The sequence below is a fragment of the Streptomyces paludis genome, from assembly GCF_003344965.1.
Taxonomy (GTDB): Bacteria; Actinomycetota; Actinomycetes; order Streptomycetales; family Streptomycetaceae; genus Streptomyces; species Streptomyces paludis.
Window position 1 is genome coordinate 8,262,322 of sequence record NZ_CP031194.1, and the last position, 192,531, is coordinate 8,454,852.

Annotated in this window: 87 protein-coding genes and 10 pseudogenes (1 of these 97 only partly in view); 58 read left to right on the top strand and 39 right to left on the bottom strand. The window is 71.7% G+C overall.

Annotation, left to right across the window (positions count from 1 at the left end; all coding sequences use genetic code 11):
- From DVK44_RS35545 to DVK44_RS35635, 5 genes and pseudogenes are all read left to right on the top strand, one after another.
- On the top strand, positions 1-704 hold the 3' portion of the coding sequence (locus DVK44_RS35545) for a type I polyketide synthase (protein WP_269439636.1). The gene continues 21,001 nt to the left of window position 1, outside the view; the window shows 704 of its 21,705 coding nt (coding positions 21,002-21,705); its start codon lies off the left edge, out of view; its stop codon occupies positions 702-704.
- A 25-nt stretch (positions 705-729) separates the two neighbouring features.
- Complete coding sequence (locus DVK44_RS36875; protein ID WP_181957594.1) at positions 730-18,021, top strand: type I polyketide synthase; 17,292 nt, start codon at positions 730-732, stop codon at positions 18,019-18,021.
- Between the two features lie 30 nt (positions 18,022-18,051).
- Positions 18,052-22,245: pseudogene (locus tag DVK44_RS38045) on the top strand (type I polyketide synthase); the annotation flags it as partial.
- A 165-nt stretch (positions 22,246-22,410) separates the two neighbouring features.
- Positions 22,411-24,573, top strand: a pseudogene (locus DVK44_RS38050) (type I polyketide synthase); the annotation flags it as partial.
- Positions 24,574-24,652: 79 nt separating this feature from the next.
- Positions 24,653-41,722 (top strand): type I polyketide synthase, encoded by a 17,070-nt coding sequence (locus DVK44_RS35635; RefSeq protein WP_114664709.1) that lies wholly within the window; start codon positions 24,653-24,655, stop codon positions 41,720-41,722.
- Positions 41,723-41,776: 54 nt separating this feature from the next.
- Here DVK44_RS35635 and DVK44_RS35640 read toward each other — a convergent pair whose 3' ends face one another.
- The 5 genes from DVK44_RS35640 to DVK44_RS35660 form a co-directional block, all read right to left on the bottom strand.
- Positions 41,777-42,559, bottom strand: coding sequence for a carbon-nitrogen hydrolase family protein (locus DVK44_RS35640; protein WP_114664710.1), 783 nt, complete (start codon positions 42,557-42,559; stop codon positions 41,777-41,779).
- A 12-nt stretch (positions 42,560-42,571) separates the two neighbouring features.
- Positions 42,572-44,197: a flavin monoamine oxidase family protein gene (locus tag DVK44_RS35645; protein WP_114664711.1), complete on the bottom strand. Its 1,626-nt coding sequence runs from the start codon at positions 44,195-44,197 to the stop codon at positions 42,572-42,574.
- Between the two features lie 238 nt (positions 44,198-44,435).
- A complete protein-coding gene (locus DVK44_RS35650) occupies positions 44,436-45,929 on the bottom strand; it encodes a family 43 glycosylhydrolase (RefSeq protein ID WP_114664712.1) in 1,494 nt (497 codons plus the stop codon).
- Positions 45,930-45,958: 29 nt separating this feature from the next.
- Positions 45,959-49,249 carry a discoidin domain-containing protein gene (locus tag DVK44_RS35655; RefSeq protein ID WP_114664713.1) on the bottom strand — a complete coding sequence of 1,097 codons (3,291 nt, stop codon included), beginning with the start codon at positions 49,247-49,249 and terminating at the stop codon, positions 45,959-45,961.
- Between the two features lie 183 nt (positions 49,250-49,432).
- The gene (locus DVK44_RS35660; protein ID WP_114664714.1) at positions 49,433-50,461 is read right to left on the bottom strand and encodes a LacI family DNA-binding transcriptional regulator; all 1,029 of its coding nucleotides are present in this window, start codon (positions 50,459-50,461) and stop codon (positions 49,433-49,435) included.
- A 276-nt stretch (positions 50,462-50,737) separates the two neighbouring features.
- Here DVK44_RS35660 and DVK44_RS35665 point away from each other — a divergent pair, with 276 nt between their 5' ends.
- The 8 genes and pseudogenes from DVK44_RS35665 to DVK44_RS36880 all read left to right on the top strand — a co-directional run bounded on the left by DVK44_RS35665 (position 50,738) and on the right by DVK44_RS36880 (position 71,702).
- Positions 50,738-52,069 carry an ABC transporter substrate-binding protein gene (locus DVK44_RS35665; RefSeq protein ID WP_114664715.1) on the top strand — a complete coding sequence of 444 codons (1,332 nt, stop codon included), beginning with the start codon at positions 50,738-50,740 and terminating at the stop codon, positions 52,067-52,069.
- Positions 52,070-52,145: 76 nt separating this feature from the next.
- Positions 52,146-53,108 (top strand): carbohydrate ABC transporter permease, encoded by a 963-nt coding sequence (locus DVK44_RS35670; protein WP_114664716.1) that lies wholly within the window; start codon positions 52,146-52,148, stop codon positions 53,106-53,108.
- A 59-nt stretch (positions 53,109-53,167) separates the two neighbouring features.
- Entirely contained in the window at positions 53,168-53,989 is an 822-nt protein-coding gene (locus DVK44_RS35675; protein ID WP_114664717.1) for a carbohydrate ABC transporter permease, read from the top strand.
- 61 nt (positions 53,990-54,050) lie between these two features.
- Positions 54,051-56,039 carry a glycoside hydrolase family 127 protein gene (locus tag DVK44_RS35680; RefSeq protein WP_114664718.1) on the top strand — a complete coding sequence of 663 codons (1,989 nt, stop codon included), beginning with the start codon at positions 54,051-54,053 and terminating at the stop codon, positions 56,037-56,039.
- Between the two features lie 177 nt (positions 56,040-56,216).
- On the top strand, positions 56,217-57,632 hold the full coding sequence (locus DVK44_RS35685; RefSeq protein ID WP_114664719.1) for a DEAD/DEAH box helicase: 1,416 nt from the start codon (positions 56,217-56,219) through the stop codon (positions 57,630-57,632).
- A 112-nt stretch (positions 57,633-57,744) separates the two neighbouring features.
- A complete protein-coding gene (locus DVK44_RS35690; protein ID WP_114664720.1) occupies positions 57,745-58,233 on the top strand; it encodes a hypothetical protein in 489 nt (162 codons plus the stop codon).
- 54 nt (positions 58,234-58,287) lie between these two features.
- Positions 58,288-58,482, top strand: a pseudogene (locus tag DVK44_RS35695) (telomere-protecting terminal protein Tpg); the annotation flags it as partial.
- 140 nt (positions 58,483-58,622) lie between these two features.
- Complete coding sequence (locus DVK44_RS36880) at positions 58,623-71,702, top strand: type I polyketide synthase (RefSeq protein ID WP_181957595.1); 13,080 nt, start codon at positions 58,623-58,625, stop codon at positions 71,700-71,702.
- Positions 71,703-71,759: 57 nt separating this feature from the next.
- On the opposite strand, the pseudogene DVK44_RS35745 reads toward DVK44_RS36880, so the two are convergent.
- The 7 genes and pseudogenes from DVK44_RS35745 to DVK44_RS35865 form a co-directional block, all read right to left on the bottom strand.
- A pseudogene (locus DVK44_RS35745) lies at positions 71,760-77,150 on the bottom strand (type I polyketide synthase); the annotation flags it as partial.
- A gap of 156 nt (positions 77,151-77,306) precedes the next feature.
- Positions 77,307-92,198, bottom strand: a complete 14,892-nt coding sequence (locus DVK44_RS37480) for a type I polyketide synthase (protein ID WP_228447526.1) — start codon at positions 92,196-92,198, stop codon at positions 77,307-77,309.
- Positions 92,191-103,320 (bottom strand): type I polyketide synthase, encoded by an 11,130-nt coding sequence (locus DVK44_RS37770; RefSeq protein WP_269439637.1) that lies wholly within the window; start codon positions 103,318-103,320, stop codon positions 92,191-92,193. The genes DVK44_RS37480 and DVK44_RS37770 overlap by 8 nt, the downstream gene beginning before the upstream one ends.
- Positions 103,321-103,328: 8 nt before the next feature.
- Positions 103,329-109,928, bottom strand: a complete 6,600-nt coding sequence (locus DVK44_RS35850) for a type I polyketide synthase (protein ID WP_114664723.1) — start codon at positions 109,926-109,928, stop codon at positions 103,329-103,331.
- Between the two features lie 69 nt (positions 109,929-109,997).
- Positions 109,998-114,677, bottom strand: coding sequence for a non-ribosomal peptide synthetase (locus tag DVK44_RS35855; RefSeq protein ID WP_114664724.1), 4,680 nt, complete (start codon positions 114,675-114,677; stop codon positions 109,998-110,000).
- Positions 114,678-114,840: 163 nt separating this feature from the next.
- Positions 114,841-115,878 (bottom strand): ornithine cyclodeaminase family protein, encoded by a 1,038-nt coding sequence (locus DVK44_RS35860; RefSeq protein WP_228447528.1) that lies wholly within the window; start codon positions 115,876-115,878, stop codon positions 114,841-114,843.
- Between the two features lie 217 nt (positions 115,879-116,095).
- Positions 116,096-116,773 carry a helix-turn-helix transcriptional regulator gene (locus DVK44_RS35865; protein ID WP_114664725.1) on the bottom strand — a complete coding sequence of 226 codons (678 nt, stop codon included), beginning with the start codon at positions 116,771-116,773 and terminating at the stop codon, positions 116,096-116,098.
- Between the two features lie 592 nt (positions 116,774-117,365).
- On the opposite strand from DVK44_RS35865, the gene DVK44_RS35870 reads away from it, so the two are divergent.
- Entirely contained in the window at positions 117,366-118,136 is a 771-nt protein-coding gene (locus DVK44_RS35870) for a hypothetical protein (protein WP_114664726.1), read from the top strand.
- Between the two features lie 180 nt (positions 118,137-118,316).
- Here DVK44_RS35870 and DVK44_RS35875 read toward each other — a convergent pair whose 3' ends face one another.
- Positions 118,317-118,898: a TetR/AcrR family transcriptional regulator gene (locus DVK44_RS35875; RefSeq protein WP_114664727.1), complete on the bottom strand. Its 582-nt coding sequence runs from the start codon at positions 118,896-118,898 to the stop codon at positions 118,317-118,319.
- Positions 118,899-119,016: 118 nt separating this feature from the next.
- Here DVK44_RS35875 and DVK44_RS35880 point away from each other — a divergent pair, with 118 nt between their 5' ends.
- A complete protein-coding gene (locus tag DVK44_RS35880; RefSeq protein ID WP_228447530.1) occupies positions 119,017-120,315 on the top strand; it encodes an MFS transporter in 1,299 nt (432 codons plus the stop codon).
- Between the two features lie 306 nt (positions 120,316-120,621).
- Here the strand turns inward: DVK44_RS35880 and DVK44_RS35885 are convergent, their stop codons facing one another.
- Positions 120,622-121,065 (bottom strand): hypothetical protein, encoded by a 444-nt coding sequence (locus DVK44_RS35885; RefSeq protein ID WP_114664728.1) that lies wholly within the window; start codon positions 121,063-121,065, stop codon positions 120,622-120,624.
- A 549-nt stretch (positions 121,066-121,614) separates the two neighbouring features.
- Here DVK44_RS35885 and DVK44_RS37545 point away from each other — a divergent pair.
- From DVK44_RS37545 to DVK44_RS35910, 5 genes and pseudogenes are all read left to right on the top strand, one after another.
- Positions 121,615-121,747: pseudogene (locus tag DVK44_RS37545) on the top strand (eCIS core domain-containing protein); the annotation flags it as partial.
- A gap of 387 nt (positions 121,748-122,134) precedes the next feature.
- Positions 122,135-123,046, top strand: a complete 912-nt coding sequence (locus tag DVK44_RS35895; RefSeq protein ID WP_114665668.1) for a TcdA/TcdB catalytic glycosyltransferase domain-containing protein — start codon at positions 122,135-122,137, stop codon at positions 123,044-123,046.
- Positions 123,047-123,281: 235 nt separating this feature from the next.
- Positions 123,282-124,649 carry a lactonase family protein gene (locus tag DVK44_RS35900; RefSeq protein ID WP_114664729.1) on the top strand — a complete coding sequence of 456 codons (1,368 nt, stop codon included), beginning with the start codon at positions 123,282-123,284 and terminating at the stop codon, positions 124,647-124,649.
- Positions 124,650-124,900: 251 nt separating this feature from the next.
- Complete coding sequence (locus DVK44_RS35905) at positions 124,901-125,650, top strand: response regulator transcription factor (protein ID WP_114664730.1); 750 nt, start codon at positions 124,901-124,903, stop codon at positions 125,648-125,650.
- Positions 125,647-127,176 (top strand): sensor histidine kinase, encoded by a 1,530-nt coding sequence (locus DVK44_RS35910; RefSeq protein ID WP_228447531.1) that lies wholly within the window; start codon positions 125,647-125,649, stop codon positions 127,174-127,176. Before DVK44_RS35905 ends, DVK44_RS35910 begins: the two co-directional genes overlap by 4 nt.
- Before the next feature lie 33 nt (positions 127,177-127,209).
- Here DVK44_RS35910 and DVK44_RS35915 read toward each other — a convergent pair whose 3' ends face one another.
- Both DVK44_RS35915 and DVK44_RS35920 read right to left on the bottom strand, forming a co-directional pair.
- Complete coding sequence (locus DVK44_RS35915) at positions 127,210-128,817, bottom strand: MDR family MFS transporter (protein ID WP_114664731.1); 1,608 nt, start codon at positions 128,815-128,817, stop codon at positions 127,210-127,212.
- 68 nt (positions 128,818-128,885) lie between these two features.
- Positions 128,886-129,494: an acyl-CoA-like ligand-binding transcription factor gene (locus DVK44_RS35920; RefSeq protein ID WP_114664732.1), complete on the bottom strand. Its 609-nt coding sequence runs from the start codon at positions 129,492-129,494 to the stop codon at positions 128,886-128,888.
- 223 nt (positions 129,495-129,717) lie between these two features.
- Between DVK44_RS35920 and DVK44_RS36605 the strand changes: the two genes are divergently transcribed.
- The gene (locus tag DVK44_RS36605; protein ID WP_162794231.1) at positions 129,718-129,858 is read left to right on the top strand and encodes a hypothetical protein; all 141 of its coding nucleotides are present in this window, start codon (positions 129,718-129,720) and stop codon (positions 129,856-129,858) included.
- Between the two features lie 85 nt (positions 129,859-129,943).
- Positions 129,944-131,152: a Na+/H+ antiporter NhaA gene (gene nhaA / locus DVK44_RS35925; RefSeq protein ID WP_114664733.1), complete on the top strand. Its 1,209-nt coding sequence runs from the start codon at positions 129,944-129,946 to the stop codon at positions 131,150-131,152.
- 65 nt (positions 131,153-131,217) lie between these two features.
- Here nhaA and DVK44_RS35930 read toward each other — a convergent pair whose 3' ends face one another.
- From DVK44_RS35930 to DVK44_RS35955, 6 genes are all read right to left on the bottom strand, one after another.
- A complete protein-coding gene (locus DVK44_RS35930; protein WP_114664734.1) occupies positions 131,218-131,886 on the bottom strand; it encodes a response regulator in 669 nt (222 codons plus the stop codon).
- A 41-nt stretch (positions 131,887-131,927) separates the two neighbouring features.
- Positions 131,928-133,316: a sensor histidine kinase gene (locus DVK44_RS35935; RefSeq protein ID WP_114664735.1), complete on the bottom strand. Its 1,389-nt coding sequence runs from the start codon at positions 133,314-133,316 to the stop codon at positions 131,928-131,930.
- A gap of 65 nt (positions 133,317-133,381) precedes the next feature.
- Positions 133,382-134,227: an ABC transporter permease gene (locus DVK44_RS35940; RefSeq protein ID WP_114664736.1), complete on the bottom strand. Its 846-nt coding sequence runs from the start codon at positions 134,225-134,227 to the stop codon at positions 133,382-133,384.
- A complete protein-coding gene (locus DVK44_RS35945) occupies positions 134,227-135,162 on the bottom strand; it encodes an ABC transporter ATP-binding protein (protein WP_114664737.1) in 936 nt (311 codons plus the stop codon). Before DVK44_RS35945 ends, DVK44_RS35940 begins: the two co-directional genes overlap by 1 nt.
- A gap of 231 nt (positions 135,163-135,393) precedes the next feature.
- Positions 135,394-136,359, bottom strand: a complete 966-nt coding sequence (locus tag DVK44_RS35950) for a D-2-hydroxyacid dehydrogenase family protein (protein ID WP_114664738.1) — start codon at positions 136,357-136,359, stop codon at positions 135,394-135,396.
- 100 nt (positions 136,360-136,459) lie between these two features.
- Positions 136,460-136,915, bottom strand: a complete 456-nt coding sequence (locus DVK44_RS35955) for a MarR family winged helix-turn-helix transcriptional regulator (RefSeq protein ID WP_114664739.1) — start codon at positions 136,913-136,915, stop codon at positions 136,460-136,462.
- 92 nt (positions 136,916-137,007) lie between these two features.
- Between DVK44_RS35955 and DVK44_RS35960 the strand changes: the two genes are divergently transcribed.
- From DVK44_RS35960 to DVK44_RS35975, 4 genes are all read left to right on the top strand, one after another.
- Complete coding sequence (locus tag DVK44_RS35960) at positions 137,008-137,931, top strand: NADP-dependent oxidoreductase (protein ID WP_114664740.1); 924 nt, start codon at positions 137,008-137,010, stop codon at positions 137,929-137,931.
- A gap of 57 nt (positions 137,932-137,988) precedes the next feature.
- Complete coding sequence (locus tag DVK44_RS35965) at positions 137,989-138,360, top strand: DoxX family protein (protein WP_114664741.1); 372 nt, start codon at positions 137,989-137,991, stop codon at positions 138,358-138,360.
- A gap of 109 nt (positions 138,361-138,469) precedes the next feature.
- Positions 138,470-139,354: a pirin family protein gene (locus DVK44_RS35970; RefSeq protein WP_114664742.1), complete on the top strand. Its 885-nt coding sequence runs from the start codon at positions 138,470-138,472 to the stop codon at positions 139,352-139,354.
- Positions 139,355-139,655: 301 nt separating this feature from the next.
- Positions 139,656-140,393, top strand: coding sequence for a YoaK family protein (locus DVK44_RS35975; protein WP_114664743.1), 738 nt, complete (start codon positions 139,656-139,658; stop codon positions 140,391-140,393).
- 87 nt (positions 140,394-140,480) lie between these two features.
- On the opposite strand, the gene DVK44_RS35980 is transcribed toward DVK44_RS35975, so the two are convergent.
- On the bottom strand, positions 140,481-140,843 hold the full coding sequence (locus DVK44_RS35980) for a winged helix-turn-helix transcriptional regulator (RefSeq protein WP_114664744.1): 363 nt from the start codon (positions 140,841-140,843) through the stop codon (positions 140,481-140,483).
- Between the two features lie 107 nt (positions 140,844-140,950).
- Between DVK44_RS35980 and DVK44_RS35985 the strand changes: the two genes are divergently transcribed.
- The 6 genes from DVK44_RS35985 (at position 140,951) to DVK44_RS36010 (ending at position 147,016) form a co-directional block, all read left to right on the top strand.
- Positions 140,951-141,580, top strand: a complete 630-nt coding sequence (locus tag DVK44_RS35985) for an FMN-dependent NADH-azoreductase (RefSeq protein WP_114664745.1) — start codon at positions 140,951-140,953, stop codon at positions 141,578-141,580.
- 233 nt (positions 141,581-141,813) lie between these two features.
- Positions 141,814-142,182, top strand: coding sequence for a DUF952 domain-containing protein (locus DVK44_RS35990; protein ID WP_114664746.1), 369 nt, complete (start codon positions 141,814-141,816; stop codon positions 142,180-142,182).
- 575 nt (positions 142,183-142,757) lie between these two features.
- Positions 142,758-143,513: a (5-formylfuran-3-yl)methyl phosphate synthase gene (locus tag DVK44_RS35995; protein ID WP_114664747.1), complete on the top strand. Its 756-nt coding sequence runs from the start codon at positions 142,758-142,760 to the stop codon at positions 143,511-143,513.
- Between the two features lie 8 nt (positions 143,514-143,521).
- Positions 143,522-144,925: an aldehyde dehydrogenase family protein gene (locus DVK44_RS36000; RefSeq protein ID WP_114664748.1), complete on the top strand. Its 1,404-nt coding sequence runs from the start codon at positions 143,522-143,524 to the stop codon at positions 144,923-144,925.
- Entirely contained in the window at positions 144,925-146,034 is a 1,110-nt protein-coding gene (locus tag DVK44_RS36005) for an NAD(P)-dependent alcohol dehydrogenase (RefSeq protein ID WP_114664749.1), read from the top strand. Before DVK44_RS36000 ends, DVK44_RS36005 begins: the two co-directional genes overlap by 1 nt.
- 76 nt (positions 146,035-146,110) lie before the next feature.
- Positions 146,111-147,016, top strand: a complete 906-nt coding sequence (locus DVK44_RS36010; protein WP_114664750.1) for an SAM-dependent methyltransferase — start codon at positions 146,111-146,113, stop codon at positions 147,014-147,016.
- A 231-nt stretch (positions 147,017-147,247) separates the two neighbouring features.
- On the opposite strand, the gene DVK44_RS36015 is transcribed toward DVK44_RS36010, so the two are convergent.
- Complete coding sequence (locus DVK44_RS36015) at positions 147,248-147,778, bottom strand: EF-hand domain-containing protein (RefSeq protein ID WP_114664751.1); 531 nt, start codon at positions 147,776-147,778, stop codon at positions 147,248-147,250.
- Positions 147,779-149,620: 1,842 nt separating this feature from the next.
- Positions 149,621-150,793 carry a hypothetical protein gene (locus DVK44_RS36020; protein WP_114664752.1) on the bottom strand — a complete coding sequence of 391 codons (1,173 nt, stop codon included), beginning with the start codon at positions 150,791-150,793 and terminating at the stop codon, positions 149,621-149,623.
- Between the two features lie 722 nt (positions 150,794-151,515).
- Between DVK44_RS36020 and DVK44_RS36025 the strand changes: the two genes are divergently transcribed.
- From DVK44_RS36025 to DVK44_RS36040, 4 genes and pseudogenes are all read left to right on the top strand, one after another.
- Positions 151,516-151,776: a hypothetical protein gene (locus DVK44_RS36025; RefSeq protein ID WP_114664753.1), complete on the top strand. Its 261-nt coding sequence runs from the start codon at positions 151,516-151,518 to the stop codon at positions 151,774-151,776.
- A 295-nt stretch (positions 151,777-152,071) separates the two neighbouring features.
- Positions 152,072-152,383 carry a CPCC family cysteine-rich protein gene (locus DVK44_RS36030; RefSeq protein ID WP_114664754.1) on the top strand — a complete coding sequence of 104 codons (312 nt, stop codon included), beginning with the start codon at positions 152,072-152,074 and terminating at the stop codon, positions 152,381-152,383.
- Between the two features lie 163 nt (positions 152,384-152,546).
- A pseudogene (locus DVK44_RS36035) lies at positions 152,547-152,803 on the top strand (ATP-binding protein); the annotation flags it as partial.
- A 74-nt stretch (positions 152,804-152,877) separates the two neighbouring features.
- A complete protein-coding gene (locus DVK44_RS36040; protein WP_114664755.1) occupies positions 152,878-153,519 on the top strand; it encodes a histidine phosphatase family protein in 642 nt (213 codons plus the stop codon).
- A gap of 2 nt (positions 153,520-153,521) precedes the next feature.
- On the opposite strand, the gene DVK44_RS36045 is transcribed toward DVK44_RS36040, so the two are convergent.
- Positions 153,522-153,743, bottom strand: coding sequence for a hypothetical protein (locus DVK44_RS36045; RefSeq protein WP_114664756.1), 222 nt, complete (start codon positions 153,741-153,743; stop codon positions 153,522-153,524).
- A gap of 116 nt (positions 153,744-153,859) precedes the next feature.
- Here DVK44_RS36045 and DVK44_RS36050 point away from each other — a divergent pair, with 116 nt between their 5' ends.
- Both DVK44_RS36050 and DVK44_RS36055 read left to right on the top strand, forming a co-directional pair.
- Complete coding sequence (locus DVK44_RS36050) at positions 153,860-154,156, top strand: hypothetical protein (RefSeq protein ID WP_162794232.1); 297 nt, start codon at positions 153,860-153,862, stop codon at positions 154,154-154,156.
- 161 nt (positions 154,157-154,317) lie between these two features.
- Complete coding sequence (locus DVK44_RS36055) at positions 154,318-154,623, top strand: hypothetical protein (protein WP_114664758.1); 306 nt, start codon at positions 154,318-154,320, stop codon at positions 154,621-154,623.
- Between the two features lie 1,149 nt (positions 154,624-155,772).
- Here the strand turns inward: DVK44_RS36055 and DVK44_RS36060 are convergent.
- The gene (locus DVK44_RS36060) at positions 155,773-158,100 is read right to left on the bottom strand and encodes an immunoglobulin domain-containing family protein (RefSeq protein ID WP_114664759.1); all 2,328 of its coding nucleotides are present in this window, start codon (positions 158,098-158,100) and stop codon (positions 155,773-155,775) included.
- 1,239 nt (positions 158,101-159,339) lie between these two features.
- Positions 159,340-160,209 (bottom strand): LLM class F420-dependent oxidoreductase, encoded by an 870-nt coding sequence (locus tag DVK44_RS36070; RefSeq protein ID WP_114664760.1) that lies wholly within the window; start codon positions 160,207-160,209, stop codon positions 159,340-159,342.
- Between the two features lie 782 nt (positions 160,210-160,991).
- Between DVK44_RS36070 and DVK44_RS38020 the strand changes: the two genes are divergently transcribed.
- The 3 genes from DVK44_RS38020 to DVK44_RS37500 all read left to right on the top strand — a co-directional run bounded on the left by DVK44_RS38020 (position 160,992) and on the right by DVK44_RS37500 (position 162,391).
- Positions 160,992-161,099 (top strand): AAA family ATPase, encoded by a 108-nt coding sequence (locus tag DVK44_RS38020; protein ID WP_408055426.1) that lies wholly within the window; start codon positions 160,992-160,994, stop codon positions 161,097-161,099.
- A gap of 66 nt (positions 161,100-161,165) precedes the next feature.
- Complete coding sequence (locus DVK44_RS36080; RefSeq protein ID WP_228447533.1) at positions 161,166-162,188, top strand: tyrosine-type recombinase/integrase; 1,023 nt, start codon at positions 161,166-161,168, stop codon at positions 162,186-162,188.
- A complete protein-coding gene (locus tag DVK44_RS37500) occupies positions 162,176-162,391 on the top strand; it encodes a hypothetical protein (protein WP_228447535.1) in 216 nt (71 codons plus the stop codon). Before DVK44_RS36080 ends, DVK44_RS37500 begins: the two co-directional genes overlap by 13 nt.
- Here DVK44_RS37500 and DVK44_RS36610 read toward each other — a convergent pair.
- Positions 162,378-163,163 (bottom strand): hypothetical protein, encoded by a 786-nt coding sequence (locus tag DVK44_RS36610; protein WP_162794233.1) that lies wholly within the window; start codon positions 163,161-163,163, stop codon positions 162,378-162,380. The two genes, DVK44_RS37500 and DVK44_RS36610, sit on opposite strands and share 14 nt — an antisense overlap.
- A gap of 147 nt (positions 163,164-163,310) precedes the next feature.
- Between DVK44_RS36610 and DVK44_RS36090 the strand changes: the two are divergent.
- Positions 163,311-163,589: pseudogene (locus tag DVK44_RS36090) on the top strand (Tn3 family transposase); the annotation flags it as partial.
- Between the two features lie 78 nt (positions 163,590-163,667).
- Here DVK44_RS36090 and DVK44_RS36095 read toward each other — a convergent pair.
- Positions 163,668-164,570 carry a GNAT family N-acetyltransferase gene (locus DVK44_RS36095; protein ID WP_114664762.1) on the bottom strand — a complete coding sequence of 301 codons (903 nt, stop codon included), beginning with the start codon at positions 164,568-164,570 and terminating at the stop codon, positions 163,668-163,670.
- Between the two features lie 464 nt (positions 164,571-165,034).
- Here DVK44_RS36095 and DVK44_RS38055 point away from each other — a divergent pair.
- From DVK44_RS38055 to DVK44_RS36615, 5 genes and pseudogenes are all read left to right on the top strand, one after another.
- A pseudogene (locus tag DVK44_RS38055) lies at positions 165,035-165,136 on the top strand (zinc finger domain-containing protein); the annotation flags it as partial.
- Between the two features lie 45 nt (positions 165,137-165,181).
- A complete protein-coding gene (locus DVK44_RS36100) occupies positions 165,182-165,694 on the top strand; it encodes a recombinase family protein (RefSeq protein ID WP_114665670.1) in 513 nt (170 codons plus the stop codon).
- A gap of 197 nt (positions 165,695-165,891) precedes the next feature.
- Entirely contained in the window at positions 165,892-167,406 is a 1,515-nt protein-coding gene (locus DVK44_RS36105) for an ISL3 family transposase (RefSeq protein WP_114664763.1), read from the top strand.
- Between the two features lie 30 nt (positions 167,407-167,436).
- Positions 167,437-167,631, top strand: a pseudogene (locus DVK44_RS36110) (IS630 family transposase); the annotation flags it as partial.
- 134 nt (positions 167,632-167,765) lie between these two features.
- Positions 167,766-167,957 (top strand): flavin reductase family protein, encoded by a 192-nt coding sequence (locus tag DVK44_RS36615; protein WP_162794234.1) that lies wholly within the window; start codon positions 167,766-167,768, stop codon positions 167,955-167,957.
- Between the two features lie 282 nt (positions 167,958-168,239).
- Here the strand turns inward: DVK44_RS36615 and DVK44_RS36120 are convergent, their stop codons facing one another.
- Complete coding sequence (locus DVK44_RS36120; protein WP_114664765.1) at positions 168,240-170,039, bottom strand: glycoside hydrolase family 3 protein; 1,800 nt, start codon at positions 170,037-170,039, stop codon at positions 168,240-168,242.
- 47 nt (positions 170,040-170,086) lie between these two features.
- Positions 170,087-170,242: a hypothetical protein gene (locus tag DVK44_RS36620; protein ID WP_162794235.1), complete on the bottom strand. Its 156-nt coding sequence runs from the start codon at positions 170,240-170,242 to the stop codon at positions 170,087-170,089.
- Positions 170,243-170,800: 558 nt separating this feature from the next.
- Between DVK44_RS36620 and DVK44_RS37505 the strand changes: the two genes are divergently transcribed.
- The 4 genes from DVK44_RS37505 (at position 170,801) to DVK44_RS36145 (ending at position 176,206) form a co-directional block, all read left to right on the top strand.
- On the top strand, positions 170,801-173,146 hold the full coding sequence (locus DVK44_RS37505; protein WP_228447538.1) for an AAA family ATPase: 2,346 nt from the start codon (positions 170,801-170,803) through the stop codon (positions 173,144-173,146).
- Positions 173,147-173,214: 68 nt separating this feature from the next.
- Positions 173,215-173,973, top strand: a complete 759-nt coding sequence (locus DVK44_RS36135; RefSeq protein ID WP_114665672.1) for an ATP-binding protein — start codon at positions 173,215-173,217, stop codon at positions 173,971-173,973.
- A complete protein-coding gene (locus tag DVK44_RS36140) occupies positions 173,970-175,424 on the top strand; it encodes a carboxymuconolactone decarboxylase family protein (RefSeq protein ID WP_114664766.1) in 1,455 nt (484 codons plus the stop codon). The genes DVK44_RS36135 and DVK44_RS36140 overlap by 4 nt, the downstream gene beginning before the upstream one ends.
- Positions 175,421-176,206 carry a hypothetical protein gene (locus DVK44_RS36145; RefSeq protein ID WP_114664767.1) on the top strand — a complete coding sequence of 262 codons (786 nt, stop codon included), beginning with the start codon at positions 175,421-175,423 and terminating at the stop codon, positions 176,204-176,206. The genes DVK44_RS36140 and DVK44_RS36145 overlap by 4 nt, the downstream gene beginning before the upstream one ends.
- Before the next feature lie 65 nt (positions 176,207-176,271).
- On the opposite strand, the gene DVK44_RS36150 is transcribed toward DVK44_RS36145, so the two are convergent.
- The gene (locus DVK44_RS36150; RefSeq protein ID WP_114664768.1) at positions 176,272-177,087 is read right to left on the bottom strand and encodes a hypothetical protein; all 816 of its coding nucleotides are present in this window, start codon (positions 177,085-177,087) and stop codon (positions 176,272-176,274) included.
- A 349-nt stretch (positions 177,088-177,436) separates the two neighbouring features.
- Between DVK44_RS36150 and DVK44_RS36155 the strand changes: the two genes are divergently transcribed.
- Positions 177,437-178,114, top strand: coding sequence for a helix-turn-helix domain-containing protein (locus tag DVK44_RS36155; RefSeq protein ID WP_114664769.1), 678 nt, complete (start codon positions 177,437-177,439; stop codon positions 178,112-178,114).
- Between the two features lie 414 nt (positions 178,115-178,528).
- On the opposite strand, the gene DVK44_RS36160 is transcribed toward DVK44_RS36155, so the two are convergent.
- Complete coding sequence (locus DVK44_RS36160) at positions 178,529-179,383, bottom strand: alpha/beta fold hydrolase (protein ID WP_114664770.1); 855 nt, start codon at positions 179,381-179,383, stop codon at positions 178,529-178,531.
- Between the two features lie 36 nt (positions 179,384-179,419).
- Positions 179,420-179,692 carry a hypothetical protein gene (locus DVK44_RS36165; RefSeq protein ID WP_162794236.1) on the bottom strand — a complete coding sequence of 91 codons (273 nt, stop codon included), beginning with the start codon at positions 179,690-179,692 and terminating at the stop codon, positions 179,420-179,422.
- A gap of 347 nt (positions 179,693-180,039) precedes the next feature.
- Between DVK44_RS36165 and tap the strand changes: the two genes are divergently transcribed.
- On the top strand, positions 180,040-182,268 hold the full coding sequence (tap, locus tag DVK44_RS36170) for a telomere-associated protein Tap (RefSeq protein ID WP_114664772.1): 2,229 nt from the start codon (positions 180,040-180,042) through the stop codon (positions 182,266-182,268).
- Between the two features lie 6 nt (positions 182,269-182,274).
- Positions 182,275-182,832 carry a telomere-protecting terminal protein Tpg gene (gene tpg, locus DVK44_RS36175; protein ID WP_114664773.1) on the top strand — a complete coding sequence of 186 codons (558 nt, stop codon included), beginning with the start codon at positions 182,275-182,277 and terminating at the stop codon, positions 182,830-182,832.
- A gap of 92 nt (positions 182,833-182,924) precedes the next feature.
- Here the strand turns inward: tpg and DVK44_RS36180 are convergent, their stop codons facing one another.
- Positions 182,925-184,775 (bottom strand): hypothetical protein, encoded by a 1,851-nt coding sequence (locus DVK44_RS36180; RefSeq protein WP_162794237.1) that lies wholly within the window; start codon positions 184,773-184,775, stop codon positions 182,925-182,927.
- A gap of 332 nt (positions 184,776-185,107) precedes the next feature.
- On the opposite strand from DVK44_RS36180, the gene DVK44_RS36185 reads away from it, so the two are divergent.
- Positions 185,108-185,548, top strand: a complete 441-nt coding sequence (locus tag DVK44_RS36185; protein WP_114664775.1) for a hypothetical protein — start codon at positions 185,108-185,110, stop codon at positions 185,546-185,548.
- Positions 185,549-186,473: 925 nt separating this feature from the next.
- Here the strand turns inward: DVK44_RS36185 and DVK44_RS36625 are convergent.
- Positions 186,474-186,650, bottom strand: a complete 177-nt coding sequence (locus DVK44_RS36625; protein WP_162794238.1) for a hypothetical protein — start codon at positions 186,648-186,650, stop codon at positions 186,474-186,476.
- A 185-nt stretch (positions 186,651-186,835) separates the two neighbouring features.
- Here DVK44_RS36625 and DVK44_RS36190 point away from each other — a divergent pair, with 185 nt between their 5' ends.
- Positions 186,836-188,824, top strand: a complete 1,989-nt coding sequence (locus tag DVK44_RS36190) for an NB-ARC domain-containing protein (protein ID WP_228447540.1) — start codon at positions 186,836-186,838, stop codon at positions 188,822-188,824.
- Positions 188,825-189,008: 184 nt separating this feature from the next.
- Here the strand turns inward: DVK44_RS36190 and DVK44_RS36195 are convergent, their stop codons facing one another.
- Positions 189,009-189,266 carry a hypothetical protein gene (locus DVK44_RS36195; protein WP_114664776.1) on the bottom strand — a complete coding sequence of 86 codons (258 nt, stop codon included), beginning with the start codon at positions 189,264-189,266 and terminating at the stop codon, positions 189,009-189,011.
- Positions 189,267-189,487: 221 nt separating this feature from the next.
- Positions 189,488-190,348 carry an ETEC_3214 domain-containing protein gene (locus DVK44_RS36200; RefSeq protein WP_114664777.1) on the bottom strand — a complete coding sequence of 287 codons (861 nt, stop codon included), beginning with the start codon at positions 190,346-190,348 and terminating at the stop codon, positions 189,488-189,490.
- A gap of 459 nt (positions 190,349-190,807) precedes the next feature.
- Here DVK44_RS36200 and DVK44_RS36630 point away from each other — a divergent pair, with 459 nt between their 5' ends.
- Both DVK44_RS36630 and DVK44_RS36210 read left to right on the top strand, forming a co-directional pair.
- Positions 190,808-191,416, top strand: coding sequence for a hypothetical protein (locus tag DVK44_RS36630; RefSeq protein WP_162794240.1), 609 nt, complete (start codon positions 190,808-190,810; stop codon positions 191,414-191,416).
- A pseudogene (locus DVK44_RS36210) lies at positions 191,413-192,531 on the top strand (mobilization protein); the annotation flags it as partial. The gene DVK44_RS36630 and the pseudogene DVK44_RS36210, both read left to right, overlap by 4 nt.

The following is a 192,531-nucleotide window of genomic DNA, read 5'->3' on the forward strand; positions in this document are numbered from 1 at the left end:
TGCGCGACGACGAGTCCGGGATGACCGTCACGGACATGGACTGGTCGAAGTTCGCTCCGGCGTTCACGGTGGCCAGGGCAAGCGCGCTGCTGTCCGACATCCCCGAGGTCGGTCAGGCCCTCGCCGGGGCCGCCGTACCGGACACCGACGACGCTGCGGGATCCGGATTCGCCCGGCGGTGGGCGGCTCTCGCAGCCATTGAACGCCCCAGATTCCTCAAGGAGTTCATTCGGGGACACGTCGCCACCGTGCTGGGGCACGGCGCCGCCACCCGGATCGATGTTGGGCAGGCGTTCAAGGAGCTGGGCTTCGACTCGCTGACGGCGGTGGAGCTGCGTAATCAGCTCACCGCGGCGACCGGTCTTGTCCTGCCCGCCACATTGGCCTTCGACTATCCCTCGATCACCGCACTCGCCGGACACCTGACCGAACTGCTGGGCGGCGACAGCGAGTCGGACGACGACAAGGCCCTCCGCAGGGCCATCGCGTCCGTCTCGCCGGCCAGGCTCCGAGAAGCGGGTCTGCTGGATCTCGTCCTCGGTCTGGCCGACAACACGCAAGATCAACGGCATCAGGATCAGCAGCAGCAACAACAGCAACAGCAACAAGAACAACAGCAGCAAGAAGACGATGAGGCAGCCCTGTTGGCCGCCGACGTGGACGATCTGGTCCGGATCGCTCTCGCTGGAAACGACGATTCGTGACAACGCGGAAACTGTGGAGCTGACAATGAGTACGTCTGCGGACAAAATAGTTGACGCGTTGCGCGCCTCGTTGCTGGAGAACAAGCGACTCCAGCGCAAGAACCAGCAGCTCGTCGCCGCCTCGACCGAGCCGATCGCGATCATCGGCATGTCATGCCGGCTGCCCGGCGGTGTGTTCGGCCCCGATCAGCTCTGGGACTTGGTCGACGAGGGCCGGGACGCGATCTCGGGCTTCCCCGACGACCGCGGCTGGGACCTGGAGGCGCTGCACGGCAGCGGGAACAGCGCCTCGGCCACGGCCGAAGGCGGCTTCCTCGCGGGCGCCGGGGAGTTCGACGCGGGCTTCTTCGGGATCTCGCCGCGTGAGGCGATCGCGATGGACCCGCAGCAGCGGCTGCTGCTGGAGACGTCCTGGGAGGCGCTGGAGCACGCGGGCATCGCCCCGTCGTCCCTGGCGGGTGGCCAGGTCGGCGTGTTCGTCGGTGCTTCTCCCTCGGGGTACGTGGAGGTGGCGGACCGGTCCGGGGACGATGTGGCGGGGCATCTGATCACCGGTGGTTCCCAGAGTGTGATCTCCGGCCGCGTGGCATACACCCTGGGTCTCCAGGGCCCGGCGCTGACGGTGGACACCGCGTGCTCGTCCTCACTCGTCGCCCTGCACCTGGCCGTTCAGGCGCTGCGATCCGAGGAGTGCTCGATGGCTCTCGTCGGTGGCACGGCGGTCATGGCGACCCCGGACACCTTCATCGGCTTCTCCCAGCAGGGCGGGCTGGCGGCCGACGGCCGGTGCAAGGCGTTCGCGGACGCAGCCGACGGCACGGGATGGGCCGAGGGTGCGGGTGTGCTGGTGGTGCAGCGCCTGTCGGACGCCCGAAAGGAAGGCCGCCGGGTGCTGGCGGTCGTACGGTCGAGCGCCGTCAACCAGGACGGCGCGTCCAACGGGCTGACCGCGCCCAACGGTCCCGCACAGCAGCGGGTCATCCGGCAGGCCCTCCTGAACGGCGGACTGTCGACGGCCGACGTGGACGTGGTCGAGGGACACGGTACGGGTACGGTGCTGGGCGACCCGATCGAGGCGCAGGCGCTGCTCGCCACGTACGGCCAAGGGCGCCCGGAGGAACGGCCGTTGTGGCTCGGGTCCCTGAAGTCGAACATTGGGCACGCGCAGGCCGCCGCCGGTGTCGCGGGCGTGATCAAGATGGTCATGGCGCTGCGGCACGCCGTGCTGCCGCCGACCCTGCACGTGGACGCGCCCTCCGCGAAGGTCGACTGGTCCCGGGGTGCCGTAAGGCTGCTGACCGAGTCCACCCCGTGGCCCGAGACGGGCCGTCCACGCCGGGCGGGGGTGTCGTCCTTCGGTGTGTCGGGGACGAACGCGCACATCATTCTCGAAGCCGCCACCGAGACCGGGACCGAGCCCCGGACCGAACAGGACGGCGTACCGGCGCGGCCGGTTCTGCGCGGTGCGGTGCCGTGGGTGCTGTCGGGCAAGACGGCAGAGGCAGTACGGGACCAAGCGGCCCGGCTCTTGGAGTGGGCCGGGACGGGGTCGAGCCCGGAGATCGAACCGGCCGCTGTGGGGCGGTCGTTGATCACCACCCGGGCTCTGTTCGATCACCGCCTGGTGGTGGCCGGTGACGACCGCGAAGAGCTGCTGGCCGGGCTGCGGGCCGTAGTGGCGGGCGAGCCTGTGCCGCAGGTGGTCCAGGGTGCGGCGGCCGGTGACACGGACGCGGGTGTGGTGTTTGTGTTCCCGGGCCAGGGCGGCCAGTGGGTCGGTATGGCGCGGGAACTGATTGATGTATCACCGGTGTTCGCGGAGGCGATGTCCGAGTGCGCTGAGGCTCTGGGCGCGTTCGTGGACTGGAAGCTCGCGGATGTGCTGGATGATCAAGTGGCCCTGGACCGGGTGGAGGTGGTGCAGCCGGTTCTGTGGGCGGTGATGGTGTCGCTCGCGAAGCTGTGGCGGTCGTGCGGTGTGGAGCCGGCCGCCGTGGTCGGCCATTCCCAAGGAGAAATCGCTGCCCTCTGTGTGGCGGGCGGTCTGTCGCTGTCGGACGGGGCCCGGGTCGTCGCTCTGCGGAGCCGCGCGATAGCGGACACCTTGGCGGGTAGCGGTGGTGGTATGGCGGCGGTGTCGCTGCCCGCCGACCGGGCCACAGAGCTGATCGAGCGCTGGGACGGCCGACTCTCGCTGGCGGCGGTGAACGGCCCCTCATCCGTGGTGATTTCCGGTGATGCCGAGGCGCTGCGGGAGCTGGTAGTCGGATGCGAGGCGGACAGCGTCCGTGCACGCGTCATTCCAGTGGATTACGCCTCCCACTCGGTTCAGGTGGATGTGATCCGGGACCGGCTGCTTGAGGAGCTTGCGGCAGTTCATCCGGAACCGGCATCCGTCCCCGTGTACTCCTCCGTCACCGGGAAGCTTCTGGACTCCGGCACGGCCGTTGACGCGGCCTACTGGGTGCGTAATCTGCGCGAGACCGTACGGTTCAAGGATGTCACCCACGCACTGATCGCCGACGGATACCGGGCGTGGCTGGAGATCGGTCCGCACCCCGTTCTGACCACCGCCGTGCAGGAGACACTGGACGAGGCCGGTGAGACGGGCGTCGTCCTGGGGACGCTGCGCCGTGGCGAGGGCGGTGCCCGGCGGATGGGCGCGTCGCTGGCCGAGCTGTTCGTGCGGGGTGGACACGTCGCGTGGGAAGCGGTGTTCGGCGGAGCCGGTGCGGGTGCCGACACCGCCACGGACACAGGCCCCGCCGACGGGAAGGGCTGGCCGGGCGTCGACCTGCCGACGTACGCGTTCCAGCACGAGCGGTACTGGCCGGACAGCCCGGCCGCCGTCGGGGATGTCATCGGGGCGGGCCTGGCGTCCGCCGGACATCCGCTGCTGGGCGCGATGATCTCCCTGCCGCAGTCCGGCGGCACACTGTTCACGGGCCGGATCTCCCTCCGGTCGCACCCCTGGCTGGCCGACCATGTGGTGCGCGGTGTGGCCGTGTTCCCCGGCACCGGATTCGTGGAGCTGGCGATCAGAGCCGGCGACGCGGTGGGCTGCGACCAGGTCGGTGAGCTGGTGCTCGAAGCCCCACTGGTCGTGCCCGCGCAGGGCGGCTGTCAGATCCAGCTCCTCCTGACCGAGGAGCTGCCCGGCTGCTGGACCCTGGCCGTCCACGCTCGGCCCGACACCACCGACGCCTGGACCCGTCACGCCACCGGCGTTCTGACCCGCCGTACGACCGGCGGCGTCGTAGACGAGAGCGCCTTCGCCGACCTCGATTCGGTGTGGCCGCCCGCTCGGGCGAAGGCGGTCGACACCTCCGGGATGTACGGCACCGACGCGGACCCGGAGGCGGACCAAGAGGCTGGTCCCGACGGGCGTACCGGTCCAGGCGCCGATGTGTTCTACGGGCCGGTGTTCCAGGGCCTGACCAAGGCATGGCGTCAGGGCGACCAGGTCTGGGCCGAAGTCGCCCTGCCCGAGAGCCGTCCGGCGGAGTCCGGACCGTTCGGTATCCACCCGGCTCTGCTCGACTCCGTGTTGCACGCCGCGATGTTCTTCACCGGCTCGGACGCGATCGCGCCCGCCCGGCTGCCCTTCACGTTTACCGATGTCGTCCTGCGGGCCTCGGGCGCGACCCGGGTACGGGTGTGCCTGACCCGCACCGGCGAGGACGAGGTCGCCGTCGTCGTGGCCGACAGCACGGGCTCCCCGGTGCTGTCGATCGGATCCCTGCTGACCCGCCCGCTGCCGGAGGGCGACTTCGCCGCCGGCCTTCAGGACACGGCCGTGCTCGTGCCCCGCTGGATCGGTGTGGACGCTGTCCCGGACAGTTCGGTGCCGTCCGCCGGTGACTGGGCCGTCGTGGGCCAGGACGCGGCGTATCCCGACCTCGACGCGCTCATCACGGCGCTCGACGGTGGGACCCCGGTGCCCCGCACGGTGCTCCTCGCCGTACCGCACCACCCCGATGCCCCGTCGGAGGCGGTCGCCGGCCTGGCGCACCGGGTCACGGTGTGGGCGCTCGAACAGCTCCAGCAGTGGCTGGCCGAACCGCGCCTCGGCGACACGCGGCTGGCCGTGGTGACCAAGGCGGCGGTCACCACCGGTGCGGACGATCCGGTACTCGACCTGCCCGCCGCGGCGGTATGGGGCCTGGTCCGCTCGGCCCAGGCGGAGAACCCCGACCGGATCACCCTCGTCGACCTGGAGACCTACGACGACCTCGGCCCCGGCCTCGCGGCACCGCTCCGTGCGGTCGCGACCGGCGAGCCCCAGGTCGCGGTACGCGGCACCGCGCTGCGCGTTCCGCGCCTGGTCCGCCACACCGCGGCACTCCCCGCGACCGCGGATGAGCCCGGGACTGGGCGGGCCATGACCGACGAGACCGTGACCGACGAGCCTGGGATTGACGACAAGGTCTCCACCGGTACGGTCCTCATCACCGGCGGGACCGGCGGTCTGGGCGGCCTCACAGCACGGCACCTGGTCCGCGCGTACGGTGTCCGTCACCTGCTCCTGCTCAGCCGCGCGGGAGAGCGGGCCGAGGGCGCCGCCGAACTGGTCGAGGAGCTGACCGGGCTCGGCGCTCAGGTCACCGTCACCGCCTGTGATGTGACGGATCGTCAGGCATTGGCCGGCGTACTGGCGGCCGTGCCCGCCGAGCATCCGCTGTCCGGTGTCGTCCATACCGCGGGCGTGCTCGACGACGGTGTCATCGGCTCCCTGACCGCTGACCGGGTGGACCGGGTGCTGGCACCGAAGGTCGACGCCGGCTGGCACCTGCACGAGCTGACACGGGAACTGGACCTCTCGCTCTTCGTGATGTTCTCCTCGCTCTCCGGGCTGCTGGGCAGCCCCGGCCAGGGCAACTACGCGGCGGGCAACGTCTTCGCGGACGCCGTGGTCCAGTGGCGACGGCAGCTCGGCCTGCCCGCCGTATCGATGGCCTGGGGAGCCTGGACCCCGGACATCGGGCTGACCGGGACCCTCTCCGACATCGATCTGCGCCGTATGAACAGCACGGGAATGCCCCCGCTCGCGGTGGCACAGGGGCTGGACCTGTTCGACAAGGCCGTTCGTGGCGACGAGGCGGTGCTCGGGCTGACGCGTCTCGACCTCGTCGCGCTGCGCGGGCAGGCGGACCTGCCGTCCGTGCTCCGCTCCCTCGTCCCCGGCGGTGTGGCCCGTCCGTCCGTCGGCGACGACCGCCAGGACCCGGACAGTTTCGCCCGGCGCTGGGCGAGCATCCCGGCCGCGGAACGCCCCACCGCCCTCATGGACTTGATCGGCGCGCATGTCGCGGCTGTCCTCGGGCACAGCTCCGCCGACCGGATCGACACGGGGCAGGCGTTCAAGACGCTCGGATTCGACTCGCTGACGGCGGTGGAACTCCGTAACCGGCTGGCCGGACTGACCGGGCTGCGGCTGCCCGCGACTCTGGTGTTCGACTACCCGACCATGGACGCGCTCGCCGGCCATGTGGCCGGACTGCTCGGTGACGCGCCCGCCGAGACCGAGCGGCCGAGCCTGCCGCCGGTGGTGTCGGTGACCGACGACCCGATCGTGATCGTCGGCATGGCCTGCCGCTTCCCCGGCGATGTGGCCGGCCCGGACGACCTGTGGCGGCTGGTGGCCGAAGGCCGGGACGCCGTGTCGGACTTCCCGGTCGACCGGGGCTGGGACCTGGAGGAGCTGTACGGCCCCGACGGCCCCGGATCGGGGTCGGGCGCGTCGGTGACGGCCAAGGGCGGATTCCTCGCCGGTGTAGGGGAGTTCGACGCGGGGTTCTTCGGGATCTCACCGCGTGAGGCGGTGGCGACCGATCCGCAGCAGCGGCTGCTGCTGGAGACCTCGTGGGAGGCGCTGGAACACGCCGGAATCGCCCCGGTGTCGCTCGCGGGCAGCTCGGTCGGTGTGTTCGTCGGAGCCTTCGAGTCGGGCTATACGCAGGTGGCGAGCCGGTCCATCGACGATGTGGCAGGTCACCTGGTCACCGGCGGTTCGCAGAGTGTGCTGTCGGGCCGGGTGGCGTACACACTGGGGCTGCACGGTCCGGCGGTGACGGTGGACACGGCGTGTTCGTCCTCGCTGGTGGCGCTGCACTGGGCCGCGCAGGCGCTGCGTACGGGCGAGTGCTCGATGGCCCTGGTCGGCGGGGTGACCGTGATGGCCACCGCCGACGCGTTCATCGGATTCTCGGTGCAGGGCGGGCTGGCGGCCGACGGCCGGTGCAAGGCGTTCGCGGACGCGGCCGACGGCACGGGCTGGTCCGAGGGCGCCGGGGTGCTGGTGGTACAGCGGCTGTCGGACGCCCGCCGCGAGGGCCGCCGGGTGCTGGCCGTCGTACGGTCGAGCGCCGTCAACCAGGACGGCGCGTCCAACGGGCTGACCGCTCCCAACGGTCCCGCACAGCAGCGGGTGATCCGGCAGGCACTGGCCGGCGCCGGACTGTCCGCCGCCGAGGTGGACGCGGTGGAAGCACACGGTACGGGGACGGTGCTGGGCGACCCGATCGAGGCACAGGCGCTGATCGCCGCCTACGGCCAGGACCGTCCCGCCGACCAGCCCCTTCTGCTCGGTTCGCTGAAGTCGAACCTTGGCCATACGCAGGCCGCGGCCGGTATGGCCGGTGTGATCAAGATGGTCATGGCGATGCGGCACGGTGTGCTGCCGCGGACCCTGCACGTGGATGCCCCCTCGACGAAGATCGACTGGTCCGAGGGCGCGGTGCGGCTGCTCACCGAGTCCACTCCGTGGCCGGAGTCCGATCACCCGCGCCGGGCGGGTGTGTCGTCCTTCGGGGTGTCGGGGACGAACGCGCACGTCATTCTTGAGGCCCCGGAGCCGGCCGATCCCGACGAGCCCCGTACCGGCCGTCCCGTGCCCGGTGCCGGAGCGGCGGTGCCGTGGGTGATGTCGGGCAGGACCCCCGAGGCGGTGCGTGCTCAGGCCGCGCGGCTGGCGGACTGGGCGGCGGCCGAATCCGACCTGGATGTGCGGGACGCGGGCTGGTCCCTGGCGGCGACGCGCTCTGTCTTCGACCACCGGACGGCGGTGGTCGGCGCGGGTCGCGAGGAACTGCTGACCGCGCTGCGGGCCCTGGCGGACGGCGCACCGACGGCTCAGGCGATCCAGGGACCCGGCCCGGTGAGCGGTGGCGTGGCTGTGCTGTTCAGCGGTCAGGGTGCGCAGCGGTTGGGTATGGGGCGGCGGTTGTACGCGTCGTCGGCGGTGTTCGCGGAGGCGTTGGACGGCGTACTGGCTGAGTTGGATCCGCAGCTGGACCGGCCGCTGACTGATGTCATGTGGGGTGAGGATCCTGGGTTGTTGGAGGGTACGGGTTGGGCGCAGCCGGCGTTGTTCGCGGTGGAGGTGGCGCTGTTCCGGGTGGTGGAGTCGTGGGGGGTGACTCCGGACTATCTGCTGGGCCATTCGGTGGGTGAGATCGCTGCCGCGCATGTGTCGGGTGTGCTGTCGTTGGCTGATGCGTGTCGTCTGGTGGCGGCGCGCGGTCGCCTGATGCAGGCGCTGCCGACCGGTGGCGCGATGGTCGCGGTGGAGGCTGGCGAGGACGAGGTCGCCGGGCTGCTCTCGGAGCGGGTGTCGATTGCGGTGATCAACTCGCCGGAGTCATTGGTTCTGGCGGGTGATGAGGAGGAAGTCACGCGCATTGCGGGGGAGTTCGCGGGTCGTGGTCGGCGGACGAGTCGGCTGCGGGTGTCGCATGCTTTCCACTCGTCGTTGATGGAGCCGATGCTCGACGAGTTCGAGCGGGTATTGGCCACTCTGGCGTGGGGAATCCCGCGGATCCCCCTCGTGTCGACGCTGACCGGTGAGGTGGCCTCCGCGGAACTGCTCTGCTCTCCGGCGTACTGGGTGCGTCAGGTGCGGGAGACCGTCCGGTTCGCCGATGGTGTACGGCGGTTGGAGGCGCTCGGCGTACGGACGCTGATCGAGGCGGGGCCGAACGGGGCTCTGGCCGCGATGGCGCAGCACACCGCCACCGACGAGGCCGTCGCCGCCGTACCCCTGCTGCGCGGCGACGACCAGCCGGAGGACACCGCCCTGGCCGCCGGAGCGGGACTTCTGTTCGCCCGGGGCGTCCCTCTTGACTGGGACCGGTACTTCACCGGGGCACAGCGGACGGAGCTGCCCACCTACGCGTTCCAGCGACAGCGGTACTGGCCCGACGCCGTGGGTGTGATCGGGGATGTGGTGGGAGCGGGGCTGGCCGCCGCCGAGCACCCGTTGCTGGGCGCGATGGTGGCTCTGCCCGACTCGGGCGGGATGCTGTTCACCGGAAGGCTGTCGCTCCACACGCACCCCTGGCTGGCCGACCACGTGGTGCGCGGTGCGGTCGTCTTCCCCGGCACGGGGTTTGTCGAGCTGGCCGTACGGGCCGGTGACGCGGTGGGCTGCGGTCAGGTGAGCGAACTGATCCTGGAAGCGCCGTTGGTTCTTCCCGCTCAGGGAGGCTGCCAGATCCAGGTCGTCCTCACCGAGCAGGAACCGGTTCAGGAGCAGCGGCCGGGCCGTTGGACGGTTGCCGTCCATGCCCGCCCCGACGGCGGCGAGAGTTGGACGCGGCACGCCACCGGCGTACTGACCGGCGCCGAAACCGCTCCCGACCCGGCGGTCTTCGACGGGCTGCGGGCGGCATGGCCGCCCGCCGGGGCCTCGGAGGCCGATACGTCCGGAATCTACGCGGCCGAAGGCGATGTGCTCTACGGGCCGGTGTTCCAGGGGCTGACCAGGGCGTGGACCCAGGGCGTCCGTGTATGGGCCGAGGCCGAACTGCCCGAAGCGCAGCGGGAATCCGCCAGGACATTCGGTATGCATCCGGCGTTGCTGGACGCGGTGGTGCAGGCGGTGAGGTTCGCGGAGCCGGAATCGGCGGAGGCGGCGGCGGAGGCCCTGCTGCCGTTCATGTTCGGTGAGGTCGCGCTGTGGGCCTCGGAGGCCACGCGGGTGCGTGTGTGTCTGACCCGTACCGGCGCCAACGAGGTGTCGATAGCGGTCGCGGACGGTTCCGGTGCTCCCGTGCTGTCCGTCGGTTCGCTGTCGATGCGCCCTCTGCCGGAGGCCGGCCTTGTCTCCGGGCCGCAGGACGCCCTTGTCCTTGTGCCGCGCTGGACCGAACGGGAAGCTGGACCGGTTGCCGGGACCGACGACTGGACCGTGCTGGGCGCGCGCGTGGACTCCGAGAACGCCGCACACTACGCCGACTGGGACGCGCTGACGGCCGGCCTCGGCACCGATCCGTCCCTTCCGGGGTGTGTGGTTCTCGCCGTACCGCACACCTCTTCGCCGGAGTCCTTCGTGGCCGGGGCGCACGAGGTCACGGGATGGGTTCTGGAGCAGTTGCGGCGCTCGCTCGCGGACCGGCGGTTCGACGGAACGCGGCTGGTCGTGGTCACCCGGGGCGCGGTCACCACCGGTGCGGACGACCCGGTGACCGACCTGCCGGGGGCGGCGGTCTGGGGCCTGGTGCGGTCCGCGCAGTCCGAGAACCCGGACCGGATCACCCTGGTCGACCTGGCGCCCGGGGCCGCTCTCGATCTCGCTGTGCTCGCGGGCGCGGTCGGGACGGGCGAGCCGCAGCTCGCCCTCCGCGATGCCGGCGTACGGGTCCCCCGTCTGGTCCGTAGTACGCCCACCTCCACCTTCGGCGCTGTCGCGGTGGACGGCCCGGTCCTGATCACCGGTGGCACGGGCGGTCTGGGCGGACTGGTCGCCCGGCACCTGGTGCGGGAGTACGGGGTACGGAGCCTCGTACTGGCCGGCCGACAGGGCGAACGAGCCGAAGGTGCGCGCGAGTTGGCCGCCGAACTGACCGAGTGGGGCGCGCGGGTCACCGTGGTGGCCTGCGATGTGTCGGACCGGGAGGCGCTCGCCGGGCTGCTCGCGGAACACCCCGTATCAGGAGTCGTACACACCGCGGGTGTGGTCGACGACGGAGTGATCGGATCGCTGACGGGCGAGCGGCTCGACGCCGTACTCGCGCCGAAGGCGGACGCCACCTGGCTGCTGCACGAACTGACCCGGTCCATGGATCTGTCGCTGTTCGTCGTCTTCTCCTCGCTCGCCGGACTGCTGGGCGGTCCGGGGCAGGGCAACTACGCGGCCGGGAACGTGTTCGCCGACGCGGTGGTGGAGTGGCGCAGGCAGACGGGTCTGCCGGGGGTCTCGATGGTGTGGGGTCCGTGGACGCCCGAGATCGGGCTGACCGGGGCGCTCGCCGCGGCCGACCTTCAGCGGCTGCGCGCCTCGGGAATGCCCCCGATGGAGGCGGAACAGGGACTGGAGCTGTTCGACCGGGCCCTGACGGCCGGTGAACCCGTCGTGGCACTGACGAGGCTGGAACCGGCGGTACTGCGGACGCTGGACGGCCTGGCGCCGATGCTGCGGTCGCTCGTTCCGGCCACCGTCGCCCGCCCGGCGGCCGGGGACGACCGTCACCACCCGGACGGTTTCGCCCGGCGCTGGACGGCGATCCCGGCCGGGGAGCGCACACGTTTCCTGCACGATCTCCTCCGCGGCCATGTCGCGGCGGCACTAGGTCATCCCTCGCCGCGGGAGATCGACCAGGGCCAGGCGTTCAGGGCGCTCGGCTTCGACTCGCTGACAGCGGTGGAGCTGCGCAACCGGCTCGCGGCCGTCACCGGCCTGCGGCTCCCCGCGACGCTTGTCTTCGACTACCCGACGATCACCGAACTGGCCGTTTATCTCGCCGAGTTGCTCGGCGACGTACCCGCCGGGACCGGCACCGCCACCGCCATCGGGGACGGTGCCCTGAACCTGCCGCCGGTGGTGTCGGTCACCGACGATCCGGTCGTCATCGTCGGCATGGCCTGCCGCTTCCCCGGCGATGTGGCGAACGCCGACCAGCTCTGGGCGCTGGTGGCGGGTGGCCGAGACGCGGTGTCCGCCTTCCCGACCGACCGGGGCTGGGACCTGGACGAACTGTTCGGCTCCGGGGCCGGCGCCTCGGTCACCGGCCAGGGCGGATTCCTCGAAGGCGTAGGGGAGTTCGACGCGGGGTTCTTCGGGATCTCGCCGCGTGAGGCGGTGGCGACCGATCCGCAGCAGCGGCTGCTGCTGGAGACCTCGTGGGAGGCGCTGGAACACGCTGGAATCGCCCCGGCGTCACTGACCGGCACCCCGGTCGGGGTGTTCGTGGGCGCGTTCCCCTCGGGCTACGCGGAGATGGCGGGCCGCTCCGGGGACGATGTGGCGGGGCATCTGATCACCGGCGGTTCGCAGAGTGTGGTCTCCGGACGGGTGGCGTACACGCTGGGGCTCCAGGGCCCGGCGATGACGGTGGACACGGCGTGTTCGTCGTCGCTGGTGGCGCTCCATCTGGCAGCGCAGGCGCTGCGATCGGGCGAGTGCACAATGGCCCTCGCCGGTGGGGTGACCGTGATGGCGACCCCGGACACCTTCGTCGGCTTCACCCAGCAGGGCGGACTGGCCGCCGATGGCCGGTGCAAGGCGTTCGCGGACGCGGCCGACGGTACGGGGTGGTCCGAGGGGGCCGGGGTGCTGGTGGTGCAGCGCCTGTCGGACGCGCGGCGGGAAGGCCGCCGGGTGCTGGCGGTCGTACGGTCCAGTGCCGTCAACCAGGATGGCGCGTCCAACGGGCTGACCGCTCCCAACGGCCCCTCCCAACAGCGCGTAATTCGGCAGGCGTTGGCCGGTGCCGGGCTGTCGTCCGCCGAGGTGGATGTGGTGGAGGGGCACGGTACGGGTACGGTGCTGGGCGACCCGATCGAGGCGCAGGCTCTGCTGGCCACCTACGGCCAAGGGCGCCCGGAGGACCGGCCCCTGTGGCTGGGTTCGCTGAAGTCCAACCTTGGTCACACCCAGGCCGCCGCCGGAGTCGCGGGCATCATCAAGATGGTCATGGCCATGCGGCACGGTGTGCTGCCGCCCACACTGCATGTGGACGCCCCGTCCTCGAAGGTCGACTGGACGCAGGGAACCGTACGGCTGCTGACCGAGGCGACACCGTGGCCGGAGACCGGCCGTCCGCGCCGGGCGGGCATATCGGCCTTCGGTGTGTCGGGCACGAACGCCCATGTGATCCTCGAAGCACCCGCCGAGGCCGGTGTCGGGGCAGGGACCGAGGACGCGTACGACCCCGCAGAGGCAGACCCCGCCGCCGGTCTGGTGCGGGCCGCGGTCCCGTGGGTCCTGTCCGCCCGGACCGCCGACGCGGTACGCGACCAGGCCGCCCGCCTGTTGGACCTCGCGAGCGCCGACACCGGCCTCGATGTGCTCGACGCGGGCTGGTCCCTGGCGGTCACCCGCTCCGTGTTCGACCACCGTGCGGTGATCACCGGCGCCGATCGCGACGAACTGCTCACCGGACTGCGCGCCTTGGTGGCGGACACTCCTACGACGCGAGTGGTACGGGGGCATGCCCCGATGAGCGCCGGCGTCGGTGTGCTGTTCAGCGGCCAGGGCGCCCAGCGCCTGGGCATGGGTCGGCGGCTGTACGTACGCTCGGCCGTGTTCGCGGAGGCGTTCGACGCGGTGGCCGCCGAGCTGGATCCGCAGCTGGACCGGTCGCTGACCGAGGTCATGTGGGGTGAGGATCCGGACCTGTTGGAGCGGACGGGGTGGGCGCAGCCTGCGTTGTTCGCGGTGGAGGTGGCGCTGTTCCGGGTGCTGGAGTCGTGGGGAGTGACTCCGGACTATCTGCTGGGCCACTCGGTGGGTGAGATCGCTGCCGCGCATGTGTCGGGTGTGCTGTCCTTGGCGGATGCGTGTCGTCTCGTGGCGGCGCGCGGTCGGCTGATGCAGGCGCTGCCGACCAGTGGCGCGATGGTCGCGGTTCAGGCCGCTGAGGACGAGGTCGCCGGGCTGCTCTCCGAGCGGGTGTCGATAGCCGCGGTCAACGGACCTGAATCCGTCGTGATCGCGGGGCATGAGACCGAAGTCATCGAAGTCGCCGAGATGTTCGCGGCGATGGGGCGGCGGACAAGCCGGCTGCGGGTGTCCCACGCCTTCCACTCGTCGTTGATGGAGCCGATGCTCGACCAGTTCGAGCAGGTACTGAAGTCGCTGGTCTGGCATGCGCCGCGGATCGCGGTGGTGTCGACGCTGACCGGTGAGGTGGTGGACGCGGAGACGTTCGCCGCGCCGGCGTACTGGGTGCGTCAGGTGCGGGAGCCGGTCCGGTTCGCGGACGGTGTGCGCCGGCTGGAGGAGTTGGGCGTACGGACGCTGATCGAGGTGGGGCCGGGCGGTGTGCTGGCCGCGATGGCCCAGCAGACCTGCACCGAGGCCGTCACCGCCGTCGCACTGCTGCGCGGCGACGACCAGCCCGAGGACACCACCCTCGTCGAGGCCGCTGCCCGGCTGTTCACCGCGGGCACCCCGCTGACCTGGGAGTCCCTCTTCGCAGGGGTTGGCGCCCGGCGGGTGGAGCTGCCCACGTACGCGTTCCAGCGCCGGCGCTACTGGCCGACCCTCCCCGCCGCGGTCGGTGATGTGGCGGCGGCCGGACTCCGGCCGGCCGAGCACCCCTTCCTGGGCGCGACGGTCGCCCTGCCCGAGTCCGGCGGGATGCTGTTCACCGGAAAGCTGTCGCTCCACACACACCCCTGGCTCGCCGACCATGTCGTCCAGGGCAAGGTCGTCTTCCCCGGCACCGGGTTTGTTGAGCTGGCGATTCGCGCCGGTGACGCCGTGGGCTGCGACCGGGTGGCCGAACTGGTTCTGGAGACACCGTTGGTGCTTCCGGCCCAGGGCGGCTGCCAGGTGCAGGTCGTCCTCACCGAGCAGGAGCACGGCTGGGCCGTGGCCGTCCACGCCTGCCCGGACGGTGGCGAGACTTGGACCCGGCATGCCACCGGCGTCCTGACCGGGACCGGCATCCACGGGACCCCGGGCACAGCCGCCGCAAACGGCGCGGGTGACGGCGACGGTACGGTCTTCGACGGGGTGTGGCCGCCCGCCGGAGCCGTGGCCGTGGACACCACGGGAATCTACGACGCGGGACCGGACACCGATCTGGCCTACGGACCGGCGTTCCAGGGCCTTGCCCGGGCCTGGACGCGGGGCGACCGCGTATGGGCCGAGGTCGAGCTGCCCGAGCCGCAGCGGGCCGGGGCGGTGGCGTTCGGCGTCCACCCGGCGCTGCTGGACGCGGTGCTGCACGCGGCGATGTTCGCCGGGCTGGCCCCGGACGATGCGGCGCGGCTGCCGTTCATGTTCTCGGAGGTGGCGCTGACGGCCTCGGGCGCGACCCGGGTACGGGTGTGCCTGACCCGGACCGGCCCCGACGAAGTCTCCGTCGCCGTGGCCGACAGTACGGGCGCGCCGGTGCTGTCCATCGGGAAGCTGCTGGTCCGCCGGCTGCCCGAAGGCGCGCTGGGAGGAGCCGCGGTACAGGACACCGTGGTCCTCGCCCCGCACTGGACGGATATCAGGACCACCGACCGGGCTCCGCGCACCGACGACTGGGTCACGGTGGGATCCCCGGCCGACCACGCCGACCACACGGATGTCGCCACCCTGACCAGCGCCGTCGAGTACGGCATGCCCGCACCGCGGGGTGTGGTGCTGGTGGTTCCGCGTGGTGGGGTGCTGGGGTCGGATTCTGTGGTGGGCCGGGTGCATGAGGTGACGGGGTGGGTGCTGGAGCAGGTGCGGTGCTGGCTTGACGCGTCGCGTCTGTCCGATTCGCGGTTGGTTGTGGTGACGCGGGGTGCGGTGACGACGGGTGAGGGGGATCCGGTGACGGATCTGCCGGGGGCCGCGGTGTGGGGGCTGGTTCGTTCCGCGCAGACGGAGAATCCCGACCGGATCACCCTGGTCGACCTGGACACCGCCCCCGCCCTCGACGCCGTGGCGCGGGCGATCGTCGGCGGTGAGCCGCAGGTGGCGGTCCGTGGCACGGCCGTACGGGCCCCGCGCCTCTCGCGTGGTACGGAAGAGGGTGGTTTGGTGCCGCCGGTGGGTGGGTTGTGGCGGTTGGAGTCGGTGGGTGGGGGGACTTTGGAGGGGTTGTCGTTGGTGGGGGTTTCGGGGTTGGTGGGGGAGTTGGGTGTGGGTGAGGTGCGGATTGGGGTGCGTGCGGCGGGGGTGAATTTTCGTGATGTGTTGAGTGCGTTGGGGATGTATCCGGGGGATGCGGGTTTGTTGGGTGGTGAGGTTTCTGGAGTGGTGTTGGGGGTGGGGCCTGGTGTGTCGCGTGTGGGGGTGGGGGATCGTGTGTTGGGGATGGTTTCTGGTGGGTTTGGTCCGGTGGTGGTGACGGATGAGCGTTTGGTGGTGGGGGTTCCGGAGGGGTGGTCGTTTGTTGAGGCGGCGGGGGTGCCGATTGCGTTTTTGACGGCGTATTACGGGTTGGTGGATTTGGCGGGTGTGGTGCCGGGTGAGTCGTTGTTGGTGCATGCGGGTGCGGGTGGGGTGGGGATGGCGGCGATTCAGTTGGCGGGGCATTTTGGGTTGGAGGTGTTTGCGACGGCGAGTGAGAGTAAGTGGGGTGTGCTGAGTTCGTTGGGTGTTGATGATGATCATGTGGGTTCGTCGCGTTCGGTTGATTTTGAGGGGCGTTTTCTGGGGGTGTCCGGGGGGCGTGGTGTGGATGTGGTGTTGAATTCGTTGGCGGGTGAGTTTGTGGATGCGTCGTTGCGGTTGTTGGCTGATCGTGGTCGGTTTATTGAGATGGGTAAGACGGATGTTCGTTCGGTGTCTGATGTTGGGGCGGTTCGGCGGGGTGTGGGGTATCAGGCGTTTGATTTGATTGATGCCGGTCCGGATCGGATTGGTGAGATATTGGGTGAGTTGATGGGGTTGTTTGAGGCGGGTGTGTTGCGTCCGTTGCCGGTGGTGGCGTCTGATGTGCGTGGGGCGCGTGGGGTTTTCCGGTTGATGAGTCAGGCGCGGCATACGGGCAAGTTGGTGTTGACGATGCCGGAGCCGGTGGATCTTGACGGCACGGTGGTGGTCACGGGTGGTACGGGTGGTCTGGGCAGTGCGGTGGCCAGGCATTTGGTACGGACGCATGGCGTGCGTAACCTCGTACTGGCGAGCCGCCGGGGTGAACAGGCCGAGGGTGCTACCGCGTTGGTGGAGGAGCTGACCGAACTCGGCGCGCGGACGAGTGTCGTGGCGTGCGATGTGTCCGACCGCGCTTCGGTCGCGGCGCTGCTGGCGGCCGTACCCGATGAACACCCCCTCACCGGAGTGGTGCACACGGCGGGCGTTCTTGATGACGGTGTGATCGGATCGATGACGTCTGAACGGCTGGACCGGGTGCTCGCGCCGAAGGTGGACGCCACCTGGCATCTGCACGAACTCACCCGCGACAGAGAACTGTCGTTCTTCGTGGTGTTCTCGTCCCTGGCAGGTCTGATGGGGGGTCCCGGACAGGCCAACTACGCCGCGGGCAATGTCTTCGCCGACACGCTCGTTCAGTTGCGTCGACAGGAGGGCCTGCCCGGAGTATCGATGGCGTTCGGTGGCTGGACCCCCGAGGCCGGGCTGACCGGGACGCTCTCCGATGTCGACCTCCAGCGCATGAACAACTCCGGAATGCCCCCGCTGTCGATGTCACAGGGCCTGGAACTGTTCGACCAAGCGCTCCTCGCGGATCAGGCCGTGGTAGGGCTGACCAGGCTGGACCAGGCCGTACTACGGAGCCAGGGCGATCTGCCACCGATGATGCGCCCGCTCGTCTCCGGTGGTGTGGTGCGCCGGATCGCGGACGACCGGCGGAAGGACGCGGACACCTTCACCGACCGGTGGGCCGCCCTTCCGGCGGAGGACCGTGACCGCCATCTGCTGGACCTGGTCCGTGGACACGCCGCCGCGGTCCTCGGCCACATCTCCGCCCACGACATCGACAGCGGCCAGGCGTTCAAGCAGCTGGGGTTCGACTCGCTGACCGCCGTCGAACTGCGCAACCGGCTCGCCTCGGCGACCGGGCTGCGGCTGCCCGCCACGTTGGTGTTCGACTATCCGACGATCGCCGAACTGGTCGGTCTTCTGACCGGCCTGCTCGGAGAAGCGCTGCCCAGCACCGGCACTGGCACCGGCACAGACGCCGGCACCGGTCCCTCGGTGGGCTCCGTCCTCTCCGGTCTGGAACAGCTGGGCGATCTGCTCACCGGGGTCGAGGTGGCCGGCGAGGACCGGCAAGCGATTACGAACCGCCTGCGGTCGCTGCTCACGCAGTGGACCCGCAACGACGGACCCGAGACCGGGGAACCGTCCGACGATCACTGGGAAACCCCGGACGACGTCTACCAGTTCATCGAGAACCAGCTCGGTATCTCCGGGTCGGGGAGTGAGTGAGACATGACCGACAAGAAGCTCTTCGACTATCTGAAGAAAGTCACCACCGAGCTTCACCAGACCCGGCTCCGGCTGGCCGAGCTGGAACTCGGCACCGACGAGCCCATCGCGATCGTCGGCATGGCCTGCCGCTTCCCCGGTGGTGTGTCGAACCCGGACCAGCTCTGGGACCTGGTCGCCGACGGCCGGGACGCCATCTCCGGTTTCCCGGCCGACCGGGGCTGGGACCTGGACGGACTGACCGGCGCGGGATCCTTCACCTCGGTCACGGCCGAGGGCGGATTCCTGGACGGAGTCGGTGACTTCGACGCGGAGTTCTTCGGGATCTCGCCGCGTGAGGCGATCGCCATGGACCCGCAACAGCGACTGCTGCTGGAGACGTCCTGGGAGGCGCTGGAACACGCCGGGACCGACCCGGCGTCACTCACCGGATCGAATGTCGGTGTTTTCGTCGGCACCTTCCCCTCGGGCTATCTGGAGGTGGCGGGCCGGTCCGGCGAGGACGTGGCGGGGCATCTGATCACCGGGGGTTCGCAGAGTGTGGCGTCGGGCCGGGTGGCGTACGTACTGGGCCTTCAGGGCCCGGCGCTGACGGTCGACACCGCGTGTTCGTCGTCGCTGGTCGCCCTGCACCTGGCCGTACAGGCGCTGCGGGCCGGGGAGTGCACCATGGCCCTGGCCGGCGGGGTCAGCGTGATGGCCACCCCGGACACCTTTGTCGGCTTCTCCCTCCAGGGCGGTATGGCGGCCGATGGCCGGTGCAAGGCGTTCGCGGACGGTGCTGACGGCACGGGCTGGTCCGAGGGTGCCGGGATGCTGGTGGTCCAGCGCCTCTCGGACGCGCGGCGCGAGGGCCGCCGGGTGCTGGCGGTCGTACGGTCCAGTGCCGTCAACCAGGACGGCGCGTCCAACGGTCTGACCGCGCCCAACGGCCCGGCGCAGCAGCGGGTGATCCGACAGGCGCTGGCCGGGGCCGGACTGTCGGCCGGCGAGATCGATGTCGTGGAGGCACACGGTACGGGTACGGTGCTGGGCGACCCGATCGAGGCGCAGGCGCTGCTCGCGACGTACGGCCAGGACCGGCCGGCCGATCGGCCCGTACTCCTCGGTTCGCTGAAGTCGAACCTCGGTCACACCCAGGCCGCCGCCGGAGTCGCCGGTGTCATCAAGATGGTCATGGCGATACGCCACGGTCTGGTGCCGCGGACGCTGCACGTGGACGCGCCGTCGTCCAAGGTCGACTGGTCCCAGGGCGCGGTACGGCTGCTGACCGACTCGACCCCCTGGCCCGAGGCCGGTCGTCCGCGCCGGGCAGGGGTGTCCTCCTTCGGAGTGTCCGGCACCAACGCGCACGTCATCCTCGAAGCCGCACCGCAGGGCGAGGCGGAGGCAGCGGCAGAGCCTGCCACCGCCTCCGCTACCGACACCGACACGGAAGCCGCGCCGGGCCTCGTCCGGGACACCGTCCCGTGGGTGCTGTCGGGGCGAACCGACCAGGCTGTACGAGCCCAGGCCGCACGGCTGTTGGCGTGGGCGGACACCGACCCCGCCGCCGATCCCGCCGCCGTGGGAGCCGCGCTGGCGACGACCAGGACGCGGTTCGATAACCGGCTGGTGGTCACCGGCGGTGACCGCGCCGAACTCCTCGCGGTGCTGCGCGCCGTGGTCGACGGCGAGCCCACACCCCACGCGATCCAGGGGCACGCGGGTGCGGGCGCCGGGTCCGGTGCGGTGTTCGTGTTCCCCGGCCAGGGGGCCCAGTGGGTCGGCATGGCCCGGGAACTGGCCGATGTGTCACCGGTGTTCGCGGAGGCGATGACGGAGTGCGCGAAGGCGCTGGACCCCTTCGTCGACTGGTCGCTGTCGGACGTGCTGGACGATGAGGCGGCTCTGAACCGGGTACAGGTGGTGCAGCCGGTGCTGTGGGCGGTGATGGTGTCGCTCGCGAAGCTGTGGCGGTCGTGCGGTGTCGAGCCGGCCGCCGTGGTGGGGCATTCCCAGGGGGAGATCGCCGCATTGTGCGTGGCGGGCGGACTGTCGCTGTCCGACGGGGCCCGGATCGTGGCGCTGCGGAGCCAGGCGATCGCCGACACACTGGCCGGCGGCGGTGGCATGGCGGCCGTATCGCTCCCCGTGGGACAGGTCACCGAACTGATCGCCGAGTGGCGGGGCCGGCTGTGCGTGGCCGCCGTCAACGGCCCGGCGTCCGTCGTCGTGTCCGGCGAGCCGTCCGCCCTGCGGGAGTTCCTCGCCCACTGCGACGGCCAGGAGATCCGCGCCCGGAAGATCCCGGTGGACTACGCCTCCCACTCGGCTCAGGTCGAGGAGATCAGGGACCGGCTGCTCCGCGAACTGGCGCCGGTCCGGCCCCGGTCGGCGTCGGTGCCGGTGTACTCCTCCGTCACCGGACAGGCCATGGACACAAGCACCGCCGACGCCGCGTACTGGGTGCGTAACCTGCGCGAGACCGTACGGTTCGAGCAGGCCACCCGTGCGCTGATCGCCGACGGCCACCGGACACTGATCGAGGTCAGCCCCCATCCGGTACTCGCCATGTCCGTCCAGGAGACCCTGGAGAGCGCCGGGCACACCGGTGTTGTTGTTGGGACGCTGCGCCGGGGTGAGGGCGGTGCCCGGCGGATGGTCGCCTCGCTGGCCGAGCTGTTCGTCCGGGGCGGACGCGTCTCGTGGGACCCGGTGTTCGCCGGGATCGCCGCCCGCCAGGTCGAACCGCCGACGTACGCCTTCCAGCACCAGCGGTACTGGCCCGGCACACTGCCCCTGGTCGGAGATGTCGTGGGTGCCGGTCTGGATTCGGCCGAACACCCGCTCCTCGGCGCGATGGTCACCCTGCCCGAGTCCGGCGGAATGCTCTTCACCGGCCGGTTGTCGCTGCGGTCCCACCCGTGGCTGGCGGACCACAGGGTGCGCGGAACTGCGGTGTTCCCCGGCACCGGGTTCGTGGAACTGGCACTGCGCGTCGGTGACGCGGTGGGGTGCGACCGTATCGCCGAACTGGTCCTGGAGGAGCCGCTGACGCTCCCCGCGCGGGGCACCCGCCAGATCCAGATCGCCCTCACGGAACGGGAGGACGGCTGGTCTCTGGCGATCCACGCACGCCAGGACGGCGATGAGTCCTGGACCCGGCATGCCACCGGCGTACTGACCGGAGTGCTCGAAGACGGCGGAGCCGACGCCGATGCCCCGGCCCTGACCGGACCGTGGCCGCCCACCGACGCGACGGCGATCGACACCTCTGGCCTGTACGACATGGAAGCGGGCCACGAGGTGACGTACGGGCCGGTGTTCCAGGGCCTTACCCGGGCGTGGCACCGTGGTGACCGCGTCTGGGCCGAGGTCGTGCTGCCCGAGGTACGGACAGGGCAGGCCGAGGCGTTCGGCGTCCACCCGGCGCTGCTGGACGCGGTGCTGCACGCGGCGACGTTCGCCGGGCTCGCCCCCGCGGAGTCCGCCCGGCTTCCGTTCACGTTCACCGATGTCGTCCTGAGGGCGCCGGGCGCGACGAGGGTACGGGTGAGCCTCGCGCGTACGGGCCCGGACGAGGTGTCCATCGCCGTGGCCGACACCACGGGTGCTCCGGTGCTGTCCATCGGCTCGATGGTGACGCGTCCGCTGCCGGCCGGGGCCTTCGGCGCCGGTCGCGGGGACACGACGGGTACGGACTCGGCTACGGACACGGACACGGTTGTCCTCGTGCCGCAGTGGATCGACCCGGCGGGCGCCCCGTCGTCGGCCGGTGCCTCGCTCGACCTGGTGGTGGGGTCGGCCACGGATCACGCGGACTTCGCGGACATGGCTGCCCTGCTCGCCGCTGTCGACTCGGGTCGGGAGACTCCGCGGGGTGTGGTGCTGGTGGTTCCGCGTGGTGGGGTGCTGGGGTCGGGTTCTGTGGTGGGTCGGGTGCATGAGGTGACGGGGTGGGTGCTGGAGCAGGTGCGGTGCTGGTTGGATGCGTCGCGTCTGTCTGATTCGCGGTTGGTTGTGGTGACGCGGGGTGCGGTGACGACGGGTGAGGGGGATCCGGTGACGGATCTGCCGGGGGCCGCGGTGTGGGGGCTGGTTCGTTCGGCGCAGACGGAGAACCCGGACCGGATCACTCTGGTCGACCTGGCTGACCAGGGTGATCCCGACACCGACACCACCCTCGACGCCGTGGCACGTGCGGTCGCGTGCGGCGAGTCGCAGGTGGCGGTTCGCGAGGGCGCTGTGCGGGTGCTGCGGCTGGTCCAGGACTCTGAGGTGGGGGGTTTGGTGCCGCCGGTGGGTGGGTTGTGGCGGTTGGAGTCGGTGGGTGGGGGGACGTTGGAGGGGTTGTCGTTGGTGGGGGTTTCGGGGTTGGTGGGGGAGTTGGGTGTGGGTGAGGTGCGGATTGGTGTGCGTGCGGCGGGGGTGAATTTTCGTGATGTGTTGAGTGCGTTGGGGATGTATCCGGGGGATGCGGGTTTGTTGGGTGGTGAGGTTTCTGGTGTGGTGTTGGGGGTGGGGCCTGGTGTGTCGCGTGTGGTGGTGGGGGATCGTGTGTTGGGGATGGTTTCTGGTGGGTTTGGTCCGGTGGTGGTGACGGATGAGCGTTTGGTGGTGGGGGTTCCGGAGGGGTGGTCGTTTGTTGAGGCTGCGGGGGTGCCGATTGCGTTTTTGACGGCGTATTACGGGTTGGTGGATTTGGCGGGTGTGGTGCCGGGTGAGTCGTTGTTGGTGCATGCGGGTGCGGGTGGGGTGGGGATGGCGGCGATTCAGTTGGCGGGTCATTTTGGGTTGGAGGTGTTTGCGACGGCGAGTGAGAGTAAGTGGGGTGTGCTGAGGTCGTTGGGTGTTGATGATGATCATGTGGGTTCGTCGCGTTCGGTTGATTTTGAGGGGCGTTTTCTGGGGGTGTCCGGGGGGCGTGGTGTGGATGTGGTGTTGAATTCGTTGGCGGGTGAGTTTGTGGATGCGTCGTTGCGGTTGTTGGCTGATCGTGGTCGGTTTATTGAGATGGGTAAGACGGATGTTCGTTCGGTGTCTGATGTTGGGGCGGTTCGGCGGGGTGTGGGGTATCAGGCGTTTGATTTGATTGATGCCGGTCCGGATCGGATTGGTGAGATGCTGGGTGAGTTGATGGGGTTGTTTGAGGCGGGTGTGTTGCGTCCGTTGCCGGTGGTGGCGTCTGATGTGCGTGGGGCGCGTGGGGTTTTCCGGTTGATGAGTCAGGCGCGGCATACGGGCAAGTTGGTGTTGACGATGCCGGAGCCGGTGGATCTTGACGGCACGGTGGTGGTCACGGGTGGTACGGGTGGTCTGGGCAGTGCGGTGGCCCGGCATCTGGTACGGACGCATGGCGTGCGCAACCTCGTACTGGCGAGCCGCCGGGGTGAACAGGCCGAGGGTGCTACCGCGTTGGTGGAGGAGCTGACCGAACTCGGCGCCCGGACGACCGTCGTGGCGTGTGATGTGTCCGACCGTGCCTCGGTCGCGGCGCTGCTGGCCGGCGTACCCGATGAACACCCCCTTACTGGAGTGGTGCACACAGCCGGCGTTCTCGATGACGGTGTGATCGGATCGCTGACGTCTGAACGGCTGGACCGGGTGCTCGCGCCGAAGGTGGACGCCACCTGGCATCTGCACGAACTCACCCGCGACAGAGAACTGTCGTTCTTCGTGGTGTTCTCGTCCCTGGCAGGTCTGATGGGCGGTCCCGGACAGGCCAACTACGCCGCGGGCAATGTCTTCGCCGACACACTCGTTCAGTTGCGCCGACAGGAGGGCCTGCCCGGAGTATCGATGGCGTGGGGATCGTGGACGACCGAGGTCGGGCTGACCGGGACCCTGTCGGGCATCGACCTTCAGCGGATGGCCGGGGCGGGGATGCTGCCGCTGTCGGTGCCACAGGGACTGGCATTGTTCGACCGGGCGCTCCTCACCGACCAGGCTGTGATGGGGCTGACCCGCTGGCGCGCCGGGGAGGAGATCCCGACGGCGAAGCGCTCGTCCGGCATGGGGGGTGGCAGGGTCCGCCGGAGCGGCGGCCGGCGTGAGCAGCCCGGATCCGGCGGTGGTTTCACCGAGCGGTGGGCCGCCGTACCGGCGGAGGAGCGCGCCGGATTCCTGCTGGAGCTGGTCCGCGGCCATGCCGCCGCGGTCCTCGGCCATGCGTCGCCCGACGCCATCGGCGGTGGCCAGGTCTTCCGGGACCTCGGGTTCGACTCGCTGACGGCGGTGGAACTCCGTAACCGGCTCGCCACGGCGACCGGACTGAGCCTGCCCGCCACCCTGGTGTTCGACCACCCGACTCCGGGACGGGTGGTCACCTATCTGCACGAACAGCTCAAGACCGATGAACCGTCCGCGACCGAAACGGTTCTGACCTATCTGAGCAATCTCAAGGCGACCTTCCCCGCCGTTGCCGCCGAGGCGGCGGACCGCGACCGGATCGCCGAGCGCCTTCGCGAGATTCTCGATCTGTGCGGTGAGCCGGAGAAGACGGACCTCGACGATGTCGACACCGCGTCCGACGAAGACCTCTTCGCCTTCGTCGATCAAGGAATTGATTAGAAGGAATTGATTAGTCCGGGAGTTCGGTCATTTCTCCCGTGGTCCGTTCAGCGCGAAATCCTCAAGGAGCAGACAACCAATGTCCAACGAAGAGCAGCTTCGTTCCTACCTCAAGCGGGCGATCGCGGACTCCCGCGAGGTGCAACGACGGCTGCGGGAGGTCGAGGACCGGCAGACCGAGCCGATCGCGATCGTCGGCATGGCCTGCCGTTTCCCCGGTGACGTGGCGAACCCCGACGAGCTGTGGGATCTGGTGGCGAACGGCCGGGACGCGGTGTCCGGCTTCCCCACCGACCGCGGCTGGGATCTGGACGAACTGGCCGGCTCCGGCGCGTCCGTCACCGGGGAAGGCGGCTTCCTGAAGGACATTGGTGCGTTCGACGCGGGATTCTTCGGAATTTCGCCGCGTGAGGCGGTGGCGACCGATCCGCAGCAGCGGTTGCTGCTCGAAATGTCGTGGGAGGCGCTGGAACACGCCGGCATCGACCCGCTCTCCCTGGCGGACACACCGGCAGGGGTCTTCGTCGGCACGTTTCCGTCGGGGTACACCGAGGTCGCTGGCCAGTCCGGCGAGGACATGGCCGGCCATCTGATCACCGGGGGTTCGCAGAGTGTGGCGTCGGGCCGGGTGGCGTACGTACTGGGCCTTCAGGGGCCGGCGCTGACCGTCGACACCGCGTGTTCGTCGTCGCTCGTGGCGCTGCATCTGGCCGGACAGGCGCTGCGGTCGGGGGAGTGCCCCATGGCGCTGGTCGGCGGTGTCACGGTGATGGCCACCCCCGGCACCTTTGTCGGCTTCTCGGCACAGGGCGGTATGGCGGCGGACGGCCGGTGCAAGGCGTTCGCGGACGGTGCCGACGGCGCCGGATGGGCCGAGGGCGCCGGAATGCTGGTGGTGCAGCGGCTGTCGGACGCGCGGCGGGAAGGCCGCCGGGTACTGGCGGTCGTACGGTCGAGTGCGGTGAACCAGGACGGTGCGTCCAACGGTCTGACCGCGCCCAATGGCCCGGCGCAGCAGCGGGTGATCCGGCAGGCGCTGGCGGGTGCGGGGCTGTCCGCCGCGGATGTGGATGTGGTGGAGGGGCACGGTACGGGTACGGTGCTCGGTGACCCGATCGAGGCGCAGGCGCTGCTCGCGACGTACGGTCAGGACCGTTCGGAGGAACGGCCTTTGTGGCTGGGGTCGTTGAAGTCGAACATCGGTCACACTCAGGCCGCCGCCGGTGTGGCGGGTGTGATCAAGATGGTCATGGCGATGCGGCACGGTGTGCTGCCGCGGACGCTGCATGTGGACGCGCCGTCCTCGAAGGTGGACTGGTCCCAGGGGGATGTCCGGCTGCTGACCGAGACCACACGATGGACGGAGAACGGCCGTCCTCGCCGGGCGGGGGTGTCGTCCTTCGGGGTGTCGGGGACGAACGCGCACGTCATTCTTGAGGCCGTTGCCGAGAACGAGAATGAGAACGAGAACGAGCCCGGCATCCAGCCCCAGACCGCACCGGACTCCATACCGGCGGCGCCGGTGCTGCGAGGCGCGGTGCCATGGGCGCTGTCGGGGCGAACGGCTGAGGCGGTACGTGGCCAGGCGGCCCGGCTGCTGGACCGGGTCGAAGCCGATCCCGAGCTGGAACCGGCCTCCGTGGGGCGGTCGTTGGTGACGACCCGGGCTCTCTTCGATCACCGCCTGGTGGTGACCGGCGGCGACCGCGACGAGCTGTTGGCGGGGCTGCGCGCTGCGGTGGCGGATGAGCCCGCGTCAGGGGTGTCGCAGGGGCGGGCATCCGCTCGGGCGGGCTCGGGTGTGGTGTTCGTGTTCCCTGGCCAGGGCGCGCAGTGGGTGGGCATGGCCAAGGAATTGTGGGGGACTTCGGAGGTCTTCGCGGCGGGGATGACGGAGTGCGCGGAGGCTCTTGGCCCGTTCGTGGACTGGAAGCTGTCGGATGTGCTGGATGATGAATCCGCTCTGGACCGGGTGGAGGTGGTACAGCCGGTTCTGTGGGCGGTGATGGTGTCGCTCGCGAAGCTGTGGCGGTCGTGCGGTGTGGAGCCGGCCGCCGTGGTCGGCCATTCGCAGGGAGAGATCGCGGCTCTCTGTGTGGCGGGCGGTCTGTCACTGTCGGACGGGGCGCGGGTCGTCGCTCTGCGGAGCCGCGCGATAGCGGACACCTTGGCGGGTAGTGGTGGTGGTATGGCGGCGGTGTCGCTGTCCGCCGAGCGGGCCACATCCCTGATCGAGCGGTGGGACGGTCGGCTGTCTCTGGCGGCGGTGAACGGCCCGTCGTCCGTGGTGATTTCGGGTGATGCCGATGCCCTGCGGGAGCTGGTAGTCGGATGCGAGGCGGACAGTGTTCGTGCACGCGTCATTCCAGTGGATTACGCCTCCCACTCGGTTCAGGTGGATGTGATCCGGGACCGGCTGCTGGAGGAGCTTGCGGCAGTTCATCCGGAACCGGCATCCCTCCCGGTGTACTCCTCCGTCACTGGAAAGCTCCTCGACACGGCCTCGGCCGATGCCGCGTACTGGGTGCGCAACCTGCGCGAGACCGTACGGTTCGAGGAGGCGACCCAGGCGCTGATCGCGGCTGGCCGGCACACGTTTGTCGAGGTCAGCCCGCATCCCGTACTCACCACGCCGCTCCAGGAGACCCTGGACGCCACCGGTGCCGAAGGCGTTGCCGTCGGGACTCTGCGCCGAGGCGAGGGTGGCTCGCGTCGTATGGTGGCGTCGCTTGCTGAGCTGTTTGTCCAGGGTGTGCCGGTCGTCTGGGAGCGGCTCTTCGCCGGGCTCGGCGCCCGGCGGGTCGAACTGCCCACGTACGCGTTCCAGCGCGAGCGGTACTGGCCCAGCGCCCCTGTGTCCGTCGGTGATGTGGTGGGGGCGGGGCTCGCGTCGGCCGATCATCCGTTGCTGGGGGCGATGGTCGCTCTGCCCGAGTCCGGTGGAATGTTGTTCACCGGACGTGTGTCGCTGGGGACACATCCCTGGTTGGCCGACCATGTGGTGCGGGGGACGGTGGTGTTTCCCGGGACCGGGTTTGTCGAGCTGGCGGTCCGGGCGGGGGACGCCGTGGGCTGTGGCCAGGTCGATGAACTGGTGCTGGAGGCGCCGTTGGTGCTTCCGGCGCGGGGCGGCTGTCAGGTGCAGGTCGTACTCACCGAGCGCGAGCAGCAGAACACCGTTCAGGAGCAGGGCCGTTGGGCGATCGCGATCCATGCCCGTCCCGATGGCGACGAGACATGGACGCGACACGCCACCGGCGTCCTGACCACGGCCGTGCCGACCGGTCAGGACCGTGGGGACGACGGCGATGACTTCGCGGAGTTCGCCACCGCGTCCTGGCCGCCGCGTGGGGCGACGGCGGTCGACACCTCGGGACTGTACATGCCCTCCGCCGACAGCGAGGTCGTGTACGGGCCGATGTTCCAGGGACTGACCCGGGCATGGGCCGAGGGGAACAGGGTGTGGGCCGAGGTCGAGCTGCCCGAGGCACAGCGGGGCGCGGCGGCTGCCTACGGCCTCCATCCGGCCCTGCTGGACGCGGTGTTGCACGCCGCCATGCTCGGCGCCCCGGAGTCCGCGCCGACCGCGTCCCTGCCGTTCCTCCTCACCGGTGTCGCCCTCCGGGCTTCCGGCGCGACCCGTGTGCGCGCCTGTGTGACCCGTACCGGAGCCGACGAGCTGAGCATCGCGGTGGCGGACGCCACGGGCGCCCCCGTGCTGTTGATCCGGTCGCTGACTACCCGCGCGCTGCCGGAGGGCGATCTCGGCACCGGTTCGCAGGACGGATCCCTGCTCCTGACGCGATGGACGGACCTCGGTAGCGGTACCGGTACCGGCGCCGGGCCGGCCGTGGGGACCGATGGCTGGGCCGTGGTGGGCACGGGGGCGGACTACCCCGATCTGGCCGCTGTGAGCACGGCGGTCGAAGCCGGCGCTGCCGTACCGCGTCGCCTGGTGCTCACCGTGCCGCACCGGCCGGAGGAGCCGGTGGTGGCGTCGACCCACCGGGTCACCGGATGGGTCCTGGAGCAAGTACAGCGCTGGCTCGGAGAAGAGCGGTACGCGGGGACACGGCTGGTCGTGGTCACCCGGAGGGCCCTGAGCACCGGCGAGGACGACCCGGTGACCGATCTGCCCGCCTCCGCGGTCTGGGGCCTCATCCGCTCGGCGCAGTCGGAGAACCCGGACCGCATCACCCTCGTCGATGTGGACTCCGATCCCGAACTCGCCGTACTCGCAAGCGCGGTGGCGACGGACGAGCCGTGCTGCGCGATCCGGGGGACGTCCCTGCGTGTTCCGCGTCTCATCCGCAAGACCTCCCGATCCGCCGAACTCGCCCCGGTGCGCGGCCCGGTACTCATCACCGGTGGTACGGGCGGCCTCGGCGGTCTGGTGGCGCGCCATCTGGTGCGTACGTATGGTGTCCGGGATCTGGTGCTGGTCAGCCGTCGGGGCGAGCGGGCCGAGGGAGCCGCCGAACTGGTCGGGGAGCTGGCCGGGTTGGGGGCGAAGGCCGTGGTGGTGGCCTGCGATGTGTCGGACCGGGACGCGCTCGCCCGCGTTCTCGCCGATCATCCGGTCTCCGGCATCGTCCATACGGCCGGTGTGGTGGACGACGGGGTCATCTCCTCGCTCACTCCGGAGCGCGTCGATCACGTTCTCGCGCCGAAGGTGGACGCGAGCTGGTATCTGCACGAACTGACCCAGGACCTCGACCTCTCGCTCTTCGCCGTCTTCTCGTCCCTGTCCGGAATGCTCGGCGGTCCCGGGCAGGGGAACTACGCGGCGGGCAATGTCTTCGCGGACACCGTGGTGCGATGGCGCCGGCAGGCGGGGCTGCCCGGAGTGTCACTGGCCTGGGGTGCCTGGACGTCGGAGATCGGACTGACCGGGACGCTCTCCGAAGCCGATCTGCGCCGGCTGCACGGCAGGGGACTGTCCCCGTTGTCGGCCGATCAGGGACTCGCTCTCTTTGACCGGGCGCTGTCGGCCGGTGAACCCGTCATGGGCCTGGCCCGGCTGGATCTGGCGGCCCTGCGTGCGCAGGGTGGTATTCCGCCCCTGATGAAGTCCCTGGTGAGGGGCGGTGTCGTACGGCCGGCCGCCGGGGACGAGCGTCATGATCCGGACAGCTTCGCCCGCCGCTGGAGCATGATCCCGGCCGAGGACCGCGCACGGTTCCTCGTGGAGCTGGTCCATGGCCACGCCGCCGCGGTCCTCGGACACACCGACGCCACCCGGATCGATACGGGACGCCAGCTCAAGGAGCTGGGCTTCGACTCGCTGACCGCGCTGGACCTGCGCAACCGGCTCGCCACGGTGACCGGACTCGCTCTGCCCGCCACCCTGGTCTTCGACTACCCCACGATCGCGGGAGTGGCGGAGTACGTCGCGAGCCTTCTCGACGGCGACGGCGACGGCTACGGCGGCAGCGTTCAGGGCAGGACTCCGCCACCGGTCGTATCGGTGACGGACGACCCCATCGTGATCGTCGGCATGGCCTGCCGGCTGCCCGGTGGTGTCTCGAACCCGGACGAGCTGTGGAGCCTGGTGAGCGAGGGCCGGGACGCCGTGTCGGAGTTCCCCACGGACCGGGGCTGGGACATGGACGGGCTGTTCGGCCCGGACGGCCCCGGTTCGGGTACGTCGGTCACCACCGAGGGCGGATTCGTCGACACGGCGGCCGAGTTCGACGCGGCCTTCTTCGGGATCTCGCCGCGTGAGGCGGTGGCGACCGATCCTCAGCAGCGGTTGGTGCTGGAGACCTCGTGGGAGGCGCTGGAACACGCGGGCATCGAGCCGGGGACGCTCGTCGGCAGCTCCACCGGTGTGTTCATGGGCGCGATGGTGTCGAACTACGCCGAGGTGGCGGGCCGGTCCGGCGCGGAACTGGCCGGCCAGCTGGTCACCGGAACCTCGCTCAGCGTGCTGTCGGGCCGGGTGGCGTACACGCTGGGGCTGCACGGTCCGGCGGTGACGGTGGACACGGCGTGTTCGTCGTCGCTGGTGGCGCTGCACTGGGCCGCGCAGGCGCTGCGTACGGGCGAGTGCTCGACCGCGCTGGTCGGCGGAGTCACCGTGATGGCCACCCCCGACGCGTTCATCGGCTTCTCCCTCCAGGGCGGGCTGGCACACAACGGCCGGTGCAAGGCGTTCGCGGACGCGGCCGACGGTACGGGGTGGGCCGAGGGCGCCGGGGTCCTGGTGGTCCAGCGCCTGTCGGACGCGCGGCGGGAAGGCCGCCGGGTGCTGGCGGTCGTACGGTCCAGCGCCGTCAACCAGGACGGCGCGTCCAACGGTCTGACGGCGCCGAACGGTCCGGCACAACAGCGTGTCATCCGGCAGGCGTTGGCCGGTGCCGGGCTGTCGTCCGCCGAGGTGGATGTGGTGGAGGGGCACGGTACGGGTACGGTGCTGGGCGACCCGATCGAGGCGCAGGCTCTGCTGGCCACGTACGGTCAGGACCGTCCGGAGGACCGGCCCCTGTGGCTGGGTTCGCTGAAGTCCAACCTTGGTCACACCCAGGCCGCCGCCGGAGTCGCGGGCATCATCAAGATGGTCAAGGCGATGGAACACGGTGTGCTGCCGCGGACACTGCACGTGGACGCGCCGTCGACGAAGGTCGACTGGACGCAGGGAGCGGTGCGGCTGCTGACCGAGCCCGTCCCGTGGCCCGAGACCGACCGGCCGTTCCGGGCGGGCGTGTCGTCGTTCGGAGTGTCGGGCACCAATACGCACGTCATCCTGGAAGCTCCGGAACCGGTCACACCGCCCGAAGAGCCCACGTCCGAAGCGGACAACGCGCCTTCCACACTGGTCCAGGACGTCGTCCCATGGGTGCTGTCGGGGAAGACCACCGAAGCGGTACGGGCCCAGGCCGCACGCTTGCTGGAGTGGTGCCGTCCCGAAGACGTCGTGGAGGCATCCGCGGCACTGCCGGCACCGGCGGCAAGAGACGTGGGCTGGTCGTTGGCAACCACCCGCTCCCGGTTCGACCACCGGATAGTGGTGACGGGGGCCGACGGGGACGCGTTGCTGGCGGGCCTGCGGGCCGTCGCGACGGGTGAGCCGGCGGCGCAGGTGGTGCGGGGCCAGGTGCGGCCGGCCGCCGCCGTGGGCGTGCTGTTCAGCGGCCAGGGAGCGCAACGGCTCGGTATGGGGAGCCGGTTGTACGCGTCATCGGCGGTGTTCGCGGAGGCGCTGGACGCGGTCCTGGCTGAGTTGGATCCGCAGCTGGACCGGCCGCTGACCGAGGTCATGTGGGGTGAGGATCCAGGGTTGCTGGAGGGGACGGGGTGGGCGCAGCCTGCTTTGTTCGCGGTGGAGGTGGCGCTGTTCCGGGTGCTGGAGTCGTGGGGGATGACCCCGGACTATCTGCTGGGCCACTCCGTCGGTGAGATCGCTGCCGCGCATGTGTCGGGCGTGCTGTCGTTGGCCGATGCGTGTCGTCTGGTGGCGGCACGCGGTCGGCTGATGCAGGCGCTGCCGATCGGTGGCGCGATGGTCGCGCTGGAGGCCGGGGAGGACGAGGTCGCGGGTGAGCTGACCGATCGGGTGTCGGTGGCGTCGGTCAACGGTCCCGAATCGGTGGTGATCGCTGGCGACGAGGACGAAGTCCTGTGCATTGAGGGCGTGTTCGCGAACCGAGGACGCCGGACGAGCCGGCTCCGGGTGTCGCACGCGTTTCACTCGCCACTGATGGATCCCATGCTGGACGAGTTCGAGCGGGTGCTGCGGGGCCTGTCGTGGAACAGGCCCCGGATCCCGATCGTGTCGACGCTGACCGGCGAACTCGCCAACGGGGAGGCGCTCCGTACCCCGGACTACTGGGTGCGCCAGATCCGGGAGACGGTCCGCTTCTCCGATGGCGTGCGCCGGCTGGAGGCGCTGGGCGTACGCACACTGGTGGAGGTCGGACCGGGCGGGGTACTGGCCGGGCTGGTCCCGCAGACCTGTGGTGAGGACGTCACCGCCGTCGCCGCGCTGCGCGGGCCTGACCATCCCGAGGACGCCGCGCTGCTGACGGCCGTCGCCCGGCTGTTCGTCGAGGGCGTGCCGGTCGCGTGGGACGCGGTGTTCGCCGGGGCCGGGGCGCGCGAGGTGGCGTTGCCGACGTACGCGTTCCAGCGCGAGCGGTACTGGCCGGACGCCTCGGCGTCGGTCGGTGATGTGGTGGGGGCGGGCCTGGCGTCGGCCGATCACCCGTTGCTGGGGGCGATGGTCGCTCTGCCCGAGTCCGGTGGGATGTTGTTCACGGGACGTGTGTCGGTACGGTCGCATCCGTGGCTGGCCGACCATGTGGTGCGGGGGACGGTGGTGTTTCCCGGGACCGGGTTTGTCGAGCTGGCGGTCCGGGCGGGGGACGCCGTCGGCTGCGGCCGGGTGAGTGAGCTGATTCTGGAGGCGCCGTTGGTGCTTCCGGCGCGGGGCGGCTGCCAGGTGCAGGTCGTACTGACCGAGCGCGCGCAGGGGCACTGGGCCGTCGCGATCCATGCCCGGCCGGACGGGCAGGAGGCGTGGAAGCGCCATGCCACCGGTCTGCTCACCGGTCGCGTACACATGGATGACGTCTTTGACGGCCCCCGCTCCGTATGGCCCCCGGCCGGGGCAACGGCCGTTGACACCTCCGGGATGTACGCCGACGGCGCGGGCGCGGATGTGCTCTACGGGCCGGTTTTCCAAGGTCTTACGGGAGCGTGGACCGAGGGAGAGAGGGTGTGGGCCGAGGTTGAGCTGCCCGAGGCACAGTGGATCCGGGCGGCGGCGTTCGGTATGCACCCGGCCCTGCTGGACGCGGTCCTGCACGCGGCGGTCTTCGCGGGCCCGGCCGTGGGTCCGGCCGTGGGTCCGGCCGTGGGTCCGGCCGCGGGCCCGGCCGCCGGTACGGCTGTAGCCGGTGCCGTGGAGGGTGCACGGCTGCCGTTCCTGTTCGGTGACGTGGTGCTGCGGGCCTCCGGCGCCACCCGGGTGCGGGTGTGCCTGACCCGTACCGGCGAGGAGGAGTTCTCCGTGGCGGTCGCGGACAGCACGGGTGCGCCCGTGCTGTCGATCGGGTCGCTGTCCACCAGGCCGCTGCCCGACACCGCGCTCGTATCGGCGGATGGGGACACGGTGATACTCGCGCCCGAGTGGACCGAACTGGAAGCCGTTGGCGCGCGGGACACCTCGGCCGACGCTCAGGGTGACGGCCGATACGCCGACTGGGCCGTTGTGGGTACGGGTGCGGGCACGGACGGGGGCAACGGCCACGCGGATCTGGCCGCCCTGATCACGGCGATCGACGGCGGCGCCGTCCCCGTACCCCCGTACATCGTGCTCGACGTGCGCCACCGCCCCGAGGGTCCGGTGGTGAATTCGACGCACCGGGCCACCGCCTGGGTGCTGGAGCAGATACAACACTGGCTCGGTGACGGGCGGTTCGGCGGAACGAGGCTGGTCGTCGTCACCCGGGCGGCCGTCAGCACGGGCGAGGGCGACCCGGTGACCGATCTGCCCGCCGCGGCGGTCTCGGGCCTGGTCCGCTCCGCGCAGTCGGAGAACCCGGACCGGATCACCCTGATCGACCTGGAGCCCTCCCACGACCACGACCACCCCAACGCTTACGACCACGACCGTGCCCACACCGACCTCGATCTCGATCTCGCGCTGCTGGCCGCCGCCGTCGCGACCGCCGAGCCGCAGCTCGCGGTACGGAAGGGCGCGATGCTCGTACCGCACCTCGTACGGCAGGCACCGACCGAAGGCACACCGGACCGCGCCGCCGACGAAACCGGTGCGCCGCTGGACGGCACGGTAGTGATCACCGGCGGTACCGGCGGCCTGGGCAGCCTGGTGGCCCGCCACCTGGCGCGCGCTCACGGAGTCCGGCACCTGCTGCTGCTCAGCCGCAGTGGCGAGCGGGCCGACGGAGCGCCGGAGCTGATCCGGGAACTGGGGGAGTACGGCGCGCTGGTCACCGTCGTGGCCTGTGACGTCTCCGATCGCGAGGCTCTCGCCGACGCACTGTCGGCCGTACCGGCGGCGCACCCCGTGCGGGGCGTCGTGCACACCGCCGGTGTGCTGGACGATGGGGTCGTCGGCTCGCTGACCGGCGAGCGGCTGGACCGGGTGCTGGCTCCGAAGGCGGACGCCGCCTGGCACCTCCACGAGCTGACGCGCGAGCGTGACCTCGACCTGTCGCTGTTCGTCGTGTTCTCGTCCCTCGCCGGTCTGCTCGGCGGCCCCGGCCAGGGCAACTACGCGGCGGGCAACGCGTTCGTGGACACACTCGTACAGCACCGCCGTCAGCTCGGTCTCCCCGGCGTATCGCTGGTGTGGGGCGCATGGACCTCCGAAGTGGGCCTGACCGGCACGCTCTCGGACGTCGACCTGCGCCGGATGAGCGAGTCGGGGATGCCGCCGCTGTCGGTGGAACAGGGGCTGGAGCTGTTCGACCGGGCATGGCGCGCCGATGCTCCCGTGGTCGCCCTGACCCGGCTGGACACCGCGGCCCTGCGGCACCGGGGCGTTCCGCCGATGATGCGGTCACTCGTCGCGCGCGGCGCCGCCCGCCCGGCGGCCGGGAACGATCGCGGGGCCCCCGACGGCTTCGCCGGGCGCTGGGCGGCCACACCGGCCGCGGAACGCTCCCGCTACCTGCTCGATCTGGTCGGCGGGCAGGTAGCGGCGGTGCTGGGGCACAGCTCCGCCGCCCGCGTGGACAACACCCAGGCGTTCAAGGAGCAGGGCTTCGACTCGCTGACGGCGGTGGAGCTGCGCAATCGGCTTGTCTCGGTGACCGGTCTCGGTCTGCCGGCCAGCCTGGTGTTCGACTACCCGACGGTCACGGCCCTGGCCGGCCACCTGGCGACGCTGCTCGGGGACGACCACACCTCGGAGACATCGCTGATGTCGCCGGCGCGTCAGGGAACGCTGCCGCCGCTGGTGTCCGTGGCCGACGACCCGATCGTCATCGTGGGGATGGCGTGCCGCTATCCCGGTGGGGTGGCCGGCCCCCAGGAACTGTGGGGACTGGTGGAGGAGGGCCGCGACGCGGTGTCCGGCTTCCCCGCCGACCGCGGCTGGGACCTCGACGGCCTGCTGGGGACGGGCGCCGGTACCTCGGTCACCGCCGAGGGCGGATTCCTCGAAGGCGTCGGCGATTTCGACGCGGCCTTCTTCGGCATTCCGCCGCGCGAAGCCCTCGCCATGGATCCCCAGCAGCGTTTGCTGCTGGAGACGTCGTGGGAGGCGCTGGAACACGCCGGGATCGATCCGGAGGAGCTGGCGGGCGGCTCGGTCGGGGTCTTCGCCGGCGCGTTCCAGTCCGGATACAGCGAGGTGGCCGGCCGCTCGGCGGAGGACATCAGCGGGCATCTGATGACCGGCAGTTCGCAGAGCGTGGTCTCGGGACGCATCGCCTACGCGCTGGGGTTGCAGGGCCCGGCGGTGACGGTGGACACGGCGTGCTCGTCGTCGCTGGTGGCGCTGCATCTGGCCGCGCAGGCCCTGCGGGCGGGGGAGTGCGCGTTGGCCCTCGCGGGCGGTGTGACCGTGATGGCGACTCCGGACACCTTCGTCGGCTTCTCCCAGCAGGGCGGACTCGCCGCCGACGGCCGCTGCAAGGCGTTCGCGGACGCAGCCGACGGTACGGGGTGGGCCGAGGGGTCCGGAATGCTCGTCGTGCAGCGGCGGTCGGACGCGCTCCGCGAGGGGCGTCGGATACTGGCGGTCGTACGGTCGAGTGCGGTGAACCAGGACGGTGCCTCGAACGGCCTGACCGCGCCCAACGGTCCCGCGCAGCAGCGGGTGATCCGGCAGGCTCTGGCGGGCGCCGGGCTGTCGGGTACCGAGGTGGACGTGGTGGAGGCGCATGGCACGGGTACGGTGCTGGGCGACCCGATCGAGGCGCAGGCGTTGCTCGCCACGTACGGCCAAGGGCGCCCGGAGGAACGGCCGTTGTGGCTGGGTTCGCTGAAGTCGAACCTCGGTCACACCCAGGCCGCCGCCGGTGTCGCGGGCGTCATCAAGATGGTCAAGGCGATGGAGTACGGTGTGCTGCCGCGCACGCTGCACGTGGACGCGCCGTCGACAAAGGTCGACTGGACGCAGGGCGCCGTACGGCTGCTGACGGAAGCCACTCCCTGGCCCGAGAACGATCATCCGCGCCGGGCCGGTGTGTCGTCCTTCGGCCTGTCGGGCACCAACGCGCACGTCATCCTGGAAGCACCCGAGCCCAGCCCCAGCCCCGCTCCCGACCCGGCCCCCGCCCATCAGGCCGCGCCCGGCGCGACTGGTCCGGTTGGTCGTGGAGCCGTTCCGTGGCTGCTGTCGGGCAGGACGGCGGAGGCTGTACGGGGCCAGGCCGCCCGGTTGCTGGCATGGTCCGAGGCGGCTCCGGAGGCCGAACCGCTCGACGTGGGACGGTCGTTGGTGACCACCCGGGCGCTGTTCGGCCACCGCGCCGTGGTGACCGGCGCCGACCGTGAGGAGCTGCTGTCCGGACTCCGGTCTCTGGCGGCGGGCGAGCCCGCGCCGCAGGTGCTCCAGGGCGTGACCGCCGGGAGTACGGACGCGGGTGTGGTGTTCGTTTTCCCCGGCCAGGGGGCCCAGTGGGTCGGTATGGCGCGGGAACTGATTGACGAGTCACCGGTGTTCGCCGAGGCGATGTCCGAGTGTGCTGATGCTCTGGGCGCGTTCGTGGACTGGAAGCTGTCGGATGTGCTGGATGATCAAGTGGCCCTGGACCGCGTGGAGGTGGTGCAGCCGGTTCTGTGGGCGGTGATGGTGTCGCTCGCGAAGCTGTGGCGGTCCTGCGGTGTGGAGCCGGCCGCCGTGGTCGGCCATTCACAGGGAGAGATCGCTGCTCTCTGCGTGGCGGGAGGTCTGTCGCTGTCGGACGGGGCGCGGGTTGTCGCTCTGCGGAGCCGTGCGATAGCGGACACGCTGGCGGGCAGTGGCGGGGGTATGGCGGCGGTGTCGCTGTCCGCCGACCGGGCCACAGAGCTGATCGAGCGGTGGGACGGTCGGCTCTCGCTGGCTGCCGTGAACGGCCCCTCGTCCGTGGTGATTTCGGGTGATGCCGATGCCCTGCGGGAGCTGGTGGCGGGATGCGAGGCGGACAGCATCCGCGCACGCATCATTCCAGTGGATTACGCCTCCCACTCGGTTCAGGTGGATGTGATCCGGGACCGGCTGCTGGAGGAGCTTGCGGCAGTTCATCCGGAACCGGCATCCCTCCCGGTGTACTCCTCCGTCACCGGAAAGCTCCTCGACACGACCTCGGCCGATGCCGCGTACTGGGTGTGTAACCTGCGCGACACGGTCCGGTTCGAGGAGGCGACTCGGGCGCTGATCGCGGCCGGCCGGCACATATTCGTCGAGGTCAGCCCGCATCCCGTACTCACCACCCCGCTCCAGGAGACCCTGGACGCGACCGGCACCGAAGGCGCTGTCGTCGGGACCCTGCGCCGAGGCGAGGGCGGTCCGCGTCGTATGGTCGCGTCGCTCGCCGAGCTGTTCGTCCAGGGCGTGCCCGTTGCCTGGGAGCGGCTCTTCTCCGGGCTCGGCGCCCGCCGGGTCGAGCTGCCCACATACGCGTTCCAGCACCAGCGGTACTGGCCCGACGTTCTGAACTCAGTCGGAGATGTGACGGGAGCCGGTCTCGCCCCGGCCGAACACCCGCTGCTGGGAGCGATGGTGGCGGTGCCCGGCTCCGGTGGGGTCCTGTTCACCGGCCGGATCTCGCTGCGCACGCACCCCTGGCTCGCGGACCACATGGTGCGGGGCCTGGCGGTGTTCCCCGGCACCGGGTTTGTCGAGCTGGCGGTCCGCGCCGGTGACGCCGTGGGCTGCGGCCAGGTCGGTGAACTCGTGCTGGAAGCACCGCTGGTCATCCCGGCACAGGGTGACTGCCGCATCCAGATACTCCTCACCGAGCAAGGGAAGGAGCAGGGGAGCGAGCCGGGGTATGAGCCGGGGTATGAGCAAGGGCAGCCGGCCCGGAAGTGGGCGGTCGCCATCCACGCCCGCCCTGACGGCTCCGAGATCTGGACCCGGCACGCGACGGGCGTACTGACCCGTGCGACACCCACCGGTGACGCGCCCGACGGATTCGGCACGCCATGGCCCCCGGCCGGAGCGCCGGATATCGATGTCTCAGGTGTGTACCCCACCGGCCCGGACTCCGAGGACGCCTCCGACATCGTGTACGGACCGGTGTTCCAGGGGCTGACCAGGGCCTGGACTCTGGATGAGCGGGTCTGGGCCGAGGTGGAGCTGCCCCGGTCCGAGCGGTCCCGGGCAGCCCTCTACGGGATCCATCCGGCGCTTCTGGACGCGGTGCTGCACGCGGCGGCCTTCGCCGGACTGGGCACGACAGACCCGGCGGACACAACAGACACGGCAGACGTCCCCATGCTGCCGTTCATGTTCACCGATGTGGTGCTGCGGGCCTCGGGCGCGACCCGGGTGCGGGTGTGCCTGACCCGTACCGGCGCGGACGAGGTCTCCGTCGCGGTGGCCGACGCCACCGGTGCGCCGGTGCTGTCGATCGGATCGCTCCTGGCCCGGCCGCTGCCGGACGGGGACTTCGCCGCCGTACCCGAGGACACGGTGCTGCTCGCGCCCCGTTGGACGGACCTGGGTGTGTCTGCGCTGACCGTCGCGACCGAGGGCTGGGCCGTTGTGGGTGAGGGCGCGGACCACGCGGACGTGGCCGCCCTGACCTCCGCCGTCGAGGCTGGGACCCCGGTCCCGGGGTGTCTGGCGCTGGCCGTGCCGCACCACCCCGAAGGGGCCGTCGTACCGCTGACGCACCAGGTCACCGCCTGGGTGCTGGAGCAGGTGCAGCGCTGGCTCGGCGACCAGCGGTACGAGCGTACGAGGCTGATCGTGCTCACCCGGTCGGCGGTGACCACCGGCGCCGCCGACCCGGTGACCGATCTGCCCGGCGCGGCGGTGTGGGGGCTGATCCGCTCGGCGCAGACGGAGAATCCGGACCGGATCACCCTGATCGACCTCGACGCGTCCGCTTCCCTGGACCTCGCCCTGCTGGACGGTGTGCTCGCGACCGGCGAACCGCAGGCCGCGATCCGTGGTGCGGTGGTGCTCACACCGCGCCTGGAGCGCCGCACACCACCGACGGACGCGTCCGCTCCCGCCGCTCCCGCCGCTCCCGCAGTGAGTGACGGTACGGTCCTGGTCACCGGTGGTACCGGCGGCCTGGGCGGTCTGCTGGCGCGCCATTTGGTGCGCGCCCACGGGGTACGGCAGCTGCTGCTGGCCAGCCGGAGCGGTGAACGGGCCGCAGGCGCGGCGGAGTTGGTCGAGGAGCTGACCGGGCTCGGCGCGCGGGTGGAGGTGAGGGCCTGTGATGTGTCCGACCGGGACGCCCTGTCCGCGCTGCTGGCGGAGCATCCGGTGTCCGGGGTCGTGCACACCGCAGGTGTGCTCGACGACGGGGTGATCGGCTCGCTCACCCCGGAGCGGCTGGACCGGGTGCTGGCCCCGAAGGTGGACGCGGCCTGGCATCTGCACGAACTGACCCGGGACCGGCACCTGTCGATGTTCGTGGTCTTCTCCTCCGTGGCCGGGCTGCTCGGCGGTCCGGGACAGGGCAACTACGCGGCGGGCAATGTCTTCGTGGACACCCTGGCGCAGTGGCGCCGGCAGGCGGGGCTGCCCGGTGTGTCACTGGCGTGGGGCACCTGGACGACGGAGGTCGGCCTCACCGGCACCCTGAGCGAAGCAGACCTGCGCAGGCTGGCCCGTTCGGGGCTGCCTCCGCTGTCGGTGGAGCAGGGCCTGTCCCTGTTCGACCGGGCCCTGCGCACGGACGAGGCGGTTCTCGCGCCGACCCGGCTCGATCTGGCCGCGCTGCGCGGCCCGGGTGACCTCCCGGCCATGCTGCGCTCCCTCGGCGGCGCGGCCGTACGCCCTGTCGCGCGGGACGGCGGGGACGGCGACGGCGGCTTCGCGCCGCGATGGGCGGCGGCCCCGGCCGAGGAGCGGCCCGGGCTGCTCCGGGATCTGGTCCGCGCGCATGTCGCCGCCACACTGGGACACTCCTCCGCCGACCACATCGACAGCCGCCAGGCATTCCGCGAGCTGGGCTTCGACTCGCTGACCGCGCTGGAACTGCGGAACCGGCTTGCCGCCGCGACCGGGCTGCGGATGCCGGTCACCCTGGTGTTCGACCATCCGACGGTCGAGGAACTCGCCGGCTACCTCGGGACCGTACTCGCGCGGTCCGTGGCCGCCACCTCCCCGGGGGCGGGGACAGCGGCCGGGCAGGAGGCGGCGGCCGGGGAGTCGCCGCAGGCGCCCCAACAGGACATCATGGGGCGGCTGTACATGCGCGCGGTCGCGGAGCGCCGGGTGTCGGAGGCGCACGACTTCGCGATGAGCGCGGCGGTGCTGCGGCCCCGGTTCGAGACCCCCGACCAGCTCGCGAAGCGGCCCGCGGTGGTCCGGATCTCGCCCGGAGACACCGGCCCGCATCTCATCTGCGTCTGCCCGCCGGTGCCGCTGCCCCTGACGGGTCCGGACGTGTATCTGCGGTTCGCCGCCGAGTTCGGGGGCACACGCAGGGTCTCGGCCCTGATGGCGCCCGGGTTCGACGAGGGGGAGGACCTGCCCGCGACCACCGAGGTGCTGATGGACGTCATGGCGACCGCGATCATCGACTACGTCGGCGACGAGACCTTCTCCCTGGCGGGCTCCTCGTCCGGCGGTGTGGTCGCCTACGAGCTGGCGAAGGAGCTGGAACGGCGCGGGGTCGCCCCGGCCGGGGTCGCGCTGCTCGACTCGTACCGGATGAACGACAAGGTCATCAACAAGTGGGACAACGACCTGGCCGGGCGGTCGTTCAACGGCATCAACACCGACAACATCGGGTTCGAGAAGATCACGGCCTTCGTCTGGATCTGCACACGGCTGCTCATGGACTGGGAGCCGGGCGGTCTCGCCGCTCCCGCCCTGCTCGTACGGGCCACGGAGCCGATCGTCCAGGAGGAGGAAGGCGTGGCCTGGCAGACCAATCTCGCCTCGATGTCCGCCGTCGTCGATGTCCCGGGCGACCACTTCTCCATCCTGGAGAGCGAGCACGCCCCGCTTGTCGCGCAGGCCGTGGACACCTGGCTCACCGAGATCGAGGGACAGCGGCCCTGACCGCCTCCTCCTGTTCCCCGGGCGGCGAGTCACACCGCCCGGGGAACAGGAGGGCTACCTCGCGTACAGCTCGGGCCGCCGGTCGTGCAGATAGCGGGTGGTGGCGCGGGCCCGGGTGAGGGTGTCGAGCCGGATCTCGGTGACGAGGAGTTCCTCGTCGTCGGGACCGGCCGTCCGCACCCGGCCGTACGGGTCGGCCACCCGGGACAGACCGGCGTACCGCAGGCCCCGGTGGACGCCCGCCCAGTTCGCGTAGGCGATGAACAGCTGGCTCTCGAAGGCGCGGGCCGGCACCAGGGTCTCCGCCACGAACGTCCAGGGCCGCAGCAGGGCCGTGGGGACGGCGAGCAGTTCGGTGCCCGCGAGGGCGTGCCGCCGGACCACCTCGGGGAACTCCACGTCGTAGCAGATCGCGAGGCCGACGGTGATCCCGCCGACCTCCGTCTGGACGACCGGGATCTCACCCGGTGTGAATCCCGCCCGCTCCTGGCCGTAAAGGTGTGTCTTGCGGTACGTGGCCCGTGTTCCGCCGGTGGGCGTCACCAGATCGGCCGAGTTGTGGAGCGCGTCACCGGAGGTCTCCGGCCAGCCGTACACGATCGCGACCCCCGTCCGCGCGGCGATCTCCTCGACCCGCCCGCCGAAGGAACGGCCGATCCCGCCGATGTCCTCCTGCCGTCCGCTCAGCGGGTATCCGGTCGCGAACAGCTCCGGTGTCACCAGCAGTTCGGCGCCCTGCTCCCCGGCGCGCCGGGCGTGGTCGGACAGCCGCGCCAGCATCGTGTCCGGGTTGTCGTCGGACACGGGGCTCGCGGCTTGCCAGCAGGCGATCTTCATTCGGGCGTTATATCACCCGGGCAGATCGACCGGTGCCAGCCGGTCGAACAGATCGCCCGGGCCGGGGTTCTCGGGGCGGGTGGTGCCGCCGAGGTGCCGCACGGTGCCCCAGACGGCGTTGAGCGCGGTGGTCACCGCCCCTTCGGCGAAACCACCGGTCCACGACACATCGTCCCCGGCGAGGAAGAGACCTCGCCGCCCGGGCGGGGTGCCGTCCTGCATGAAATGGGTGAACAGCCTGCGCTGATAACGGTAGTGGCCGGGCAGGTTCGCCTTGAACGCTCCCATGAAGTGCGGTTCGTTCTCCCAGCTCACCGAGACGGGCCCGCTGACGATGTGTGACCGTATGTCCACACCGGGATAGATGTCCGCGAGCGTGCTCAGTGCGATCTCCAGCCGCTCCCCGGGGTCCAGCGCGGAGAACTTGAGCGAGTCGTCGTTCCAGGTGTAGGAGAGGCACATCGCGGCCGGCCGGTCCGGTCCGTCGTCGAGCAGATAGACACTGCGCGGCGCCCGGTCGGTGAGTGTCATCCCCATCAGCGGCCGGCCCGTGTCAGGGCTCCGGTCGTACCAGAAGGGCCGGTCGACCAGCACCCATAGCTTGGACGCGCACATGTAGTGGGTCCGCTCCAGCGCCGTCCAGTCCGCCGCCGAGAACAGCCGTCGCGCGCCCGCGACCTTGGTGACCAGTATCCGGTGCGGAGCGGTGAAGACCACCGCCGGATACGGGCGCTCCCGGCCCTCCGCGTCCTGGACTAGGAAGCCTTCTGCCGTCCGGGCCAGGGCGGTCACGGCGGGCCGGGGGCCGCCCTTGTGGAGCGCGGCGAGCGACGTGCCGTGCGGCCAGTGTGCCGGGTCGGCGGGCGGGTGGGTCCAGAGCCGCTCCGGGAGCTGCCGGCAGCCGCCGACGATCTGCTCCTGGTCGTCGTTCGCGCCGGTGTATATCAGCCGCAGGACATCGAGCACCGAGTTGGGGAAATCGGTGTCCCACCCGCCGGTGCCGAAGCCGACCTGCCCGAAGATCTCCCGGTGCCGGAACGAGGAGAAGAACGGTGAAGTCGCCAGGAAGCCGTAGAACGACTGGTCGTCCAGTGCGGGGACCAGCCGGTTCCACACCGCCTTCACCGTCTCCACCTCACGGCGGCGCAGGGCGTCGTCCATCACCGACAGCTCGGCGCGTTCCAGCAGTGTCTTGTTCCAGGCGTCCTCCACCTCCTGGAACACCGGAGGCAGATCGCTCATGGTGCGGGCCCGGTGGCTGATCCCGCCGAGATCGACGACGGTGGACGGGGTGGCCGCGGCCAGCGGGTTGGGAAACGGCCGGGTCCGCAGCCCCACCAGGCCGATGTAGTGGGCGAGCGACGCCGCCGACCGGGGAAAGCGCATGGCGCCCATCTCCGCGTGGTGGTCCGCGTACCCCGGGAACGGCTCCGAGCGCATCCGTCCGCCGATCGCGGCGGCCTCGTACACCACGGGACGCAGACCGAGCCGCATCAGCTCGTACGCCGCGGTGATCCCGGCGATCCCCGCTCCGACCACGGCGACCTCGTGTCCGTGCCGGTCGTCGGGGAGGACTCCCAGTCCGGCCGGATGCCGTAGCCAGCGGTCGTAGGAGAACGGAAAGTCCGGTCCGAGCATGGTCCGTGCCGGTGCGGAAACACCGGCACGGGGCTGGACACTTGCCAGGTGCGTCATCGGCCGCCGGTTCACTTCGGAAGAGACGAAAAGATCTTAACCCGCGGACGTGAAGCTACCCGAGCCGTACGGGGCTCTGCAACCGCAGGATCTTCCTTTGGAACAGGGGCAGTTGGTGAGAAGGGAGGCTGGTGGCGGTGTGCCCCGGGCCGGGGACGGTGCCGGGCCCGGGGCGTTGCCGCTACTCGCCGGACGGTGCCGGCAGGGTGGTGCCGAGGGCCACGGGGGTGCCGAAGTTCGGTGTTCCGTCGGCGTTCCAGGTGAATTTCTGTGCCCGGGTGGAGCGGTTCATGTCACAGCCGCCGCTCGCGCTGCTGTTGGCGTGGTAGACGATCCAGTCCTCCGTTCCGTCGGGCGACTTGAAGAAGCCGTTGTGACCGGGTCCGTACACTCCGTTGGCGTTGGACCTCTGGAAGACCGGGTTCGGCGACTTGGTCCAGGACGAGGAGTTGAGCGGGTCGCCGCCGTTGTAGGTGAGCATGCCCAGCTTGTAGTCGGGCGTGGAACAGTGGCTGGCGGAGTAGACGATGAAGGTCTTCCCGTCGCGCTGGAGGACCTCGCCGCCCTCGTTGACGGATCCGCCCACGGTCTCCCAGCTGTAGGTCGGTGTGGAGAGCACCCGGCGGGTGCCGCTCGCCGTCCACGGGTTCGACAGCGGCCGGATGAACATCGGCTGGGAGCCGTTGTAGAAGGTGCCCAGCAGATAGAGCTGCCCGTTCAGCTGAAGGATGCCGGGGTCCAGCTCCCAGGTGTTGTCCTGGGTCGGGTCGAGCAGGTCGGCCTTGAAGCTGTAGGGCCCCATGGGGTCGAGTCCGGCGCTTTCGAGGACATGGATCCGCTGGGTGCCCAGGTTGTACGGCTCCTGCCCGGCCGTGTAGTAGAAGTACCAGCGCTTGCCGTTGGGGCCGTCGAGCAGATGGAACTCCGGGGCCCACATGGTGCCGGCGCCGTTGGGCCGGGTGAGGTTGAAGATGACCTGTTCGGTGGCGGTGCTGAGGCCCGCGAGGGTGCTGGACCTGCGCATCGTGACGGTCGAGTTCCAGGTCGTGGTGGCCAGGTAGTAGTACCCGTTGTAGTGGGTGAGCCAGGGGTCGGGGCCGCGCTGGGCGATCGGATTGGTGAAGGTGCCCGTCCCCGTACCGCCGGCCGGGAAGCCGGGCAGCCGCCACACCCTGCCGTTCGCGGCGGCGCACGGCAGCTGCACCAGGCCGGTGTTGGAGGCCGAGGCGCCGCCGCTCGGGGTGACACACTTGCCCGAGCCGACGGAGACCAGGTTGAACGTCCGGTCCGTGCCGCTCACCGCGACCGGCACCAAGCGCCACTGCTGGTTCGTCGCGCTGTGGCAGGGCCACTGGATGACCGTGGCGTTGTCGGCGGTCGACGCGCCGAAGACATCGGCGCACTGACCGGAGGGCGTGCTGATCGTGTACGTGTCGGCCGTGCCCGTGACCGGGTTGAAGACGAGGTTCTGGGTCGCCGCGGTGCCGCAGGTGAACGCCCGCAGCTGGGTGCCGGTGGCCGTCGAACCATTCGGCAGGTCAAGGCAGTTGCCGCCGTTCTGATTCACCGCCGTCGACGTGAACGCCGTGGCGGCCAGGGCGGGTGGCGCCACCAGGAAGGCGGCCACCCCGGTGAGCAGGGCGATGAGTACGGAGAGCCATCGGGAGCGGTTCACTGGTGCACATCCTTTCCTTCATCGGTCGGTCAGGGCCCGTACGCCTTCACTTCGAGAAGTCCGACGGAGCTGGTGCCGTTGCCGGTGAGCAGCACCCGCAGCCGGGTGGTGGCCGTGGCGGTGAACGAGACGGTGTTGTACCGGTCCTTGGCGATCGGATAGGAGCCGGCGCCCGGCATGTCCACGTAGGCGCTGCCGTTCCAGTACTGGAGCTTCCAGGAGGCGGGCAGGGTGACGCCCTGGGCGTCGTCGAAGAAGTACACCTCGGCCCGGTCGAGGGTTCTGGCCGACGGCCACGTCAGCTCGGCCCACTGCTGCCCGGTCTGGGGCCATGTTCCCCAGCGCGGGTTCACGGTGTCGTTGGACGACGGCGGGTCGACACCGTCGTTGATCGCCGCGACGCTCTCCCAGGGGGAGGTGTACGAGGCGGACGGCGTCGCGGCCCGCGCCAGGTTGGCCGGTGGCTGGACGCCGCCCCGGTTGTGGACCTTGATCTCGGTGAGCCCGGTCTTGGCCCCGGTGGCGTTGGTGGCGAGGATCCGTACGCGCTGGGCGCTGACCGCCGGGAACCGCACCAGGTTGTAGTTGGCCCGGGGCGCGGCGGGGCTCTTCGTCTGGTCGGGGACCGGCACCCAGGAACTTCCGTCGTGGTACTGGACGGTGTAGGCCGCGGGGGCGCGGTAGGTGGTGGAAGCCGGGCGGCTGTCCTTGAAGTACAGGCGCACCTCGTCGAGGGTGCGCGCGGTGCCGAAGTTCAGCTCGTACCAGTCCTGGCTGTTGGGCGATCCGCCCGCGCCCCAGAACGGTTCGTTGGTGGGATACCCGTCCACGGCGCCCGCGAGGTTGCTGCCCGACCCGGTGTGGGAGGCGGAAGCGGTCGCCCCCGAGGCCAGATTGACCGGGTCCCCGGTGAGGTCGACGCCGGCCTTGGCGAGCATGTCGACCATCCGGGGGCTGTTCTGCGTGACCTGGTTGGGGGCCTTGAGGCCGGGGACGGAGGTGCGGAACGTGACCGTGCCGTCCGTGGTGACATCCCCGGTGGCCGGGTCCCATGTGAAGGGGACGAGTGAGCCGACGGTGGCGACCCGGTTCCCGTTGATGAAGATCGAGTAGCCCTTGGGGATACCGGGGTAGTGCGTGACGCTGTCGGCCGGGTCGTCCCAGACCACGGACAGATCGGCGCCCCGGTAGCGGAGGTTGTTGACCGTGAAGTGGCTCCAGCCGATGTTGATCGGGGACAGCTCGACCTTGGCGTCGTTGCGCGGGCGCAGCCCGGCGACATCCTCGATCACGGTCCAGTTGCTGCTGCCGAGGATGTTGTGGTGGATCCAGGAGCGGTAGTCGATCCCGGTGCCGTTCCAGTTGGCCCAGAACTCGTTGGCGTCGGGCCACTGCGTGTTGCCGCCGACATACTGCGCCCAGGTGTTCCAGTAGAGCAGCTTCTTGTAATCGGTCGCGCTCATCCAGGAGTTGGGATAGTTGCGCAGGACCGAGGAGTACAGCCGGAACTGCACGGTGGAGTTGATGGTCGAGAAGTTGTTGGAGCCCGGGTTGCCGGCCGCCGCCGCGGCCTGCTTGTCGGCCTGGTTCGCCGTGTAGAACGGGAAGACCGGGTACTGCGCCGGGTCGTCGTACAGCCGCAGGGCCTGCCGGTAGGTCGCGGTGTTGGGGACCGCCCCGACGGAGAACGGATAGTAGTTGTTGATCTCCTTCCAGGGCACCCACTCGTTGGTCGACTTGAGCCGGTGCTCGAACAGCTGCCTGTTCGGGTTCCACAGCACGTTGACGATGGCGTCCTTGATCTGCGTCGCCAGGGTGCGCAGCTCCGCGGCCTTGGCCGTGTTGCCGGTCGCCTCGTACGCCTGGGCGGCGGCGAGCGCGCCGCTGTACTGGTAGGCGGACTCGGTGCGGTCCATGTTGCCGGGCTTCCAGTGGAAGGACACCGCGTCGGCGTCGTTGCCGGTCAGCGCGCCCCAGTCGTACTCGATGAGCTTGTTCTTGTCACGGTCGTAGAAGTCCAGCTGGCCCTTGACGTCGCCCTCCGCGTAGTGGGCGAGCTGGCCGGCGATCGCGGGCTGGCCGCCGTGGATCTGGTAGCTCTTCCACGCGGCCTCGGCGATGTACTGGGTGTAGCTGTTGGACCAGTTCTCCGGGTCGCCGGGGTTGTCGAGGAAGCGGGCGCCCTTGGACGTCTGGCCGACGCTGAGCCAGTCCCCGTACGCGTAGGAGGGGTCACGCAGATACTTGAGGTCGTCGATGTGCATGGGCTGGGTGAGCGCGATCGCGTTGTTGTAGCCGAGGACGCCCTCCATCGAGGTGGGGAACTGGAAGGTCTGCCCGGGGATGTCGGCGTCGAGGTTGTTGAAGCGCATCAGCCACCAGCGGTAGTAGATGTTCTTCTTGATCGCGCCTTCCGGCACGTCGATGTACGGGACGTTCTGCGCCCACCACAGGTTGTAGGCCCTGACATGGGTGGCGAACGCGGTGGCGCTCGAATAGGCGGCGTACGCGTTGTACTCGGTGAGCGACTCGGGGATCTCGTCGGTGACGAAGCCCATCACCACCTTCGCGGTCACGGTCGCGCCGGCCGCGATCGTCACGGACCGGTTGAGGCCGCCGCTGGAGGCGGAGAATCCGTCGCCGGTGAGCCGCGGGCGGATCGTGGTCAGGTTGTTGTACGCGTTGACCTGCCCGGTCAGCTCGGCGCCGCTGCCCGTGGTGGCGTACGGGGAGACCGCCCGCAGTTGCAGGGTGGTGGCGGCGGTGCCGTTGTTCCTGATCGACAGACTGGTCACGGCGACGTTGTTGTCGGTGATGAACTTCGTCTGGTCGACCGTGACCGAGCCGCTGGTGTGCACGCTCTTCCAGTGGCTGGGCGTCTGCCGGCGCTGCGCGACCTGCTCGGTGAAGGTGCCCGGGGTGACCGTGACGCTGTAGGCGTTCTGGTTGTTGATGGACTCCCAGTAGGCGACATTGCCGCCGAAGCCCAGCACGGCCGGGTTGTGGGTCTTCATGAAGACCGCGCGTCCCCGGGTCATCAGCCAGGGTCCGGCCGGGTCGTTGCCGGCGCGGGCCAGCAGCCGGTCCATCCAGAAGTCGGTCCCCGCGCTCTCCGCGTCGTAGATGGCCCGCATCATGTCGCCCGGGGTGTGGGCGACGGGCGGGGCCGGGATCGCGGGTCCGGCGAAGGACGGAAAGCCGATCGTCTGCGCCGCGGTGGCCGGGGGCGCGACGACGACGGAACAGACACTGAGCACCAGCGCGACGAGGAGACTCCTCGTCCGCAGGCGTCGTAACAGGTGGACGTGCGGTCTTCTCATCGGATGCTCCCTGTCCAGTTGACAACAAGCGCGTGCTCGCGAGGGCGCCGTCGTGCGTGACCGGTGCTGACCCGTGCGTGACCCGAGGCGTGCCGAAACAGACCTGAAAGGTTTTCGCAACGTAGGAGCGGTCCGGGGAGGTGTCAAGGGAGGCGGACGGGATGAGTCGGGCGGAGCACGGGTTCAGGACAGCGGCGCCGTCGACTCCCTGATCACCACACGGCACGGCAGGGTCTCGATCCCCGAGCGCCCGGCCCCCGAGATCGCGGTGAACAGGGCGTGCGCCGCCGCCCGCCCGACCTGTTCGAGGTTCATGTCGACACTGGTCAGCGGAGGGCGCGAGGACGCCGTGAGGACCTGCCAGTTGTCGAAGCCCATGACCGCCACGTCCTCCGGCACCCGGTGACCGCGCTCGCGCAGCACATCCATGACGCCCCGGGCGATCTGGTCGCTGCCGCACAGCACGGCGTCGACATCGGCGTGCCGGTCCAGCAGCAGCGCGGTGGCCGCCCGCCCCCACCCCTCCGTCCAGGCCCCGAAACGCGGTGCCCCGACCGGGGCGAGGCCGGCCTCGGCCAGCGCCCGTCCGGCCCCCTCGGCCCGGTCCCGCGCCGCGAGATAGCCGGGGTCACCGGTGATGTGCGCGATCCGGGTACGGCCGCAGGCGAGCAGGTGTTCCACCGCGATCCGGCCCGCGTCGACGTTGTCGGGGACGATGGAGAGATCCGCGGGATCGTCCGACGGCGCGTACGCGTGCACGACGGGTACGGGCAGCTCCCGCCCGAGCGACGGACGGGGGTCGGTCCGGCTGCCCACCACGATGAGACCGTCGACCCGGCGCCCGAGCAGCGCGCGGACATGGTGCTGCTCGCGGATCGCGTCCCCCCGGGCGTCGCAGAGGAAGACCGCGACCTCGCCCGCGCCGAAGGCGTCCTCCGCGCCCATGAGGATCGGGATGCTGAACCGGCCCTCCAGATCGCTGGTGAGCAGACCGACGGTGCCCGTCCGCCCCGCGAGCAGACCGCGGGCCAGCTGGTTGGGCCGGAACGAGAGCCGCTCGGCGGCCTCGATCACCCGCGCTCTCGTCTCGGCCCGCACCTGGCTGCGGCCGTTGAGGGCCTTGGAGGCGGTGGCCACCGACACGCCCGCCAGCCGGGCGACATCGCTGAGCGTGGCCGGACGGGAACGGGCGGGGCCGGTCGCCTGTGACATGGGTGGTTCTCCTGTTCCACTGCGCGTGGAAGAAACCGTACGCGAGAAGTTTCGGCCCGGAAGGCACAAGACCGTTTCCACAGGTTTCGGTTGCCCCCTCAAAGACCTTCCGTGCAAGGGGATTGACGGGCCGTGAGCGGGGTTCTAGCTTTCTGAAAGCCTTTTCGGTTCATTTTCGCTCCTGTTCAGAGCCACCCCATCCCTGCCACCACATCCATCGTTCCGGCCGGCCGGCCCGCCCACGGGCCCCCGCGCCGCCGCACAAGGGGGATCGTCATGGCGAGCACGACCGGACCGCGTGGACCCTTACGCCGCCTTGTCACCGGTGCCGTCGCCCTGTTCGCCACCGCGGGCCTGATCACGGCATGCGGCACGGGCGAGGGCGGTACGGGCGGCGGCGGAGGGGACGGCAAAGGAGGTGGTGGTACGGCGGACGTCAGAGGCGTCGACGACGGCACCACACTGACGATGTGGACCCGCGCGGCGACCCGGCCGCAGAGCGAGGCCCTGGTCAAGGCGTACAACGCGGCCCACAAGAACAAGATCGAGCTGACCGTCATCCCCACCGACGACTACCAGGCCAAGGTCGGCGCCGCCGCAGGCTCCCGCGACCTCCCCGACCTCTTCGCCTCCGACGTGGTGTTCGTCCCCAACTACACCTCGAACCGGCTCTTCGCCGACCTCACCCGGCGCATCGACGCCCTGCCCTTCGCCGCGCACCTGGCCCCGTCGCACATCAAGGCCGGTACGTACGAGGACAAGAAGTACGTCGTGCCGCACACCCTCGACCTGTCGGTGCTCTTCTACAACAAGGAGCTGTACCGGCGGGCAAAACTCGACCCCGAGAAGCCGCCCGCCACCCTGGCCGAGTGGGACCGCCAGGCCCGGGCCGTGGACGCGCTGGGCGACGGCGTCGACGGCACCTTCTTCGGCGGCAACTGCGGCGGATGCGGTGTGTTCACCTGGTGGCCGTCCATCTGGGCCGGCGGGGAGGACGTGCTGAACGAGGAGGGCACCGAGGCGGCACTCGACTCCGGCACCGCGAAGAAGGTCTACGCGACCTACCGGGGATGGGTGCGCGACGGCATCGTCGCCCCCGGCGCCCGCGACGAGACGGGCGCGACCTGGACCGGGGTCTTCCCCAAGGGCAAGGTCGGTGTGATGCCCATGCCGTCGACCACCCTCGGGCTGATGCCCAAGGACCTCGACCTCGGTGTCGCGCCGATTCCCGGTCCCGACGGCGGCAGATCCACCTTCATCGGCGGCGACGCCATCGGCATCTCCGCCACCAGCCGCTCGGCCGACCAGGCATGGAACTTCCTCGCCTGGTCACTGGACGACGAGGCACAGGTCGACGTGGTCGCCGCGCACAAGGACGTGGTGGCGCGTACCGACCTGGCGTCCAACAAACACTCCGCCGCGGACCCGCGTCTGGTCCTGATCAACCAGCTCGTGGCGGACGGCCGGACCCCGTACGCCCTGAAGTTCGGCCAGACGTTCAACGACCCCAACGGGCCCTGGCTGAGCCTGATGCGCAACGCGGTCTTCGGTGACGGCGCGTCCGTGGAGAAGGACAACGACGCGGTCAGCGCCTCACTGACGGACTGACCACTGACCGGCTGACCACTGACCGGCCGACCGGCCCACCGTACGTCCCTCCCACGTCACCCGGCAGAGGAGAACCATGCAGGTGAAGGCGCCCGACCGAGCGGCCGCCGCACACCGCGCCCCACCGCGGCGCCCGGCCCGGCGGCCCCGTACGGCCGCGTCGCGGTGGCGGTCCCGCAGGCTTCAGGGGCTCGGTTACGCGGCCCCCACCGCGGTGTTCGTCGTGGTGTTCTTCCTGCTGCCCCTCCTCCTCGTCGGACAGATGTCGCTCAGCGACTGGCCGCTGCTCGCGGGCGACCAGGGCGCCAACGCCCCCAAGAACTACACCGATGTCGCGGGCGGCACACTCCTGTGGCCCGCCGTCCGCTTCACCCTGCTCTACACCGCGATCGTCACGGTCGTCCTCCTCGCCCTGGCCCTCCTCCTGGCCCTGCTCGTACAGCGCTCCCGCCCCGGCACCGGGTTCTTCCGTACGGTCTACTTCCTGCCCGGCGCCCTGGGGCTGGCCTCCGCGTCCCTGCTGTTCTGGGGCCTCTACAGCCCCACCACCGGCCCCCTCAGCGGCATCCCGGAAAGACTCGGCCTCACCGACGAGCCGGTGTCCTTTCTCGGCACACCCACCTCCGCGCTCGTCTCGACGGTGTTTCTGGTCGTCTGGAAGTTCGCCGGCTTCTACATGCTCATCCTCCTCGTGGGACTCCAGGGCATCCCCCAGGAGGTGTACGAGGCGGCGCGGACGGACGGGGCGAGCCGCGGCCAGATCTTCCGCTCCATCACCCTCCCGCTGCTCCGGCCCTCCCTCGCGCTCTCCCTGCTCCTGTGCGTGACGGGATCACTGCTCGCCTTCGACCAGTTCTACGTGCTCACCAAGGGCGGACCCGACAACAGCACCGTGACCGTAGTGCAGTTGATCTACCGCGAGGCGTTCCAGCGCCTGAACCTGGGGACCGCCGCGGCGCTCTCGATCATCGTGCTGGCCGCGCTGCTCCTCCTCAACTTCCTCCAGTTCCGCGGCCTGCGCCGCACCGACGCGCCATGACCCGCACCCGTACCAGCACCCGCGCCCGTACGCACACCGCGAGGAGAAGGGACCCCGCCGTGCTCACCCGCGCCCTCGGCCGCACACCGCACTACGTCGTCGCCGGCGGCCTCGCCGTCCTCTTCCTCTTTCCCCTGCTGTGGAGCGCCTGGGCCTCCGTCAGCGCCCAGCCGGGCACCGCCCAGACCTCCGGATACGGCCTCGGCAACTACCGGACCCTGCTCGACTACGACGCGGGCCTGTGGCGCTACCTCCTGAACAGCACCGTCGTCTCCGCGCTCACCGTCGCCCTGACCCTCGGTGTGTCCCTGCTGGGCGGCTACGCCTTCGCCCGCTTCGACTTCCCGGGCAGAAACCTGCTCTTCCTGCTGACCCTGGCCATCCTCATGGTCCCGTACGCCACCCTCCTCATCCCCCTCTACGTACTGCTCGGCCGGCTCCATCTGCAGAACTCGCTGGTCGGACTCAGCCTCGTCCTCACCATGTTCCAACTGCCGTTCGCCACCTTCATGATGCGGATCTCCTTCGAGGCGGTGCCACGCGAACTGGAGGAATCGGCCCTCGTCGACGGCTGCGGCACGGCGGGCGCGCTGCGCCGGATCCTCCTTCCGGCGGTACGCCCCGGACTGATCACGGTGGGGCTCTTCGCGTTCCTCGCGGCCTGGAACGACTTCATCGCACCCCTGATCCTCATCTCGGACAGCGCGCGGGCACCGCTGCCGCTGGCCGTCGCGAACCTGCGGCAGCAGAGCATGGGAGCCGTCGACTACGGCGCCACCGAGGCGGGCGTGGTGGTCCTCGCCGTACCCTGCCTGCTCCTCTTCCTGCTGCTCCAACGGCACTACGTACAGGGCTTCATGTCGGGGGCCCTCAAAGGCTGAAACGGACGCGCCCCGCGTCGGACGACGGACAACCGGAAGGACACAGCGAAGGCATGAACTGGTGAGGGAGAACAGCACGCCGCGCCCGCCCGTCCTGCCGGTGGCGCCGACCAGCGGCAGACTCCGGCCGCTCGGTCTCGACGAGGTCAGGATCACCGGCGGCTTCTGGGCCCGGCGCCGGGAGGTCAACGCGACCGCCACACTCGGCCACTGCCGCCACTGGATGGAACGCGTCGGGTGGATCGGCAACTTCCGGGCCGCCGCCGAGGGCCGTGTCCACCGGGACCGGCGGGGCCGCGAGTTCGCCGACTCCGACGTCTACAAGCTCCTGGAGGCGATGTCCTGGCAGGCCGGACAGCACACCGGCACCGGCGCCGACACCCGTACAGACGCCGGGATCGCCTCGCTCACCGAGACCATCGCCGCCGCCCAGGAACCGGACGGCTATCTGAGCACCGCCTTCGGCCGCCCCGGCCAGCGCCCCCGCTACAGCGACCTGGAGTGGGGCCACGAACTGTACTGCTACGGGCACCTGATCCAGGCGGGCGTCGCCGAGCTGCGGACCAGGGGCGAGAGCGAACTCACCAAGACCGCCCGGCGGGCCGCCGACCACGTCTGCGCCGCCTTCGGACCCGGCGGCATCGAGGGCGTCTGCGGACACCCCGAGATCGAGACGGCCCTGGTCGAGCTGGCCAGGGCGACCGGCGAGCAGCGCTATCTCGACCAGGCGGCGCTCTTCGTCGAGCGGCGCGGCCGGGGCACCCTCGCCGACACCGAGTTCGGCCGGGCCTACTTCCAGGACGACCTGCCCGTCCGCGAGGCCACCGTGCTGCGCGGACACGCCGTACGCGCCCTGTACCTGGCGGCCGGCGCCGTCGACGTGGCCGTCGAGACCCGGGACGACAGCCTCCTCGCGGCGGTCGTACGGCAGTGGGAGACCACGGTCGCCCGGCGTACGTATCTGACCGGCGGCATGGGCGCGCACCACCGGGACGAGTCCTTCGGCGACGACTTCGTCCTCCCGCCCGACCGCGCCTACGCGGAGACCTGCGCCGGGGTCGCCTCCGTGATGCTCGGCTGGCGGCTGCTGCTCGCCACCGGCGACCCGCGCTACGCAGACCTCGCCGAGCGGACGCTGTTCAACGTGGTCGCGGCCTCCCCGTCCCAGGACGGCCGGGCCTTCTTCTACACCAACACCCTGCACCGCCGTACGCGGGGCACCGCACCCGACGCGGACGCGGAGAGCCCGCGCGCGGAGTCGGGGACGCGGGCCCCCTGGTTCGCGGTGTCCTGCTGCCCGACCAATGTGGCGCGGACCCTGGCCCTGCTGCCCGCCTATCTGGCGACGGCGGACGACCGGGGCGTCCAGCTGCACCAGTACGCCGACGCGGACATCGCCACCACCCTCACCGGCGGCCACCCCGTCGCGCTGCGGGTCCGTACCGACTACCCGCACGACGGACGGGTGACCGTACGGATCACCCGCTCCGCGGACCGCCCCTGGACCCTGTCGCTGCGGGTCCCCGCGTGGGCGGCGGGCGCGCCCGCGTGGCTGGTCGACGCGGACGGGACCCGCAGGGCCGTCGCCCCGGGCACGGCCGCGGTCACCCGGGCCTTCCGGGCCGGCGACGAGATACGGCTCGAACTGCCCGTGGCGCCCCGCTGGGTGGGCGCCGACCCGCGCGTCGACGCGGTACGCGGCACGGTGGCCGTCCAGCGCGGACCGGTGGTGTACTGCGCGGAGTCCGTGGACCTGCCCGCCGGCCGGGAGGTCGACTCCGTACGGGTGGACCCGTCCGCGCGTCCGCAGGACGGCCCGTCCGGTACGGTCCTCGCCCCCGGCGCCCTCACCGTCCCCGACGGCCGGCCGGAGGCCCCCTGGCCCTACGCCGTGCCGGAGGCCACCCGGGCTCCTGCCGTACGGGCCTCGCCGGTCGTCCTGGTGCCCTATTACTCCTGGGCGAACCGCGGCCCCTCGACGATGCGGGTGTGGCTCCCGGTCCGGGAAGCGGACGTTGAAGCGGACGGTCCGGAGCGTCCGCTTCCCTGACCGGCGGACACACGGCGGTGAACGGACTCCGGAGCCGGGGGAGCGGCACCGCCGGAGCCGTCCGGCGGGCGGCCGTGGGCCCGCTGGTAAAATGGGGGCACGCTTCGACACCGCCGGGGCCCGTGCCCAGGGGTACGGGCCCCGGCGCGTTCCGGGCGCCGATCAGGAAGGTTCCCCATGAACGCGAAGTCGTCGCCCGCCGGGCCCCCCGCTGCCGGGAAGCCCCGGCGGACCGCCGAGGGAGGCGAGCCGGCGACGCCGCGTACGGTCTCCCCGGAGCTGCCGGCGGCCGCGTCCTTCGACGTCCTCGGGCTGCCGCCGGATCTGGTGCGGACGATGACCGGTCTCGGTGTGACGGAGCCCTTCCCGATCCAGGCGGCGACCCTGCCCAACGCGCTGGCCGGCCGCGATGTCCTCGGCCGCGCCCGGACCGGCTCCGGCAAGACACTGGCCTTCGGGCTCGCCCTGCTCGTCCGGACGGCGGGCCTGCGAGCCGAGCCGAAGCGGCCGCTCGCGCTGGTCCTCGTGCCGACCCGGGAACTCGCCCAGCAGGTGACCGACGCGCTGGAGCCGTACGCCCGGACGCTGAACGTACGCCTGGCGACGGTGGTCGGCGGACTGTCGATCAACCGGCAGTCGGCGCTGCTGCGCACCGGCGTCGAGGTCGTCGTCGCGACGCCGGGGCGGCTGGCCGACCTGGTATCGCGCCGTGACTGCCAGCTAAGTCAGGTGCGGATCACGGTGCTGGACGAGGCGGACCAGATGTGCGACCTGGGGTTCCTGCCGCAGGTCTCGGACATTCTCGACCAGGTCCGCGCCGACGGGCAGCGGCTGCTGTTCTCGGCCACGCTGGACCGCGGTGTGGACGAGCTGGTGCGGGGCTATCTGCACGACCCGGTGGTCACGTCCGTCGACCGGGTGGCCGGGTCGGTCACCACGATGGAACACCATGTGCTGAACATCCACGCCGCCGACAAGTACGCGACCGCCACCGAGATCGCCGCGCGGGACGGCCGGGTGCTGATGTTCCTGGACACCAAGGCTGCTGTCGACCAGTTCACCCGCCATCTGCGGGCCAGTGGCGTACGGGCCGCCGCGCTGCACAGCGGGAAGTCGCAGCCCCAGCGCACGCACACGCTCGGCCAGTTCAAGGACGGCGGGATCACCGTGCTGGTGGCCACCAATGTCGCGGCCCGGGGCATTCACATCGACGCGCTCGACCTCGTCGTCAACGTCGACCCGCCGGCCGACGCCAAGGACTACCTCCACCGCGGCGGGCGCACGGCGCGCGCCGGGGAGTCCGGCCGTGTGGTCACCCTGGTCACCCCCAACCAGCGGCGCGACGTGAACCGCATGATGTCCGACGCCGGGATCCGGCCGACGATCACCCAAGTACGCTCCGGCGAGGAGAAACTGACCGCCATCACCGGCGCGAAGCGCCCGCCCGCCGGAACGACGACCAGCACCCCCAACGCCCCCTTCCGCGGCCTCGGCACCCGCACGGGCCGCCCCGCGAAGGAGTCCCGCAAAGCCGCCGAGTCCCGCAGGACCGCGGAAGCCCGCGCGGCGGCCCGGATACGCAAGGGCCGCTGACACCGCTGACACCGGTGACAGCTGGGGGCGGTTCGGCTGTACTGGATGAATGGTGGGTTTACGCTTCCGCACCCGATACGTCCAACTGGCGCACAGCCGACGGATCGTGCGCATGCACGACACAACGATCATGGTGTTCGATCACGCGGTGTCGCCGGTGGTGCCGGTCCGGGCGACGCCCGGGGACAGGGTCTTCCGCCGTGCCGCGCTGCTCACCTGCGAAGAGTGCGGCGAGGACTTCCGCGTCGGCTACTTCAGCCGCTCCGAGGCGCTACGGCGGTTCCGCGGGAGCTACGGCCTGTGGATGTGGCTCGTGGTGCTGGCGGGCTATGCGACATTCCTGGGGCTCATGTTCACGGTGGCGGGACTGTTCAGGGACCTGACTCATGGCGAGCCGGGAGCGATTTTCGCGCTCCTGGCCTTCGGTGTCTGCGGCATCCTGCCGGTGGCGATGGTGCGCGAGTGCGTACAGGAGTTGAACTTCGGGTTCGTCCGGCTGGCGGACCCCGAGGAGCCGCCGCCCGAGGCGCACCACATCTGGATACGTACGCCAGGACCGGGCACGGACGGCACCCGAACCGCCGAGTCGGCTCCGGAATGAGTGCGGGTGATCGCGAAGGCCAGCAGGCCAACGGGGTCCGACGGGGAACTCAACCTCACCCTCGCCCTCCCGCCCCGCCACGCCGCCCGCCTCTTCGCGGCGCAGGAGCAGGGCGCCGACGACGAACGCCTCCGTGAGATCACCGCCGAAGCGCTCAAGGAAATCTACTTCCAGGACGGCGGCCGCCGCGCCGGCTCGCTGGATGAGGTGCGCTTCACGGACATCGAGCACCTGGAGTTCGACCTCTAGCCCTGCCCGCCGACCGTGGTCTACGAGGCTGACGGCAGGCGGCAACACGCCTTGAAGTCAAGGCAGTTGCCGCAGGAGTCTGAAGCGATCATGCGTGTAGTGTCGGTGCCGGTGGATGAACGGCTAGGTCAGAGGCTGCCATGTGCGCATCAGAAACAACGAAGTCCGGCACTGTCGCAGTCATCGGGGCCGCGCCCGCGGCGCCCGTCCGTGCGGGGTACGAGGCCGGTGCGCCGGCCGCGTTGACCGGGGTGGAGCCGTTGTCCGCCGACCGGGCGGCCGTGCTGGAGTCGGCCCGGACGGCTTGCGAGGACGCGGGGATCGGCGGGGGCGACGCGGCGGGCACCGGTGTGTATCTGGCCGCCGACGGTATGGACGGGGATGACGCGGCCGCGTTGGCGCGGGCTCTCGGTCTCGGCGGCCCGTGCCGGACCGGGGGCGACCCGGTCGCCGAGGCTCTCGCCGCCGTACGGTCCGGAGTGTGCGGTACGGCGCTGGCCGGCGCGGCCGGGGCCTTCGTCGTCCTCGCGCGTGCGGATGACGTACGTACCGAGGTCTTCGGATACCGGCTCGGCGCCGACGACACGTGGCCCGCTGGTGTTCCGGCGCTGGCGGAGGCCGCGCGGCGGGCCGGCCGGCCCGGACCCGGCCGTATCGCGCCCGACGGGCCGGCCGTGCCGGTCACCGTGTCGGCACACAGCCAGGACGCGCTGCGGGCGCGCGCCGCCGATCTGTCCGCGCTGCTCGGCGCCGAGCCCGAACTGCCCCTCGCCGACCTCGCGTTCTCGCTGGCCACGACCCGGCCCGCGCTCGCCCGGCGGGCCGTGTTCGTCGCCGCCGACCGTGCCCGGCTCGCCGACGAGCTGCGGGCGTTCGGCGAGGGACGGCCGGTGCCGGGGCTCGCGTCCGGAGGGCCCGCCGGGGCCGCGCCGCCCACCGCCGCGTTCGTGTTTCCCGGGCACGGGCCCCAGTGGCCCGGCATGGCCGCCGAACTGCTGGACAGCTCACCGGTGTTCGCCGAGCAGCTGCACGCGTGCGCGGAGGCCCTCACGCCGTTCGTGGAGTGGCCGGTGCTGGACGTGCTGCGCGGTACGGCGGACGCCCCGTCGCTGGACCGGCCCGACGTGGGACAGCCCGCGCTCTGGGCGATGATGGTGTCGCTGTCCGCGCTGTGGCGGTCCTGGGGGATACGGCCGGACGCGGTGATCGGCTCCAGCGTCGGTGAGATCCCCGCCGCGACGGTCGCCGGCGCCCTGTCCGTCGAGGACGGCGCGCGGGCCGTCGCCCACTTCAGCCGGGCCCAGGTGCAGCTGCTCGAACACGGGGTGATGCTGTCCGTGCTGGCCTCCGCCGGCGAGGTGCGTGAGCGGCTGGCCCGTTACGACGGGCTCGATCTGGCCGCCGTGCACGCGCCCGGCTCGGTCCTGGTCTCCGGGACCGAGGACCAGGCCACCGCGCTGCTCGCCGAGCTGGCCGCGGACGGCGTCCGCGCCAGAGGCATCGCTATCCGGCTCGCGGCGCACGGCCGGCAGGTCGACGCGGTGCTCGACGTGATGCGCGCCGACCTCGCCGGGATCACCCCCCGCGCCACCGGCGTACCGATCTTCACGGCCTCCACCGGCGGCCGGGTCGACCCGCTCACCCTCACCGCGGACCACTGGTGCCGCAATCTCCGCCACACCGCCGACTTCGAGGGCGCCACCCGTGCCGTACTGGCGGCAGGACACCGGCTGCTGCTGGAGGCGAGCCCGCACCCCGTCCTCACCCGGGCCGTACAGGAGACCGCCGAGGACGCCGGGATCGCGGCGTCCGTCGTCGGCACGCTGCGCAGGGGCCAGGGCGGTACGGACCGGATGGCCGCCGCGCTGGCCGAGCTGCACGCGCACGGCGCGCTCCCCGACTGGCCGGCGGTGTTCGCGGGCCGGGACGTCCGCGCGGTGCCGCTGCCCGGCTATCCGCTGGACGCGGTGCCCGCCGCCGGACCCGTCCCCACGCCGACCGAGCGGCTCGCGGCCGCCCCCGACCCCGGCGCGTTCCTGCTCGGCCTGGTCCGCGCGCAGGTGGCGGCCGTGACCGGCGGCGACGCCGGCACGCCCGCCGACCCGGACGCGCCGCTGCTGGAGCTGGGTGTTGACTCGGCGGGCGCGGTGGCCCTGCGCAACCTGCTGAACGAGGCCACCGGCCTCAACCTGCCGGTCTCCGCCGTGTTCGACACCCCGACCTGCCGTGGCCTCGCCGAGCACATCGGCCGCGTGCTGCGCGGCGGGCCCGCCGAGGAAGAGACCGGGGACAGCGAGTCCGGGGAGAACGAGCCGACGGCGGCGGCCGGGGACGACGATCCGATCGCCGTGGTGGCGATGGGCTGCCGCCTGCCCGGCGGAGTCGACGGTCCCGAGGACCTGTGGGAGCTGCTGTCCGAGGGCGGCGACGGCGTCGGCGCGTTCCCCGCCGACCGGGGCTGGGACCTGGAGGGCCGCTACGACGAGGACGCCGGCCGGCCCGGCGGCCACTACCAGCGGGAAGCCGGATTCCTGCACGGTGTCACCCGGTTCGACCCGGAGTTCTTCGGGATCTCGCCGCGCGAGGCGCTCGCGATGGACCCCCAGCAGCGGCTGCTGCTGGAGATCGCCTGGGAGACGGTGGAACGCGCCGGCATCGACCCCGCGCGGCTGCGCGGCAGCCGGTCGGGTGTGTTCGTGGGCGCGATGACCATGGACTACGGGCCGAGGCTGTACGAGGCACCCGCCGAGCTGGAGGGCTATCTGCTCACCGGCAACACCGCGAGCGTCGCCTCCGGCCGCCTCTCCTACACCTTCGGGTTCGAGGGGCCCGCCGTGACCGTCGACACCGCGTGCTCCTCGTCGCTGGTCGCCCTGCACCTGGCCGTGCAGTCGCTCCGGCGCGGCGAGTGCACCCTCGCGCTGGCGGGCGGGGTCACCGTCATGCCCTCGCCCGGCTCGTTCGTGGAGTTCAGCAGACAGCGCGCCCTCGCCCCCGACGGGCGCTGCAAGGCGTTCTCGGCGAGCGCGGACGGGTTCGGCCTCGCCGAGGGCGCCACCATGGTGCTGCTGGAGCGGCTGTCCGAAGCCCGGCGCCACGGCCACCCCGTACTCGCGCTCGTCAAGGGCACCGCGATCAACCAGGACGGCGCGTCCAACGGCCTCACCGCGCCCAGCGGTCCCGCGCAGCGCCGGGTCATCCGGCAGGCGCTCGCCGACGCGGGCGTACCGGCCGCCGAGGTCGACGCCGTGGAGGCGCACGGCACCGGCACCCGGCTCGGCGACCCGATCGAGGCCGACGCGCTGCTCGCCACGTACGGCCGCGAACACCCGGCCGACCGGCCGCTGTTCCTCGGCTCGGTCAAGTCCAACATCGGCCACACGCAGGCCGCGTCCGGGCTCGCCGGGCTGATCAAAATGGTGCTCGCGCTGCGCCACGGGGTGCTCCCGAGGAGCCTGCACATCACCGAACCGAGCCCGCACGTGGACTGGTCGTCGGGCGGTGTGTCGCTGCTCACCGAGGCCATGCCGTGGCCGGAGGCCGGGCGCCCCCGGCGGGCCGGTGTGTCGTCGTTCGGGATCAGCGGCACCAACGCCCACGCCGTACTGGAGCAGGCGCCTGACGCGCTCCCGGCCGGAGCCCCGGCCGGTCCGCCGCCGGTCACCGGACCCGTACCACTCGTGTTCTCCGCGCGTACGGACGACGCCCTGCGCGCCCACGCGGCCCGGCTCGCCGCCGCCGCGGCGGGGCACGCGCACACCGAGGTGGCCCATGCCCTGCTGTCCCGGGCGGAGTTCGGGCACCGGGCCGTGGTGGTGGCCGGCGGCGGCGACGCGCTGACGGCCGTCGCCCGCGGGGACGAGAGCGCCCGGACGGCGGTCGGCGTCGCGCGGCCCGCCGGGCACGTGGCGTTCGTCTTCCCCGGCCAGGGCTCGCAGTGGCTGGGCATGGGCGCCGCGCTGGCCGAGTCGTCGCCGGTGTTCCGCGCCTCGCTCGACGCCTGCGCCGAGGCGCTCGCCCCGTACGTGGACTGGTCGTTGGAGGAGGCCCTCGCCGACGCCGCCGCGCTGGAGCGGGTCGATGTCGTCCAGCCCGCGCTCTTCGCCGTGATGGTGTCCCTGGCCGCGCTCTGGCGCTCGTACGGTGTGGAGCCGGACGCGGTGGTGGGGCACAGCCAGGGCGAGATCGCCGCCGCCCATGTCGCGGGCGCGCTCTCGCTGGCCGACGCCGCCCGGATCGTCGCGTTGCGCAGCAAGGCCCTGTTGGCGCTGTCGGGCCGGGGCGGCATGGTGTCGCTGGCGGCGACGGCCGACGACGCGCGCGAGCGGATCGCGCCCTGGGACGGGCGGATCTCGGTCGCCGCGGTCAACGGCCCCGGCTCCGTGGTCGTGGCCGGTGACGCCGACGCGCTCGACGCACTGACGGCGTCCTGCGCCGCCGACGGGGTACGGGCCCGCCGGATCCCCGTCGACTACGCCTCCCACTCCCCGCACGTCGAACACGTCCGGGAGACGCTGGCGACCGCCCTGGCCGGGGTGGCACCGCTGCCCGCGCGCGTGCCGATGCTGTCCACCGTCACCGGGGAGTGGCTGACCGGCACCGAGACGGACGCGGACTACTGGTACCGCAACCTGCGCGAGACCGTACGGTTCGAGGACGCGACGCGCGGCCTCCTCGACCGGGGCATCGGCGCGTTCGTCGAGTGCAGTCCGCACCCGGTGCTCACCGTCGGGGTGCGCGAGACACTGGAGGCGACCGGCGGCGACGCCGTCGTCGTCGGCACACTGCGCCGCGACGACGGCGGTCTCGACCGGTTCCTGCACTCGGCGGCCGAGGCGTACGTGGAGGGCCTGCCCTTCGACTGGCGCGCCGCGGTGCCCGCCGCGCCCCAGGTCGACCTGCCCACCTACCCGTTCCAGCGCAGGCGGTTCTGGCTCGAAGCGCCGGACCGCCCCACGGCCGCCGACGGACCCGCGCAGGAGGAGTTCTGGTCCTCGGTGGAGCGCGGCGACCTCGCCGCGCTGCTCGACGTGCCCGCCGACGCCCCCCTGACCGACGTCCTGCCCGGCCTGGCCGACTGGCGCCGCCGCGGGCAGGAGCGGTCCGCCGCCGACGCGTGGCGCTACCGGGTCACCTGGCGCCCGTTCACGGTCCCCGCCGCGCCGGTCACGGACGGCCCCTGGCTGGTCGTCGGCCCGCCGTCCGGCGCGGCCCACCCGTGGCACACGGCGGCCGTCGAGGCGCTGCGCGCGCACGGCGCCGACGTCCTGGAGACGGACGGCTCGGCGCCGTCCCTGCGCGCCCTGGACGTGGCGCCCGGCGGTGTGCTGTCCCTGCTCGCGCTGGACGAACGGCCCGACCCCGAATCGCCGGCCGTCCCCGGCGGCCTGTCCGCGACGCTGGAGCTGGTACGGGCGCTCGGCGACGCCGGGATCGGCGCGCCGCTGTGGTCGGTGACGACCGGCGCGGTGTCGACCGGCCGGTCCGATCCGCTGACCCACCCGGTGCAGAGCCAGGTGTGGGGCCTCGGGCTGGCCGTGGGCCTGGAGCATCCGGACCGCTGGGGCGGCCTCGTCGACCTCCCCGTGACCCCCGATGCCAAGGCCGCCGCCCGGCTCGCCGCCGTCCTGGCCGGAGCTACGGACGAGGACCAGCTGGCGATCCGCGCCTCCGGTGTGTCCGTACGCCGGCTGACCCCGGCCCCCACCCCCGCGGCGAAGCCCGCCTGGCGCGCCCGCGGCACCGTACTGATCACCGGCGGCACCGGCGCCATCGGCGGCCGGGTCGCCCGGTGGCTGGCGGGAGTCGGAGCCGAACACCTCGTGCTGGCCGGCCGCGGCGGCCCGGACGCGCCCGGCGCCGGCGAGCTGGAAGCCGAACTGACCGCGCTCGGCGTCCGGACCACCGTGGTCGCCTGCGACGTCGCCGACCGCGCCGCGCTGACCGCGCTGTTCGCCCGGCTCGACGCCGACGGCACACCCGTCCGCTCCGTCTTCCACGCGGCGGGCACCCTCCCGTCCCTGCCGCTCGCCTCCACCGGCACCGCCGACCTCGCGTACGCGCTGGCCGCGAAGGCCGGCGGCGCGGCGCACCTGGACGAGCTGTGCGCCGGACGCGAGCTGGACGCCTTCGTCCTGTTCTCCTCCGGATCCGCGGTCTGGGGCAGCGGCCGACTCGGCGCGTACGGCGCGGCCAACGCCTTCCTCGACGGCCTCGCGCAGCGCCGCCACGCCGACGGCCTGCCCGCCACCTCCGTCTCCTGGGGCATGTGGGCGGGCGAGGGCATGGCGGCGGGCGGCCTCAACGACCAGCTGCGCCGCGCGGGCATGCGCCCCATGCGGCCGGAGTCGGCGGTCGGCGCGCTCGCCACCGCCCTCGCGAACGGCGAGACGGCCCTGACCGTCGCGGACATCGACTGGGACCGCTTCGCCGCCGGCTTCACCGCGGCCCGCGCCCGCCCGCTGATTGGCGAGATACCCGACGTCGCCGCCCTCGCCGCACGGGAGGCCCAGGAGGCCCGGGACGCGGCGGACCGGCCGGCGGCCCCCGGCGGGGCGCTCGCCGGCCGGCTGGCCGGGCTCACCGACGACCAGCGGCACCGCTTCCTGCTCGACCTCGTACGCGGCCACGCGGCGGCGGTGCTCGGCCACGACGGCCCGGACGCCGTCACCCCCGGCCGGGCCTTCCGCGAACTGGGCCTGGACTCGCTCACCGCCGTCGAGGTCCGTAAGCGCCTCAACACCGCCACCGGCCTGCGGCTGCCCGCGACGGCCGTCTTCGACCACCCGACCCCCGAAGCCCTCGCCCGCCATCTGCACTCCGTCGTCCTCGGCGAGCGGCCGGCCACCGAGCAGGCCGGCGCGCCGGCTGTCGCCGTCCCCCGGGACCGCGACGAGCCGATCGCCGTCGTGGCGATGAGCTGCCGTCTGCCCGGTGGCGTACGCGGCCCCGAGGACCTCTGGTCGCTCGTGCTGGCGGGGCGCGACGCGATGGGCCCGTTCCCCGACGACCGGGGCTGGGACACCGACCGGCTCTACCCGGCCACCGCGTCCGGCCGGAACCACAGCCGTACGCTCGAAGGCGCCTTCCTCGACGACGCGGGCGGGTTCGACGCGGGCTTCTTCGGTATCTCGCCGCGCGAGGCCCTGGCGATGGACCCCCAGCAGCGGCAGGTCCTCGAACTGGCCTGGGAGGCGTTCGAACGGGCCGGTATCGACCCGTCCTCCGTACGCGACAGCCAGACCGGTGTGTTCATCGGCGCCTCGCCCCAGGGCTACGCGGGCACCCTGGAGCAGGCGGCGCCCGAGATGGACGGCTACCGGCTGACCGGGGACGCGCCCAGCGTGGTGTCGGGCCGGATCGCCTACACCCTCGGACTGCGCGGGCCCGCCGTCACCGTGGACACCGCGTGCTCGTCCTCGCTGGTCGCCCTGCACCTCGCCGTACGCGCGCTGCGGTCGGGCGAGTGCACGGCGGCTCTCGCGGGCGGCACCGCGATCATGGTGACACCGACCCCGTTCGCCGAGTTCAGCCGCCAGGGCGGACTCGCGCCCGACGGCCGCTGCAAGCCGTTCGCCGACGCCGCCGACGGCGTGGGCTGGGGCGAGGGCGCCGGCCTGGTGCTGCTGGAACGCCTCTCCGACGCACGGGCCAACGGCCATGAGGTGCTCGCCGTCGTCCGGGGCTCCGCGGTCAACCAGGACGGCGCCTCCAACGGCCTCTCCGCGCCCAACGGGCCCGCCCAGCAGCGCGTCATCCGCGCGGCGCTCGCCGACGCCGGCCTCACCGCCCCGGACGTGGACGCCGTCGAGGGCCACGGCACGGGCACCCGGCTCGGCGACCCGATCGAGGCACAGGCCCTGCTCGCCACGTACGGCCAGGACCGCCCCGCCGGACGGCCGCTGCTGCTGGGGGCCGTGAAGTCGAACATCGGCCACACCCAGGCCGCCTCGGGTATCGCGGGCGTCATCAAGATGGTGCAGGCGCTGCGCCACGGCGTACTGCCGCGCACCCTGCACCTCGACCGGCCGTCCTCGCACGTGGACTGGACGGCCGGCGCCGTGGAACTGCTGGCCGACGAGCGGCGGTGGCCGGAGACCGGCCGCCCGAGGCGCGCCGCCGTCTCCGCCTTCGGCGTCAGCGGCACCAACGGCCATGTCATCCTCGAACAGGCCGAACCCGCCACCGCGGACGCCCCGGACGCCGCGCCCGAGCCCGACGGCCGCCCCCTGGCCTGGGCGCTGTCCGCCCGCGACACCTCGGCGCTGCGCGCGCAGGCCGCCCGGCTGGCGTCCGCCGTGGACGAGCGACCCGAACTCACCCCGGCGGACATCGCCACGACCCTCGCGACCGGACGCGCGGCACTCGACCACCGCGCGGTCGTCCTCGGCGCCGGCATCCCCGAACTGCGGTCCGGGCTGGACGCGTTGGCCGAGGGCGCCGACAGTCCGGCCGTCGTACGGGGCGTCCCCGACGGCGGCGGGTTCGCCGTGCTCTTCTCCGGCCAGGGCTCCCAGCGCATCGGCATGGGACGGGAACTGTACGAGGCACACCCCGCGTTCGCCGACGCGCTCGACGCGACGTTCGCCCACCTCGATCCGCTGCTGGCCGTGCCGTTGCGCGACGTGGTCTTCGGCGCCGACCAGGCCCTGCTGGACCGTACCGAGTACGCGCAGCCCGCGCTGTTCGCCGTCGAGGTCGCGCTCTACCGGCTCTGGGAGTCCTGGGGAATACGGCCCGACGCGCTCGCGGGCCACTCGGTCGGCGAACTGGCCGCCGCGCATGTGGCGGGAGTGTTCTCGCTGGCCGACGCCTGCGCCATCGTCGCCGCGCGCGGCGCGCTCATGCAGGCGCTGCCCGCCGGCGGAATCATGGTCGCGGTGCGGGCCACCGAGGACGAGATCGCGCCGGAGTGCTCCGCGAACGTCGGCATCGCCGCGATCAACGGACCCGACTCGCTGGTCCTGTCCGGCAGCGCACCGGACGTACGCGCACTCACCGACCGCCTCACGGCGCGCGGACGCAAGGTGACCGCACTGCGCGTCAGCCACGCCTTCCACTCGCCGCTGATGGACCCGATGCTGGACGCGTTCCGCGGTGTCGTGGCGGGCGTGAGCGCCCACCCGCCCACACTGCCGATCGTGTCCACCCTGACCGGCGCGCCGGTCGGCGCCGAGGAGCTGACCTCCCCGGACCACTGGGTACGCCACGCACGCGAGCCCGTACGGTTCGCCGACGCCGTCACCGCGCTCGCCGCACGGGGGGTGACCACCATGCTGGAGGCCGGGCCCGGTGGCGCGCTCACCGCGGCGGGCCAGGACAGCGCCCCCGACGCGGTGTTCATCCCCACCCTCCGCTCCGGCCGGCCCGAACCGGAGACGCTGTCCCACGCCGTCGCACGGCTCCATGTCCGGGGCGCGCGGCTGGACCTGGCCGCCGCGCTGGGCTGCCGCGGACGCCGCGTCGACCTGCCCACCTACGCCTTCCAGCACGACCGTTACTGGCTGACCGCGGCCGTCGCCCCCGCGGGCGCCGGGGCGACCGCGGCCCTCGGTGTCGCGGCGGGCGGCCACCCGCTGCTCAGCGCCGTGGTCGAACTCCCCGGCTCCGGCGGTGTCGTGTTCACCGGCCGGCTCTCCACGCGGACCCAGCCGTGGCTCGCCGACCACGGCGTGGGCGACCGGGTGCTGTTCCCCGGCACGGGCTTCCTCGATCTCGCCCTGCACGCGGCGGGCCACTGCGGACTCGACACCGTGGACGAACTCACCCTGCACGCACCGCTGGTCCTGCCCGAGCGCGGCGGTCTCGCGCTGCGGGTCACGGCCGGCGCGGAGAGCGACACGGGCCGGAGCGTCCAGGTGCACACCCGGGCCGAGGACGCCGACCGGGACACACCGTGGACCGAGCACGCCACCGGCACCCTCACGGCGGGCGACGGCACCCGCGCGCCCGACCCGGTGGCGTGGCCGCCGGAGGGCGCCGTCCCGATGGACACCGACGGCGTCTACGACCGCCTCACCGCACTCGGTTACGACTACGGGCCGGTGTTCCGCGCGCTGCGCGCGGCCTGGCGCCTCGGCGGCGACGTCCACGTCGAAGTGGCACTGGAGGACAGGGCCGGTGGCGAGGGCTTCAGCCTGCACCCCGCCCTGCTGGACGCCGCCCTGCACGCACCCGTACTGGCCGCGCTGGACGCGACCGGCGGCGGCCCCCGGCTGCCGTTCAGCTTCACCGGCGTACGGCTGCGCGCCGCCGGCGTGTCGGCGCTGCGGGTGAGCTGGTCGCCCCAGGGGCAGGACGCGATGTCGCTGACCGTCACGGACCCGGCCGGCGGGCCGGTGGCGACCGTCGAGTCGCTGGTGATGCGGCCGGCGGAGCTGCGCGGGGCCGCCTCCCGGGCCGCCGACGCGCTGCTCGCGCTGGAGTGGGCGCCCGCCGGGGCCGGCGACGGCCGGCGGGTCGCCCTCGCCGTACTCGGAGGAGACGGTCCCGGCGCGGACGGTCTCGGCATCGACGCGCCGGTGGTGTCCGGCGTCGACAGCATCGACGGACTCGACGGTGTGACCGATCTGCTCGCCCCCTGCCCCCGGCCCTCGGCCGCGGACGGGACGGCGGTACGGGAGACGGTGTCCTGGGCCCTGGCCCTGACCCAGGACTGGCTGGCCGGTCAACGGACCGGATCTGCCCGCCTGGTGGTGGTGACCCGGGGCGCCGTCGACGCGGACACCCCCGATCCGGCGCAGGCCGCCGTATGGGGCCTGGTGCGGTCGGCGCAGACCGAGCACCCCGGCCGGTTCGTCCTGCTCGACCTCGACGGCACCGACGAGTCCGCCCTCGCCGTACCCGCCGCGCTGGCCTCCGGGGAGCCGCAAGCCGTCGTACGGTCCGGCCTGGTGACGGTGCCCCGGCTGGTCCGTGCCACCGCCGACGGGCTGCTCACCCCGCCCGCCGACGGGCCGTGGCGGCTGGACGGCCCGCCGGACGCACTCGCCCTGGTGCCCCACCCCGACGCCACCGCGCCCCTCGCGCCCGGCGAGGTGCGTATCGCCGTCCGCGCGGTCGGTCTGCCCCTCCGGGACGGGCCCGCCGGACCGGGCGGCGCGATCGCCGGGGTGGTGACCGAGACCGGTCATGAGGTGACCCAACTGGTTGCGGGTGACCGGGTGCTGGGCATGGCCGTCGCGGGCCGCGGGCCGCTCGCGGTCACCGACCGCGGGCTGGTCGCCCCGGTGCCCGCCGGGTGGTCCTTCGCCCGCGCCGCGTCCGTGCCACTGGTGCTCCTCACCGCCCACCACGCCCTGTACGGCCTGGCGGACCTGCGCCGGGGCGAGTCCGTACTGATCCATGCGGCGTCGGACGCCGTCGGCCTGGCTGCCGTGCGGCTCGCGCTGCACCGGGGCGCCGAGGTCTTCGCGACCGCGCCCCCGGAGGAGTGGGCCGCCGTGCGTGCGGCGGGCGTGCCAGCCGCACGGCTGGCGTCCTCGCGGGACACCGGCTTCGTGGCGGAGTTCGCCGCGCGGACCGGCGGACGCGGGGTGGACGCGGTGCTGAACTCGCTGGAAAGGGAGTTCCTCGACGCCTCACTGGAACTGCTGCCCGGCGGCGGGCGGTTCATCGAGCTGAACCCGGCCGGGGGCGGTGAACCCGGCGTACCCGGCATCGGGCAACTGCCGCCCGATGTGCAGTACTTCAGCTGCGACCTGACGTACGACCTGATGACGCGGCCGGGAGCGGACCGTCTTCAGGAGTCGCTCAGCGAGGTGCTGGCGCTCTGCGCGGCGGGTGTGCTGAGTCCGCCGCCGGTACGCGCCCGCGACATCCGCCGGGCCCCCGAGGTGCTGCGGCGGTCCGGCCGGGACCGGCCCACGGACACCGCCGTCCTGACCGTGCCGGCCCCGCTCGACCCGGACCGCCCGGTCCTGGTGACCGGCGGCCTCGGCACGCTCGGCGCGCTGGTGGCCCGGCACCTGGTCGTCGCCCGGGGCGTCCGCAGCCTGGTGCTGACCGGCCGAGCCGGACCGGCGACCGAGGGCGCCGGGGCGCTGCGCGCCGAACTGGCTGCGCTGGGCGCCGAGGTGTCCGTGGTCGCGTGCGACGTGGCCGACCGCGCCGCGGTGGCCGCGCTGCTGGCCTCGCTGGACCGGCCGCTCGGCGCGGTCGTGCATGCGGCGGGCGTGGTGGACGACGGCGTACTGGAGTCGATGACGCCCGCGCGAACCGACCGCGTTCTCGGCCCGAAGGTGGACGGCCTGCGGCACCTCGACGAGCTGACCAGGGACGCCGACCTGTCCGCGTTCGTGGTGTTCTCCTCTGCGGCCGGCATCCTCGGCAGCGCGGGACAGGCGGGGTACGCGGCGGCGAACGCGGCGGCCGACGCGATGGTACGGCGCCGCCACGCGCTCGGACTGCCCGGTGTCTCGCTCGCCTGGGGCCTGTGGGCGCCGGCCAGCGCGATGACGGCCGGGCTCGACGCGGCCGACCGGGCCCGGCTCGGCCGCTCCGGTCTGCGCGCGCTGCCCGCCGAGGACGCGCTCGCGCTCTTCGACGCCGCCCTCTCCGACGACCGCGCCGTACTCGTACCGGCCCTGCTGGACACCGAAGCGCTGCGTCCGCGGGCGGCGGACGGCACCCTGCCGCCGATGCTGCGCGGCCTGGTCCGCGCCCCCGCCCGCCCGGCCGCGGCGGCGCCCCCGGCCGAGGCCGCGACCTTCGCGGAGACCCTCGCGCGGACACCGGCCGCGGACCGCGAACAGACCGTGCTGGACCTGGTCCGTACGCATATCGCGGCGGTGCTCGGCCACACGGCCGGTACCGTGGCCGATCCCGGCCGTACCCTCCAGGACCTCGGCTTCGACTCGCTGACCTCGGTGGAGCTGCGCAACCGGCTCGGCGCGGCCACCGGGCTGCGGCTGCCCTCGACGCTCGTGTTCGACCATCCGTCGGCCGCCGCCATCGCCCGCCACGTGCTCTCGCTGCTGCCGGGCGACGGTCCCGGGCCGGAGAGCGGGGTGCTCGACCAGCTCGACCGGCTGGAGAGCGCGCTGCGTACCCTCCCCGACGACGGCACCGCCACCAAGGTGGACCTGCGGCTGCGCGCGCTGCTCGCCAGGTGGGGCGAGGCACGGGCCGGCGCGGTGGACGAGGACAGCGGGCCCGACGTCGCCTCGGCCACCGACGACGAACTCTTCGGCTATCTCGACAACGAGCTGGAGACCTCGTGAGCGGTGCGGTCCCCGGCCGGCGGACACCGACCGGGGACCGCACCGCTCACCTCGGCCTCACTCCTCCCACTTGGCGCTGAGGCTCTCCAGCACCGCCGCGAGCCGGTCCAGTACGTCGTCGTCGAGCAGGTCCCGCACGGTGTCCGGGTCGATCGCGTCGAGGTCTTCGAGCGTGTCGACGAACGCGTGGACGCTGTCGGCGAGGAACTCCTCCTTGAGGTAGGCCACCAGCGCCGCCGGGGTGGTGTTCTCGAAGACGGTCGCCACCGACAGATCGAGCCCGGTGGCCTCGACCACCAGGTTGCGCAGCCGCAGCACCGCCAGCGAGTCGAGGCCCAGCCTGGTGAAGTCGTCGTCAGGGCCGAGGGCTTCCGGCCCCGCCGCGCCCATCACCTCGGCGGTCATGGACAGCACGGCGTCCAGCAGTACGGCGTCCTGCCCGGCCTCGTCGAGTCCGGCCAGCCGCTCGGGCAACGACAGCTCGGGCGGGGCCTCCTCGTACACCGCCGGGGACGGGTGGGTGGCCCGTACGCCCGCAAGTTCCCGCAGGACGGCGGGGAGCGCCGCCCGCTGGGCGTGGGACCGCAGCACCGCCGGGTCGATCGGGGCGGCCACCGCCGTCGGCAGGCCCGACGCGCGGGCCCGGTCGAAGAGGCCGACGCCCCGGCCGGCCGTCAGCGGGGTCGCGCCGACCGCCGCGTAGCGGTCGAGCGCGGCCGGGTCCAGCCCGGCGCCCAGTCCGCCCGCCTCCTCCCACAGCCCCCACGCCAGCGAGGTGGCGGGCAGGCCCCGGCCGCGCCGGTGCTCGGCGAGGGCGTCGAGGAACACGTTGGCGGCGGCGTAGTTGGCCTGGCCGAAGTTGCCCAGCACACCGGCCGCCGACGAGAAGAGGACGAACGCCGACAGCGGCAGACGCTCGGTCAGCGCGTGCAGATGCCAGGCGGCCTTCGCCTTCGGCCGGAAGACGGCGGCGAGCCGGTCCGGGGTCAGCGATTCCAGTACGCCGTCGTCGAGCACGCCCGCCGTGTGGATGACGGCCGACAGCGGCGCGTCGGCCGGGATCGCGTCGAGGGCCGCCGCCAGGCTCGCCCGGTCGCCGACATCGCAGGCGGACACGGTGACCCGGGCGCCCCCCTCGCGCAGTTCGGCGACGAGGGCGGCGGCCCCGGGGGCCTGTTCGCCGCGGCGGCTGAGCAACAGCAGGTCCCGTACGCCGTGTTCACGCACCGCGTGCCGCGCGAACACCGCGCCGAGCGCGCCGGTGCCGCCGGTGATCAGGACGGTGCCCTCGCCCAACGGCCCAGGCACGGCCGCCGCGTTGTCCGCCGTAGCGTCCGCCGGGCTGTCCGTCGCGGTGTCCGTCGTGGTGACCTCGGTGAGCCGCGGGGCCAGCGGGCGTCCGTCGCGTACGGCGAACTGCGGCTCGTCGGCGGCGACGGCCGTGTGGATCCAGACGGGCAGGTCGTCGCTCACGTCGCTGTCGGCGGCGTGGTCGGTGCCGGGGAGGTCGGCCAGCAGGATCCGGCCGGGGTGCTCGTTCTGCGCCACCCGTACCAGTCCCCACACGGCCGCGGTCGCCGGGTCGGGCGCCCCGTCCCCGTCCCCCACACCCACCGCCCGGTGGGTGGCCACCACCAGCCGGGCGGCGCCCCGGTCGGCGGACAGCCACCGCTGGACCACGCCGAGCACATCGGAGACCGCCGTCAGGGCCGCCTCCGGTACGTCGGCGCCCTCCGCGGGCCGCACCGGAAGCACCACCCAAGGAGGCTCGTGCGCACCGGACTTGGCGAGGACCGACGCCAGGTCGGGACGGTTGAGCGGCCCGGCCGGACCGTCGCCCAGCACGACCACCGACGGCGGGGTGCCCGTCGCGGCGGCCGGAATCTCCCGCCAGACCTGCCCGAACAGCGCGGGCACGGCGGCCGATCCCAGCCGCTCCGCGTCCACCGGACGCGAGACGAGCGAGTCGACCACGGCCACCGGACGCCCGGACGCGTTGGTGAGCGTGAGCGCGACGGCGCCGTCGCCGGCCGGCCGGATCGCGACCCGCGCGCCGGACGCGCCGGGAGTCAGCACCCGGACACCGGTCCACGCGAACGGCAGCCGGGCCCGCAGGTCCCCGGGCTCGCCGAGGAACGCCGCGTGCAGCGCGGCGTCCAGCAGCGCGGGGTGGAGGGCGAAGTCCGCCGCGGCACGGGCCTGCGGCTCGGCCAACGCGATCTCGGCGAACACCTCGTCGCCCCGCCGCCAGACCGCGCGGGTGCCGCGGAACGCCGGACCGTAGTCGTACCCGCGCTCGGCCAGTGAGGTGTACAAGCCGTCGGCCGGGACCGGCACGGCGTTCTCCGGCGGCCACCGGCCGTCCAGGACCGCCGGGTGCGTCTCCTCGGCGGCTTCCAGCACGCCGGTGGCGTGCCGTACCCACGGAGCGCCGGACGACGGCCGGGAGTGGATCGAGACCGGGCGCCGGCCGGCCTCGTCGGGGCCGCCCACGACGGTCTGCACCACGACATCGCCGTCCGCCGGCAGCGGCAGCGGCGCGTGCAGGGTCAGTTCGCGCACCGTACCGCGGTCGAAGTGCCGTCCCGCGCGTACCGCCATCTCGACGAAGGCGGTGCCGGGCAGCAGCGTGGCACCGAGCACCACATGGTCGGCCGCCCACGGCTGCGCGGCCACCGACAGCAGACCGGTGAAGAGAGCCCCGCCGCTGTCGGGCAGGTCCACCGAGGAGCCCAGCAGCGGATGCCCGGTGTCGTCCAGCGCCCACCCGGCGGCCGGCCCGCCGGGCTCCGGCCACAGCCGGCGCCGCTGGAAGGCGTAGGTGGGCAGCTCGGCGCGGTGTACGGGGACTCCGGCGAAGAAGGCCGTCCAGTTCACGTCCGCGCCGGCCGCGAACACCTCCGCGAGCGCGGTGAGCAGGGCGCCCGGTTCGTCGTGGCCCGCGCGCATCGCCGCCGCCGTCGTCGGGCGGCCACCGCGCGCGAGGCTGTCCGGGATCATCGCGGACAGTACGGCGTCGGGCCCCGCCTCCAGCCAGACACCGGCCCCCAGGGCCTCGGCCGCCCGTACCGCGTCGGCGAACAGCACCGGCCCGCGGACATGGTCCACCCAGTACTCCGGGGTACGGATCGTGTCGTCGGCGGCCCGGCCGGTGAGCGCGGACACCACCGGGAGCGACGGCGCCGACATCGTGACCGAGGCCATCACCTCGGCGAACCCGGCCAGCACCGGGTCCATCAGCGGCGAGTGGAAGGCGTGGCTGACGGTGAGCCGGCGAGTCCGGTGGCCGCGGGTGGACAGCTCGGCGGCGGCCCGCTCCACCGCGTCCCGTTCACCGGAGAGGACGGTCGCCGACGGGCCGTTCACCGCGGCGACCGACACCGTCCCCGGCACCGCCGCCAGCACGGCCGCCACCTCCGCGCGGTCCGCCGAGACCGCCGTCATGGCACCGCCCGGGGGCAGCGCGGCCATCAGCCGGCCCCGCGCGGCCACCATCCGGGCCGCGTCCGGCAGCGAGAACACCCCGGCCGCGCAGCAGGCGGCGATCTCACCGACCGAGTGTCCCAGCAGCACCGCCGGCCGCACCCCCAGCGAGCACAGCAGCCGGAACAGCGCGATCTCGACGGCGAACAGGGCCGGCTGCGCGTACGCCGTACTGTCGAGCAGCGCCGCCTCAGCGGTGCCCTCCCGCGCGAACACGATCTCCCGCAGCGGCCGGTCCAGCTCCTTGTCCAGATGCCCGCACACCTCGTCGAACGCCTCCGCGAACACCGGGAACCGCGCGTGCAGCCCGCGTCCCATCGCCAGGCGCTGGGCACCCTGGCCGGAGAAGACCAGCGCGAGACGGCCCGGACCGGGTTTCCCGGTCACCACACCGGGAGGGGTCCCGCCGCTCGCCAGGGCGCGGACGCCCGACAGCAGCGCGTCCCGGTCCGCGCCGAGCACCACCGCCCGGTGGGGGAGAGTCGCCCGGTGCGCCGCCAGCGACCAGCCGACATCGGCCGGAACCCGCTCCGGAGCCGCCTCCACGCACGGGGCCTGCGCCAGCCGCGCGGCCTGCGCGCGCAGGGCGGGCGCGGTCGCCGCGGTCAGCACCCAGGGCGTCACCGCGCCGCCGGCCGGGAGAGCCGGGAGCGCCGGGGCCGCCGGATCGGCGGGCGCCGGCTCGGGTTCCTCTTCGAGTACGACATGGGCATTGGTGCCGCTGATACCGAAGGACGACACCGCCGCCCTTCGCGGCCTGCCCGTCCGGGGCCAGTCGACCGTCTCGGTGAGCAGATCGACCGCGCCCTCGCCCCAGTCGACCCGCTCGGTGGGCGCGTCCACGTGCAGGGTCCTGGGCAGCCGCCCGTGCCGGAGCGCCATCACCATCTTGATGACGCCCGCCACGCCCGCGGCGGCCTGGGTGTGGCCGATGTTGGACTTGACCGACCCGAGCCGCAGCGGCGCCCCGCCCGCCCGGTCGCGGCCGTAGGTGTCCAGCAGCGCCTGGGCCTCGATGGGGTCACCGAGGCTGGTGCCAGTGCCGTGCGCCTCCACCACGTCCACCTCGGCGGCGGTCAGCCGCGCGTCGGCCAGCGCCTGCCGGATGACGCGCCGCTGGGACGGCCCGTTGGGCGCGGTCAGGCCGTTGGACTCGCCGTCGGAGTTGACAGCGCTGCCGCGGAGCACGGCCAGCACCGGAAGCCCGGCCCGCCGGGCGTCCGAGAGCCGTCGCAGCAGCAGCAGTCCGACGCCCTCGGAGAAGGCCGTGCCATCGGCCCGCGCGGAGAACGCCTTGCAGCGGCCGTCGGCCGAGAGCCCGCGCTGGCGCGCGAACTCCACGAAGACACCCGGGTCGGTCATCACCGTCGCCCCGCCGGCGAGCGCCGCGTCGCACTCCCCGGACCGCAGCGAGCGCATCGCCAGGTGCAGGGTCACCAGGGACGAGGAGCAGGCGGTGTCCACCGTCAGCGACGGGCCCTCCAGCCCCAGGGTGTAGGACAGCCGGCCGGAGGCCACACTGCTCAGGCCGCCGGTCATGGCGTAGCCCTGCGCGGTGACCGAGTCCGGCAGCACACTTCCGGTGTACGTGCTCGCCGCCCCGCCGACGAACACGCCCGTACGGCTGCCCCGCAGGCTCCTCGGGTCGACACCCCCGCGCTCCAGGGCCTCCCAGGCGACTTCGAGCAGCAGCCGCTGCTGCGGGTCCATCGCCAGTGCCTCGACCGGCGTGATGCCGAAGAACTCCGGCTCGAACTCGGCGATACCGCTGAGGAACCCGCCCTGCCGGGGGTACGCCCCCTCCGGGGTGCCGGGGTCCCGCGCGGCGCGGTCCCAGCCCCGGTCGGCCGGGAAGCCGGTGATCGCGTCGCGTTCGGCGAGGACCAGCTCCCACAGCCGTTCGGGGGAGTCGGCGCCGCCGGGGAAGCGGCAGGCCATCCCCACCACGGCGATGGGCTCGTGCGCGCGGTCCTCGGCCTCGTGCAGCTGGTGCTGTGTCTCCTGGAGCTTCTTGGACGCCTCCTTGAGGAAGCGCCGGAGCTTGTCTTCGTTGTTCACAGGGCGGTTGTCCACAGGGCGGTTCTCCACAGGTGTTCCGATGTGCTTGGCTCAGGACCGCGTTCAGGAGATGCCGAATTCCTCACCGAGGAAGCGGAACACCTCGTCGTCGGTGGCCGAGTCCAGGTCGCGCCCGGCCTCCGGCGTACCGCTGTCGCTCCCACCGGACACCGGGCCGGCTCCCCAGCGCGCGGCCAGCCGGCCGAGCACCGCGGCGATCTCGTCCTTGCGTTCGGCGGACACGTCCTCGGGCGCGAACAGTTCCAGGGCCTTCATCCGCTCCAGCAGCGCCGCGTCGTCCGCCCCGCCGAGATCCAGCTGCTGGTCGATGTGCTCGGCCAGCGAGGCCGGCTTCGGGTGGTCGAAGACGGTGCCCGGGGTGAGGCGCAGTCCGGTGAGGGTGTTGAGGCGGTTGCGGAGTTCGACGGCGGTGAGGGAGTCGAAGCCGAGGTCGCGGAAGGGCCGGTCGCGGTCGAGGGTCCCGGGATCGGTATGGCCGAGGACCGCCGCCGCCTCGGTGCGTACGAGGTCCTCCAGCGCGCGCAGACGCTCCGGCGGCGGCAGCGCGCCGAGCCGGTCGAGCACGCTCGTCCCGGACGGACCGGCCGCGCCCGGCTGAACGGCCCGGCGGCCCGCGGGAGTCCGCGCGAGCGCGCTCCACAGCGGTCCCGCACCGGCGAAGGCGCTGGTGTTGAGGTGGGCGGCGATGGTGTGGGGGGTTTGGTGGTGGTGGGTGGTGTGGAGGAGTTGGTGTGCGTGGGTGGTGGTGAGGGGGGTGATGCCGGAGCGGGTGATGCGGTGTTGGTGGGTGGTGTGGAGGTTGGCGGCCATGCCGTGGTCGGCCCAGGGTCCCCAGGCGATGGTGGTGGCGGGGAGGTTGTGGTGGTGGCGGTGGTGGGCGAGGGTGTCGAGGAAGGTGTTGGCGGCGGCGTAGTTGGCTTGGCCGGCGCCGCCGGTGGTGGCGGTGATGGAGGAGTAGAGGATGAAGGCGTGGAGGGGGTGGTGCTGGGTGAGGGTGTGGAGGTGCCATGCGGCGTCGGTTTTGGGCTGCATGACGGTGGTGAGCTGATGAGGGGTGAGAGTGTGGATGAGGCTGTCGTCGATGATTCCCGCGGTGTGGATGACGGTGCGGAGTGGATGCTCCGGGGGGATGGTGTTGATGGCGTGGGCGAGTTGGGTGGGGTTGGTGACGTCGCAGGTGGTGATGGTGAGTTGGGTGTTGGTGTGTTGGAGTTCTTGTTGGAGTTGGGTGGTGTGGGGTGCGTCGGGGCCGCGTCGGCTGAGGAGGAGGATGTGGGGTGCGCCTTGGTGGGCGGCGTGGCGGGCGAGGGCGGTGGCGAGATGTCCGGACCCGCCGGTGATGAGGGTGGTACCGGAGGTGAAGGGCGCTTGGGGAAGGGTGAGGATGTTTTTGCCGGTGTGCCGGGCTTGGCTGAGGTGGCGGAAGGCGTTGCGGGCCTGGGTGATGGGCCAGGTGGTGTGGGGGAGGGAGGTGAGTGCTCCGGTGTCGTGGAGGCTGACGAGTTCCTTGAGGAGCTGTCCGATGTGTTCGGGTCCGGCGTCGATGGTGTCGAAGGCTTGGTAGTGGACGCCGGGGTGGGTGGTGGCGATGTGGTGGGGGTTGCGGATGTCGCGTTTGCCGATTTCGATGAAGTGGCCGCCGCGGGGGAGGAGTTGGAGTGAGGTGTCGATGTAGTCGTCGGTGAGGGAGTTGAGGATGACGTCGACGCCTTGGCCTTGGGTGGTGGTGAGGAAGGTGTGGGCGAAGTCGAGGGTGCGGGAGGAGGCGATGTGGTCGTCGTCGAGGCCGAGTTGGCGGAGGGTGTCCCATTTGGTTTCGGAGGCGGTGGCGTAGACCTCGGCGCCGAGGTGCTGGGCGATGCGGATGGCGGCCATGCCGACGCCTCCGGTGCCGGCGTGGATGAGGACCGACTGACCGGGGGAGAGCCCCGCCAGATCCCGCAGACCGTACAGCGCGGTCACGGAGGCAACGGGCAACGACGCGGCGCGCGCCCAGGACCACGAGTCCGGGATACGGACGAGCATCCGGTGGTCGGCGACCGTCGTCGTGCTGAACGCCTCACCGAAGAGCAGACCGGTGACGCGGTCGCCGACGGTGAGGTGGGGGACGTCGGGTCCGGTTTCGGTGATGACTCCGGCGCCTTCGCTGCCGAGGCTGATGTCGCCGGGGTACATGCCGAGGGCCATGAGGACGTCGCGGAAGTTGAGTCCGGCGGCGTGGACGCGGACGCGTACCTGTCCTGGTTGGAGGGGTTGTTCGTCGGGGGTGGTGGGGGTGAGGTGGAGGTTGTCGATGGTGCCGGGTGTGGTGATGTCGAGGTGCCAGTGGGGGGTGGTGGGGACGGTGAGCTGGTCGTTGTTGTGGTGGCGGGTGACTCGGGGGGCGAGGAGGTCGTGGCCGCGCAGGGCGAGTTGGGGTTCGCCGGAGGCGAGTGCTTGGGCGAGTGGGATGTCGTGGGTGGTGTGGTCGGTGTCTATGAGGGTGAAGCGGTGGGGGTGTTCGGTCTGTGCGGAGCGGGTGAGGCCCCAGACGGGTGAGTGGGAGGGGTCGGCGGGGTCGTGGGGGTGTGCGGCTATGGCGTTGTGGGTGAGGAGTATGAGGTGGGAGTCTTCGAGGTGGGGATTGGCGAGCCACTGTTGGAGCAGGGCGAGTGCGGCGGTTGCGGAGCGGTGGGCGGCGGCGGGGACATCGTCGGTGGGGACGGTCGGGCATCGCCAGACCACCACATCCGGAACGGCTGCCGCACCGTCGGCGGTGGTCGCCAGGGCGTCCAGAGTGTCCAGGTCGGTGAGGACGGTGGCTTCGACGCCCTGTATCCGCAGGCCGGGCCCCGAGCCGTCACCGTCCAGCACCACCCACGTCCGGGAGGCATCGGTGTCCGCGGCGGGCCCGGCGGGCGCGACGGGCACCCAGTTCACCGAGAACAGCGAGTCCTCGCGAGACCCGTGGGCGGCTTCCGGCCGCGCCGCCGACAGCGGACGTACGGTCAACGACCCGATCACCGCGACGGGTTCACCCGCCGTGTCGAACACCTCGATCGATACGGTGTCATCGCCGAGCAGCGCCATCCGTACCCGCAGCGCGGTCGCGCCCGACGCCAGCACCCGGACATCCGCCCAGGAGAAGGGCAGGCCCACCCCCAGCTCGTCCGCGCCGTTCGCCGCGCCGATCAGTGCGTGCAGGGCGGCGTCGAGGAGTGCGGGGTGGAGGAGGAAGCCGTCGGTCCGGGTGTGCGGTCCGGTCGGGAGTGCGACCTCGGCGTAGATCTCGTCGTCCCGTCGCCAGACCGCCCGCAGGCCCTGGAAGACCGGCCCGTAGACCAGCCCTTCGGCCGCCAGCCTCGGGTACACCCCCTCGATATCGACCTCCGTCACATCCTCGGGAGGCCAGATCCCGTCAAGGACGGGCGCGGCGTCCGTGCCGGACCCGCTCGTCAGGACGCCGAGGGCGTGGGCGGTCCACTCGGCGGGTTCGCCGTCCGCGGGCGCCTCGGGACGGGAGTGCACGGCGACCTCGCGTTCGCCGTTCGCGTTGGGCTCGCGCACAGCCACCTGGACGCGGATCGCCCCCTGCTCCGGGACGATCAGGGGTGCCTGGAGCACCAGTTCACCGATCCGGTCGCAGCTCACCGCGTCCCCGGCCCGGACGACCATCTCGACCAGCCCGGTGCCCGGTACGAAGACCTGCCCCGCCACCGCGTGATCGGCGAGCCAGGGGTGTGTGGTCAGCGACAGCCTGCCGGTGAAGACCACACCGGAGCCGTCGGGCGACTCGACCATCGCGCCCAGCAGCGGGTGGTCCGCCGCCACCAGCCCGGCGCTCGCCACATCGGCCGGGCCGGCCGCGCCGTTGAGCCAGTAGCGCCGGCGGTCGAAGGCGTAGGTGGGCAGGGGCACCGGCCGTCCCGAGCCGAGCACGGCCGGCCAGTCGACCTCGGCGCCGGCGACCCAGGCCCTGGCCAGGGCCTGGGTGAACCGTTCCGGTTCCGGCACGGCCGTCTCGCCGGACCTGGGGCGGCGCATCAGGGGAATGGCGACCACGTTGTCGTGGTGGGCGCTGAGTCCGGACAGGACGCTGTCGGGGCCGATTTCGATGAGGGTGTGGGTGCCGGTGGTGGTGAGGGTGGTGAGGGCGTCGTGGTAGCGGACGGTGTCGCGGGCGTGGCGTACCCAGTAGGCGGGTGAGGTGGCTTGTTCGGTGGTGAGTTTCTGCCCGGTGACGGTGGAGATGAGGGGGATGCGGGGTGGTCGGAGGTCGAGTTGGGTGATGACCGTGTGGAATTCTTCGAGGATGGGGTCCATGTGGGGGGAGTGGAATGCGTGGCTGACGCGGAGGCGGGTGGTGGTGATGCCGGCTTGGTGGGCTCGTGTTTGGGTGGTGTTGATGCTGGTGGTGTCGCCGGAGATGACGAGGGAGGTGGGGGTGTTGATGGCGGCGATGGTGAGGTGGGGGAGGTGGTTGATGAGGGTGGTGGCGGTGGTTTCGTCGGTGTTGAGGGCGAGCATGGCGCCGTGGGTGGGGAGTGTGGCCATGAGGCGGCCTCGGGTGGCGACGAGGGTGGTGGCGTCTTTGAGGGTGAGGATGCCTGCGGCGTGGGCGGCGCTGATTTCGCCGATGGAGTGTCCGGCGAGGGTTTCGGGGTGGAGGCCGCTGGTGGTGGCGAGGGTGTGGAGGGCTGTTTCGACGGCGAAGAGTGCGGGTTGGGTGTAGTCGGTCCGGTCCAGGAGCGCGGCGTGTTCGGTGCCGGCGTCGGCGAGGATGACATCAGCGAGCGGAGTGGGAAGGTGCGCGTCGAACGCTGCACAAACCTCGTTGAGGGCGTTGGCGAACACGGGTGAGGCTTCGTACAACTCCCGTGTCATGCCGGGCCATTGCGCGCCCTGACCGGAGAAGACGAACGCCACCCCACTGCCCGTGGTGTGTCCCGTGACGACCCGGCCGGTGCCCCTGCCCTCTGCCAGCGCGGACAGTCCGGCCGACAACTCGGTGAGATCGGCGCCGGTCACCACCGCACGGTGGTCGAGCTGGGCCCGGTTGCGGGCCAGCGACCAGGCGACGTCGACCAGCGGTGTCTCCTCCGCCCCGCCCACGACGGACAGCAGGCGTGCCGCCTGGCCGCGCAGCGCTTCCTCGGACCTGGCCGACAGCACCCACGACACCAGACCGGAGTCCACCGCCGGCGCGGTCCGCTCCGGCGGTACGGAGACCACCTGCGGAGCCTGCTCCAGAACGAGATGGGCGTTGGTGCCGCTGATGCCGAAGGACGACACCCCGGCCCGGCGCGGCCGTTCGCCCTCGGGCCAGTCGACGGCCTTGGTGAGCAGGGAGATCGCGCCCGTCGTCCAGTCGACCTGCGAAGTGGGTTCGTCCACATGGAGGGTACGGGGCAGCTGCTGGTGACGCAGCGCCATCACCATCTTGATGACCCCGGCGACCCCCGCCGCGGCCTGCGTGTGGCCGATGTTGGACTTGACCGAGCCGAGCCGGAGTGGCCGGTCGGCGGGGCGGTCCTGGCCGTACGTGGCGAGCAGCGCCTGCGCTTCGATCGGGTCTCCGAGGACGGTACCGGTGCCATGCGCCTCCACCACGTCGATGTCGCCGGTGTTCAGCCCGGCGTCGGCCAGCGCCTGCCGGATCACCCGTTGCTGGGCAGGGCCGTTGGGGGCGGTCAGACCGTTGGAGGCGCCGTCCTGGTTCACCGCCGAGCCCCGTACCACCGCCAGGATCTCGTGCCCGTTGCGCCGGGCGTCCGAGAGACGCTCCAGCAGCACCAGCCCCACCCCCTCACTCCAGCCCGTGCCGTCCGCGCCCTCGGCGAAGGACTTGCACCGGCCGTCGCCCGCCAGACCGCCCTGCCGGGAGAACTCGGCGAACACATCCGGCGCAGGGAGTACGGCGGCGCCGCCCGCCAGCGCCATCGCGCACTCGCCGCGCCGCAGCGCCTGCACCGCCAGATGGAGCGCCACCAGCGAGGACGAACACGCCGTGTCCACCGTCACCGCCGGGCCCTCCAGCCCCAGCGCGTAGGCGACCCGGCCCGACAGCACACTCCCGGACCCGCTGGTGATGCCGTATCCGGCGACGAGTTCCCGGGGCATCGACGCCGTGGTGTAGCCACTGGACGCGCCGCCGACGAACACACCGGTCGGGCTGGCACGCAGCGAGGTCGCGTCGAGGCCCGCGTGCTCCAGGGCCTCCCACGAGGTCTCCAGCAGCAGCCGCTGCTGCGGGTCCATCACCAGCGCCTCGCGCGGCGAGATCCCGAAGAAGCCGTTGTCGAAGTCCGCGACATCGTGCAGGAAACCGCCGTGCCGGGTGTGGGACTCCTCGACCGCGCTGTTCGTCTCCCAGCCGCGGTCGGACGGGAACGCGGAGATCGCGTCCCCGCCGGAACGCACCAGGTCCCAGAGCGCGTCCGGTGACGCCACCTCGCCGGGAAAACGGCAGGCCATCCCCACGATGGCGATCGGCTCACCGAGGGCCGCCACCGCCGGGACGGCGACCTCGGCCCGGCGCGCCGCGCCGGTCAGCCCGGCCCGTACGTACTCGGCGAGCAGCCTCGGCGTCGGGTGGTCGAAGACGATCGTGGCCGGCCAGGAAGTGCCGGTCGCGGAGGCCAGGCGGTTACGGAGGTCGACGGCGAGGACCGAGTCGAACCCGGACTCGCGGAAGGCGGTGTCCCGGTCGATCTCGTCGACGGCCGTGTGCCCGAGCACCGCCGCGACCAGCCCACGGACCAGCAGCAGGATCTCCTGCCGCTGCTCGGCCTCGGTCAGCCCGGCCAGCCGGTGGGCGAGCGGGACGTCCGGGACCTCGGCCTGCTCCCCAAGGGCCGTCGGCAGGACGGCCGGGACCGGGGCGGAGCCGCCGGGAGCGGTGTCGAGCCAGTAGCGGCGGTGCTCGAAGGCGTACGTCGGCAGCGCGACGCGCCGGGTGTCCGTGCCCGCGAAGACCGTCGTCCAGTCCAGGTCCACGCCCGCGACGAACGCCTCGGCCAGCGCGGTCAGCACCCGGGCCTGGTCGTCGTGACCGCGGCGCAGGGTGCCGACGGCGGCGACGCGCTCGCCCGCGGCGTCGCCGCCGTCGGTCACCGCGGCCGTCAGCACCGGGTGCGGGCTCACCTCGACGAAGACGCCGTGACCGTCGGCCATGGCCGAGGCCACGGCCTCGCGGAACCGTACGGTCCCCCGCAGATTGTCGAACCAGTGGTCCGCGCCCATCACCGTCGTGTCGAGCTGACCCCCGGTCACCGTCGAGTACAGCGGCACCCGGCCCGCTTCCGGCGCGGTGTCCGCCAGCGCGGCAATCAGCTCGTCCTTGACCGCGTCGACCTGGGCGGAGTGCGAGGCGTAGTCCACCGCGATCATCCTGGCCCGGACACCGTCCGCCGCCAGCCGCCCCACCAGCGACTCCAGTTCGGCGCGGTCACCGGCGACGACCACCTGGGACGGGCCGTTGACCGCGGCCATCGACAGCGTGCCGCCCAGATACGGCGCGGTCCCGTCCTCGGACAGCGACACCGACGCCATACCGCCGGGCCCGGCGAGCCGGGCGGCGATCAGCCGGCTGCGCAGCGCGACGATCCGGGCGCCGTCGCGCAGGGACAGCGCCCCGGCGACCACCGCGGCGGCGATCTCGCCCTGGGAGTGGCCCACCACCGCCGCCGGGCGTACCCCGCGCGCGTTCCACAGCTCGGCCAGCGAGACCATGACCGCCCAGAGGGCGGGCTGCACCACGTCGACCCGGGCCAGCGCGGCCTCGTCGTCCAGCACGTCGGTCAGTGACCACGGGACGAACTCCGACAGCGCGTCGGCGCAGCGCGCCATCGACGCGGCGAACGCCTCGTCGGCGGAGAGCAGCGCGCGGCCCATCCCCACCCACTGGGTGCCCTGGCCGGGGAAGACGAACACCGGCCCGCCGGTGCCCGCGCGCCCGGTCACCACCCCCGGGTGCGGCAGCCCGTCGGCCAGCGCCCGCGCGGCGGCGACCAGGTCCTCCCCGGTCCTGCCCAGCAGGACGGCGCGCTCCCCGAGAACGGCGCGGCCGGTGGCGAGCGACCAGCCCACATCGGCGGCGCGGGTACCGGCCGCCACCGAATCCGCGAGCCGGCCGGCCTGCGCGCACAGCGCCCGCGGTGTCCTGGCGGTGACGACCCAGGGCAGCAGGGCGTGCCCTGGGTCGTCGGATACGAGGGCGGGCGTGGCCGGAGACGCTTCGGCCGCTCCGGCCGGGCGCGGCGCCTCCTCGATGAGGACATGGGCGTTCGTCCCGCTGATACCGAAGGACGACACCCCGGCCCGGCGCGGGCGTTCGCCCTCCGGCCACGCGACGGCGTCGGTCAGCAGCGCCAGCCTGCCCGCCGACCAGTCGACGGCCGACGAGGGCGCGTCGATGTGCAGAGACTTCGGCAGCCGCTGGTGGCGCAGCGCCATCACCATCTTGATGATGCCCGCGACCCCCGCCGCGGCCTGCGTGTGGCCGATGTTGGACTTGACGGAGCCGAGGTGCAGCGGCCGGTCCGTGGGGCGGTCCTGACCGTATGTGGCGAGCAGTGCCTCGGCCTCGATCGGGTCGCCGAGCCGGGTGGCGGTGCCGTGCGCCTCGACCGCGTCGATGTCGGCGGTGTTGAGTCCGGCGTCGGCGAGGGCCTGTCGGATGACGCGTTGCTGGGAGGGTCCGTTGGGTGCGCTGAGGCCGTTGGAGGCGCCGTCCTGGTTCACCGCCGAGCCCCGTACCACCGCGAGGATCTCGTGCCCGTTGCGCCGGGCGTCCGAGAGACGCTCCAGCAGCACCAGACCCACGCCCTCGCTGAAGCCCGTCCCGGCGGCCCCCTCGGCGAAGGTCCGGCACCGTCCGTCGGGGGACAGCCCGCCCTGCCGGGAGAAGTTGGTGAAGATCGCGGGAGTGGACATGAAGGTGACACCGCCGGCCAGCGCGTAGTCGCACTCGCCGCGCCGCAGCGCCTGCGCGGCCAGATGGATCGCCACCAGCGAGGACGAACACGCCGTGTCCACCGTCACCGCCGGGCCCTCGAAGCCGAACTCGTAGGAGACCCGCCCGGTCGCGACACTGCCCGAGTTGCCGTTCGCGAGGAACGCCTCCAGCTCCTCCGGTACGGCGGCCAGCCGGGACGCGTAGTCGTGGTACATCAGCCCCGCGAACACCCCCGTCCGCGACCCCCGCAGCGAGCCGGGCACGATACCCGCCGACTCGACCGCCTCCCACGCCGTCTCCAGCAGCAGCCGCTGCTGCGGGTCCGACGCCATCGCCTCCCTCGGCGAGATCCCGAAGAACCCCGCGTCGAACCCGTGCCCGTCGTACAGGAACCCGCCCTCGCGTACGTAGGACGTGCCCTTCCGGTCCGGGTCCGGGTCGTACAGCTCCTCGACGTTCCAGCCCCGGTCCTCGGGGAATCCGCCGATCGCGTCGACGCCCTCGTCGACGAGCCCCCAGAGGTCCTCGGCCGAGCCGACGCCACCGGGGTAGCGGCAGCCGATGCCGACGATCGCCAGCGGCTCGTCGGCGGTGGCCGCCACGGGCGCCGGTCCTGCGGCGGGCACGGCCCCGGTGACCTCCGCCAGCACACGCCCGGCCAGCGCGTCCAGCGTCGGATAGTCGAAGACCGCGGCGGCGGCCAGCCGCAGACCGGCCAGCGCGTTGAGCCGGTTGCGGAGTTCCACGGCGGTCAGCGAGTCGAAGCCCAGCTCACGGAAGGGCCGTTGGACATCGAGCCGCCGGACGTCGGCGTGGCCGAGGACCGAGGCGGCCTCGGCGCGCACCAGGTCCGTCACCGTACGGAGCCGCTCCTCGGCCGTCAGCCGGGCGAGCCGCCGGGCCAGACCGGTCGTGGAGGCCCGCGCGGCGGTACGGCGCGGACGGCCCCGCGTCAGCGAGCGCCACAGCGGAGCGTCCCGTACGCCCGGCGCGGTGATGTCGAGCCCCAGCGGGACGGCCAGGGAGGTGTCGAGCCGCAGCGCGGTGTCCAGCAGCCGGGTGCCCTCCTCGTCGGACAGACCGCGGACGCCGTCGCGGGCCAGCCGGCGCCGGTCGGCGTCGGCCAGCCGGCCGGTCATACCGCTGCTCCGCTCCCACAGACCCCAGGCCAGCGACAGACCGGGCAGGCCCCCGGCCCGCCGGTGCTGGGCCAGCGCGTCGAGGAAGACGTTCGCCGCGGCGTACGACGCCTGGCCGGCGGACCCGGTGAGTCCGGCCGCCGAGGAGAACAGCACGAACGCGTCCAGCGCGTGATCGCGGGTCAGCTCGTGCAGATGCCATGCCGCGTCCGCCTTCGGCCGCAGCACGGCGGCGAGCCGCTCCGGGGTCAGCGACTCCACCAGCCCGTCGTCGAGCACCCCGGCCGCGTGCACCACCACCCGCAGCGGATGCTCCGCGGGGATGTCCGCGAGCACCGCGGCCAGCGCGTCCCGGTCCGCCGCGTCGCAGGCGGCGAAGGTGACGAGGGCGCCCGCGCCGGTCAGTTCGGCGCGCAGCTCCCCGGCCCCCGGGGCGTCGGCGCCCCGGCGGCTGAGCAGCACCACATGGGCCGCGCCGGACGCGACGGCATGCCGGGCCACCACCCCGCCGAGATGCCCCGAGGCGCCGGTGACCAGGACCGTACCGGCGGCCCAGATCTCCTCGGCGGACGCGCCGGCGCCGTCCGTGACGGGACGGACCGCGCGGGGTACGAACGCCTCGCCGGCCCGCAGCGCCACCTGGGTCTCGCCACCGTCGAGAGCGGCGGCCAGCACCGCCGGGACGGCTCCGAACGACTCCTCGGTGCCGTCGAGGTCGAGCAGGGTGAAACGGCCGGGATGCTCCGACTGGGCCGAGCGGAGCAGCCCCCACAGCGGGGCGGCGCCCAGATCGGGGCTCTCGCCGTCGCGCGCGGCCACCGCGCCACAGGTCGTCAACACCAGGTGGGACGCCGCGTACCGGGGGTCGGCGAGCCAGTGCCGTACCAGCGACAGCAGCTCCGCCGTACCCTCCCGTACGGCGGCGGGCACCTCACCGGCCTCGGGCCGGTACGACAGAAGGACCACGCCGGGTGCCTCGGGTGTTTCGGCGCCGGGGTCCGTGCAGCCCGGCGCGCCGATGCCCGAAGCGCTCACGGTCACCGTGCTCACGCTCAGCCCGGCGGCGCGCAGCGCGTCCGCCAGCCACCTGTCCCGCTCCCGTACGGCCCAGTCACCGGCCGGTGCCGAGCCGCCGGCCGCCGTCGGCGCGGTCGCCAGCGGCGCCCACTCCACGGTGAACAGCGAGCCGTCCCCGGCCCCTCCCGCCGCGCCGGGACGCGAGGCCGACAGCGGGCGCAGCGTCACCGAGCCCGCCGCCGCCACCGGTTCGCCGGTCTCGTCGAACAGCTCCACCGACACCGTGTCCGGCCGCAGCGGCACGATCCGTACCCGCAGCGCCGTCGCCCCGGCCGCCGTCACCCGCACGTCCGACCAGGAGAACGGCAGCGCGGTGGGCGCGTCGTCGGCGGTCACGACCAGCGCGTGCAACGCCGCGTCGAACAAAGCCGGGTGCAGGGTGAAGGCATCGGCGGCGGCATGCTGGTCCGCGGGCAGCTCGACCTCGGCGCAGATCTCCGCACCGCACCGCCACAGCGCCCGCAGCCCCTGGAACGCCGGTCCGTAGCCGAGCCCCCCGTCGGCCAGCCGCGCGTACACGTCGTCGAGCGCGACCGGGACCGCGCCGGCCGGCGGCCACTGACCGAGGGACGCCCCGGCGGCCCCGGGCGCGGGCATGGGTGTGGGCGTCAGCAGCCCGGTCGCGTGCAAGGTCCAGTCCACCGGACCGGTCCGCGCGGACGGCTCGGCACGGGAGTACACCGCGACCTCGCGCCCCTCCTCGCCCAGCGCCCCGGCCACCACCTGGACCTGGAGAGCGCCCTGTCCGGGCAGCTCCATCGGGGTCCGCAGCACCAGTTCGGCGACCCGTTCGCAGCCCACCTGGTCGCCCGCCCGAACGGCCATCTCCACCAGCGCGGTCCCCGGCACCAGCACCCTGTCCTCGACCATGTGGTCGGCCAGCCAACCGTGGGTGGCCAGGGACAGCCGACCGGTGAGGGTGACACCGCCGGTGCCGGGCGACTCCACCGTCGCCCCCAGCAGCGGATGACCCGCAGTGCCGAGCCCGGAGCCCGTGACATCCCCGGCCGCCCCGGGCACCGCGTCGATCCAGAACCGCTTGCGGTCGAAGGCATACGTCGGCAGCGGCACCGGCCCGCCCGCGCCCAGCAGCGCGGCCCAGTCGACCTCCGCGCCGTGCGCGTGCGCCTGGGCCACCGCCCGTACGAACCGGTCCACGGCCGGCTCGTCCCGCCGCAGCGTGCCGGACACCGCGGCGTCGCGACCGCTCGCGGCGATACCGTCCGACATCGCGGGCAGCAGCACCGGATGCGGACTCACCTCGACGAACACCGTTTGACCCGCAGCGAGGGCGGCCTGCTGCGCCCGCCCGAACTCCACCGGTTCGCGCAGATTGCGGTACCAGTAGTCGGCGGTGAGCGCGGTGGTGTCCAGCCGCTCCCCGGTCAGCGTCGAGAAGAACGGCACCCGGGCCGGGCCCGGCACGATCCCGGCCAGATCGCCGAGGACACGCGCACGGACCCGTTCGACGTGCGCGCCGTGCGACGCGTAGTCCACCGGTACGACGCGCGCCCGGACCCCGGCCGCGGTCAGCTCCTCGTGCAGTGCGGCGAGCGGCCCGGCGTCGCCGGAGACCACCACCTGCGCCGGGCCGTTCACCGCGGCGACGCCCAGCCCCGGGTGACGGTCCACGTACTCCGCCACCTGTTCCCGGGAGAGCGGGACCGACAGCATGCCGCCCAGACCGGAGAGCGCGGTGAGCGCCCGGCTGCGCAGGACCACCACGCGGGCCGCGTCGGTGAGCGACAGTGCGCCCGCGACATGCGCGGCGGCGATCTCGCCCTGGGAGTGTCCGATCACGGCGGCGGGCACCACACCCACCGCCTGCCACAGCCGTGCCAGCGACACCATCACCGCGAACAGCAGCGGCTGTACGACATCGACCCGCGCCAGGTCCGGGTCCTCACCGGTCACCAGGTCGTGCGGATTCCACTCCACCCAGGGGGCGAACGCCTCGGCGCACGCGTCGAACGCCGCGGCGAAGACCGGCGAGGCCGCGTACAGCTCCCGGGCCATTCCGGGCCACTGGGCGCCCTGCCCGGGGAAGACCATCACCACGCGGCCGGAGCCCAGCGCCCGCCCCGACACCACCGCGGGGGAGCCCCGGTCCTGCGCGAGGGCGGCGAGACCCTCGGTCAGCTCGGACAGGGCCGCGCCGGTGACGACCGCGCGGTGGCCGAAGGACACCCGGGTCCGCGCCAGGGACCACGCCGTGTCCACGGCCCGGACGTCCGGCCGTTCCGCCACCGCCGCGAGCAGCTTCGCCGCCTGGCCGCGCAGCGCGTCGGGCGACCTGGCGGACAGCACCCAGGGCACCGGGGCCCCCGCGGCGAACGGCGCGAGCGCGGTGCCGCCCGCCCCCGCGGGTGCCTCCGCCGGTGCCTCGGCGGGCTGTTCCGCGGGCGGCTGCTCCAGGATCAGATGGGCGTTGGTGCCGCTGATGCCGAAGGACGACACCCCGGCCCGGCGCGGCCGGTCGCTCTCCGGCCAGCGCACCGGCTCGGTGAGCAGCGACAGCGCCCCCGACGACCAGTCCACCTCAGGAGTCGGCTCGTCGACATGGAGCGTGCGCGGCAGCTCCTGATGGCGCAGCGCCATCACCATCTTGATGACGCCCGCGACCCCGGCGGTGGCCTGAGTGTGGCCGATGTTGGACTTCACGGAGCCGAGGTGCAGCGGCCGGTCGGCGGGTCGGTCCTGGCCGTACGTGGCGAGCAGCGCCTCGGCCTCGATCGGGTCGCCGAGCCGGGTGCCGGTGCCGTGTGCCTCAACCGCGTCGATGTCGGCGGTGTTGAGTCCTGCGTCCGCCAGGGCCTGCCGGATCACACGCTGCTGGGACGGCCCGTTGGGTGCGGTCAGGCCGTTGGAGGCGCCGTCCTGGTTCACCGCCGAGCCCCGTACCAGCGCCAGTACACGATGTCCGTTGCGCCGGGCGTCGGAGAGCCGCTCCAGCAGGACCAGCCCCACCCCCTCGCCCCAGCCCGTGCCGTCCGCCGCGCCCGCGAACGGCTTGCACCGGCCGTCGGCGGCCAGCCCGCGCTGCTGCGAGAACTCGCTGAACACCCGGGGAGTCGACATAAAGGTCGCGCCGCCCGCGAGCGCGAGCGTGCACTCGCCGCGCCGCAGCGCCTGGGCCGCCAGATGGATCGCCACCAGCGACGAGGAGCAGGCGGTGTCCACCGTCACCGCCGGACCCTCCAGACCCAGTGCGTACGCGACCCGGCCGGACAGCACACTGGCGATGACGCCGGTCATGCCGAAGCCCGCGACGGCGTCCGGGTGGGCCGTGGTCACCGTGGCGTAGTCCTGGGCCGTGGTGCCGGCGAACACCGCCGTCCGCGAGCCCCTCAGCGAGTCCGGCGCGATACCCGCGGACTCCACGGTCTCCCACGCGGTCTCCAGCAGCAGCCGCTGCTGCGGGTCGGTGGCCATCGCCTCGCGCGGGGACATGCCGAAGAAGTCCGCGTCGAACTCGGCCCCGTCGTGGAGGAAGCCGCCGTCGCGCACATAGCTGCTGCCCACCCGGTCCGGGTCGGGGTCGTACAGCCCGTCGAGGTCCCAGCCGCGGTCGCCGGGGAACGGCCCGATCGCGTCCACACCGTCGGCCACCAGCCGCCACAGCTCCTCGGGCGAGCCCACGCCGCCGGGCAGACGGCAGCCCAGACCGACGATCGCGATCGGCTCGTGGTCACGCCTCTCCAGTTGCCGCAGCCGGGCGCGGGTCTTGTAGAGGTCGGCGGTGACCTGCTTGAAATAGCCGAGGAGCTGCTTGTCTTCAGACATCGTCCATGCTTTCGTGCCGAGTTGAGCCGGTCCTCGGACCCGTGCTGTCCGGACCCGTGGTGTCGCCGTAACCGAACTGCTCGTCCATCAGATTCTTGAGATCGCTGAACGAGGCCGAATTCATGACCTCGGACAGATAGTCGTCGTCGTCCGTGTCGCCCCGGGGGCCCTCGTCGTAGGCGTCCGTGTCCCGGCGCAGGAAGTCCCGTACCCGCTGCCGGGCCCCTTCGCGTACGGACTCCTCGCCGTGGTCCGCGAGGGCCGCCAGCAGCGCGTCGAGCCGGTCGAGAGCGTCGCCCGTCTCGGCCGGCGCCGGCGCGGCGGGGAACAGGACCGTGTCCAGGTGGGCGGCGAGGGCGGGCACCGTCGGGTGGTCGAAGACGGTGCCCGGGGCCAGGCGCAGGCCGGTGAGGGTGTTGAGGCGGTTGCGGAGTTCGACGGCGGTGAGGGAGTCGAAGCCGAGGTCGCGGAAGGGCCGGTCGCGGTCGAGGGTCCCGGGATCGGTATGGCCGAGGACCGCGGTCGCCTCACCGTGGACGAGGTCTGCCAGCGCGTCGAGACGCTCCCCGGCCCGCAGCCGGGCCAGCTCGCCGAGCGCGGTGGCCTGCGGAAGACCGGCCCGGGCGGTACCGCGGGCCGCACTGGGCGCGGTGGAGCGCCAGAGCGGTTCGGTGGTGCTGAGAAGAGCGGTGTTGAGGTGGGCGGCGATGGTGTGGGGGGTTTGGTGGTGGTGGGTGGTGTGGAGGAGTTGGTGTGCGTGGGTGGTGGTGAGGGGGGTGATGCCGGAGCGGGTGATGCGGTGTTGGTGGGTGGTGGTGAGGTTGGCGGCCATGCCGTGGTCGGCCCAGGGTCCCCAGGCGATGGTGGTGGCGGGGAGGTGGTGGTGGCGGCGGTGGTGGGCGAGGGTGTCGAGGAAGGTGTTGGCGGCGGCGTAGTTGGCTTGGCCGGCGCCGCCGGTGGTGGCGGTGATGGAGGAGTAGAGGATGAAGGCGTGGAGGGGGTGGTGCTGAGTGAGGGTGTGGAGGTGCCATGCGGCGTCGGTTTTGGGCTGCATGACGGTGGTGAGCTGATGAGGGGTGAGAGTGTGGATGAGGCTGTCGTCGATGATTCCGGCGGTGTGGATGACGGTGCGGAGTGGATGCTCCGGGGGGATGGTGTTGATGGCGTGGGCGAGTTGGGTGGGGTCGGTGACGTCGCAGGTGGTGATGGTGAGTTGGGTGTTGGTGTGTTGGAGTTCTTGTTGGAGTTGGGTGGTGTGGGGTGCGTCGGGGCCGCGTCGGCTGAGGAGGAGGATGTGGGGTGCGCCTTGGTGGGCGGCGTGGCGGGCGAGGGCGGTGGCGAGATGTCCGGACCCGCCGGTGATGAGGGTGGTACCGGTGGTGAAGGGCGCTTGGGGGACGGTCAGGACGACCTTCCCGGTGTGCCGGGCCTGACTGAGGTGGCGGAAGGCATGGGGCGCTTGGGTGAGGGGCCAGGTGGTCAGCGGTAGAGGGAGGAGTGCTCCGGTGTCATGGAGGGTGACGAGTTCCTTGAGCAGTCGTCCGATGTGTTCGGGTCCGGCCTCGGTGGTGTCGAAGGCTTGGTAGTGGACGCCGGGGTGGGTGGTGGCGATGTGGTGGGGGTTGCGGATGTCGCGTTTGCCGATTTCGATGAAGTGGCCGCCGCGGGGGAGGAGTTGGAGTGAGGTGTCGATGTAGTCGTCGGTGAGGGAGTTGAGGACGACGTCGACGCCTTGGCCTTGGGTGGTGGTGAGGAAGGTGTGGGCGAAGTCGAGGGTGCGGGAGGAGGCGATGTGGTCGTCGTCGAGGCCGAGTTGGCGGAGGGTGTCCCATTTGGTTTCGGAGGCGGTGGCGTAGACGTCGGCGCCGAGGTGCTGGGCGATGCGGATGGCGGCCATGCCGACGCCTCCGGTGCCGGCGTGGATGAGGACCGACTGACCGGGGGAGAGACCCGCCAGATCCCGCAGACCGTACAGCGCGGTGACCGACACGATCGGGATCGCCGCGGCACGGGCGAACGACCAGGAGTCCGGGATCGGTGTCAGCATGCGGTGGTCGGCGACCGTCGTCGGACCGAACGCGCCGCTCAGATAGCCGGTGACGCGGTCGCCGACGGTGAGGTGGGGGACGTCGGGTCCGGTTTCGGTGATGACTCCGGCGCCTTCGCTGCCGAGGCTGATGTCGCCGGGGTACATGCCGAGGGCCATGAGGACGTCGCGGAAGTTGAGTCCGGCGGCGTGGACGCGGACGCGTACCTGTCCTGGTTGGAGGGGTTGTTCGTTGGGGGTGGTGGGGGTGAGGTGGAGGTTGTCGATGGTGCCGGGTGTGGTGATGTCGAGGTGCCAGTGGGGGGTGGTGGGGACGGTGAGCTGGTCGTTGTTGTGGTGGCGGGTGACTCGGGGGGCGAGGAGGTCGTGGCCGCGCAGGGCGAGTTGGGGTTCGCCGGAGGCGAGGGCTTGGGCGAGTGGGATGTCGTGGGTGGTGTGGTCGGTGTCTATGAGGGTGAAGCGGTGGGGGTGTTCGGTCTGTGCGGAGCGGGTGAGGCCCCAGACGGGTGAGTGGGAGGGGTCGGCGGGGTCGTTGGGGCGTGCGGCTATGGCGTTGTGGGTGAGAAGTACGAGGTGGGAGTCTTCGAGCTGGGGGTTCGCGAGCCACTGCTGGAGCAGGGCGAGTGCGGCGGTGGCGGAGCGATGGGCGGCGGCGGGGACATCGTCGGTGGCGACGGTCGGGCATCGCCAGACCACCACATCCGGAACGGCTGCCGTACCGTCGGCGGTGGTCGCCAGGGCGTCCAGGTCGGTCAGTACGGTGGCTTCGACGCCCTGTATCCGCAGGCCGGGTCCCGAGCCGTCACCGTCAAGCACCGCCCACGTCCGGGGGATCCGCCCGGTGGCCGGGGCGGCGACGGGGTTCCAGATCACGGAGTGCAGCGAGTCCGACAGCGAGGCATCCGCCGTGGGCACCGGTGCCTTCGGCAGTGGACGCAGTGTGAGTGCCTCGACTTCCGCGACGGGCTCGCCCGCCGTGTCGAACACCTCCAGGCGGACGGTGTCGTCGGAGCCGACCGTCATCCGTACCCGCAGGGCCGTCGCACCGACGGTCCGTACCCGTACCCCCGTCCAGGAGAACGGCAGATGCGCCCCTCGCCCGGCGTCCATCACGTCCGCGCGGGCCAGTGCGTGCAGGGCGGCGTCGAGGAGGGCGGGGTGGAGGAGGAAGCCGTCGGTCCGGGTGTGCGGGCCGGTCGGGAGGGTGACCTCGGCGTAGATCTCGTCGTCCCGTCGCCAGACCGCCCGCAGGCCCTGGAACGCCGGCCCGTAGACCAGCCCCTCGGCCGCCAGCTCCGGGTAGAGCCCGTCGAGCCCGACGTCCGTGGCGCCCGGCGGTGGCCACGCGGACAGCGGCGCGCGCACCGCGTCCGACGCGGGGGCCACGAATCCGGTCGCGTGGGTGGTCCACTCGGCGGCCGTGGTGTGCGGGGCCGGTTCGGCACGGGAGTGTACGGCGACCTCGCGGTCGCCCTCCTCGTCCGGGGCGCCGACGACCACCCGCACCTGAAGCGCGTCCGGTCCGGGCAGCACCATCGGGGTCCGCAGCACCAGTTCGCCGATCCGACCGCAGCCCACCGCGTCGGCCGCGCGGCTCACCATCTCCACCACAGCCGTGCCCGGTACGGTCACCGAGCCGGCGACCGTGTGGTCCGCGAGCCAGGGGTGCGCGGCCGTCGACAGCCGGCCCGTGCAGATCACCCCGTCCGTGTCGGGCGACTCGACCACCGCGCCCAGCAGCGGATGCCCGGCGGAGAGCAGCCCGGCGCCCGCCACGTCCGCCGCGCCGGGCGCGGGTTCGACCCAGTAGCGCCGGCGGTCGAAGGCGTAGGTGGGCAGGGGCACCGGCCGTCCCGAGCCGAGCACCGCCGCCCAGTCGACCTCGGCACCGCGCGCATGCGCCGAGGCCAGGGCCCGGACGAACCGTACGGGCTCCGGCACCGGCGCCTCGGACGGCCGGGGGCGGCGCATCAGCGGCACCGTCCGCGGGCCGCCGTCCTGTACCAGCCCGGACAGGACGCTGTCGGGGCCGATTTCGATGAGGGTGTGGGTGCCGGTGGTGGTGAGGGTGGTGAGGGCGTCGTGGTAGCGGACGGTGTCGCGGGCGTGGCGTACCCAGTAGGCGGGTGAGGTGGCTTGTTCGGTGGTGAGTTTCTGTCCGGTGACGGTGGAGATGAGGGGGATGCGGGGCGGTCGGAGGTCGAGTTGGGCGATGACCGTGTGGAATTCTTCGAGGATGGGGTCCATGTGGGGGGAGTGGAATGCGTGGCTGACGCGGAGGCGGGTGGTGGTGATGCCTGCTTGGTGGGCGCGTGTTTGGGTGGTGTTGATGCTGGTGGTGTCGCCGGAGATGACGAGTGAGGTGGGGGTGTTGATGGCGGCGATGGTGAGGTGGGGGAGGTGGTTGATGAGGGTGGTGGCGGTGGTTTCGTCGGTGTGGAGGGCGAGCATGGTGCCGGTGGTGGGGAGTGTGGCCATGAGGCGGCCTCGGGTGGCGACGAGGGTGGTGGCGTCTTTGAGGGTGAGGATGCCTGCGGCGTGGGCGGCGCTGATTTCGCCGATGGAGTGTCCGGCGAGGGTTTCGGGGTGGAGGCCGCTGGTGGTGGCGAGGGTGTGGAGGGCTGTTTCGACGGCGAAGAGTGCGGGTTGGGTGTAGTCGGTCTGGTCGAGGAGTGTGGCGTGTTCGGTGCCGGCGTCGGCGAGGATGACATCGGCGAGCGGGGTGGGAAGGTGCGTGTCGAAGGCGGCGCAGACCTCGTTGAGGGCGTCGGCGAAGACCGGTGAGGCTTCGTACAGTTCCCGTGTCATGCCGGGCCATTGCGCGCCCTGACCGGAGAAGACGAACGCCACCCCGCCGGTGACGGCCCGGCCGGAGAGCACCCGTGCCGTGCTCCGGCCCTCCGCCAGCGCGGACAGCCCTTCGAGCAGCTCCGCGCGGTCCTCCCCGACCACGACCGCGCGGTGGTCGAACCGGGCCCGGTTGCGGGCCAGCGACCAGGCCACATCGGCCGGTGCGAGATCCGGCCCGCCGACGGCCGGCAGCAGCCGTGCCGCCTGGCCGCGCAGCGCCTCCTCGGACCTGGCCGACAGCACCCATGCCACCGGGCCCCCGGAGAGGGCCCCGGGCACCGGATCGGCCGCCGGGTGGGGCGGCGCGGGGTCGTACGGCGCCTGCTCGACGATCACATGGGCGTTGGTGCCGCTGATGCCGAAGGACGACACCCCGGCCCGGCGGGGCCGGTCGCCCTCGGGCCAGTCGACGGCCTCGGTGAGCAGGGAGACGCCGCCCGTCGTCCAGTCGACCTTGGAGGTGGGTTCGTCCACGTGGAGGGTGCGGGGCAGCCGCTGGTGACGCAGCGCCATCACCATCTTGATGACACCCGCGATACCGGCGGCGGCCTGGGTGTGACCGATGTTGGACTTGACCGAGCCGAGCCGTAGCGGCCGGTCGGCGGGGCGGTCCTGGCCGTACGTGGCGAGCAGCGCCTCGGCCTCGATGGGGTCTCCGAGGACGGTACCGGTGCCATGCGCTTCCACGGCGTCGATGTCGCCGGTGTTCAGTCCGGCGTCGGCCAGGGCCTGCCGGATCACCCGTTGCTGGGAGGGTCCGTTGGGGGCGGTGAGGCCGTTGGAGGCGCCGTCCTGGTTCACCGCCGAACCGCGCACCACGGCCAGGATCTCGTGCCCGTTGCGCCGGGCGTCCGAGAGCCGCTCCAGCAGCACCAGCCCCACCCCCTCGCCCCAGCCCGTGCCGTCCGCCGCGCCCGCGAACGGCTTGCACCGGCCGTCGCCCGCCAGACCGCCCTGCCGGGAGAACTCGGCGAACACACCGGGAGTGGACATGAACGTCGCCCCGCCCGCGAGCGCGAGCGCGCACTCGCCGCGCCGCAGTGCCTGCGCCGCCAGATGGATCGCGACCAGCGACGACGAACACGCCGTGTCGACGGAGAGGGCGGGCCCCTCCAGCCCCAGCGCGTAGGAGATCCGGCCCGACAGCACACTGGCGGTGCTCCCGGTCAGTCCGAAGCCCGCCGTCACCTCCGGGGCGGCGGCGGTCAGGGCGGCGTAGTCCTGGCTCGTCGTGCCGGTGAACACCCCGGTCCGTGAGCCCTTCAGGGTGTCCGGGGCGATGCCCGCGGACTCGACGGTCTCCCACGCGGTCTCCAGCAGCAGCCGCTGCTGCGGGTCGGTCGCCAGCGCCTCACGCGGCGAGATCCCGAAGAAGTCCGCGTCGAACTCGTGGCCGTCATGCAGGAATCCGCCCGCGCGGGCGTAGGACTCCGTCGCCGGGGCGAGCGCGTCCCAGCCACGGTCCGCCGGGAACGCACCGATCGCGTCGACACCGTCGGCCACCAGCCGCCACAGCTCCTCGGCCGAACGCACCCCACCGGGGAAGCGGCATCCAACACCGACGATCGCGACCGGCTCGTCCGCCGCCCGTCCGTCCGTCCGCCGCCCGTCGGGAGCCTCCGCCACCGCCCCGGGCGTCTCCGTACCACCCAGCCGTTCGACGATGTGCGCGGCGAACGCGGGCACGGTCGGATAGTCGAACACGGTGGCGGCGGGCAGGTCCAGGCCGGTCAGGGTGGCGACCCGGTCGCGCAGCTCCACCGCCGTCAGCGAGTCGAAGCCCAGGTCGCGGAAGGGCCGGTCGTCGGTCACCGCGGCGGCGTCGGTGTGGCCGAGCACGGCCACCGCCTCCGCCCGTACCAGCTCCCGCATCTCGCGCCGAAGCTCCGCTGCGGGCCGCGCGGCGAAGTGTTCCGCGCGGTGTGACGCCACCGGTGTGTCCCGGCGGTCCCCGACGACCTTCGCGAGGAGCGGGCTGGGCCGGACGGCGGTGAAGGTGGCGGCGAACCGGTCCCAGTCCAGATCCGCCACATACGCCGACACCTGTCCGCTGTCCAGCACCTGACGGAGCGCCGCCAGCGCGGACGCCGGAGCCATCGCCCGCATCCCCTGAGCCCGCAGCGACCGGGCCGCGTCCGCCTCGGCCGCCATGCCCTCGCCGGCCCAGGCGCCCCAGGCCACCGCGGTCGCGGGCAGTCCCAGACCGCGGCGGTACTCGGCGAACCCGTCCAGATACGCGTTGGCGGCCCCGTAGGCGGCGAAACCGCCCGCGCCCACCACGCCCGCCCCGGAGGAGAACATCACGAACGCGTCGAGCGCGACGCCCTCCGTCAGCTCGTGCAGATGCCGCGCCGCCACGGCCTTCGGCCCGGCCGCCGCCGCGAGATCCCGCTCCGTGAGCGAGTCCACCGGCCCGCCGCCGCCGACCCCGGCGGCATGCACCACCGCGGTCAGCGGAAACTCCTCGGGTACCCGGGCCAACGCGGCGGCCAGCTCGTCCCGTTCGGTGACATCGCAGGCCAGCACGGTCACCCGGTCGCCGTGCTCGGCCACCAGTCCGCCCGCGCCCGGCGCCAGCGGACCCCGCCGGCCGAGCACGAGCACATGCCCGGCCCCCTGCTCCAGCAGCCACCCCGTCAGCCGGCGGCCCAGAGCGCCGGTGCCGCCGGTGAGCAGCACCGTGCCACGCGGCCGCCAGCCCTGCCGTGCGCCCGTACCGGTACTGGTGTTGGTTCCACCGTTACGGACCAGCCGCCTGGCCAGTATCCCCGCACCCCGTACGGCGACCTGGTCCTCGGCGCCGCCCAGCACCCCGCACAGGGCGTCCGACGGGAGGGCCCGTCCGGCCGGTACGTCGACCAGACCGCCCCAGTGGCCGGGCCGCTCCAGCGCGACCACTCGGCCGAGCCCCCAGAGCGCGCTCAGGGCGGGCGCCGAGACGGCCGACCCGGCGGAGACCGCGCCCCGGGTCACGCACCACAGCCCGCCGTCCACCTCCGCGTCCCCGAGCGCCTGCACCAGCATCGCCAGATCGGCCACGGGCCGGTCCCCGGCGAGCGCGAGCAGCGACACCACACCGTCCACCGGCTCGTCACCGCGGACCGCGGCCAGCCGCGCGGCCAGCGTCCGCCGGTCCGGCACGGCGCCGTCGAGCAGGCACTCCACCACCCGGGCACCCCGGGCGGCCAGCGCCGCCGTCAGCTCATCGGCGTCCGGGCCCGCGGGCGCCACGACCAGCCACCGCTGACCGGCCGTCACACCGCCGGAGGCCGTCACCGGGAGCCACGACACGCCGTACCGCCACGATCGCGCCTCGTCCTCCCGGCGCTGTCGGCGCCGCCACGAGGCGAGCGCCGGCAGCAGCCCGGCGACATCGACCTCGTCGCCCGTCTCCAGCATCCGGGCGACCTCGTCGGCGTCCCCGCGCTCCACCAGCCGCCACAGCCCCGCGTCGGCGGGGCCACCGGCGGCGGGACCGGCCACCGCCGGGTCGATCCAGAACCGCTCGCGGTCGAAGGCGTACGTCGGCAGCGCGGCCCTCCGGCCCTCGCCGAGCAGCGCCCGCCAGTCCACGTCCACCCCGTGGGCATGGGCCTGCGCCAGGGCCCGGACGAACCGGACGTCCTCCGGCACCGATGCCTCGGCGGCGCGCGGACGGCGCATCAGCGCGACGGCCGTCAGCCCCGCGGGCCGGGGCAGTCCGGACAGCACACCGTCCGGTCCCACCTCGACCAGGGTCCTGACGCCCTCGGCGGCCAGTGTGCCCAGCGCGTCGTGGTAGCGCACGGTCTCCCGCGCGTGGCGCACCCAGTACCCGGGAGAGGCGACCTCGTCGCCCAGGACCTCACCGGTCACCGTCGAGACCATACGGACCCGGGGCGGCCGGAAGTCCAGTGTGCGCAGTACGGCGGCGAACCCGTCGAGCACCGGGTCCATCGACGGCGAGTGGAAGCCGTGCCCCACCCGCAGCGCGACCGGCCGCATCCCGGCGGCACGGGCCCGCTCCGTCACCGCGGCGACGCTCCCGGCGGCGCCCGAGACCACCACCGAGGCCGGACCGTTCACCGCGCCGACCCCGACCCCCGGCACACCGTCGATCAGCCGCAGCACAGCGGCCTCGGTGGCCTCCAGCGACACCATCGCGCCGTCGTCCGGCAGCGCCCCCATCAGCCGGCCGCGCGCCTCGACCAGGACACAGGCGTCCCGCAGCGACAGGACGCCCGCGGCCCACGCGGCGGCGATCTCGCCCACCGAGTGCCCGGCCAGCAGATCGGCCCGTACACCGCACGAGGTCACCAGCGCGTGCAGGGCCACCTGGACGGCGAACAGCGCGGGCTGGGTGACCTCGGTACGGTCCAGCGGCTCGGAGCCGGCGAACACCTGCTCCGCCAGCGAGCCCGCCATCAGCGGGTCGAGGACCGCGCACACCTCGTCGAACGCCGTCCGGAACACCGCCGACGACGCGTACAACTCCCGTGCCATACCGGGCCATTGGGCGCCCTGACCGGAGAACACCAGGGCCACCCCGCCGGGCTCGGCCCGCCCCGCGGCGACCGCGGCCGACGCCTGTCCGGCCGCGACGGCGGAGAGCCCCGCCAGCAGCTCGTCCGGTGTGCGGCCGGTCACCACGGCCCGACGGGCGAAGCGGGTACGGGTGTCCACCAGGGCCCGCGCCACATCGAGGGGCGGGACGCCGGGGCGCTCGCGCACCGCACCGAGCAGCCGCTCGGCCTGGCGTCCCAGCGACCGCGCGGACTTCGCCGTGAGCACCCAGGGCACCGCGGCGGTCCCGATCACGGGTCCGGCGCCGGACCCGGTGCCGTCTCCGGTCCCGCCCTCCGGGACGGCCGACGGCGGAGCCTCTTCGAGGATGAGGTGCGCGTTGGTGCCGCTGATGCCGAACGACGACACCCCGGCCCGGCGCGGGCGTTCACCCTCCGGCCACGGCACCGGAGCGGTCAGCAGCGACAGCGCCCCCGCCGACCAGTCCACCTGCGTCGACGGCTGCTCCACGTGCAGGGTGCGCGGCAGCACCCGGTGGCGCAGCGCCATCACCATCTTGATGACCCCGGCGACCCCCGCCGCGGCCAGCGTGTGCCCGATGTTCGACTTGACCGAGCCCAGCCACAGCGGCCGGCCGGCCGGGCGGTCCTGGCCGTAGGCGGCCAGCAGCGCCTGCGCCTCGATCGGGTCTCCGAGCCGGGTGCCGGTGCCGTGCCCCTCCACCGCGTCGATGTCACGGGGCTCCAGCCCGGCATCGGCCAGCGCCTGCCGGATGACACGCTGCTGGGACGGGCCGTTGGGCGCCGCCAGCCCGTTGGACGCGCCGTCCTGGTTCACCGCCGAGCCGCGCACCACGGCGAGGATCTCGTGCCCGTTGCGCCGGGCGTCCGAGAGCCGCTCCAGCAGCAGCAGACCCGCGCCCTCACCCCAGCCGGTGCCGTCCGCCGCCGAGGAGAACGCCTTGCACCGCCCGTCGGCCGCCAGGCCCCCCTGACGGCCGAACTCGGTGAACACCTCGGGAGTGGACATGAACGCCACCCCGCCCGCGAGCGCGAGCCCGCACTCACCGCGCCGCAGCGCCTGCGCCGCCAGATGGATCGCCACCAGCGAGGACGAACACGCCGTGTCGACGGTGACGGCCGGCCCCTCCAGCCCCAGCACGTACGACATCCGGCCCGACATGACGCTCGCCACCGCGCCGGTCAGGCCGAAACCCGCGGCGGCCTCGGGGTGCGCCGCCAGGATGTCCGCGTAGTCCTGGGCCGTCGTCCCGGTGAACACCCCGGTCCGTGAGCCCTTCAGGGTGTCCGGCGCGATCCCCGCCGACTCGACCGCCTCCCACGCGGTCTCCAGCAGCAGCCGCTGCTGCGGGTCCATCGCCAGCGCCTCACGCGGCGAGATCCCGAAGAAGCCCGCGTCGAAGTCGGCCCCGTCCTGGAGGAACGCGCCCACCCGGGGCCGGTCCGCCGCGGGGAACGCCTCGTCCCAGCCCCGGTCCGCGGGCGGCCCGCCGACCGCGTCGACGCCGTCCGCGACCAGCCGCCACAGCTCCTCGGGCGTCGTGACCCGCCCCGGATAGCGGCAGCCCACGCCGATGATCGCGACCGGCTCGGTCAGCGCGGACCGCAACCGCTCGTTCTCCTCGGTCAGTTGGCTGTTCTTGCGGAGCGACGAGCGCAGGGCCCCGACGATCGACTCGACTGACGTGTCGTTGCTGCTCATGGTGCGGGTCACTCCTCCAGCGCGGACGCCGCCCGGACCAGCTCGGCGATGTCCATGGTGTCGATTTCGGCGGCCCGGTCGGCCGCGGCGGGGGCGGGGCCGGACGGGGATCCGGCCAGCCGCAGCAGGGCGTCCAGCAGGCCGGACTCCCGCAGCCGCGCGATCGGTACGGTGTCGATCCGGCGGCGCAGCGCGGCCTCGTCGGCGTCCTCGGAGAGATCCCGCCCGGTCCTGTCGTCGTCGGGCAGCATCGCGCCGAGCAGATGCCCGGTCAGCGCCGCGACGGTCGGATGGTCGAACACCGCGGTCGCGCTGAGCGTGACACCGCTCAGCGTCGTCAGCCGGTTGCGCAGCTCGACCGCGGTCAGGGAGTCGAAGCCGAGATCGCGGAACGGCAGGTCGTCGCCCATCGCGCGCGGATCGCCGTGGCCCAGCACCACGGCGGCCTCGGCCCGTACCAGACCTGCGAGCACCTGGCCGCGCCGCTCGGCCGGCAGCGACGCCAGCCGGTCCACCAGGGCCGACGGGGCCTGCGCCGCCCCCGCCCGCACCGGGCGGCGGGCCGGGGCCCGGACCAACGACCGCCACAGCGGGGCCGGTTCGGAGGCGCTCAGCGCCGCCACGTCGAGGCGCAGCGGCACCGCCACCGGCAGATCCAGCGCCAGCGCCGCGTCGAACAGGGCGATCCCGTGTTCGTCGGACAGCCCGAGCACCCCGGTCCTGGCCATCCGGGCCAGATCCGTCCCGCCCAGATGGCCGGTCATACCGCTGTCGCGCGCCCACAGCCCCCACGCCAGCGACACCCCGGGCAGGCCCAGCCGCCTGCGGTGCCGGGCCAGTGTGTCGAGGAAGACGTTCGCCGCCGCGTACGACGCCTGTCCGGCGTTCCCGGTGACCCCCGAGGCGGACGAGAACAGCACGAACGCGTCCAGGTCGAGACCGCGCGTCAGCTCGTGCAGATTCCAGGCGGCGTCCACCTTCGGCCGGAGTACGGTGTCGATCCGGCCGGGGGTCAGCGACTCCAGCACCCCGTCGTCGAGCACCCCGGCCGCGTGCACCACCGACCGCAGCGGCAGGTCCGCCGGGATGTCCCGGACGACGGCCGCCAGCGCGTCACGGTCCGCCGCGTCGCACGCGGCGAACGTCAGCCGGGTCCCGAGGGCCGCCAGGTCCGCGCGCAGCTCCTCGGCGCCCGGGGCGGCGGCGCCGCTCCGGCTCACCACCAGCACCTGCCCGGCCCCGGCCGCCGCCGCGTGCCGCGCCACCAGTGCGCCCAGATGGCCCGCCCCGCCGGTCACCAGCACCGTGCCGGACGACAGCGGCGGCTCGGGCAGGGTGATGACCACCTTGCCGGTGTGACGGGCCCGGCTGAGGTGCCGGAACGCCTCGCGCGCCCGGCCCGCGGGCCACACCCGTACCGGCAGCGGCCCGACCGCGCCGCGCGCGAACAGCGCCAGGACCGCGGCCAGCATCTCGCCGATCCGTTCGGGCCCGGCCTCCAGCAGGTCGAATGCCCGGTAGAAGACACCGGGCCGGCCGGCCGCCACCTCGCCGGCGTCGCGGATGTCGCGCTTGCCGATCTCGATGAACCGGCCGCCGGGCCCCAGCAGCCGCAGCGACGCGTCGATGAACTCACCGGTCAGCGAGTTCAGCACCACATCGACGCCCCGGCCGCCGGTGGCGCGCAGGAACGCCTCCTCGAAGCCGGTGGTGCGCGACGACGCGATATGGGTGTCCGGCAGGCCCATCGCCCGCAGGGTGTCCCACTTGCTCTCGCTCGCGGTCGCGAACACCTCGGCGCCCAGATCGCGGGCCAGCTGTACGGCGGCCATGCCGACGCCGCCGGTGCCCGCGTGCACGAGCACCCTCTCGCCGGGCTTCAGTTCGGCGAGGTCCCGCAGACCGTAGTACGCGGTGAGGAACACCACCGGGACGGCCGCCGCCCCGGTGTACGACCAGCCGTCGGGGAGGGGGACGAGCATCCGCCGGTCGGCCACCGCCACCGGGCTGAACGAGTCCTCGACCACCCCCACCACCCGGTCGCCCACCCGAAGGCCGGAGACACCGGCGCCGATCTCGGTCACCACGCCCGCGGCCTCACCGCCCATGTTGGTCTCGCCGCCGCGCATGTCGAGCGTCACCAGCACATCGCGGAAGTTCAGCCCGGCGGCGCGCACCCGCAGCCGGACCTCCCCGGCGGCCAGCGGGCGCCGCGCCGCGTCGTTGGGCACGGCGTCGAGATCGTCGATGGTGCCCGCGCGGCGCACACCGAGCCGCCAGTCCGGCTCGCGGGGAAGGGCGATCGCGGTGTCCGGCGCGGCCCGCACCAGACGCGGTACGAGGACCGCGTCGCCGCGCAGCGCCACCTGCGGCTCCCCGGCCGCGACCGCGAGCGGCAGCCCGGCGAGGTCGGTGGGACCGACGTCGGTCGGGTGCGCGGGACCGGCGTCGACCAGTGACAGCCGGTCGGGGTGCTCCGCCTGCGCGGAGCGCAGCATTCCCCACAGTGGCGCCGCCTCCAGACCCGCGGGGTCGTCGTCCCGGACGCTCACACCGCCCCGGGTCAGCACCAGCAGCCGGGACCGGCCGAGCCGGGGATCGGCCAGCCACCGCCGCGTCAGCGACAGCGCCTCGGCCAGTGACGCGCGTACGGCGGCGGGCACGTCCGGCGCCGGGCCGGCGGCCTCCGCCACGGACCGGTGGGGCCAGACGACGACATCGGGGACCGGCCCGGTGCCGAGGGCGTCGAAGAAGGCGTCGGGGCCGGCCACCGAGGCCGCCCGTACACCTTGTTCACGCAGGACGGCGCCGATCCGGCCGGAGCCCTCCAGGACGGTCCAGGACAACGACCGGTCCACGTCGCCCGGTTCGGCCGTCACCCAGTCGGTGGTGAACAGCGAGTCGCGCGTTCCCCGGCCCGCCGCGGCGGCTCCCGCCGCCGTGATGGCCGCGGCGGACAGCGGGCGCACCGTCAGCGAGTCGACCGTGGCGACCGGCCCGCCGTCGGTGTCGAACACCTCCACCGACAGCGCGTCCCGGCCCCGGAGCACGAGCCGGACCCGCAGCGTCCGCGCGCCCGTCGCGGCGACCCGTACCCCTTCCCAGGAGAACGGCAGTCCCACGGTGAACCCCTCGCCGCCGTCGCCCGCGGTGGCCAGGACATGCAACGCCGCGTCGAGGAGCGCGGGGTGCAGCGTGTACGTGTCCGCCGCCGCGTGCTGCCCCTCGGGGAGGGCGACCTCGGCGTAGAGCGTGCGGCCGTCGCGCCAGGCCGCGCGCAGCCCCTGGAACACCGGGCCGTAGCGCAGCTCCCGCTCGGCCAGCCGCTCGTACACCCCGGAGATGTCCACCGGCGCGGCGCCCGCGGGCGGCCAGGGGCCCAGCGGCGGGCCGGCCGTTCCCGGCGCGGACGCCAGCGCGCCGGTCGCGTGCAGGGTCCACGCGCCGCTGTCGTCCTGCCGTACGGGTTCCGGACGGGAGTGGACCGTCAGCCGGCGCCCGCCGTCGTCCGTGGGCGCGTCGTCGTCTGCGCGTGCGCCGACGACGACGCGCAGCTGTACGGCGCCCCGCGCGGGGAGCACCAGGGGTGCCTGGAGCACGAGTTCGGCGATCCGGCCGCTGCCGAGGTGGTCGGCGGCGCGGCCGGCCATCTCCAGCACGGCCGTGCCGGGAACGACCACGGTCCCGGCGACGGTGTGGTCGGCCAGCCAGGGATGGGCCGACAGCGACAGCCGGCCGGTGAGGGTGGTGGTGCCGTCGGGGGAGTCGATCACCGCGCCCAGCAGCGGATGCCCGGTCGGTGTCTGTCCGGCGCCGGTGACGTCGTGGGCGCTGCCGGGGTCGGGTTCGAGCCAGTAACGCGCGCGGTCGAAGGCGTAGGTCGGCAGGGGCACCGGGTCGCCGGAGCCGAGCACCGCCGGCCAGTCCGGGTCCACGCCCGCCACCTGGGCGCGGGCCACCGCCTGGACGAACCGTTCGGCGGCGGGCTCGTCACGGCGCAGCGTGCCGAAGGCCACGGCGTCGCGGCCGGCCCGCGCGATGGAGTCCACCATGGCCGGGACGAGCACCGGATGCGGGCTCACCTCGGCGAACACCCCGTACCCGGCGGCCAGGGCGGCCTCGTGGGCCCGTGCGAAGAGCACCGGCTCACGGAGGTTGCGGTACCAGTACTCCGCCGTCAGCCCGGCGGTGTCCAGCGGTTCGCCGGTCAGGGTGGAGAAGAACCGGACGGAGGAGGAGCGCGGCCGGACCTCCGCCAGATCGGCGAGGATCCGCTCGCGCACCCGGTCGACCTGCGGGCTGTGCGAGGCGTAGTCGACCGGGATCATCCGTGACCGCACCCCGGACCCGGTCAGCTCGCCGTGCAGCTCCGCCAGCGCGTCGGCGTCCCCGGACACCACGGTCTGCGCCGGGCCGTTCACGGCGGCGATCCCCAGACCGGGATACCGGTCCAGATGTCCGGCGACCTCGTCCTCGGCCAGCGGTACGGAGAGCATGCCGCCCGCGCCGGAGAGCGCGGTGAGGGCCTGGCCGCGCAGCACGACGACACGGGCCGCGTCGGCCAGGGACAGCGCCCCGGCCACATGGGCCGCGGCGATCTCGCCCTGCGAGTGGCCGATGACCGCGGCGGGCCGGATGCCCGCCGCCCGCCACAGCCCGGCCAGTGACACCATCACCGCGAACAGCACGGGCTGGACGACGTCCACCCGCTCCAGCGGCCAGACGCCGCCGGTCACCGCCTCGCGCAGGTCCCAGTCCGTCAGCGGCGCGAAGGCGGCGGCGCACGCGTCGATGCCCTCGGCGAACACCGGGGACGCGGCGTACAGTTCACGCCCCATCGCGGCCCACTGCGCGCCCTGGCCGGGGAAGACCATCACCACGCCCGGCGCGGCGACGGCGGGGCCCGAGACCACATGGGCCGCCGGGTGTCCCCCGGCGAGCGCCGAGAGCCCCGCCAGCAGTTCCTCCCGGCCGGCGCCGGTGACCACGGCGCGGTGCTCGAACCCGGCGCGGGTGGTCGCCAGCGACCAGCCCACGTCGGCCGGCCGGACGCCGGGCCGCTCGCGCACCGAGGCGAGCAGCCGCTCCGCCTGTCCGCGCAGCGACGCGGCGGACTTCGCCGACAGCACCCACGGCACCACCCCGGCGACGAGCGGGGGCGTTGCCGGGGGCCCGGACCCGGGGGTGGACTCCACGTCGGACTCCGGCGCCGGCTCCGGTGCGGAGGGCGCCTGTTCGAGGATCACATGGGCGTTGGTGCCGCTGACACCGAACGAGGACACACCGGCGCGGCGCGGTGCGCCGGTCTCCGGCCACGGCCGGCTCTCGGTCAGCGGCACCACGGTCCCCGCCGACCAGTCGACATGACTGCTCGCCCTGTCGATGTGCAGTGTTTTCGGCAGCACACCGTGCCGTATCGCCATGACCGTCTTGATGACACCGCCGACCCCGGCCGCCGCCTGGGCGTGCCCGATGTTCGACTTGAGCGAACCGAGCCACAGCGGCCGGTCCGCGGTCCGCTCCGCGCCGTAGGCGGCGATGAGCGCCTGCGCCTCGATGGGATCGCCCAGCGTCGTCCCGGTGCCGTGCGCCTCGACCGCGTCCACCTGCTCCGGGGTGAGCCGCGCGTTCGCCAGCGCCTGGGAGATCACCGCCTGCTGGGACGGGCCGTTGGGCGCGGTCAGGCCGTGCGACGCGCCGTCCTGGTTGACCGCCGAGCCGCGTACCACCGCCAGCACCGGATGGCCGTTGCGCCGTGCGTCGGACAGCCGCTCCACCAGCAGCATTCCGACGCCCTCGCCCCAGCCGGTGCCGTCGGCGTCGTCCGAGAACGCCTTGCAGCGGCCGTCCACGGACAGCGCGCGCTGCCTGCTGTACTCGACGAACGTGCGCGGCGTGGACATGAACGTGGCGCCGCCCGCGAGCGCCAGTGAGCACTCCTCGCGGCGCAGCGCCGCCATCGCGAGATGCAGCGCCACCAGCGACGACGAGCACGCGGTGTCCACCGTCACGGCGGGCCCGACCAGGCCGAGCGTGTACGCGATCCGGCCGGACGCGACACTGCCCGCGCTGCCGTTGCCGAGATAGCCCTCCAGCCCGTCCGGCGGCTGCGGCAGGCGCGTCGCGTAGTCGTTGTACATGACGCCCGCGAACACACCGGTCCGGCTGCCCCTGGCCCGCGCCGGGTCGATGCCCGCGCGCTCGAACGCCTCCCAGGACGTCTCCAGCAGCAGCCGCTGCTGCGGGTCCATCGCCAGCGCCTCGCGCGGGCTGATCCCGAAGAACGCCGGGTCGAAGCCCGCGGCGTCCTGGAGGAAACCGCCGTGCCGGGTGATGGAGGTGCCGATGTGCTCCGGGTCGGGGTCGTGGAGCGCCTCCACGTCCCAGCCCCGGTCCGCCGGGAACTCCACCACGGCGTCACCGCCCCGCTCCAGCAGCCGCCACAGATCCTCCGGCGACTCGACACCGCCGGGATAGCGGCAGCCCATCCCGATGATCGCGACGGGCTCGTGCTCCCGCTCCTCGGCCTCGTGCAGGCGCCGCCGCGTGCTGCGCAGGTCGGTGGTGGCCCGCTTGAGGTAGTCGCGGAGCCTGTCCTCGTTCTCCATCTGGCGTGTACTCCCTAACAAGCGGTACGGACGGTACCGGGCCGGCCGGTGGCGGCCACCCGGCGGCTCTCAGCCGTGGGTGACGAGGGTGACGAGTTCGGAGACGAGCACACCGGGCCGCTCACTGGCGTGCTCCAGCACCCGTACGGTCTCGTCGAGCAGACCGAGCACGGTGTCCGGGTCGAACAGGTCGCGGTTCAGGACGGCGAAGCCGGCCAGCTCGTCCGGCTTCTCGCCGGGAAGCAGATGGACCGCCAGATCGACCGGCGTGGAGAACTCCCAGTCGAAGCCGAACTCCGTCGCCTCCACGCCCGGCAGCACCAGCGCGGCGTGCTCCGTGTCCACCAGCTGGAAGAGCACCGGCACGGCGGGGTCGGCGGCCAGGTCCCGGCCGGGGTCGAGCTCCCGCATCGCCACGAGCAGCGGCAGATCCTGATGGGCGGAGCCGTCCAGGACACCGTCGCGTACGCGCGCCACCACGTCCTCGAAGGCGAGGTCGTCGCGCAGCTCCGTCCGTACGGCGATCAGCTTGGCGAACGAGCCGATCAGCGGCTCCAGTTCGACCCGGTCGCGGCAGGCCACCGGGGTGCCGACGCTGATCTCGTCGACACCGGTCCGCCGGCGCAGCACCACGGTGAACGCCGCCAGCATGGTCATGAACAGCGACGCGCCGTTACGCCCGCTGAACTCCCGCGCGGCCCGTACGGTCCGCGCCGGGACATGCCAGGACACCATCCGGCCGCGCCCGGCCCGCTCCGGGGTGCGCGGCCGGTCGGTGGGCAGCCGTACGGGCCGCATCCGCTCGATCCGCGACGCCCAGTACCCGCGGTGCGGGTCCAGCTCGTCGCCCGCCGTCGAGGCCCGCTCCCAGGAGGCGAAGTCGCGGTACTGCACCGGAAGCGGCGGCAGCGCGGGCCGGCCGCCCGTCAGCAGCGCCGGGTAGATCGCCGAGATCTCCCGTACCAGCAGCGCCTGTGACCAGCCGTCGGAGGTGAGATGGTGCTGCACGACCGACAGGACGTGGTCGTCCGCGGCCAGCCGCAGCAGCTTCACCCGCAGCAGCGGGTCATGTGCGAGGTCGAAGCCGCGGGAGACCTCGGCCGTGGCGAGTTCCCGCGCGCGGTCCTCGCGCGCGCCGGCCGGCAGCCCGGTCAGATCGGCCAGCTCGACGGCGAAGGCGCCGGCGTCGCGCACCGTCTGGACGACCTGTCCGTCCTGCTCCCGGAAGGACGTCCGTACCGCCGAGTGCCGCTCGGCCAGCAGCGCGAACGAGCGCCGCAGGACGTCCGCGTCCAGCTCGCCGCGGAGCCGGAGCACCAGCGGCGGGACGATGAAGGTGCTCCCGGAGGCGGCGCCGGGGTCCGAGACGAACAGGTTCTCCTGCGACAGCGACAGGGGGACCGGGCCGTCGTGCCCGGCCGGCGCCAGGGCGGGCGCGGACGGCCGCCGGGCGGCCGACGCACGGGCCACGAGCGCCCCGAGCGTCGCGGGGGTCCGGTTGTCGAACACCGCTCTCAGCGGCAGCTCCGCCCCGAACTCGGCGTTGATCCGGGCGATGATCCGCGCCGCGATCAGCGAGTGGCCGCCGAGGGCGAAGAAGTCGTCCCCGGCGCCCACACTGCCCGCGTCCAGCAGCTCGGCGAAGATCTCGCACAGCCGGGTCTCCTCGGGGCCGCGCGGCGCGACGTAGTCCACGTCCAGCACCCCGCGCAGCAGCGGCGCGGGCAGCCGCGCGTGGTCCACCTTGCCGCCCGCGGTCAGCGGCAGCGCGTCGAGCACGACGAACGCCGAAGGCACCATGTACTCGGGCAGCCCCGCGCCCACATGCGCGCGCAGCCCCTCGGTGAGTTCCTGGCCGCCCGCGCCCGCGCCGGGATGCGTGGTGAGATAGGCGACCAGCCGCTTGACGCCCGCCGCGTCGTCCACCGCGACCACCACCGCCTGCCGGACCAGGTCGTGCCGCTCCAGCACCGCCTGGACCTCGCCGGGCTCGATCCGGAAGCCCCGCACCTTCACCTGGTCGTCGATCCGGCCCAGGAACTCCAGATCCCCGTCCCAGCGCCACCGCACCAGGTCGCCGGTACGGTACATCCGGGTGCCCTCGGCGAACGGGTTCGGCACGAACAGCCGGTCGGTGAGTCCGGGCCGGCCGAGATAGCCCCGGGACAGCCCGGCGCCCGCGACACACAGCTCACCCGGCGCGCCGGTCGGCACCGGTTCGAGGTTCTCGTCCACGACGTACAGCAGTGTGTTGGCCACCGGGCGGCCGACCGGCGCGGACCGCGGCCAGTCCTCGCTGCGCCGGGGGAACGTGTAGGCCGTGATGACATGGGCCTCGCTCGGCCCGTAGTGGTTGTGTACCCGCAGCTCCGGATGCCGGTCCGCCAGCCGGCGCAGCGGGGCGTCGAGCGAGATCCGCTCGCCCGCCTGCGACAGCTGGCGCAGCTCCGGCAGGACGGCGCCGGTCCGGTCGGCCTCCTCGGACAGCGCCTGCACCATGACGTTCGGCAGGAAGACCTGGTTGATGCCGTGGTCGGCCACCCAGCGGGCGAACGCGGCGGCGTCACGGCGGATGTCGTCGTGCGGCAGATACACCGACTCGCCGTACAGCAGCGAGGAGAAGACCTCCTGGAGGCTGATGTCGAAGCCGAGCGCGGCGAACTGGGCGGTACGGGTGGCCTCCGTCGCCGCCATCACGGTCTTCTGCCAGGTCACCAGGTTCACGATCGGCCGGTGCGGCATGAGGATGCCCTTGGGCACGCCGGTCGACCCCGAGGTGTAGATGACATAGGCCAGGCTCGTCACACCGGCCCCGCTCACGGGCGGGTCGGCGGGCAGCCCGGCGAAGGCGCCGGGCCGGTCGACATGCACCAGGACACGCTCCGGACCGCCGCCGTCACCGTCACCGTCACCGTCACCGCCACCGGTTCCGGGCAGCGCGGCGGCCGATTCCGTGTCGGTCACCACCAGGGTGAGCCCGGTGTCGGCGAGGACGAACTCGATCCGCGCGGCCGGCAGCGCCGGGTCGATCGGCACGTACGCCGCGCCCGACTTGAGCACACCCAGCATGCCCTCGACGATGCCGAAGCCGCGGCGCACACACAGCCCGACGAAGGTCTCCGGGCCGGCGCCCAGCGCGCGCAGATGGTGGGCCAGCCGGTTGGTGCGCTCCTCCAGCTCGCGGTAGGTGAGCCGGTTCCCGTCCGACACGACCGCCACCGCGTCCGGGGTACGCCGCGCCTGCGCGGAGAACAGCTCGTGCAGCGGGGCCTCCGGCAGTTCGAGCCGTACGCCCTGCCAGTCGGTGAGCAGCTTCTCCCGCTCGCGGCGGTCGAGCAGGGTGATCGCCGAGACCGGCCGGTCCGGGGCGTCGAGCGCCTGCGCCAGGCCCACCGTGAAGTGGTGTGTCAGCAGCCCGACGGTCTCGGCGTCGAACAGTTCCTTGCTGAAGATGACATGCCCGGTCAGTCCCTCGTCCCCGGTGTTCTCGACGAGATGGAGTTCCAGATCCATCCTGGTGAAGATCAGGCCGTAGGAGAACTCCTCGCAGCGGGCACCGGGGAGGACGAACCGGTTGGGAGCGGCGCCGGTGAGCTGGAACAGCAGCTGCACCAGCGGGTTGTGCGACAGATCGCGCTCCACCCGGAGCGACTCGACGATGTGCTCGAAGGGCAGCTCCGAGTGGCCGTAGGCGCCGGTGGTGACCGTACGGACCCGGCCGAGCAGCTCCCGGAAGGTCGGGTCGCCGGACAGATCGGTACGGAAGACCAGCGTGTTGGCGAAGAAGCCGATCAGCGGCTCCAGTTCGGCGCGGGTGCGGTTGAGGATCGGCGCGCCGACCGCGATGTCCTGGCCGCGTACATGCTTGGCGAGGACGACATCCAGCACCGCCAGCAGGGTCATGTAGAGCGTGGCGCCCTCGGCCGCGCCGAACTCACGTGCCCGTCGCACCAGTTCGGGCGGTACGGAGAACTGGAGCCGGTCGGCCTCGTGGTTCGGCCGGCTCGGCCGGGGCCGGTCGGTACGGAGCCCGGACGTGGACGGCATGCCGCTCAGCCGCTCGGTCCAGTAGCCGACCTGCTTGGTGAGCCGGCGCCCGCTCAGCCGCCCGGCCTCCCACGCGCTGAAGTCCGCGTACTGCACGGCGAGCGGCGGCAGCGCCGGGGCCCGGCCCTCGCTCAGGGCCGTGTACACGGCGGACAGTTCGGAGACCAGCACCCCCAACGACCAGCCGTCGACGCAGACATGATGCAGCACGAGACAGACCACATGGTCGTCCTCGGCCAGCCGGACCACCACGGCGCGCAGCAGCGGACCCGTACCGAGGTCGAACGGCTCGCGCAGCTCTTGCCGTACGATCCGCCGGGCGGTCTCCAGCCGGGTCTCCTCGTCGCCCTCGGCCTCGACCGTACGGCAGACGACGTCCGACCCGTCACGGACCACCTGCACCGGTACGCCGTCCTCGGCGGTGATGACCGTACGCAGCGACTCGTGCCGCCGCACCACGACGGCCAGCGCCTCGGCGAACAGCTCCGGATCGAAGGCGCCGCTGATCCGCTCGGCCACCGGGCAGTTGTAGGACGGGTTGTCGGGCATCAGCCGGTCCAGGAACCACATGCGCCGCTGGGCGAACGATGCCGCCAGCGCCCCGCTCCGGTCCACCGGTACGGGCCCGCCGCGCCCGCGCCCGGAGCGGCCCGCGGGGGCGGGGGTGCGTCGGCGCGGCGTCCGGGCGGCGTGGTCGTTCATCGTGGTCACCTTTCACCGGTGTCGGAGGCTCGGGCTCGGCGGCGACCGTTCGCCTCACACCGGCACACCGCCACGGCATCGTGGGGGAGCGGGAAGGATGCGGGAGCCGGACGCGGGGCCGTACGCGGGGGCCGGTGCGGGGCCCGGGCGCGGGCCGGAGCCGCTACGCCTCGTCGGGGTAGGGGTTGAGCGCGTCGCTCGGGTGGTACTCGACCTCGATGGCCGTGCCGAGGCCCAGTTGGGCGGCGAAGCCGAGCAGCACGTCGAGGGCGATGTGGTCCTCCAGCGCGAAGCCGGTGGAGTCGAAGACCGTCGGGGTGTCCCGCGCCGCCTCCGCGCGCTCGGGCTCGGCGATCAGGGTGGCCAGTTCGGGCCCGATCTCCTCGGGGGCCAGCCGCTGGCACTCGCCTTCCTTGACGGCCTGCTCCCGATGGTCCGGACAGACCAGGGCGCGGCGGAGCAGTTCGACGGGCAGTTCGGTCTTGCCCGGGAGGTCGGCGCCGATCGCGTTCACATGGACATGTCCGAGCATGTCCCGGTCGGGGAAGACCGGTTCGGCGCCCACCTCGGTGGTGGTCGCCGTGCAGATGATGTCGGCCTGCGCGGCGATCGTCTCCGGCGGGGCGGTCCGTACATCGAGGCCGAGGAACTTGGACCGGATCAGGAAGCTGTCGGCGTTGTCCCGGTCGATGTCGTGCACCAGGACCCGCTCGATATCGAACACCCGGCTGAGCGCGTGCAGTTGGCTGACCGCCTGGGCCCCGGTACCGATCAGGCCGACCACTCGGCTGTCGCGCCGCGCGAGCACCGAACTGGCCAGCGCCGACGCGGCGCCGGTACGCAGCGCGGTGAGCACCACGGCGTCGGCGAGGGCGGTGAGCCGTCCGGTCGCGTCGTCGTAACGGGAGACGGTCCCGATGATGGTGGGCAGCGCGCTGGTCGCCGCGTTGGAGGGGGTGTAGCCGACCACCTTGAGGGTGGCGCTGTCACCGGGCGCGTGGTGCGGCATCCACTCCAGGACACCCGTTCCGTTCGACTCACGGACGAAGCCGCTGCGCGCCGGGGAGGTGGCGAGCCGGCCCTCGCCCAGGGCACGGAAGCCGTCCGACAGACGCTCCATCATTTCGTCCATAAATGCGTCACGGCCGACTTTGCGGAGTATCTGCGCAATTTCGGGGGCACTCAGGATGACGGTGTGCAATTACTTCTCCGTGTTTCTGCGCGGGCTGATTCGTGCGTACTGCTGCTCTCTCCCGCAGTGCGTTCAAAAGTAGCCGCAGCGCTCGCCCCGGCGACAGCGAACCCCGGAAAGTCTAAGTAATTCACTAGGGTCGGCCGGCTGCCGCGCGCCGGACCGGACGCGGGAGCCGCGAGGCGGCCCGCGGCCCCTGTCCGGCCTGGTCCCGGGCCTCCGGGCGTCAGTCCCTGACGAAGTCCCGGACCACTTCGGGCGGCCAGGCACCGGCCCTCAGCGCCCCCATGGCGTAGGCGCGGGAGACCAGCGCGGCGCGGTTCGGTACCTGTAACTTGCGCAGCAGAGAGGCCACGTGGTAGTCGACGCCTTGCCGGCTCAGATGCAGCCGGTCGGCCAGCGGCACGGTGGAGAGCCCGGCCGCGATGCCTTCGAGGATGCGGGCGTGGACGGGGCTGAGCATCCTGCCGTCAGGGCCGTCGGCGGCCTCCGGCGCGGGTTCGGCCCGTTCCGTTCCGGTGCCGGGCAGCATCACCATGATGGACGCCTCGTCCGCCGCCCCGCCGCGTACCAGCACGGCTGTCAGTGCGACGGTACGGCTGGCACCGTCCGGCCCCACCGTGGCGATATCGGTGACGAACCGCTCCCGCCGCCCCTCGACCAGGCCGGCGAACTGCCCGGACAGCGCCTGCTGGAAGCCCGGATGGACCAGTTCGCCGAACGCCCGCCCGCAGAGCGTCTCCGGCGAGCCGCCGAAGCGCCCGAAGAATCTCTCGTCGGCCTGCCGGATCGTCAGGGCCAGATCGAGACGCGCCGTACTGAGACGCTCACCGGCATCCCGCGCGTCGGCGCCGGAGGGCAGGGACGGGCTTGTCCCGCGTCGTGGGCGGGGAACCTGCGGCATGGTCGTCCTTTGTGCGGGTGGGGCGGTCGGCGGTACGGGGCGGCCGGCGGGCGACGCGTACCGCCCGCGGGACACCGTGGGACCAACCGGCGGAAAGCAATACGGAAAAGCGGGCTGGACATCGATGACACAGGAGCGGAAGTGCCGCCCCGAGGACGGCCCCGCAGCCGCCCGTACTGCCGGCGACTGCCCTGGAGTTCTTCGAGGCTGCCCTTCGGGTCGCCGGAAATTGCCCTTTCCTGCACCCATCGATTTCCCCGAACGCTTAACCGGAGGAACAAGAAAAAGAATATCTCATTCACTACTGAGCCCAGTTGGGACATCACCGCGCCCCGGGCATTGCCGGGGCACCGGGGAGCCCTCGCGTCCGGTGGCCCCGAACCCGGCCGGACCTCCTCGGCCGTTCGGGACCGGCCACGGGCCGGCCGCGGTGCGGCCGCGCGCTCCGCGAGGAAGGGCAGTCCTGGCGGGAGGGAAGGGCAGACCCATGCCAACGCCCCCTGAAAACTGCTGGGTTGAAGATGCCCCATGTGATAATCACGTCTCCGCCCTGTCGCTGCGGAGATGTCGGCACGTCACCAACGGAGTCTCCATGCAGAAGGTCATCGACTACATCGAAGAACATCGGAAAACGTACGAGAACCACGCGTTCTTCACCAGCCTGCTCGCCGACGAGTCGCTCCCCGGCGAGAAGCGTCTGGCGTGGGGGCCCAGCGTGGTTCCCTTCATCATGGGCTACTCCGACCTGAACAAGTACGTCTTCCGCAAGGACGAGGGCGATGCCCGGCCCGATCAGCTACAGGCCCTTCTCAACGCGCACACCTACGAAGAGGACTTCCACTGGCAGTGGATGCTGACCGACCTGGAGAAGCTGGGGGCCGACAGCGCCATGCCCCTGTCGGACGCCACACGGGTCCTGTGGAGCGCGGACTTCAGCCACTCCCGACGCCTCTGCCTGGAACTGGCCGCACTCGCCGCGGACGCCCCCACGTACGCCGTCTTCGCGATGGTCGAGTCCATCGAGGCCGTCTCCCTCACGATCTTCACCCACTGCCGGGGCATCACCCTGCGGGACGGTCGCGAGTGTGAGTTCTTCGGCACCAAGCACTACATGGCGGAGGCGTCCCACAGCATCAAGTCGCCCGAGGTGGAGCAGAAGAGCCTGCCCTCCCTCGACGACACACAGCGCGAGGAAGCCAAGCGGATGGTCGACCGCACGTTCACACTCTTCGACAACTGGTCCGCCTCCCTCCTGCGCTTCGCCCTGGAAAGCGCCGACCACGAGCGCACGTACCAGAGGGTGATCCAGGAGAGCAAGGACCTACTGCCAGAAGCCGAAGCAGCAGCCGCTGCCGCCTTCTAGCCTCATTCGCCACAGGTCGGCCGCCACCGTCCACGGAGCGGCGAGTCGCGACCTGGGCGGCCCAGGCACCGAACCCGGCCGCGCCGGCCACAGGCCCGAGGCCGGCGGATCGGGTTCGGTGATGTGGCTGCGCGGGAGGAGCCGGTCATTGCTCCGGCACCGCCCACCGCACGCGTCACCTCAGCCCCGCTCCACCGCCGCGTCCAGCCAGTGGCACAGCTGGTACAGTGCGCCCCGCGCCCGCTCGGTGTCGCCGGTGGCGAGGTAGTCGGTCTGGAGACCGGCGAAGGTGGCATTGAGCATCGTCGCCGTGATCAGCGCCGTACGCTCGGGTACGCCGCGCAGTGTCAGGCACGTGGCCACGAATTCCGCTCTCCCTCGGACGAAGTCCGGTACTGCCGTGGGCAGTCGGCCCGCTGCGGCGAGTCCTTCGATCTCGCGGATCAGCCGTGTCATGGGCAGTTCGGCCTCGTCCAGGTTGCGCTCCCAGGCCGATCGTACGACGGCGCTGATCGGCACGGCCGGGTCTTCCCACCCCTGGGTCGTGCGTAGCGCGTGGTGCTGTTGTTCGTCCAGGCGTCGCATGACGGCGATGAGCAGCTCTTCCTTGTCCGCGAAGTGGTGTGTGAGGACGCGGGTGCTCCGGCCCAGTGCCGCGGCGATGCCGCGCAGCGTGAACTGACCGATGCCGGTGTGGGCGAGATGCCCGATCACGGCGTCGAGCACCTCGCGGCGGCGGACCGGGTTGACGGGCCGGGGCATGGCGTCGCCCTCCTCATCTCGGCGGTCTCCGGGGGCACCGTCAGGACCCTCGGTGTGCGGTCACTGTTTCATATCCGGCCTCGCACCCCGTAAGGGAAACATCTGTTACCTTTACTTGGTGAGTGTGGCCTTCCGTCAAACACCGCTCTGGCTCTGTACGTTGACGCTCGCCGCCTTCGCGGTGCAGACCGACGACTTCATCATCATCGGCGTACTTCCCGAGCTCGCCCGTGACCTGCGCGTCAGCGAGGGGGCTGCCGGTCAGCTGGTGACCGTGTACTCCCTGGTCTACGCGCTCGCCGCCCCCGCCTGGGCATTGCTGCTCGCGCGGATCGACCGCAAGCGGGCGTTGTGCGGCGCGCTCGTCGTGTTCGCCGCCGCCAACCTCGCGGTCCCGCTCGTCACCTCGTTCCCGGCGCTGATGAGCCTGCGCGTCTCCGCGGCGCTCGCCGCGGCCGTCGTTCTGCCCGCAGCCCTCGCCGCGGCCGCCGCTTTGGCCCCGCCCGACCGTCGCGGCTGCTATCTCTCCATGGTGATGACCGGGCTGACCGGTGCGGTGCTGATCGGCGTCCCCGCCGGCACGTACATCGGCGACGCCATCGGCTGGCAGGCGACCTTCGTGTTCGCGGGAGTGCTGGGCGCGGCGGCGCTGCTGCCGGCTCTCGTGACCGTGCCGCGCAGCCCTGCCGTGGTGGAACCGAGAACAGGCGTAGGGGAGTTGCTGCGCCCCGTCCTGGACCGCACCGTCCTCGTCGTCCTCCTTGTCACGGTGGTGACCGTCGCGGGGAACCTCGCCTTCCAGACGTATCTCGCGCCCTTCCTGGCCGGCCTCGCCTCGGTGACCCGCAGGCAACTGGCGCTCCTGCTGGTGCTCTCCGGCGTGGCCGGACTCGTGGGGACGCGCCTGGCGGGCCGCTGTGTGGACCAGTACGGATCGCTGCGTGCCCTCGTCGCGGCGGGTGGGCTCTTCTGCGCCGGGATGGCCGCGTTCTGCGGGTTGTGGGTGTCCCGTCCCGTCCCGCTCCTGCCCGTCGCCGCCCTGCTGATGTGGTGGTCGGCGGCGGCCTGGGCCGTACCTCCCGCCGTCCAGGCATTGATGGTCGACCGGGTGGGCCCTGAGAGAGCGACCCAGGCGATGGCCCTGCACAGCAGCTCCGCCTATGCAGGCGCGGCGGTCGGCGGAGGTCTGGGCGGCGTCCTGGTGGTTGTCGACGCCGGTCTCCTCCCGGCGGTGGCCGCCGTCCTGGTGGGGCTCGCGCTCGGGGGCGTGTGGTGGGCCGCGCGGTCCGCCCGGCCGGGGGCGAACGTCCCGAACAGGTCTGCCGGGCCCGGGAAGCCGGAGGCGAACACCGCCGGGAGCGAACACGGTGCGCGGGCGGCCGGGGGGCCACCGGCGGTGAGGGACGGAGAGCTGTGAGGTGGCGGGCACGGTCGGGGAACGGACCGTACCTACGGAGTCCGCGCATCACCGCCGAACCCCATGAGGACGGCGAGCGCGTCGCGACGCCGGGCGGTCTCGGTGAACCCGGCCACGGCCGCGTCGGCAGTGTCCGCGTGACGGCCCTTCGACCGGATCCGGCCCGCCCTGTGGACGGACCGGAGCAGCGTCGCCGCAGTCTTCCGCGGTGTCGAAGGGGGTCTGGTCACCGTCCTCAGACCGGGCACGCGCCTGGCGCTCGTAGCAGCCGAAGACCTGGGCGGCGATTACCTGACGGGCACCCCGTCAGCGGCGGCGGCCGGTGGCCAGGATGACGAGGAACTGGCCGCCGCCCGGCTCGATGGCGGCGGTCACCGGCAGCCCCGGGACCAGCCGGGAGAACCGGTCCACCAGCCAATCGGCCGCCTCCTGGGCGTCCTTCCTGGTCGGGCAGCGGCCCACCATCTCGCGGCCCCCCTTGCGCTCCAGCCTTTCGGCAACGGCGATCAGCGGCGCGGGTTCGACCACGTACAGGTGGTCCGGCCAGGCGATGACCACCTTGACCGCACCCTTGCGGGTGTTGCACCCGCGGTGCGCGAGCCGCTCGGCGACCTTGGCCTTCCGGTCGGCGGTCCGGCTGTCGACACTGGGGCCCCGCGGGTCGTTCACCGACATGCCGGGGTCGACCGTTTCGTCGCACACCCAGCAGCGCCAGCCGTCACTCTCGGCCACATCATCAAGGAGACTCACCCGAGCAACCTAGCCTGCCCGGCCGCCGCACCACACACCAGGGCAGCCGGGCGACACCACAACCAAGATCAATAATCGGACGCGCCAACTGCGCCACAAAGCCTGAGTTCACCCGATCGAGTAACTACGATGCGGCGGAGAAAGGCTCATGATGGCGGCCTCGATCGGTGATGCGCGGGCCACATCCTCAAAGTGGTGCCGTGAGGACTGCTTCGGTTCAGGGCGTCCGGCATGGCATGGGATCAGGGAGATTCTTTGACGCGCGACCGCTTGTCGATGGCCACCTCCGCGCAGCGGGAGCCGAAGGCCGTGCCGGTGGCCCGGGCGGTCAACGCGCAGGGCTGGACGCCCGGGACACCGCTGGACCGGGCCGGTGTGACGGCGCTTCAGCCGGCCGTGGGCAATGCCGTGGTCGCCCGGCTGGTCGAGGAGCAGCGGTCCGCTCACGATCCCGGCTCTGGGCATACGGACGGGGCCGTGCAGCGGTCGGCCGTCCATGAGGTGTTGCGCGGCGCGGGTCGGCCGATGGACGGCGAGCTGCGCCAGGAGATGGAGACCCGGTTCGGCGGCGCGGACTTCTCCGACGTACGTCTGCACACGGGAGCCCAGGCCCGCCGCTCGGCCGAGGAGGTCGGGGCGCTTGCCTACACGTCGGGCAGCAGCATCGTCATCGGTGACGGCGGCCGCCGGAAAGCACACTCTCGCTCACGAACTCGGGCATGTCCTGCAACAGCGGCAGGGGCCGGTGGGCGGTGAAGCCGACCCGCGCGGCCTGCGTATCTCCCGGCCCACCGATCCACTGGAGGTGGCGGCCGAGCGGCAGGCCCACGAGGTGATGCGGGGGCAGGTGCCGGTGCTGCGGCAGGCCGACAGCGGCACGCCGGTTGGGCGGGAAGCCGCGGCCTCCCCGGGGGCCGTGCCGGCCGTCCAGCTCGCCCCGCTCCACGTCACGTACGAAGGGGACGGGGCCACGGGCCCGCGGGCCGTTGACTCCGACAACGAGCAGGACGTCCGCCGGTTTGTTTTCGATTCGATCCTCAAGGGCAACCACGAGGCGGTCGCGCTCGTCATGAACCGTCTCGGAGCCCTCGATCCGCAGCCGGCCTATCTCGCCAACCTCCGCGAGGTGGTGTCCCAGGCCCCCGCCCAGGAAGGCGTTCGCATCCCGCCGCTGGTTCACTTCATCTGGATCGGCGGAGGCATCAGCAAGGGCGCGCTCGACAACGTCCTCGCGTGGGCGGAGAAGGCCCAGAACTCCGACTGGCGCATCAACCTCTGGACGGACAGGCGCAGTTCCTGGTCGTGGGCCGACTCGCTCCGGGTGAAGGTGTCCAAGGCGATCGAGTTCAAGTACATCGAGGACGCACTCGACGAGCGGGTCGCCGCCACGTACGAGAAGGCGACCAAGGGTCCGACGATGGCGTACCCCCTGGCCTCCGACATCGCCCGGTACAGCATCCTCAAGAAGCTCGGCGGTGTGTACGCCGATGTGGACCTGGGGTCCGGGACGATCGACCTCAAGCAGACCAGGCCGGCGCTCCGCGAGAACGACGTCCCAATCCTCGGCTCTCTCATCCGGGACGAGAACAGCCTCAACGCCTCCCTCTCGGCGGCGGGGGCCTCACCCGTCACGGGCGCCGCGACCGCGGAGCAGGTCAGGACCGCGGCCCGCTATCTCCTCGGCACGGGCGGCTACGGAAACCACTTCATCGGCGTGCAGCAGAACTCCGCCGTCATGGACAAGATGATCGACAAGGTCGCCCGATCCATCGGGGACATGGACGCCGAAGAACTCCACATGGCCGGCCCCGTGGCGACCGGGCCCTTCGCCCTCATCCAGGTGGTCGACCAGCACCTCAGCTCGGAGTTCGGCGTCCAGAGCCTCCAGGCCGGAGAGCACCAGCTGTTCCAGCAGGTGGGCAAGCAGTTCCACGACCACATGCAGTGGCTGACCGCCGAGAGCGAGAACCAGAACTACTGACACCGAGCACAGCGGGCGCCGGCGGATGGACGAGTAACTGACCCACCGTCAGTTCCCGGCTTTCTCTCCGTGTTTCCACTGCCACACAGGCCAGAGTCGACGAACGCGCTGCCAGGACGGCCTCGCCGCCCGAGCGCGAGACCGGCAGCAGGCCATGCAGGGAAATCCAAGGAGGGCATGAAATGCGCGAAAACTGTGCGCGCCGGGGAGACGAGGCTCACATGGAGGGCACGGCATGAGTCACCTTTCGCGACGCGCCTTCGTCCAGGGATCCGGGATTGCCGTGGGGTCCGCCTTCCTCGCTTCCCCCACCTCCGCACGTGCGGCCGATTCCTCCGCGGGCGCGGCCGGCCGAAGGCTCTTCGCCTATGTCGGCTTCGGAACCGAGGACTGGAACGGCGGACCCACCGGCGGTGGCATCAAGGTATTCCGCGTCAATATGACCGACGGATCGCTGAGCCCCGTGAGCGAGACCGGACCGGACGTCGCGGACATGAACTGCGACGGTATCTGCACTTCCGCCGATGGGCGCTTCGTTTACGGCACCAATCGTACGACGGCGCAGCACAGCATCCCCGGTTACGGCGGTGGAGTTTATGCTTTCCGCGTCAATTCCGCGGACGGATCGCTGAAGCACACCGAGACCGTGCATTCCATGGGCGCCAATCCGTCCGCCGTTCTGGTCGACAGTACGAACAGCAGGTTGATCGCGAGCAATCGCGGGGCGATCAACCGGGTCACCTTGATCGCGCAAAAGCGCGGCAAATGGGTCATCGAGCGGCCTACGGACGATGCCACCGTCACCCTGTTCCCTCTCGGAGCGGACAGGTCGATCGGTGACCCCTTGGACGTCGCCACCTTCCCCGAAGGGATGGTGCCCGGGAGCGAGCAGCTGCGGCCCCAGGACCTGGGGGCGACCTCCATGGTTCAGAACGGCCCGGCGTGCCACGGCATGGCGCTCGACAGCACGGAGCGTTGGCTCATCGCGACGGACAATGGCTACGACCATATCTATGTCTACCCGCACGGGCCCCGTTCCCGCCGGCTGACGGGAAAGGCATATCCGGTAGCGGCGGGATCCGGCCCCAGGCACGTGGCGACACATCCGAAGGCTCCGTTCTTCTTCGTCACCAACGAATGGTCCCCGTCCATCTCCGCCTTTCAGCTGAACGAAAGGACCGGCGCTGTCCGGCACATTCAGACAATCGGTGTCTCTGCCGACAACCTGAATCCGGGCACGTACGACGGCAGCGTCTTCGCATACGACGGACCTTCGCCCTCGGACATACGCGTGCACCCGAACGGCCGGTTCGTCTACGCCTCCACGCGCCGGATACACAGCGCCCAGGGCGGGAGCGACACCATTACCTCCTATGCGTTCGACCAGGGTACGGGGCGTCTCAAGCTCGTGGACGAGATCGAGACCGGAGGGAAAATGCAGCGCGAGTTCAATATCGAACCGTCCGGCACCTTCCTTTTCGCCTGCAACCAGAACTCGAACAACGTGACCACCTTCGCCCTGGACGGCAGGACCGGCAAAATGCGTCAGGTCGCGACGACCCACGTGCCCCGGGCAACGGTCATCAGCTTCGCGTCGCTCTGACCCGTCCGGCGCCGCCCTTGTGGGCGCGAGCAGGCCCGGGGCCGTCCACCGGGCCGGTACGGGACGCGGAGATCCTCAACGCCCCGCTCCCCGCACCGGCACGGCCGGTCGGGCCCGGGCCCGCGGCGGTGCCGACGGCAGCGGCTCCACCGCGGGCGGCATGATGGGGTGATTGAGTACGACCTTGTACGATTGCGCCGCCCAGCCCCAGGCCAGGTAGCCGCCCCCGACAGAACGGACTCCACCGCACCATGTCCGACCCGGCCACCGAGCCTGCCCCGGGCCGCCTCCTGGTGGTCGAGGACGATCCCAGCATCCGCATGCTGCTGGAGTCGGCGCTGCGGCTGTCCGGCTACGAGGTCTTCGGCGCGGCCACCGGCCAGGAAGCCCTTCGGGAGGTGGAGGGCTGCCGTCCGGACCTCGTGCTTCTCGACATCATGCTGCCCGACCTGGACGGCCTGGAGGTCACGCGCAGGCTGCGCGCGGGCGGGGACCGAACGCCGGTGCTGTTCCTGACGGCGCGCGGAGAGCTGGCCGACCGTATCGCGGGCCTGAGCGCGGGCGGCGACGACTATGTGACCAAGCCGTTCAGCATCGAGGAGGTGCTGCTGCGCATCCGCGCCATTCTCCGCCGGACCCACCCGGACCACGTGTTCGGCCCCGACAGCGCCGACAACGGGATCCTGCGCTTCACCGACCTGGAGCTGGACGAGAACGCCCACGAGGTGCACCGGGCCGGCGTGTACATCCCGCTGTCCCCGACCGAGTTCAACCTGCTCACGTACCTCATGGAGAATCCCAACCGGGTACTGAGCAAGGCCAGGATCCTCGACCAGGTCTGGGGATACGACTTCGCGGGCGACGGCCGCATCGTCGAGACCTACATCAAATATCTGCGCCGCAAGATCGACCGCTTCGATCCACCCCTGCTGCACACCGTGCGCGGCGTCGGCTACTGTCTGCGGCTTCCCCAGGGTCACACGAGCGGAGCCGATCGGTGACTCGCCGCCGGTGGACACCGCGCCCCCGCTCGCTGCGCGGCCGGCTCGTGTGGGGGGTGACCCTGCTGGCCGCGGCGGCGGTGCTGACCGCGCAGGCCATCGGGGTCGCGGGGATGAACGCGTGGCTGCTCGGCCGGGTCGACCAGCAGCTCCAAGCCTTCACACTTCCGGACCGCGCCACCGCGCCCTCGGCCGTACCGCCCGTCACACCCGGCCCGGACGTCATCACCCTTCCCTCCGACTTCCGGGTCACCTTCTACAGCTCCGCGGGCAACGTACAGAGTGCCATCGGCGGAGGAGGCAGGCCGAGCCCGAAGCTCCCGCGGTCCACCGGCGATCTGCGTCTGACGCGGGGTCAGGAGGCCACCGTCCCGGCCGAGTCCGGAGACGGGCAGTGGAGGGTCCTGTGGCGGGACGTCCCGCTGCGGGACACCTCGTACGTGGTCGCCCTGCCCCTCGACACGGTGGAGGGCGCCTTGTCGAAGCAGCTCGCCCTCAACGCGATCGTCCTCGCCGCGGTCGTGGCCGGTCTGATCGTCGTCGGCCGCTCGGTGGTCCGCCTCGGCCTCCGCCCGCTGACCCTCATGGAGCACACGGCCCAGGGCATCACCGAGGGGGACCTCGGCCTGCGACTGCCCGACACGGACCCGCGCACCGAGACCGGCCGCCTGGGCACGGTACTCAACGACATGCTCGACCGCCTCCAACAGGCCCTTCGGCAGAGGGAGTTCTCGGAGGCTCGACTGCGCCGCTTCGTGGCCGACGCCGGACACGAACTGCGTACGCCCCTCACCACGGTCCAGGGCTTCGCCCAGCTCGCGCTGCGTCACCCCGACCGCCCCGCCGAACAGCGCCGGGAGGCCGACGAACAACTCGCCCGCAACGCCGAGCGCATGACCCTCCTCATCGACGACCTGCTGCTGCTCGCCAAGCTCGACCAGGAGCCTTCCTACCGCAGCGACATCGTCGATCTGCTGTCCCTCGCGGCGGACGCGGTGAGCGCGGCGGCCGTTCGCGCGGACGGCGAGCACCGAGTGACGCTCAGCCCTCTCGGCGAGACGTCCGAGAACGCCGAACTGGAGGTCGTGGAGACGGTGGGCGATTCCGATCGCCTCCTCCAAGTCGTCAACAACCTCTTGTCCAACGCCCTCGCCCACACACCGCCGGGCACTCCGGTCGACCTGCGCGTCGGGACCGCGCGGGCCGGAGCGGCCATGGGCGGCACCGACCGGCCCGGCCGCACCAGCGCCTCTCCGCCCGTGGCGGAGTCCACACCGATCGGTGTGATCGAAGTCGCTGACCACGGCCCCGGACTGGCGCCGGATGAGGCCGAGCGGGTCTTCGAGCGCTTCTACCGGGTCGATCCCTCCCGTTCCCGCGACCGGGGCGGCAGCGGCCTCGGACTCGCCATCGCCTCGGCGGTCGCCCAGGGCCACGGCGGCCGGGTGGAACTGGACATCGCTCCGGGCGAGGGCTGCACCTTCCGGCTGGTCCTCCCGCTGGCCGGCGGCGACCGCCGGACCTGAAGCGACCGCCGTACCTGATTCTCCGACGATGTGTCAGTCGGCCTGTTTTGCCAGCGACTTGGGGCCTTCGAGGTGTGTTTCGGGGGCCTTCTGCCCGTCCTCGTCCGGCGTGTGATCGACGATGCGCTTCTCGGGCAGTACGAAGGCGAGCACCACGCCGATGAGGAAGAGCGGTACGAGGTAGCCGAACACCGGTGTGAGGGCGTGCTGGTAGGCGGAGACCACCGCGTCATGGAGGTGTTCCGGCAAGGAGTTGACGAGTGAGGGAGTGAGCGAATCCGTGCCGCCGATCGCCTTGAGATCGCTCGTGGACAGGCGGGAGGTGAGTTGGCCGGCGAGCCGGCTGGTGAAGATCGCGCCGACGGTGGCGATGCCGAGGGTCGCGCCGATCTCCCGGAAGAAGTTGTTCGCGGAGGTCGCCGTGCCCACGTCACTGGCGGGAAAGGCGTTCTGCACGGCGAGGACCAGCGTCTGGATCAGCAGGCCCAGGCCCAGGCCCAGCAGGACGAGGTACCCGCCGAGCAGGATGAGTGAAGAGCCGGCATCGATGGTGGACAGCAGCAGGAAGGCGCTGGTCACGATGGCCGAACCGAGGATCGGGTAGAGCCGGTAGCGGCCGTCGCGGCTCATCCGGCGCCCGGAGGCGATGCTTGTGCCCATCAGTCCGAGCACGAGGGGCAGCAGCATCAGGCCCGACCGGGTGGCGTTGAGGCCGTAGACCATCTGTAGATACGTCGGCATGTAGCTGACGACCGCGAACATCCCGACGCCCACCGTGATCATGCCGATGAGGGTGGCGATGTTGAAGATCCGGCTGCGGAACAGGCGGAGCGGGATGACCGGTTCGGCGGCCCGGCTCTGGGAGTGGAAGAACAGGGCCCAGGTGGCCAGGGCCACGGCGGCCAGTCCGATGATGACCGGATCGCTCCACGCGTAGGTGGTGCCGCCCCAGTCGGCGACCAGAACGGTGCAGGTGACCGCGGCCGCCATGAGCGCGATCCCGATGTGGTCGACGGTGATCGTGGCCGCCTTGCGGGGCAGCCGCAGCGCGACGAGGCACACGGCGAGAGCGGCCAGCCCGAACGGCAGGTTGATCCAGAAGGACCACCGCCAGCCGATGCTGTCGGTGAACCAGCCACCGAGCAGCGGGCCGAGGACCGAGGCGAAGGCGAAGACAGCCCCCAACGGGGCCATGTACTTGGCGCGTTCACGAGGCGGCACCAGATCGGCGATGATCGACTGCGAGGTGATCATCAGGCCGCCGCCGCCCAGCCCCTGGATGGCGCGGCCTATGATCAGCACCGTCATGTCCTGTGCGGATCCGGCGATCGCCGAACCCGCGAGGAAAATGACGATGCCGCCGATGTAGAGGGTCCGGCGGCCCAGCAGGTCGCCGAAGCGGCCGTATATGGGCATCACGATCGTGGCGGCCAGGGTGTAGGCGGTGGTGACCCAGGCCATGTGGTTGAGGCCGTGCAGTTCGCCGACGACGGTCGGCAGGGCGGTGCTGACGATGGTCTGGTCGAGCGCGGAAAGCAGCATCACGGCCATCAGGGCGGCGTAGATCAGGCGGAAGTGGCCTGTCCGGCCGGAGAAGTTCTGCTCCTTCGGCGGCGGCGCCGCAGCGGCGATGTCACTCATGGTGTCTCCGGGATCGGGTCTGTTGTGCGGTGGTGCGGACGGGGGCGAGCGCCCGGGCCGATGCGGTGTCAGGCCGTGAGGAAGGTCCGCAGGAGGGTGAGCGAGCGCTCCACATAGGGAAGGGCCGACTCGTCCCGTTCCGGGGAGTCGTCGGCCGCCCAGCGCTCCAGACCGACGCGCACCGCGGCCAGCCCCAGCGCGGCGATCAGGCTCGGCACCTCGTCGCCCGGCTCCTTCCCGAGACGCAGAGCGACCGCTTCGGCCACGGAGCGCTGGAAGCGGTCGAACCGGGTCAGCAACGCGGCCTGGACCGCGGTGTGTTCATGCGCGAGCCGGAAGACGGTACGGAACTCCTCCCGCCCGGGCCTGGTCTCGGCGAGGTCCCGCACCAGCAGACGGGTCAGGTCGTCCAGGACGACTCCCGGTCGCGCGGGGCCGAGCGCCGCGAAGTCGTCCACGAACGCCTGCGGAAGGGCCGTCGGGCCGTGGACGACGGCTTCCTCCTTGCTCGGGAAGTAGTTGAAGAACGTACGGGGTGAGACGCCGGCCCCGATGGCGATCATCTCCACGGTGATCCCGTCGAAGCCGTGCTCCCGGGCGAGTCGCAGCGCGGTCGCGTGGATCTCGGTCCGCGTCTCGCGACGCCGGCGCTCCCGCAGGGTTTCGGAGGTACTCATGACTCCAGTATTGCACACTCTGCAAGTATTGCTTGATGTGCAAAGATTGCGTGGAGGGCAGGCGCTGGGGAGGGTGATCGCCCCGGGATGTGTCCGGACACCGCGATGTCCGCCGTACTCCTCGGTGTGGTGGCTGAGCCGGGAGGTCCGGTCCCTGTCGGTGTGTTCACGGTTGTTAGGGTGGCGCCAGGACTGTACGCCGTGACGTGGAAGGAGACCTCCGGTGCTGGACTGTCTCGCTTCTTCCGGTCCGTTCCGCACGGATGTGGTGATGGAGCCGTTGGAACACCGTCCGGCCGGTACGAACGGGTACGTCAGCACGTGGGGCGCGATCACGGGCATCTGCCCGCCGAAGGACAGCTGAGCCCACCGCCCATGGCGGAGGCTTCCCCGGCCCTGGGCCGGTGCTGCCCCATGCTCCCTGCGTACCGACCGGAGACCTCTTCCCCATGTCTGCTCCTTCGCGGATCACCGCTGCCCTGCGCTCGGACGCGGTCAGCGGCCTGCTTCTCATCGGAGCCGCCGTCGCGGCTCTGATCTGGGCGAATTCGCCCCTGGCCGACTCCTACGAGTCGCTGCGCTCCCTCACCGTCGGCCCCGCGGCCCTGCACCTGGACCTGTCCCTGGAGACGTGGGCTGCGGACGGGCTGCTGGCGGTGTTCTTCTTCATCGTCGGCAACGAGCTGAAGCGGGAACTCGTCCACGGCGAGCTGCGCGACCCGCGCCGCGCCGCCTTGCCGATCGCCGCCGCGCTCGGCGGTGTCGTGGTGCCGGCGCTGCTGTTCCTCGCGGTGAACGCCACCACACCGGGAGAGGCGATCGGCGGCTGGGGCATCCCGATGGCCACCGACATCGCTTTCGCGCTCGCGGTCCTGGCCGTGGCCGGCCGGCACCTGCCCGCTGCGCTGCGTACGTTTCTGCTGACCCTGGCCACCGTGGACGACATGTGCGCGGTGCTGGTCATCGCCATCGCCTACACCACCGGCCTCGACCTCGCCGCCCTGACGTTCGCCGTGGTGGGGCTGGCGGTGTTCGGCTTCCTCCAGAACGGCTCCGGCCGGTCCCTGGACCGGATCCGGGCGGTGGTGCCGGGATGGCTGCTGTTCGGGCCGTTGGCGCTGGTGATCTGGGCGCTGACACACGCCTCCGGTGTGCACGCCACCATCGCCGGCGTCGCGATGGGTCTGCTGATGTGCACCCGTCCCCGTGCCGGCGGGGCGAGTTCGCCCTCGGACCGAGCGGAGGAGCTGCTGCGGCCGTTCGCCGCGGGGGTCGCACTGCCGGTCTTCGCGCTGCTGGCGGCCGGGGTGTCGCTGTCCGGCACGAGCGGCTTCTTCGCCTCCACCATCACCTGGGGCGTCCTCGCGGGCCTCCTGGCGGGCAAGTTCCTGGGCATTTTCGGCGTCTCCTGGCTGACCGCCCGCTTCACCGGCGCCCGCCTCAATCCCACGCTCGCCTGGCCCGACATCGCCGGTGTCGGAACCCTCGGGGCGATCGGTTTCACCGTTTCCCTGCTGATCGCCGAACTCTCCTACACCGACACCGCGCACCTGACCGACGCCAAGGGCGCCATCCTGCTGGCCTCTGCCATCGCGGCGCTGCTCGCCGCCCTCATCCTGGGGCACCGCGGCCGCCACTACCGCCGCCTCACACAGTGAACGGCAGCCGTTGAGGTGTTCAGCGGACGGCGGGGCCCGCCGTCGACGGAGAGGACGGTACCGGTCTACCGCTGGGCCGTGACCAGCCCGGTGTCGTACGCCGTGATCACTGCCTGGATACGGTCGCGGGCTCCGATCTTGGCGAGGATACGGCCGACGTGCTTCTTGACGGTGGACTCGGTCAGGACGAGGTCCTCGGCGATCTCGGCGTTGGTCCGGCCCTGGCCGATGGCGAGGAGGACTTCGCGTTCGCGGTCGCTGAGGGCCTTGAGCCGGGGGTCCTCGGCGGCGGGGGCGCCGGGCGGGGCGAGGACCCGGTGGGCGTACGCGTCCAGCAGGCGACGGGTCAGGCGGGGGGCGACGACGGCGTCGCCGGTGGCGACGGCCTGGATGCCGGCGACGAGTTCCTCGGGGCGCGCGTCCTTGAGGAGGAACCCGCTGGCGCCGGCGCGCAGCCCTTCGTAGGCGTACTCGTCGAGGTCGAAGGTCGTCACGATGAGGACGCGGGTACGGCTGCCGGTGGCGGTGATGCGGCGGGTGGCCTCGATGCCGTCCATGCCCGGCATACGGATGTCCATGAGGACGACATCGGGGCGGAGTTCGGCGGCCAGACGGACGGCCTCGGCGCCGTGTCCGGCTTCGCCGGCCGGTTCCAGGCCGGGGGTGCCCTCGATGAGCATACGGATGCCCATGCGCTGGAGGGGCTGGTCGTCGGCGACGAGCACGGTGGTCATGGGCGGGGCTCCTGGCGAGGACGAGAGCGAGGCGGGTCAGGTCAGGTCGGCGGTGCGAGCGGTGAGGGCGACGCGGACTGGGCGGGCGGCGCGTCGAGTTCGACATCCACGATCCAGCCGGGCGGGGTGGTCCGGGGGCCGATGGCGACGGTGCCGTTGTACATCGCGGCCCGCTGGCGGATGCCGACCAGACCGTGTCCTGGCACCGCGCCGTCCCGGTCCGCGTCCGCCGGCGCGGAGCCGGCCGTCCCCGGCGGTCGCGCCTCGGTGTCGGCGACCCGTATCCGTACCCGGCCCCCGAGAGCCGTCACGGTGACCTCGGCGGCGGAACCGGACCCGGCGTGCTTGAGGGTGTTGGTCAGGGACTCCTGGACGATGCGGTACACGGTGAGCTGGACACCGCTGCCCAGGGCGTCGAGATCACCGGCGGTGCGGTACACGACGGCGAGCCCGGCCGCGCGGACCCCCGCCAGCAGGGCGTCCAGATCGCGGATCGCGGGCTGCGGGTTCAGCGGCCGCTCCTCCTCCTGCTCCTCGCGCAGGACGCCGAGCACCCGGCGCAGTTCCCCCATGGCCTGGCGTCCGGTGTCGCCGAGGATGCGCAGGGCCGTCTCCGATTTCTCGCCGTTGTGGGCGGCGAGGACGGCGGCGCCGTCCGCGACGCTGACCATGACCGAGAGATTGTGGCCCACGATGTCGTGCATCTCGCGCGCGACCCGGGACCGCTCGGCGGCAGCGGTCAGCCGTACGCGCTGGTCACGCTCGGTCTCCAGGCGGGCAGCGCGGTCCGTGAGCGCCTCCAGATAGAGCCGGCGGATCCGCAGGGTCAGGCCCACGGCGACGGCGGCCGTCGCCGTGCCCAGAAGGAAGAAGAGGCCCAGCACCGGGTGCTCGACGGGCGCAAGGAGGCACACGGCCAGCGTCAGCTGGACGGCCGTCAGCGCGGCGGCCCAGCCCAGGACCCGCAGGGAACCGTGCAGGGCCAGGCTGTAGAGGGCGACGAGCGCGCTGATGCCGGTCTGCTGCCACATCCCCAGCGACCACTGGACGAGCGAGACCGCAGCGATCGCGAAGTACGTGGCGGCCGGCGCCCTGCGCCGCCACCACAACGGCACGACGAGCGCGACGGCGAAGACGAGCAGAATGCCGGCCGGCGGGTGGCCGTCGGCGCCGGTCGCCCCGAAGGGGCCGTCCCGGTGGCTCGGGTGGAGCAGATCGGGCAGACCGATCAGAGCGACGCCGAGCATGACCGCCGTGTCGAGCAGCCACGGATGCCGGCGGTCCATGCGCTGCCGGTGGCTCTGGCCGCGCAGCATACGGCCCAGCAGCGGGTGCGCCCAGGCCGCGTCCAGCCCGGGGGACGGCGGTCCGGCCGTCCCCCGGGGAGTGTCGTCGGCGGCTGCCGCGCGGTCCGGGCTCACGATTCCCATAGCCCCCATTGTCCCCAATTGTTCTTGAACGCCCTCGGACGCCCTCCAACGCTTCGAACGGGTGCTCAGGCGTCCGTCCTGACCAGCCGCAATGCCGCTCCGGCGAGCGCCAGGGCCACCCAGCCGGCGAAGACCGCGAGGCCCGCCCCGGGTGAGAGGGCGCCGGAGGACTGGTGCAGGGCGTAGACGGCCGAGCCCGCGTTGCCGGGGAAATAGGGATTGATCGTGTCGTACAGCGAGTCGGGCAGCAGCGACGCCAGCCCCGGAAGGATCAGCAGCACCCCGACCAGGACCGCGATGGCCCCCGCGGAGGAGCGCAGCAGCATGCCCAGGGCGACGCCGAGCACGGCCACCAGGGCGAGGTAGACACCCGCGCCGGCCAGGCTGCGCAGCACACCGCTGTCGCCCAGGGACAGGGCGATCTCCTCGCCGCGCAGGCCGAGCGTGCCCAGCGCGAACGCCGCGAGCGCTCCGGCGCTCGTCACGACCAGGATGACGGGACCGATCACAGCGGCCTTGGACCACAGGACCGGCAGCCGCCGCGGCACCGCGGCCAGGGTGGAGCGGATCATGCCGGTGCTGTACTCGCCCGCGGCCAGCAGCACTCCGAGGACCCCCGCGGCCAGCGAGGCGAACGTCACTCCGAGCAGCGCCAGGCTGACGGCGTCCTGCGTACCGGCGCCGGGACCGGGCGGGCCGCCGTTGCCGCCGTCGCCGGCGGCGCCCGGGCTGTAGGTGGCGGAGGCGATCGCGCCGAGGGCGACGAGGAGGACGACGGCGACCCCCAGGGTGATCCAACTGGAGCGCAGCGACCAGAACTTGGCCCACTCCGAGCGCAGCACCCGCACGCCGGTCACTTTGTAGGCGGCGGGCGCGGCCGTCCCGGGGACCGGGGAGAGCGTGGTGGTCATCAGGCGGCCTTCCGTTCGGCGGTGCTGGGGGAGGGGGCGCTCTGGTATTCGACGGCGTCGCGGGTGAGCCGCATGAACGCCTCCTCCAGGGAGACGGTCTGCGGGGTGAGTTCGTCCAGCGCCACCTGATGCCGGGCGGCGATCGCCCCGATCTCCCGGGCGGTCCGTCCGTTGACCAGCAGTTCCTCCGCGGAGGAGGAGCTGATCGTGACGTCGGGCCCGGCCAGCAGCGAGCGCAGCCGGACGGCCTCGGCGGCGGCGACCCGGACACCTCCGCCCCCGGCCTCGCGTGTGAAGTCGTCGACCGTGGTGTCGGCGAGCAGCCGCCCCCGGCCGATGATCACCAGATGGTCGGCGATCAGCGCGGTCTCGCTCATCAGGTGCGAGGAGAGCATCACGGCCCGGCCCTCGTCGGCCAGCTGCCGCAGCAGGTTACGTACCCACAGCACGCCCTCGGGGTCGAGGCCGTTGACCGGTTCGTCGAGCATCACGATGGCCGGGTCCCCGAGCAGGGCCGCGGCGATGCCGAGGCGCTGGCCCATGCCGAGCGAGAAGGCGCCCACCCGCTTGCCGGCCACACTGGTCAGCCCGGCCAGCTCGATGACCTCGTCCACCCGACGGCGCGGAATGCCGTGGGTGTACGCGAGCGCCATCAGATGGCCGGCCGCGCTGCGTCCCGGGTGTACGGACCGGGCCTCCAGCAGGGTGCCGATCTCGCGCAGCGGGGCGGTGTGCCCGGCGTAGGCGCGGCCGTTGACGGTGACCGAACCCCCGGTGGGGGCGTCCAGGCCGACGATCATGCGCATGGTCGTCGACTTGCCCGCGCCGTTCGGTCCGAGGAAGCCGGTGACCTCACCCGGCTTCACCGTGAAACTCAGGTGGTCGACGACCGTTTTGTCGCCGTACCGCTTCGTCAGCTCGCGGGTTTCGATCATGGATGGGGGCCTTCCTCGCCGTTCCTCGCCTCGGACCCCGCCGTACTTCTGCCGCGGGATCTGCGTTCGAATCTATGGGCGTGATCGCCCGCGCTCCCGGTACCACGGGAGACACTTCGGCGCCCCACTGGTACCGCGGTACCAGTGGGGCGACCGGCACCGCCCGCGGCGAGGGCGCGCAGCCATGGGCGCCATCTGACGGAGACCGGTGGCAGGAGGAACCGGTCCGGATCAGCCCGCGTGCAGCAGCCGGACCGGGTGTCCGGCGAGGAAGGCGGCGATGTCCTCCACGGCCTCGCCGTAGAAGGTGCGGTAGTTGGCCTCGGTTACGTAGCCGAGATGCGGTGTGGCCAGTACGTTCGGGAGGGAGCGCAAGGCGTCGTCGGCGGGCAGTGGCTCGGTCTCGAAGACATCGAGTCCGGCCCCGGCGATCCAGCCCTCCCGCAGGGCCCGCAGCAACGCGGTGTGGTCGACGAGGCCGGCGCGGGAAGTGTTGACCAGGTAGGCGCTCGGCTTCATGGCGCACAGTTCCGCTTCGCCGAGCAGGTGGTGTGTGCGCTCGGACAGTACGAGGTGGAGCGAGACCATGTCGGCGCGCCGCAGCAAGTCGTGCTTGCTGTCCGCCAGTTGTGCGCCCGCGGCCGCCGCGCGTGCGGCGGTGAGGTGCTGGCTCCAGGCCAGGACCTCCATGCCGAAGGCCGCGCCGACGCGTGCCATCCGGCTGCCGGTCCTCCCGAGGCCGAACAGCCCCAGCGTCCGGCCGTGCAGATCCTGGCCCACCGTGGACTGCCACGGTCCGCCGTCCCGCAGCGCGCGGTTCTCGACCGTCAAGTGCCGTGCCAGGCCCAGGATCAGAGCCCAGGCCAGCTCAACGGGCGGCGCCGCGCCGCCGGCGGTGCCGCAGACGGTCACCCCGGCCGCGGCGGCAGCCGCGAGATCGATGGAGGCGTTGCGCATGCCCGTGGTCACGAGGAGCCGCAAGCGTGGCAGGCGGCGCAGCAGGTCGGCGTCGAAGGGGGTCCGCTCCCGCATGACCACGACGATGTCGCGGTCCGCCAGCGCTTCGACCAGCGTCTCCCGGTCGGCGAGATGCTCGCGCAGAACCCGGACCTCCACCTCCTCGCCGAGGGAGGTCCAGTCCGCGTGGGTGAGGGCGGCCCCCTGATAGTCGTCGAGAACCGCGCAGCGCAGTGTCATGCCGGCGTGTCTCCCTCGCCGGATCCCTCGCCGGATCCCTCGCCGGACGTACCCGGCGCGTCGGGCGCCCGGTGGGCGTACGGGAAGCCGCGCACCGCGCTCACCGGTCCCTCTCGACGTGGCGCAGGAGGTGGCCGGTCAGGTCGGCCAGCTGGGTCACCTGCTGAGGGGACAGCGCGTCGAAGACGAGTTCACGGACCGCTCTCACATGCCCCGGCGCCGCCTGCTCGATGACGGACCGGCCCGCGGGAGCGAGGCGGAAGGTGGCGCCCCGCCGGTCACTCTCGCACTCCTCCCGCTCGACCAGGCCCCGGCGCTGCATCCGGGTGAGCTGGTGGGACAGCCGGCTCTGCTCCCAGGCCAGGGTCGCGCCGAGATCGCGGGCGCGCAGTCCCGCGCCGGGGGCGTCGTGCAGACGGCCCAGCACCTCGTAGTCGGCGACGGAGATCCCGTGTTCGTCCTGGAGTTGCCGGCCCAGCGCGCTCTGCAACTGGGCTGTCAGATGCATCAGCCCGCGCCACGCCTGGAGTTCCTCGTCGGTCAGCCACTGGGTCATGGGGACCAGTCTAGCGGAATGAATGACGAGTCATGTATGTTCAATGACGTGTCATGCAAACATGCTTTCCGGCACCGTCGAGGAGGTAGATCATGAAGGCTGTCACTGTCACCGAATTCGGTACGCCGCCCGAGCTGCGCGAGGTGCCGGAGCCGACCGTGGGACCGGGCCGGATCCTGGTACGTGTGGAGGCGTCGTCGGTGAACTGGCTGGACGCCGGCATAGCCCAGGGCGTGTTCCAGGACGTGGCCCCGCACGAGTCGCCCGTCACCCTCGGCCGCGACTTCGCCGGTGTAGTCGAGGCCGTCGGCCCCGGTGTCACCGGTGTGAAGGCCGGCGTCAGGGTCTTCGGGGAGGTCCCGCTGGGGGTGCCGATCGGCAACGGTGCGTGGGCGGAGCGCATCGTGATCGGCACGGACGCGTTCGTCCCCACCCCCGCGGGCGTCGACACCGTCACAGCGGGTGCGGCGGGCCTGGCGGCCGTCACCGCTGTGATGACGTTCGACGCTCTGGATCTGCGGCCCGGCCAGACCCTCGCGGTGGTCGGAGCGACCGGGGGAGTGGGAGGCATGGTGGCGCAGCTCGCCAGGGCGGCCGGTGCGGTCGTCGTGGCACCGGGGCTGTCCGAGGACGAGACGTATCTGCACGGCCTGGGCGTGACCGCGGTCCTGCCCCGCGGCGGCGATGTCGTGGCGGTGGTACGCGAGCGGTACCCCGAGGGGGTCGACGCACTCGTCGACGCCGTGACCTCCTACCGCCCCACGCCCTACGCGAGCGCCGTCGGGGACGGTGGCCGGATCGCCTCGCCGACCGGCGCCGCCGGTGAAGGCCGCGGCCGTACCAACATCGTGCACGCCCCGACCGCCGGGATCCTGCGGCGCGTTGCCCTGTATCTGGAGGACGGCACGATCACCGTCACCGTCGGCCGGACCTTCGCGCTGTCCGAGGCGCCCGAAGCACTGCGGGCCCTGACCGGGGGCCACACCCGCGGAAAGATCGCCCTCCGCGTCGCCTGAACCCGCCCCTCCCGACGGGCCGAGGCCCGCCGCCGAAATCACTGAACGGAAACGAACATGTACGTCACCGCCATCGTCCTGAGCGCACTGCTGGCCCTCGCCGCGGCCGGCGCGGGCGTTCCGAAGCTGCTGGACAAGGGCACCGTCCCGGGAGTGCTGCGTGACCATCTGAAGGTGGGCGCCGCTCTGGTGCGCCTCATCGGTCTGGCCGAGGTGGCCGCCGCCGTCGGCCTGGTCGGCGGCATCTTCTGGCAGCCGCTCGGCATCGCCGCCGCGGCCGGGCTGGCCGGCCTCTTCGCCGGCGCGGTGATCTACCACCGGCGTGCCGGGGACTACGCGGACGCCGAGGCCCGCGGTGGCGCGATGGGGCCGGTTGTCCTGGGGCTCGTGTCGGTGGCCGTGGGTGTCACACTCGCCCTGTCCCTGTGATGTGCGCGCCCTGACGCCGGCGGCGCCGCGACCGCGGCGGGACCGCCACCCCGAACCGCCCGATTCCCCTTCCCCTTGAGCTTCCCCTTCCCCTTTCCGGAGCGGCATCATGACCACACCGTTCGCGGGTCAGCGGACCCTGACCCGCATCACCGACAAACAGCGACTGGGCCCCGACGCACAGGTCGACGACAAGGCGCTTGTCTTCGTGCCGACCGATCCGGCCCTGACCGATCCCTTCCTCGCCCTGGTGGAGGACCGGTTCTCCACGCCGGGCTTCGCATGGCACCCCCATCGGGGTCTGGAGACCGTCACCACGGTCATCGACGGCGTTCTCGAACACGGTGACAACCTGGGCCACACGGGAGCCCTGGAGGCCGGCGAAGTACAGTGGATGACCGCGGGGCGCGGCATCATCCACCGCGAACTCGCCTACCGTGACGAACGCGCGCATGTACTCCAGATGTGGCTCAACCTGCCTGCCCGGAAGAAGATGACACCGTCGCGGTACCAGGACCTCACCAAGGCGGCCATGCCGCGTGTGACAGCGCCCGGCGTACGTATCGATGTGCACGCCGGTACGGTCGACGGCGTCACCGGCGCCGCCGACACCCACCACCCGGTCCAGGGCATCGTCGCCACGCTCGACCCGGAAGCCTCCTACGACCTCCATGTGCCCCCGGAACACCGCCTTTTCGCCCATGTGATGGACGGGCGCCTGCTTGTCGCCGGACGCGAACTGCGTGCCGGACAGACCGGCTGGTCCGACCCCGCCACCGGCCCGGCGCCCACCACGCTGCACCTCGGGGCCGTCGACCCCGGCGAGCCCGCCCGCGTCATGGTCTACAGCGGTACGCCGCTGCGCGAACCGGTCGCCGTCGGCGGCCCGTTCGTGATGAACACCAAGACCGAGATCACCCGGGCGTTCACCGACTTCCACTCCGGCGCCTTCGGCCCCGTACCCCGCACCGCCCGGCTCGCGTACGACCGGTGACGGCCGCGCCCGGCACACTGGCCTCCGCGCCCTTGGCTCGGCCGGATCCACGGTGTTACCCGGCGTGGCTCTCGCACCACTCGCCGATGGCGCGGCCGATACGGCCCGGCCGCGTGCTCGCCGGGCATCGACCACACCCGTTGTCCCTCAGGAGTGGCCCGGCGGTGAGCTGTCCTGCCGATCACTGATCACTGTCCGTCTATTGGACGGAACGACGGTCCCGTCGCACGGTGGAAGCAACTGGTCGGCTGCCGGAAGAGCACGAGCCCTCCCGGTTCGCCCAGGTGAAAGGGAGCGCTTCATGGCGGGCGTGCTGCACGACGCGTGGACCACAGTCGTCCCCGACCCGACGGACCGGCACGGACCGCTCCCGCCGCTGATGCTCGCCCTGACTGTGGTGACCGGTCTCGTCGACGCCTTCAGCTATCTCGCCCTCGGCCATGTCTTCGTTGCCAATATGACCGGCAACGTCGTCTTCTCCGGCTTCGCGGTCGCCGGTACGCCCGGCTTCTCGCTCGCCGCCTCGCTCACGGCCCTCGCCGTGTTCGCCGTGGGTGCCCTGCTCGGCGGCCGTATCGCCCACCGTACGCAGGCCCACCGCGGACGGATGCTTCACCGGGCCCTTGTCCTGGAGACCGTGCTGGTCCTTGCCGCCTATGTCATCGCCCAGGCCGCCACCGCCCCGTACACCGGCGCCGTCCTGTACGGGCTGATCACGCTGCTGGGACTCGCCATGGGCGTGCAGAACGCCGCCGCCCGCGAGCTTGCCGTACCCGACCTGACCACGACCGTACTGACACTCACCCTCACCGGCGTCGCTTCGGACAGCCGCGCGGCCGGGGGAGCGGGAGGCGGCAGGGCCGGCCGGCGCCTGCTTTCCGCGGGGGCCATGTGCGCCGGAGCCATCGGCGGCGCTGTCGCGGTCCTGCACGGTGGTCCCGCCCTGCCGCTGCTGTTCGCGTCGCTGCTGCTGGCCGCCGCCACCGCCGCCACGTTCGCGCCCGCACGCTCCGACGCCCCCTGGACCAAACCCCTGTGACCCGACCGGGCCATCACCGGGACAGGGCGGCCGGTCCTCACCCGGCCGCCCTGCGCACTGCACGAGACAAGGAGGAGGTGACGCGACTCAACGTCCGTCAGCGGTGATGCCCCAGCGGGATCCCCAGGGGACCAGGGGGATGAGCACCCGTACCAGTTCGCTACCGCTCTGACTCAGCGTGTATCTGATCTGTACGGGATGTGATGCGATGACTTCCCGGACCACCAGGGCATGGCCTTCGAGCAGCCGCAGGCGGGCGGCGAGCAGGCGCGCCGAGATGCCGTCGACCTCCGCCCGGATCTCGGTGAATCGCGTGGCGCCCCGGCCGAGCGCGAGCAGGATCGCACCGTTCCACTTCCCGCCCACCAGCTCGACCGCGTTCTGAAACATCGCGCACTCGGCCTCGGTGATCTGAAGCCGGCCGTGCTGCGTCTCGCTGGTGGCGTCCATGGTTACGAATGGTAATCAGGTTACTGGGCACATGCCAGTCCGGACGCTCGGCCGGAGGATGGGTGACGCCCCAGCGCACTTCATCCACTGATCGTTGAGAGAAAAACATGTCCTACTTGCTTCACCTCGACTCCACCGCCTTCGACGCCGAATCGCTCTCGCGCCAGGTCGCACGATCGTTCCGGGACACCTGGCAGGGCGACGTCGTGTACCGCGACCTGGCCGTCACCCCGGCACCGCACATCACCGCCGCGGGCGTATCGGCCCGGCTCGCCGATCCGTCCAAGCACACCCCCGAAGAGGCCGCGGCCCTCCTCGTCCAGGACGAACTGATCGAGGAGTTCCTCGGCGCGAGCGCGTACCTCTTCACCGTTCCCCTGTACAACTACACGATGCCATCGACCTTCAAGGCATGGCTTGACCAGGTCGTGGTCGTGGGCCGGGCGATCGTCCTTCCGGACGGCCCGCCGGCGGCCGGACGCCCCGCCGTCGTGGTCTCCGCCCGGGGCGGATCGTACGAACCCGGAACCCCGAACCACGGCATGGATCATCTGCTGCCCACACTCGAAACCGCCATGGGCCCGGGGACCCTCGGCCTTGAGATCCACGCGATCAAGCCCCAGTTGACGCTGGCGCCGGTGGTTCCCGAAATGGCCTCTCTCATCGACCTCCACAAGACATCGATGACAGAGGCTCACGCCGAAGCCCGCCGCCTGGCCGAGAAGTTCGCACTCTGAGACCTCGGAGGCGGTCCACTGCTGCGATGGACCGCCTCCAAGGCGCGTGACGTGCGAACGCCGCCTCCCCTGTCCCCGGCCTTCGCCGGGCGAGCGTCGCTCCCGGACCGGGACAACCCGTCACGCGGCCGGGCAGTGGCAGGCGGTTTCGTTCCCGACCCCCTTCGCCGGACCCTGGCCCGCAGGGCCACCGCGACAGCCGCCCTCCACCCCTCCTGCGGTATAAACGCACCATGATCCATCACGTTGTGACCGCCACTGACTGGAATGCCCTTCCCGAGGAACCGTACGGACCTGCTTCCCTCGCGCAGGAAGGCTTCGTCCACTGTTCCCCCGATGAAGCGACCACCCTGGCCGTCGTGAACGCCTTCTACCGCGACGCGCCCAAGCCGCTCCTGGTGCTGCTCCTCGACGAGGAGCGCCTCGCCTCCCGCGTGGAGTGGGAGCAGGCGGTCCCGGTACCACCGCCCGGGGTCGACGCGGATGTCGTGTTTCCGCATGTGTTCGGCCTGATCAACCGCGATGCTGTCGCGGCTGTCATGGAAATCCAGTGGGACGGCGAGGGGCGGGCAACAGGCATGCGAGAGCGGGAACGGGGATGACCGCTTGCGCGCTCACCGGGTGGAGGGGCATGCCAGGGGACGGGTACCGGTCGCCGGGCTGAAGCCGAAGAGCAGTTCCGGGCGGTGTGCGCGTATCAGCTGTCGTCGGAGAGCAGCGCTCCCGTCATGACCGCCAGTCCGGTGACGGCCAATGACCACAGGACGTAGGCGAGTTGGCGGCGGGACGCGCCTGTTCCATGGCCTCGAATGAGCTGATGGTGCGGGATGCGTGTTACAGGGAGCGATGGTTCGAAGCGGTGCGGGCCCGTCCTGGTGTCACGATCATGATCGTCCCGCACGGCTGTTGGCATGCTCGGATCGGGGCGTCAGCTGTCGTGCACCACGGCGGAAGCAGTTCGGGAGGGGGAAACCAGCCGGGCGGAACGTTGCCAGTGGGGCGGGTTCGCCCCGGTATGCACGGCGCGCTGCGTGTGAACGTGAGCGCCCCATGGTAACTCTGCGCGCTCTACCGGTTCCCTCGGGTGACAGAAATGATGAGCACACCTCACATGAACCAGGCGGTCCCCGCCCCTGTCCCTCGGCCAGGTGGGTATCGCGGTGGAAGGAGCTCAACGGTGTTGCTTCTCATTTCTCCGGACAGTGTCGAGGAAGCCCTCGATTGCGCGAAGGCGGCGGAGCACCTCGACATCGTCGACGTCAAGAAGCCCGACGAGGGATCGCTCGGGGCCAACTTTCCCTGGGTCATCAGGGAGATTCGTGACGTGGTTCCGGCGGACAAGCCGGTGTCCGCCACGGTGGGTGATGTGCCGTACAAGCCTGGCACGGTGGCGCAGGCCGCACTGGGTGCGGTGGTGTCCGGTGCCACGTACATCAAGGTCGGGCTCTACGGGTGCACGACGCCCGATCAGGGCATTGAGGTCATGCGTGCTGTCGTCCGGGCGGTGAAGGACCACCGTCCCGACGCGCTCGTCGTCGCCTCCGGTTACGCCGATGCCCACCGCATCGGCTGCGTCAACCCGCTCGCCGTGCCCGATATCGCGGCTCGCTCCGGTGCCGACGCGGCCATGCTCGACACCGCCATCAAGGACGGGACGCGGTTGTTCGACCATGTTCCTCCGGAGGTCTGTGCCGAGTTCGTACGGCTGGCCCACGGCTCCGGTCTGCTGGCGGCGCTGGCGGGCAGTGTCACGCAGGCCGATCTCGGTCCGCTGACTCGTATGGGTACGGACATCGTGGGCGTGCGGGGAGCGGTCTGCGAGGGCGGCGACCGTAACGCGGGCCGGATTCGGCCGCGTCTGGTGGCCGCTTTCCGGGCGGAAATGGACCGGCAGGCCCGGGAGTACGCCGTCGGCGTCCCCGCCGTGAACTGACCGCCGGCATGCCGACGCCTGAGGCCGGCAGCGTCCGCGGACGCCGGGCCGTACGTTTGTCCGTTGTCGACCCGGCCACCGGGGAGACCTTTGACGAGGTTCTCGATCAGCAGCCGGGCGAGCTGGACGATGTGGTCGCCCGCGCGGAGCGTGCCTGGCGGGGCTGGCGCGCCGACCCCGTTGCCCGCACCGCCGCGTTGCGCGGTGCGGCCGACGCCGTGGAGGGGGCCGCTGACGGCCTGGCCCGGTTGCTCACCCGGGAACAGGGCAAGCCCCTGGCCGAGTCGTACGCGGAGGTGGCCCGTACCGCGGCCCGCCTGCGCTACTTCGCCGGCCTGGCCCCCCGGACCCGCCGGATCGACGACGGCCGGCCCGTGCACAGCGAGATCCGCTGGCGCAGCCTCGGTCCCGTCGCCGCGATTGTGCCGTGGAATTTTCCGCTCCAGCTCGCGGCGGCGAAGTTCGCGCCCGCGCTCGCGGCGGGCAACACCGTGGTCCTCAAACCGTCGCCGTTCACTCCGCTCGCCACCCGGCTGCTCGGCTCCGTCCTCGCCTCCGCTCTGCCGGAGGATGTACTGACCGTTGTCACCGGCCGCGAACCGCTCGGTGCCCGGCTCGTGTCCCATTCGGGGATTCGGCATGTCACTTTCACTGGTTCGGTGTCCACCGGGCGGGCCGTCGCCGGAGCGGCGGGGGTCTCGCTGGCCCGGGTCACTCTGGAGCTGGGCGGCAACGACGCCGCCATTCTGCTGGATGACGTCGACGTGGACGGGATCGCGGACCGGTTGTTCTGGGGGGCGTTCCGTAACTGCGGGCAGGTCTGTATGGCGGTCAAACGTGTTTACGTTCCGGCCCGGCTCCACGCGGAGGTCGTCGAAGCCCTCGCCCAGCGTGCGAAGACCGTCGCTGTCGGGTCCGGTCTCGACCCGGAGAGCCGGCTGGGACCGGTCAACAACGCTCCGCAGCTGGCCCGGGTCGTACAGGTTACGGAGCGGGCTCTGGCGGACGGTGCCCGGGCGGCGTCCGGCGGTCACCGGCTGGACGGGCCGGGGTACTTTTTCGCTCCTACGATTCTCACCGACGTCCCGCCCGGCAGTCCTGTGGTGGCCGATGAGCAGTTCGGGCCGGTTCTGCCGGTTCTGCCGTACGGGAGCGTCGACGAGGCCGTTGACGCGGCGAACGGTACGGGCTTCGGACTGGGCGGTTCCGTATGGGGTACCGATCTCGACCGGGCCGGGGCGGTCGCCGACCGGCTCGAATGCGGTACGGCCTGGATCAACCACCATGCGGAACTGTCTCTCGCTCAGCCTTTCGCAGGTGTCAAGGACAGTGGTGTCGGTGTGGCGGGCGGGCCGTGGGGGTTTTACGGCAATCTCCGGCCGTTTGTCGTCCACCGTCCGCGGGAGGCGTGATGAGGAGGTTCCGGGCGGCTGTGCTGCGTTCGTACGACGGCCCGTTCACGGTCGAGGAGGTGGCCCTGCGGACGGAGCCCGCGGCCGGCGAGATCCTGGTCGAGATCGCGGGTTCCGGGATGTGCCGGACGGATCTGGCGGTTCGCCGGTCCGCCGGTCGCAGTCCGCTGCCGGCCGTCCTCGGTCACGAGGGCGCCGGGGTCGTGGTGTGTACGGGCGGCGGCTCTGAGGCCGCGATCAGTGTGGGTGACCACGTTGTGCTGAGTTTCGACTCCTGCGGAGGCTGCCGGAACTGCCTCGGCGCGGCTCCCGCCTACTGCGATTCCTTCGCCTCCCTCAACCTTTTCGGAGGACGTGAGGAGGAACCGCCGCGGTTCACGGATGCGGCCGGGAAGGCGCTGGCTCCGCGTTGGTTCGGCCAGTCCTCGTTCGCGGAGTACGCGCTGGTCCCTGCCCGTAACGCGGTCCGGGTCGACCCCGGGCTGCCGCTCGAACTGCTCGGGCCCCTCGGCTGCGGCTTCCTGACCGGTGCCGGAGCGGTGCTGAACACCTTCGGTGCGGGCCCCGGCGACACACTGACGGTCCTCGGCGCCGGAGCCGTGGGTTTGGCCGCGGTGATGGCGGCCACCGCAGCCGGTGTTGTGACCGTGGCCGTCGACCGGTATCCCCAACGGCTCGCTCTGGCCGAGCGGTTCGGTGCGATCCCGCTGCCCGCCGGAACGGCCGGGCTGCCCGGACGAATCCGGCGGCTGACCGATGGCGGCGCGCAGTACGCCCTGGACACCACGGCCTCGGTCCCGCTCATCAACGACGCGCTCCAGGCGCTGCGTCCCACCGGCAGTCTCGGTCTGGTGGCGCGTCTGCCCGCCGCGCTGTCGCTCGAACCGGGCACGCTCGACCGTGGCCGTAGCATCCGTCACATCTGTGAAGGGGATGCTGTGCCCGGGCTGCTGATTCCCCGGCTGACCGGGCTGTGGCGGGCCGGCCGTTTCCCCTTTGACCAGCTGGTCCGCACCTACCCGCTGAGCGGCATCAACGAGGCCGAACGCGACTGTGACGCGGGCCGTGTGGTCAAACCCGTTCTGCTCCCGGAGGGATCAAACCGATGAGCGAGGCACGCGGCACCGCGGCCGCGGTCCCGTTCCGGCAGCAGACATTTCACACTTCCCACTCGACGGAGGAAACATGGCAGGCTTGGCGCCGCAGCGGACAGACGTGGATGGCGTGGAGGGAGGTGTGGGCCTGACCGCTCTCCTGGTCGCCGCGGCAAGGGCGGTGGAGACCCACCGCCACGACAGCCTGGCCCAGGACGCCTACGCGGAACACTTCGTGCGCGCCGCCCCGGCCTGCGCGGGCTGGCCCGTACGGATCGAACAGGTTCCGGACGGGGACGACAGTCCGCTGTGGGGGCGGTTCGCCCGTTACTTCGGCCTGCGGACCAGGGTCCTCGACGACTTCCTTCTCGGGTCGGTCCGTGCGGACGCCCGTCAAGTGGTCTTGCTGGGGGCGGGGTTGGACACTCGTGCCTTTCGTCTGGACTGGCCGTCCGACTTGGTGGTTTTCGAGGTGGACAGAGCGGGCGTGCTGGCCTTCAAGCAGCGGGTGCTCACGGATCTGTCGGCTTCCCCGAAGGTGAAGCGCGTCGCCGTACCGGTTGATCTGCGCGCGGGCTGGGTCACCGCGCTGACCCGCGCGGGCTTCGACGCGGCGGTGCCGAGTGTCTGGCTGGCCGAGGGACTCCTCTTCTACCTGCCGGGCCCCGCCGAGACCTACCTCATTGACACGGTGGACAGGCTGACCGCCGGCGGCAGTGCTCTGGCCTTCGAGGCGAAGCTGGAGAAGGACCTGCTGGCGTACCACGACAGCCCGATCTACACGGTGACGCGTGAAGAGATCGGCATTGACCTGCTCCGTCTTTTCGACAAGGGACCCCGACCCGACTCCGCGGGGGATCTGGCGGCCAAGGGCTGGTCCACCTCGATGCACACGCCTTTCGACTTCACCCGTCGGCTCCGGCGCGGCCCTCTTCCCGAGCCGAACGACGCGCTGGAGGGAAACCGGTGGGTGTTCGCGCACAAGCCCCGGCCATGACGCCCGCACAGGGCCTGCCCCTGGCCCGGGGTTTCGCCGTGATCGTGAACGGCCGTCCGTCAGTACGGGAGTTGAGGGCGGGGCCGTGCCGCGGGCCCCGCGCGGTGGGAGGCGTCCCGGCGGAGGCGGTGGCCCGGTCGCGTTTTAGCGGTCGCCGCCTGCCCGGGACGGCGAGCGGCATTCCACGACCAACGAGGGCCAGTGTCCCGGGACAGCCGCTGACGGGCCGTGTCAGACCCGGGCGGCCACCAGATGGTCGCCCGGGATCCCGGCCATGTCCGGCGCGTAGTAGTCCTCGATGCCGGTGGCCCACGTAGCCACGGTGATGCGGTCCTCGGCGTCCGGGGCGAAGGCGTCGAAGAGCGCGTGGATGTTCGCCTCCTCGAAGCCGATCGCCGTCATCAGCGACACGAAGAGCGGGCGCTCGATCAGGCCGTCCCTGTCGGGGTCGCCGACTGTGGAGAGTGCCTCGGCGAACTCGGTGATCGTGGGACCGAAGCGCTCAGGGTCGAGCACGAATGGACGGAACTCGTCGAGGGTGATCACACCGTCGCCGTTGGCGTCCAGTTCCGTGGCCAGCGTCGTCCAGTAGCGGCGGAACGCGGCCCGGACGGCGGCCCTGGCACCGTCGTCCGATGCGGCCGCCGCTTCCAGGACACGGCCCGTCATGAGGTCGAAGTCGTCGGAGTCGATGACTCCGTTGCCATTGGCGTCGAAGAGGGAGAAGACCAGCTCGACTCGCTTGGCGGCCTCGGTTCGCATTTCCGTCACCTGTCTGCTGCGGCCCGTCGGTCCCGGGCCTGGCTCAATGAGTGCTTCTACGTAACCGTGTTGGGGGAAAGACGTGACGGTGATGCGGTCTTCGTTACCGGAAAGAGTGAGTGCGCCGACCATGAGCCCGGGCGGGCCGGACCGTCCACATCCGATCCGGGCGAGACCGCCCACCTCCACCCGGCGCTGTTCCGGCTCGGCAGTCCGACCGCCGGGCCGGAACGGCGGCAGCCCGACCGCGAAAACCCTTCGGCGCAGAGGCGGATGTGCCTCCACGGCGCCGGCACGTGGGCAGGGAGGCAAGGCATCCGATGAGACCGGGTCGGTGAGCTGTGCCTGTGCCTGTTGTGCGGCTTGCCGGAGTCGGTCATAGCGATCCGTCCAGCTCGGGTACCTCTGTGTAGAGGACGGAGCGGGAGACGCCGAGAGGGGCTGACGGGCCGACCTCGGTTTGCCGGTTGTCCCGTCTCTGGATACGCCGAGGACCGGCCCAGCAAGCGGATGCCAATCGGGCTGAGCGTCAGACCGCGGAGAGGCCAAGGGGGTGGCTTCGCGCGCGGTGGCTCCGGCCCGCGCGCACATCGGGTGCGGGCCGGAAGCGGGCGGACAAGCTCACCGGCGCGGACCGCAGGGCGCTGTCGCCGCTGTGCTGACCTATGCGAATCCGTACGGTTGTCTCGATCCGGACATGAACAGCCGCCTTGATCTGGGCTTGTCCCTCCGGGTGACGGAGCCCGGCCCGCGCACTGCGGAGGTAGCCGCAGCCCCCATGTGACAGCCGGACTCCGGTCGTGGCCGGAGCCGTGGTGAAAGTGGCGCTGCGCCTGCGTGATCCGGTTGCCTCCGGCTGAGATCAGCTGGGCGGGTTGTGGGTCTGTTGGGTCTGTTCCGGCGCGGTGGCGGAGGTGCTGGTCCAGCTGGCGAGTATGCCGAGTGCCGGGTGCGGGCCGGGGTCCAGTGGCGCGGCGGGATCTGCCTGAGAGATTCGTGCTGTGGGAGACCGTCTGTAGACGGTATCGCTGCTGGTCGGCGGATGGAGCATGGATCATGCTGCTGTCCCGTATTCAGGCTGCCGAGGGTGCTGTGGGCCGGATCGGTTGGGACGTGTGGGTGGGCTCGGCCGCGATAGGGACGTATCCGCATGCCGCCGGTGCGAGGAAGGTGCCAGCGGTCGCGGGCCCTCAAAAAGGGGAGTGACTGGGGGACGTATCAGGTTGGTCCGGTGTTGCGAAGGCTGGCGGGGCGGTTGACCGGGGTGGTCGGATCGGTGAGTGTGTTTGGGGCGTTCCGGAGGGGGCTTGACCACCAAAATCCACCTTGCAGCCGAAGGCCGATGCCGGGCTTTCGTCTTTGTCCTGACGCCAGGTCACCACGGTGAGGGCCCTCGACTCGAGGGCGTGCCGGGGAAGGCCTGGGTGCCCCGCACCGGCGTCGGTTGGCCCCGTACTCGACCTGGTCACGTTCTGGCGGACAAGGCGTACACGTCCCGGAAGACCGCCGTGCCTGTGACGACGCGGCATCCAGCACGCCATCCAGCACACTGTCCCAGAGCGCCTTGACCAGTAATGACACCGCAAGGACCGGGGCTCCCGAGGCGGCCGGCCCCTCAGCTTCGACGGCGCGAGCGCTACAAGAATCGCAATACCGTCGGACGGGCTGTCAACCGCCTCAAGGGCTTCCGGGCTGTCGCCACTCGCTCTGCGAGACACGTGCCTGCGTCTGCCTCGGCACGGTCACACGCGCGGCCGCATCATCCGGTTCCGAGCATGATCCGAGGAAGAGTGCCTGGACTGTGTCGTCGTGCCCGGGCGACGTGGCGACGGGGTGGCACGATCAGTGATGGTGGAGCAGGGCGACTGCTTCGGCGAAGTCGGCGTGTGCGGGTTCGAAGGATCGTGCCGCGACGAGGAACATCGACCGGTCGGTGAGGGCTCGGGCGAGGCGTGCGTGGTTGTCGGGGAGGCGGCGGGCGAGTGTCACGCCTTCGTCGAAGTACGGTGTGAACCGGTCCTTGAACAGGTAGGGGTGGTCGCCGTCGCGGACGGCCGCGCGGATGCTGATCCTGCGTTGGACGTCGACCAGTTCCGGCAGCCGATCGGCCTCGCGCAGTCTCGCCGCCTCTTCTTCGAGGCCCGGCAGCATGCCGAGGAAACCGTCCCTCACGCTGCGCGACCATCGCAGCTCCGTGCCGAACGGTGGCATCGGGGACTCGGGGCTCGCGGCGGGTTCGGCTGCCCGCCCCGAGAGGATGAAGAGCGTCCTCCACCATCCGAGGATGCAACTCCAGGTCTTCGGCTCGCCCGTGGTCGCGAGTTCCTTGAGGACACTCAGGGCCTCACGCCGGGAGGCCGTAGCACTCGCCTCGTCCCCGACGGCTTCCCGCATCCGTGAGAAGTGGACCAACTCCCAGGTGAGTATCGCCAGAGCGGTGCGCTGTTCGGCTGCCTTGCGCCGGGTCTCCTCAAGGAGTTCACGGAAGACGGCTGATGCGGCGTCGTGCAGCCCGGCGCCCTCCAGGTTCGCCGCCCACCGGACCATGCTCCAGAAGGAGCGCTCCGGGATTCCGTTCCGGGCAGCCTCTTCGTCGACCTTCGCGGCCTCCTTGAAGCAACCCTCCTCGGCCAGAACTCTCGCCAAGGGCTCGCTTCGGCCGGCCTCGGCCAGCTCCTCACAGATTGCGCGCCCTTCCCCTCTGCGCCCGAGGGCGAACAAGGAAGCCTGATAGGCGTCCAGGGCCCGGTGCAACCGCTCCGTCCGGTTCGGTTCCCCGGCCTCGATCCTGCGGGCGGCCCGGGAAGCTTCGGCGGCAAGCGCGAGGTCCGCCTTCGGATCCCGGCTCTCGTAGTGCAGCGCAAGCAGGGCGTCGACCAACTTCGGCATGTACGCCTTTGGACTCACCTCGGCCAGAACCCGGTACGCGTCGGCCAGTGCGGCCCGGCTCGGCTGTCCGGACCCGAGCAGCAGCACGCGGGCCCGAAGCACCGCATCGTGATCGATTGTCACCATTCCCCCTGTCTGCGGATGACGCACGAAGGAGATTCTGAGTGGCGGGGCTCGGACCGGACAAGCCTTGCGAACTGTGCGTTCCGTCCTACGAAAACGGGCGCTGACCTGTCATGATGGACATGTATTCGTCCTGATTCCACAAGCGGGGAGCCGCACCGGACGCCTTCCGCGCAGCGGGCGATGGCACGGCCTGCGTCTCGGGCTCGGGCGGGGAGTGTGCCGGCGTTGTACTGGGCTGGTGCCAGGACGGCGCCGGTTACGGGAGTGAGCGCGGTCAGTGTCGGCCGACGTGTTTGGCCCGGTTCGGCAAGGACTCCGATCAGCGCGGCGGTGAACACGGCGACCAGGAGCCACATGGCAATCCACCCGTCAGATCCGGGGATACGCCTGCGGTCCGGGATGCCCGGGTGGCGGTGAGGCCCGACCCGCCCTCTCAGCCGGGGCACGGTTCCTCGCACCGGGCTCAGGTGCGAGCGCCGCGCCTGCGGCGTCCGGGCAACCGGGCGCGCGGTGTTCCGCTGCGAAAGGCCCGTCACGGTCGGCTCGCACGCGTGGCCCGGTGGCGTGCCACCAGGAAGGGTGCGGCGCGGTGGCCGCGTTGGCGGCCCGACCGAATGCCTCCAGTGGCCTCCAGGCACGTGGTGTTCTCCACGGCGGTCAGAGTGCTGAGTAGCTGCTCGGCGGCGAGGGCGACGCGGTCGGGTCGAGCAGCGCATGAGCGGGTGCTGACGATCAACGTGACGTTGCTGCTCGTCGTCATCGTGGTGCTGCGGCTGCGCCGTCGGACCGAGGCGAGGAGCCGGCTGGACGAGAAGTGCACGGTCGTCATCGTGCTGGCCTTGGGTGTGTTGCTCGCTCCGACACCGGTCGGTCAGGGAATCCCGGCGTTTGCGGGCCGGCTCATCGAGAGTCTCTCGCAGTCCAGTTTTGAGCCCTGCCGTAGCCCAGGAAGCGGTCCACGAAGAGGAGGGGGAAGGCTGTGAGCGGCCTGCCCGGAGACTCCGCTGTCCCATTCGCCCCTCTCATCGCCCCACCCGTGATGGCCGCCGGTTCAAGTGGCATCCGGTCGTGTCCTGCCCCGACCGGTGCGCCGGGGTCGGCCGGCCCTGTGTCGCTCGTTGGGGCCGGGTGTCTGCGGACTCTTCCCGCCCGTCCCGTGGGCCTTGATGTACTGGAGTGTCGGAGCAGGGCGAAGCAGGGGAGCGGGACGTTGGCCGGGACAGCCTCTGACGCGACAAGAGCAGAGCTTCTTCCCAGGAATGCAACACTCAACGTGTGATGACGCCCGAAGAGCCGTGCGAGCCATGCCCGCCCCGTGGCGGTCCGTATGCCTGTCCTTGCTGCAAGCTCTTGACCCTGGAAGCCCGGGGACACTTCCAGGTCTGTGACGAGTGCAGTTGGGAAGATGACGGCCAGGACGACCCGAACGCCGACGAGGTCTGGGGCGGCCCCAACGGGGCGGAGAGCCTGACCGACGCACGTCATCGCTACGCGCAGTACGTCTCAACAACAAGGGCAACTGATCCGAGATCAGCAGTGAACGGCGGGCCAGGCAGGTGGCGTTCACGCCCAAGTCGTCGTCGTAGCTGAGTACGCATCTCGGTACTCACCGGGGATCTCCCTGAACCCTTTCCGACGCCGCGACTATGCAGACCAGAGCAGCCCTCGCGAGAGTTGTGGCCTCGTGCGCAGCCAGCCTGCTCGGCATAGTCGCGGTCTCATTATGGGTCGATCTATGCGGATATCGGTGTAGATCGATGAACTCGGCTACGTGGAACTCGACTGCACGGAGCCGAACTCCTCTTCCAAGTCCTGACCGAATGCGAGGAGAAGAAGAGCGTCGCCATCGCCTCCAACGAGTTCTTCGGCGGCTGGACCAAGACCTTCACCGATCCACGCCTCTGCGCGGCCATCGTCGACCGCCTCGCCTTCAACGGCACGATCATCGAGACCGGCACCGACTCCTACCGCCTTGCCAGCACCCGAGCCCGAGCCGAAGAACCCGCTTGATGGTTGCGAAGCCGCTCTTCCATAGTTACGGCCTGCAACCAGGCAGGACGCTACCTACAGGAGGGCACGCACTCATGCGCACTCTTTACGTCGTCACCCATCCGGAGGCGGCGCATCACGTCGAGGGAGTCGTCGGCGGATGGCATGACTCGCAGCTGACGTCCGCCGGCGTCCGTGCGGCGGTCTCCATCGCCCAGGCGCTGCGGTCCCAGATTCCGGACGGCGCCGAGGTGGGGCTGTTCTCCTCGGATCTGCAGCGCACCCTGCGCACGGCGGATGAGGTGGCCGAAGCATTCCGCGTGAAGCCGGTCCTGGATCGCAGGCTGCGGGAGAAGTCCTACGGCGAGGCGGAGGGAAGGCCGCAGGAGTGGCTCGACCGGCGCTTTATCCCGCCGCCGGCTGCCGGGGAACGGATGGACCACGACGAGGGCGTGCAGGGTGCGGAGACCAAGGCGTCGTGGGCGCGGCGCATCTACGCAGCCATGGACGAGATCCTGCGCACCCCTTGCGAACACCAGATCAGTGTGACCCACGGCGGCTCTCTGACGTGCGTCGTGGCGTCCTGGATCAAGATGCCGATCGAGTCAGCCGGCTATGCCAGTTTCCGGGCGCCCTCCGGCAGCATCACCACACTGCGCGAAGACGACTTCTTCCGCAACCGCCAAGTCGTCAGCCTCGGTGACACCCGCCATCTCGACTCCGCCCAGACTGGCTGACCTCAACCTGACCCGCTTCGACGGCCCGACGCCCTTCCGGGCAGCGGGCCGTCCCATGGTCCCGCGCAGTCCATGCTGAGCGCGGCGAGGGCGGTGAGCTGTTCGGTGGTGAGCCTGTCGTGCTTCGATTTGGTGTTCGAAATCCGTGCGCTCAGGTTCACGATCACCGGCTCCGTCTCGCCGCCGACCGCGATCTCCTCGCTGTGGCTGCTCCGGCTGTCCATCCGGATCGGGCGGCTGCGCCGACAAGCCGGTGCTTCCGGCTGGGCCGGGAGGCCACAGGAACCGGCGCCCGGCCCTGAGGCCATGGGGCGGCCTGGGCCGGGCGGTGGCGGTCGTCATGGATGAGCTGGAACAGGCGGCGCAGTGGCGGGCGGAGGACGATGAGCCGCCTGGGGTGTGGTTGTGGCGGGCGGGGAAGGGCCCGGCTCTGCATGTGCGGATCGATGGCCGGTGGCTGCCGTCCTCGGTGCTCGCCCGGCTGGCGTACGGGGACGGCCGGGTCGCGTACCAGGTGGTCGTGACGCCGCCGCCCAGCGGCGGGTACGAACGCACGTACCGTTGGCCGCAGAAAGGGAAGCTGCGGCCAACGTCGAGAACCGACACACCGGCGGCCCGCGTGATCGGGCCCGCGTGATCACGGCGTCATCGGGGGAGGCTGCCGTACCGCAGGTGAACAACCCCGAGAGACGCCCGGAGACCTCACCGGCCCGAACCCGCCTCGGAGGCCCCGGTGCTCCCCATTGAACGCACGCATTTCGTCACCCCGGCGGTCGTGTCTGCCGTTGAGGGCACCGGATGAGCCTTCATTGGCTGGAAGGGACGGTGGGCCGGGCGTGGCGGGCGTGGGTCAGTCGGGACCGGCCGACGATTTCCGCGCTGTTCCTGCTCAGCGGCGTCGCAGCTGGCAGTCTGGCTTCCCGGCTGTCGGCGATGGCTGACGGGCTGCGGTTGGCCTCTGGTCAGTTGGGCTTCGCGTTGATGGCGCGGGCCTGCGGCGGGATCGTGATCCTGCCGCAGGCCGGCTGCCTGGTGTTCCTCTTTCTTGGGGTGAGCGTGGGCTTGGTCGGCGTAGCGATCAGCTTCGCTGGTCGTGGTGTTTGAGGCCGGGTTGGGCGAGTTGATTTTGCCTGGCCTGCGCGGGCTGTGGGCGGCGGCGCGTTCATCGGGTCCGGCATCGGCGCGTTGGCGGCCGTGTGCGGAATCGGCTGCCGGGCTAATCTGCGGGCCGCTGCGGGTCTGTTGCTGCTGTTCAACCTGACTGCTCCGTCGGCGCTGCCGGGCGCCCGGCAGCGCCGACGGAGCAGGCGGACGCCACCGCGGCCGTCGGTGCGCGCACGCCGACGCCGCAGCCGCAGTCGTTCGGGGCCCCGTGCCGCTCCGGTTCAGTATTCCGGCCGGCAGGGTCTTGCTGATTGGCCTGGTTGGGTTCTGTGTCTGTTTCGCTGAGGGCTTCACATCCAGTTGGATTGCCGGTCCACCTCAACCGCGTGGTGTGTACGAGTCAGGGTTCGGCCGTGATCGGCTGCACCGTCTTCGGGTGCACCGTGGTGGCGGTCCGGCTCGGCAGCGATTACTTTGTCGGCCGGGCCGGTCCGGTCACTACGGTGCGCACCAGCGGGATCGCCGCTCTCGCCGGGGGTATGACGGTCGTTGTGGTGCACGGCTTCACCGTCGTCATGGTCGGGTTCTGCTCGGCGGCGGTGTGGCGCTGGTCGGCCGCTCTTCCGTACAGGTGCGCGAGACAATCACGCTACTGGGCAGCCGAGTTGGACTCCGGCCCCGGGAACGGGCAGGACGGTGAGCGGCCGGGAAGTTTGCCGTGTGGGACTCCACAGGTGTCATCGTGGAGGACAGCCTTGCCCCGGGGGCCGCCGGACCGGTCCCGGTACGCACCTGCCGGCCCATGGGTGAGCCCACCCCGAGGCGCATGTGGTGTGCGGTGAACTGGCGCGTTGTGTAGCTGTGTTCGTAGTCTCGGTGGATTGCCGGCCGGCAGGTGACGGCGTCAGGTACTCCGTACCGATTGGCGATGTCTACGCCGCATGGTCTGCGCTGTGCGAGTGTGGCCTTTCGGTCTGCCCCGGGAGTTTGCCGATTGTTGTGGGCAGGGCCGGCGTGGGAGCCGTACTGGCCGTCGCAGCCGTGTTGCGCGCCCGCCCTGTGGAGCCCGGACGTTCCGGGGAAGCGCCCGGGGGCTCCACAGGCGGCCGTCAGCACGGCTCGTTTGCCGTGCTTCCTATGCCGTGTTTTCTACGGTGCCGGCCGGGAAGAGCGTCGGTGGACGAGCCAGCCGGAGGCGATGAGGAGGGCGGCCAGGGCGGTGAGGGCGAGGGCTGTCACGCCGGTGGAGGCGAGGCTGCCGCCGCCGTTCACTACCGTGCCGGTCCCGGTCGTGCCCGAGGTGCCTGTCGTGGCTGTTTCCCCTGTTGTGCCTGTGGTTCCCCCGGTATCGGTTCCGCCCGTTCCGCTTGTTTCACCTGCTCCGCCTGCGGCTTCGGAGCCTCCTGCGGTGGCCGTTCCGCCGTCGGTTCCACCGCTGTCGGTTCCCCCGGCGTCGGTTCCGCCTCCGTTGGTCTCCCCGTCGTCCGGCCCCGGGTCCTGGCCGCCCGCGTCCCCGCCGGTGGCACCACCGCCCGCGTCGCCGCCGCCTGTCGTCGTGCCACCGTCCGTCGCGCCGCCGCCTGTCGTCGTGCCGCCGCTTGAGGTGTCCTTCTCCGTGACCGTGAGGGTCACGGGGACGGTACGGGTGGTTCCCGCCGCGTTGGTGAATTCGGCGCGGTACTGGTAGCCGTCCTGTGTCGTACGGGCGGTGAAGGTGTACGTGGTGGCGGTGGCGTTGTCGATGGTGTTCCAGGTCTGGGCGCCGTCGGGGCTGACCTGCCACCGTACGGACGGCTCGGGCTCGCCCTCGGCGACGGCGGTGAAGGCGACCGTGTCACCGGGCTCGGCCGACCGGTCCACCGGTGGTTCGGTGACCCTCGGCGACATCCGGCGGTCGAACTTGGTGATTTTGCTTTCGGCCGGGCTGGTCACGTAGGCCGTTGCCCCGCCCGGCGCGACGGCCACCGATGCCTGGCCCGACTGGCCGTGGTTGCCCGGCAGTACGGTCGGCTCGGCGGTCTCCTCGAACGTCGTTGTGTCGTAGACCGTCAGGGCGCCGTTGTTGTCGTCGCCGCCGCCGGTGTGTCCGTTGTCCTGCCAGACCTGGAACGCCCGTCCGGTGGCGGTGTCGAAGGCGACGGCCACCGCGCGGTCCTCCCCTTCGATGACGGTCAGGGGGTTCGCGTCCTTGTCGTAGATGTGGACGGCGTTCCCGATGCCCGCCCAGACGTTGCCGCCGGCCGGATCGGTCTTGATGAACCAGAGGTTTCCGGAGGGGAGTTGGGCGGTGGCGGTCACTTCGAGGGTTTCGGTGTCGATACGGCTCAGCTGCCCGTTCGCGTAACCCGACCAGGCGGCACCGCGCGCGGTGTCCACGCCGAGTCTGGTGCCTCCGCCGAGGGTGAGGGTCTTTGTGGGCGTGCCGGTGGCGGTCTCGATCTCGGAGAGGAGGGCGCCCTGCTGGACCAGGACCGTGCCGGGACCGTGGCCGGGCCCCGTGGCGGTGACGGTGGCGCCGCTGAGCCAGACGCCCCGCGCGCTCTCGTCGCCGTCCTGGGCGGTGCCGATGCCGCGCAGCGGGTAGTGGAAGACGACACCGTCTCCGGCGAGCGGCGCGGCGATCTGGGTGACCCGGCGGGCCGCCATCGCGCCGCCCGCGCCCGGTGCCTGGCTGATGTGGCTGCGGACCGTGCCGTCCGCCGGGTCGAGTGCGTACAGCCCCTGTTCGTTCGCCGTGGTGTCGGGGACGGTGTCCGCGCCGACGTACAGCTTCCCGGAGTCGGGGTGCAGCAGCAGGTCCAGTGGCTTGCCCGCGCTGGTGAACTCGGCCGACTGCCGGTAGTCGACGGTGCCCGGTGGTACGCCCTCGCCGATGCCGCCGTCGCCGCCGCCGGTGCCCTGCCCGGCGAAGGCCAGGGGGATGCGTACGTCCTGGGAGCGGTCGCCGCTCGCGCGGTGGTCGACGCGGGTGACGACCGAGCAGGTGACCTGGGTGCAGTCGAGGCCGTCCCCCTTGAGCGCGACACCGATACTGATGTCGAAGGTCCCGCCGTCCCCGTACGCGGTGGCCATCTCCCCTTCGTACGTATCGCCCTTGGGGACGATCCACTTCGAGGAGCCGGTGCCGCTCGTCATGTCGGCGCCGCCCAGGCAGGGGCTGGGGATGCGGCCGTCGCCGTTGTCCTTGCAGAAGGCGACGTAGATGCCCTTGGTGGTGTCGTACCCCTCGCCGGTGACCCGGATCGTCTCCCCGGCCGGATCGAGGCCGGTGGAGGCGGAGACGGTGAGTTTCTGGCCGTCCTCGCCGAGCCCGGTCCTGGGCGAGCCGGCGGCCTGTGCGACCGAGCCGGCGGTCACCGAGGCGAGGACCAGGGCGCCCGCCGTGAGCAACGAGGCGGAGCGGCGCCGTCCGTGCGGGACGCCAGGTCTGAAAAGTCCGCTTCCCGGGCGGATCCGGGAAGTCGTGTTGTGTCTCATGCGGTTCTCCCACCCCAACTTTGGTAAGGCAAACCTAAGTGTCTCTCCCTTTCCGTTGTCAACAGAAGGCAAAGAAAATCCCGCCAACCGGGCAACGGCGGACGAGAAGGGCAGCCGTACGGTCGGCGGGAAGGCCCAGCTGTCGTCGGGGTTCCGACGCCCAGCAACCGCCTTGACCGAACGCCACGTACGTTGCGCCCGATAGGGCTTCGCGAGGTCGCGCGCCCGACCGGCCAGAGAGCGCACGGGACTGCGCCGCCTCGACGCTGGTACCGGTCCGCGCACCGCCGTCGCGGTCGTTGAGACGGACCAGGCCTCGCCTCTGGTATGTCTCATGAGACAGGCGGCGTGGCCCTCGAAGTGGGTGGTCTCAGGGAAGCGCCTGCGTTCACGCGTTCACGGAAGAGGAAGAGAGCCGGGGTGACCTGGTCAGTCCACCCCGGCCCGCGGAGAAGACGTCTGCACAGGGGAAATGGCCGGTGCTGTTGGCTCGCACCAGGCTGACGCGCGTATCGGCTGGTTCGAGTACGGCATCACGATCGGTGCAGCGTCGTCGCAAGGGGTACGCGGCAGAAGCCGCGGTCTTGCTGCTTCGTTTCATCTTCCATGAGCATCGAAACCACAAGTGCCAAGTGCGGATCTTCGCGCACAACGAAGCATCACTGGCTCTCTCCGCCGTCAGCTCGGCTTTGTAGTGGAGGGCCGACTGCGTGAGCTACCCGTCCGGGTGGTATCCCGGCCCGCCGATGGACGCTTCCGCAGGTCTCGGCGGCCACATGACTTCGATGCTCCCGGCGTTCACCTCGCCGGACTCCTGGAGGCGGTTCACCTCGGCTGCGTCGGCACCATACAGAAGCCGTGCGACAGCCTCGACCATCGGATCACCAGGCGGCAGGAAGCCGGACTCTGTGGACATGATCGGGAACTCTCCCATCTCTCAGTTCGGGCTCGATGAGAGGCGCGCGGACATGCACTGACGTTGGCTCAGGATGCGAGGGCTTGGAGCAGACAGCCGCCGATCCGAGGGGCCGAGACGAACTCGCGGGCCGCTCCGTTGGCTAACCGACACAATCTGCTGACCTGCGGCTATGAGCGTTTCTGCTGGGACGGCTTCCCATCTGGATCAAGATCGTTTCCCTTTTGCCTGGTCACCGAGGTTGCCCCTCCCGGAGTACGGTCCGCGGCCGACCTCAGAACCGTACGGAGAACCCCGTGCGCGGTGTCCCCGGCGAGTTCTGGCTATTCTTCCGGGCGAGTCCAGGTCTGGGCGAGTTCCGCGACCCAGGTGGCCGCCGCGTCGGGAGCGGGCGGGGGAGTGCCGACGACAACGAGTTCGGTGATGCCCGCTGCGTCGAGCGCGGGAAGGTGGTCCGGGGTGCCGTCGCTCAGCGCTACGGCGACGGTGAGCTCGTCGAAAGCGCGACCACGGTGGGAGCATTCGTCGGCGAGGGCGGCGATACGCGCCGGAACGTCGGCCGCCGGGATGTCGAAGCCGTACCAGCCGTCGGCGAGCGTGACCGCCCGGTGCAAGGCCGCGTCGCTGTTGCCGCCGACCACGACCGGGAGACGGCCGCCGTGCAGCGGCTTCGGGTTGACCCGGATCGCGTCGAAGCGGGTGAACTCCCCTGTGTAGGAGGCCGGGTCCTCGGCCCAGAGGGTGCGCATCGCCGCGATGTAATCGTCGGTGCGCCGCCCGCGCCCGGCGAAGGGGACTCCGAGCGCTGCGAATTCCTCGGCCGACCAGCCGGCCCCGACCCCGAGGCTGAACCGCCCGGCGGAAAGCACGTCGAGTGTGGCGGCCTGTTTGGCGACCACCACCGGGTTGTGCTCAGGCAGCAGGAGCACGCCGGTGGCGAGTTCGATCCTGCTGGTGACCGCCGCCGCGAAGGTCAGGGCAAGCAGCGGGTCCAGCCAGTCCGCATCCGCGGGCACGGCGATCCGGCCGTCCGCGGAGTAGGGATAGCGAGACGCGGGCGCGTCCACGAGCACCACGTGCTCGCCGCACCAGAGCCTCGCGAAACCGTGTGTCTCCGCGGCTGTGGCCACCGCACGGATCACCTCGGGCCGGGCACCGCCACCGATACCGAGCGCGTGCAGTCCCACTCGCATCCTCCACCTCCGAGCGTCACCCTAAGCGCGAAGCACGGATGGCTCGGGAGACGTGGCCCGCCGCGCGCGGGCATACCGTCCGAACGAGCGAAACCACCCGCCCCGGGCCGCGCAGCGAGCGCCTCTGGAGCCGATGCCGACTCTCCTCAAGGCCGACGATGACTGGTCCCGGCCACCGCCTCGGGCGCGCCGTCGAACAGGTGACGGCGCGCCCGGCACGATGCCTTCATCTCGGCGTGCGGCGATTCGCTTCCGCTCCTCGCCGGGGACGAGAGCGTTGGAGTGGGTCCACCACCCGCTCGACGGTGCCGACGCGGTGGTCAAGACCTCCATCGAACGCTCACCAGGCACTCTCGGCCGTCCGCCGGTCCGGCCCCCTCCGAGGGGGTACCCCGCCCCTGGAAGCGCCCGGACGTCGCCTTCTGTGACTGCCAGATGGCGGGGTACTGGTCACGGACCGGGCTGAGCGACGCGATGTGCAGGATCGTCGATTCGGCGTGCCAACGCGCCCCGATCGAGTGAGTCACGAACCGCAACCAACATGACAGACCGTCAGCTCACTAGACTCAAAAACAGGCCGCTGACCAGGGGAAATGAAGAACCGCAACTGCAGTACTAGGCGGGCACCCAAGATGCTGGTCCTGAAGCAGCACCCCTCCGAACTAACCATCACCGGAACGTGATACGTAGCTCGCCGACCACTTCCAGGGCGATGAGCTGGATGCCGGGCAGCGGGGACTCGCGAAGGCGTTTGCCTGCTCCGCCCGCCTCGTCGTGAGGGCATTGGCCCCGCCGGCGAGGGCAAGACCACCGCCCTCCAACTCGTCCGCGACGCGGTGGCGGCCGGTGGCGGCCGACTCATACCTCTTGCCCCTCCTCACGCGCGATGAAAGTCCTCGAAAACGAGCGACAGCGACACCGACCACAGTAAGAACCGCGCCCGCCGCAAAGCCGCCATGGACCAGCGCACCCGCACCCTCCTGCCCGCGCTCCCCGCCCTGGTCAAAGCCGTCGAGCGCCAGCTCAAAGACGCCCAGACGTGTCTCGCTACCGGACGGGAGACCCCGGCCGGAGCCCCCTTCACCACCCCGGCCGGCGAGACCCTTCTCCGCCGGGCCGGGGTGTCGTCCCGGGTTTACGCCGACGACCCCGCCACCGGCCGGCGCAGAGACCTGACCGTCGAGGAAGAACGCGCGTTCTGGGCCTGGGCCATCGTCGAGGTCCTCCGCCACACCGGCATGCGCATCGAGGAAGCGCTGGAGCTTACCCACCACAGCTTCGTCGCCTATCGGCTGCCCACCACCGGCGAGATCGTGCCCATGCTGCAAGTCGCCCCGTCCAAGCTCGACCAGGATCGGCTGCTGCTGGTCTCGCCAGAACTCGGCGAGGTGCTGACAGCGATCATCCACCGCGTCCGGCGCGGGCAGCAGGCCATGCCCCTGGTCGCCGCCTACGACAGTCCGGAACGGCTCTGGAGTGCGCCGATGCCGTTCCTCTTCCAACGCCGCTGCGGCCCGGAGGACCGAGCGATCCCGCGCAACTACATCTACACCTGCCTCAACGACGCCCTCGCCGCGAGCGGGCTCACCGGACCCGCCAACGAGCAACTTCGGTACACGCCGCACGACTTCCGAAGAATCTTCGTGACGGACGCCCTCCGCTCCGGGCTGCCCCCGCACATCGCCGCCCGCATCTGCGGCCACCGGACGGTCGACACGACACTCGGATATGCCGCGATCTACCCCGAGGACGTCATCAACCACCACCGGTCCTTTATCGCCCGCCGCCGAACGCTGCGGCCCAGCGAGGAGTACCGCGAGCCACCGCGCAGGAGTGGCAGGACTTCCTGGCCCACTTCGAGCTGCGCAAGGTGGCGCTGGGCGTCTGCGCTCGCGACTTCGGCACCCCCTGCGTCCATGAGCACGCTTGCATCAGATGCCCCGTCCTACGGCCCGATCCCGAGCAGATGCCCCGCCTGAAGGAGATCCACGCGAACCCGCTCAACCGGCTCCAGGAGGCCAAGGAACAGGGCTGGCTCGGCGAGGTCGCCGCGATCGAGGCCAGCCTCGCCGCCGCCGAGCAGAAGCTCGCCGCCATGCGCGACCTCGCTGCCCGGCACGCCACTGTCCACCTGGGCATAACCGACTTCCGCACCAGCGCGGGGCTCCTCAGCGCGGAGTAACCGGGGACTGAGAGTTCTGTTCATTGACGTGCCTCACAAGCCGTTCGAGGCACACCGACACGTGCTCCCAGCGCTTCTCCAACCAGGGGCGTGCACCCTCGGCGGCCCGATGCCGCACGTTTTTACGCAGATCCTTCAAGTCCTCCAGAAGCTCGGTCGTGGACGGTTCGCTGTCGTGGGCTCCGTGAAAGAGGCCAGCTTCGGCGGCCGCGGCGATGAGCTGGGCGAAGCTAAGCTTCTTAGCCCGCTTGTTCACGAGCTCCTCCAGGACAAGCTCGCAAGCTGTGTGGAGTTCTTCAAGGAGCACTTCGGGAGCGATCTCGCCGAAGTTCCAGGCCACGATTAGATCCTCTGTGACGGAGAGCCTGGCGTGGAGTTGCGGGGCAGACGGACAGTCATAGTCATACGGCGGGTAGTAGTAGCTGGTCTCTCTGACGCCTCTCAGGACCATGGGGCCGTCCTGCTCGACGTGCCGACCCCTCAGCATCATCTCAGCCAATCCGCGGCCTATTCGAGCACGCTGTGCTGGAGAGAGACCTTCGACCGGGCAGCCCTCGGCAACGAGGGGAAGGTCCCGCTCAAGGCGGTAGCCCAGGAGATCAATCGTGCGAGAGTGGCCATCGACGCGGACGATACAGCGGCGTGACTGGGGATGTCGCCACCGCCATGAGAGGCCGAGCTTGTGAGCCCTGGCCCGTCCGGCCGACAGGCATACGCGGACGATCGCTTCCTGCGCTGCCGTATACGTGAATTCAAAGTCGAAACCAGCCATACCACTTGTTCTATCGCAGAGCGGCATGGCTGAGGGGGCTTGCACACCGAACTCGCGCCCCCACGGCACACCCATGCAACCGTTACTTTGGGTGGCCGAGGGTGCGAGTGTTTGCCAGCCTGAAGCCAACCTGCTCAGTTCGGATAAGACCAACTTGGCTCGCTCGGCCTGGTCCTCAACGCCATCGTGCTCTGGACGACCCGCTACATTGACGCCGCCGTCGCCCAGCTCCGTGCCGAGGGCCACGAGATCCGGAACGAGGACATCGCCCGGCTGTCCCCGCTCAAGCACCGCAACCTCAACGTGCTCGGCCGCTACAGCTTCACCGCCTCCACCCCGGCCGCCGGCGCACTGCGGCCCCTGCGGGACCCGGAGGCACCGGAACTCGACGACGACGAGGACGGCTCGGGGCTCACCCGTGTGTAGCCCCGGCAGGAGTCGCAGGAGCGAGGTGTGGGGCTCGGTTGTCACACCCCGAGTCCCACACCGATTCCTGTCTCTGGGTTAGATCAGATCGATGCGTTCCTGGGCGATGGGGTAGCCGACCCTCGCGAAGTGGGCAGCCATCGGAACGTTGGTCTGGTCAGTCCCGGCCACGATGCGGTCCACACCCTCGTCAGCGAGCTTATGAGTGGCCTCGACGAGCAGGTCATAGGCGTATCCGTGGCCGCGGTGCTCGGGCACGACGCCGATGTAGCCGATGAGAGGGTCTCCGTAGTTGCGGGCGGGGACGCTCAGGCCGACGAGTTCCCCGGCAGGGTTGTAGGCAAGGCGCCACCACTCGCGCGGGCTTGGCAACCAGTGCAGATGGTCCAGTTCTTCCCGGGCGGCCACCTCCAGCCCTGATGCGGCGACGGTGCGGCGTACATGGGCGTCGAGACTGCCCTGGTGAATACGACGGAAGACGTCAAGGATCGCCGCGTCGTCGGGCTCGGGACGGAATTCGAGGCGGCCCGGGCGCGCGGGCACACCGCAGTCCGGCGTCCAGCGGTAGCGGAACCGCTCGACCAGAGGCGACATTCCTGCGGCGATGGCCGCATCGATCCGGGCCTGAGCCTGCTCCCGGAGTGCGGGGACGTCGCGCCAGCCGGGCGGCAGCTTGAGTGAGTACTCGGCCTGCAGCGGCGAGACGTGGAGCAGTTGTACGGCTGCACTGGCGTCCGTGAAATCAAACCAGTCCAGAGCGACCGGCTTGTTGTCTTTTGGCCCGGCCCACCAAGCTGCCCGCGCAACGACGACGCCGTCACGCAAGGCCACCCAGGTCCACTCAGGGCGGTACTTACCGGCGGCGGCCATCCCGCTGTAGGTGTCGCCGAAGGCGGCGAAGCCGACCAGGCCAGGATCGGGCAGGGATTCGAAAAGTGCTTCCTCGCCTGTGGCGAGGGGGCGGATGACCAGATCGGTCACGTGAGAGGTCCTTCCGGGTAGCGACGCGCTCCCTTCAGATCCTCGGCGTCCTCGGAACAGGGTGGGAGCGCATGAGAGTCAGCTGGCTCACGGTTCCCACCTCCTTTTTTGCGGTCGAGGACGCGAGCGGAGCGTAACAGCGTGATCGAATGACCGACAACAGTATTTGACCTGCCGCACGCACCACATCTCGACCCGCTCGCCCAAACAGGGCCTGCCGTCCATCGGAACGCAATCCGGCGCCACCGACGACCTCAGAGCGACGAGTGTCATGCACGGCCATTCTCATAAATGGTCATCTGTGAGAGTTCTGCGAGAGCCCCCCGCAGTGATCACGTTTCCGCAGGTCACCGCTCGCAAAAGTCCTCTCGAAACCGGCGCGTTGTGCGAGGCGCTTCTGAGAGACTTCCCGGATGGACCTCACGCCCGATTGGGCCGCATTGGCGGTATAGCGTCACGACTGCCCGAACTGTGACGCGCCCGCCGGCTCAGCCTGCCGCACCCATGGCGGGAAGACCGCCGCGAAGTACCACACCCCGCGCTTCGTCCTCGTGCCCGCGCTCCGCGAGGAACTCGAAGTCCTCGTCCCCGCCGACCGCCACCCCGGCAGCATGTGGAAGCAGGGCCCGGCGCTCGCGATTGTGCCCGCGCCCCGTACCGAGCGCCCGGTCCGAATCGGGTACGCGAGGACGTCGACCGCCCGTCAGGAGCTCGCGAGCCGGCTCGAAGCCCTCTACTGGGCGGAGTGCCACAAGATCTTCAAGGAGCAGATCAGCACCCGGGTGAAGATCCGGCCCGAGCTGGAGAAGGCGCTCGCCCTGGCCCACCAGTTCAAGGAGGCCGCCCCCGAGACGCCCGTCATCCTCACGGTGCACGAACTCAAGCGCCTCGCCAGAAACGCGGCCGAGCTGATGACGCTGTCCGCCGAGCTCCAAGCCGGCGGCATCCAGCTCGAACTCCTTACCGGCCCGCTCACTGGAATCTACGACCCCAACGGCATGGGCGCCATGTTCTTCGCCGTCCTGGCCGTCGCCGGGCAGATCGAGCGCAACTACATCCGGGAGAAGCCCCTCGAAGGCCAGGTCATCGCCGCGTCCAAGGGCAACTGTCGGGGTACGACCTAAGGTGGCTCTGGCAAGATTTTCGTAGCCGGAGATCGTCCCGGGGCGAGGGTCGGCCGGTCCGCAGCGGGGCAGCCTGTGATTGTGCTCTATTGAACTGGCAATTCTGTTACCTCAGTTGATCAATGTGCTGGTGGTCTCGGCAGACGTCTCCGATGCCGTCGTGACGGTCCGCGCCCGCACGAAGTCCGGTACCCCGGGTGGGATGTACGGGATGCGGTCAGCTCAGCGCGTGGTGTCACAGCCGATATGTTCGGCGCCTCGCCGACGTCACTCTCGGAGGCCGGCCCCTGCGCATTGAGCTGTCCGTACGCCGTCTGTACTGCGAGAGCCTGACCTGCCCGAAGGGGACCTTCGCCGAGCAAGTGCCGGGGCTGACCGTGCGCTACCAGCGGCGTACCCCAGAGTTGCAGGGCCTGGTGGAGGCCGTCGGCGTGGTACTGGCCGGCCGCGGGGGTGCCCGAATGCTGCGGATCCTGAACGTCGCGCTCTCGCGGTGCACGGTCCTGTCCCAGCTGATGCGGGTGCCACTTCCACTACTGGAGACACCCCGGGTGCTGGGTGTGGACGACTTCGCGCTCTACGACGGCACCTACGGCACCCTCCTGGTCGACGCCACCACCCGGCTCCCCCTCACTCTCTGGAAGGGACGCGACGCGGAACAGCTCAGCCACTGGCTCCGTGAGCACCCGGGTGTCGAAGTCGTCTGCCGCGACGGATCCCTCACCTACCGGCAGGGCATCACCAGCGGTGCCCCCGACGCCGTGCAGGTCAGCGACCGCTTTCACCTCTGGCAGGGCCTCTCCCGCCGCGTTCAGGACATCGCCTCCGCCCACCGCGGCTGCCTGACAGCAGCGCTGCCACCGGACAGGGAGACCGATCCCGCACCGGTCGAGGAGACCGCCGGGAACACCACGGCGGACACCCGGGCCGGGCGCCACGCCCGAAGGCTGTTCGAGGCCGTGCATGATCTGAACAGCGCCGACCGGAGCCACAGCTCCGTGGCCCGGGAGCTCGGCCTGGACCGCCGCACCGTGCGCAAGTACGCCCGGGCCCGCACCTGGCAGGAAGTGATGCGCCGCCCGCCCCGTAAATCCTCCACCCTGGACCCCTACCTCGACTACCTGCAACAACGCTGGAACGAGGGACAGCACAGCGCGAAGATTCTGCACGAGGAACTCCAAACCAAGGGCTACCTTGGCCACTACCAGCGCGTGAAGATGGCCGTCGCACCCCTCCGGCGGGGACTGCCGCTGGACGAGCCACGCGAGCGGCCGCCCTCCCCACGCGAAGCCGCCCGCTGGATCACCACTCATCCGGGCCGACGCGGCCCGCACATCAACGACTGCCTGCCCCGGCTTCTCGATCACTGCCCCGAACTCAGGCACACCCACGATCTGGTCCGCCGGTTCGCCAGCATGCTCGACAACCGGGACGCCACACCCATGCCAGCCTGGTTGGACGACCTCGCGAACAGCGGACTGGCCCCTCTCGCCGGCCTCGCCGGAGCTCTGCGCGAGGACCGCCATGCCGTCGCCCAGGGCATTACCACCCCTTACAACTCCGGGGTCAACGAAGGTCGCATCACCGACGTCAAGCTGCAGAAACGCCTCATGGCCGGACGCGCCGGCGTCCCACTCCTCCGCCACCGCGTCATACTGATCGCCCACCTCCGCCGCCGCTACGCGGACCGGCCGACCCTCGCCCCGGGATGATCTCCGGCTACGAAAATCTTGCCAGAGCCCCTCAACCCCGTCGAAGGCATCTGGTCAGTACTCCGTCGGACCACCCAGGCCAACACCGCCTTCACCGACCCCGACCACCTCATCCGCCAGCTACGGCACAGCCTCCGCCAGATCCAATACCGCAGCGACATCATCGACGGATGCCTCACCGGGACCGGCCTCACACTGACGACACCACGCCTACAACCTCAGTAACTGGGGCTTCATGCCTCCACCGCTCCGGCCGTCCAGCGCGCCGACCGCTTCGCCGTCCATATCCTCGGCGCGGAGCACGTCCCCCTTGCCCGGCGCTTCGCGCGCAGCGGCACGGACCGCTTCGTGGACACCGAATGGACCCTGCTGTCCACGGGCTGCCGCTGCTGTCCGGCGTCCCGGCATGGCTTACCGCACGGATGGTGCTGCGGCAGCAGGTCGGTGACCACCTGCATGTTGTCGGTCAGATCGAGGCTGGTGGCGGCCATGCCCAGGGGCGGGCCCTGGTCCATCACGACGGGGCCTTCGCCACGGCGACGGAACTGTGACACGCACGGCCACTGCAGGTCGGCACCCTCGGTGAGGCGGTTGATGACGGTACAGGCGGTGTCGAAGACGAACTCCACCATGGGGTGGCGGCCGAGGGCGGAACCCTGCGCGCACTGGCGAGGCAGCGTGGAGGAAGGCCGTGGCCTCTCTGCTGTCAACTCTGTTGAATTCTCCCCTCCCAGGGAGGGGAGAATTCAACGCGAGAAACGCCCTGGCCAACTTTTCCGGTGTGGTCGCCATCGCCACCGGATCGGACGGCATCGCGTTACAGACCGGGGCTGTCACATGGTCAGTCCGTGCCCGAACGGGAAGACCGGGTACGTACTCTCCTGCGGGACGTCGGGGCGGCCCAGGCGGACCTCCTCCATGGACCGGGGAAGCTGGAACGGAAGCCTGCCCTCGGCACGGGCACGGCCGAAGAGGACGTCCAGCAGCGCACGGTCGCTGGTGCCGTAGACGGCGACCAGTGCGCCGGCCCGCTCCGCGATCTCCGGAATCACCGCCGGGCGCTCCAAGTGGATGGCCACGACCGTGGGCAGGGCGTCCAGCAGTGCCAGGATCTCCTTGAGCCGCTCCGGCTCGAAGTCCAGCCGGCCCGCGTGGAAGAACGCCTCGAACCCTCCCGGCCGGGGCTCGAACGGTGTGCCGAGGCGCAGCACGGCCAGGTCGGCGTCGGCCGGGTCGGCGACGACCTCCCCGTAGGCGGCGGCCGTCCCGGGGTCGACGCCCTCCAGGTAGAGCTTCGGTCGTCCGGCGAGCGGAAGCAGTCCGCTGTCGGTGAGTACGGTGACGGCGCGCTGCTGCGCGGCGTGGCCGGCGGCGCGGAAATCGGCGTGGCCCACCGTCCGCTCCGCGACGTCCGGGTCCACGTAGCGCCGCTCGTCGAACAGGCCGAGACGGAACTTCTCCGTGAGCAGCCGTCGCGCGGAGACGTCGACGCGCTCCTCGGAGACTTCGCCGCCGCGGACAAGTTCCACGATCAGCCCGGGGATGTGCTCGCCTCCGAACTGGTCGGTGCCGGCGTCAAGGATCTTGCGGGCGCGCTGGGCCGGAGTCAGGTCCTCGGCTCCCCAGGCGCGCGCCGGGAGCAGCTGGCCGAATGCCTCCCCGTCGCTGACCAGGCCCCAGTCCGTCACGACGATGCCCTGGAAGCCCAGCTGTTCGCGGAGCAGGCCGGTGACGATGTCCTTGTTGAATCCGAAGCCGACCTCTTCGTACGGGGTACCGACCGGCATGCCGTAGTAGGGCATCATCTGCGTGGCCCCGGCGGCGATCGCGGCACGGAAGGGGCGCAGGTGGTAGTCGAACCGGCCGCCGGGGTATACCTGCTCGCGGCCGTACTCGAAGTGCGGGTCCTCGCCGTCAAGCTGCGGGCCGCCGCCGGGGAAGTGCTTGACCATGGCGGAGACGCTGTCGTGACCGAGGGCCGCGTCGGTGCCGGGGCCGCGCAGGCCCTCTATATAGGCGGCGACCAGGCGGGAGGTCAGGTCGGCGTCCTCGCCGAAGGTGCCGTTGATACGGGACCAGCGCGGCTCGGTCGCGAGGTCGATCTGCGGGTGGAGCGCGAGGCGGATGCCTACCGACAGATACTCGCGGCGCACGGTGTCGGCGTAGTCCCGGACCAGTTCAGGATCGGCGACGGCTGCGAGGCCCAGGCTCTCCGGCCACTGGGAGAAAGGGCCGGAGAGCATCGCGGTGCCCGGGTTGTCGGTGAAGGAGTGGCGCGGGTCGCTCGACAGTGTGACCGGGATGCCCAGTCGGGACTGCTCGGCGAGTTCCTGGAGCCGGTTGTGCCACTCGGCAATCCGCCGGGCGTCGCCGGATCCGAGCAAGTTGAAGTGGGTCATGTGCAGGTCGCCGACCATGTGCCGGGCGGTGGGTGCGGGTGTCCGCGCGGGGTCCTCGGACAGGGTGCCGTCCGGCTCCATGGTGAGAATGGTCTGGAAAAGCAGGCCGGCCTTCTCCTCCAGGGTCATCCGGGCCAGCAGGTCCTCGACGCGTACGCCGACGGGCTGGGCAGGATCGCGGTAGAGGGCGCCCCGCAGAGGGGATTCAGGATTGACGAAACCGGTGTTGCTCATGAGGGTGGCGTCCCAGCGGTAGGGAGAGGGCGGTGGGGGGTGTCCGGTCAGGCGACGGAGCGGACGAAGCGGATGGCCGTGGCCCCGAGGAGGGCGGCGACCGCGCCGAAGATGTAGAGCGCCGTGTAGTTGGTGTGTGTGGCGCTGCCGATGGCGAGGAAGAACGGCGCGACGACGGGTGTGAGGTTCGGCTGTGATGTCACTGGGATGTTTGGCGTTGTATGTCACTAACGTGTAGGTATATTCGCGCTGTTCAGGGCCAGTTGGATCGGCCGATCATGGTGACAGCTCTCCGAATATTGCAGTGACGTGGAGCCGCATCGGCCAGCGTCGTGTTCGACGTATCTCCTTTGTCTCTCTGGTTCTGACGGAGCCGTCTGGGCGTGCGGAGTGCGTCCGGCGGTTCTTGGCAGGTACTGCGGGGGAGTGCGACGCCGGTGCCGGCGTCGCGGAGCCTGGCTGGTCCAGATTCCCGCAGCGGTCCCGAGGGTCCTTTAGCACGTGCGTCCATCGAACTGACGGGAACGTTCTGCTGCCACTCGTCTGAGTGAGCGGCTGGGCGGGAAGCCCATGTGTGGCTCATAGCCTCGCATCAGACGCATTCGTCACACACATACGTCTGGCTGAACTGACCTGTATGCAACCGCTGTTCGTTGTTGGAGGCTGTACGTGATCACCGTGCCGTTGTCCGCCCTCCCGTTTCGCGGGTGCCGGCACCGGTGACGAGACTGGATGGTGCCTTGGAGACTGCGGAGACGGGCTTGGGGCGGCATCGGGACGAGTTGCGGCCCGCTGCTGTGGCCCGGCTGCTGCGGTTGCGTGGGGCGGGGGAGTTGACCACCGCGCATGTGCGGTTGGTCGCCGAGTCAGTGGACGTCAGCGTGCGGCAGGTGTGGCGCTGGCTGGCGCAGGCCGAGGAGACCGGCAGCACGGAGAAGCCCGAACGCAGGCGGTTCCGCATCACCGACGAGATCATCGAAGTCCTCGCTGACCACCAGGGCAACGTCAAACGCGCTCACGAGCACCTGGTGCGTGCCGCCAAGGCGGCGGGGGAGGAGCCGATCGGTCTGACCACGCTGCACGACGCCATCGCCCGTGACCTCGACCCCGGTTTCATGGCGGGCCTGCGGGAGGGCATTCCGGCTGCTCGCGGCTTCGACCCCGCCTTCCAACGGCCGGCGGTAGCCCGGAACCATGTGTGGGAGGGGGACCACAAGCAGGCCCCGCTCGTCGTGATGATGCCCGACAAGAAGCTGTCGAAGGTGTGGGTAACGTGGTTCGAGGACCGCGGTACGGGCTATGTGATGGGTTGGGCGGTCACCGCCGGCTCCGCGCACCGTGGCTCGGTTCTGGCGGCCGTGAGGGCGTCCGTGTTGCGGGAGGATCCCTATGGGCCGACCGGGGGACTGCCTCAACTCGTACGGGTCGACGGCGGCGCCGACTTCCTGTCCAAGACCGTCCGGCGAGCTTTCGGCCTACTCGGCGTCCCGGTGCACCGGGTGCGCAGCGCCCGCCACAAGGGCGGGATCGAGCGGCTGAACCGCACCAGCATGACCCGCTTCTTCGCCGACCTGCCCCGCTACACCAAGGCGCCTCGGCTTGATCACCGCCGACGCCTCGGCGACCAGGACCCGCCGTTGACCTTCGAGGCATTCGTGGAGCGCCTGGGGGAGTGGGTGCACGAGCACAACACCAAGCACGTGGTGAAGCGCACCGGGGTGACGCCGCTTGAGGCGTGGCTGGCCGACCCTACAGAGATCCGGCCCGAGCCCACTCCGGCCGAGCTGCGCGCGTTCATGCTGGAGAGCGATCACCGGCCCCGGAAGATCACCAGCCACGGGGTGGAGTTCGCGGGCCGCTGCTACATGCCCGAGAACGGTGTCGGCCGGATCGGGGTCGAGGTGCGGGTGAGGTGGATGCCGCACCACAGCCACGAGATCGACCTGTACACCTTCCGCGGCGACCGTTACCTGGGCCGGGCGTTCCTCAGCGACGAGGCCACCGAGGAACAGCGCGCCAAGGTCCTTGACGACCGCCAGGAGCACAGCGCTGCCCTGCGCCGGGCACTGCAGCGCTCCGGTGAGCGCAGACGCGACCGGTATCTGCCTGCTACCGAACCCCAACTGCCCGTCCAGGCAACCCGCATGACCAAAGAAGAGGCGCTCGCCGAACTCGCGGGCACCAGCCATAGAGCGCCTGCTGCTCCCCGCCGACGCGCGGAGCCGTATCAGCCCCTGACCCCCATCCCGGCCGGCTGGACACGCCCCGGCCAGGCCACCGCACTCCCGGATTCCGTCTTCGGAGGACGCATGACCACCACTACTGCCGCGCCGCAGCAGCCGCCCGAGCCGGGGGCGCCGCGCCGTCCGGATCTGCGCCCGCAGTTCTTCCTCGGCCTCGAGGACTCCTCGTTGGTCGCCACCGACACGCTGCTGCAGATCAAGGACACCGTCGTCGACACCGTCGAGTCGAAGGCGATGTCGGTGATCTACGGCGATGCGGGGCTCGGTAAGAGTTTCGGCACCCGGGCAACGATCCAGGAGATGAATCCGGATCTGATCCTCCCGCTGGACTTCGCCCGCTCCCGCCCGGGGCCGAAGGATCTGCGCGAGGAGTTGTTCCATCAGATGAACCTCTCCTGCAAGATGCCGGGGACGCCGACCGCGTTCGACAAGCTGCTGCGCGAGAGCCTGCCCCGGCGCCCGTATGTGATCGTGTGCGACGAGGCCCAGCAGTACCGGCGGGAGAACTTCGAGTTCCTGCGCAAGCTGTGGGACAACTGCGACCCCAAGCCCGCCATCCTCTTCGTCGGCGGCCGGGAGGCGTACGAGACGCTGCAGAGTGACCCGGCGCTGGCTTCGCGGATCTACATCCGCCTGGAGATCCTGGCGATGATCGAGGAGGAGATCCTCAAGACTGTGCCCGACTCCCATCCGGTGTGGAAGGGCGCGGACGAGGCGCTGCTGAAGCGCATCGACACCCAGTACGCGCTCGGCTCCTTCCGGGAGTGGGCGAAGGTCACCAAACATGTGATCAAGGGGATGGAGCACTTGGGGGCCGACAAGGTCGACGACGCAGTCGTGGACTGGGCCCTGAAGCGGTGCTGACCACCCCGCCCCCGCGCTCGGCGTCGGCCGGTCCGGGCCCGGCCGGCGCTGCCGAACCTTTCACCGTCGTGCAAGATGCCGTCCCATCCGGCCTGCACTTCCTCGCCGTCCCCGGGGTACGCGCTCTGCTCACCCCGGGCATGCTCGCCGTCGGTGATGCGCTCGCCGATGCCTGTGCCCAGCGGCGGTTCCTCTGCGTGCTGGGTGATGCCGGGGTCGGCAAGACCTTCGCCGTCCGCAGCGTGGCACACCGCCTCGGCGGCCACCTTCCGCTGGATTTCCGGGCTCAGCCGGTGCCGGCGGACCTGCGTGCCTGCCTCCATCGTGAGCTTGGTCTGCGCGGTGAACCACCTGCCGACCCGGGGGCCGCCGACGCCTGGATCCGCCGTGCCCTGGCCCAGGGGCCGAGGATCGTTGTGGTCGAGGACGCCGACCGGCCGTCGGCGTCCTGCTTCGAGTACCTGCGCTTCCTGCACGACGACACTCCCGGCGGGCTGTGCGTGGTGCTCATCGCCGCGAGGCGTGGCGAACGCTCCTTGCGCGCCCAGCGGATGCTCGCCACCCGTAGCGCCGGCTGGCTTCACATCTCTGCGCTCACCCGTGACCAGATACCCCAGGCGGTTCCCGTTCTGCATCCGCTGTGGCAGAGCGTCGCGGCCGGCGACCTGCAGGCGTTGGACGCCCGCCTCGCAGGCGGCGCTCTGCGCCGCTGGGCCGTGCTCACCCATCACACCCAGCGGGCCCTGGCAACCACCGGAGCGCAGACGCCGGACCAGCACCTGCTCAAGGCCGTGGCCGACCGGATCGAGGGCGGACCGCGTCCATGACCACACCCACGCTCTCTCCCGCCACCGCTCCGCAGGCCGCCGCGCCGCCGTCGGCGGCTGCGGCCGCGCGGCCGGTGAGGCTGCTGCTGGACGGCGATGACGACCACGCGGTGCACCGGGCCGCCTACCAGTGGGCCGATCCCGCCCGCGGCCGGATCACCGTCGATCCCACCCCGCACACCACCAGCCCGGCCTACCTCGCGCTGGATGTGCTGCGCGCCATGGGCCGCGACGGGTTCTCCCGCCCGGAAGCCGAGCGGATGTCCACCGACCCGGCCTGGCGGGCGGTGACCTGCTGGACCCTGGTCACCGACGTGCACGAGGCGATCGTCCTGCGCGCTCACCGCCTCACGGTGGAGCGGCTGCGCCGCCTGGCCGCGTGGCGTGCGGACACCGGCATCCGCCTCACGCTCCTTGCCCACATCCCGGAGCCGGCTGACGAGCAGCGCCTGCGTGAACACCTCACAGCCGCCGGACTGGTGGACGTGGTGACCGTAGGCGGCACGGCCGCCGTCCTCGGCGCGATCGGCCCGGCCGCCGTCGGCCGCCGCACCGGCCCGCCCCCGCGCGATCAGGTCTACCCGCTGCCGACGGTGCCCCGTAGCGGGGTGGCCGCGTTCCGCGCGGACTGCTGGCGCCGCCAGAACGCCACGGACTTCGCCCACACCGACGGCCAGTACCGCGCCGGTTACGCCGCCGCCCGCACCTGGCTGGCCCGCACCCGGCCGCCCCGACCCGAGGTCACCGTTCCCGCCGAAGGCCCTGCCGCACCCACCCCCTGGAATCTGCAGGAGACGGAGGCGTTGCGGCTGTTCCTGGCACGGTTGACCGTCTCAAGTCCCAGCCCGCAGCACACCGTGGCGCGCGTGCGCGGCGCCCAGGCCGGCTTCCTGGCCCGCTCGGTGCTGCTCAACGTGCCGGACGACCTCACCAGTTGCGCGGGACCGGGCTTCACCACCGTGCCCCTCACTGCGCGCGTTGTGCACACGATCACCGTGCGCCTGCCCAACCCGCTGCGCGCCGCCGCGGTGGCGGCCCTGCTGTTCACCGGCACCGCCACGTCGCTGCTGTCGATGACCCAGATCGGATGCGTCGACGAGGGCGGCACCACCGTGGCCATCGACCGCGACTCGCGGATCCACATCGGTGAACCTCCCGGACCCCGGCACATGTACGCGATCCCGCCCCGCGCCCGCCCCCTGCTGCGCGCGGCCGTGGAATTCCGCCGCCGCACCCCGCGCACCGCCAACCATCACGGCTTGTTCGCGAACTGCTTCGGCACCACGCCACGCCTCGATGCCCTCATCGCCGACGCCGGGCTCGCGATCCCCGCCCTGGCCCACCCCCACGTGGGAGACAACTGGCACACCGCCGCCCGCTGCTGGCACCTGCACACCCCCGCGCCACCCGCCCCTGATGCGATGCCGCGCCTTGGGGAGTTACGCCCGTGACCGACCAACTCGCGCCGTCCGGCGGCACGTCCGCGGTCGTGTTCGACCTGATGCTCCTGCGGACACGCGCCATGGAGTGCCGGCTCACCGACGAGGACCTGACCGCGCTGACCGGCATACCCACCGCCGACTTCGGCACCCACCTCACCCCGCACACCCTCCCCGCCGCGACCCTGTTCACCCTCGCCCGCGCCCTGAACACCTCCGCGGAATCCCTCCTGCGCCAGTCCGGACCGACCCGCCGTCCCGCCCCGGAGGCGGCCGGCCACGCCACCGTGCTGCACGCCGCCCTGCTCGAGGCCGACCGCATCCACCCCGACGACCTGGCCTCCGCTCTGGAATGGACCCCGCACCGCCTGAAGCGCGCCGCCACCACCCTGGCCGCCCACCTCGATCAGCCCAGCAGCCCCCACCGGCTCCTCCACACCGACACCGTCATCCACCTGACCACCATCCCCGGCCTGCTGGGCCCCAAACAGCGGCAGAACCTGCACAACTCAGGCCACACCGCCGCCTCCCTCGCCCCCGGCGAGGCCGCCGCCGTCACCCGCCTGCTGCACCACACCGTCACCGGCCTTCCTGCCGACATGTCACCCGAGCAGATCCCCCGCCTCGCCAACCGGCGCCTGCTTGCCCCCTCCGGCGAGCAGCCGGCTCCCCATCCGGACGTGTTGTTCGCCCTCGGCCTGGCCGCCCATCCCCTCACCCGGACAGAGGCCGCCGCAGACGGCCCCGCGTCGGCGCCCGCCGCTGCCACACCGCCACCACCCGGAGCGCGATGATGCCGTTGCCCCGTACGGCCACCGTGCCCGACACCACCATCACCGGCTCGTGGAAGCCCACATGGTCACCCGGCCGCGCCGGCCCCGGCCTGCCCCCGCTCACCGTGGTGCACGACCCGCACGACGATTACGCCTTCATGGCCGCCGCGCTGGCCTCCCACACTCCGGCGCTGGGCCGTGTCACAGTCCACCCCACCGCCGTGGCGAGCGCTCCCGCCTCCCTGGCCCACGACCTGCTGCGCAGCATGGGCAAACACCTCCCGCCAACCGGCAGCGAGGACGGCACGTACTGGACCGGCAACACCGAGACCGCCTGGCGTGCGGTCGCCGCCTGGGTCTTCTCGCTGCGCATCGGACATGTCATCGTCACCCGGGCACATCGCATCAGCTCCCGGCACTTCGAGTACCTCTTCGCCCTGCGGGAGCTGACCGAAATCCGGCTGACCCTGCTGTGCAACGGCCCGCTCCCACCGGTCCTGGCCGCCGCCCTCGCCGTGCTCCCGCATGAAGCGGTGCACGGCCTGGCCGCGCACCGCCGAGCCGTGGGTGCTCCCGCGCCGGCTCCGCTGCTGCCCGTCGGCCGTTTCGCGTGGTGGGAGGCGGACGGGCAGTTCCCGCCTGATGAGGGAGAGCCGTGCTTCCTGCTGCCGGTGCGGCGTGCACCCGGCCGCGGTGAAATCGAGGCAGCGGCCCGCCGACTGGGCCGCGCGGTGCTCCCGCTGCCTGCTGCCGGCCGCTTCCCGCCCGAGCCCGATGAGCACACCGCGCTCCTCGCGTACAGGCTTCACGCGCGTATCGCTCATCCCGTCCACGCCGCGGCGCTGGCGGTGCGCATCTTCACCGGCTGCCCGGACGGGCAGCTGCAGCTGCCCGCCGCGCACAAGGCTCCGCCGACCCGGCCGGAGCGTGACCGGGAACGTCGGACACCGTCCTGGGCAGGGGACTTGATCGAGGCAGCCCACCGCTTCGGGCACCTCGAAGGGCGAGAGTGCAGAGCCCGCCCGCTGCGGCTGAGCCCCTGGGACCAAGCAGGCGTGACCGAAGCGGCCCACACCTGCGGCATGGTCGAGCACCAGGCGCCCCGCCCGAGCCGGCACCCGGCCGCGAGCCCCCCCGGGTTCCCCACGGCCGCCTGCCGCACACCGGAGCGCGGGCAGCGCACCGGAACCGAACCGGGCAGCATGAGGCGGGTACGCGCCCAACGGCCCGCAGACAACCAGGGAGCAGACGATGGCCGAGCCAGGGACAGAACTCTTCGAGGCGATCCGCCGCGACCACCGCGCGGGCGACAGACTCCCCAGCTCCCTGGCCGCCCGGCACGGCGTGGACCGCCAGACGGCCAAGGAGGCGATCTCGACCGTGCTACCCCTGCCGCAATCCCTCCCGGCCGACGAAGAGGGCCTGGACGAGGCCCGTCAGTTCCTGGATGCGCTGCTGGAAGAAGACCAGGCCAAAGCGCCCGACAAGCGCCGCTCGGCCTTCGGGTTGTATGAGCAGTTGAACCTTCGTACCGACGGACTTCCGCTCTCCTACCGGTGGGTGTGGCAGTACGTCACCGATCGCCGCGCCCAGCACGCCGACATCAGCCCACCGCAACCACAGACGCGGACCTGGGCGGCAGACGTCCCCTCCGACATGCCGGAGTTCGTCACCGACCTGATCACCAGCGCGGTGCGCCACCTGGCCGAGCTGAAGATCGAGGGCACTGCGCCGGCCGCGACCGGTGTCGAACTCGGCATGGTCTCCCTCGGCACCGCCAGGGCCCGGATCGACCAGGCCCTGTGGGAACTCGCGCTGGCCGGACGCCGCGCCGGGCTGACCTACGACCAGATGAGCGCCTTCACCGGCATCCCCGAAGACGACCTGGCCCGGCAGACCGAGGACTACCACCGCCTCATGACGACCTGAGCAACGCCGCGGCCGGATCTCTCCTGGCCGTTGTCCAACCGAGGTCCCGTTCGTCGAAATGGCCGGCGAAGACGATCACCACGTGGATGAGTTCCCCCTCCTCGGCCCCCTGCAGGACGCGCTCGGTGGGCTGTCCGCGCAACTGTCCCCCAGCGGTGTCGGCTTCGGTGAGCCAGCCGGCCGCGACCGCAGTTCGGCGTGCTCGGCGACACAAACACCGGGATAGTGCCCGGACTTGTGCGGGACGTCGGGCGGTTGCCCGGAGATCTCTGAGACTGCCCGGACTTCGCCGAGTGTCCTGTCCCAGATAACTGTGGGCATGGTGGGCCTCTGACCTGCGGTGCCTACGATTGAGAGGGACAGGAGGAGCCCGCTCGTCCCACTCAACGGTAGGCAGCTGCCTCGGGGGGTGTGTCAGCGGGCTGCGAGGTTTGCGAGCAGCTCGGCGGCGGGCTTCGGGTGGACGAGCCAGCGCAGGTGGCTCCCCTCGAGTGTCCGGACGTCGAAGAGGTTGTCGGGTGTGAGCGCGTCGGCTTCGCGAATCATGCGGTCCTGCACGGCGAGTGGAAGGCTGGCATCGTTGGCCAGGCGCACATAGGTCTTGGGAATCCGGCCCCAGGTCGTGGCCTGTGCCCGGTCGGTAGACGTACCGACATCTAGGTTCTCATCGGGCTGGAAGGTGTTCAGGAAGGTCCGGAACTCGTCATCGGTGAGGTCGGCGGCGAACGCTCGCTTGAACGCGGCGAGCGCTGCCGGGTCGGCGGTGCGGAAGTTGGTCCGGAGCAGACCGAGTTCGGCCGGGTTCCCGACGAGTGTGGCAGCGAAGGCTCCCGCGTCGACGTCCGCCATCTCCGGCTGGGCGTAGTAGTCGCTCACGTCCAGGTCGATGGGGCACCAGGCGGAGACGTAAGCGATCCGGTCGATCAGCTCGGGCCGGGCGTTGGCGACGGCGGTGGTCGTGATGCCGCCCCTGCTGTGGGCGACGAGGATGGTGGGCCCGTTCCGCTTGGCCCGTTCGAGGGCTTCGATCACGCGGGCGGCGTTGTCGGCGAGCGTGATTCCCTTGATGCTCCCCGGTTCTGCGGCGAGTGCGTCGAGATCCTGAGGAGCCTGGTAGGTCGCGGGGAAGGTCGCCTCGAATCCGTGCCCCGGAAGGTCGACCGCGACCGAGCGGTGCCCGAGTAAGGCGAGCTCGGCTTGTAGCGGCGCGAACGAGAACGAATTCGCGAAGGCCCCATGAACGAAAACGAATGTCGGCAGATTCTGCATGCCTCAGCCTCCAACAGAACGATCTTCGGAGCAAGATCAGGGGTTCAGGAGGGCTTCGATCTGTCTGGCTGTGGCCTCGATGGTGGTGCTGAGCCAGGTGCGGCTGGTGCCTCGCAGGGGTGCCTGCAGCGGGAAGCGGCGGTGGAATTCGGCAATGGCTCGGGTGACGACGAGAAGGTCGTGGCTGAGGACCGATCGCCTCCAATGACCTGATGCGAACAGGCTGATCAGCGTGATGTGTTCGGGGTATCCAGCGGCTTCCAGCCATGGGGCCTTTTCGTCCGGTTCGACGGTGGGTGCCTTGACCACGACCAGGTCGTGGAGGAGTTCGGCGCGGTGGGTGAGCCGGTAGCGCCGACACCTCGCGCACATCCACCCGGGCCTCCGGTACGACGCCGACCAGCCATTACGACCGTAGAAGCGCCGTGACCGCCGTACCTACACAAGACCGGAAACCTCCGGAACTTGCCTGCACATGACCGGGACCCAACCGCACATGCCTACAGAAGAGCGGGACTGCCTACACATCGCGGAGACAGGACAACCGTGCTCGCCGACCGGCGCAGAACCGTGGCCGCATTCTGTACGCGTTTCGTACGCCAAGCGTACGCGAATGGTGCGTTTCGTGGGGTAGGGTTTTCTCAGGAGGTGTTTTCATGTCGGAGTTGTTCGATGCGGTGGACGCGTTGCTCGCGTCCCGTGCCGCGCTGCCGGTGCCGGCGGAGCGCAAGCGGCTGCGGGCCCTGCACGGGCTGACGATTGACGAGGTGGCGACCGCGCTGAAGGTGCGGCGGGCCACGGTCAGCGCGTGGGAGTCGGGCAGGACCGAGCCCCGGCCGCCGGAGCGGGACGCGTACGCCCGGCTGCTGGACAGGCTCGCGGAGCTCTACCCCGCCGACCCGGCCGCCGCTCAGGACGCTGCGGCGCGGGCCGCGCTCTCCGGCGCGACCGCCCCGGAGGAAGCGCCGACCCTGTCCACGGGTCCGGCTTCCGGGGCTGCGGCCACCGCGGCCGTGAACACCCAGGCCCCTGCCCCTGTTGCCCCTGCTGTGGCAGCCGCGCCGCGTCCGGCGCGCGCCAACGGGACGTCGTCGACGTCGCGGCGGCCGGGGGCGAAGAAGGCCGCCCCGGCCGGAACATCGGCGGGCGGCGCCGACCCGCGCTTCGGGAACGGGCCGCTCGCGGTCGTCGACGTCGATCCCGACGGAAAGGTGCTGGCGTACTGCGTCGGCGGCCTGGTCCTGGACACACCCGCCAAGTCCCTGCCGTCCCTGGTGGACTGGACGCTGCGCGAGGCGAAGCTCGGGCAGCCGAAACTGTCCGGGCCGGGAAGGCCGGCCGACCCGCTGCTCGTGCTCACCGAGGCCGCACTGGAGCGCTACGGTCTGCCGGTCGCCCTGAGCGATGAGGAGCGGTTGGCCGGGCGGCTCCCGGAGAGCCACAAGATCATCAAGCAGCTGACCCGTGCGGAGTGGAAGCTGACGAAGCGCGGGTTCGGGCCGTGGGCGCGGATCTACCGCCCTGCCACCGGCTCGGAGCGGGCCTGCGTGCAGTTGTGTATCCCGTCCTGGAACGCGCTGGACATCCGCCACTGGGGCGATGCCGGGCAGCTGCCTCCGGCGGAACTCGCCCGGCTGCTGGGTGGGTACGCGTCGCGGGTGATGACGCCGCGCGGATCGACCGCGGTGACCGGCCTGGAGCTGATGACCGCGCTGCACCCGCCGACCCGCGCCTCCGAGCCGGACGCCGACGGCAAGCGGCACTCCGAGCACAACCCCGGCTCGCTGGGGAAGGACCCGGTCGACTGCGCGCCGTGCGAGGCCCCGGACGGGCACCCGCTCCTCAAGGATCTGCCGCGCTTCCACGTCCGCGGCCCGGCGGAAAAGCTGTTCGAGGAGGCGTACGACTGGGCCCGGCCGCTCACCGACGCCGAATGCCTGCGCCGCGAACTCGTCGGTCTGGACGTGAACATGGCGTTCGCCGCCGGCGCGAACGGCCTGACTGTCGGCCTGGGAGCACCGGCGTATGTGAAGGACCCGGTGTTCGATCCGAAGCTCCCGGGGAGCTGGCTGGTGGACCTGTCGCATGTCGACCTGTCCCGGGTGAAGGCCGGCAAGGAGTGGGTGGAGCTGGACGGCGCGCTGCTGCCCAGCCCGTTCACACCGAAGGGGGAGCGCCCGGAAGGGCCGGCCTGGTACGCGACACCGACCGTGGCCTACGCGGTGGAGCTGGGCTACGACGTCGCGCCGACCGAGGCGTACGTCCGGTACGAGAACGGCCGCTACCTGGACGGCTGGTACCAGCGGCTGCGCGACGCCTACCTCGCCACGATGGCCGACCTCGGTGTCGCCGCGGACCTGCCGCCGCAGGACTTCCTGACGGCGATGGACGGCTACAGGAGCCGCGATCCGGAGCTGGCGATCGTCGTCTCGGCGGTCAAGGCGACGGTGAAGGGCGGGCTGGGCAAGCTGCGCGAGCGGCCCCGGGGCGAGGGCTGGCGGCCGGGCGAGCCGTGGCGGGCGCTGGCGCGGCCGACGTGGCGGCCCGACATCCGCGCGGCGGTCATCTCCCGTACGCGGATCAACCTCCACCGCAAAATCGTCAAGCACGCGGCGTTCACCGGGCAGTACCCGGTGGCGATTCTCTCCGACTGTGTCGTGTACGCGGCCGAGGGCCCGTCGCCGCTCGATTTCCTGCCGTACCGGGAGGGCAAGGCACTGCCGGGCGGCTTCAGGCTCGGGGTCAACCCGGGCCTGGTGAAGCACGAGGGCACGCAGAGCGTGCTGTGGGGCGAGGGCGTCCGCGAACAGTTCGACGCCCCGGAACTCAACCTCGCCCGCTACATCAAGGACGGCACCGTCACCGACAACGACACCGGGGAGTAGCAGGCCATGAGCACGTTCGGGGACGGCCTCGACAGAGCGGTGCAGAAGGCGTTCACCCGCCCGGTCCCCAAATCGGCCGGCGCGCAGATGCGTTACCTGGTCAGACAGCACAAGGGCACCAGGGCGGTCGCCCAGATGCTGCGGGTCTCCCAGCGCACCGTCGAGCGGTACGTGAAGGACCAGATCAAGAAACCCCGCCCGGACCTCGCCGCCCGCCTGGAGGCCGAGGTCAAGCGGCGCTGGCAGCCACAGATCCGCGCCAGGGCCCGCCGCGACGCGGCCACCACCGGCGGCATCGTCATCGACACCCGCGCCCGCCTCGGCTACACCGCACCAATCGGCTCGACCGACGAGGACCGCGTACGGCACCTCACCCTCGCCCTTCCACCCCGCCACGCCGCCCGCCTCTTCGCGGCACAGGAACAGGGCGCCGACGACGAACGCCTCCGCGAAATCACCGCCGAAGCACTCAAGGAAACCTACTTCCAGGACGGCGGACGCCGCGCCGGCTCCCTGGAAGAGGTGCGCTTCACCGACATCGAACACCTGGAATTCGACCTCTAACACGGACGCTCAACGTGGGCCGAGCTCAACATCTGTGGTCGGGTAGCCGACCACAACATCTGTGACCAGCCCCGCACCCAGGCGTTTCCGGCTCACGCAAGGTCCTCCCACGTCCACGGCGCGGCAGCGTCCCCCTCGGGCTCACGCCCGAACCGGAACCGCTCCCGATGGTCATCGATCTCGATGAACGCGGTGAAGTTCCCCGTGGCGGGAAGCCGTGTGACCAGGATGGTCGCCTGTTTGTCCGCCTCGCTCTTGCGCAGGCTGTCCAGCAGCATCGCCGCGGCGTGCGGGTCGTCGAGGGGTGTGTGGGTGGCGGCCCATTGGGTGGGGCGGTGGTCGGTTGGGTGGAGAGCGTGGAGATGGTTGACGAGGGCGGCCGCAGCTTGGGGGTTGCCGTGGGTGGTGGCGTTTTTGTGGAGTTGGGCGGCGTCCCGGTACAGGCCTCGGTTGTGGGCGGCGTCGCCGAGGGCTGCCTGGTCGGTGGGGTGGGCGTGGGTGGCGGCTGAGGTCCAGAAGTCGATCGGGGGGATTGTGTCGGCGCGGTCGTGGCGGCCGTACTGGTCGAGGTAGTCGGCCAGCTGGTACTGCGGCCCCTGTACGGGCCGGCCGGCTGCGGGGCCGGTGGTGGTGGGTGCTGGGCGTTGGTTGCGGGTGGTGGTGGTTTTGACGGGGTTGAGGATGCCGGGGATGCCCCGGCATTCCTGGGTGACGTAGCCGAGGGCTTCGGGCAGCCAGTCGTCACTGGTGGCGTTCGACTCGGTGTCGTTGAGGTAGCCGGGGGCGGCGGCATGCAGCCAGGCCAGGGGGATGTGGGGGCCGGCGCCGAGGCGGCGGGCGTCCATCGCGGCATGGATCAGTGCCAGGGTGATACCCCGGGCCGACCTGTAGCGGTCCATCAGGACCGGGACTCCGGCCAGGTACTGGGTGACCTGGGCGTCCTGGGCGCGTTCGGCGGCTTCCACGAGCCGGGGATCGCCACCGTCCGTACCCTTCAGTACGGCCAGTTCGGCGGGGGTGAACGCGTCGGGAACATTGATTCTGTGTCCGTACAGCAACTCCTGTGCCTGGATATGCCGGTCCGGGGTCGTACGGGTGGTCAGGGTGTCCCAGTGTTCCGGCCACAGGGTGGCCAGGACGAGTACCGGGCCCCGTGCCGGGTCGCGTAGCAGCTCGCGCAGTCCCGCGGCGACCTGTTCCCCGAGTGGGTCGGTTTCCAGGTAGTGCTGGGTCTCGTTGAGCCACACCACGGTCCTGGGGGCGACGTCGGCCAGTCCGGCCAGGACGGCGTCGGGGCGGGTGGGGGCGAGGGGATGCCACAGCCGCCAGCCGTCCGGTAGTTTCCGGGTCGCCTCCCACAGTGCGCGGGTCTTGCCGGTGGAGGAGGTGCCGACCAGGACCGCGATGCCGCTCTGCCCTGCCTCGGCCGCGGCGATGACCGTGTCCAGCCGCGTGTCGCACTCCCGCGGGACATGGGGAGGCAGCACCGCGAGCCGGTCGCGGGCGGTGGCGGTGTCGAGGGCGTGGTGGACCCCCAGGTCGGTCACGGCGAGGCGCTCGTCGAATTCGGCGAGCGGCCGCCCCACACCCGTGGCCATCCGGGCCGCGGTCCACAGATCCCGTACCCGGGCCGCCAGATCCTGCTTGTCCCACCTGGCCTGTTGAGCCAGGGCCATGGCAACCGAGACCACATCGGCCTGGCTGAGCAGTGCCGGGTTGATGATGCAACGGCGGACGGTGTCGCGCTGCGGCGACCCCGGCATGTTGTTGTCCACGTTCATCGCGATCGTTTCGACGATCGTGTCCAGGCTCGGGGTGTCCGCCTCCACATACACCTCGTACAGCAGGTCGCTCAGCTCCCGCAACGCGGGCGGCCACCCCACCCGGGCCCGCTCCACCGGCCGCGCCCGCCTGACCGGACGTCCCTCTTTGTCGCTACTCATCGCACCATCATTCACCGCCCCGGTACCCGGCATGGCCTGAACAGGCATGACAGCAGTACCGGTTGGTGCCTCGTCGCAACTCGTGGATGCTCTCCGCGCGGGCCTGAAGGTGGTCACAGAGCCGGTCGGCTCCCCACCCGCCGACCACGATCCGTGGAGGTCCCATGCCCCGCCAGCGCCCGACCCGCCCCGAGCGCCCGACCCACCGCGCACCCGCCCCGCCCGCCCCGCCACAGAGCGAAGAACCGCTGCGAGACGCCCACACCGCAGATACCCCCCGACCTCCGTACGCAACGAGCCCAGGGCGCGAAAACCATGAAGGACACGGGCCGATGACCATGTCCGCCCACCAGCTGACGAGGAACACCACGATGCGCCGCACGGGGGCCGGCGTGCTCGGCACAAGCGCCGTGGCCGCCGTCACCGGCGTCCTGAAAATGGTCGACGCCCCCTGGCCGGCCGTCGTCACCACGCTGCTCCTGGCGCTCGTGGTGGTCCTGGTGCTCGGCCTCGCCCACATCGTCATGCCGGACCAGTCCGAACACAAGCGCGACCTGCTGCACCTGTGGCTCCGGCAACGTGGGCACAGGGCCAGGGCCAGGGCCAGGGCCGAGGCCAGGGCTCTTGGTCCGGCCGGTGCGACGGTCGTACCGCACCGCCACGCGCTGCCCGGCCCCTTGCCGGAGGCCACGGCGGGTGCACGGCCACCGGTGCGGCGTGGCCGCCGGCGGGGCGGTTGGCGGGGCGGCCGGTCTCCTTGTCCACCGGGGTGACGCCGGGGTGATGCCGGGCAGGCGGCGGCGCGAGCGGGCGGCCGGGCCGAGCGGCCCGGCCGCCCCGGCGGTTGCGGTGGCGGTGGGGGAGCGGCGGGTTGTTCGAATGAACGCCACGGAGTCCGTGAACACCACGGAGTCACGGAGCCGTGAACGGGGGCGTATCTTTGCCCGTTTACCTCTCTTCACCTGCGCATGTTGTGGATGATGCTGGGTCATGGGGCGGCAGCCGGTGGGTATGGACGAGTGGGTGGAGTACGGGACGGTGCTCGATGACGAGCGGGAGCCGGTGGCGGGAAATCGGGGTGCGGTGTACTGGGGCTTCATGTTCCTGCTTCAGCACGGCACCCGCTTCGGCCGTGTCCCCCGGGGGTGTTCCGGCTTTCCGGGCGGGGTGACCGGCTTCGTCGCCCGGCAGACAACAGCGCCGGTGCCGGTGTCGGCATTGGGCTTCGGGCTGTACGGGGGGACCGGGCGGAGTGCGGAGTACCAGCGTTCGCGGATATGCGGTCACCTGGGTTTCCGGGTGTGCCCGGTGCATGACCCGGACAAGGTGACCACCTGGCCGGTGGTCCACACAGCCGGCGCGGAACGGGATGCGGGTCGGGTCCGTGAGGAACTGCTCAAGCGGTTCCGGGAGAAGCCCGTGGAGCCGCTGTCCCCGGGCAGGATCACCCGAGCGGTGTGCCCGGCCGAGCACACCGCGCAGGACGGTGCTGCCGGGGCAACCGACCTGCAGGAGGCGGAGGACGCCGACGGGGAACCGGCACCGGTGCTGGCACCGGCACCGGTGAAGGCGATGCCGGGGAACACGAGCCCCCGGCCCCCACGGCCAGGCGCGCCCGGACCCGGCCGCCGGGCCCTCGCCGCGCGGCCGCCCGGCCATCGCCGCCCCGGTACTGATCGGGGAAGGCCGGTGACCGGGTCACCTGTCCTTCCCACGGCCGCGCACGGCCCGGATCACCTCGGCGACCGCCCGCAGGACCACGGCGCGGTCCCGCGATGCCGTGTCCTTCAGTGCCACCACGACGATCAGTACCGCCGCGCCGGCCACGACCAGCAGGCTCGCCACTGGAACCAGTACCACCGCGATCACATCCATCGTTCTCCCCTGTCCTTCCGGCCGCCTGCAGCCGGGCGGCCGGGATCCACTCCAGCAGCGCCGCCCGCCAGGGCGAAGCCCTACCGGACTTGCCGGACGAGACCCGTGTTGTCCCAGGTCAGCGGCGTCGGTGACCTGTCCGGTACCGGATCCGCCGGACACCGAGCCGGCGACGGGAGCCTGCTGTGACCGCGTCCGGGGGCCTCAGCGCCGGCCGCCGGGCACTGAGCGATGCACTGAAAGGACTGCTCAAGCAGGCCCTGCGGGGGCGTTCGCGCACCCAGGCGATCGCCAAGGCCAACATCCACCTCGCCGAACAGAATCTGCCCGTGCTGACGGACAAGCGGGTCAGCGACTGGGTCAACCTGGGTACGCCGACCGATGACTTCACCCGCCTGTGGGCCCTGGTCCAGGTCCTGCTGGACTGGACACCGCCGGCCCCGGGCGCCGCGGGTGCTGCGGGTGCCGACCGGGCCGGGGCAGCGCAACGCGCCGCCCGCAAGGCGTACTGGAAAACGCTGTGGACCCAGGCCAAGGACAGCCCCGCCCCCGCCCCCGTGCCGGCCCCTGCCGTCACGGCACCGGCGGAACCCCGCTACCCCCACCACGCCGCAGCCCGGGTCCCGGTGTCCTTCCCGCACCAGATCGGCGTCCTGCCATTACGGGCCGCCCGCTTCCAGGACCGCCTCGTGCTCAGACAGGCACTGGAAGACAGCACGGTGGCGGTACTGGGCGGGATGGGCGGCGTCGGCAAGACCCAGCTCGCAGCAGACCACGCCCGCCACATCTGGCAGCACGGCCGGCTGGACCTGCTCCTCTGGGTCACCGCCGCCACCCGCCAAGCCGTCATCGACGCCTACGCCCAGGCCGGGACAGACCTCCTCAACGCGGACCCGGCCCACCCGGAACAAGCCGCAGCCGCGTTCCTGGCCTGGCTGGAGCCCAAACCGGGCCCGGCACCGCGCCGCTGGCTGATCGTCCTCGACGACGTCGCCGAGGCCGCGGACCTGCACGGTCTGTGGCCCCCGGCCAGCACACACGGCCGCACCCTGGTCACCACCCGACGCCGCGACGCCGCCCTCAACGCGCACGGGCTCCCGGTCCAGGTCGACCTCTTCACCACGGCCGAGGCCACCACCTACCTCACCGCCGCCGGCCGCCACGAACCCGACGACCAACTCGCCGCCCTCGCCGAAGACCTGGGCCACCTGCCACTGGCCCTGTCCCAGGCCGCCGCCTACCTCACCGACACCGCCCTGGACTGCACCACCTACCGCACACGGCTGGCCGACCGGGCCCGACGCCTGCACGACCTCCTGCCCGAACCCGGCTCCCTGCCCGACCAACAGCCCGCCACCGTAGCCGCGGCCTGGTCCCTGTCCCTCGAACACGCCAACCAACTACGCCCAGCCGGCCTGGCCCGCCCCATGCTGCACCTGACCGCCATGCTCGACCCCAACGGCATCCCCGACACCGTCCTTACCAGCACACCCGCCCTCAACCACCTCACCGAACACCGCACCACCAGCGCCGCCGCTCCCGAACACGGCCCGGACCGGACCACGCCGGTCACCACCGAGCAGGCCTACCAGGCGCTGCGGGCCCTGCACCGCCTGAACCTGATCGACCACACCCCCGCCACACCGCACCAGGCCGTACGCGTCCACCAGCTCATCCAACGCGCCGTCCTCGACCCCCTCACCCCCCACGACACGGCCACGCTCGCGAGAACCGCCGCCGACACCCTGACCGCCGCCTGGCCCGAGATCGAACGCGACACCGCCATGGCCCAGGCCCTACGCGCCAACACCGACGCCCTCACCCACCACGCGCCAGACGCACTGTGGCAACCCGACGCTCACGCCGTACTCTTCCGAACCGGCCGAAGCATCGGCGAAAACGGCCAGGTCACCGCCGCGATCAACCACTTCCAGCACCTGGCCCACACAGCCGACCAACGCCTGGGCCCGGATCACCCCGACACCCTGACCGCCCGCGGCAACCTTGCCTCCTTGCGGGGGGTGGCGGGGGATGCGGCTGGTGCGGCTGCGGCCTTCCAGGAGTTGCTGGCTGACTGTGTGCGGGTGCTGGGTGCGGATCACCCCGACACCCTGACCGCCCGGAACAACCTCGCTCACTGGCGGAGACAGGGTGGTCACCCGGGTGACCCTTGAGCTGATTGAGCTGGCCGGGACCGAGGTCTGGCACTGCTTGCCTACGATGCCCCCGCGCGCCGGTCCGCGGTGTCGTGCCGTACGGCTGGACCCGGACGAGGCGTCTACCCGTCCCTGAACGTGCGATACCTCTCGCACTGCGCCGTGGGTGCGCGGGATATCGCGTAACAGATGGCGTTGATGTTCAGGCCGGGGTCCGGACGATCGCCAGGTGCATGTTCAGCGGCGCTGTGACCCGCATCGTGTAGCCCTGCCCGCGGTGGATCGTGGGTTCGCTTCGGGCGGCGGTTCGGACTGCTGTGTCCGGGTTGCCGCGCAGTTGCTCGGTGACCATGCGGGGCACGACGACGGTCACTGTGGGGTCCGGCACCGGCTCTGGCACCGGCACTTGGCCCTTGATGCCTGCCGTGTAGGCGAGGAGCTGCGCGAGGTCGTCGGGCACGGTACGGGCTCCGGCGGAGTCGAGCGCCCAGCACGGATTGCTTTGGGGTCGACGTCGTATTGCCGGAGGAGGGCTTTCGCCGTGACGCCGTCGTTGTAGGCGGTGACGGTGCCGGTTGTCTGCTTGGCAGTGAGCCGCGCGGGCGTCCGACGGGTTTTCCTCTCTGCGCGTGCGGCTGTGGCTCCCTTGCCTTCGGCCGTGAGTGCTCCGTGGGCTTCTGCTCAGTTTTCGCGCCGGTTTTTCCAGTGTTTGCCCGTCGATATGACGGCGTGGTACCTGGAGGCCAGCGTGACGCGTGCGGGGTGTCGGAGTTCGAGGAGCCGGACGCGGTCGTGGTCCGGTGCGATGCCGTAGGGGAGCACGCTCTCCAGGTCGATTGTGGAGCCGATGATGAGTACGGAGTTGATCCGGGCCTGACGCCGGTAGCCGGCCAGCTCCGTGGGACCCCACGTGTCTTCGGTGCAGCCGATCGGCGGGTGCGCCGGGGAGCCCGCGTCGCTCACTCCCACCGCCCAGTGCAGGTAGCCGCCGGGGTTTCCGAAGTAGTGCTGCTCGGCGTAGCTGAAGCGGCGGGCCCCCAGCCCGTGCCACGGCCCGGCGTCGTCCTGGCCCGGGGCGGGGAGGGAGGACAGCGGGGTTCTGCCGAGCGTGATCCGGTACGGGCCGACCGATATCCGCGGTCGGAAGAGCCGGCTGCGGGTGGTGAGGGAGTACATCAGTACCTCGTCGTGCTCGTTGCACCAGGTGACCAGGTAACCGAGCAGTCCCAGCGGCCACGTCCGCACCGTCAGCTCGACATCGCGGAGCACAACATCGAGTTCATCTTCATCCGCGCCCGCATCTGCTCCGTACGTCCGCACCGTCTGTCTGTGTTCCCAGGCGGGCTCGCCGAACAGTTCGGTGACGTAGTCGTGGCGCACGTACGGGGCCATCCGCCGGTACGCCCGGATCAGGCGGCGGCGCTTGCCGAGGGAGGCGTGCCACCACCCGCGGAGGATGCCGCAGAGACCGTAGAGGGCGGTGAGGACGGCGGCCAGTGTCCAGACGTTCAGCTTGGTGTCGATCGCGGGGAGGGAGAGCACGCGCGCATCCTGCCGTACCGCTCACGGTTCCCGCTCCTGATCGCCGGTTTCCATCGCTTGGCCGCCTGACTCGGGTTCACCCGGCGGTGGTCGTCGCTTCGTTGTGTGGGGTGTGGGTGTGGGGGTGGGTGTGCGGGCGTGCGTGTGTGTGGGTGGGGTGTGGGGGTGGTGTGGGAGTGGTGTGGTGGCGCGTGCGGGTGGGGTGTGGGGTGCGCGTGCGGGTGCGCGTGCGGGTGGGGTGTGGGGGTGGGGTCGATTTTTGTGTGGTGGGTGGGCCGTTGCGCGGGGGTGGTTTCCCGGGTGCCACGGGCCGGCCACCGTGTCCGATCGCCGGTCCGTGGCAGGAATTTTTTGGGACATCAGAAAGGGGGAGCCAGTTAGTGCGTAATGGGTGCAGTAAGCGCCTTCCGGGATATTTCCGGAAAGCGGCCATGAGAGCGGGAAGCGAGGAGGTATTCGGTGACGCTCGACACGCCCGACACGGTCGATATGGCCGGAAGTTCGGGGGGTAACCGGCGTCGTGAGCGCCGGGCGGGCGGGCGTCGTGAGCGCCGGTTCTATGTTGCGTTCGACGATGCCGAGCTGACGGTGGTCCGGGCCGCGGCGCGACGCGAGGAGATGGCGCCGGCGGCGTGGGCGGGCCGTCAGCTGATGGCGGTCGCCCAGGAGGTCCTCGTCCCGGTCTCCCGGGACGCGGGCGATGTCCTGCGTGAGCTGGTCGAGGCCCGGGTCCGGCTACGGGAAACGGTCACGGCTCTCCGCACGCTGACCACCCCCACCCCCACCTCCGCTCCCACCCTCGCCCCCGTTCCCGCCCCCGTTCCCGCCCTCGCCTCCGACTCCGCTCCCGCCCCCGACTCCACCCTCGCCCCCGCCCCCACCGACTCCATTCCCGCTCCCGGCGCCGTGTCGGACACTGTCCTCACCCCTATGTCCTCCCCTGCGTCGGACACCGTCCCGCCAGCGGCCCCCGTGGTCCGGGCGGTGCTGGAGGAGGCACTGCGGGCGGTCGCGCGGGTGGATGAGGCGACGGTCCGGGTGATGCGGGAGAGGCGCTCACGGACGTGATGCCGAAGAAGGCCAGGGGAGGGGACACCACCGCGGATCTCCTGGCCTACCTGTTCGGTCCGGGTGACCACGACGAACACCTCGATCCCCACCTCGTCGCCGCCTGGGATCCCGACCTTCCGTGTCCCGTCCGGCAGCCCGCCCGGATCACGCTTGCCGCTCTCGCGCTCCTCCTCGACGCCCCCGTCGAGGCTCTGCGCGGACCCCGCCCCACGGAGCATGTGTGGCACGTCTCCGTCCGTAACGCCCCCGGCGACCGCACCTTGTCGGATACCGAGTGGGCCGAGGTCGCCGCCGCGATGGTTGATGCCGCGGGTGTCGCGCCCCGCGGCGACGAGTACGGGTGCCGGTGGGTGGCGGTGCGTCACGCACCCGACCACATCCACCTCGTGGCGACCCTCGCCCGCCAGGACGGCCGCCAGCCCCGTCTGCGCGGCGACATCCCCGCGATGCACACCGCCGCCCGCGCTTTCGAAGCCGTCTGGGGGCTGGAGGCGATGTCGCCGCTGGACCGGACCGCGCGCCGGGCGCCGGCCACCGGCGAGGCGGAGAAAGCCGCCCGCCGCGGCCTCCGGGAACCGGCCCGTGTCTCGCTCCAGCGCACCGTGCGCGAGGCCGCCGCGCTCGCCACCGGCGACACCGACTTCTTCGACCGGCTCCGCGACGCCGGACTGCGCGTACGCGAACGCCGCCACGACGACGGGAGACTGGCGGGGTACGCGGTCGCGCTGCCCGGCGACCGCGCCGACGCCGGTACCCGTCCGGTCTGGTTCTCCGGATCGACCCTCGCCTACGACCTGTCCCTGCCCCGCGTCCGCGAACGCTTCGAACCAGTGGTCACCCCGGAGGACTGGCGGCGCGCGCACGAGCGGATCCACCAAGCAGCCACCCTCCTGTCCCGCGCCGGACAAGCGCAGGGCGCGGGCGACGTAGCCGCTCTGGGTGACCTCCTGACCGCCTGCGCCGCACACTCCCCGGCCGCCGTACGGCAGGGGGTGCGGGCGGCGGCCGACGCGTTCGAGCAGGCCTCCCGCGCCCCCGGCGACCGCTCCCTGGAGGGCGCCGCCCGCGCCGGCTTCAAGGCCTGCGCCCGATCCCTGGAACACGCGCCGCGC

Excerpts from the sequence above, each read along its gene's own strand:
- DVK44_RS36875 (WP_181957594.1), top strand. The coding sequence starts at position 730 with ATGAGTACGTCTGCGGACAAAATAGTTGACGCGTTGCGCGCCTCGTTG.
- DVK44_RS35635 (WP_114664709.1), top strand. The coding sequence starts at position 24,653 with ATGTCCAACGAAGAGCAGCTTCGTTCCTACCTCAAGCGGGCGATCGCG.
- DVK44_RS35640 (WP_114664710.1), bottom strand. The coding sequence starts at position 42,559 with ATGAAGATCGCCTGCTGGCAAGCCGCGAGCCCCGTGTCCGACGACAAC.
- DVK44_RS35645 (WP_114664711.1), bottom strand. The coding sequence starts at position 44,197 with ATGCTCGGACCGGACTTTCCGTTCTCCTACGACCGCTGGCTACGGCAT.
- DVK44_RS35655 (WP_114664713.1), bottom strand. The coding sequence starts at position 49,249 with ATGAGAAGACCGCACGTCCACCTGTTACGACGCCTGCGGACGAGGAGT.
- DVK44_RS35660 (WP_114664714.1), bottom strand. The coding sequence starts at position 50,461 with ATGTCACAGGCGACCGGCCCCGCCCGTTCCCGTCCGGCCACGCTCAGC.
- DVK44_RS35665 (WP_114664715.1), top strand. The coding sequence starts at position 50,738 with ATGGCGAGCACGACCGGACCGCGTGGACCCTTACGCCGCCTTGTCACC.
- DVK44_RS35670 (WP_114664716.1), top strand. The coding sequence starts at position 52,146 with ATGCAGGTGAAGGCGCCCGACCGAGCGGCCGCCGCACACCGCGCCCCA.
- DVK44_RS35685 (WP_114664719.1), top strand. The coding sequence starts at position 56,217 with ATGAACGCGAAGTCGTCGCCCGCCGGGCCCCCCGCTGCCGGGAAGCCC.
- DVK44_RS35690 (WP_114664720.1), top strand. The coding sequence starts at position 57,745 with ATGCACGACACAACGATCATGGTGTTCGATCACGCGGTGTCGCCGGTG.
- DVK44_RS36880 (WP_181957595.1), top strand. The coding sequence starts at position 58,623 with ATGTGCGCATCAGAAACAACGAAGTCCGGCACTGTCGCAGTCATCGGG.
- DVK44_RS37480 (WP_228447526.1), bottom strand. The coding sequence starts at position 92,198 with ATGTCTGAAGACAAGCAGCTCCTCGGCTATTTCAAGCAGGTCACCGCC.
- DVK44_RS37770 (WP_269439637.1), bottom strand. The coding sequence starts at position 103,320 with ATGAGCAGCAACGACACGTCAGTCGAGTCGATCGTCGGGGCCCTGCGC.
- DVK44_RS35850 (WP_114664723.1), bottom strand. The coding sequence starts at position 109,928 with ATGGAGAACGAGGACAGGCTCCGCGACTACCTCAAGCGGGCCACCACC.
- DVK44_RS35855 (WP_114664724.1), bottom strand. The coding sequence starts at position 114,677 with ATGAACGACCACGCCGCCCGGACGCCGCGCCGACGCACCCCCGCCCCC.
- DVK44_RS35865 (WP_114664725.1), bottom strand. The coding sequence starts at position 116,773 with ATGCCGCAGGTTCCCCGCCCACGACGCGGGACAAGCCCGTCCCTGCCC.
- DVK44_RS35870 (WP_114664726.1), top strand. The coding sequence starts at position 117,366 with ATGCAGAAGGTCATCGACTACATCGAAGAACATCGGAAAACGTACGAG.
- DVK44_RS35875 (WP_114664727.1), bottom strand. The coding sequence starts at position 118,898 with ATGCCCCGGCCCGTCAACCCGGTCCGCCGCCGCGAGGTGCTCGACGCC.
- DVK44_RS35895 (WP_114665668.1), top strand. The coding sequence starts at position 122,135 with ATGAACCGTCTCGGAGCCCTCGATCCGCAGCCGGCCTATCTCGCCAAC.
- DVK44_RS35900 (WP_114664729.1), top strand. The coding sequence starts at position 123,282 with ATGAGTCACCTTTCGCGACGCGCCTTCGTCCAGGGATCCGGGATTGCC.
- DVK44_RS35905 (WP_114664730.1), top strand. The coding sequence starts at position 124,901 with ATGTCCGACCCGGCCACCGAGCCTGCCCCGGGCCGCCTCCTGGTGGTC.
- DVK44_RS35915 (WP_114664731.1), bottom strand. The coding sequence starts at position 128,817 with ATGAGTGACATCGCCGCTGCGGCGCCGCCGCCGAAGGAGCAGAACTTC.
- DVK44_RS35920 (WP_114664732.1), bottom strand. The coding sequence starts at position 129,494 with ATGAGTACCTCCGAAACCCTGCGGGAGCGCCGGCGTCGCGAGACGCGG.
- nhaA (WP_114664733.1), top strand. The coding sequence starts at position 129,944 with ATGTCTGCTCCTTCGCGGATCACCGCTGCCCTGCGCTCGGACGCGGTC.
- DVK44_RS35930 (WP_114664734.1), bottom strand. The coding sequence starts at position 131,886 with ATGACCACCGTGCTCGTCGCCGACGACCAGCCCCTCCAGCGCATGGGC.
- DVK44_RS35935 (WP_114664735.1), bottom strand. The coding sequence starts at position 133,316 with ATGGGAATCGTGAGCCCGGACCGCGCGGCAGCCGCCGACGACACTCCC.
- DVK44_RS35940 (WP_114664736.1), bottom strand. The coding sequence starts at position 134,227 with ATGACCACCACGCTCTCCCCGGTCCCCGGGACGGCCGCGCCCGCCGCC.
- DVK44_RS35945 (WP_114664737.1), bottom strand. The coding sequence starts at position 135,162 with ATGATCGAAACCCGCGAGCTGACGAAGCGGTACGGCGACAAAACGGTC.
- DVK44_RS35950 (WP_114664738.1), bottom strand. The coding sequence starts at position 136,359 with ATGACACTGCGCTGCGCGGTTCTCGACGACTATCAGGGGGCCGCCCTC.
- DVK44_RS35955 (WP_114664739.1), bottom strand. The coding sequence starts at position 136,915 with ATGACCCAGTGGCTGACCGACGAGGAACTCCAGGCGTGGCGCGGGCTG.
- DVK44_RS35960 (WP_114664740.1), top strand. The coding sequence starts at position 137,008 with ATGAAGGCTGTCACTGTCACCGAATTCGGTACGCCGCCCGAGCTGCGC.
- DVK44_RS35965 (WP_114664741.1), top strand. The coding sequence starts at position 137,989 with ATGTACGTCACCGCCATCGTCCTGAGCGCACTGCTGGCCCTCGCCGCG.
- DVK44_RS35970 (WP_114664742.1), top strand. The coding sequence starts at position 138,470 with ATGACCACACCGTTCGCGGGTCAGCGGACCCTGACCCGCATCACCGAC.
- DVK44_RS35975 (WP_114664743.1), top strand. The coding sequence starts at position 139,656 with ATGGCGGGCGTGCTGCACGACGCGTGGACCACAGTCGTCCCCGACCCG.
- DVK44_RS35980 (WP_114664744.1), bottom strand. The coding sequence starts at position 140,843 with ATGGACGCCACCAGCGAGACGCAGCACGGCCGGCTTCAGATCACCGAG.
- DVK44_RS35985 (WP_114664745.1), top strand. The coding sequence starts at position 140,951 with ATGTCCTACTTGCTTCACCTCGACTCCACCGCCTTCGACGCCGAATCG.
- DVK44_RS35990 (WP_114664746.1), top strand. The coding sequence starts at position 141,814 with ATGATCCATCACGTTGTGACCGCCACTGACTGGAATGCCCTTCCCGAG.
- DVK44_RS36000 (WP_114664748.1), top strand. The coding sequence starts at position 143,522 with ATGCCGACGCCTGAGGCCGGCAGCGTCCGCGGACGCCGGGCCGTACGT.
- DVK44_RS36005 (WP_114664749.1), top strand. The coding sequence starts at position 144,925 with ATGAGGAGGTTCCGGGCGGCTGTGCTGCGTTCGTACGACGGCCCGTTC.
- DVK44_RS36010 (WP_114664750.1), top strand. The coding sequence starts at position 146,111 with ATGGCAGGCTTGGCGCCGCAGCGGACAGACGTGGATGGCGTGGAGGGA.
- DVK44_RS36015 (WP_114664751.1), bottom strand. The coding sequence starts at position 147,778 with ATGCGAACCGAGGCCGCCAAGCGAGTCGAGCTGGTCTTCTCCCTCTTC.
- DVK44_RS36020 (WP_114664752.1), bottom strand. The coding sequence starts at position 150,793 with ATGGTGACAATCGATCACGATGCGGTGCTTCGGGCCCGCGTGCTGCTG.
- DVK44_RS36030 (WP_114664754.1), top strand. The coding sequence starts at position 152,072 with ATGACGCCCGAAGAGCCGTGCGAGCCATGCCCGCCCCGTGGCGGTCCG.
- DVK44_RS36040 (WP_114664755.1), top strand. The coding sequence starts at position 152,878 with ATGCGCACTCTTTACGTCGTCACCCATCCGGAGGCGGCGCATCACGTC.
- DVK44_RS36045 (WP_114664756.1), bottom strand. The coding sequence starts at position 153,743 with ATGGACAGCCGGAGCAGCCACAGCGAGGAGATCGCGGTCGGCGGCGAG.
- DVK44_RS36050 (WP_162794232.1), top strand. The coding sequence starts at position 153,860 with ATGGATGAGCTGGAACAGGCGGCGCAGTGGCGGGCGGAGGACGATGAG.
- DVK44_RS36055 (WP_114664758.1), top strand. The coding sequence starts at position 154,318 with ATGAGCCTTCATTGGCTGGAAGGGACGGTGGGCCGGGCGTGGCGGGCG.
- DVK44_RS36060 (WP_114664759.1), bottom strand. The coding sequence starts at position 158,100 with ATGAGACACAACACGACTTCCCGGATCCGCCCGGGAAGCGGACTTTTC.
- DVK44_RS36070 (WP_114664760.1), bottom strand. The coding sequence starts at position 160,209 with ATGCGAGTGGGACTGCACGCGCTCGGTATCGGTGGCGGTGCCCGGCCC.
- DVK44_RS36080 (WP_228447533.1), top strand. The coding sequence starts at position 161,166 with ATGGACCAGCGCACCCGCACCCTCCTGCCCGCGCTCCCCGCCCTGGTC.
- DVK44_RS37500 (WP_228447535.1), top strand. The coding sequence starts at position 162,176 with ATGCCCCGCCTGAAGGAGATCCACGCGAACCCGCTCAACCGGCTCCAG.
- DVK44_RS36610 (WP_162794233.1), bottom strand. The coding sequence starts at position 163,163 with ATGGCTGGTTTCGACTTTGAATTCACGTATACGGCAGCGCAGGAAGCG.
- DVK44_RS36100 (WP_114665670.1), top strand. The coding sequence starts at position 165,182 with ATGTGGAAGCAGGGCCCGGCGCTCGCGATTGTGCCCGCGCCCCGTACC.
- DVK44_RS36615 (WP_162794234.1), top strand. The coding sequence starts at position 167,766 with ATGGACCCTGCTGTCCACGGGCTGCCGCTGCTGTCCGGCGTCCCGGCA.
- DVK44_RS36120 (WP_114664765.1), bottom strand. The coding sequence starts at position 170,039 with ATGAGCAACACCGGTTTCGTCAATCCTGAATCCCCTCTGCGGGGCGCC.
- DVK44_RS36140 (WP_114664766.1), top strand. The coding sequence starts at position 173,970 with ATGACCACACCCACGCTCTCTCCCGCCACCGCTCCGCAGGCCGCCGCG.
- DVK44_RS36155 (WP_114664769.1), top strand. The coding sequence starts at position 177,437 with ATGGCCGAGCCAGGGACAGAACTCTTCGAGGCGATCCGCCGCGACCAC.
- DVK44_RS36160 (WP_114664770.1), bottom strand. The coding sequence starts at position 179,383 with ATGCAGAATCTGCCGACATTCGTTTTCGTTCATGGGGCCTTCGCGAAT.
- tap (WP_114664772.1), top strand. The coding sequence starts at position 180,040 with ATGTCGGAGTTGTTCGATGCGGTGGACGCGTTGCTCGCGTCCCGTGCC.
- tpg (WP_114664773.1), top strand. The coding sequence starts at position 182,275 with ATGAGCACGTTCGGGGACGGCCTCGACAGAGCGGTGCAGAAGGCGTTC.
- DVK44_RS36180 (WP_162794237.1), bottom strand. The coding sequence starts at position 184,775 with ATGAGTAGCGACAAAGAGGGACGTCCGGTCAGGCGGGCGCGGCCGGTG.
- DVK44_RS36185 (WP_114664775.1), top strand. The coding sequence starts at position 185,108 with ATGACCATGTCCGCCCACCAGCTGACGAGGAACACCACGATGCGCCGC.
- DVK44_RS36625 (WP_162794238.1), bottom strand. The coding sequence starts at position 186,650 with ATGGATGTGATCGCGGTGGTACTGGTTCCAGTGGCGAGCCTGCTGGTC.